The organism is Puerhibacterium sp. TATVAM-FAB25, from assembly GCF_046535855.1.
Classification (GTDB): Bacteria; Actinomycetota; Actinomycetes; order Actinomycetales; family Cellulomonadaceae; genus Puerhibacterium; species Puerhibacterium variabilis_A.
Genome location: NZ_JAXUAK010000001.1, coordinates 225,632 through 452,772, shown reverse-complemented (window position 1 = coordinate 452,772; position 227,141 = coordinate 225,632). Strand labels below are relative to the sequence as shown.

The following is a 227,141-nucleotide window of genomic DNA, read 5'->3' as shown; positions in this document are numbered from 1 at the left end:
AGCCGGTTCGGCTGGACCAGCGTGTTCGCCGACGAGATCGTCGCGATCGGCCGCCGCCGGCCTGACGTCGTGGCGGTCACCGCCGCGATGCTGCACCCCGTGGGGCTCGCGCCGTTCGCCGCGGAGTTCCCGGAGCGCACCTTCGACGTCGGCATCGCCGAGCAGCACGCCGCGACGTCCGCCGCCGGCATGGCGTTCGCCGGCCTGCACCCCGTCGTCGCCGTGTACGCCACGTTCCTCAACCGCGCCTTCGACCAGGTGCTCATGGACGTGGCGCTGCACAAGGCCGGCGTGACGTTCGTGCTCGACCGCGCCGGAATCACCGGCGACGACGGCGCGAGCCACAACGGCATGTGGGACATGGCGATGCTGCGCATCGTGCCCGGGCTGCGGCTCGCGGCCCCGCGCGACGAGGCGACGCTGCGCGGCGCGCTGCGCCAGGCCGTGGACGTCGACGACGCGCCCACCGTGGTGCGCTACCCGAAGGGCGCGCTGGTCGACCCGATCCCCGCGGTCGAGGAGCTGGACGGCGTCGACGTCGTCGCGCGGCACGCCGCCGCCGGCGACGTGGCCGCAGGGGCCGGGCGCCGCGTGCTCGTCGTCGGCGTCGGCTCGCTGGCCGGCACGGCCCTGACCACGGGCGAGGCGCTCGCGGCCCACGGCCTCGAGGTGACCGTGGCCTCGCCCACCTGGGTGCTGCCCGTGCCGGAGGCGCTCGTGAAGCTCGCCGGCGAGCACGACCTGGTGGTCACGCTCGAGGACGGCGTGGTCGACGGCGGCGTGGGCGCGATGCTCGCGCAGCGGGCGGGCGAGCAGGGGATCGTCACGCCGTACGTCCACGTTGGCCTGCCCGTGGGCTTCCTCGACCACGCCAGCCGCGACCAGGTGGTGGCCGCGCAGCGGATGACCGCCGCCGACGCGACCCGGGACGCGCTCACGGCGCTCGCGCTGCTCTGACGTCGGCGTCGCTGGCGGCGCGGGGCGTCAGGCGAGGAAGGCGTCCGCGGCGCGGAGCGCGACCGCCCCGAGCTCGCCCCCGGCCTCGACGGCCCAGGCCCGCTGCCGGGCCGCGCCGGAGCCCGTGGACCACAGCCGCCCCAGCATCTCCGTCACCGCGTCGAGGTCGCCGGCGTCCACCAGCGCGTCGCGCACGTGGTCGACCAGCACGCCGACGACGTCGTGCGCCCCGACCGGCCGGCCGCTGCGCGGGTCCAGCAGGTCGCCGTCGAGGCCCGAGCGGCCAGCCCGCCAGTGCGCGGTGCGCAGGATCTCCGGCGGGGTGTCCGGCAGCGGCGCGCCGGCGTCGGCCTCGCGGGCGGCCGTCTCCACGAGCCCGCGGGCGAGCGCGGCCAGGAGCGCGGCGGTCGAGGAGTCGAGGCACACGTCCCCGACGCGGATCTCGACGGTCGGGTACTTGGACGACAGGCGGGCGTCGAAGTAGACCATGTTCTCGTCGAGGATCGTGCCGGTGGCCACGAGCGCCTTGACGGCGGCGTGGTACGCGTCCGGGGTGCGGAACGCCCGGGTGGGCCCGGCGGTGGGCCAGCGCGCCCACACCTGCGAGCGGAAGCTGTGGTACCCGGAGTCCTGGCCCTGCCAGAAGGGCGAGTTCACGGAGATCGCGAGCAACGGGGCGAGCCACGGGCCGATGCGGTCGAGCACCTCGACGCCCTCGGCGTCGTCCGTCACCGAGACGTGCACGTGGCAGCCGCTGGTGAGCTGCTCGCGCGCGGTGAGGCCGAACTGCTCGCGGGCGCGCAGGTAGCGCAGCTTGCCCACGGTGGTGCCGGTGAAGGGGACGGGGGAGGTGGCCAGGGCCGCGACGCGCGCGCCCTGCCGCTCGGCGGCGTCCTGGGCGCCGCGGCGCCCGGCGTGCAGGGCCTCGGCGAGCTCGGTGAGGGAGAACGACGGCGGCGTGGCCGTCTCGATCTGCTCCTCCATGAACTCGTTCTCGAGCGGGCCGTCACCCGCCTCGGCGGTCTCCAGCACGTCCTGGGCCTTGGCGAACGGCGACCCGTCCTCCGTCACCAGGAGCAGCTCTTCCTCGACCCCGAACGAGCGCAGCGTTGTCACGTCGGGAAGCATGGCAGAGGCCGTCGGACGCCGCGCGGCCGACGACGGACGTCACACCTCGCCGTCAGCCGGCCGCTCCGGGTGCGGCGGGTCGTCCGGGTCGGCAGGGCCGTCGGGGCCGTCGGGGTCGTCCGGGGCGGCCGAGACGCTGCCGTACGCCTCGGCGATCGCCGCCCAGCGCCCGAGGCCCGCCTCGACGCGGTCGCGGGCCGGCGAGGGCGGGCGCGCGACGAGCTCGGCCGCCAGCTCCGTCGCCAGCAGCTCCAGCTCCGCGCGCGACAGGTGCGCCAGCCACGGCAGCCTCGCCGACATGGCACGAGTGTGCCCGCCCGGGCGTCCTGGGCACCAGCGCCCCGGGCGTGCGCCACGGGTGACGTTCCCGGACGGCACGACGGCGGCCGGCCCCGTGGGGACCGGCCGCCGTCGGGCCGAGGCCATGCGGTCGCGCGGTCGCGCGGTTGTGCGGTTGCGCGGTTGTGCGACCGCGCGGCGCGTCAGCCGCGCGGCACGTTCGCCACGCCGTCGGGCAGCAGCCGCCGCCCGAGCACCCGCTCGCTGTACCCGGTGCGGTCGAGGTACGGCGTGATGCCGCCGGTGTGGAAGCCCCACCCGGCGCCGAGGATCATGCACAGGTCGATCTGCTGCGGCGTGGCCACGACGCCCTCCTCGAGCATGCGGCCGACCTCCGCAGCCAGCCCGGTCAGCACGGCGTCCAGCACGCCCGGCCCGTCGAGCACGCCCGGCTCGCCCGGGCGGGCGGGGCCGAACACCTCCTGCACGGCCGGATCGACCGGCTTGGGCAGCCCGGGCGCCGGCGGGTCGAGGACCACCCGAACGCCGTCGGCGACGATCTTCTCCAGCCCTGGCGAGGCGGGGAACCGCTCGGGCCCGAGGTCCTCGCGCAGCGAGGTGAGCACGTGGAGCCCGACGGCGGGCCCCACGAGGTCGAGCAGCTCGAAGGTCGGCATGGGGAAGCCGAGCGGGGCGAGCGCCGCGTCGGCGACCTCGACCGGCGTGCCGTCCTCGATCGCGCCGATCACCTGGCCCATGACCAGCAGCAGGAGCCGGTTGACGACGAATCCGGGGCGGTCGGCGACCAGCACCGCCGTCTTGCGCAGCTTCTTGGTCACGGCGAACGCCGTGGCGAGAGCCTCGTCGCCGGTCCGCTCGGCCCGCACCACCTCCACCAGCGGCATCTGCGCCACCGGGTTGAAGAAGTGGATGCCCACCACGCGCTCGGGGTGGCGCAGGTCCGCGGCCATCTCCGTCACCGACAGGGCCGAGGTGTTGGTGGCCAGCACCGTCTCGGGGCCCACCACCTGCTCGAGCTCGGCGAACACCTTCTGCTTGAGCGACAGGATCTCGGTGACCGCCTCGACCACGACGTCGCAGCCGGCGAGGTCGTGCAGGTCGGTGGTGCCGTGGACGGAGGCGACGACGCGGGCCGCGGCGTCGGGCGACATGCGGCCGCGGGCGACGAGCTTGTCGACCGTGGCCCGCACGAAGCCCAGGCCCTTCTCGACGCGCTCGGTGTCGAGGTCGCGCATGACCACCGGCACCTGCAGCCGCTGGGCGACCAGCAGGGCGATCTGCGCCGCCATGAGCCCGGCACCGACGATGCCGACGCGCGCGACGGGCCGGGCCAGGGCCGGGTCGGGCGCGCCCTGGGGCTTCTTGCCGCCCGAGACGAGCTGGAAGGCGTAGACGCCGGCGCGCATCTCGTCGGTCATGAGCAGGTCGGCCAGGGCCTCGTCCTCGGCGGCGAACGCCGCGGCGCGGTCGTAGCCGGGCGCGGGCGCCGCGGCGGCGGCCAGCAGGTCCAGCGCCCGGTAGGGCGCCGGGCGCGACCCCGCGACGACGGCGTCGAGGTAGCGGCGGGTGCCGGCGACGACCGCCTCGACCACGGGCGCGGGGTCGGGCTCCCGGCGCGGCACGGTGACCTCGCCGCGGACCACGCGGGCGGCCCAGGTGATCGACTGCTCGAGGAAGTCGGCGGCGTCGAACAGCGCGTCGACCAGGCCGAGCTCCAGCGCCTCGGCGGGCTTGTACGGCTTGTTGGCGGCCGGGCGGCGCAGCACGACGTCGACGGCCTTCTCGATGCCGACCAGCCGCGGCACCAGGTACGCCCCGCCCCACCCGGGCACCAGGCCGAGGCCGGTCTCCGGCAGGCCGAGCCCGCCGGCGTCCGCGGCGACGGTGCGGTAGTCGCAGTTGAGGGCCGCCTCGAAGCCGCCCCCGAGGGCGAGCCCGTTGACGAACGCGAACGTCGGCACGCCCGCCTCGTGCAGCAGCTCGTAGGCGCGGTGGCCCCGGCGGCCGAGCTCGAGCGCCTCCTCGCGGGTGGTGACGGCGCCCACGCCGAGCAGGTCGGCGCCCGCGGCCAGGACGTACGGCTTGCCGGTGATGCCGACGGCGGCGATCTCGCCGCGGGCGGCGCGCCCGCGCAGCTCGGTGAGGCGCTCGGCGAGCTCGGCCATGCCCTGCGGGCCGAGGGTGTTCGGCTTGGTGTGGTCGAGGCCGTTGTCGAGGGTGACGAGGGCCATCGTCCCGGCGCCGCCGGGCATCCGGACGTCGCGCACCAGCGCGTGGGTGACGCGCTCCGCGCGGGCCGTGGTGGGGGAGTCGGTCATCGCGTCAGTCCTCCTGCTCGGCGGTGTGCTCGGCGGTGTGCTCGCTGGTGTGGCCCGAGTAGTCGGGGTGGTGCGGGTTCTCCCAGATCACGCTGCCGCCCTGGCCGAGGCCGACGCACAGCGTGGTGAGGCCGTAGCGCACCTCCGGGTGCTGCGCGAGCTGCCGGGCCAGCTGCGTCATGAGCCGCACGCCGGAGCCGGCCAGCGGGTGGCCCATCGCGATGGCGCCGCCGTACGGGTTGACCCGCGGGTCGTCGTCGGCGATCCCGAAGTGGTCGAGGAACGCCAGGACCTGGACGGCGAACGCCTCGTTGATCTCGATCAGGCCGATGTCGTCGATGGTCAGGCCGGCCTGCGCGAGCGCCTTCTCGGTGGCGGGCACCGGGCCCAGGCCCATCACGGCGGGGTCGACGCCGGCGTAGGCGGAGGCGACCAGCCGCATGCCCACGGGCAGGCCGAGCTCGCCCGCCACGTCGCCCGCCGCCAGCAGCGCCGCCGTGGCGCCGTCGGTGAGCGGCGAGCTGGTGGCGGCCGTGACCCGGCCGCCGGGGCGGAACGGCGTCCGCAGGTCGCGGATGCCCTCGAGCGTGGTGCCGGGGCGCGGCAGCTCGTCCTCGGTGGCCAGGCCCCAGCCGCGCTCCGCCGAGCGGACGGCGACCGGCACGAGCTCCGGGCCCACGTCGCCGTTCGCGAGGGCCTTGGCGTACTTGGCCTGGCTCGCGACGGCGTAGGCGTCCGCGCGCTCCTTGGTCAGGTGCGGCAGGCGATCGTGCAGGTTCTCCGCGGTGACGCCCATGTTGAGCGCCTCGGCGTCGACCAGCCGCTCGGCGACGAACCGCGGGTTGGGGTCGGCGTCGAAGCCCATGGGGTGGCGGCCCATGTGCTCCACGCCGCCGGCCACGACGACGTCCTGGGCCCCGACGGCGATGCCGTTGGCCGTGGTCGTCACCGCGGTCATGGCGCCGGCGCACATCCGGTCGATCGCGTAGCCCGGCACGGTGCGTGGCAGGCCCGCGAGCACCGCGACCGTGCGGCCGAGCGTCAGGCCCTGGTCGCCCTGCTGCGTCGTGGCGGCGATCGCCACCTCGTCGACGCGCTCGGGCGGCAGCTCGGGGTGGCGGCGCAGCAGCTCGCGCACGGCCTTGACGATGAGGTCGTCGGCGCGCGTCTCGGCGTACAGCCCGTCGGGCCGCGCCTTGCCGAAGGGGGTGCGCACGCCCTCGACGAAGACGACGTCGCGCAGGCGGCGCTCGCGCGCGACGCCGGGGCGGGCGGTCCGCGGGGCCTCAGTGGCTGCGGTCATGGCAGCTCCATCCGTGGGTCGGGACGACGGCGTCCGGGCAGAGCGACGCCGCTCGGCGAGCCTGTCCGACGCACGTCGTGGGCCAGGCCACAGCAGTGCACGCTACCGCGAGTACCGGGAAATGCCCAGCGCCGGATGAGACCGCGTCTCAGGCGGTGCGCCCCCGCGTCGCGCGGCCGGCCGGGCGGCTCACGCCGCGGCGTCGAACGCGGCGGCGAGCCGTCCCGCGAGGAGCTCGACCTGCCACGGGCGGGCGCCCCGGCCGCGCAGGAACTCGCCGACCGCCTCGGTCGTCACCGGCTCCGGCGGCGCCCAGCACACCCGGCGCAGCGCGTCCGGCTGCAGCAGGTTCTCGACCGGCACGGCGAGCTCCTCCGACAGCGCGGCGACGATCTCGCGCGCGGCGGTCAGGCGCCTCGCCGCGACCGGGTCGCGGTCGGCCCAGGCGCGGGGCTGCGGCGGCCCGTCGGTGCGCGGCCCGCGCAACGACGGCAGGCGGTCGGCCGGCAGCGCCAGCGCCTCGTCGACCGCCCGCTGCCAGACCGCCGCGCGCCGCCGGGTCGCCTTGCCGGCGAACTCGGGCAGCGCCACGAGCTGGCCGACGTTCCGGGGCATGGCGGCGGCCGCGGCGACGATCGCGCGGTCGGGCAGCACGCGGCCGGGCGCGACGTCGCGGGCGCGCGCGGAGGTGTCCCGGGCGTGCCAGAGCGAGCGCACGACCGCGAGCTGGCGGCGGTCGCGCAGCCCGTGGGTGCCCGACGTGCGGCGCCACGGCTCGGGCCGGGGCGCCGGCGGCTCGGCGGTGCGCACGGCCTCGAACTCCTGCGCTGCCCACTCGGCCTTGCCGGCCTCCTCGAGCCGGGCCCCGAGCCGCTCGCGCAGCTCGACCAGCACCTCGACGTCGAGCGCGGCGTAGCGCAGCCAGTCGACCGGCAGCGGGCGGGTCGACCAGTCCACCGCGGAGTGCTCCTTGGCCAGGCCCAGCCCCAGCACCTCCGCGACCACGGCGGCCAGGCCCACACGCTCCATCCCCAGCAGGCGGGCGGCGAGCTCGGTGTCGAAGACGCGCGCCGGGCGCAGGCCGTGCTCCGCGAGGCCGGGCAGGTCCTGCGAGGCCGCGTGCAGCACCCACTCGGCGTCGCCGACGGCCGCGCCGAGCGCCGACAGGTCGGGCAGGGCGACCGGGTCGACCAGCGCCGTGCCGGCGCCCGCGCGGCGCAGCTGGACCAGGTAGGTGCGCTGCCCGTACCGGTAGCCCGACGCCCGCTCGGCGTCCGCGGCGACGGGGCCGGTGCCCGCGGCGAACGCCTCGACCACGCGGCGCAGGCCCGCCTCGGTGGCGACGACCTCGCCCACGCCGTCCGCCGGCTCGGTCAGCGGCACGACCGCTGCCGCGGTCTCCGGGGGAAGGGCGGCGCTCATGCGGCGGCCGCCACGGGCCGGCACGCGGGAGAGGACTGCGGTGCGATCACGGTCCTACGGTATGCCGCCGCGAGGCCAGGGCCGTGACGCCCTCGGGCAGCGGCGGCAGGCCGCCCGCCGTGGTCATGAGGTCGGCCCAGAGCGCGAGGTGCTCGCCGAGGGCGGTGTCGGCGGGCGTCCACGACGCGCGGATCTCGAGGTCGACCGCGTCCGGCGTGCCGTCCAGCGCCCCGAAGCTGCTCGACAGCACGCGGGTCACCGTGCCGCCCACCGCGCGCACGTCGACCTCCGCCGCCGCGAGGGCCTCGGTGACCCACGTCCAGGCGACCTCCGCGAGCATCGGGTCGGCCGCCATCTCCGGCTCGAGGGTGGCGCGCACGAGCGTCACGACGCGGAAGTCGCCCTGCCAGGTGTCCTGCCCGGCGGGGTCGTGCAGGACGACGAACCGGCCGGTGGCGACCTCGTCCCCGCCGGCGAACACCTCGCCCTCGAGGGCCGCCGTCCACGGCGCGACGCGGGTGGGGCCGGGCACCTCGACGAGGTGCACCTCGGGCCTCAGCCGCGGGTGGCGCAGCGAGGCCAGCGCGGCGGCGAACCGGGAGGGGACGTCCCTCGGGGCGGAGCTCACGGTGCCACGCTAGGGCCTGGGCGCACCGCCGTGCCGCAGGCGCGGCCGGGCCGCGTGGCCCGCGACCGGATCGTCCCGGTTCGCCGGGCTCGGTCCGCGCCGTCCCCTAGGCTGGTGCGGGTGCCCCGACCGGTGCGCGGACGGCGGGTGCGGCCCGACGAGCAACGGGGGACGATCGCCTCGCGATCGAGACCGAACGAAGGAGCAGGCACGATGAGCGACACGACCACGGGCGCCCCGCAGGCGCAGATCGGCGTCACGGGGCTCGCGGTCATGGGCCGCAACCTGGCCCGCAACCTCGCGCGGCACGGGTACGCCGTGGCGCTGCACAACCGCTCGTACTCCCGCACGGAGTCCCTGGTGGCCGAGCACGGCGACGAGGGCACGTTCGTGCCGTCGGAGTCGATGGCGGACTTCGTGGCCTCGCTCGAGCGGCCGCGCAAGGTGATCGTCATGGTCAAGGCGGGCGGCCCGACCGACGCGGTGATCGACGAGCTGGTGCCGCTGCTGGAGGAGGGCGACATCGTCATCGACGCCGGCAACGCCCACTTCCCCGACACGATCCGGCGCGAGGCGGCGCTGCGCGAGCGCGGGCTGCACTTCGTCGGCACCGGCGTCTCCGGCGGCGAGGAGGGCGCGCTGAACGGCCCCTCGATCATGCCGGGCGGCACCCGCGAGGCCTACGCCTCGCTCGGCCCGATCCTCGAGGACATCTCGGCCGAGGTCGAGGGCGTCCCGTGCTGCACCTACGTCGGCCCCGACGGCGCCGGCCACTTCGTCAAGATGGTGCACAACGGCATCGAGTACGCCGACATGCAGCTCATCGCCGAGGCCTACGACCTGCTGCGCCAGGGCCTGGGCGCCTCGGCCAAGGAGATCGGCGAGGTCTTCGCGCGCTGGAACACCGGCGACCTCGAGTCGTTCCTCATCGAGATCACGGCCGAGGTGCTCGGCCACACCGACGCGCGCACCGGCGCGGCGTTCGTCGACGTCGTGCTCGACCAGGCCGAGCAGAAGGGCACCGGCCGCTGGACGGTGCAGAACGGCCTCGACCTGGGCGTGCCGATCACCGGCATCGCCGAGGCCACGTTCGCCCGCTCGCTGTCGGGCTTGGTGCCGCAGCGCGAGGCCGCGCGCGCCGCCCTGCCCGCCGAGGCCCGGCCCTGGCAGGTCGAGGACCGCGACGCGTTCGTCGAGGACGTGCGCAAGGCGCTGTACGCCTCGAAGGTCGTGGCCTACTCCCAGGGCTTCGACCAGATCGCCGCCGCCTCGGCGGAGAACGGCTGGGACATCGACCGCGGCGCCATGGCCCGCATCTGGCGCGGCGGCTGCATCATCCGCGCCCGGTTCCTCGACCGCATCACCGAGGCCTACGAGCGCGACCCGAACCTGCCGCTGCTGCTGGCCGACCCGTACTTCACCAGCGCCGTGAGCGAGGGCGTGGCCGCCTGGCGCCGCGTCGTGGCCCAGGCCGCGCTGCACGGCGTGCCCACCCCGGCGTTCAGCTCGTCGCTGGCCTACTACGACGGCGTGCGCGCCGAGCGGCTGCCGGCCGCGCTCGTGCAGGCCCAGCGCGACTTCTTCGGCGCGCACACCTACAAGCGCGTCGACGCCGAGGGCACCTTCCACACCGAGTGGTCCGGCGACCGCACCGAGAGCGAGGCATGAGACACCCCGTGAGCACCACCCCGACCGACCCCGCCGTGCGGCCCGTCATCGTCGGCTCCGACATCGGCGTGTACGGGCTCGCCCGGGCCTTCCACGAGCGCTACGGCGTGCGCACCACCGTGGTGGCGTTCGCGGAGCCGGGCCCGATCGCCGGGTCGCGCATCATCGACCTGCGGCTGTGCGGCTCGGCGGACGAGGAGATCGTCGCGGCGCTGCTGCAGCTGGCCGCCGAGCGCACCGGCCCCGAGCGGCTCGTGCTGCTGACCAACATGGACTGGGTGGTGCGCATCCTCGCCCACCACCGGGAGGTGCTGGAGGCGGCCGGCTACGTCGTGCCGTTCGCCGACGCGGCGCTGATCGACCGCATCTCCGACAAGGCCGAGTTCCTCGCGGCCTGCACCGAGATCGGCGTGCCCACGCCGGCCACGGTGGTGCAGGACTTCGCGGCCGCCCAGGAGCCGGGCTGGCAGCCCGAGCCGGTGCCGTTCACCTTCCCGGTGATCGCCAAGGCCGCCTCCAGCGCCGACTACCACGCCGTGCGCTTCGCCGGGAAGAAGAAGATCTACGAGATCGCCTCGCAGGCCGAGCTCGACGGGCTGTACGCCAGCCTGCGCGAGGCCGGCTACCGCGGGCGCTTCCTGGTCCAGGACATGGTGCCGGGCGACGACACCCAGATGCGCTCGGTGACCACGTACACCGACACCTCGGGCCGCGTGACGCTCGTGGCCTCGGCCCGCGTGCTGCTCGAGGAGCGCACGCCGGCGGCGCGGGGCAACCCCTCGGCGATGATCGTCGAGCCGGTGCCCGAGCTGCTCGAGGCGGCCCGCCGCCTGCACGAGCACACCGGGTGGCGCGGCTTCGCCAACTTCGACGTCAAGCTCGACCCGCGCGACGGCGTCTACCGGTTCCTCGAGCAGAACCCGCGCATCGGCCGGAACAACTACTACGTCACCGCCGGCGGCGTGAACGTCGCCGAGGTGCTCGTGGACGACGTCGTGCGCGGCGTGCGCCGCGAGCCGGCCGTCGCCGACCGCGAGGTGCTCTACGCCGTCGTGCCGCACGACCTGCTGCGCCGCTACGTGCTCGACCCCGCGCTGCGGGCCCGCGTCGTCGGGCTGATGCGGGCGCGCACGGTGGTGCACCCGCTGCGCTACAAGGCGGACCGGACGCTCAAGCGCGCCGTCTACGTGCTCACCGCGCTGACCAACCACCGGCGCAAGTACCGCACCTTCTACCCGCCGGCCGAGCTGCGACGCAACCACGAGGCGGCCCGCGCCGCGGCCGTGAGGGAGGCCCTGTGAGCGCCCGGTCCGCCGCCGTGGCGGGCGCCCGGCGCCTGCAGCCCGTCGTCCTGGGCGGCGACATCGGCGCGTACAGCCTCGCCCGGGCGTTCCACGAGGCGTACGGCGTGCGCCCCGTGGTCGTCTCGAGCGTGTCGACCGGGCTGGTGCGCCACTCGCGGATCCTCCAGCACGTGGCCGAGCCGCGGATCGACGACGCCGACGCCCTCGTGGCGCGGCTGCGCGCGATCGCCGACGCCCACGCCGACGCCGACCTGGTCGCCGTCGGCTCGGCCGACTGGCTGGTGCGCGCGCTGGTGGAGAACCGCGACCGCCTCGAGGACCGGTACACGATCCCGTACGTGCGCGAGGACCTCCTGCTGCGGCTGACGGACAAGGAGGAGTTCGGCCGCCTGTGCGCCGAGCTCGGCATCGCGCACCCCACCACGGTGGTGCACGACGTCGCCGGTGGCGGCGAGCCGGACACCAGCGGGCTGACGTTCCCGGTGATCGCCAAGGCGGCCAGCACCGCGGCGTACCACGACGTCGAGTTCCCCGGGAAGAAGAAGGTCTTCACCGTGGGCTCGCGCCCGGAGCTGCTCGAGCTGCTGGGGCGGGTGCGCGACGCCGGCTACACCGGGTCGTTCGTGATCCAGGACTTCGTCCCGGGCGACGACTCCGGGATGCGGATCCTCACCTGCTACAGCGACGCCCAGGGCAAGGTGCGGTTCGCCTCGTTCGGCCACGTGCTGCTCGAGGAGCACGCGCCGGGCGCGCTCGGCAACCCCGCCGGCATCATCACCGGCGTCCAGCACGAGGTCGTCGAGCAGGCGCGCCGCCTGCTGGAGCACGTCGGCTGGACGGGGTTCGCCAACTTCGACCTCAAGTACGACCCGCGCGACGGGCGCTACGTGTTCTTCGAGCTCAACCCGCGCCTGGGCCGCTCGAACTTCTACATCACCGGCGCCGGGGCCAACCCGGTGACGTTCTACGTCCACGAGCACCTGCGCGGCCTCGACCCCGAGCCGCGCGCCGTGCTGGGCGCCGACGTGCCGCTGACCGCCGACGGCGAGCTGGCGGCGGAGCACCTGTACACGGTGCTGCCGGGGCCGCTGCTGCTGCGCTACGTGCTCGACCGCGGCCTGCGCGCCCGCACGCGGCGGCTGCTGCTGCGTCGTCGTGCGTCGAACCCGCTGTGGTACCGCCACGAGCGGGACCCGCGGCGCGTGGCGTACCTGCTGGTGGCGCAGCTCAACCACTACCGCAAGTACGCCCGGCACTACCCGGTCTCCGCGGCGCGCGCCCTGGCCTGGACGGGCCGCTGATGACGACGCCGGACGCGCCGGCGGGCGAGCACCTGCCCGTCGGCGTCATCGGCGGCGTGGGCCCGCTGGCCACCGCCTACTTCCTGCAGCGGGTGGTCCAGCGCACGCGCGCGGAGCGCGACCAGGACCACGTCGACATGGTGGTGCTCAACCACGCGACGATCCCGGACCGGACGGCGTTCGTGCTGGGCCGGTCCGCCGAGGACCCCGGGCCCGTGCTGGCGCGCGACGCCCGGCGCCTCGAGGCGTTCGGCGTGAGCTTCCTGGTGATGCCGTGCAACACCGCGCACTACTTCACCCAGCAGGTCCTCGACGCGGTGAGCACGCCGTTCCTGTCGATCATCGACGTCACGGTGGCCGCCGCGCGCGAGCGGGTGCCGGGCCTGGCGCGCGTGGGCCTGCTGGCCACGGCCGGCACCGTCGCCTCGCGCGTGTACGACGACGCCTTCGCCGCGCACGGCGTGGAGGTGCTCACGCCGAGCGCGGCGGACCAGGACGTGGTCAACGCCGTCATCTACGACCAGGTCAAGGCCGGCCGCCCGGCCGACCCCGACGCGCTGCGCGCCGTCGCGGGCCGGCTCGCCGAGCGCGGCGCGTCGGTGGTGGTGCTGGGCTGCACCGAGCTGTCGGTCGCGGCGGTGGACCACGGCCTGCTCGACGAGCCGCCGTTCCTCGACTCCATGGACGAGCTCGTCAGGGCGACGGTCGTCGCCGCCGGGCACGAGGTGCGCTGAGGCTCAGCCCAGCTCGCTCGTGCCCAGGTACAGGTGCAGCACCGGCACATGCAGCTCCTCGCGGGCGCGCGACGCCCAGTCGGAGTGGAACGTGTCCTCCACGGCGTGCGGGTAGGTGACGACGACGGCCTCCCGCACTCCGGCCGGCCCCTGGGCGGCCACCGCGCCCGGACCGGCGGCCTCGCCGCCCAGCCGCTCGACCTCGGCTCGCAGGGCGGGCAGCGGGTCGTCGCCGGTGACGAACCCGTCGACCTCGACGCCGGCGGCGCGCAGCGCCTTGACCGAGCCCTCCAGCCGGTCGACGGCGGTGGCGGTGGCCTGCCGCACGTCGGGCTCCTTGCCGCGCAGCTCGTCCCACGCCTGGCGCAGCTCGCCCATGCCGAGGTGGTCGATGATCGACGTGACGACGTTCCGCTCCGTGTCGGCCGGCACGAGCACGCGGTAGGCGACCGGGTCCTCGGCGTGCAGCCGGGTGATGTGCTCGACGTCGGCGGAGGTCAGGGTGTCCTCGGTGAGCACGAGGACCACGGGCAGGTTCGACATGCGTCCAACCTAGCCAGCGCGCCCGTCCGCCGCCGTCCGGGCGTGGCCCGGGGCGGCGTGACGGGCGGTCCACGGGGGAGGCGGTCAGCCGGCGCCCCGCTCCACGACCCAGCGGGCCAGCAGGGTGCCGGCCGCCCGGTCGGCGAGCAGGTGGCCGAGCCGCGCCCGCGGGCCCGGCGCCGGGCCGGGGCCGGCGACGATGCGGCCGGCGCCCGGTCCCTCGAACCGCCCCGTGGTGGTCAGGCACACCTCGTCGACGAGGCCGGCGGCGAGCAGCGAGGCCAGCAGGCCCGGCCCGCCCTCGGTGAGCACGCGGGTCAGCCCGCGCGCGGCGAGCGCGGCGAGCGCGGCCGCCAGGTCGACCTCGCCCGCGTCGGCGCCCGGCGCCACCACCACCCGGTCGGCCGGCAGGGCGGCACGCGCCGCCGCGGCACCCGCCTCGCCGGTGACCACCAGCGGCGGCCGGTCGACGTCGGCGAGCGCGGGCGGCACCGCGCCCGTGCGCGAGACGAGGGCCAGCTCGAGGGGGGCGGGGGCGTCGGCCGCGGTGCGCGGCGCGAGGTGCGCGAGCCCGGCGGGCCGCTCCAGCGGCGTGTACCCCTCGGCCCGGGCGGTGCCGGCGCCGACCACGACGACGTCGGCCAGGGCGCGCAGCACGCGGAAGACGCGGAAGTCCGCGGGGTCGTTGATGGTGCCGGAGCGGTGGTCGGCGCCCCAGGCCGCGCCGTCGACGGACGCGACCATGTTGGCGCGCACCAGCCCCTCCGGGTGGGCGTACAGCGCGGCGAGGTCCTCCTCCCGCGCGGCGAGCGGCACCGGGCGCGGCGCGGGCAGGAGGAGGTCGAGGCCGGGCAGCGCGTCCGGGCGGGGCTCGTCCTGCGGTGCGGGCTGGGTCGTCGAGCGGGTTGTCGGCCGGGATGCCGGCTGCGGTGCCGGCCGGGGTGCGGGCTGCGGCGCGGGAGCGGTCATGGCGCCACCCTGGCACGGCGCCGCGCGCCGTGCCCGCACGCCGCGTCCGGGTGCGGGCGACGTCCTGCGGGAGTGGGGCGGTGCCCGCGAGCGTAGGGTGGTGCCCCGTGACGAGCGCGACCACCCGCAGCACCACCGCACCGTCGTCCCTGACGTCGGTGCGCCCCGCCGTCTCGCCGCAGCGCCTGCTGGACGACCTCGTGCCGCCGCGCCACTTCGCGCAGGCGCGCTTCGCGACGTACCGCGCCGACCCGGAGTACCCCAGCCAGGCCGCGACGCTCGCGCGCCTGGAGGAGGTCGCCCGGGAGGTCGCCGCGCCGGCGCCGGCCGGGCTCAAGGGTTTGTTCGCCCGCCGGCGGCCCGCGCCGCCCGCGGTCTACATGGACGGCGGGTTCGGCGTCGGCAAGACGCACCTGCTGACCTCGCTCGTGCACGCCGTCGGCACCGACGTCGCCGCGTACGGCACGTTCGTGGAGTACACCAACCTGGTCGGCGCGCTCGGCTTCCTGCCCACCGTCGAGGCGCTCGCCACGAAGAAGCTGGTGTGCATCGACGAGTTCGAGCTCGACGACGCCGGCGACACCACGCTGATGTCCCGGCTGCTGCGCGAGCTGACGGACCGCGGCGTGGCGCTCGCGGCCACGTCGAACACGCTGCCGGGGGCGCTGGGGGAGGGCCGGTTCGCCGCGGACGACTTCCTGCGCGAGATCCAGGCGCTCGCCGAGCGGTTCGAGGTGCTGCGCGTCGACGGCGAGGACTACCGGCACCGCTCGGTGGTCACGGCCTCCGAGCCGCTGCCCGCCGCTACCGTCGAGAGCGTCACCGCGGCGCGGGCGGACGCGACGCTCGACGACTTCGACGCCCTGCTCGAGCACCTGGCCACCGTGCACCCCAGCCGCTACGGCGCGCTGCTCGACGGCGTCGGCCTGGTGGGCCTCACCGGCGTGCACCCCGTCACGCGCCAGGAGGTGGCGCTGCGGCTCGTCGTGCTGGTGGACCGGCTCTACGACCGCGACGTGCCGGTGCTGCTCGCCGGCGCGGGCGAGGCGGGGCTGTTCACCGAGGAGATGCTCGGCGGCGGCTACCGCAAGAAGTACTTCCGGGCCCTGTCCCGGCTCGGCGCGCTCGCCGAGGAGGGCCGCACGCTGGCGGGCGGCACGCCGGCCGGCTGACCGGCGCCCGGCCCGCCGGCGCCCGGGGTCACGTCGCGGCGAGGCGGCGGAGCTCCGCCTCCACGTCGAAGGTCGCCGCCGGCCACCCCAGGTCGAACGAGCGCAGCGCGTCGAGCAGCAGCTCGCCGACGGCCAGCCGCGTGAACCACTTGCGGTCGGCCGGGACGACGTACCACGGGGCCACGTCGGTCGACGTGCGCTCGAGCATCTCCTGGTATGCCTCGAGGTACTCCGGCAGGAGCTTGCGCGTGTCGATGTCCGCCGGGTCGTACTTCCAGTGCTTGTCGGGCCGCTCCAGCCGCTGCGCCAGGCGCGACCGCTGCTCGTCGGACGACACGAACAGCGCGCACTTGACGATCCTGGTGCCGGTGGCGGCCACCTCGGCCTCGAAGGCGTTGATCTCGTCGTAGTGGGCGCGCCACGTGCTCTCGGGCTCGAGGCCGGTGACCCGCACGACGAGCACCTGCTCGTAGTGGGAGCGGTCGAACACCCCGATGTAGCCGGGGCGCGGCAGCGCGCCTCGCACGCGCCACAGGTAGCCGTGCGCGGCCTCCTCGGGCGTCGGCCGGCCGAACGACCGGTGCATCACGCCCTGCGGGTCCACGAGCCCGACGACGTGGCGGACCACGCCGCCCTTGCCCGCGGTGTCGAGGCCCTGCAGGACGAGAAGCACGCTGCGGCTCCCGCCGGTGCGGCCCTCGGCGAAGAGGCGCTCCTGGAGGTCGGCGAGCTCGACGGCCTGGCCCGCGGACGCCTCCTCGGCCTCGTCGCGCCCGCCGTCCCAGCCGGGCGTGGCCGCGCAGTCGAGGGACCGGACGTCGATCCCGGGCCGCCAGCGCAGCGCCTCGCCGGCCGGGCGGTCCCACTCCCGCGCGATCCGCCCGAGCCGGTCCCGGGCGTCCGTGGCCTCGTCGCGCCTGCTGTGCCTGCCGCTCATGGCTCGGGACCCTAGCCAGTCGCAGCGGGACGCGCGCGGGCACGGCTCAGGCGGGCAGGGCGGCTCACGCGGCGGCGCGCAGGACCGCGGCGCAGCGCCCGGGCAGGGTGAGGACGCCGTCCTCCAGCCGTGTCGCGGGCGACCACGCGGCCGCCAGCCGCCACGCCGCCGGGGCGTCGGCGAGCACGGTGCGCAGCGGCACCGCGGCGGACGGCTCGCGCGTCGCCAGGACGAGGGCGGCGTCGCCGCGGCGGACGACGAGCGCGGTGCCGTGCACCCGGACGTCGACGGGCAGCGCCATCTGCGCGGCGATCCCGGGGCGCAGCGCCAGGAGCGTGGCGCACCAGGCGACGAGCCCGGGCGCCCCGGCGTCGCGGACGGGCAGGTGGTCGCCGTCGAGCACCAGCGGGGTCCCGGCCAGGACGGCGAAGGCGAGCAGGCTGGCGCGCTCGTCCTCGTCGTCGGCCACCGCGGGCGCCGTGGCGGGCCACGGCACCGCCCGTGCCGCGCCCGGCAGCCGCGTGAGGTCCCCGACGACGAGGGACGCCGCGCGGGGCGTGGCGGGGAAGGCGCGCCGCGCGGCGCGGTCGCCGACCAGGGGCAGCCGCGTCAGCGGCGTGACGGTGCGCGCCAGCAGGCGCAGGTCGCCGGCGTCGACGGGCGCTCCCGCGCGGCCGGCGGCCAGCGCCCGGGCCACCGCGGAGGTCAGCCGGTCGCTGCGGCCCGGGCCGTCGACCATCAGCACGAGCCGGCGGCCGAGCTCGACGGAGGCGGCGGCCACCCGCTCGGCGAGCTCGGAGAGGAACGGCGGGCCTCCGCCGTCGGTGAGCGCCTCCACGTCGAGCACGAGGCCGTCGACGTGGAACGCGGCGAACCAGCGCACCGCGTCGGCGAGCAGGAGCTCACGAGGGCCGCGGCTGCCCGTGCCGGCCAGGTTGATCCGCGCGGGCGGTCCCGCGGGCCCCGCGCTGCCGGTGGTGCCGCCGGCCGCGTACGGCCCGAAGCGCTCCAGGCCGAGCGCCGGCTGCACGGCCCAGCGGTGCGGCAGCCCCAGCACGACGGCGAGGCCGGCGGCGTGGGCGGCGTCGACGAACCGCTGCAGCGCCCGGGGCCCGCCGTAGGGCTCGTGCACGGCGCCCAGGCGCACGCCGGCGGCCGGCCCGGCGGCCGGGTCGTGCGCCGCGAGGGGGGCGAGCTCGACGCCCTGGACGCCGGTCGCGGCGACGGCGGGCAGGTGCGCCGCGGCGGCGTCGAGCGTGCCGGCGGGCGTGAACGTCGGCACGTCGACGTGCAGCAGCACGCCGGACTCGAGCGGCGGCGGCTCCCAGCCGGCGTCGGACCAGGCGAACGCCGGGTCGAGCACGCGCGACGGTCCCAGCACGCCGTGCGGCTGCCACGCGCCCGCCGGGTCGGCCAGCACGGGGCCGCCGTCCACGGAGAAGCCGTAGTCGGTGCCGGGCGCGAGCTCGTCGTCGGCGCCCCACCAGCCGGGGCGGTGCGCGCCGAGCAGCCGCATCGGGCGGCGCTCGGCCGCGCCGCCCGGGCCCAGGACGACGACGTCGACGGTGGCGGCGTGCGGGGCCCAGACGCTCGGGCGCCGGCCCGGCTCCCGGGCGAGGCCCGGGGCCGAGGCCGTCGAGCCCGACGTCACAGCACGTGGGACGCGGTGTCGGCGTCGGGGTCGTGGTCGAGCGACGGCCGGGTCAGCACGACGACCGACCGCGACCGGACCGTGAGCGTCTCCCCGGCGGCGTGCTCCGTGCCCGGCTCCGTCGAGCTGTCCGTGTCCAGCACCGTGGTCCAGGTGGCGCCGTAGCGGCCCGACGGCAGCGTGAAGTCGAGCTCCTCGGAGTGGGCGTTGAACAGCAGCAGGAAGGAGTCGTCGACGATCGGCTCGCCGCGCCGGTCCTGCTCGGAGATCGCGTCGCCGTTGAGGAAGACCATCAGCGAGCGGGCGTACGTGTTCTCCCAGTCCTGACCGTCCATGGTGGCGCCGGTCATGTCCAGCCAGCCGATCTCCGGCAGCTCGCCGTCGCCGTCGGCCGCGGGCGAGGTGTGCCCGCCGACGAAGCCGCGCCGGTGCAGCACCGGGTGGTCGAGGCGCAGCCGCACCAGACGCTGGGTGAAGCGGAGCAGCTCGGCCTCGTCGGGCTCCAGCTCCCAGTCCACCCAGGTGGTCTCGTTGTCCTGGCAGTAGCCGTTGTTGTTGCCGCCCTGCGTGCGCCCGAGCTCGTCGCCGTGGGCGATCATCGGCACGCCCTGGCTCAGCAGCAGCGTGGTCAGGAAGTTGCGCCGCTGGCGCCGGCGCAGCTCGAGCACCTCGGGGTCGTCCGTGGGGCCCTCGGCGCCGCAGTTCCAGGACCGGTTGAAGCTCTCGCCGTCGTTGTTGTCCTCGCCGTTGTCCTCGTTGTGCTTCTCGTTGAAGGACACGAGGTCGTCGAGCGTGAAGCCGTCGTGCGCCGTGACGAAGTTGATCGACGCGATGGGCTTGCGGCCGGAGTGCTCGTACAGGTCGCTGGACCCGGTCAGCCTCGAGGCGAGCTCGGGCAGCGTGGCCGGCTCGCCGCGCCAGAAGTCGCGCACCGCGTCGCGGTAGCGGCCGTTCCACTCCGTCCACAGCGGCGGGAACCCGCCGACCTGGTAGCCGCCGTCGCCGACGTCCCACGGCTCGGCGATCAGCTTGACCTGGGAGATCACCGGGTCCTGGTGGACGATGTCGAAGAAGGCGCTGAGGCGGTCGACCTCGTGGAACTGCCGGGCGAGCGTGGCGGCGAGGTCGAACCGGAACCCGTCGACGTGCATCTCCTCGACCCAGTACCGCAGCGAGTCCATGATGAGCTGCAGCACGGCGGGGGAGCGCATGAGCAGGGAGTTGCCCGTGCCGGTCGTGTCGAAGTAGTGCGCCTCGTCGCCGTCGACGAGCCGGTAGTACGCGGCGTTGTCGATGCCCCGGAAGGACAGCGTGGGGCCGAGGTGGTTGCCCTCGGCGGTGTGGTTGTAGACGACGTCGAGGATGACCTCGATGCCGGCCTCGTGCAGCGCCTTGACCATCGCCTTGAACTCCAGCACCTGCTCGCCGCGCGTGCCGGCGCTCGCGTAGGCGTTGTGCGGCGCGAAGAACCCGATGGTGTTGTAGCCCCAGTAGTTCGCGAGGCCGCGGTCCTGCAGCACGGGGTCCTGGACGAACTGGTGGACCGGCATCAGCTCGACGGCCGTCACGCCCAGCTCCACGAGGTGGTCGACCATCGCCGGGTGACCCATGCCGGCGTAGGTGCCGCGCAGGTCCTCCGGGATGTCCGGGTGGAGCATGGTCATGCCCTTGACGTGGGCCTCGTACAGCACGGTGTCGTGGTAGTCGATCTGCGGCGGGCGGTCGTGGCCCCAGTCGAAGAACGGGTTGACGACGACGGACGTCATCGTGTGCCCGGCGGAGTCCCCGGCGAGCGGCTCGGAGCCCGTGACCGCGGCCTCCTGGTCGTCGAAGGGGTAGGAGAACAGCGACTGGTCGCCGTCGATCTGCCCGTCGATCGCCTTGGCGTAGGGGTCGAGCAGCAGCTTGGACGGGTCGCAGCGGTGGCCGGACGCCGGGTCGTAGGGCCCGTGCACGCGGTAGCCGTACCGCGTGCCCGGGACGATGCCGGGCAGGTAGACGTGCCACACGAACGCGTCGACCTCGCGCACGTCGTAGCGCTGCTCGTTGCCGTCGTCGTCGAGGATGCACAGCTCCACCCGCTCGGCGGCGGAGGAGTAGAGCGCGAAGTTGGTGCCGGTGCCGTCGAAGGTGGCGCCGAGAGGGTAGGAGCGGCCGGGCCAGGTCTGCTGCATGCGCCGAATCATCACACCGCCCGCCGCTCTTGGCGCGTCGTGCGGGCGCTCCGGCGACCCGCCCGCGGGGCGTCGCGGCACGAGGCGAACGAATAGTGTGCCAAGCGCGACGGGCGAGCGGGCCCCGCCCGGCGGAAGATGGCGCCATGAGCAAGGAGAGCACCACCCAGGCCGAGCCCAACGCCGGTGGCACCGACGGCACCGGCGCCGACACCGCCGGCACGGACACCACGGGGACGGGCGAGGCGCGCTACCGCGCCCGGCACCTGCTGGACGAGTCGCTCGCGTCGAGCGCGCGCGTCGCGCCCCCGCAGTACCGGCCCTCGCCCGACGCCGACCCCCGGTCCGGGGGAGACGCGACCCGGGCGCCCAGGTCGCTCACGGACGCCGAGCGCGACTGGACGGACCTCGACTCGAGCGGCGTGGCCTGGGACGACCCCGAGGAGCTGTGACGGCCCGCGTCAGCGCGGGCGCCGGTCGGTCCCGACGGGGATGAGGCGCGGCATCCCGGCGGGCGCGACCTCGCTGATGGCGAGGTAGCGCGCCTCCGCCCGGTGCAGGCGGATGTGCTCGTCGAGCGACCAGTCGGGGCCGTTGGTCAGCACCATGCCGCAGGAGCAGTCGATCTCGACGACGCCGGCCGCCCCGCGGCGCACCTGGCCGACGGTGACGTGGGCGGCGCGAGCGTTGGCCTTCGCGCGGTGCATGCTCGCGCTGACGGCGGTTTCTGCGAGATCCACGCCGCGAGCCTAACGGCCTCCGGCGCGGCCTCAGTGCGTGTGGGCGATGCCCAGCTCGTGCAGCCGCTCGTGCTCCTCGCGCGCGGCCATGCGCGCGGCGATGCGCTCCTGCACCTCGGCGCGGCGCAGCGGAGGCACGGTCTGCGGCGGGCGGCGGCGGGCCGGCAGCTCGTCCAGCAGGCGCGTGACGATGGCCGCGATCTGCTCGGTGGCCTGGTCGCACGGCTCGCGGACGGCCTCGGCGGCCGAGCGCTGCACCCCCGTCACCTTGCGGACGAACTGCTCCGCCGCGGCGCGGATCTCCTCGTCGGTCGCGGGCGGCTCGAGCCCGCGCAGGGTGGTGATGTTCCGGCACATGCCTCGACGCTACGTGCCGGCCCGGGCACGCGAAAGGCCCCGGACCTGGTGGTCCGGGGCCTGGCGATGATGCTGGTGGGCGATACTGGGATCGAACCAGTGACCTCTTCCGTGTCAGGGAAGCGCGCTACCGCTGCGCCAATCGCCCGGGGCCCTGCCCTGCGGGGCTGGCCCCCGGGCGGTTCCGGAGCGGATGACGGGACTCGAACCCGCGACCCTCACCTTGGCAAGGTGATGCTCTACCAACTGAGCCACATCCGCGCGGCCGGGTCCTCGGGATCTCTCCCGCGCTCCCGGCGCCTGGTGAACATTACTGGACCCGCGGCCCGGAGGTCCAATCCGGACGGCTGTGACCTGCGCCGCCGCGCGGCGTCGGGGACGGGGCGGGTGGCCCCTGTCGGGCGGCCGCGCCGCGGCGGACAATGGATGACGTCTTCGTCCGACGAGGAAGGAGCCACCCATGTCGACGCAGACGAGCGGGGGAGACGCCGTCCCCCGAGAGGCCGCCCTCCGGTCCGTGGAGGACCAGTTCGCCGCCTTGAACGCGCACGACGCGCCACGCTTCGCCGCCTTCTTCAGCGAGGACGCGGTCCTCGTCGACCCGTCCTACCCCGAGCCGCTGCGCGGCCGCACCGCGATCGAGGAGGACATGACGAGCTTCTTCGGGACTTTCCCAGACCTGCGCATGGAGGTGACGAGCACCGTCGTGAGCGGCAGGACCGTCGCCGTGGAGGCCGTGGGCACCGGCACGAACACCGGGCCGCTCGTCCTGCCCGCCGGCGAGATCGCGCCGACGGGCCGCAGCGTCCGGTTCGCCTTCGCCGTGTTCGACACCCTCGACGACCGCGGGCTGATCGCCGAGGAGCGGCGCTACTACGACGCCATGAGCATGATGACGCAGCTGGGGGTGGGGCCGCAGTGAGCGCCCTGGCCGCGGCGTCGGGCCGACGGCGAGCGGGCACGACGAAGGCCCCGGACCGTCGGTCCGGGGCCTTCGTCGTGCGGGTGGGCGATACTGGGATCGAACCAGTGACCTCTTCCGTGTCAGGGAAGCGCGCTACCGCTGCGCCAATCGCCCGCGCCTGGCACGAGCCAGGCTGAGAGGTGGGTACGGGATTCGAACCCGTGTATACGGCTTTGCAGGCCGCTGCCTCGCCTCTCGGCCAACCCACCAGCGAGACGTTCTCTCCCTCCGCTCCGCGTGCGGTGCTGCACCGAGGGAGACGATCAGAGAGTGGGCCTCCGAGCGGATGACGGGACTCGAACCCGCGACCCTCACCTTGGCAAGGTGATGCTCTACCAACTGAGCCACATCCGCGCGGCCGGTGACTCGGGGCGCTGCCCCGCGCTCCGGCGCGTCCCAAACACTAGCCGTCCGGGGCCCGCGGCGTCCAATCGCCCCTGCTCGCGGCGGCGATCCGGGACGTCGCCGGGCCCGCCCGCGCCCCGGGCGGCCCGCTAGCGTGCGGCCGTGACCGCCGACCTGCCCCGACCCGCCGGCGCCCCGGCATGGGCCAGGTTCGCCGGCCGCCTCGCCACCGGCGTCGTCGAGTGCGTCGACGTGCTGCGCGAGCCGGAGCGGCTGCGCTCCGGGCTGTGGTTCGTCGTCGTCGACTTCGAGGCCGGCCGGGGTGGCCGGGCGCGCGCGTGGCGGTTCGCCGACGTGCGGCCCGACGACGGCGGCGGCGTCCCGGACGGCGTCGCCGGGCCGGGCGCGGCGTGGCGCGGCCCGGCGCCGTCGGCCTGGCGCAGCTCGATGGGCCGCGACGCCTACACCGCGGCCGTCGAGCGCGTGCGGGCGCACGTGCGCGAGGGTGACGTCTACCAGGTGAACGTGTGCCGGGTCCTGGCCGCGCCGCTGCCGGCGTCCGCCGGTGGCGCGGAGCCGTCGGCCGCGGCGCTCGCCGCGCGGCTCGCGGCCGGCAACCCCGCGCCGCACGCCGCCGCGGTGCACGTGCCCGCGGGCGTGCCCGGCGTCGACCCCGTGTGGGTGGTGAGCGCCTCGCCCGAGCTGTACCTCGCGCTCGAGCCGGGCCGCGAGGGCCCGGTGCTGCGCTCGGGGCCGATCAAGGGCACCGCCCGCACGCCCGCCGGGCTGACGGCCAAGGACCGTGCCGAGAACGTCATGATCACCGACCTGGTCCGCAACGACCTGCAGCGCGTGTGCCGGCCGGGCACCGTCGCCGTGAGCGACCTGCTCGCCGTCGAGCCGCACCCCGGGCTGGTGCACCTGGTCTCCCGGGTGCGGGGCGTGCTGGCCGACGACGTCGCCCCGGCCCCGGACCTGTGGGCCCGGCTGCTCGCCGGCACGTTCCCGCCCGGGTCGGTGTCGGGCGCGCCGAAGGCGGCGGCGCTGCGCATCATCGGCGAGCTCGAGCCCACGGCGCGCGGGCCGTACTGCGGGGCGGTCGGCTGGGTCGACGGCGACGCGGGCCGCGCCGAGCTGGCGGTCGCCATCCGCACCTTCTGGTGGGACGACGGCGTGCTGCGGTTCGGCACCGGGGCCGGCATCACCTGGGGCTCGGACGCGGCCGCGGAGTGGCGCGAGACCGAGCTCAAGGCCGAGCGCCTGGTCGGGCTCGCGAGCGCGGACGGCGGCGACGGCCGGGGGCGATGAGAACCGCGCGCCGGCGTCGTCGGCCCGGCATGGGCATCGTCACGTGCGACATCTCCGTCACCCTGGACGGCCTGTCCGCCACCGCGGACCAGTCGCTCGAGCGGCCCTTCGGGGCGCTCGACGACACCATCCTGCACGGGTGGTACTTCGACCATCCCGACGACCACCCCGAGTTCGGCGGCGGGCTCGCGGCCGGCGCGTTCGTCATGGGCCGCAACATGTTCGGGCCCGGCCGCGGCCCGTGGGACCTCGGCTGGACGGGCTGGTGGGGGCCCGAGCCGCCGTTCCGGGCGCCGGTGTTCGTGCTGACCCACCACCCCCGCGAGCCGGCGGAGATGGCCGGCGGCACCACCTTCCACTTCGTCACCGAGGGCCCCGAGGCGGCGCTGCGGCGGGCGCGCGAGACGGCGGGGGAGCGGGACGTCGCCGTCTCGGGCGGGGCCACCACGATCAACCAGTACCTCGCCGCGGGGGCCGTCGACGAGCTGCGGCTGCACGTGGTGCCGTACGTCGCCGACGCTCCCGGCGTGCGGCTGTTCGACGGCGTCGGGCCGGGCGCGTGGACCGCCGTCTCGGGCCGCTGGACGCCGGAGGTGTCGCACCTGGTGTACCGCCGGTGAGACCTCCGGCACACTGGCCCCCATGAGCGCAACGGTGATCTGGGTGGCCGGCGAGTTCGTCGGCGAGGGCGAGCGCGCGCTGAGCGCGGTGGACCACGGCATCACCGTGGGCGACGGCGCCTTCGAGACGTGCACGGTGGTCGACGGGCAGGTGTTCGCCCTCACCCGGCACCTGCGCCGGCTCGAGCGGTCCGTCACCGGGCTGGGGCTCGACGCCCCTGACGAGCAGCAGGTGCGCGACGGCGTGTCCGCCGTCGTCGACCGGCTCGGCCGGGTCGACGGGCGCCTGCGGATCACGGTGACCGCCGGGCCGGGCCCGCTCGGCTCGGGCCGCGCGCCCGCCGCGCAGACCGTGGTCGTCGCCGCGGCCCAGAGCGCCATGGCGCCCGAGGGGCGCGCCGTCCGCTCGCCGTGGACCCGCAACGAGCGGTCGGCCATCGCCGGGCTCAAGACGACGTCGTACGCCGAGAACGTCGTGGCGCTCGCGGACGCCGTCGCCAAGGGCGGCGACGAGGCGCTGTTCGCCAACACGCTCGGAGACCTGTGCGAGGGCACCGGGACCAACGTCTTCGTCGAGCGCGACGGCGAGCTGGTGACGCCGACGCTCGCCTCGGGCTGCCTGGCCGGCATCACGCGCGCGCTGCTGCTGGAGTGGGGCACCGAGGCCGGGCTGCCGGTCCGCGAGGCGAAGGAGGGCGAGCTGCCCTTCGCCGTGCTGGACGACGTGACGGCCGGGCGGGCGCAGCTGGTGCTCACCAGCTCGGGCCGCAACGTGCAGCCGGTCACGTGGCTCGACGGCGTCGACGTGGCGGTGGGAGAGGTCTCGCGCGCGGCGCGTGAGCTGTTCGACCGCCTGCACCGCGAGCGCCTGGACCCCTGATTCCCGCGGATCTGCGCGGATCGGCGCGGGCCATGGCCCTGACCTGGGGCGGCGTCGGCGGCGGCGCCGGCCACGGCTCGGGCCGGCGCCGAGGAGCCGGTTTGAGTTCGCGTCCGATCTGTGGCTAATATCGTCCACGCACTCGGGCGATTGGCGCAGTGGTAGCGCGCTTCGTTCACACCGAAGAGGTCACTGGTTCGAACCCAGTATCGCCCACCTTCCCGAGAAGGCCCCTGACCAGCGTTTACGCAGGTCAGGGGCCTTTCTGTTTGTCCATGCCGATGGACAGAAGGGGCTAGACATGGCCCCTGTGGGTCTTCCTCAGACCCGCCGGAGACCCACCGGTCGGTGCCGGACGCACACCTGACCACCGGGGAGGTACCAGCACGATGGCTGGATCGAGGCGCGGATTCGGCCAGACCGAACGCCGCAAGAACAGCAAGACGGGCAAGACCTCGGGCTGGCGAGCCCGGTACGAGGGGCCCGACGGGTTCCGATACTCCTTCACCTTCACCACGAAGGCGGACGCCGAGGCATTCCTGCGCGGCGAGGAGGCCTTGATCGCGCGAGGCGCCTGGGTGCCGGTGAAGGCGCGCATGACCGCCGTGTCCGTCGGTGAGCGATGCGCGCAACTGCTCCGACGGCGCCGGGGACTTCTTCAGATCGGACTGTGTCTCGCTGGCGCTTCAAGACCGGGTGCGCCAGACGCCAGGACTCTTCCAAGCTGGCTGCGGTCGGACACGCCGAGCTTGTGGCCGGCGCGGTAGAGGTGGCCCTCGACCGTCCGCACGGACACCGTCAGGCGGGTCGCGATGGCGCGGTTGGAGAGTCCGTGCGCGGCGAGTGTGGCGATCTCCCGTTCCCGGGCGGTGAGGGGGAGCGGCCGTGCCGCGGCGGCGAGGGCGGGGGTGTGTGCACCGGAACGCTGCGCCAGCCGCCGGGCCTCGGCGGCGGCGGTCAGGGCGGCTCCTGGGCGTCCGGCCCTGCGGTGCAGGGTAGCGGCCTGGGCGGCGGCATCCCCGGCGGCAATGAGGTCGCCGAGGCGCGCCCATGCGCCGCTTGCTGCGAGGAGTCCGTCGGCGTCACGTTCCTCGAGCGCGCGGGCGTGGGTGAGCGCGCACTCGGCTCGGCGGCTGGAGGCTGCGAGCTCCGCGAGCCGTGCCGGCGCCTGCGGCGCGGGGGCGAGCTGGACCCAGGTCTGCCATGCGAGCACCTCGTAGGCCGGCGACTGCTGCCGGCGAGCCAGGTGCGCGGTGGCGGCTGCGAGCCGCGCGCCCTCGGTGGGGGCGCCGTCCGCGGCGGCACCCCAGGCGCGGGCGAGCAGGTCGTCGGGGGCGTAGAGCTGGTAGGCCGGATGCTGGTCTGCGGTGAGGCCGTCGAGCAGGGGACGGGCCTCCTGCGCGCGACCGGAGAGCGACAGGGCCGTGGCCAGCAGTGTCCGGGCGCGGTAGCGGAACTCGTGGCCGGTAGGCGCCAGGCCCGCCCAGGCCTCGCGCAGCTGCTCGAGCGCCTCCCGGACGTGACCACGGGCGAGCGCGGCGTGCCCGGCGAGGACCTGTCCCATCAGGCGCGCGGGGCCCGGTAGGTCGGCCGAGGCGACCTGCATGTGCCGGGCGACCTCGTCGGCGGCGCCGAGGTCTCCGGCCAGGCGGTGACCGAGGATCTGGAAGTCCGCCAGCCCGAAGCCGGGGATGGCGGTCGGCACGTGGTCGGAGGTGAGCCCGCCGAGCGCCGCCGCACCTGCGAGCAGGTCGGCGCGGCCGGTCACGGCGGCCGCCCCCGAGACGGCCGAGGCGGCGAGCAGCCGTGACAGCTCGTCGGGATGGTCCGCGTCGAGCAGCGTCGAGGCCTGGTCCAGCACTTCGCGGACGTCGTCCAGCCCGACGGACAAGGCGGCGGACATGGCCGCGGCGTGGACCGGCGCCCCGCCGGCATGGTGTGCGGCGGCAAGGGCCGCGCGCGCGTCGCCCGGCCGGGCCAGCGTGAAGAACAGGTTGCCGGCGCGATAGAGGTGCGCCATCGACCGGGTCGCGGGATCGGGCGCGCCGTCGGCGAGCACACGGAGGATCGCCTCTGCCTCCTCGCCCCTGCTGAGCCATGACAGCGCTGAGGCCTGGAGGAGCAGCGCCGCCCGGTCGCCGGTCGTGGCGGCGGCTCGCGCCAGCCGCTCGGCGAGGGGCAGGTCGTGGAGCCGGAGCGCGGCCTCGGCGGCACGGAGGAAGAGCGGTGGGTCAGGGTCGAGGTCCGAATCGAGCACGAGCACCGCTCGGGGGATCAGGTCGGCGGGCTCGACGAGCGTTACGGCGACCTGGCCGCGGAGACGTCGCGCCCGCAGCCTGCCCATGACGGCTCGGCGGACCTCCCCGTACAGGGGATGCGCCAGACGCAGGACGAGCGTTCCGCGCACCGCATCGGCACGGATCAGGCCGCGCGACTCGGCGCCCTCCACCGCATCCGCGGCCGTCAGGCGGGTGAGCGCGGGCGCCGCGACGGGCTCGGCGAGGGCGAGGATGTCAACGACGTCGCGTACGGCGAGCGGCAGCGCTCCGATCTGGTGCTCGAGGAGCGCGGCGAGGCCAGCAGAGATCGTCGGTTGGTCGGTCCAGCGCCAGATCCCCGCGGAGGGGGCGAGCCGGCCCGCGTCGAGCTCGCCCGCGACGAGGTGGCGCAGGTACAGGGGACTGCCCTCGGTCAGCGCCCACAGCCGACGCGCGGACACGGATTCCACGGGCCCACCGAGGACGCGCGCGAGCAGCGTCGTGGTGGCGCCCAGGTCGAGCGGCCCGAGGTCCATCCGGGGTAGGTGGTCGTCCTTCCACAGCGCCGTCACGGGGTCGGGCGCCGGTTCGCCGGTGCGGACGGTGGCGATCACGGGGGCGAGCCGCTGGACGACGACGCGGTGGACGACAATGGCGGAGAGCTCGTCGAGAAGATGGGCGTCGTCGACGACGAGCACAACCGGCCCCGGCTCGACGAGACGCTGGATCGTGTCGGCCACGGCGTGCGCCGGTCCCTGAGGCTCGACGGAGACGCGCTCGGTCACGACCCCGGCGAAGGCCCCCAGCGGGTATTGACGAGCCGCCGTGCTTCCGTGCGCCCAGATCACCCGCCTTTGCCGGGCGGGGCCGCGCGTGAGGGCCTCACGGACCAGGCGGGTCTTGCCCACCCCGGGCGGGCCCGCCACGTGCACTCCTGCCGCACCGGGCCGGAGGGCCACCGCGATCGTCTGCAGCTCGTCGTCGCGCCCGGTGAGCGACCACGGCCGCTCCATGACAGCAGCCTAGGTAGGCCGGCGCCAGGAGACGAGTAGTGCGCTACTCGCAACCGTGCGGCACAAGCAGGCGAGCGTGGGCCCATGACTACTCGATCAGTCCTCATCACCGGCGCAAGCCGCGGTATCGGCCGCGCCACCGCAATGCGCCTGGCCCGCTCGGGCTGGACCGTCTACGGCGGCGTCCGCTCCGACGTCGCCGCCAAGGAGCTCACGACGGAGTCCGACCAGATCGTGCCCGTGGAACTCGATGTCACCGTCCCCGAGCACGTGGCCGCGCTCGACGACGTCCTGCCCGACCACCTCGACGGCCTCGTCAACAACACCGGGATCGCGGTGGCAGGCCCCGTCGAGACGCTGTCCCGGGCGGACGTGCACCACCAGTTCGACGTCAACCTCGCCGGTCCCCTCGAGGTCACCCGCGCGGTGCTGCCGCGGCTGCGCCGGGCGCGCGGCCGGATCGTGTTCATCTCCTCGATCAACGGGCGTGTGTCCTTCCCATTCACTGGGATGTACAACGCGTCCAAGTACGCCGTCGAGGCCATCGCCGACTGCCTGCGGGTGGAGCTGCGGCCCTTCGGCGTATCGGTCGCGCTCGTCGAGCCCGGCGTCATCGACACCGAGCCATGGCACCGGATGGACGCGCTGATCGACGACCTCGAGGCCGCGCTCGCCCCTGAGATGCGTGCGCTCTACACCAACCACTTCACCGGCGAGCGGCTCTTGGTCTCGAAGATCCGCAAGGGCGCGTTGCCGGCCGACCGGGCGGCGCAAGCGGTCGAGCGGGCGCTCGGTCGCCGTCGGCCGCGCCCGCGCGCGATGGTGGGGCGCGACGCCCGAATCATCCTCGGCATGAAAACCCTGTTGCCCGCTAGGCGACTGGACAACGTCTGGGCCCGAGGCCTTGACCTGCCGAGCGCAACATCGTGGGCATGACTGGTTGCAAGCCGGTGACCGGACAGATGCACTGATCCGGTGGGACGGCGGCGCGCTCCTACTAAGCTCCGTTGGCGCCTGAGGAGCCGCCCCCATCGTCATCTTGGTGCAATCACGAACGGCGTCAGCACGCGGCCAGTGTGCCCTCAGCCGGCTTTGAGACCGGACGATTCACGTGCTCACCCAGCGATTGACGAGGTCCACGACCGTTGCCTGGCGTGCCTGGACGTCGGCGACGTCATGGAAGGTGACGACCGCACGATCGGGGCCGCGCCACTCCAGCAGGCCCGTGGTGTCCTCGAACCGGAACTCCGCGCTGTCGTCCCGGGTCTTGGCGCCGCGGTGCAGGATGAGTTGGAAGAGATCGCCCGGCTGTAGCCGGAAGGTGGCGCGGTCAACGCCGCCGTAGCAGAAGCTCGGGGCATTCCACTTCACCTGCTCGGTGATCTGGTCGTTGGACGCCAGGATCGCGGAACGCAGCTGCTCGACCCCCGCCTTGAGCGGGTGCTGCAGCTGAGACATGAAGGCGTCGACAGTCCCCGAACTTCGTGCCATCGGGCGGCCTCTCTGGTCGCTGTGGTTCCTGGTCTCCCCCCACCGTAAGGGGGCGGGCCGGTGAGACGTACGCGCTGCACGTGCGAGGCCTACGGCTCCGTCGAGTAGGCCACGCGTCGACGTCCGCGTCGACGACCTCGGCTTCCGCCCACCACAGAAGTGACTCCACGTCGATCGCCGATGGGATGCAGCCTGCCATCCCGGTCCGTGGTGAGCGCTGATTGCGAGGTACGCGCGCAGCCGGGACCACCGAACGGCTTCGCCGTCTCCTGGACTCGTAGCCCACCTCAGGCCCTGGCTCTGGAGCTCGGGGCGTAGGCGCAGCGCACTGAGTTCGGCGTTGCTGGTTCAATCAGCGACGCGAGCAATATTGTGCCAAGCGCAGAACAGCCCCCACGAGGCGGCCGGCCGGTGGAAGTGCTCCAGCGGCCGTCGGGTCGACCGTCAGGCGGCAGGCGGTGTCCCGAAGCCGGTGCTGGAGGGCCGAGCGTCTCGCTGCAGCGCCTCGATGCGCTGGGTCAGGTCATCGAAGGCGTCGCGAGCCGCAACACCCCCGCGATCTCTCGCACGACGCGCACGTCCTGCGGCCGGTGCACCCGGTAGCCGTTGCGAGACCGTGCCGGCGCAACGGCCCGAGCGACTCGTAGTAGCGCACGGCCTTGGCGCTCACGCCCGCCCCACGCGGATCCGAGTAGTGCGGTCATCGCGTTGTCGTCGGTCGCCTGCGCCCATGTCGCCGCATCGGTCCTGATGACCCACCACGGCCCCACCGCCCTCCACGGGAGGCGTCAGGCTTCCGCCGAGGCGGGGTGGTAGCAGCCCGTGCCGCCTAGACCTCGAGCGAGTCGGCCCGCTCCCGTGTTCGACTCGCCAGGTTGCCCATCGTTGCCTACATGTTGGTCAAGCTCCGCCCGCATCTCAGGCAGCTCTGGCGCTCGACGCCTCGCGGTGGCGCGGACGCTTCGCGCCTCAGCTCGGCGCGAGCGGAGGAGGGGGATCTGCGGGTGGCACCGAGGCGGAGGGCTGCGGGTGTCGGAGCCCGGTGATGCGGCGGATGCGCATCCGGTCGGGCAGGCCACGCAGGACACGCGCGCCTGTAGGTTCGCTCGACAGGGACCCTGGTTCGGCCAGCTGGTAGGCACTCTCCGATGCGAGGATCTCGCCAGCGCCCGCCAGCCCGGCGATCCGAGCAGCTGCATGGACCGCCTGGCCGGCGATCCCGGACCCGAGGACGGTGACCTCTCCCGCATGGATGCCCTGACGCACGGCCACGCCTGCCGCCAAGGCGTCGTCGCGGATGTCGATCGCGCACCGCAGCGCGCTGCTCGCCAGGCGGAATGTGGCCAGGAACCCGTCGCCCGCGGTGTCGATCTCCGTGCCCTCGTACCGCTGGAGGGCCTCGCGCACGGACCGCCGGTGCTCTCCGAGGTACTCGCGCCAGGCGGTGTCTCCCATCCGAGCCATGGTCTGGGTGGATCCGACGAGGTCGGTCACCAGCAGCGCGACCATGTGCCGGTCGCGGGACGCGCTCAGGCGGGTGCCGGCGATGAAGTCCTCGACCTCGTCGAGAAAGGCACCGCCCGAAACGAGGTTGTCGTTGTAGCGGTCCGTGAGCTCGATCAGCCGAGCGTGCGGCAGCTGTTCGCACAGCGACCGGGCGGCCTGCAGGTCCGCGAAGAAGGTGTCGCCGGTGTGCACGACCAGCACTGGGGCGTGGACCTCTGGCAGATATGGGCGGACGTCGATGCTGAGCCAGTAGTCCAGCCACCGAGCGACGGTGGTCGGCGTGCCGCTCATCCGCTCCAGGCGCTGCCACGCTGCGACCGTCGCGGGGTCGCGGGCTCGCGCGTCGCTGGCGAGGGTCATCGACACACCCGAGCCCCATTTCTCGCGGAGGCCGCCTCGCAGCGCCTCGGCGACCTCGAGCGAGATGCTCCCGGACTGACCTGGGACGAAGGTCGGGGCGGTGGCGAAGGCGACCACGGCGTGGACCCGCTCGGGGTGGCGGGCGGCAGCGACGAGGCAGGCGGAGGCGCCCTCGAGCATGCCGAAGAGCACCGCCGTGTCGACGGCCACCGCGTCCATGATCCGCAAGATGTCGTCGGCCGCCTGCTCGACGGTCACCGTCTCGGTGACGCGGTCGGACAGTCCCACACCGCGTTTGTCGAACAGCACCACGCGGCCGAACCGGCTCAGCTGCTCGACGAACCGTGCGAGCTGCGGCACGTCCCACATACCCTCGGCATGGGTAGGCCCTCCGGCCGCCAGGACGATGGCGCGCTCGCCCGCGCCCACCACCTGGTAGGCGAGGTACACCCCCTCGACGTCGGTGAACTGTGTCTCTGGGCGCATGTCGCTACCTCGTGGGTCGGGGCGCTACCGGACGGGTGCGTTGGCAGACGGTGCCTCCGTTCCCGGCACGGCGGAGGTCGCGAGGCGATAGAGGCGCCAGGTGCCCGGCAATCCCTTGAGGGTGTGCTCGCCGGCTGTGTCCACTGCGATGTCGGTTCCGGCCGTGAGGGCCCTGACGGCTTCGGTGAGCAGGACCTCCGAGGGGCCGGCCGAGGCCGCCACCCGGGCGGCGATGTGCACCGCGATGCCGACGACCCCGGGCCCATGGACGCTCACCTCGCCCGTGTGGACGCCGGCGCGTACCTCGAGCCCCAGACGCACCGCGTCGCTCACCACGTCGGCCGCGCAACGTAACGCTGCCGACGGCAGGGGGAAGGAGCTCAAGAAGCCGTCGCCTGCGGTGTCGATCTCATGTCCGTCATGGCGCGCCAGGGCGCGCCTGACCGAGGCGCGGTGGGCGTCGAGCAGGTGCTTCCAGTTACGGTCACCGGAGCGAGCGAGCATCGCCGTCGAACCCACCAGGTCGGTGACCAGCAACGTCGCGACCGCACGCTGGGCGTCGCCGGCGGCTCGCGTCCCGGTGAGGAACTCGGCGATCTCGGCGAACATCTCATCGAACGGAGTGAACGTCGCGCGCGGCAGGCGCCCGGACACCTCGCGGTACGTCGCGTTCGGCAGCTGCGCGGCCAGCCAGCGCACGCCCTCACCGCTCACGAGCGGATTGTGGGCGTCGTGCAGCACCAGCACGGGGGCACGCACAGACGGCAGGTAGGGGCGGATGTCGATGGGCAGCTCGGCCGAGAACAGGTGTGCGGCGGCGCTCGGGTTGGCGGCCATGGATCCGGCCCGCACGACCCAGTCGAGCAGGCGCGGGTTCGCGGCCACCTCCGGCCCGAGCACACGGCCGACGATCTCGCGGCCACCGTCCGGCGCATCGGTGACGCCGAGCAGCTGCTGGGCCCAGTTCGCCTCCTTTCCCCAGGGCTGCTCGATATCAGGAGCAGCGCAGGCCAGCACCTCGCCCGCGATCACGGCGCGGGTCCGGTCCGGGAACCGTGCCGCGGTGACCAGGCTCGTGGCGCCGGCGTCCATGACTCCGAGCAGCACCGCCGTCATGCTGTGCGCCGCGTCCATCACAGCGATGACATCGTCCGAGCGCTGTTCCGCCGACACGTCGTGCAGGCCGCGGTCGGACAGACCGGTGCCGCGCTTGTCGAAGACGATCAGCCGGCCTAGGCGTGTGAGCGACTCGGTGAAGTCGACGAGCTCCGGAAGTTCCCACAGCGCGTCGAGATGGGAGACGTACGGGGCGCAGAAGATGATGTCGCGCTCCCCGTCTCCCAGGACCTTGTACGCGAGCTCCGCGCCGCCGCGGGCGCGGGCGTAGTGGGTCCGCGGAATCATCCCCGCTCCCTTTCGTCGAGCCGCCGGCCCTCCGCGGCTCGAATGCTGCAACGGTCATGGCTTTGCTTGTCGGTACAGAGTTGGCCAGCGCCTTCAGCTGGACTGGAGGTGCCCGCGCAGCAGCCGACACGTCAGTCCTGCGTCACCTCTTCTCGTCGATGCCCCGCGACGAGCAGCTCGGCCTCGTCGCGCGGCAGGGTGTCGCCGGCCACGAGCGCGACCGTGACGTCGGTGACGGCTCGGACGGTCGCGGTGCGAGCACCTTCGAGCAGCGCGCGCTCGCCCAGCACGGCGCCTGGCCCGAGCTCGACCAGCTTGGTCCCGTCACGGGTGACTTCGACGATCCCGTCGAGGAGCAACGCGACCTGCGTCGCCTCGTCGCCCTGGTGGAACAGAGCCGTACCCGCGGGCAGCCGCTGGACGTCTCGGTCCGCGGCCATGATGACCACGGACAGCCGCCGTTCCAAGGCTGTCTCGACCGGGGTCGTCAGGGCCTCGTCGTCCACGCCGCGCCACGGGTTGTCGGCGGGGTCGTCGTGCATCCACCCGTGAGAGTCGGTGAGCGCGACCTTCTCGATGAGAGTTCCGTCATCGTCGTAGACCCAGTGCCTCGGGAACCGGCTGGCGCCGGTGACGCGGTGTCGCACGGACCCGTCTGCGTGAAAGGCCAGCTCGAGGGTCGTCCACACCAACGGCGTGGCGAGGTGCAGCCTGCCGTGGGCAACGCGGAGACCCGGGAGCAGGGCCCGTCCGCCGGTGGTCTGACGCACGAGTGCGGTGGCTCCGTCGTCGCTCACCTTCCTGGTCACCACGTCCGGCATGCGCAGGGACGGGTAGCGGATGGCACCGCCGAGGAACTTCGTCAGCCCGCACACGCCGCCGCTGCCGGGGGCCAGGTGCACATCGACGATGCGCCCACCGTCCAGCTCGGCCACGGCGCGCAGATGGTTCAAGAACCGGAAGGCCGACTTGTTCTTGAGCGCCTGGACGTCGTCCAGCCGATCCGGTGGGGGCTCGTCGTAGCTCAGCAGGCCGGCGTCGAACGCGAGACGCGGGATGCCCTGGACGAGCTCCGACGGGATCCACGACAGCGACGTGACTGACGACTGTGCCCTCATGGCAGGCTCCTCATGCCGCACGGAGGCCGCGGGACGCACCCCTCCACCTCCATGAGAGCGCGCAACGTCGGGCCGCCTCACCACCACACTGACTCTGAGGAGCCGCCGCGCGCAAGACCCGCTGCCCAGCGTGGACGTGCCTTCAGTGCCGCCAACGGCATGCGCCGAGCGCTCGTCGCCTGGCTGACGCATCGCGGCTGACGACGACAACGAAGATCCTGGCTACGTGTCGCGGGAGGGCGAGACGTTCGACGTCGTGGTCAAGCTGCCCGGAGCGTGTGCGGTTCCTGTAGTCGGCGCGGCATGCGACGTATCAATGGCTGACCCTCACCCGGACTTCGCTGCTGATCCAGAGGTGACGCGCGAAATGACCTGGGAACTCGATGACATCCCGACCCTGACCTCCGAGTCGGAGGTAACCGATGAGTGTGTCGGTGGCGGCGAAGCGCGGAGCACCTGGAACGTCTGCCTGCGGTGGGATGACAATCCAGAGATCGCCCCGATCCCCAGCTCGCTGTCCGTGGCGTCTGAGCGGAACACCACGTACGACGAGGGCGTTGATCGCGAAGCATCGTTCGAGACCGAAGGCGAGCCCCAGCGGAATCAGTGGTGTCCGGTCCACCGACCAGGCGGCCCTTTCGAGTGTGCGGGAGCGGCGCGATCTGCGGAGCGCAGCGGCCTTCAAGATGCTGAATCCAAGCCACCGTCGAGCCACCCGAACGGAGCCTGCTCGGAGGCACTCCTACCAGTGCCTTGCGAAGTCGCTTGTCGTGAGGGTTGCGCGGGTGGCCCAGAACGGAGATCCGCTCAGAGACGGGCTCTGATCGATGCCGCATAGGCGCGCCGACCGTCCGGCGCCAGCATCCCGACCGCATCGTCCAGCTCGGCGCGCGTCGCTGGGTCGGCGCCCGACCGCGACACGGTGATCGCGGCGGCGAGCGCGCATCGGTGGAGCAGTGGCCTCAGGCGGGCCTCGGTGAGCGAGGCCAGTGTGGTCCGCGCCTCGAGGCCATGTGCACCTTCGTCGAGGAGCCCGTCGAGGAGCGCGCCCATGAAGGTGTCCCCGGCCCCGACGGTGTCGACCACGTCGACCCCGACCGGGTCGACCGCGACGTCGACGTCGCGGGTGACGGCGACGGCGCCTGCCGCTCCCCGTGTCACGACGACGAGCGCCGGTCCTGAGGCCAGCCAGCGTCGCGCCACGGTCTCGACGTCCTCGCCCGGGTGGAGCCAGGCGATGTCCTCGTCGCTGGCCTTGACGACGTCCGCACGTTCGATGAGGGAGAGGGCCCGCCGCTTCGTCGCTCCAGGGTCGTCGACGAGGCTGGGACGGATGTTGGGGTCGTAGCTGACGAGTGCTCGGTCGCGGTGTCGGTCCACGAGGTGGGAGACGACGGTGGCGCCCGGCTCGAGGACCGCGGCGATCGAGCCGACGTGTAGCGCGTCGGCCACGCCGACGACCGCATCGTCGAGCTGCCACTGGATCGAGAACTCATAGCTGGCAGCACCGTCGGCGTCGAGGCGGGCGGTCGCGGTCGACGTGCGCGTGGCGGGGCGTCCCTGCAGCGTGACCCCGGAGGCCTCGAGCCACGCACGCACCGCGCGACCTCGCGCGTCGTCGCCCACGGAGGTCAGCAGTCGCGGGCGATGCCCGAGCCGGCCGAGCGTCAGCGCGACGTTCGCCGGGCTGCCGCCCGGGTTCTCGTCGATCGAGCCGTCGGCGCGGTGCACGACGTCGACGAGCGCCTCGCCGACCACGAGCACCTCCGGCTGCTCTGGAGCGTCCAGGGAGCGGGGGCTGGCCATGTGTCTTCCTCGAGTGGTGTGTTGGAGCGTGGATGGCGGATCGGTCACGGCGGTCCAGCCACCGGCCCGGCTCAGATGGGAGCAGCATCCGCGGCGGGGCTGGTCGTCTCCACCCCGCCGCGGATGCACGAGCTAGATCCGGTTGCCGAACTCGCGGAAGGTGACACCCCTGAAGTCCGCAGGTCCGCCGTCGGTGTAGAACGAGATGCCCGTGTCACCCTCGGCGAAGTGCACCTGCTGCGACAGGACGGTGTGCCCGGCGTTGACGAACACCTCGACGCTCTGCGTGTCGACGAAGATGCGCAGGTGCACCGAACGTGCGCCCGCGTCGATCGGTGCCGCCGCACGGGTGTACGGCACGAGCGAGAAGCCGCTGAGGTCGGAGGGAGCGCGGTCGACGTAGAGCTCGGCGCCGTACTTGCCGATGTTGGTGTGCCGGGCGCCGTCCGCCGAACGACCGACGGACACCCCGACGTTCGTCGCGGCATCCCACGAGATGTCGAGCTCGAGCTCATAGGCTCGCCCGCTCCACGGCAGCACGACGCTGCCGTCGACCGTCCGGTCGGGGATCGTCGTGGTGGCCGTGGCGTAGTGCGACAGCGCACCGACGGGGCTGCTCAAGAGGCTGTATCAGCCGCCCGGCTGGCGTTCGAGGCGCAGCTCGCGCGTGATCGAGCTCTGTCCGTTGTAGCCATCGGTCGCGTCGGTGGGAACGTCGCGGGCGGCGTACTTCCAGTTGTTCATCCACGCGACCGCATAGCGACGCGTGTCGGGGGCCTCGGCCTTCGGCCACGTGACGGCGGCGTACCAGTCCCAGCCCCAGTCGAGCCACTGAGGGTCGAGGTCGTCGGCGATGAACTGCTCGCCGTCCCAGCGTCCCGTCCAGTACGCGTAGGTCATGGGCAACCCGATGCCGTAGGCGTCCATGCTGGCGCCCAGCACCCAGTGGCGTGTTCCGTCGTCGGCGGTCATCTCGAACAGGTCGGGGCACTCGATCCCGCCGAGCGCGTGGTTCGGGTAGTCGAAGTTGCGCCGTAGCTGCCAGTCGCGCAGGTTCGGCGAGGTGTAGAAGGCGGCGTACCGCGCCCGGCCGATCACACAGACCCACTCGTTGCGGGCCGCGTCCCAGTGGATCTTGGGGTCGCGGAACCACTCCGCGTTCTCGATCTCGGCCGGTGTCGTGGCCGTGCGGCCGTCGGTGTTGAGGATCACAGGGTCGGGGAGCGCGGTGAAGGTGAAACCGCCGTCGGTGGACCAGTAGAGGTACTGCTCCTGGTACTTGCGGATCCCGTCGGTCGGTTGGGTCGCGAGTGCGACGACGGCGCCGGTCCCGAAACCGGCGGTGTCGGCGGTGTCGACCACCGCGGATCCCGACCAGACGGGGAAGTTCGGTTGTAACGGCAGTGCCGTGCCGTGATGCGTGAAGCTCACGGCATCGGTCGTGGTCGCGTGGTCCCAGCCGCCGGGGCCGTTGTTCTGGCTGGAGTGCAGGTAGTACAGCTGGTAGGCGCCGTCGGCGTAGACCGGCCGCTGCGGGTCGCACAGCCAGCCCGACGGCGGGGTCATGTGGTAGACCGCCCGCAGCGAGCCCTGGGCCCGCGCGGCAACCGGCATGGCGTCGGTCATGAGTAGTGCGAGGGTGCCTGCTCCTGCGCCTTGCAGGACGCTGCGGCGCGAGATGTGACGCGTCATGGTCGTTCCTCCAACTGGTCCGGGGCGCGTCGGTGCGCCCGGCAGGGGTTGATCGGCAGTCGTGGTGGGTGCGACGGATCACGCCGGTGCGCCGACGCCGGCGACCGCTTGGTGTGCCGGCTGCGGGACGTCGACGGCAGTGAGGGTGATCGACCCGCGGCACTCAGCGGCGAGCGAGGCGGTGACGGGGCCGGGGCCGAGGACCACGAGGTTCGACACGGTGGCCTCACCGGCGTTGACGAAGACTTCGAGCAGCGGTCCGTCCAGGCTCAGCAGCAGGCGAACCGGACCGCTTCCAGGAAGCGCGACGGTGCTGGCCGACGGGAAGTCAGGATGCACGGCTTCCGCGTCGGGCCCGCCACGGGTGACACGTAGGACGTTGGATGAGGGCTCGTGCTCAAGGGTGACGAGCGCCTCCGCGCTGCCGCGCAGCTGCAGCCGAACGGTGCCGACGGCCGCGGGGTCCCACCGCAGCTCGACGAGCGAGTGCCCGCTCAACGGGAAGCGGAACGGCTGCACGGCGCCGGGCACGCTGGCCGGCGTCGCTCGCGCAAGGGCGTCGCGGGCGAAGGCCGGTGGCTCCTGCACGAGGCGTGGCACGCCGCCGATCGTGCGAAGCGAGAGCCGCCGCGGAAGCGACATCGCCCCGCGCCATGGCGATGAGGGGACCGCGTCGGCGTAGCGCCAGTTGCTCATCCAGGCGAGCATGAGCGCCTCGGCGTCCGGTGCGCTGTCGAAGGTGACGCCCGCGTAGCAGTCCCGACCGTGGTCGAGCCGGGTCAGCTCGGGTGCGTCGGCGCTGAAGGTGGCCCCGTCGAAGTGCCCGACCACATAGCTCATCGCAGAGCCCTGCGGATCGGGGTCTTCGCCGACGGGGTTCGTGCTGAGCAGCAGCACCCACCGGCGCCTTTCCGGGTCACCGTCGAGGGTCAGCGGGACGAGGTCGGGGCACTCCCAGACCACGTCCTCGGGCCCGAGCGGACCGAAGGTGCTCAGGAACTTCCAGGTACGCAGGTCGTCCGACGAGTAGAACAGCACCTGCCGGTCGTCGGCCTCGACCGCGAGCAGGATCCAGCAGGAGCGGTCCTCGCGGTCGACGAAGCGGATCACCTTGGGGTCACGGAACGCGCTCGTCCCGCGGTCGAGCACCGGATTGTCCGGGTCGAGCTGCCAGGTGAAGCCGCCGTCGCGGCTCGTCGCCCGGGACTGCGCCTGGTGCCCGTCCGCGTAGGCGCTCGTGAAGTACGCAGTCAGCGGCTCGTCGCTGTCGGGCGGTGGCGCGACGACGGAGCCCGAGAAGATCTGCTCGCCGGGGCGGTGCGGCAGCGCCACCGGGTGTTCCGTCCAGTGCTGCAGGTCGGTGCTGGTCGCGTGGCCCCAGCTCATGTTGCCCCAGTCGGGGCCCTCGGGGTTGTGCTGGAAGTACATGTGCCACAGCCCGCGGTGGTAGACCAGTCCGTTGGGGTCGTTGATCCAGTTGCGCTGGGCTGTGAAGTGGAATGCCGGTCGCGGCATGGGGGCGTCCGTGGTGTGCACGTCTGCTTCCTCAGACCGACAGCCGCTGGACGGGCGGGCAGGCGACGCGCTGCGGGCGCGTGTCGGGGGGTGCCTCGAGACCGAGGAGGATTCGCACGCCGGCTGCGCCCAGCTCGTAGTGAGGGAGCGCCACGGTGGACAGCGGCGGGCGCAGGTGCGCGGCGATCACGTCCTGGTTGTCGAACCCCATGACGGCGACGTCGTCGGGGATGCGCAGCCCCTGCTCACGCAGCCCGTCGTAGAGGCCCATCGCCACACGGTCGTTGTGGCAGAACACGGCCGTCGCGCCCGACCCGATGATGCTGGGGGCGGTGGTGTACCCGCCTTCCTGCTCCGGTGCCGCAGGGAACACCAGCGACTCGTCGAACGCGACGCCCGCCGCCTCGAGCGCGGCGCGGTACCCGGCGAGTCGCCCGCTCTGTGCCGGCGACGGCGTCGTCGTGTTGATGAACGCGATCCGCCGATGCCCGGCGGCGAGGAGCTCCTCGGTCGCCGTGCGTCCGCCCTGCTCCTCGTCGGGCACGACCGCGGGCAGTCCGCTGCCGTCGGCGAAGCAGTCGACGAGCACCGTGTCGGTCTGGTGCAGCGCCTCGGGCACGACGATCTCACGGTGGTACCACGTCGAGTAGAGGATGCCGTGCACCTGGTGCTCGAGCATCATGGCGATGGCGTCGTTCTCCGCCGCGGCGTTGCCGTCGGTGTTGGCGACCAGCAGCACGTACCCGTGCTTCCACGCCTCGTCCTGTGCACCGTGGATGATCTGACCGGCGAAGGGGGTCGTGGCGATGGCGTCGGCCACGAGGCCGATGAAGCGCGAGGACCCCTGCGAGAGGGTCTTGGCGAGCGCGTTGGGCCGGTAGCCGAGCTCGGCGACCGCCTCCTGCACCCGGCGCCTGGCGTCGTCGCCGATGCGGGCACCTGGCTTGTCGTTCACGACGTGCGACACCGTCGCCACCGACACCCCGGCGGCCTTGGCGACATCACGCATCGTGACCGTCGCGCCGTGCTTGCTGTGCTCTGCGGCGCTCATCCCTTGGTCGCTCCGCTCTCGAGTCCGTAGATCATCGCCTTGTTCAGCACGAGGAACACCAGCAGCAGCGGGGTCACCGTGACGCAGACGGCCGCGAACGTCGCCGTCCAGTCGGTGTTGCCCATCGCGCCGATGTAGTTCTGCAGGCCCAGCGGGATCGTCTTGAGACCGTCGGACAGCACGAAGGTGTTCGCGAAGATGAAGTCGTTCCAGATGAAGATGCTGTTGACGAGCACGACCGTGATGATCGTGTTCGCGGACAACGGGAACGTGATCCCGGCGAAGATCCGGTACGGGCCCGCGCCGTCGAGCGAGGCCGCCTCGTACATCTCCCGCGGGATGTACTCGTAGAACGACGAGAACAGGTAGACCGCCATCGGCAGCGAGAACGCGGCCAGGGGGATGATGATCGACAGGTGCGTGTCGAGGAGTCCGACTCGCGAGTAGTCGATGAACAGCGGCACCAGGGCGATCTGCACGGGAACGATGATCCCGAGCAGGAACAGTGCGCGCACCGCCCCGCTGAAGCGGAAGCCGAGCACCTGCAGCGCGTAGGCGGCCATCATGCCCGCCGCGACGATGAGCGCGCTCGCCCCCAGCGTCACGACGAGGCTGTTGAGGATGTTGAGCCCGAGGTTGCCGGTGGCGAACGCCCGCGCGTAGTTGTCGAGCGTGTACTCGGTCGGCAGGGCGAACGGGTTGCCGCCGGCGAAGTCCGTGGCCGTGCGGAAGCTGGTCAGGAAGAGCCACAGCAGGGGGTAGACCTGCACGACGACGATGAGCAGGATCGTGGCGGTCAGCAGCGTGCGGTGCGCCCGAAGCCTCGGCGCACGCCTGCGGGCACGGTGGGGGGCCGGTGCCGCGGGCTGAGCACGTCTGCTGGGCGCGGAGAGGACTGGGGTGGTCACGAGTCGTCCCTTCGACGAAGCAGCAGGAAGATCAGGCCGACGGCGATGAGGCACTCGATGACGATGAAGACGGAGATGGCGCTGGCGTAGCCGTAGTCGGCGTGCACGAACGCCGTCTTGTACATGTAGGTCGTCAGCAGCTCTGAGGACTGGCCGGGGCCGCCGTTGGTGAGCAGGTAGGGGATGTCGAACCCGCGCAGGGCGAAGGTCGTCGCCATGACCGTGGTCGTGATCCAGACCGGTCGGATGTAGGGGAACCGGATCCGCCAGAAGACCTGCCACCACGAGGCGCCGTCCAGACGCGCGGCCTCCTCGAGCTCGCGAGGCACGGCGATGAGCGCGGCGTAGACGATCAGCATGTACAGCCCGGTGAACCGCCAGCCCTCGGGGATCGACACCGCGGCCAGCACCGTCTGGACGTTCGAGAGCCAGGCCGTCTGCGCCTCCTCCAGCCCGGCCCAGGCCAGGAGCTGGTTGAGCAGGCCGACGGGCTCCAGCGAGTAGACCCGCTGGAAAAGGAAGGCGATCGCGACGGTCGAGATGACCGCCGGCAGCAGGTAGAGCGTCTTGACGAGCTCGCGAGCCTCGGGCAGTGCGGTGAGCAGGCTGGCGACGACGAGGGCTCCGCCGAGCTGCAGCACGAGGCAGATCACCAGGTACCCGAGCGCGTTGCGGAAGGCGGTCCAGAAGACGTCGTCGCGCGTGAGCATCTTGACGTAGTTGTCCACGCCGACGAACGTCATGTCGGTGATGCCGTCCCAGCTGAACAGGCTGAGGAACAGCGACTGCACGATCGGCAGCAGCACCGCGACTCCGTACAGCAGGAGCGGCGGGACCAGGAACACCGCGACCGCGAGCGGCGATCGACGCGGCAGCATCGACGTCGGCAGCGGCTTGCGGGGCCGGGGCGGGCGCGATCGCGCCACGCCCACCCCGGCCTGTGCGAGCTCAGCCATCGCTGTTCTCCGCGAGGGTGGCGTCCATGGTCGTGATGAACTCGTCCGGCGTGATGTCGCCCTGGACCAGGAGCGTCAGCTCCTGCTGCAGGCGCGTGTTCGTCGCCGGGTCGAGCTGCGTGTCCCAAGGCATCGCGATCGCCGTGCCCACCTCGTCGGCCTGGGCGACGGCGCGGGAGTAGAGCTCGGTCGCGTCGGCCGGGATCGCGGTCTCGGCGGTCGTGGTCGGCGACAGCGCGCCGGTCGCGGCGTAGACCTCCGGGTACCGCTCGAGCGCGAAGGCGAGGAAGTCGCGCACGAGCGGGTCGTACGTCTTCGCGTTGACGGCCATGCCGATGCCGGACGGCGTGACGTACTCGTTGTCCGCCGTGACCGCACCCTCGGTGGTCGGGAGGGTGAAGTAGTCGATCTTGTCGCGTACGGCCGGGTCGAGCGACTCCGTGGCGAGGTTGCTCAGCTCCCAGGTGCCGATGTTGTAGACGGCCGCCTTGCCGGAGGTGAACAGTGCCTGCGCGTCCGCGTAGCCCGTCGAGGAGAAGCCCTCCTGGAAGCAGCCGGCCTGGCCGAGGTCGTACAGCCACTCGGCCGCCGCGCGGCCGGCGGGGTCGGCGAACGACGCGTCGCCGTTCTTCAGGTCCCGGACGTAGTCCGGGCCGGCCATGCGGAACGGGTAGTACGCCATGTATCGCTCCAGGGGCCACTGGTCCTGGCCGTCGAGAGCGATCGGCGTGATCCCCGCGGCGCGGAGGCCCTCGCACATCCGCGGGAAGTCGTCGAGGGTTGCCGGGACCTCGACCCCGGCCTGCTCGAGCAGCTCGGAGTTGTACCAGAAGAACTCCAGCTGGAACTCGAACGGCACCATGTAGAGCGATCCGTCGTCGAAGCGCTGGTAGGCGAGCGCGGCGTCACGGTAGTCGTCGGCCAGGCCCAGGTCGTCGAGCAGTGCGTCGACGTCGACCATGCGTCCTTGCTGCGCCAGCTTCTGTGCGAACGGGGTCGCGTCGGTGTCGAACAGCTCCGGCAGCTTGTTGGCCGCCGCGAGCGTCTCGTACTTCTGCACGTACGAGGGGCGGTCGGGGGTGGTGATGAGGTTGAGCGCGAAGCCCGGGTGCTCCTCGGCGTACTCCTGGGCGATCTGCTGCATCGCCGTGATCACGCCGCCGTCCGCCGGGCGCGAGAGCAGCCAGGAGATCTCCCGGGCGACGACCTCGCCGTCGGGGTCGACATCGGTCGGGTCAGCTGCGCCGGCGCCGCCCGCGCAGCTCGAGAGGGCGAGCGCGGCGGTCGTGACTGCAGCGAGGAGCGCACCTTTGCGCGTGGTGGAAGGCATCGTCGATCTCCATTGATTGGTCGGATGTGAGCGGTCGAGATCTGTGGAGCGGGCTACGTCGTCGCTGCGGCGAGAACGTCGTCCGTCACGAGGGCAGAGCTGGCATACGAGTCGGTACGCGTGAAGACGGTGAGCTCCTCGACGGTGACGGTGCCTTCGCCGACGAACGCGCCGATGCGGCCGCTGGGACGGTCGTAGAGCCGCGTGCTCAGCACGGTGGAGTTGTCCACGGAGGCCACGCAGATGTCGCCGTCGACGATGACCTCGAGCTCGTGGATGCCCGGCTGCAGCGTGCAGGGCCGCTCGAGCTCGACGACGAAGGGCACGTCGCCGGAGATCTGCCACTGCTCGGCACCCGTCGCCCGGCGCGGCCACCGGTCGAACACCAGTCGCCCGCGCTTCGGCTCGAGACGCAGCACGTAGGCCTCGTCTCCGTCGGCGCTCGCGCGCAGCAGCACGCCGCACTCGCCGGTGCCCTCCGTGACGTCGAACCGGGCGACCATCCGGAACGCGCCAGGGGCCTCCGCGGGTGCGACCGTGCACGTGTAGCCGTCCGGGGCGCGAAGGACCGTGCCGGGGGCGACCCCGTCAACCGGCTCGGCGAAGGCCTGGCGCAGCTCCTCGGTGGGATGGAACGCCAAGGTGCCGTCGTGTCGCTGCTCGGCCTCGAGCACCGACATGGTGCCCGCCCACTCCCATGCGCCATCGTCGCGGGCGCCTTCGCGAGACGCGATCCAGCCGAAGAAGAACCGGCGACCATCGCGCGCTGCCGACTTGGCGGCGTAGTACGCGCGCCCGTCCAGCGTGTCGTGCTCAGGTGCGATCCACGGACCCTCGAGGCTGCGTGCCATCCGGTAGCGCGTGGTGAAGGCGTCGCTGAACTCGGAGTAGACCAGGTACCACCACTCGCCCCACTGGAACACCTCCGGGCACTCGTGCGCGATGTACCGCCGCGGGTCCCAGAACGACGGCGCCGGCTGCCAGCTCGCGAGGTCGCGCGAGGTGCACTGCGCGATCACGCCGCGCCGCCGCGCGGGACCGTGCGCGTGCCGGGCGGTGATGAGCATGCGCCACACCTGCGAGTCCTCGTCCCAGAAGACGAAGGGGTCGCGCCAGTCCCCGGTCTCATAGCCCGGGCTTGCTCCGAACGTGTCGTCAGGGTGGCGCTGCCAGGACCGCATGCCGTCGGAGCTCGAGGCGTGCATCACCACCTGCAGCGGCCGCCCGTCCTCCCCGCAGACGTCCGGGTTCTGACCGGTGTAGAAGGCGTGGTGGATGCCTTCGCCGTCGAGCACGATGCTCCCGGTGTAGACGTTGAAGTCCGCCGCCGCGGGGCCACCCGACGCCAGTGCCGATCCGGTCTCGTGGAAGTCGACCAGGTTGTCGGTGATGACCCGGTGCCACGGCATGCCGTCCCTCGGCGTTCGGCGGGACTCGTACAGGTAGAAGAGGTGGAAGGCACCGCCCTCCTGCCAGGGGATGACGTCCCCGACCCAAGCGCCGCTCGGCTGGTAGAACCCACGCTGGTTCATGAGCACCCATCGTTGTGGTTAATCGGTTGAGCAGCACCGTAGTGAGACCCCGGGTCGGTGGTCAAGCGGTTAAGCAGGTCCGTTTCCGATGCGGTCCAGGAGGAAGGGCTACCCGTTGCTCGGCTCACAGGGCGCACCGGCCCACGCCGCCCGCTCACGACGTCGGTCGCGAGGCCGGCCAGTCGGAGCGTCCGGATTCCCCTTGCCGCATCGGTCGGACCGGGCACAATGACGGTATGGCAGCAGTCGCGCAGCGCACGACGACGCCGGACCGTCCCGGCGCCGTCGACCTGCGTGCGCGCTGACCAGCGCACCACTTGACCAGAAGGCCCCGGGAGAACCCGGGGCCTTCGTCGTTCCTGGACGGCCGGGGCACCGAGCGCTCCCGCCGATCGTGAAGGAGCGTCCCATGTCCCACCAGCCCGCCGCGCGGCCTCAGTCCCATGTCTCCCTGCCGGCCGACGACCATCGCCGCCTCGGCCGTGAGCTCGACCTGTTCGCGTCTGACCCGCTCCTACCGGCGGGCATGCCCATCCTGCTGCCTCGCGGCGCCGTGGTCCGCGGAGAGCTGGAGCGGTACATCGTCGACGCCGAACGGGCCGCGGGGTACCAGCACGTGTACTCCCCGCCGCTGGGCCGCCGCCAGATGTACGAGATTTCCGGCCACTGGGACCACTACGCCGACGCGATGTTCCCACCGATCGACGACGGGGCCGGCCAGATCGTCCTGCGTCCCATGAACTGCCCTCACCACATCGTCGCCTTCCGCTCCCGGCCGCGGTCCTGGCGGCAGATGCCGGTGCGGATCGCCGAGCTGGGAGCGATGTTCCGCAACGAGCCGTCCGGGTCGTTGTCCGGCCTGTCCCGCGTGCGGGCGATGGTCCTCAACGACGCCCATCACTTCGCCGACCCTCGGTCCTCGGCCGACGAGGTGGCCCTGGTGTTGTCGATGATCGAGGACGCCTACCGCGTGCTGGGCCTGTCCGGGCACCACTACCGGCTGTCCCTGCGCGGCGAGGGGTCGAAGTTCCTCGCCGACGACGCGTTGTGGGAGCGGTCGGAGGCCGCGCTGGCCGGCGCGCTGGACGACCTCGGCGTTCCCTATGACCGCGCCCACGGGGAGGCGGCGTTCTACGGTCCGAAGATCGACGTGCAGGTGCCCGGGCGCGGCGGGCGGGAGGAGTCGTTCTCCTCCGTCCAGCTCGACTTCCACCTGCCATCCCGCTACGGGCTGTCGTACGCCGGGCCGGACGGTCCGCGCCGGCCGGTCATGCTGCACCGGTCGGTACTCTCGAGCATGGAGCGATGCCTGTCGTTCCTCCTCGAGCAGCACGCCGGCAACCTGCCGCTGTGGCTCGCACCGGTGCAGCTCGTCGTGATGCCGGTCGACCCCGCCTCCGGCGACCAGGCGCGGGCCGCCGCGGAGGTCGCCCAGGCGGCACGGGCCGCCGGCCTGCGCGTCGATCTCGACGACGCACGCGAGCCTCTCGGCGTCCGAGTCAGCCGGGCCCGCCGGGCGCGCGCGCCGTACCGGGTCGTCGTGGGCGAGCGGGAGGCCGCGGCCGGCCACGTGGCCGTCAACGTGCGCGACGGTCGCCGCCTCGACCCGATGCCTGCCCAGGAGCTCCTCGTGGCCGCCGCACGCCTGTCCGCCGCCCGCTCCCTCAGCCTCTGGCCCTGACCGGCAGCCGGCCGCAGTCGGAGACGCCGGCGACCGTCGGCAGCCAGCAGCCCTGCAACATCGGTGCGTAGCCGAGTGGATGCTCGCGCGCCCAGTGCCCGACGGTTGCCCCCGCTGCACGGTTCAGTCCACTGGTCTCGCCGCAGCCCCCACGGCGCTGGAGGCACGAGCGTCGCTGCAGCGCGGCAAGCTCGAACGACAAGTGCCGCTGGCGTGAGGCCGTGGAAGGGGTCTGTGAGCCGTGGCACCGACCGATGGAGGCCCCGGTCGTGACGACGATCCGCAATTTGGCGGCGCGAGATCGGGTCGGAGGGGCGCCACGCTGACGACCGCGCACGAAGAGCCGCAACGAATCGAGGCGGCCGGCATCTTGTCGACGTCGCGGACGGTGTCGGGCAGCTCCGTATGGGTCGAGCCTCGTTGCGGACCAACTCCTACGTCGTTCGGTCCTAGCACGGCTGGGCGCCCGTCGACACGGCGGTATCCGGGCAGGAGCCGATCGGCCGTGCGACTGCTGCCGAGCTCACGGGAGCCAAGGCCCGACGCCTTCCGCCCGGCGTGTCGAGCGTCAGCTCGAGGACGTCTGGGCACGAGCGCCTCTGGACGGTGCATGCGCTCGAGACTGAGGGCGGTCCGTCAGCCGTGACAGGGGCGTCGTCGGCGACGATGCTTGGGCGATGACTCGCAGGACTCTGGCGCTCGTCGGCGTGCTGGTCGTCGCCGCGTCGTCGACGGCGTCGGCGTGTGCGCCGACGCAGGCCGTCGCATGCGCCGGCTGGGTCGATCTCGAGACGCCGGCCGACGCCGCGGCGGATGCTGATGCTGTCGTGATCGGGACGATCACCGGGCAAGGCGACGACGTGACGGTCATGGGCGGTGACGCTCACACGTGGACGGTCGAGGTGGCTGCCTGGGTCGGCGGTCACGGCGACTCGCCGATCGTCGTGAGCCCGATGCCCGATCACTGTGCCGGCGAGGACCCTCCATATCCGGGCGGTGACCCGCTCCGACCGTTCGCCGACGACGGGACGCCGGTGATGCTCTTCCTGCGCGAAGGCGATGCCTACGACCTCGGGGCGACTGCATACACGACGCTCACGCCGTACCAGGGCGTGATTCCGGCGCCTGCCGACGGCCGCATTCCTGCGGAGTGGTGACGCTCCGGCGCGAGGTATGAAGGATCTCGACCTAGTCGCCGGCACGTGAGCGCCGCTGTTCCTCCGGATGGATCGGTCAGGGTCGTCAGTTGATGATCTTGCCGCGCTCATGGGACAGCAGCGCCGCCAGGCGCGTGCGCCAGGCGACCAGCGCCTCGGCGCTCAGCCGCGGCCAGTCGGGGACCTCGCGGACGACCCGGAGCGGCTCGCTGCTGCGGTACGACCGGGTGGGGTTGCCGGGAAACTTCTTGTCGGTGACGTTGGGGTCGTTCTCGAACGGCCCTGTCGGCTCGACCTCGTAGACCCGGGGCGGGGCGTCGCCTGCCGCCAGCTCGGCTGCGAGGCCGGCGCCGTCGACGAGGGCGGTGAAGTACACGTGGTTCATGGTGATCTCGGGTCGGTAGTTCGACCGAAAGCCAGCGGTCAGCAGGTCACCCGCCCGAAGATCCGCTCTGGTGCCGTGGAAGAAGGGCCCATCGTCCAACGCCTGGCTCACGGGCTCAGGTTAGGCCTGTGGTCACCGCCGGCTACAGGTGCCCGCTCGGGCGCTCGGGCGACCGACCGTCACCGGCTGGACGTAGCGGCTCGCGAGCGTCCGAGCGCCAGCACAGGGAGGAGGGCGAGGGCGAGGGCGGCGCCGGCCAGGGCGAGGCCCTGGTATGTGGCGGCGGACATGACCATGCCGGAGAGTCCGCCGCCGCCAGCGGCGGCGAGCGCGATCGAGACGTCGACGCTCCCTTGTACCTGGGCGCGCGTGTCGGGGGTGGTGGCGTCGACGATCATCGCGGTCCCGGCGATGATGCCGAAGTTCCAGCCGAGGCCCAGGAGCGCGAGCGCGATCAGCGACGCAGCGACGGAGCTGCCCAGGGTGGCCGCGGCGACACCGGCGAGCAGCAGCGCGGCGCCGGAGGCGACAGCCATGGGCCTGCGGCCGATCCGGTCGACGAGGGCGCCGGTCAGGAGCGAGGGGAGGTACATCGCGGCGATGTGCACGCCGATGACCATCCCCACCGCCCCGAGCCCGTGGTGATGCATCCGCATGTGCACCGGGGTCATCGTCATGATCGCGGTCATGATGATCTGGGCGACCACCATCACGGTCGCCCCGAGCAGGACGCCTCGAGGGAACCGGCGAGGCCGGGCGTCCGCCGACGCCGCGGCCGGGCCGGCCTCGTCGCGCAGGCGCTCGGCCAGCAGGAGCGGGTCCGGGCGCAGCAGGAGGGTCAGCGTCAGGCCGGCGGCCAGGTAGGCGGCCGCGGCGAGGATGAAGGGGCCGGCCAGCGCGGGCACGCCCCAGCTCTCGGCGATCTCGCCCATGGGCGTGACCAGGTTCGGCCCGACGACGGCACCGAGGGTGGTGGAGACCATCGCGACGCTGGCCGCGGTGGCGCGCCGGTTCGGCAGCGCCAGGTCGGTCCCGGCGTAACGCGCTTGGAGGTTGGTCGCGGTTCCGGCGCCGTAGACGAACAGCGCGCAGAACAGCAGCACGGGCGAGTCGTGGCGAGCGGCGAGCACGACGCCGACGGCGCCGATGCCGCCCGCGGCGAACCCGCCGCCGAGCCCGGGTCGTCGCCCGTGCCGCTGGCTGACCCGCCCGACGAGGAAGGCCGTGAGGGCCGACCCGAGCGTCAGGACCGCGGCAGGCAGCCCGGCGAGGGCGTCGCTGCCGAGCATCTGCCGGGCCAGCAGCGCCCCGACCGTCACGCCGGCGGCGAGGCCAGCGCCGCCCAGCACCTGCGTGGCGACGACCGCGAGCATCGTGCGCCGCTGCACCGACGCCCGCAGTCGTTCGCGAGCCTCGGCGTCCGCCGGGATGGGATCGTGCAGCGCGGTCATGCTTGCCTCTCGTCTCGTCGCTCCGGTCGGCCGGAGGCGCAGGGCAAGCGTGGTGTCATAGGTCAGTGCCGTTCAACCATGACAACATGATCGGCGTCCGCCTGGCCGAGGATCTCGTGAACCTCCAGGCCACCGGGCCGTGGGAGGCGGGAGCCGTGACCGAGGCGCTGCGGCGCACGCCGATCAGGTTCGACCGGCTCGACGACGCGACGCTGGGCGACCTGCACGCCTGGGCCCGGCGCCTGCGCGGCGTGTTCGCCGCGGACGACGTCGAGCAGCGCGCGCAGCGCATCAACGCGCTGCTGGCCCACGGCGTGCAGCTCGTGCAGCTGGCCACGCACGACGGGCTGCCGCCACACCTGCACTTCGCCGGCCAGGAGTCCAGCCTGGTCCAGCGGGTCAGAGCGATGACCGCCGGCGGGATCGCCATCTTCGCGGTCGAGGCCGAGGCGGGGCGCATGGGCGTCTGCGCGCGCCCAGGCTGCCTGCGCGTCTTCGCCGACACGAGCAAGAACGGCCGCCGCGCGTACTGCTCGGCCACCTGCGGCAACAGCCACGCCGTGCAGCGCTACCGCGAGAGGCAGGCGTACCGCGCAAGCAGGAGCGCGCCCCACTCCTGAGGCGCCCGTCGTCGCGGCGAGCGCGATCGCTGCGGTGACCGCGCGAGCCATGCGTGGTCAGCAGCTGACTCGGCACAGCGCAGCGGCCACGACGTTGCGGGTTCATGACCAGTGCCGGTGTGACCGGATGAATTGGTCGGGCAGTGTTCGACGAGGCGATCGACGGCCTGTACGCGTCGACGTTCCGGCTATACCGTCGCGCCGGGGGATCTGGCTGGCGACGTTGGAGGCGAGCGTGGACCTCAAGAGCACTCGGCAAGAACCCATCGGTGATGGTTTGCAGGGCAGTCGACACCAGAGCCAGTGCTCCGGTCCCTCGTTGCACTACCGATGGGACTACGACGCTGAGCCGAGCAGAGCTCTCGGCAGCGCCGACAGCGGACAGCGTGGGCACGCAGCTCGTCGTGACGAGCAAGCCCAGCCACGTGAGCTCATGGGCTGGGTTGCGGTCGCGGCAGCGGCAGCTCTGGGAGCGTGGGCTGCGCTGCTGCGCCACGCGCAGCAGCCCCCGATCTGGTTCTGATGATTCGCTTCGCCGCATCGGTCGCTACAACCCTCCACAGCCCCGCTGTCCTTCGCGCGGCGGTGATGGTGCAGGACGACGAGGTGAGGGTCGCTAGTCGCAAGCCAGCGCTCCGTACAGGTCTTGAGGGAGACGACCAGGGCTTTCTGCGCACTAGACGCATGTGGTGAGCCAGGGGCCTGCGGAGGGTCCGTGATCCCTCTGACCAACGTTTGCCATAGCCTGTGTCGATGGACGCCACTCGCAGACCGCCGGGGCTGGTCGATGTCGCGGCGAAGGCGGGTGTCAGCCTCTCGACGGTTTCCCGCGTGCTGACGGGGCGCACGCCGGTGAGCGAGAAGCTGCGGACGAAGGTGCAGGCGGCGGTCGACGAGCTCGGATATCGCCCCAACGCCGCTGCGCAGACCTTGGTGAGCGGGAAGCGCTCGACGATCGCGGTGCTCGCACGCAACACGGCGCGCTTCGGTTACGCGGCGACTCTCCAGGGCGTCGAAGAGGCGGCACGTGCCGCCGGCTACGTCGTGATGATCGCCGTGATCGAGTCCGGCGACCGAGATGACGTGGCGCGCGCGGTCGACATGACGCTCTCGCAGGCGCTGGCCGGAGCGATCGTCATCGAGTTCGACTCGGTCGGCGTCGCGACGCTCGAGGCGCTCCCCGACGTCGTGCCCGTCGTGGCGGCCGCCGGTGCTCGGCGCAGGGCGGGCGCGCGGCCGCACGCGTTCTTGGACGACGAGGCCGGAGGACGAGCGGCCACCGAGTACTTGTTGGGCCTCGGCCACCGGACCGTCCACCACATCGCGATCCCTGCAACCCGCCGGCGCAGCGGCCGTGAGTGGGGTTGGCGCACCGCGCTGGAAGCCGCCGGGGCTCCCGTGCCCGACGTCGTGCATGCCGACTACTCGCCGACGTCGGGGTACGACGCGGCGCTACGGCTCGTCGACGATCCGAGCGTGACCGCGATCCTGTGCGGTAACGACGAGCTGGCGATCGGTGCGGCGCGGGCGCTCTCCGAGCGGGGGCGCAAGATCCCCGAAGAGGTCAGTGTCGTCGGGTTCGACGATCAGCCGTTCGCACAGATGTGGGTGCCCGCGCTCACCACCGTGGCGCAGGACTTCACCGACCTCGGGCGCCGCACCTTCGGCCTCCTGGAGGAATGGATCCGTACGGGCCGCCGCCCGGCCGACTCGGCCGTGCAGCCGGCGCTCGTCATCCGGGAGAGCACCGCTCCGACCGCCTGAGTCCCGCCGGCCGCATGACGTCGCGGCACGCACGTGATGGCAGTTTGGCCCATGTTCTGACCAACGTTTGCAGAAATCGGGCTTGAGGCTGTACGTTCTGACCAACGTTTGCAGCATCGACGCTGCACGGCTCCCGAAGGGCAATGACGCTTGAGCACTCCTGCACTGCGCGACCGCGCCGAACCGCATCACGAGACCGCCTGGCCCAAGGTCGTCCGGCTCGCGGCCTCCGGTGTCGCGCTGATCCTCGCGATCCCGCGTGACTCTCTGCCCCACGTCGTCCACTGGGGTGCCGACCCGGGCCCGTTGTCGGAGCCCGAGCTTGCAGCCGTCGAGTCCTCCGCCGTCCCGCCGCGGGCCACCAACGGCGTGGACGCTCCGGTCCAGGTTTCCGTCCTGCCGGAGGGGCGCACGGGCTGGACGGGGACTCCCGGGCTGTCCGGGCACCGCTCCGGGACCGGGTGGTCGCCGTGGTTCCGGCCGCAGCGGGTCGACGTCGAGCCGGCCGACGGGGGAGGCGGCCGCGTCGATGTCGTCGCCACGGACGCCGAGGCGGAGCTCGAGGTCGCGCTGCGGATCGAGATGCTCGCCGAAGGAGTGGTCCGCATGCGGGCGCGCGTGACCAACACGGGCAGCGGGGCCTACGCGGTGGAGGCCCTCAACCTGGCGCTGCCCGTCCCGACCCGAGCGGACGAGCTGTGGGACTTTGCCGGTCGCTGGGCGAAGGAGAAGGTCGTCCAGCGCCGTCCGTTCACCGTCGGCTCGCACGTGCGGGAAGGGCGCCACGGACGCACGGGGGCCGACGCCGCGACGCTGCTGATCGCCGGGACGCCGAACCTAGGGTTCGCCGGCGGCGAGGCGTGGGGGCTGCACGTCGCGTTCAGCGGGAACCACCGGGCGATCGGCGAGCGAGCCTTCTCCGGCGAGCGCCTGCTGCTCGGCGGTGAGCTTCTCCTGCCGGGCGAGGTCGAGCTGGGCGCGGGGGAGTCCTACGAGACGCCCCAGCTCTTCGCCGTCTACGGCGCGGGCCTGGACGATGTCGCGTCGCGGCTGCACAAGCACCTGCGCGCTCGCCCGCACCACCCCCGCAGCCCGCGCCCCGTGGTGATGAACGTGTGGGAGGCGGTCTACTTCGATCACGACATCGAGCGGCTGCGCGAGCTGGCCGAGCTCGCGGCCGACGTCGGCGTCGAGCGGTTCGTCCTGGACGACGGGTGGTTCAGCAGCCGCCGCGACGACACCTCGGGCCTGGGGGACTGGGTCCTCGCGGAGGACGCGTGGGGGGGCGGCCGATTCCGCGCCCTCGTCGATGCGGTCAAGCGGCGAGGCATGCAGTTCGGGCTGTGGTTCGAGCCCGAGATGGTCAACCTCGACTCGGAGCTCGCACGGGCGCACCCCGAGTGGATCCTGCAGGTCCCCGGGCGGTTGCCGGTCGAGTTCCGCCACCAGCAGGTGCTCGACCTCACCCACCCGGGGGCGTTCGCGCACGTGCGCGACCAGGTCGTGGCGCTGGTGCGGGAGCACGGCGTCGACTACATCAAGTGGGACCACAACCGCGATCTCATCGATGCCGGGTCCACCCGCACGGGCCGCGCAGGGGTGCACGGCCAGACCCTGGCGACCTACCGGCTGCTCGACGAGATCCGGTCATTGGCGCCCGGGCTGGAGATCGAGTCCTGCTCGTCCGGTGGTGCACGCATCGACCTGGAAATCATCGAGCACACCGACCGCGTGTGGGCGTCGGACTGCATCGACGCGCGCGAGCGCCAGCAGATCCAGCGATGGACCGCGCAGCTGCTGCCGCCGGAGCTGGTGGGCAGCCATGTCGGTGCCGACCGCGCCCACACCACCGCGCGCCGGCTCGACCTCGGCTTCCGGGCGGCAACGGCGCTGTTCGGTCACTTCGGCGTCGAGTGGGACCTGAGCGAGGCGACCGCCGCGGAGCGGGCCGAGATCGCGGCCTGGATCAGCTTCTACAAGCAGGTGCGGACGCTCATCCACACCGGCACCGTCGTCCGCCGTGATGCCGAACAGGGTGATCTGTGGGTGCACGGCGCCGTCTCGCCCGACCAGCTCGAGGCGCTGTTCGCCGTGACGCTGCGCGAGCGCCACATCACCTGGCCGGCCGGGCGCGTACCGATCCCCGGCCTCCGACGCGACCTGACCTATCGCGTCAGCGCGACGGGCCCCGGCTCGGACGCGCCCTACGACGAACGCGTCCACCCGGCGTGGTGGGTGGAGGGGATCGAGCTCAGCGGCGGCGTCCTGTCCGACGTGGGCGTCCATGTGCCCGCCCTCGACCCTGACCACTCGACCCTGCTGCACGTGGAGGCGGTGCACCGATGACCTCGACGACCGTTGGCGCGCGCCTGGCGGCGCCGCGCAAGGCCGGCAAGCACAGGAGCGACCTGCGGGTCGCGCTGGTCTTCATCGCCCCGGCGGCGATCGGGTTCCTCGCCTTCTATCTCGTGCCGGCCCTGCGAGGCATCTGGTTCAGCTTCACGGACCAGAACCTCGTGGGCTCGGGCGAGTTCATCGGGACGGCCAACTATCGGGACATGTTCGGCGACCCGCTGTTCTGGAACTCCCTGCGGGTGACGCTGTGGTACGTCGTCATCAACATCGGCGTGCAGACGGTCCTCGCGCTCGGCATCGCGGTCCTCATGCACCGGCTGACCCGTTCGGCGCTCGTCCGGGGGATCATCCTGCTGCCGTACCTCGTGGCGAACGTCGTCGTCGCCCTCGTGTGGTTCTGGATGATGGACTACTCCACCGGCTTCATCAACGTCGTCCTCGACTGGCTCGGCGGAGACCGCGTCGCGTTCTTCGGCGACGAGACCCTCGCGATCCCGACGATCGCCCTGATCAACGTGTGGCGCTACGTGGGGTACACGGCGCTGCTGATCTTCGCGGGCCTGCAGACCATCCCGGCCCAGCTCTACGAGGCCGGCGCGCTGGACGGCGCCTCCGAGCCGCGGATGTTCTGGTCGATCACGATGCCGCTGCTGCGGCCCGTGCTGGCCCTCGTGCTGGTGATCACGGTCGTCGGATCGTTCCAGATCTTCGACACCGTGGCGGTCACCACCGAGGGCGGTCCGATCAACTCCACCCGGGTCATCTACTACTACATCTACCAGCAGGCGTTCGAACGGTTCGACCTCGGCTACGCCTCCGCGATGTCCGTCTTCCTGCTGGTCGCGCTCGCCGTCGTCGCGTACCTCCAGCTGAGGATCATGCGCTCCAACCAGTCGGACCTGGCCTAGGGAACCACGATGACCACGATCGTCACCTCACGCACCGACGACCTCACCGACCAGGGTGCGAGCGGATACGGGAGGCGCTCCAGGCCTCGCAAGCGCGTCCGTTGGGAACGTGCACTGGCGTGGGCCGCCCTCGGCGCCCTGCTGGTGGTCACCCTGTTCCCGTTCTACTGGATGCTGCGCACCGCGCTGTCGAGCAACACCGCGCTGTACACCGCCCCGGGAAGCCTCCTGCCCGTCGACTTCAGCTGGGGCGCCTTCGAGCGGGTGCTCGGGACCGCGACGCCCGAGGAAGCAGCTGCCGAGGGCGGAACCACCGGATCGATCGACTTCTGGCTGTACCTGCGCAACTCCGTGATCGTCGCGACCGCGACCACCGTCGGTCAGGTCTTCTTCTCCTCCATGGCGGCCTATGCCTTCGCCCGGCTGCGCTGGCCAGGCCGCGACGCGGTGTTCTTCCTGTTCCTCACGGCTCTGATGATCCCGCCGATCTTCGTCCAGCTCCCGAACTTCATCCTCGTGCGAGACCTCGGCCTGCTGAACACGCTGACCGGCATCGTCCTCCCGTTCTTCTTCATGACGCCGTTCGCCGTCTTCTTCATGCGCCAGTTCTTCCTGGGGATCAGCCGTGAGGTGGAGGAGTCGGCGCGGATCGACGGCGCAGGACATCTGCGGATCTTCTTCCGGATCATCCTGCCGATGTCCAGCACGCCGGTGTTCACCCTCGGGCTGCTGACCTACGTCACCGCCTGGGGGGAGTACTTCTGGCCCCTGCTGGTGGGACGTGCCGACTCCTCGCGCGTCCTGACCGTGGCGCTCGGGATCTTCCGGTCGCAGACCCCGCAGACCGGGCCCGACTGGGCGGGGCTGATGGCGGGCACGCTGATCGCGGCCCTGCCGGTCTTCGTCCTGTTCCTCGTCTTCGGACGCAAGCTCATCGACAACCTGGGCTACTCGGGCATCAAGTAGCCGACCCCCGATCCAGCGGGCGTCGCCGACGCCGGCTCACAGACAGAGAGGTCTGCCATGAACAACCTGCCCCTCCGGCGTCGCACCGGCGCGCTCGCCGCCGCAGCAGCGATCCTCCCGCTCGCCCTGGCGGGCTGCGGCGCGCCGTCCGGCGACGAGGGCGGCGACGCCGCGGCCGGCGGCTCGATCACCTACTGGCTGTGGGACACCAACCAGCAACCCGCCTACCAGCAGTGCGCCACCGACTTCGAGGACAAGACCGGCATCGAGGTGAAGATCGAGCAGTACGGCTGGGCCGACTACTGGCAGGGCCTCACCACCGGTTTCGCCTCGAGCACCGCACCGGACGTCTTCGCCGACCACCTGTCCTACTTCCCGCAGTTCGCCTCCCAGGGTCAGCTGCTGGACCTCAGCGACCGCATCGAGGAGGACGGCCTCGACCTGTCGATCTACCAGGACGGCCTGGCTGACCTGTGGGTCGGGCAGGACGGCGCCCGGTACGGGCTGCCGAAGGACTTCGACACCGTCGGGCTGTTCTACAACGACCAGGCCGTCGCCGACGCCGGGTACACGGCCGAGCAGATCGGCTCGCTCGAGTGGAACCCCACCGACGGCGGCACGTTCGAGGACTTCGTCGCGGCGCTCACCGTCGACGAGAACGGCGTCCGCGGCAACGAGCCGGGCTTCGACAAGACCAAGGTCGCCACCTACGGCCTCGCCCTGAGCGGCAACGGCCTGAACGCCTCGGGTCAGCAGACGTGGGCGCCCTACGCACTGAGCAACGACTGGTACTTCGGCGACACCACGCCGTGGACGACGCAGTGGAACTTCGACGACCCCAGGCTCGTCGAGACCCTGACCTGGTACAAGCACCTGATCGACGAGGGCTACATGCCGTCGGTCGACATCGCGCTCAGCGAGCAGGACCCGCTCAACGGCTACCTCGCGGGCCGCTACGCGTCCGTGACCGACGGCAGCTGGATGAACAGCTCGTACCTCGGCCAGGACGACGTGCCGACGAAGGTGGCGCCCACCCCGGTCGGCCCGGCCGGTGAGCGGGCGAGCCTCTTCAACGGCCTCTCCGACGGCATCTGGACCGGCACCAAGAACCCCGACGCGGCCTGGGAGTGGGTCAAGTACATGGCCTCCACGGACTGCCAGGACGTGATCGCCGAGTCCGCGGTCGTCTTCCCGGCGATCAAGACCTCTACCGAGAAGGCGGAGCAAGCCTTCGCGGACAAGGGCTGGGACGTCTCCGGCTTCACCGTCCAGGTGACCGACGGCACGACCGCCCTGCTGCCGATCGCCGACCACTGGTCGGAGGTCAACGACACCGTCACCGCCGCTCTCGAGGCCTTCCTGAAGGGCACCGCGGACGCCGAGTCCCTCACCCAGGCCGACAAGACCGTCGACGCGCTCTTCGAGTGACCCGGTGGGGCGGGGCCTCCGATCGGCCGCCCGCCCCACCGGCATCCGCCGACAGGCGCGACGGTCGTGGGCGAGCCACGCCGACGGCACAGCACGAGTTTCCACACCAATCAGAAGGAGCAACGATGGTCCCCCTGATCTCCCTCCACCGCAGAACGGTCGGTCGCGGCGTCGCGCTGGCCAGCTGCGTGGCCCTCGGCGGCAGCCTGCTCGTTGCCGCCTCCCCGCCCTCCGCGTTCGGCGCCGGCGCCGCGGAGCAGCTGGTGGTCGACTTCTCCACGTCCACCGGCGCCGTCCACGGCGGTGCGACCGGAGTCCTCTACGGGCTCTCGGACGACGAGGTGCCGACGACAGCCGTGGTCGCCGGGGCGGCACCCAGGACGGTGACGCAGATGCCGGAGGGCGGCCTGCAGCACCCCAACGGTGGGGCGCTCAGCGTGTCGGACACCTTCTTCGCCTCGGGTGGCCAGGACATCTACATCAACATCCAGGACTACTACCCCAAGTGGGGGTACGCGAACGCCGAGGACCCGGCAAACACCTACCCCGGGCAGGCGGACTTCCTCGCCAAGGTCCGCACCGTCGTGGAGCGTGTCGCCCGCGAGGCCGACCCCGACGAGCTCGATCGCTACGTCTTCACGCCGTTCAACGAACCGGACTGGATCTGGTACGGCAACTGGGGCGCCCAGCGCGAGCGGTTCTTCGCCGACTGGGAGGCCGCCTACCACCTGATCCACGAGATCATCCCCGAGGCGCGCATCGCCGGTCTCGGTGAGGCCAACTACAACCGCCAGCGCCTCACCGACTTCATGACGTGGGCCGCCGAGCGAGACGTCCTGCCCGACATCATGACCTGGCACGAGCTGGACAAGCAGGATCTCGCCGCGTTCTCCGGCAACCTCGCGCACTTCCGGGCGCTGGAGAAGTCGCTCGGGCTGCCGGAGATGCCCGTCAACGTCACGGAGTACTCGCCCTGGCGCAGCGACACCGGCGTGCCGGGCCGGATGATCCGCTGGATCTCCCTGTTCGAGACCCACAAGGTCGACGCCGAGATGGCGTACTGGACCGCGGCCGGCAACCTCAGCGACCACACCTCGCGCACCCAGGGCGGCAACGGCGCCTGGTGGCTGCTCAAGTGGTACGGCGACCTGACCGGGGAGACGGTCGAGGCGACGCCGCCGCGGCCCGAGACGCCGGACACCCTGCAGGCCCTCGCTGCCCTCGACGAGCGGGTCCGCAAGGGCACGGTCCTGCTCGGCGGCACCGACCACCCCGTCACCGTGGACGTCGAGGGCCTGGCGCCCTCGGTGTTCGGCAAGGAGGTCGACGTCCGGCTGGAGCGCACCCGCTTCACCGGCCAGGAGGGCCTGGGTGGCCTGCCGCAGACCATCTCGGCCGAGCGTGTCCGGGTGAGCGCTGGAGGAACGCTCGAGATCGACGTCCCGGCGGGCACGGAGATGGACGCCTATCGGGTCACGATCACGCCGTCGGCGAGCGGTCCGGCGCCGACCGCCGACGCCGCCTGGTCGCAGACGACCGAGGCGGAGGCGATGCGACTGGCCGGCGGCGCGCGGGCGGCCACGCAGTCGGGCACGTACGCCACCTCGGGCGGCCAGGACGTCCGAGGGCTCACGACGCCGGCGGGACGGCTGTCGTGGGACGTGGGCGTGCCGGCGGCCGGCACGTACCGGCTCGACGTGCTCTACGGCACGGGGGCCAACGTGCCCGGCCAGGCGCGCAGCCGCACGTCGGGTCGTCACGCGCTCTACGTGGGGGACCGGCTCGACCAGGTGGTCCAGTACTCCTCCACCCTCGGCGACACCTACAAGGGTCGCGCCAGCGTGCTCGTCGAGCTTCCGGCGGGCACGTCGACGCTGTCCCTGCGCACCAGCGCGGACGGCGGCGCCACGGCGCTGCCGGGCAGCAACGTCGCGATCGACGTCGTCGACCTCGTCGCCGTCGACGGGCCGGAGACCTCGGCGTACCCGGCGTCCGCGGCAAGGACGACCGGCCAGGTCAAGGTGCTGCCGTCCGACGGCGGACGGCTCCACCTCTCGCCGGGTGCGCGCGCCGAGTTCTTCGTCGTCGCCGAGGAGGACGGCTACTACGAGCTGCAGGTCGACACCGGCTCCGCCGGGGGCGGTGGCGCCTACGGTCTCGCGGTGGACGAGCGCCCGATCGAGGGGGCGACCAGCCGGCCCGGGCGCGAAGGGCGCACCACCGCGACGGTCCACCTGGGTCGCGGCATACACCAGGTGCACGTCACGGCGCAGGGTCGCCTCGGCATCGACGGCCTGCGACTCGTGCGGGACGTGGCTTCCGACGTCCACGCGACCACGGTGCAGGCCGAGGACTCGTCGGTGCAGCGGAGCTCGGGCGCGACGGTCGAGACGCCGCCCACGGCCGCTGGCTCCAACGTGCAGGGACAGTACGTCGGCTGGCTCACCGCCGGCCGCACGATCACGGTCCCGCGTCCGGAAGGCACTAGGCCCGGCGCCTACGACATCGGCGTGACGTACGCCAACGCCGACAAGTTCACGGGCCACCCGTACAACGCGGACATCATCTCCCGCACGGCGGAGATCCGTGAGGAGGGTGCAGAGGCCGCCAGCACCGTCGCGTACCAGCACACCTACAGCGACTACAACTTCTGGACGCGGACGACGCCGCTGACGCTGACCACGCAGGACGGCGACATCGTCATCGGCAACCCCGACGGGGACGCGCCGAACATCGATGCCGTGACGATCGCGCCGTTCGTCATCGACGTCAGCAACGAAGGACGCTGACGCCAGAGGTCACGCGTCCGCCTCGCGGGACCGTCCCGGCCCCGCGAGGCGGACGCCTTCGTGCGTCTGAAGTTCGCCTCCAGACACGCTCGAGCCCGCCTCCTGGACCTGCCGTGAACGAAGTGATCAGCCGGTCAGAGGTATTCAGGCCTTCGGTGCAGGCCCTATCGCCCACCGAGCCGAAGGCCTTCGCACCTGCCGTCGCAGGTCCCGGGCTCGTTGCCTGGGCGGTCGTCTCGACCGCGGCGGCCGCCTGTCGTCCCGCACCGGGCGGGCTTACGTTGGAGCGAGGCGCCGGCGAGGGGGTGCGGTTCCCGCCCGGCGGCCCGCCCGCCCGGGGCTGACCCGCGAGGACGCAGAGGAGCGATCATGCCGGCTTTCGTGTACGTGCTGCCTGTCCTGCCCGGCAAGGAGGACGACGACCGGAAGACCCTGGAGGCGCTGACCGGCCCCCGGCGGGACGAGTACGAGGCCGCGCTTCGGGACGCCGGGGTGACCCGGCACGTGGTCTGGCACCAGCTGGGGCCCGAGGGCACGATGGCGGTGGTCTGCATGGAGGCCGACGAGGAGGCGGCCGTCGTCCGGTTCGGGGCCTCCGAGGCGCCGTTCAACACCTGGTTCCGCGAGGCCATGAAGGACGTCCAAGGCGTCGACATCGGCCAGGGTGCGCCGTCCGGGGACAAGGTGCTCGACGTCGAGGTCTGACGGTCCCCGGACCGGCCTGCGGGCCCTGTCGCTCGCGGCGCCGGTGTGCCATGGTCGTGTCAGCGCGAAGAGTGCTCGAGCTCCTCAGCGCTGCCGGTGAACGCACGGTCCTCGGTCCGGGAGGCGGCCCCCATGATGCTGGTGGTCGGAGCGAGCGGGAACCTCGGACGGGAGACCGTCAGGCTGGCGCTCGCCGGTGGCCACGCGGTCCGGGCGGCCGCTCGCCGACCGGACGCCCTGGCGCACCTGCGCGCCCACGGTGTGGACGTCGTCCAGATGGACCTGACCGACCCGCGATCGATCGCGCGCGCGTGCCAGGGGGTGGAGGCCGTCGTGGCGGCGGCGCACTCGCTCCTGGGCTCCGGAGCCAACCGCTCGCCCCGGGTGGACGGTGACGGCAACCGCATGCTGACCGACGCGGCCCGCGAGGCCGGCGTGCAGCACATGGTCTTCCTGTCCACGGTGGGCGCCTCGCCCACGGCGGACGTCGAGTTCCTGCGCACCAAGCATGCCGCTGAGGAGCACGTCCGGGCGAGCGGGATGCGGTACACCATCCTGCGGCCGACGGCCTTCATGGAGGCGCACGCCCGGCAGTACATCGGCACCCCGTTGCTCACCAGGGGCAGGGTCACCATCCCGGGATCGGGGCGCAGCCCCATCAATCTCATCGCCGCCGCCGACGCCGCCCGGTACGTGCTGATCGGCCTGACCGACCCCCGTGCCCGGGACCGGGTGCTGGAGATCGGCGGCTGGGACAACGTCACCAAGGACGAGATCGCCCGCACCTACGCCCGGAAGGCCGGCATCTCGCCCAGGGTCCGGCACCTGCCTCGAGGTCTCCTGCGCGCGGGCAGCGTCGCTCTCGGACCGGTCAAGCCCGAGGTCGCCGACGCCCTGCGCCTGCTGCTCTGGGTGGACGGCTCGGACCAGACGCTGGACCCCACAGCCCTCCAGCACGAGTTCCCCTTCGACATGGTCCGCCTGGAGGGCTTCGTGCAGCGCGACGTCGAGGCGTTCAGGGAGCGGATGCCCGCCTGAGCCAGGATCGCCCTGCGCGAGCGGACCGGGACGCCGTCACACCGCGCGCGGCGGGCCGTCGGCGCTCTGCTCGCGGCGCTCGTCGACGCGACCGCGCTGGTAGTCCTCCGCGGGCTCGCCCGGCGCACGCTCCGCGGGCTCGCCCGGCGCACGCTCCGCGTGCCGGGGCGCGGGTCGGCGGTCGTCGGCCCCCGGTGCGTCGGCGGCGGCCGACGTCCCTGACCGGTGGCGGCCGGAGTCGCCCATGAGCTCACCGTCGGCCATGCCGTGCTCGTGCAGCCGGGCGCGCTGCTCGCGCACCTCCGCCTCGGCGCGCTCGCGCTCCGCCTCGGCCGCGGCGAGCCTGGCCCTCTGCTCGGCCTCCGCGGCACTCTTCCGGTGCGCCTCCGCCTGCGCCCGGTTCTCGCCGACCACCTGCTCGCGGCGCTGCTCGAGCTCGCGCTCGCGAGCCCTCGCCTGGGCGCGTCGGCGCGCCCGGGGCAGGACGAGCACCAGCAGCGCCAGCAGGACCAGCGCCACCACCACGATCACGACGATCATCCACGTGTCCATCGCGCAACCTTCCTCGAGACGTGGCGTCATTCGACCGCGTGCGGGAGCCGCTCGCCATCGTGCGGCGGTCGGCGCGGCCCGTGGAGGTGCACCAGCGACATCGCTGGCGACCACGGTGCCCGGGCCCAGCGGGCACGCCACCGTCGTGGCTGCGCCACGGCTGGCGTGGCCCCGAGGCCGTACGGAGGATCACAGCATGACCAGCTCCGGCGGGTCCTTGCGTGGCGTGGGCGCGCTGGTGACGGGAGCCACCAGCGGGCTCGGCCGTGCGGTGGCGATCCGCCTGGCGCAGGCCGGCGCCGACGTGGGCCTGCTGGGACGCGGCGAGCACGACCTGGGCCGTGCCGCCGCCCAGGTCGAGAGCCATGGCGTGCGCGCCGTGCCGCTGCGGGTCGACCTCGCCGACACGGAACGCCTCGACGAGGTCGTGCAGGTGGTCGCCACCGAGCTGGGCGGCCTGGGGATCCTCGTCAACGCCGCGGCCACCGATGCGCCGGGCTCCGCCGAGGAGCTGTCCGTGCAGGACTGGCAGCGGGTCGTCGCGGTGAACCTCACCGCGCCCTTCGTGCTGGCGAGGTCCGCCATGCCGCACATGCGCCGGGGCGGCGGCGGGCTCGTCGTCAACGTCTCCTCGGTCGCCGGCCGCAGGGGATGGGCCGGCGCCTCGGCCTACTGCGCGACAAAGTTTGCGCTGACGGGGCTGACGCAGTCGCTGGCCGCGGAGGGGCGTGCCGACGGCATCAGGGTGTGCGTCGTGTACCCGGGAGCGATGGCGACGAGCTGGGGCGCGTTCGATCCGGCGCAGCGCACGGCGCCGGAGCGTCCGGCGCACGAGCGCCAGTCGCTGGACCCGGACGTCGTCGCCGACCTGATCGCGTGGATGGCTGCCTCACCGGGCGAGCCCGTGCTGAACGAGGTCACGGTCACACCGCTCCTCGAGGGCGGGTGGCCCTGAGGTCGTCGACGCCCGACGGCCTCAGGGCTCGCCGGCCGCGCCCACGCTCACGGCGCCGGCGCCGGACCTTGCCGGTGCGCTGCCGCTTCCCGCGACCGCCGCACGAACTCCGCCTGGTCGATCGCCCCGCGGGCGCGGTCGGTCAGGTTCTCGACGTCCTCCCGGCTGGGCACCCAGCCGTCGTGCCACATCGAGGCGAGCGACTGCGCGACCGCGTACCGCTGGTGCACGTCCAGCCGGTCGAACAGCTCCGGCCACCGCTCCTCGACATCGAACCGTTCTCCGGCCACCTCGAGCTCCCCCTGGCGCGGCAGGGAGGCGGTCGGACGACCGCACAGCCTCACCGCCTCGTTCTCCCCCTCGGGGCCCGGCCCCCTGGCTCGGGCACCCGTCTACGGCATCCGACCCTACGTGGGTCGTTGTCCTTTCAACAGAGTTTTTCGTGCGTACGAAGGGAGGGCGGACGGGGCGTGGTCAGGCGAACGCCTGCAGCGCCCTCCGGACGGCGTCCGCGACGTCCTCGGGGGAGCGCGGTGGCGCGGTGGCTCCGGTCACCTCGGAGAACAGCACGCCGTCGACGAAGGCGAGCAGGTCGCGGGCGCGAGCAGCGGCCGCAGCGGGTGCGGACGTGGCGGCGAACCGCTCGGCGACCAGGCCTTCCAGCCGCGACGTGCCGGCCGACAGCGCTCGTCGCAGCTCGGGTCGCCGCACGGCCTCCAGCGAGAGCTCGTAGCGGGCGAGCGTCCGGTCCCGCCCCTCGCCCACGAGCGCGCCCTGGACCAGAGCGGTCAGCGCGGCGGCCGGGTCGCCGTCCTCGAGGGCGGCCACGTCGGCGGCGTCGAGCTGCGCCAGGCGCTCGACGGCCGCGGTCAGCAGCGCGGCGCGGGACGGCAGGTAGTAGGACGTCGAGCCGGCCGGGAGCCCCGCGGCGGTGTCGATGGCGCGGTGGGTGAGCCCGCGGCTGCCCTCCCTTGCCAGCGTCCTGATGACGGTGTCCGCGATCAGCGCTCGGCGATCCTCTCGTGGCATCGTGCCCCCTTGCCATCGGCCTCTACGGCTGTAGAGTAGCAGTCTCTACACCTGTAGAGAGAGGAGGCCCCGGTGCCGCTCGGGTACGTCCTTGTCGCGGTGTGCGTCACCGCGGCGCTCGTGGCTCCGCGTCGGCCGCGCGGCGTGGGGAGCGCGGCGTTCTTCCTCGGCGTGGTCGTCAGCGAGCTGCCGCAGCTCGCGTTCCTCTATCTCGTCGGCACCACCGCGCTCGCGCTGGTGGAGGGCGACCTCCGTACCGTTCCCGGCCTCGTGGGCGTCGGCGTCGCCTGCCTCTCCACGGTCGCGCTCGGTGAGGTCGCGCGCCGAGGGCTGCACGCCAGGGACGCCGTCCGGGAGGCGCTGCGACGAGCGCGCGTCCCGGTCTCGCCCGCCAGCTTCCGCAGCCGCTGGCGGGGCCTCGTCGCACCGTTGCCGATCCGGCCGCGGTCGGTGCGACGCGTCCGCGACCTCGCCTACGGTCCCCACCGGAGGCAACGTCTCGACGTCTACCGGCGCGACGACGTCGTGGCCGCGCCGGTGCTCGTCTACCTGCACGGCGGCGGCTACGTGTCCGGCGGGAAGCACCGAGAGGGGCGTGCCCTCCTTCACCGGCTCGCCGCGCGCGGATGGGTGTGCATCAGCGCGGGCTACCGGCTCCGCCCCGACGCGGACTTCGTCGACCATCTCCACGACGCCACGAACGTGCTGGCATGGGCCGGACGGCACGCGCACGAGCACGGAGGCGACGCGCGGACCCTCGCCATGGCCGGGAGCTCCGCCGGCGCGCACCTCACCGCGCTGTGCGCACTGGACCCGGAGACCGGACGGAGGCTCGGCGCGGCGGTGTGCCTGTACGGGTACTTCGGCCGCTACTACGGGCGCCCGCCCGACGAGCGGCCGGTCTCCACGCCGCTCGGCCTCGACGCCACGAGTGCTCCGCCCGTCTTCGTCGCCCACGGCGACAGGGACACGTACGCGCCCGTCGAAGGCGCCCGCGCGTTCGTCCGGCACCTGCGCGAGGGGTCCTCCTCGCCGGTCGTCTACGCGGAGCTGCCGGGCGGACAGCACGCGTTCGACCTGTTCGCGTCCTGGCGCGGCGCCGCCGTCGTGGACGGCGTCGAACGGTTCCTCACCCACGTGACGTCGCCGGAGGCAGCGTCGTGCGCATCGTGATCTCAGGCGCCGGCGTCGCCGGCCTCGCCCTGGCCGCTCTGCTCGACCGGCAGGGGCACGACGTGCTCGTCGTCGAGCAGAGCACCGGCTCGGCCGGCCGCGGGTACGGGCTGGCGCTGTGGCCGCACGGCTCCCGGGTGCTCCATGCCGTCGGCGCCCACGACGGGCTCGTCGCGCGGAGCGCGGAGATGACGCGGTACACGGCTCTCGGCGCGCACGGGGACGTCCTGATGTCGTCGCCGCTCCCGCACGAGGTGCGCGAGCGCGGGCATCTCGGGGTCCTCGCCCGCGGCGACCTGCTCGCCCTCCTGGAGGGCGCGGCCGCGGGCTGCGCCGTCCGCCACGGGACGACGATCGCGTCCGTGCACCAGGACCAGGACGGGGTGACGGTCCGGCTCGACGACGGCAGCACGCAGCACGCAGCACGCCGACGTCCTCGTCGGCGCCGACGGGATCGGCTCGCCGACACGGCGGCGCCTTCCCGGGCGGTCACGTCGGACCGACACCGGGTGGTCATGTCTCGTGTGGTGGGCCGACGCCGCCCTCGCTCGGCCCGGCGACGTCGTCGAGCGCTGGGGCGCCGGCAGCTTCGTAGGCACCTACCCGTGCCGCGACCGGCTCTGCGTCATCGTCGGCGCCCCGGCCAGGCGCGTCCAGGGCATCGGCCGCAGCGCCGCGGCCGTGGAGATCGTGGGGGAGCACGGCCTCACCGATCCTCGGTGGACGGAGGAGCTGCACGAGGCGCCGGCGCTGTGGCGCATGTCCGACGTCCGCGCGGCACGGTGGACCCACGGTCGGACGGCGCTCGTCGGCGATGCCGCCGCGGCCTTCCTGCCCACCGCCGGGATCGGCGCCTCCATGGCACTGGAGTCGGCAGCCGCGCTCGCGGACGAGCTGTCGCGGTCCGACGCCGCCTCCGCCCCGCACGCGCTCGCCCTCTACGAGCGACGGCGCCGGCACCGGACGGAGCGCGCACAGAAGCTGTCACGCCGCCTGGCGCGGCTCACGTTCGTCGAGTCGCGTCCGGGCGCCGCCGTCCGCGACGCGCTCACCCGGCTCACCAGCATCGACACGCTCACCGGGCCGCTGCTGCGGGACCTGGCGCGGCCCGTCTAGGGACCAGGGCGGCGCGATCCGGTCGACCTGGCTCGCAGCCTCGCGAGCCAGGTCGGGTCAGCCCTCGCCGCTCGGGCCGGTGCCGGTGCTGACGCTCGTGGCGCTGCCGCTGCCGGTGTCCGCGCCGTTGGCGTTGCCGTTGCTGCCGCTCGCGCCGTTGCCGTCGCCCGCGGCGTTGCCCGCGCCGTTGCCGGTGCTGCCCTTGTCGCTGTCGGCGTCGCCGTTGCCGTCGTTCGCGTTGCCGCTGTCGCCTGGCGAGCCGTCGGCACCGGTCTGGCCCGCGCTCTTGTCGGGCCTCTTCTCGTCAGGCTTCTTCTCGTCGGGCTTCTTCTCGTCAGACCTCTCGTCAGACTTCTCGTCGGACTTCTTCTCGTCGCGATCCTTCTCGGCGAGAGTCTCGTCCTGCTCCGCGTCCTTCTCGGGCTCGGCGCCACCGGTGCTCGCACCGGTGGGCTGGTCGGCGACCGGCGCGTCACCGGTCCCCGCGTCGCTCACGGGCGCGTCCGCGCGCTCCGACGAGGACTCCGACGTCAGCGCGACCTCGGCGTTGTCCGGGGCCGGCGCGGGCTCCTGAGACGGCGCGTCGTCCGCCGGCAGCTCCGCCACCGGCTGCTGCGTCGCCGTCTCCGGCGGCGACCCCGCGTCGGCCCCCAGCGGAGAGGCGAGCGCCACGGCCGCGACGGCCGCGGCGACTGCTGCCGGCGCGCCGAGCGCCAGCCACCGCCGAGGGACGCGGCGCCCCGTGCCGCCCGCGAGGGCGGGCGCCGGCGACGGGCGGACGGCCGGCTCGTGCGTCCGGCCGAACGGCACGGGCAGCTCCGCCGTCGGCGGGTCGAACACCGCGCCGGAGGCGACCGAGGCCGGCGCGATGGTCCCCGCGGACAGCTGCACCGCCACCTCGGCGGCGCTCGGCCGCGCCCCCGGGTCGATGGCGGTCATGCGTCCGAGCAGCTCCCGCCACGCCGCCGGCAGCTCGTCCGGGATGCGCGGCGGCTGGTGCAGGCGCGCGAGCGCCGACTCCAGCGCGGTCCCCGGGTACACGCGCTCGCCGGTGGACGCCTCCAGCAGCAGCAGGCCGAGCGAGTAGACGTCGGTGGCCGGGGTGACGGGCTGGCCGGTGACCTGCTCGGGCGCGAGGTAGGCGGCGGTACCGATCATCTGGTTGGTCCCGGTGTGCCGGGCGTTGTCGCCGAGCAGGCGGACGATCCCGAAGTCGGTGAGCTTCACGGACCGCTCGCAGTCGAGCAGGACGTTCGCCGGCTTGACGTCGCGGTGGACGACGCCCTGGGCGTGGACGTAGGCCAGGGCCTCGGCGAGCCGGGTGCCGATCGACTGCAGCTCGGCCGGCTCGAGCCCGCCGTCGGCGAGCACCTGGGCCAGCGTCGGGCCGTCCACGAGCTCCATCACCAGGAACGGCTGGTCGACCGACATGGGCGCGGTGTCCGGGCCTGCGTCGTCGGCCCGCAGGCCGATGCCGGCGTCGAGCACGGTGACCAGGCCGGGATGGGACAGCCGCGCCAGCGTGCGCGCCTCGATGACGAAGCGCGCCCGGTCCGACTCGTCGTCGGTCGTCTCGCGCAGCACCTTCACGGCGACCTGCCGACCCAGGACGTGGTCGACCCCCCGGTACACGTCGGCCATCCCGCCCTGGCCGAGGCGGGCACCGAGCTCGTACCGGCCGGCGAGCACCGTGGGCGCGCCAGGTCCGTGCGGAGGAGGGATCGTCACGCTGGAGAGGCTATGTGCGGACCGCGCTCGCCGCCCGTCGACCCGGTTCGCGCACCGGTGACCTCGGAGCGCGCGTGGTGCGTGCTAGCCTCCGGCACGTAGCACGGGAGTCCGGTGAGCCGGGCTGAGAGGGAGTACTCGAACTCCGACCGTTGAACCTGATCTGGGTCATGCCAGCGCAGGGAGCGATCTCAGGAAGCAGGGCATGGTGCCCTCCGTCCTCCCGTGCCTGATCTGCACAGGAGGCAGCTGTGACCAGCACAGGCACGACCAGCACAGGCACGACGGAAGCACCCGCGACGCCGGCGACCGACCTGACCGGCGACCCGATCCGCTTCGGCGTCGGCGCGCGCGTCACGGTCGCCGTGATGAGCGACCGGTACGCCGAGATCATCCTCGGGGCGCTCGAGCAGGCGGACGCCACGGGCCTGACCCTCCAGACGGGCGACGTGAGCACCTGGGCGGGTGGCTCAGAGGCCGACCTGCTGACGTGGCTCACCGACCTGGCCGAGGCCGTGGCAGTCTCGGGCGAGCACGCGTCGATCACCGTGCACCTGTCGCGGGGGTGCCCCGGCGAGGTGGTCTGCGACCTGCCCGGCGGGGCCGGGCCGCGCCCCGTCGAGGCGCCCGCGGGCCGGCAGGTCGGCCGCCGCGCCGCCGCGGAGTGGGCGCTGTACCCGCTGGCCGACGACGTGCGCGCCGGCGTGGAGCCCGACCACATGCGCGACATCTACGCCGCGATCGCCACCGCCCGGGCGAACGGCACCTTCCGCGCGTCGGAGCACTTCGTCACCCGGCTCGAGGGCGACCTGGGCACGATCCTGGCGACGGTCGTGGCCGGGTGGACCGGCGTGGGCCGCACGGTCCAGCACGTCACCAGCCACCTGACCCTCTCGGTCAACAGCCCGAGCCACCGCGATGTCGCGGCCTGAGGCGGCGCGGTGCGCGCCGCGTCTCGAGCTCAAGGACATCGTGCTCATGGTGATGCTCGGTGTCGTCTTCGGGTTCCTCTACTGGGCGCTGGTCCAGGCGTGGAACGGCCTGGCGGTGCTCATGGGCCCGGCCGGCGACCTCGCCCAGCACGTGCTGCTGGGCGGGTGGCTGCTCGTGGCGCCGATCGCGGTGGCGGTCGTGCGCCGCCCGTTCGTGGGCGTCATCGCCGAGGTGATCGCCTCGGTGGTGGAGGTCGTGTTCCTCGGCTCGCCCGTGGGGCCGCTGCTCCTGGTGGCGGCCGCGATCCAGGGCGTCGGCAGCGAGCTGCCCTTCGCGGCCGGGCGCTACCGCCGGTTCGGCTGGGCCCGGTACGCGTTCTCCGGGCTCCTCGGCGCGGGCCTCGTCTTCGTCTTCTCGGCGTTCCGGTTCGACTGGTGGGGGCAGGACATCCTGCTGCTGCGGCTGGGGCTCCAGCTCACCTCGGGCGTCGTGCTGGGCGGCCTCCTCGCCAAGGTGCTCGTCGACGCCCTGGTCCGGACCGGGGCGGTGGACGGCTTCGCGATCGTGCGCGAGACCGCCGTCGCCGCCGTCCCGGTGCGCCGTGAGCGCTGACCGCCCGGGGCCGCCGGTGGCGCCCGTGCTCGAGACCCGCGGGCTCGAGGCGGTCTTCGCCACCGGCGACGGCGTGGGACCCGTGGACCTGCGCGTCCGGCCGGGGGAGCAGGTGCTGCTGCTCGGGCCGTCGGGATCGGGCAAGAGCACCCTGCTGCGGTGCCTGCACGGCGCCGTGCCGCACGCGGTCCCGGCCACGACCCGGGGGTCCGCCGTCGTGGCCGGGCGCGACGTGCACCGGTCCACGGTGGCGGGCCTGGCCGACGTCGTCGGCGTGGTCGCGCAGGACCCCGAGACCGGCGTGTGCCTGCCCGACGTCGCCGACGAGGTGGCGTTCCCCCTGGAGAACCTGGCCGCCGACCCCGCGACGATCGGTCCCGCGGTCGACGACGCGCTCGCCGCGGCCGGCGCCGGCCACCTGCGGGGCCGCCGCACCGACGCCCTGTCGGGCGGCGAGCTGCAGCGCGTGGCCCTGGCCGCCGCGACGGTCACGCGCCCGGCGCTCCTGCTCCTGGACGAGCCCACCGCGATGCTCGACGCCGGCGGCGTCCGGGCGGTGCGCGAGGCGGTGGGCCGGGTGACCGCGACCGGCACGACGGCGTGCGTGCTGGTCGAGCACCGGCTCGACGAGTACGCCGGGGACGACGGCACCGCGGGGCTGCCCGGGCGCTGGGTGGCGCTCGACCGCAACGGCCGGGTGCTCCACGACGGCCCCGCGCGGGAGGTCCTGGAGCGCGCGGGCGCGCGGCTGCTTGCCGAGGGGTGCTGGCTGCCGGCGGACGCCGAGCTGCGCGTGGTGCTCGGCCACGGCGACCTCGCCTCCCCGGCGGTGCGCGCGGGCCTGCGGGCCCTGGCCGCGCTCGCGGGCGACCCGCCGTCGCCGGCCGGGGCGAGGCCCGCGGGGGGCCTGCCCGGCGCCCCGGTGCTGCGCGCCCGTGGGCTCGCGGTCGCGCCGCTCGGCGCGCCGCGACCCACCCGCCGCCGGACGGTCGTACCGGTGCTGCAGGACGTCCACCTCGACCTGCGAGCGGGAGAGGTGGTCGCGGTCGTCGGCGCCAACGGCGGCGGCAAGTCCAGCCTGCTCGCCTGCCTCGCCGGCGTGCAGGCGCCGCTGCGCGGCGCCGTCGACGGCCCGCGCCCGGGCCTCGTGCTGCAGAACCCGGAGCACCAGCTCAGCCGTGCCACGGTGCGCGACGAGCTCGCCGCCGGGCTGCCGCCGGGGGAGGAGACCGCGCGCCGCGTCGACGCGGTGCTGCACCGGTTCGGCCTGGCCCACCACGCCGACCACAACCCGTTCCGCCTCTCGGGCGGCCAGAAGCGCCGGCTGAGCCTGGCCGCCGTGCTCGTGCACGACCGGCCCTTCCTCCTGGCCGACGAGCCGACCTTCGGCCTCGACCGGCACGGCACGCTCGCCGCCGCTCGCGCGCTGACCGCGGCGGCCGCCGAGGGCCGCGGCGTGCTGTTCACCAGCCACGACCTGCGGACGGTCGCCACCTGCGCCGACCGCGTGCTGGTCGTGGCCGCGGGCACCGTCCTGGCGGACGTGGGCCCCCTCGCGCTGGTCCGCGACGAGCGGCTGCTCGCCGCGGCGCGGCTGCGCCCGCCCGCGCTGCTGCGGCGCCTGGCCGCCGAGGTGGCCGACGACGGCGAGCTGCGCGCCGTCCTGCGCGGGCTCGACGCCGCGGTGGAGCGCGTCGGCGACGGGGCGGTGGTGCCGGCATGAGCCCGCTCGGGCGCAGCAACCCCACCGTCAAGGTGGTCCTGCTCCTCGTCGTGTCCCTGTCCACCCTGTTCCTGCTGGACGTGGGCGTGCTCCTGACCCTCTACCTGCTCGGCGTCGTCGTCGCGCTGACTGCCGCCCGGGTGGGCGTGCGGGCGCTCGCGGTGGCCCAGGTGCCGTTCGCGCTCTTCGGCGTCGGCCTGGTCCTCGTGAACGCCCTGACCCGGCCCGGCGACCCGTGGGTGGAGGGCGCGGCCGTGCGGGTGACGCACGAGGGCCTCGTCGTCGGCGTCGCGCTCGCCCTGCGCGGCATGGTGATCGGGGTGCTCACCGTGGCGTTCCTCGCCACGACGCCGCCGCGCGACCTGATGGTCAGCCTCGCCGAGCACGCGCGGCTGTCCCCGCGGTACGCGTACGCGCTCCTGGCCGGCCACCGCATGCTCGAGGCCATGCCGCGGCGGTGGGCGACCGTCCGCGCGGCCCAGGCGGTCCGGGCGCCGCTGGGCCGAGACGGACGGCCTCGGCTCGGCGTGCGCGACTTCGGCCGGGCGACGTTCACGCTGCTCGTCGGCTCGGTGCGCGCGTCGGAGCGGATCGCGCTCGCGATGGAGTCGCGGGGCCTGGCCGCCGGGCCTCGCACCGTGTGGCGGCCGGTCCCGCTGGGCGCGCGCGACGCCGTCGTGGCCCTGGTGGTGCTGGGGACGCTCGCCGCCGTGGTCGCGGTCGGCGCCGTCGTGTGACCGGCCGCGGGCGGCCTGGGCTGCGGCGGCGGGGCGCCGGCGACGGTCAGTCGTCCTCCCGTGCACCCTCCTCGGGCAGGGCCTCCTCCGGCTCCATGGTGTTCGGCTCGTCGCTCATGGTCGCGCCGATGCCCTCGTCCGAGAGGTCGGACGACCCCTGCTGGTCGCGCTCGTCGCCCTCGGGGGAGCGGTCGTCGCTCTCGCTCATCGCAGCCTCCTCGTGCTCGCGGTCCAGCCAGCGTCGGACCTGCCCCCGCGGCCTGCAACCCGCGGCGCCGGGGGCACCCGGTGCCGAGGCGTGCGCGGGCCGCCACGGACGTATCGTCGACCTGAGGGCGCCCGAGGACCAGCGCAGCAGCACGGAGGCCGACGATGACGACAGCACTGCTCGCGCCGACGACGGAGGGCTCGCCGCTTGCCTCGGCCCTGCGGTCCCTGGTCCGGAACGCGGTCGACTACTCGGCGGCACGCGCCTCCCGCGCGCTCGAGCACCTCACCGACCGGCTCGAGGGCGCTGTGGGCGGCGTCGTCGAGAAGGTCGAGGACAAGGCCGAGGACGTCGTGGAGGACGTCGTCGAGAAGGTCGAGGACAAGGCCGAGGACGTCGTGGAGGACGTCGTCGACAAGGTCGAGGACAAGGTCGAGGACAAGGTCGAGGACGTCGCCGAGGACCACGGCGTCGTCACGGGTGCCGTGGTCGGCGGCGCCGGCGCGGCGCTGCAGCAGAAGAACCCCGTGTGGGGCGCGCTCAAGGGGGCGTGGTCGGGCACGGGGACTGGCACCAAGGTCGCGATCGTCGCCGCGCTCGTGGTCGCGCTGCTGCTCAGTCCCGTGCTGCTCGTGCTGCTGCTCGTGGCGCTGCTGGTGGCCCTGGTCGTCCTGGCCGTCCGGCGCGCCGGCGGCTGAGGATGCCGCGTGCGGCGTCTCACGGCAGCCGGTCGCCCTTCCAGGGATAGGACGGCTGCGCGCCCAGCCACGTCACCGACGCGGCTGCCGCACGGGTCGCGTGCTGCGCGGCCTGCCGCACCGTGTCGCCGGCGGCGAGCCGGGTCGCGAGGGCGCCCACGAACGCGTCGCCGGCGCCGGTCGTGTCCCGAGGCTCCACCGCGAGGGCGGGCAGGGACCAGGGCCCGCCCCGGTCGCGGCCGAGCACGCCCGCCGCGCCGAGCGTGACGACAACGGACGGCACGCCCAGGGCGGCGAGCTCCTCAGCGGCCTGCTGGCTGTCCGCGACGGGCCGCCCGAGCAGCGTCGCCGCCTCGTGCTCGTTGACCACGAGGGGGTCGGCGAGGGCGAGGACCTCCCGGGGCAGCGGGGTCGCCGGCGCGACGTTGAGCACGACGCGCACCCCGCGGCGGTGAGCGGTCTCGGCGGCCCGGACGACCGACGCGACGGGGATCTCGGCCTGGAGGACGCACACCCGGGCTCGCGCGAGGAGCGGTGCGGCGGCGTCGACCACAGCCGGCGTGACGGCGCCGTTGGCGCCGGGCACGACGACGATGGCGTTCTCCCCGTCGTCGGCGACGGTGACGATCGCCAGGCCGGTGGCGGTGCCGGCGGTGCGTACGTGCGCGAGGTCGACGCCGGCCTCGCGCAGACCGGACAGCGCGACGTCCGCGTACGCGTCGGTGCCCACGGCGCCGACCATGGCGACTCCCGCCCCGAGACGGGCCGCGGCGACCGCCTGGTTGGCGCCCTTGCCTCCGGGCATGGTTGTCGAGCCACGGCCGAGGACCGTCTCGCCCGGTGCGGGGTGGCGGCCAACCTGGACCACCAGGTCCACGTTGATCGACCCGACGACGACGACGTCGTGCCTCACGGCGTCCTCCTTCGACACGGGCCGGCCCGCACGGCGAACGGAAGGCGATGCTCCCTGCCGTGAAGGTACGTCATCCGTCGCCGGGGTGGGGTCACCGGACGTCGTCGACCGCCTCCGCCTCGCGCGCGATCGCCCGGTCGAGCTGTGCCTCCGTCGGGGCGTGCCCCGGCGTCGCCAGGTCGAACGGGTTGGGGATGGAGTCGAGCAGCAGGCGCGTGTAGTCGTGCTCCGGCCGGCGCACGACCCGGCCGGTGGCGTCGTCCTCGACGATCTCGCCGCGTCGCATGACCATCGTGTCGTCCGCCAGCAGCCGGGCGCTCAGCAGGTCGTGCGTGATGTAGAGCATCGCCACGTCCCGCTCGCGGACCATCGTCGCGAGCAGCTCGAGGATCTCGGCGCGGATCGACACGTCGAGCATCGAGATCGGCTCGTCGGCGATCAGGACCTTGGGCTCGGGGGCCATCGCGCGGGCGATGACCACGCGCTGCCGCTGCCCGCCGGAGAGCTGGTGGGGCAGCTTGTCGACGTAGGCCTCGCCGGGGTACAGCCCGACGGACTCGAGCAGCTCGACGGCCCGGGCGCGGGCCGCGTGCCCCTGGAGCCCGAGGTGGTTGCGCAGCGGCCGCGAGAGGGCGTAGCCGACGGTCTTGGTGGGGTTCAGGGCCGAGAACGGGTCCTGGAACACCATCTGCACGTCGGCGTGGTGCCGCGCGAGCGCCGCCCCCCGCAGCGCCGTGGCGTCCTCGCCGCCCACGGTGACCGTGCCCGCGGACGCCCGTTCGGTGCCGGTGAGGATCTTGGCGATCGTCGACTTCCCGGAGCCGGACTGCCCGACGAGCGCGCGCACGCGGCCCGGCCACAGCGTGAAGGAGACGTCCTTGACCGCGTGGACGGGCACCTTCCGCCAGCCCTCGCGCCGGTGGTAGGTCTTGTGCAGGTGCTCGACGACGACGAGCGGCTCGGCGGCGGTGCCGGCGGTCGCCGCCCGGACGTCGGACCACGCGGGCACCTCGGTGTACCGGGTCTCGACGGCCCGGCCGCGGGCGATCCCGCCCGGCCCCTCCCCGAAGAGGTGGCAGCGCACCATGCCCGCGGCGGCGAGGCCGTCGGGCCCGGCAGGCGCACCGTCCGTGGCGTCCGGGCCGAGGGTGACGACCGGGGGCGCCGTCGTGCGGCACACGTCCATCGCGGCCGGGCAGCGCGGAGCGAACGGGCAGCCCCGCGGAGGCAACGTCAGCGACGGCGGGCGTCCGGGGATGTAGGCCACCGAGACGGTCTCGGCGCGCGGGTCGTCGAACGACCCGAGCAGCCCGCGGGTGTACGGGTGCAGCGGGTCGGTGGCGATCTCCGCGGCGGTGCGCGTCTCCACGAGCTCCCCGGCGTACATCACCAGCACGCGGTCGGAGATCTCCAGCACGGTCCCGAGGTCGTGGCTGATGAACAGCACGGAGAAGCCGAGCTCGGCCTGCATGGACCGCAGCTCGTTGACGATCTGGCGCTGGACGACGACGTCGAGCCCCGTGGTCGGCTCGTCGAGGATGACCAGGCGTGGGCGCAGCACGAGGGCGAGGGCGAGCACGACGCGCTGCCGCATGCCGCCGGACAGCTCGTGCGGGTACGCCCGCATCACCCGCGCGGGGTCCAGGTCCACCGACGCGAGGACCTCCGCGATCCGTTGCTGCCGCGGCCCGTCGGCGGCGTCGTCCCAGCCGTGCGCGGCCATGACGTCCTCGAACTGCGCGGCGACGCGCATGACCGGGTTGAGCGCGTTCATCGACGACTGGAAGACGGTGGCGATCTCCCGCCAGCGGAGCCGGTCGATCTCCCGCTCGGGCAGCTGCCACAGGTCGCGTCCGTCGTAGAGCACCTGCCCGCCGGCGTGGTACGCGGGCTTGTCCAGCAGGTGCAGCATGGCGTTGCCGAGCGTGGACTTGCCGCACCCGGACTCGCCCAGGAGGCCCACGAACTCGCCGGGCGCGATGTCGAACGAGACACCGCGGACGGCGTGGGTCTCCGGCAGGTCCCGGGAGCGGTAGTCCACGCGCAGGTCGCGGACCTGGACGAGGGGGCGCTCGCGGGCGTCGTCGGTCGCGTCCGCACCGGCTGCGGTGCGGGTCGTGGGGCGGCTGCCGACGGTGGTCATCAGGACTCCCTCAGGTGCGGGTTGCTCAGCGCGTCGACGCCGAAGTTGATGAAGGTCAGGGCCGTGATCAGGCCGGACAGGAGCAGGCCCGGGACGATCAGCCGGAGGTAGCCGCCGGAGAGCAGCGCACCGTCGCTGCTGGCCATGTTGAGCATCTTTCCCCAGGAGACCGAGTCGAGGTTGCCGATGCCGAGGAAGCTCAGGCCCGCCTCGGCGGCGACGGCCCCGCCCACGGCGCCGATGAACCCGAAGACGATCAGCGACGTCATGTTCGGGGCGATCTCGCGGAAGACGATCCGCATCGTGCGGTCCCCGGCGAGGCGCGCGGCCTCGATGTACTCGCGGTTGCGCAGGGTGATGATCTGCGCCCGCTTGAGCCGGGCGGCCCCGGCCCAGCCCGTGACGGCGATGACGACGATCACCATGAGCGAGCCGCCGTTGCCGTAGGAGGTGAGCGTCATCATCAGCGGGAGCGCGGGGATGACGAGGGCGAGGTTCGTCAGGAACATCAGCACCTCGTCGGTGAGTCCGCCGAGGTACCCGGCGGTCATCCCCACGAGCAGGGCGATGGCGGTCGCCGCCAGCCCGGCGAGGAGGCCGATCGTCAGCGAGGTGCGCGCACCCCAGACCGCCTGGCTGAAGACGTCCTCGCCCTGGCCGGTCGTGCCGAACCAGTGCGCCGACGAGGCGGGCAGACCGTGGTCGAAGCCGGTGTACCGGGGGTCGTACGGGGCGATCAAGGGGGCCAGCGCGGCGACGGCGACGAAGAAGGCGAGCAGGACGATCCCGAAGCGGGCCTTCTTGTTGCGCCACAGGATGGTCCACCACTGGGGGGCGCGGCCGCGGGGCCGCGCCCGCACGTCGTCGGCGGTGGGGTCCGGCGTCAGCGTGGGGGCGCTCATCACGCCGCCTCCTTTCGACGGGCGCGCGGATCGAGGATGCCGTAGAGCATGTCCGCGACGAGGTTCGCCACGAGCACACCGGTGGCGATGAACAGGAAGATGGTCTGGGACAGGGCGTAGTCGTGGTTCCCCACGGCGTCGAAGAGCAGCCGGCCCATCCCGGGGTACTGGAAGATCTGCTCGACCAGGACCGTGCCGCCCATGAGGGCGCCGAGCGCCATCGCCAGCCCGGTGATGTTCGGCAGGATCGCCACGCGGGCGCCGTAGTGCAGCGCGAGCACCCGGTTGCTGAGCCCCTTCGCCCGCCCGAACCGTGCGTAGTCCTCGCCGAGCGACTGCACCATGTTGTTGCGCATGCCCAGCATCCAGCCGATCGGCCCGGTGACCATGATCGCCAGGGCGGGCAGGACGAAGTAGTAGGCGGCGTCGGCCAGGAACTCCGGGGTCAGGGCCGGCTCGACGAACCCGGAGTAGCCGCCCGTGGCGGGGAACCACCCCAGCGTGTACGCCAGCACCCAGATGATCAGCAGGGCGACCCAGAAGAAGGGCAGGGTGCCCAGGAAGCTGGCGCCGACGGTCATGACCGAGTCGAAGGTGGACCCGCGCCGCCACGCGACCCAGGTGCCGAGCAGGGTCCCGATGACGAACGACAGCACGAGGGTGACCCCGACCAGGACGACCGTCCACCACAGCGCCTCGCCGATCATGTGGCTGACGGTGTACGGGAAGTAGCTCATCGAGACGCCGAAGTCGCCGTGCAGGGTGTTCACCAGGTACGCGCGGTACTGCTCCCACAGCGACGTGTCGGGGGCCCCGATCATCGCGCGGATCGCGTCGATCTGCGCCTGGCTGACCTGCTCGCCCTGTCCGGCGATCTTCTGCGCCATGATCGCCGCCGGGTCGCCGCCCGAGATGCGCGGGATGAAGAAGTTCAGGGTGACCGCGCCCCAGAGCGTGAGCAGGAAGAATCCGATCCTGCGGACGAAGTACATCGGGTGCTCCTCTCCGGCGGGGCCACGCCGACGTCGGTGTCGGCGGCCCGCGCCTGGGGGTGCGCCCCGCCGGCGCGCGTCGAGCGTGCCGGCGGGGCGCACCGGGGTCACTGGCCGTCGGCGGGGGTGAGCCGCTTGAAGATGATCGTGTTGTCCGACGCCGCGGCGTACGGGTCGTCCTCGGTCGGCCAGCCCTCGGCCCGCGAGGTGTTGTACTCGAACCAGCGCGCCCCGTACCAGATGGGGATGAACGGGACCTTCTCGATCATCGCGTTCGACAGCTCCGCGACGACGGGCTTCTGGTCCTCCTCGGTGGCGGCGGACCGCAGCTGCTCGAGCAGCGCGTCCACCTCGGGGTCCGCGAACCGCGACTCGTTGGTGGTCGCGTCCTGTCCGACCGGGGCGGTGTTCGCCGAGTTCAGCGGCTCGTCGAAGTTCTGGAACATCGAGCAGGTGCCGCCGCGCACGCCGAAGGTCAGGTCGTAGTTGCCCTGGCGGCGCTCGACCTCGAGGGTCTCGTACTGCGGCGTGTTGACGGTGACGTCGATGCCGAGGTCCTCGAGGTCGCCCTCGACCTCGCCGGCGGCGCGCGTCCAGTCGTCCCAGCCCTGCGGCGTGATGAGCTCGAACGCCATGGGCTGGCCGTCCTTGCCCAGGCGCCGTCCCTCGGCGTCGGTCTCGTAGCCGGCCTCGGTGAGCATCGCGTCGGCCCGCTCGAGGTCGTACTCGATGACGCCCTTGTTCTCGATGGACGGGTCCAGCCATTCCTCCATGCCGGGCACCACGAGCGAGGTCTGCGACGCGACGGTGGTGTAGCCCTCGCCCGCCTGCTTGACCAGCGTCTCCTTGTCGATGCCGTGCATGATCGCCGCGCGGAAGGCGACGTCGTCGAACGGCGGCTTGGCGTTGTTCATGTAGAGCGAGATCGGCGAGCCGGGGGCGAACCAGTAGCCGTGGTGCTCCGGGTCGGCCGCCACGAACGTGTCCTCGATGTCGGGGACGTACATGTACTGGGCGTCGTACATGCCCTTGGACAGGTTGAGCTGGTTGATCTGCGGCTCGCCGTCCTTGATGAAGCGGACCTCGGCCACCTTGACCGCGTCGGCGTCCCAGTAGTCGGGGTTCTTCTCCACGGTCAGGCGCTGGGGCGTGAAGGACTTGACCGTGAACATGCCGGTGCCCACCGCCTCCTCGGCCGTGTAGGTGACCGGGTCGTCGACCTCGGACCACACGTGCTCGGGCACGATGAAGGTGCCCAGGATCTTCGCGGTGTCGTACGACGTCGGGGCGTCGAACTTCAGCACGACCTCCGTGTCGCTCGTCGCCTCGGCGGAGACCAGGTGCGCCGCCAGCCCGGTGAGGTCCAGCGCCGGGTTGTCCTTGATGACGTTGAACGTGTAGGCGACGTCCGCCGCGGTGAAGGGCTCGCCGTCGTTCCAGGTGACGCCCTCGCGGGTGGTGAGGTGCATCTCCGAGGTGGTCACCCACTCGTACGCGGTGGCGAGCTGGGGCGTCTCCGAGCAGTCGTAGCCGTTGACCGTCATGAGCGTGTCGTAGATCGCCCACATCGGGCCGAGGCGGTTGGCGGAGAACGGGTTGTAGTTGACCTGGGGGCTGGAGCCGCCGCCGAAGTCGCCCAGCTGGACGTACGGGATCATCCCGTCGGCCGCCTGGGTGCCGGCGTCGTCGCGGGCACCGGGCGTGCACCCGCCCAGGGCGAGCCCGGCGATCGTCGCGCAGCCCACCGCGAGCGGCAGGGCGCGCCTGGTTCGTGCGTTCATTCTCGTCTCCTTTGTCGGTGAACGCGGTGTGCCGGCTGCCGCCGTGGGTGCGGCGGCCCGGCGTCGGGGGCTAGGGAACCACCTGCTCCGGCTCCTGCGGGTGCGGGCAGCCGCACGACTCGCGGAGCACGACGTGCGTCGGCAGGGTCCAGACGTCCGCGGGCAGCGGGTCGCGGCCGACCGCGGACATCGCCAGCTCGGCGGCCTTGACGCCGAGCTCGAAGACCGGCTGGTGGACGGTGGTGAGGGTGGGGGACACGTTGGCTGCCAGCGCGTGGTCGTCGAAGCCGACGACCACGACGTCGTCGGGGATCCGGTACCCGAGCCCGGGGAGCGTGGCGAGCATGCCGATCGCGATCTCGTCGTTGGCGCACACCAGGGCGCGCGGCATCCGACCCGCGGCGTGCAGACGGCGCGCCGCCATCGCGCCGAACACCGTCTCCAGCCCCACCTGCACCGGCGCTCCGCGCTCCGACAGGCCCGCCGCCGCGAGGGCGTCGAGGAAGCCGGTGTACCGGGCCACCGTGTCCGGCGAGCCGGGGTCGTGGCCGACGAAGAGCAGGTCGCGCAGCCCGTGCTGCCGCACCAGGTGGTCCACGAGGGCGCGCACGGCGGCGGTGCCGTCCGTGCGGACGGTCGGCAGGCCGTCGGGGGCGCCGGCGACGACGACGACGGGCATCCGCCCGGCGAGCTCGGCGAGCACGGCGTCGCCCAGCGTCCCGCCGACCACCACGAGGGCGTCGGTGCGCGCGGCCAGCTGCCGGACCGCCTTGGGGGAGTCGGCCCGCAGGTGGGTGCCCAGCACCAGCACGGCGCTGCCCACGCGCAGGGTGACGGACTCGGCCCCGGACATGAGCTCGGCGAAGTAGGGGCCCGACAGGCCCGGGAGGACCAGGCCGAGCGCGTCGAAACGCTGGAAGGCCAGGGCGCGGCCCAGCGCCGACGGGCTGTAGCCGAGCTCGGTGATGCTGGCCAGCACGCGGTCGCGCGTGCTCGCCGCCACCTTCGGGTCGTCCTTCGTGACGCGGGAGACCGTCGCCACGGACACCCCGGCGTGCCGGGCGATGTCGCGCACGGTGGGCTTCTTCATCCCCGCGCTCCTCCTCGTCGAGTCCGGTCGGTCCCGGTGCCCTGCTGGCCGGATCGCGGCCACGGGCTTGTTGGTACCGGTTACATAGCGTACGTTCGCACAATGTAACCGGTAACACAACACCGGTCGACCGCAGGACCCTCCACGGTGAGCGCGCAAGGACGCCGCCCGTGAGGCACGCCAGGAGCGCCCGGCCGGGCGCCGCGACAAAGGAGTTGGCCTTGGCACCGCAGCAGCTGTCCGCGCCGTCGTTGCGCGACGACCTCGTCGTCTCCGGGGAGATCCACTACTGGCGGCTGGAGCCGCACGAGTGGGCCGACCGGCTGGACCAGGCCGTGGCCACGGGCGTCACGGCCATCGCCACCTACGTGCCGTGGCTGGTGCACGAGCTGCCCGACGGAGGCTTCGACTTCGGCGAGCGCCACCCGCACCTGGACCTGGAGCGCTACCTCGGGATGTGCGCCGAGCGCGGCCTGGCGGTCGTGGCGCGGCCGGGCCCGTTCGTGATGGCCGAGCTGAAGAACGAGGGCCTCGGGTACTCCGTGCTGCGTGCCCACCCGGAGATCCGCTGCCCCGGCTGGGACGGCGTGCGCAAGCCGGAGACCATGATCGACTACCTGCACCCCGCCTACCTCGCGGCGGCCCGACGCTGGTACGAGGCGGTGGTGCCGCTGCTCGCCAAGCACCTGGCCGCTCGCGGCGGCCCGGTCGTGGGCGTCCAGCTCGACAACGAGATCGGGATGCTGCCGTGGGTGACCAACAGCCCCGACCTGTCGGACGCGACGGTCACCGACCTCGTCGGCCGCCTCGTCGAGGCCGAGGGCGCCGCCGTCGTGCAGGCCCGGTACGCGGTCGGCGGCTCGTCCTTCGACGTCGCCGCGCCCGAGACCTGGGCGCCCGCGCTGCGCTCGCCGAACGAGGAGCAGGTCCTGGCGCTGCACCGCGACCTGGGCCGGTACACGCGCGGCCGGTACGCCCGCTACGCCCGGACCCTGGCCGGGTGGGCGCGCGAGCTCGGTGTCGACGAGCGCACCCCGCTGCTGGTCAACGTGCACGGCTGCTGGGGCGGGCGCGCGACGATGTTCCCCCTCGGCATCTCCCAGCTGTCCAGGACCTGGTCCGCCGAGGGCGCCGGGACCGACGTCATCCCCGGCTCCGACCTCTACATCGGCGACCTCACGCTGGACAAGCTGCCCGGCTTCTGGGTCTCGAACGCCTTCCTGGCCGCGACGTGCGCCCCGGGCCAGCCGTACGGCTCCCTCGAGTTCGAGGTCGGCTCCGGCGACTACGGCGAGGCGCTCGACATCTCCTCCGGTCCGGAGGCGGGGGCGCTCAAGCTCCAGGTCGCCCTGGCCCAGGGCAGCACCGTCGTGAACTACTACATGCTCGCCGGCGGCCGGAACCCGATGCTCTTCGAGCCCGTGGGGGACGGCAACGACCGGGTCGCGTTCACCGGCGAGCGTCACGGCTTCGCCGCACCGATCGACCCCGAGGGCCGCCTCGCCCCGTGGTTCGCCGGCACCGCCCGGGCGACCCGTGCGGTGCGCGACCAGGCCGCGCTCCTGCGGGCCGCGCGCCCCGAGACCCCGCCCGTGGCGCTGGGCTTCGTCCCGGACCACTACATGACCGAGTACCGCTACCCCGGCTCGGCGCGCGAGGCCGCGTTCGTGGCCGAGCTGGAACGGTTCCGCGGGTCCGGGCCTCGGGAGATCATGACCCGCGCCCTGGTCACCGGCGGCTACGCGCCGGACGCGGTCGACCTGGCCGACCCCGGCGCCCTCGCGCGGTTCGGCACCGGGCGGGTGCTGGCGCTGGCTCCCACGCCCTACCTGGACGGCGACCTGCAGGAGCGGCTGGTGGAGTGGGTCCGTTCCGGCGGACGGCTGCTGCTCAGCGGCCCCCTGCCGCAGCACGACCTGCTCGGCAGGCCGGCGACGGCGCTCGTCGACGCGCTGGGGCTCGAGGTGGGCGTGCGGGACGAGTCCGGGCTGCACGCGATGACCTACGCCGCGACGCCCGGGCGCACACCTTTCGTGGCGCCCGCGCGCGTGGGCTCCTCGCCGGCCTGGGACGGCGCCGAGGTGGCGGTCGGGTTCGCCCAGCCGCTCGTGCCCCCGACCGGCGGGACGGTCCTGGCCCGGCTGGCCCGCTCGGGCGAGCCGTGCGTCGTCGAGGTGGGGCTGGGCAGCGGCACCGTGGTCGCGGCGGCGGCGGACCTGCCGTGCCTGCCGCAGGTCTGGGACGCGCTCCTCGGCCGGCTGGGGGCCGCGCCGGCCGTGGCGGTGTCGTCGGACGCGCGCGGCCTGGTGGTCGTGCCGTGCGCCGCGCCCGACGGCACCCAGGTGGTGCACGTCGTCAACGTCGCGCCGTGGCAGGCGCAGGCCGAGCTCGAGCGGGACGGCCGGCCGCTGCTGCCGGCCCCGCTCGCGCTGCCTGGCCGGACCGGGGCGTGGCTGGTGCGCAGGCCGGGGGAGCGGTACGCGGAGGTCGCGTTCCTCGGAGGCGAGCGGTGACGGCCCGCACGGCCCCGGCGGGCGACCTCGCGGCCCGCCTGGGGAGCACCGTGCTGTACCAGGTCTACCCGCAGAGCTTCGCCGACGCCGACGGCGACGGCATCGGTGACCTGGACGGCATCCGCCAGCGGCTCGACTACCTCGCGTGGCTCGGTGTCGACGCGGTGTGGCTGTCGCCCTGCTTCGTGTCGCCCTTCCAGGACGCCGGGTACGACGTGGCCGACTACCTGACCGTGGCACCGCGGTACGGGACGAACGCCGACCTGGCCGCGCTGTGCGCCGAGGCCGCCGGCCGCGGGATCGCGGTGCTGCTGGACCTCGTCGCCGGTCACACCTCCGACCAGCACCCGTGGTTCGCGGCGGCGAGCGACCCCGGCGCGCCGCCCGCGGTGCGCGACCGGTACGTCTGGGCCGACGTGCCGCAGGCCGGCTGGCAGCCGGTCGGCGGCACCGGGACGGAGCCGACCGCGCGGTGGTACCTGCCCAACTTCTTCCCGTGCCAGCCGGCGCTGAACTTCGGCTACGCCCGGCCCCGCCCCGACGAGCCGTGGCGCCAGCCGGTGGACGCGCCCGGTCCGGCGGCCAACCGCGCGGCCCTGCGCGAGATCATGGCGCACTGGTTCGACCTCGGGGTCTCCGGCTTCCGCGTCGACATGGCCGCCTCCCTCGTCAAGGACGACCCCGGGCTCGTGGAGACCGGGCGGCTGTGGCGCGGCGTGCGCGAGTGGGTCGACACCACGTATCCCGGCCGGGTCCTCATCGCCGAGTGGGGCGACCCGCGCGTGTCGGTGCCCTCGGGGTTCCACGCCGACTTCCTGCTCCAGTTCGGCGGCCCCGACGACGGTCTCCCGCTGCGCTCGCTGTGGAACAACGGCGCCGGCACCGTCAACGACGTCTGGGGAGAGCTCGCCTGCTGGGCCGACGCGGAGGGGCGCGGGGACGCCACCGCGTTCGTCGAGGCGTGGACCGCCGCCGCCGCGGCGATCGCCGCGGCCGATCCTGGCGGCAGGTACGCCCGCAGCGGCGTCGTCGGGCTGCCGACGTCGAACCACGACTTCACCCGCCTGGTCGCCGGGCCGCGGGACGCCGTCCAGGCACGGGCGGCGATGACGCTGGTGCTGACCTGGCCGGCGATGCCGAGCATCTACTACGGTGACGAGATCGGGATGCGCTACCTGCCGGACGCGCCGACGACGGAGGGCTCGCGGCTGAGCCCCACGTACGAACGGGCGGGATGCCGCACGCCGATGCAGTGGGGGACCCCCGGCAGCGTGCCGGGCCCCGGCGAGCCGAAGCAGTCGCGGTACCTGCCCGCCGACCCCGCCCCGGACGCCCCGACCGTCGCCGGCGCCCTGGCCGACCCCGGGTCGCTGCTGCACCTCGTCCGCGACCTCGTCGCGCTGCGGCACTCCGACCCGCGGCTGGACGCGGGGTCACCGCTGCGGGTGCTCGCCGCGGGCTACCCGATGGCCTACACCCGTGGCGACGACGGCTCGCTGCTGGTGGTGCTCAACCCCGGGCGCACGCCGGTGAGCCTGCGGCTGCCCGGCGACCCGACCGGCCGCACGCCCGGCGCCGTCCTGCTCGGCGGCGGCGTCCGCCTGGCGGGCGACGTCGTGCACCTCGACGGGTTCGCCCACGCGGTCGTCGACCTCGCGCCCACCCGTTCCTGACCGCACGTCCAGACGCCCCGACCTCACTCCGGAGGACCTCCCATGACCAGCACGAGCACCACCCCGACCACCCCCGCGCCCGACGGCTTCCTGTGGGGGGCGGCCACCGCCGCCCACCAGGTCGAGGGCAACAACGTCAACTCCAGCCACTGGGTCGACGAGCACTCCCCGGGCACGCACGTCGCCGAACCCTCTGGCGACGCGTGCGACTCCTACCATCGCTACCCGGAGGACATCGCGCTGCTCGCGGGCGCGGGCCTGGGCGCCTACCGCTTCTCCCTGGAGTGGGCGCGGATCGAGCCCGAGCGGGACACGGTGTCCGCCGCCCAGCTCGCGCACTACCGCCGCATGATCGACACCTGCCGCCGGCACGGGGTCGAGCCGGTGGTGACGCTCCACCACTTCACCTTCCCGCGCTGGTTCGGGCGCAGCGGCGGCTGGTACGCGCCCGACGCCGTCGACCGGTTCCGCCGGTTCGCCGAGACCGCCTCGACCATCCTCGACGACGTGACCTGGGTGGTGACGATCAACGAGCCGAACATGATGGTCAACCAGAGCGAGGCGCGGATCGACACCGAGAACGGGGTGAACTTCCCCGGGCCGTCCCCGCACGTCGCCCGCGTCATCGCCCAGGCCCATCACGCCGCGATGGAGGTGCTCGGCCGGCGCGGGCACGTCCAGGCCGGGTGGACCGTGGCGAACCAGGTCTTCCAGGCCGTCCCGGGCTGGGAGCAGCAGCGGGACGAGTGGCAGTACTGGCGCGAGGACTACTTCCTGGAGCAGGCTCGCGACGACGACTTCGTCGGCGTGCAGTCCTACCTGCGCACGATCATCGGCCCGACCGACGACGAGCTCGGCTACGGGCCCCAGCCGTGGCCCGAGGGCACGGAGCGGACGCTCACCGGGTGGGAGTACTACCCGCAGGCTCTCGGCCACGCGCTGCGGCACACCCGCGAGGTGACCGGCGGCGTCCCGATGCTCGTCACCGAGAACGGCATGGCCACCCGCGACGACTCCCGGCGCATCGACTACACCACGGGGGCGCTGCAGGCGATGGCGGCGGCGATGGCCGACGGCTGCGACGTGCGCGGGTACCTGCACTGGTCGTTGCTGGACAACTACGAGTGGGGCTCGTTCGACCCGACCTTCGGGCTGATCGCGGTGGACCGCACGACGTTCGCGCGCACCCCGAAGCCGAGCCTCGCGTGGCTGGGCGGCCTGGCGAAGAGCAACCTGCTCCCGCTCGCGGGCTGAGGCTGCTGTCGGGCCGGGCGGGGACCGCCCCGCCCGGCCCGGTGGCCCGCGGCTCGCCGGCGGCGCACGCCGGCCGCACAATCGGCCCCGGAGGTGGTGCGGCCGTGCGCGTCGTCATCGACACCGACCCGGGCACCGGGGTCGCGGGCGCCGACGTCGACGACGGGCTCGCGATCGGGCTCGCCCTCCGGTCGCCCGAGCTCGAGGTCGAGGCGGTCACGGTCGTCGCCGGCAACGTGCCGGTCGAGCGGGGCGTGGCCGGCACGCTCGAGATCCTCGACGCGGCGGGTCGGAGCGACGTCCCCGTGCACCGCGGGGCGGGCCGGCCGCTGGTGCAGGACCCGGCCGCGTGGCGGGCGCACCTGGACGGGCGCCGCGACGACGACGCCGTCCGCCGGCTGTGGCACGGCATCGGACCCGTCGGGTCGGCGCTGCGCGCCCGGCCGACGACGGCGGCCCGCGCGCTGGTCGAGCTCGTGGACGCCGCCCCCGGTGAGCTCACCGTCGTCGCGCTCGGGCCGCTGACCAACCTGGCGCAGGCGATGCTGCTCGACCCGGCCTGGGCCGAGAAGGTCGCGGGCCTGGTCGTCATGGGCGGGGCCTTCGACGTCCCCGGCGTGCTGCGGGAGCAGAACGCGGCGTACGACCCGGAGGCCACGCACGTCGTGCTGAGCAGCGCCGCGCCGCTGCGCATCGTCCCGCTGGACGTCACGCTGCGGACCCTGATGACGCCGGCCGACGTCGACCGGCTCGACCGCGCGGCCGACGACCTGGCCCGGTACCTCGCCCGCACGGTGCGGCCCTGGGTCGCCTGGTCCGCCGAGCGGTCCGGCCGCGGCGGCTGCCCGCTGCACGACCCGCTCACGGTCGCGACCCTGCTCGACCCCGGCCTCGTCACCACCCGCACCGCGGCCGTCGGCATCGAGCTGCGCGGCTCGCTGACCCGGGGCCGCACCGTCGCGTGGGACCCCAGCGACGACGTGCCGCGCGCGGACCTCGCGCTGCCCGAGGTGCACCCGGCGACCGTCGCGACCGGCGTGGACGGCGACCGCCTCGTCGCGCTCCTGCTCGACCGGCTGTGCGGGTGACGCCCGGCGGCCTCAGTCGCTGCCTGCGCCGCGGTCGGGCGCGGCCATGTCCCCGGTCGCGGGCGTGCCCTCGGCGAGCCCGTAGCGCAGGTACACCGTGCCCTTCTTCCCGGCGACCGGCGGCTCGAGGAGCGTGAGGTTCGTGGGCACCGCCCCGCCGTCGAACACCTTCTTGCCCTCGCCGAGCACGATGGGGTGCACCCACAGGTCGAGGCGGTCGAAGAGCTTCTCGCGCAGCAGGGTCTGCACCAGGTTCAGGCTGCCGACCACCTTGACGTGCTCGTGCCGGTCGCGGACCTCGCGCACCGCCGCGGGCAGGTCGGGCCCGAGCTGCGTGGACCCGGCCCAGTCGAGCCGGGGCGTGCCGCGGGAGGCCACGTACTTCGGCACGCGGTTGAAGAGGGCGGCGATGTCGCCGTCCTCGCCGCCCTCCTGGTGCGGCCAGTAGGCGGCGAAGATGTCGTAGGTGCGCCGCCCGAGCAGCAGGGCGTCGGTGTCCTCGTACGCGGCGGCGGCCTGCGCCCCCGAGACCTCGTCGATCAGCGGCGCCTGCCAGCCGCCGAAGCCGAACCCCAGCGGGTCCTCCTCGGGGCCGCCGGGCGCCTGGCCGACCAGGTCGAGGGTGGCGAACAGCTCGATCTCGATGAGTCCCACGGTGCGCTCCCGATGACGTGACGTCGGTGTCGAGGGGTAGACGCCGGGGCGCCGCCGGTCTCATCGGACGGTCGCGGGCCGCCACGGGCGCGTCCGTGGCACCATCCGGTCATGCCGGTGCCGATGACGCTCGCGCAGGCCGCGGGCCTGCGGGCCGCGCCGGGCACCGTCGTGCGGGTCTCCCTGGGGCTGGGCCCGGTGCGGCTGCAGGCCCCGTGCCGGGTCGTCGACGTGGTCGACGAGGCCGCCCGAGCCGGGTCCGCCTACGGGACGCTGCCCGGGCACCCCGGGTCGGGCGAGCAGCGGTTCCTGCTGGAGCAGGCGGACGACGGCGTCCTGACGTCCAGCGTCACGGCGTCCTCCCGGCCTGCGAGCGGGCTGGCCCGCGCCGGCGGTCCGGTGACCCGACGTCTGCAGGACGCCATCGCCTCCCGCTACCTCGCAGCGCTCGCCCGACCCCGCGTCACCCGGCTCGGGTGAGTCTCCGTCCCGGACGTCGTGCCGAGCGTGGACGGAGCTTGGCGGTCCGCCGTGCAGCCGCGGTCCGCGCGACCGAGACCGACGGAAGGAGAAGCCCATGAGCACCCTGCCCGGCGACCCCGACGCCGTGCTGTTCGGCAACCGCTTCGCCACCGAGGAGGTGCCGACCAAGGAGTTCCCGGCGAACGGCATGACCGCCGTGGACGCGATGCGGCTCGTCGCGGAGGACCTCGCGCTGGAGGGCGACCCCGCGCGCAACCTCGCCACGTTCGTGACGACGTGGATGGAGCCCGAGGCGCAGAGGATCATCGCCGAGAACCTGCACCGCAACTTCATCGACCACGCCGAGTACCCGCGGACAGCCGAGATCGAGCAGCGGTGCATCCGCATGCTCGCCGACCTGTTCCACGCCCCGGGAGAGACGACCGGAGCCCGGACCCAGGGGTCCTCCGAGGCGATCATGCTCGGCGCGCTGTCCCTCAAGTGGCGCTGGCGTGCGCGGCGCGAGGCGGCGGGAGCGCCGGCGGACCGGCCGAACCTGGTCTTCGGGGGAGACGTCCACGTGGTGTGGGAGAAGTTCTGCCGGTACTTCGACGTCGAGCCCCGGATCGTGCCCCTGACGCCGGGCAGGTACACGATCGGCCCGGACGACGTCGCTCCCCACGTCGACGAGAACACGATCGGCGTCGCCGCCGTCCTGGGCACGACGTTCACCGGCCACAAGGACGACGTCGTCGGCATCAACGACCTGCTGGTGCAGCTGAAGCAGGACCGGGGGATCGACGTGCCTCTGCACGTCGACGCCGCCAGCGGTGGCTTCGTCTGGCCCTTCCTCTACCCGGACTCCCCGTGGGACTTTCGCCTCGAGCAGGTGCGCTCCATCAACGTCTCCGGCCACAAGTTCGGGCTGGTGTACCCGGGCATCGGCTGGCTGGTGTTCCGCGAGCGGGCCGACCTCGCGCCGGAGCTGGTGTTCGAGGAGAACTACCTCGGCAGGGCCGACCTCACGTTCACGCTGAACTTCTCCACCGGGTCGGCGATGGTGCTGGCGCAGTACTACAACCTCGTGCGCTACGGCCGGTCGGGCTACACGTACATCATGCGGAACATGCAGTACAACGCCCAGATCCTGGCGGAGAAGCTGCAGGCCGTGGGCCGCTTCGAGCTGATCGGCCCCTACGAGGAACAGCTGCCGCTCGTCGCCTTCCGCCTCGCGGAGCCGCACGGCTACGACGAGTTCGACATCGCCTGGCAGCTCTCCGCCGAGCGGGGCTGGATGGTGCCCGCCTACACCCTCCCGCCGGACGCGCAGGACGTGACGATCATGCGTGCGCTGGTCAAGCAGACGCTCAGCCGCGAGCACGTCGACACGCTCGCGCGGGACATCGAGGAGGCCTGCCGGACGCTGGAGAAGAAGGGCGGCGTCCACGAGACGGAGCGGCGCCGGGTCGTCACGGGCAGCGGCCACTGAGCCGCGCGGCGGCCGACGAGAGCGTGTCGGGACCGCGAGCCATACTGGCTCCATGTCGGTCGTGGCCAACCCGGTCGAGCGCCTGCGCACGCAGGTGGGCGACATGCTGTTCGCGAAGGTCGCCGGCCCGGACGGCGTGCAGGCGCGCGCCCGGATCCACCTGACGCCCGGGCCGCGCTGGTTCGGTCCGGTCAGCGCGATCCGCCGGGTCCACGCGGACTCCGCGATGTTCGTCGGCGGGCTGCGGGCGCTGCTGCTGCAGTCGCTGCACCCGCTGGCGATGGCGGGCGTCGCCGGGCACTCGGGCTACCGCAGCGACCCGTGGGGGCGCCTCGCCCGGACCTCGACCTTCCTGGCGACCACGACGTTCGCGACCGCCGACGACGCCCAGGAGATGATCGAGCGGGTGCGGGCCGTGCACGAGCGGGTGCGCGGCAGGACGGCCGACGGCCGCCCGTACCGGGCGAGCGACCCGCACCTGCTGACGTGGGTGCACGTCGCGGAGGCCGACTCGTTCCTCGCCGCGCACCAGCGCTACGGCGAGCGGCCGCTGTCGCCGGCCGAGGCGGACGAGTACGTCGCCCAGTCCGCACGCGTCGCGCGGGCCCTGGGCGCCCGGGTCGTCCCGGAGACCGTCGCCGAGCTGACCGCGTGCCTCGAGGGGTACCGGCCGGAGCTCGAGGCCACGCCCGCGGCGCTGGAAGCGGCGAGCTTCCTGCTGCGCGAGCCGCCGCTGCCGGGACCCGCGCGGGCGCCCTACGGCCTGCTCGCCGCCGGCGCCGTGGCGCTGCTGCCGCCGTGGGCGCGTGAGGCGCTGGCCGTCGAGACGCCGCTGAGCCGCAGGTTCGGCGGCCCGGCCGGTGCGCTCGCGGTCCGCGCGGTGCGCTGGGGGATGGGCACGGCGGAGTCTCGCAGCACGACCGCCGGCGAGGCGGCCTGAGGCGGGCTCGTCCCCGGCCGGTCGGCCGGGGCCTCAGCGGCCGCTGCGCAGCCGGCGCAGGGTCCGCGCCCGCGGACAGCAGGACGCCGCCGAGGGCAAGCTGCCCGAGCGCGCGCGGCGCCCGGCCCGTCGTCCCTGCGGTGCCCGTCGTCCCTGCCACGCCGGTCCTCCTCGGTCGGCCGGTCACGAGCCGGTCCACCGCCGGACGCGGGGCAAGAGTGCCCCCCGGGCCACGAGCACGCCCGCGACCACGGCACCCACCGTCCCGGCGGTGAGGTCGCTGACCGTGTCGGTGTAGCCCACCTGGATGCGGTCGTCGAGCACGGTGTTGCCGAACCACTCGCCGAGCTCCCACAGCGTCGCGAGCGCGACGCCGACGGCGCTCGTGACGACGCCGGCACCCAGCCGCGGCCGGTGCCTCCGGGTCGGGTCGGCGACGGCGGCGTCCGGCGGTGGCGCGACGCCCAGGCGGACGAGCGTGAGGTGCGCCAGGGCGGCGATCAGCCCGGTGGCGACGAGGTGGACGGCGAGGTCCAGCCAGCCCAGGGCGCGGTACCAGTCGAGCGCGGCGGCCCAGGCGGCGACGAGCGTGGTCGTCCCGAGGGCGAGGTCGAGCGTCCGTGGCGCCCCGAGCGCGCGGGCCAGCATGGTGCCGCCGAGGACGAGGAAGAGCACCGCGCCGACCACGGCACCGAACCCGGCCAGCCCGACCACGACGCTCGCCAGGGCGGCGACGCGAACCGCGTCCCCGGGCACCAGGACCGCGCGGCGCCGGGCGCGACGCGCGCGCAGCCGCCGCGCCGCCGGCGCGAGGGGGTAGGGCACCCGGAAAGTCTGCCGGAGGCGGCCGCCGCTCGCCCCGGGGAGCGCCGCGGCTGCGTCTCCGCAGGCGAGAGCGCGGCGGGTCTGCCAAGGTGGCAGGAGATCCATCAGCATCGAACTGGGAGGAAAGCAGTGATCGGGTTCATCGTCGCCGGCCTCGTCATCGGGGCCCTGGCACGCCTCATCAAGCCGGGCAAGCAGAACCTCGGGATCATCGCGACCCTGCTCCTGGGCCTCGTGGGCTCGGTCATCGGCGGGCTCGTCGCGAACCTGCTGGGCACCGGAGACATCTTCGAGCTCAACGTGGTCGGGTTCATCGTGGCCGTCATCGCCGCCGTGCTCCTGATCGGGGTGGCCGAGGGGCTCGCCGGCCGCCGGAAGGTCACGCACTGACGGCACCGACCGCGCTCACCGTGCCGCGGCGCCGCTGCGGCACCTGCGCACCGAAGGCCCTGACCGCGTCCGCGGTCAGGGCCTTCGTCGTCCACGCTGCCTGTCGCCCTCCCGCCCGGCGGCGCGTGAGGAGCCGGGAGCGGATCTAGGGCGTGCGGCCCGCGGCGGCGCGCAGCCCGTCCAGGGCGATGGTGACGGCGTCGTCGGGACCGTCGCGCAGGGCGGTCTCCAGGCGCCGCGCCGCGTCGCTGAGGTCGTGCTCGCCGAAGGTCCCCGCCGAGCCCGCCACGGCGTGGCACAGCTGCATCGCCTCGTCGCGCGCCGCGGGGTCGAGGAGGTGGCCGACGGCCGGGGCTCCCGCGGCCAGCAGCGCCAGCACCCGGTCGGTACGGTCGAGGTTGCGCCGGCGCGCCCGCGCGGCGAGCACGGCGAAGGCGTCGTCGAAGTGCGCGGCGTCGGCGTGCGCCGGGCCGCTCACGCGTCCCACCCGAGGACGTCGGCGAGCTGCTGCGGGAGCATGAGCGGGTCGAACGGCTTGGTGAAGACGGCGACCGCCCCCAGCCCGTCCAGCCGGGAGATGTCCTGCGCGCCCACCTTGGCGGTGAGGAAGACGACGGGCACGTCGCGCAGCGCCTCGACGGCACGCATGCGGCCGAGCACCGTCGGCCCGTCGAGCACCGGCATCATCACGTCGAGCAGGATCGCGTCCGGCTGGACGCGCCGTGCGAGCTCCATGCCCTCGGCACCGTCGCCCGCCGTGCTGACCTGGTGCCCCCCGACGGCCGAGAGCGCCAGCGCCGCGACCTCACGGATGGACGGGTCGTCGTCGATGACCACCACGTGCCGGCCCCCTGCACCCACGCGCACCCCCTGATCAGCCGCTCAGAACCCTCGAACGGTATCCCGGCGGCACCGACATCGCCGCCTCGCCGTGCCCGGACCACGCCGTGGCGGCGAGGTAACCGGCGCTCGGGGCCACCGTCTCCTACGCTCAGGCCCATGGGGGGAGCCGGACGCGCCGCTTCGCGCGCAGGAGGCAGCTTCGTGCGCTGGTGCTGGGTGGCCGGCGTCGCGCTCGTCCTGCTCGTCGCCGTGCTGGCCAGCCCGCTCGACGCCGCGACGCGGGCGGACGTCTCCCGGGCGGCGATCGCGGCCGCGGCCCTCGTCGGCACGGTGAGCTGCACGGTCGGCGCCCTCCGCTCGACGGGCCGACGGCGGCGGGCCTGGGGGACGCTCGCCCTGGCGGGGCTCGTGGGCCTGCTCGGCAACCTCTACGCCGGCCTGGTCGGCGACCCCTACACGGGTGACGCGGCGTACATCGCCGCCCTGACGCTCGCCGTGGTCGCCTTCGCCTTCTTCCCCACCGTGCGCCCGCGCGGCCCGGAGCTCGTCCGCATGCTGCTGGACAGCGTCGTCGTCGGCGGCTCCGTGCTGTACATCGCGATCTCGGGCGTGATCCCGCGCGCGGACCTGACCCAGGCGCTGCCGGACGTCGGTGCCTACGCCCTGCCGGTGGTCGACGCCCTGCTGGCGACGTTCGCCGTCCTCGTGATGACGCGCTCGAGCGAGGCGGAGCGGGTGCCGCTGGCGATCGTCGGCAGCGGGTTCCTGCTGTACGCCGTGGCCGACGTCGCGTTCGCGCTGCTGTCGGCGGGCGGCGGGTTCACGTTCGGCAGCCCCGTCGACGTCGGGTGGGTCGGCGGGTACGTCGCCGGGGCCCTCGCGGCCCAGCACCCCGCGGCGTTCGGCTATCACGTCGAGGGTCGACGCAGCGTCGGGTCCCCGGTGCTCGGCACGGTCGTGACCTTCTGCCTCTTCCTCGCCGCCGCGCTCGTGCGCGTCGGCGAGGGGTACCGGAGCGGCGTGCCGTGGGCGGCCAACGCCCTGTGGATCGTGGTGCTCGTCGCGGTCGTCCTGCGCCAGATCCTCGTGGTCGTGGACAACGAGTCGCTGCGCCAGAGCCTGGAGCGGCGCGTGGAGGAGCGCACCGCGCAGCTGCGCTCGCTCGCCAGCGAGCGCGAGCACACGCTGGAGTCCGTCGCGGACGGGATCTACGGCGTCGACGCCGCGGGCCGGGTCACCTTCGTCAACGCCGCCGGCGCGCGGCTCCTGGGCGCGCTGGCCGTCGACCTCGTGGGGCGCGACGCGCACGACACGTTCCACGCGCCGACCGAGGACGGCACCCCGTACCCGGTGGAGCACTGCTACATCACCGAGGCGGTGCGGGACGGGGTCACGGCCGCCGCGGAGCTGGACGTCTACCGGCGGCTCGACGGCCGCGAGGTGCCGGTCGAGGTCACGGCCAGCCCCCTGCGCGACGGCGACGTCGTCCGCGGCGCGGTCGTGGCCTTCCGCGACGTCACCGAGCGGCGCGCGGTGGAGCGCATGAAGGACGAGTTCGTCTCCGTGGTGAGCCACGAGCTGCGCACCCCGCTCACGTCGATCCGCGGAGCCCTCGGGCTCCTCGACAGCGGCGTGCTCGACGCCTCGCCCGAGCAGGCGGCGCGCATGGTGCACGTGGCGCTCACCAGCAGCGAGCGGCTCAGCCGGCTGGTCGACGACATCCTGGACATCGAGCGCATGGACGCGGGCAACTCGCGCCTGGAGCTGGGTGAGCACCGTGTCGAGGCGCTCGTCGCGGCGGCCGTCGAGCAGGTGTCGGTCCTCGCGGACGAGGCCGGGGTGACCATCCGACCCGCCGCCTCGGCGGAGGTCGTGCGCGCGGACGGCGAGCGCATCGTGCAGGCGCTGACCAACCTGCTGAGCAACGCCGTGAAGTTCTCCCCGCCCGGCGGCACCGTCCGTGTGGTGGCGGTGCCGGCCGGCGACCTCGTGGAGCTGCGCGTCGACGACGACGGACGCGGCATCCCGGTGGACAAGCTGGAGGCGGTGTTCCAGCGGTTCGAGCAGGTGGACGCCTCCGACGCGCGCGAGCGCGGCGGCACGGGGCTCGGGCTCGCCATCGCCCGGAGCATCGTGGAGCAGCACGGCGGCCGGATCTGGGCGGTCAGCGACGGCGAGGGCGCGGGATCGAGCTTCCGCCTCACCCTGCGCCGCGTGGCCCAGCACACCGTCCGCACCGTGCCGGCGGCGCCGTCGGACGGCGGTGCCGCGCCGACGCGGGTGGTGGTCGTCCACGACGACGCCGCCGTCGTCGCGGCGCTGCGCCCGGTGCTGCGGGAGCGGGGGTACGAGGCCATCGCCGCGACGGACGGTCCCGCGGCGCTCGCGACCCTGGAGCGGGAGCCCACCGCGGTGGTGGTGCTCGACCTCGCGACGCCGGACGCCGCCGCGCCGGCCCTCAGCCGGGTGCGGTACGCCGCCGTGGCCGCCCCGGTGCCGACGCTGATCGTGCCCGTGGGCCCCGCGGCCCTCGCCGGGACGGTCCGGGACGTCGTCCGGCTGCGGCCGCACCACCGCCGGGTGCTGCTCGCGGAGGACGACGACGCCGGCCGTCGCGCGCTGGCGGCGGACCTCGTCCGTGGCGGGCTGGTCGTCACGCAGGTGTCCTCGGTCGCCGAGGCCCGCGACGCGCTCGCCGGCGGCCTCGAGCCGGACCTCGTGGTCCTCGGCCACGCGTGCGACGACCCGGGCGGGCCCGCCCTCGTGGCGGACCTGCGAACCGACGGCCGCCTGCTGCAGGTGCCGCTGGTCGTCCACCTCGGCGCGGACGCCGCGCCGGCCAGCGCACCGGCCAGCGCACCGGCCAGCGCACCGGCCAGCGCACTGACCAGCACGGACGCTTCGGGTTTCGTGCCCGGACCCGGCGTGTGGCACCCGGGCGACGCGCCCGCAGGCCGTACTGTCTCCCTGGCTACGGGGCGTGGACCGCTGGATGCCGTCCTGCCCCGTGTGCTCGACCTCCTGGATGCCGCCGCCGGCCGTGCCGGTGACGGCGACGCCCTGCCCGACGACTCACTCCCGAGGACCTGATGACCGAGCCCTTGACCATCCGCGTGAGCACCGGCGTCGGCACCGGTCGGACGACGCTCTCCGCGTTCGACGCCGCCCTCGCCGCCGCCGGCGTGAACGACTACAACCTCATCCGCCTCAGCTCCGTCGTCCCGGCGGGCAGCCGGATCCTCGAGGTGGACGGCTCGGAGCAGCTGAAGGGGGAGCACGGCGACGCCCTCTACTGCGTCTACGCCGAGGCGCACGCCTCCCTGCCGGGCCACGAGGCCTGGGCCGGCGTCGCCTGGTCGCGCCGGATCGACGGCAGCGGCGCGGGCCTCTTCGTCGAGCACGAGGGGCCGTCCCACGAGCAGGTGGCCACCGACCTCACGCACAGCCTCGAGGACCTGTCGCTCACCCGCGGCGGGCTCTACGAGCCGGAGGGCCGGCGGATCACGGGGATCACGTGCGAGACGCTGCCCGTCTGCGCGCTCGTCGTCGCGACCTACCGTCGCGCGGGCTGGGAGGAGGCCGGCGATGGCCGCTGAGGTCACGTTCGAGACCGCGGTGTCGGGCGACGTCGCCGAGGGCTTCTGGAAGCTCTACCTCGAGGCGTTCGAGCCGCTGCGCACCCGCGCGGCGGCCCGGCACGTGCTGCACCGCGACGAGTTCGACGCGGAGATGGCCGACCCGCGCGTGCTCAAGCTCCTCGCCCGCGACGAGCACGGCGAGCCGGTCGGCCTCACGACCCTCGCCACGGACCTCGACGCGGTGCCCTGGGTCAGCCCCGAGTTCTTCGCGGCGCGCTACCCCGAGCACGCGGCGCGCAAGGCGATCTGGTACGTCGGGTTCACGCTCGCGCACCCGGGCCGGCGCGCCACGCGCACGTTCATGGACATGCTCGACGTCCTCATCGCCTACCTCGGCGAGCACCAGGTCGTGTGCGCCTACGACGTCTCCCGGTTCAACGACGACTCGCTGCGGTTCGCCGACAACCTGCGGCGCCGTGCCGAGATCACCCAGAACATCACCGCCGAGACGGTGGACCAGCAGACGTACTACGCCACCACGTTCCGCTGATCTCTCGGAGACGTCGCGGGCACAGGGCGCCGGGGCGGTCGCTCAAGAAGCCCAAGGCTTTTCTTGAGCATCCGGTGGTGACATTGGGGCGCGCCTTGAGCCGGCCGCAGCAGGATGGTTGACGACTCGCCGCACGGAAAGCAGACGTCATGACCACCTGGAACCGGGCACGGGTGTGCGCCGCCGAGGTCTCGCGATGACCGGCGCGGTCGACCCCGACGCGCTCTGTCGCCTCGCCGACGACGTCGGGCCGCAGGGCGCGCAGCAGTTCGCCGAGCGCTACCTGCGGGTGCTGGGCGAGCGGCTCGAGCGCCTGCGCCAGGCCGCGGCCGACGGCGACCGCCCCGGCGTCCGGGACGCTGCCCTGTCCCTGGCCAGCTCGAGCACGATGGTCGGCGCCGTGCCCCTGGCCGAGGAGGCGTACGCGGTGGTGCGCCGGCTGGCCGCCGACCCCTTCCAGCCGTTCGGCGCGCACGGCATCGTGCCGCTGGAGCGCCTGGCGCGGGAGACCGCTGCCGTCCTGGCCCAGATCCTGCACTGAGGACCCGGCGCCGTCGGCCCGCGGCCGTGCGCGGGCCGCGTCCCACGACGGCGCCCGGCCGGACGACGGTGCCTAACTCAGCTGGAAGCGGTAGCCGAGCCCGCGGACCGTGTGGATGAAGCGCGGGGCGCTGGGGCTGTCGCCGAGCTTGCGCCGGAGGTTGGCGAGGTGCACCTCGACGGTGCGCCGGTCGGCCTCGCTGACGACCGCGCCGTGGTTGTCGCCGTCGGGCCAGAGCACGGCCGCGAGGTCGCCCTTCGCCACGGCTCGGCCGCGGGCCGCGTACAGCCGGGCCAGGAGGTCGAACTCCGTGCGGGTGAGGTAGACGAGCTCGCCGTCGACCTGCACGGTGCGCCGGGCGGCGTCCAGCTCGATGCCACGGGCCGGTTCGGGCTCCGGCTCGGGCTCCAGGGGCGGCGCCGGCTGCGGGGTGCCGGCGGAGGACACGCGCCGCAGCAGGGCGTCGACGCGGGCGCGCAGCTCGCGCGGGCGGAACGGCTTGGTGACGTACTCGTCGGCGCCGGACTCCAGACCCATGAGCGTGTCCGGCTCGTCGCCGCGGGCGGTGACCATGATGACGAGGGTGTCGGAGAAGGTGCGCAGCCGCCGGACGACCTCGAACCCGTCGATGTCCGGCAGGGAGACGTCCACCGTCGTCACGACGGGGGAGACGGTCTTGGCCAGCGCCACGCCCTGGACCCCCGTGGCCGCCGTGTGGACGGTGAAGCCGGCCTGCTGCAGGGTCAGCTCGAGCAGCCCACGGACCTCCTCGTCGTCCTCGACGACAACGGCGGCCCCCCTGGCCCACGGCTCGTTCACGCCCCAGAACCTAGCAGCCGCTCACGACACGGCACGGCTGGTGTCCGGGAAGCGCCCTCCGGCGTGGCGGCCCGTCAGCGGGCGCCGGCCGGGACGAGGGCGCGGTGCACCCGCCGGGCGGTCCGCGCCGGACGACGCCGCGTGCCGCCCGGCGTCGTGGCAGCCGGACCGGGCGTCGCGCTGGGCGTCGCGGCGGTCGTCGGCGCGGGTGTCGCGGCGGCGACCGTCGCGGCGCTCCCCGCCGCGGCGAACGCGGGGAGGGGCCCGGCGGTCTCGTGCATCTCACGCACCACCGACGAGCAGGAGTCGCAGGACTCGAGGTGGTCGGCGACCTTGGCGGACTCACGCCGGCCGAGCGTCTGCCGCTCGTACGCCGCGAGGCGCTCCATGGCGGTGCGGCAGCCCTCGTCGGCGCCGTCGTGGTTCACGTGCGCCTGCAGCCAGGCGGTCCGCAGCCCCTCGCGCGCCCGGTAGGCCAGGGCGGCGGCCGCGTTGGCGCTGATGCCGAGGCGCGCCGCCAGCTCGCGCGCGGGCAGGCCTTCGACCTCGGTGTACCAGAGGGTCTGCTGCCACTCGGGGCGCAGGCTGCGGAACGCCGTCTGGACGATGGTCTGCTCGAGCATGGCGTCCTCGCGGGGGGTGCGCGCGTCCGCCTGCTCGGGCACCTCGTCGACGCTGTGCTGGGCGGGCTGCGCCTGGCCCCAGTCGGAGGCGACCCGGCGGATCACCGCGTACAGGTACGGGCGGAACTCGCCGACGGGCCCGTTCCCGCGGCGCACGGCCGCGAGGATCCGGGCGAACGCCTCCTGCACCACGTCCTCGGGGTTCAGCGTCTGCGAGATGCGGCGGGCCGCGCCCCGGCCCGCGGGGTGGTGACGGCGCCACAGCTCGGCGTACGCGCCGTCGTCGCCCGCCCGCAGGCGCGCCACCAGCTCGAGCTCGTCGTCGGCGTCCGGCCGCGGGACCGCCGGGGCGGGCACGCGCGGCGGGACGACGGGGGAGGAGGTCAGCAGCGAAGCCATGAGCAGCCTCTCGGTCGGTCCGTGGGTGGCTGCGACAAGACTTCGGTGCCGCCCTCAAGCCCTGGCCCAATCTGGGCGGCGGACCCTCAAGATGCGGCTTTGCACTCTTGAGACACCGCTGAGGCGCCGCCGGGACACCGTGGCCGCCGCCGGCCGAGCCGAGGGGCGGTCGCGGCGCGGGCGCGGTCCGACCCGCCTCCGCGTTGCGGCTCTGGGGGCACCGGGCTACGACGGCCCCATGGGATCCGGAGCCCTCGCCGGCCTGGCCGTCGCCGCCGCTGTGGCCGGGCCACCGCGACGCGGTGGCGACGCCGGCGTTCGTCGCCGGGCTCACCGGGGCGGTGGCGATGGTGGTGCTCGCGCGCCCGGGCGTGGCGTCGGCGCGCGCCGCGGCGTGAGCTCGGTCCTCGATCGCCGGCCGCCGGCGGTGTCGAGAACCCGCCGGCGGCTCCGTCCCCGGGTTGAGCGCGGCCCCGATGGGCCGTACCGCACCGAGGAGGACGCGATGACCAAGTACCTGCTGCTCAAGCACTACCGCGGCGCACCGGCACCGGTCAACGACGTGCCGATGGACCGGTGGACGCCCGAGGAGGTCGACGCGCACCTGCAGTACATGCGCGACTTCGCCGCCCGTCTGGAGGCCACCGGCGAGTATGTCGACGAGGGTGCCCTCTCACCCGAGGGCACCTTCGTCCGCTACGACGGCGAGGGCAGGCCGCCGGTCACGGACGGTCCCTTCGCCGAGACCAAGGACCTCATCGCCGGCTGGATGGTGATCGACGTCGACGGCTACGACCGCGCCCTGGAGCTGGCCGCCGAGCTGTCCGCGGCCCCGGGCGCCGGCGGGAAGCCGATCCACGAGTGGCTCGAGCTGCGACCGTTGCTCACCGTGCCCACCACCGTCACCGAGTGAGGCGGCGGTGGACGAGGTCCGGCTGCGGGCGGTCGTCCCCGCCGTGGTCGGCGTCCTCGTCCGCCGCGGCGCACCGTTCGCGGCGGCCGAGGACGCCGTCCAGGACGCCCTGGTCGAGGCGCTGCGGGCGTGGTCCCGCGAGGAGCCTCGCGACCCGCAGGCGTGGCTGGTGACGGTGGCGTGGCGCCGGTTCCTCGACGCCGTGCGCGCCGAGGACTCCCGACGCCGGCGCGAGGAGCTCGTCGACGCCGAGCCCCCGCCGGTCCCGGCCGGCTCGCACGACGACACGCTGCAGCTGTACTTCCTGTGCGCCCACCCGTCGCTCAGCACGACGTCGGCGGTCGCGCTGACCCTGCGCGCGGTCGGCGGCCTCACCACGCGCCAGATCGCGCAGGCGTACCTGGTGCCGGAGGCAACCATGGCGCAGCGCATCAGCCGCGCCAAGCGCACCGTCGCCGGCGTGCGGCTCGACCGGCCGGGCGACGTCGGCACGGTGCTGCGCGTGCTGTACCTCGTCTTCAACGAGGGCTACGGCGGCGACGTGGACCTCACCGCCGAGGCGATCCGACTGACGCGCCGGCTCGCGGCCCAGGTGGACGAGCCGGAGGTGGGCGGGCTCCTGGCGCTGATGCTGCTGCACCACGCCCGGTGCCCGGCGCGCACCCGTCCCGACGGCGGCCTGGTGCCGCTGGCGGAGCAGGACCGCCGGACGTGGGACACCGGGCTGATCAGCGAGGGCGTCGCCGTCCTGCAGGCCGCCCTCGCCCGCGACCGGCTGGGGGAGTTCCAGGCCCAGGCGGCGATCGCGGCGCTGCACGCCGACGCGCGGAGTGCCGAGGAGACCGACTGGGTGCAGATCGTCGAGTGGTACGACGAGCTGGTGCGGCTCACCGACAGCCCGGTGGCCCGCCTCAACCGCGCCGTGGCGGTGGGGGAGGCGGACGGCCCGCGGGCGGGGCTCGCGGCCCTGGCAGCGCTCGACCCGGCGCTGCCCCGCTACGCCGCGGTCGCCGCCCACCTGCACGAGCGCGACGGCGACCGCGCGGGCGCGGCACGGCTCTACGCCGCGGCGGCGCGGGCTGCCGCCAGCCTGCCCGAGCGCGAGCACCTGACGCGGCAGGCCGCCCGGCTCCGTGCGGAGCCGGCCGGCTGAACCTGCCGGGCGGCGTCGCCGCCCCGGTGCGTCGTCGGCCCGCGAGAGCGTCAGCCCCCGAGCCGCACCGGGCCGGCGTCGATCCGCGTGCGTCGTGCACCACGGTCTCCAACGCCCCGCCGGGCAGCCGGCGCAGCACCGCGTCCTGCTCGTAGGCGGTGAGGTAGAGCCGCCCGGCGTCGTCGGTCTCCAGACCGTCCGAAGCGGTGCCCTTGTCGCCCTCGTCGACGACGGTCGCCGCCACGGCGTCGTCGTCGAGGTCGCGGTCCACGAGGGCGTCCACGGACACGCTCCACAGCCGCCGGGAGGCGAGCGGGCAGTAGTACAGGCGGGCACCGTCGGCGGAGATCGCGATGCCGTCTGCGCCCATCGCCACCGGCTGCGCGTCGCCGTCGGGCTCCGGGGCCTGCGCGAACGGGCGGCCCGCCACCGCGGGCCGGAGCTCGTCCCAGCCCAGCGCCTTGGTCGAGGGGTGGTCGTGCAGCCGCCGCCACGCCTCCCCGGTGGCCAGGTCGACCACGATCAGCCCGTTGGGCCCGGAGTCGGAGGAGTCGGTGATGAACGCCGTCCCCGCCTCGCCGCGGCGCAGGTCGAACCGGACGTCGTTGAGGTAGGTGCTGGGCAGTGCGACGTCGGGGTCGAAGGTGATCACCTGGACCACCTCGTCGCGGAACAGGTCCACGCACACGAGCTTGGGCCCGCCCGGCTGCGTGGGCCGGAACGTCGGGCTGCCCGTGTCCAGCACCCAGAGCCGGTCCGCCGGGTCGACGACGACGCTCTGCACCGACACGAACGCGGTGCGGTCGTCGTCCCCGGCCGGGGCGTTCCACTCCTCGCTCGGGTACGGCACGGCCTGCCCGTCGCGCAGCTCGGTGACCGTGGCGGGCACCTCGTCGCCCCACAGGGGTTAGTTGACGAAGACGCGGCCGGACCGCGAGGCGGTCACGCCGCCCCCAGCTCGGCGGGCCGCAGCAGCACCTTGGTCCAGCCGTCCTCGCGCGCGTCGAACCGCTGGTAGCCGTCGGCGGCATCGTCCAGCGGCAGCTCGTGCGACACGATGAACGACGGCCGGGCGCGCCCGGCGATGATCAGGTCGCGCAGCTGGCGGTTGTAGCGCATCACCGGGGCCTGCCCCGTGCCGAGGTGCTGGCCCTTGGAGAACAGGGTGCCGAACTGGAAGGGGATCCGGCCCTGCTGCGCCTGCTCGGTCACCGCGCCCGGGTCCTGCGGCATGTACACGCCGACGACGCCGATGCCGCCGGTGCTGCGGACGGTCTCCACCAGGTTGTCGAGCACGAGCTCGGGGTGCTCCTCGCCGGAGGGGTCGTGGGCCTGGTAGCCGACGGCCTCGACGCCGCAGTCGGTGCCGCGCCCCTGCGTGTGCTCCATGATCTGCTCGACCGCGCTGCCCGCCGAGACGTCGATGCCGGTGGCGCCGATCGACTCCGCCAGCCGCAGCCGGTCGGGCTCCTTGTCCGCCACGAACACCCGCGCGGCGCCCATGATCAGAGCGCTGTGCGCGGCCATGAGGCCGACGGGTCCCGCGCCGAAGACGGCGACGTCGTCGCCGGGGGAGACGCCGGCCATCGCTGCGCCGTGCCAGCCGGTGGGGAAGATGTCGCTGAGCATCGTGAAGTCGTTCTCGTGCTCGGTGCCCTCCGGCAGCTCGAGCAGGTTGACGTCGGCGAAGGGCACCCGCAGGTACTCCGCCTGGCCGCCGTCGTACGGGCCCATGCTGGCGTAGCCGTACGCGGCGCCGTCCATGCCCTCGGTGGGGTTGGTGCGCGTGCAGTACGACGTCCAGCCGTGCAGGCAGTTGCGGCAGGTCCCGCAGGCGATGTTGAACGGGACGCTGACCCGGTCGCCGACCTTGACGCGGCTGACGGCCGGGCCGACCTCCTCGACGACGCCCATGTTCTCGTGACCGAGGACCTTGCCCTCCTCGACGTTCGTGCGCCCCTCGTACATGTGCAGGTCGGAGCCGCAGATGTTCGTGGTGGTGATGCGGACGATCGCGTCGGTCGGCTCCTGGACCCCGGGGTCCGGGACCTCGGTGACCTCGACCTGGTTGGGCCCGCGGTAGACGACGGCACGCATGCGCCTGCTCCCTCGATCGGTTCCTGGGTTCCCGATCGAGCATCGGTGGGCCGGCAGCGGCCCGCACCTGGGCCGGGCGCCGGGTGCCGGAGCGGTGCGCGGCCGTGCGACGGCCCGTCCCTGGGCCGACCATGGTCGAGGCGCGCCGACCCGGCGGGCACGGCGCGGACGCCGATCACCTGGCAGGCGGAGGGACCCCATGACTCCCGAGAACCTGGGTTCCGCGGACGCGGATCCCGAGGACCTGGGCCGCGAGGACCACGACCGCGGGGACCTGGACGGCTGGGTGGAGCACGTCGCCGTGCGGCTCGGGGTGCCGCGCGACGTCATCGACGCCGAGGCGCTGGCGGACCTCGCCGACGACGTCGCCGGACGGGTCGGCGGACCGGCCGGGCCGCTGACCACGTTCCTGCTCGGGTACGCCCTCGCGGTCGGGGACGGCGACGCCACCCGGCTGCGGACCGTCGCTCAGGACCTGTCCGGTCTCGCGGCGTCCTGGGCCGAGCGAGGAGCGCCCTGACGGCCACCCCCGCCCGCGCGGACGACGGCACCCCGCCGCCCGGTGCGGGCGGCGGGGTGCCGTCGTCGTGACGCCCGAGGCGACGTCCTGCCGGTCAGGCGCGGGTCGGCTCCGCTGCCTCGGCGGACCTGCCGGTCTCGTGGTGCGGGTGGCGACGCTCGAGCGAGGCGCCCTCGACGTCGACGTCCGGCAGGAGCCTGTCGAGCCACCGCGGCAGCCACCACGCCTTGTCGCCGGCCAGGTGCATGAGGGCCGGGACGATGAGCATCCGCACTCCGAAGGCGTCGACGAGCACGCCGAAGGCCAGCGCGAAGCCGATGGGCCGGATCATCGCCGAGTGGGAGAACATGAACCCGCCGAACACGGAGATCATGATCAGCGCCGCGGCGACGACCACCGCCCGGCCGGCCCGGACGCCCTGGACGACCGCGAGGCGGGCCGGCGCGCCGTGGGCGTAGGCCTCCCGCATCCCGGAGGTCAGGAACAGCATGTAGTCCATCGCCAGGCCGAACAGGATGCCCACCAGGATCGTGGGCAGGAAGTTGAGGATCGGCCCGGGCGTCTCGACGCCGAACAGGCCGGCGAGGTTGCCCCACTGGTAGATCCACACCGTGCCGCCGAGCGTGGCGAAGTAGCTCAGCACGAACCCGAGCGTGGCGATCACCGGCACGTACAGCGACCGGAACACCACGACCAGGATGAGCAGCGACAGCCCGACGACGACCGCGAGGTAGGTGGGCAGGGCGTCGGCGAGCTTGTCGGAGATGTCGACGTTGCCGCTGGCCGACCCGGCGACGCCGAGGGCGGTGACGCCGTCGAGGTCGAGCCCGCGCAGCGTGTGCACGAGCTGCTCGGTGGACTCGCTGGTCGGCCCCTCGGCGGGCACCACCTGGAAGGCCAGCAGGCTGTTGTCCTCGGCCGCGCCGATCGGCGCCACGGCGGCGACGTCGTCCTGGTCGTGCAGCGACTGCGCGATCTCGAGCCGGCGCTCGGCCACCGCGGCGTCGTCGAGGCCTGCGGGCAGGTCCGCCACCACCAGCAGGGTGCCGTTCTGCCCCTCGCCGAACTTCTCCGCGACCGTGGCGTACGCCTGGTACTGGGTGGAGTCGTGCGTCTCCGAGGAGCCGTCCGGGAGGTTGAGGCGCAGGTCCAGGGCGGGCAGGGCGACGACGGCGAGCGCGCCGACGCCGACGAGCACGCGCAGCACGGCGCGGCCCGTGCGCATCGGCGCGAGCGCGGGCCGCGCCGTCGGCGACGCGGCGGCTCCGGCGAGCGCGGCGGCGCCGTCGCGGGCGGCGAGGGCGGCCCGCTCCTTGCGGGACAGCACGCGCAGGCCGACCAGGTGCAGCACGGCGGGGGTGAACGTCACGGCGACGAGCACGGCCACCGCGATGCACAGGGCGCCCGCGGAGCCCATGAGGCCGAGGAAGGGGATGCCGGTCACGTTGAGCGCGAGCAGGGCGATCAGCACGGTCGCGCCGGCGAAGACGACGGCGTTGCCGGAGGTGCCGTTGGCCAGCGCGACGGACTCGGCGACGTCGTAGCCGTCCTTGAGCTGGCGGCGGTGCCGGTTGACGATGAACAGCGTGTAGTCGATGCCCACGGCCAGGCCGAGCATCAGACCCAGGATCGGCGTCACCGAGGCCATCTGGACCACGCCGGACAGGGACATGGTGGCCAGCGCGCCCACGCCCACGCCGACGAGGGCGTTGAGGATCGGCAGCCCGGCGGCCACCAGCGTGCCGAGCATGGCCACGAGCACGATCGCGGCGACCACCAGGCCGACGGCCTCGCCCGGGCCGAACACGCTCGGCACCGACTCCAGCAGCTCGGAGGAGGCGTCGACCTGGACGCCGTCGATCGGCGCGGCCCCGAAGGCGTCGAGCACGCCCCGCTTGGCCTCGCTCGGCACGTCGAGCTGGGGCGCGGTGAAGGCCACGGTCACGATCGCGGCCGAGCCGTCCTCGGCGACCATGCGGATCCCGTCGGCCAGCTCGAGGAGCGTCGCCCCCTGCTCCAGGGTGGCGGCCTGCTCCTCGAGCTGCGCCGACCGGGCCTCCAGCTCCTCGCGGCCGGCGTCGAGCTGGGCCTGCTGGGCGTCGAGCTGCGCGGCGGCCGCGGCGGCCTGGCCGGCGGCCTCCGCCTGCCCGCGGGCGGCGTCGAGCTGCGCCTGCCCGGCGTCGAGCTGCTCGCGGCCCGCGGCGAGCTGCTCGCGTCCGGCCTCGACCTGCGCGCGGCCGTCGGCGACCTGCCGCGTCTGCTCGGCGAGCTCGGCCTCGGTGGCGAACGGGTCGACGACCTGCGCGACCCCGTCGACGGCGGCGGCCCGGGTGACGCGGTCGGAGATCTCGGCCCGCTGCTCCTCGGTGAGCTCCCCGCCGTCCGTGGTGCGCACGACGACGCGGCCGGTGCCGCCGGACGCGTCCGGCAGCGCGTCCTGCAGCTTCTGGGTCACCTGGGCGGTGGGGGTGCCGGGGATGTCGAAGCTCGAGGCGAGCGTGCCGCCGAACAGGGCGAACGCCCCGCCGGCGAGCACGAGCACCGCGACCCACGCGGCGATGACGGCCCGGGCGTGGCGCGCGCAGGCGCGTCCCACCCGGTAGAGGAGCTCAGCCATGGTGACCTTTCGGGTCGGGACAGGGGCGGAAGATCGGCAGGAGGCGGGCCCGGGACCGGTCCGGGCCTCAGGTGGTGCTCACGGGACGGCGTGCGCCGCGCGCTGGCCGTCCCGCAGCAGGGCGACCAGGTGGCCGAGCAGCTCGTCCCACAGCCGGCGCGAGCGCTCGTCGTCCACCGCACCGGTGGCGGCGTACCAGCGGCGGAAGAGCAGGAGCGCGCCCGCCATGAAGGCCACGACCAGCAGCTCGACGGCGAGGTCGTCCAGCCCGGTGTGGCGGCGGACCATGGTGGCCGTGAGCCGCTCGTCGAGCAGGGCGAACGTGCGCTGGACGAGCGCGGCCTCGCGGGCCGGCAGCTCGGTGCCCTCGGCGCCGAGCATGCGCACGAGCCGGGACATCAGGGGCACCAGGTGGGTGGCGCGCGTCGCGGCCGCCAGCTGGTCCAGCAGGTCGGCGTCCGGGCCGGCCGCGCCGGCACGGACGCCGAGCTCGTCGACGACGTCGCTGAGGATCTCGGACGCCGCGGCGATGACCACGTCGTCGAGCGAGGCGAAGTGGTTGAAGACCGTGCGCCGGGAGACGCCGGCCCGTGCGGCGAGCTCGTCGACGGAGAAGCGGGAGCTGGCCCGCTCGTCCATCAGCGCGACCGCGGCGGCGACGATCGCCTGGCGGTGGCGCGCCTTGAGCGCGGCCCGGCGGTCGGGGACGTCCGGCGTCGAGGGCACGCCACGAGCCTAGGTTTCAGGGTGCACTCAGTGCAAGAACTAGGAACCGTGACGGTGCTCTCGCCGCGACGTACGCTCGACGGCGAGGGGGAGCGCTCCGTCCCGACCTCGCCCCGCGCCGCCGGCCCGAAGCCCGGTCGACGAGCGCCGCGGGCCGCGGCCGGATCCCGTGCGACGACGCACCGGCACCCGAGCAGCAGCACCGAGAAGTGCCACCGCCTGCCGAAGGAGCACCGCCATGAGCAGCACGCCCGACACCGTGGTCCTCGTCCACGGCCTGTGGATGACACCCCGCAGCTGGGAGCACTGGGTCCCGTACTACGAGGCCAAGGGCCTGACCGTCCTGACCCCCGGGTACCCCGGGTTCGAGGTCGAGGTGGAGGCGCTGCGGAAGAACCCGGAGGTCATCGCCCGGCTGACCGTCCCGGAGGTCGTCGACCACCTGGCCCGGGTGGTGGAGTCCGTCGCGGTGCCGCCGATCATCGTCGGCCACTCCTTCGGCGGCACGCTGACCCAGCTGCTGCTCGCCCGCGGGCTGGGCTCCGTCGGCGTGGCCATCGACTCGGCGCCCACCGAGGGGGTGCGGGTCACCCCGTGGTCGCAGACGCGGTCCCTGCTGCCGGCGCTGCGCCGGCCGAGCAACCGCAACGCCGCCGTGGGCTTCACGCCGGAGGAGTTCCACTATGCCTTCACCAACACCTCCGACGACCGCGAGTCGCGGCAGGTGTGGGAGCGCTACGCCATCCCCGCCCCGGGGCGCTGGATCTTCGACTACGGCCTCGTCGCGAACTTCAGGCCGGGCCCGCAGGAGACCTGGGTCGACTACACAGCGGACCGCGCGCCGCTGCTGTTCGTCGCCGGGGAGCGGGACCACATCATGCCGCCGTCGGTGAACCGCGCCAACGCCCGCCGCTACCGGCGCTCGCCGGCGGTGACCGAGTACCGGGAGCTGGCCGGGCGGGACCACTGGACGTGCGGCTCCTACGGGTGGGAGCGGGTCGCCGACCTGGCGCTCGACTGGGCGCTGGAGCACGCCCGCACCGACCGGCCCTGGGTCGCGGCCTGAGCGCCGGGCGGCACTCGCGCCCGGCACCGTGCGCACCGAGCGGGTCGGCGCCGAGCGTCCTATCCTCGACCGTGTGCTGCTGCGGGGGCGGCACAGGTGAGCTCGGGTAGCGAGGTGAGACCGACGTCGACGTCGTGGTGGGTCCCGGAGGACTTCGTCGTCCGCGCGGCAGCGGTCCTGCGCGCCGTCCTGGACGCGACCGTCACGGTGCGCCAGGACGGCGTCAGCGTCCCGGCGGTGAGCAGCACGCCGGCCGCGGCCCGCTGCGACCGCGCCGCGGTGCGATCGCGGTCCGCACCCTGGGCCGACGCGATGGAGCACCACCGCGTGCAGCTCGTGGCCCAGGTGGGGCAGGAGTCCCGGTGGCCCGAGTGGTCCGGGCAGACGGCGCAGGAGGGCTTCGCCTCGGCGGTTGCGGTCCCGGCGTCGGTCGCGCCCGGCGTCGACCTCGCGCTCACCCTCTACTCGCGGTCGGCCGACCCCTGGGACGCAGGCCTGCTCGTCGCGGCCGACGGCTACGCCCAGCTGCTGGCCTCGTCCGCACGCGGCCGCCTGACCGCCGCCGGGCCCGCCCCGGCGCCCCGGCGCGACGAGCTGGCCGACGCCGTGACGATCGAGCGGGCGGTCGGGGCGATCATGCACACCAACGGGTGCTCCGCCGACGAGGCTCACCACATCCTCGCCTCGGCGTCGTCCAACAGGAACGTCCCGCGGCGCGAGGTCGCCCGGCAGGTGCTGCAGGCGCTCCTCGAGGCGGAGGCCCACCAGGCGCGCACGCGCTGACGTACGGTGGAGGCCTGAGGCCACCACCAGGCGCCTCCCCGCGGCCTGGCGCGGCGCACGGACGTGGTCGACTCCACCAGGCGGACGGGTCCGCCGGACGGGACGCAGGCACATGGCGGTCGACACCTACCTCCAGGAGTACGCGGCGCGCGCGGCGAGCGCCCTCGGGCCGGGCCTCGAGGTCTCCATCACCGTGCGCGAGCACGGCATCACGCTGGTGGCCGCGAGCAGCGCTCCCGCCGCCGCCCGGTGCGACCAGGCGGAGGTCCGGTCCGACGAGGGCCCGTGCATCGACGCCGCGACCCAGGGCGTGCTCCACGTCGTGCAGTCCGTGGCCGACGACCACCGGTGGGAGGCCTGGCGCAAGCAGTCGGCGCAGGAGGGCTTCACGAGGTCGCTCGCCGTGCCGGCCCCGGTCGGCCCGGCGGTGATGACCACCCTCAACGTGTACACCCGGGCTCCCGAGGAGTGGACGGCGTCCGAGATCGGGACGGCGCAGGCGTGCGCCGGGCTGGTGGCCTCGGCCGTGCGGCTGCACCTGCAGTTCGCCGAGCTCGAGGACGCGGCCGCCGGGCTGTACCGCAGCATGTCGGACGCCGCGGCGGTCGAGCGGGCTGTCGGCGCGCTCATGGCGAACAACGACTGGTCCCGGGACGAGGCGCACCGGGTGCTACGCTCGGCGTCCCGGCGCCAGGCGGTCAGCGAGCGGGACGTCGCCGAGTCGTTCCTGCGGGCCCTCGCGCTGGGCGCACGGGGAGACATCACCGACGAGCGCGAGCCGTGATCGCGCCCTGCCCCACCGCGTGCGCATGAGGCGGCCGTACGGCACCGACCTCGTCCCGAGGGCACGCCCACGGGCGGGGAGGCCGTGGGCACGGACAGGACGGAGGACGCGGTGAGCGCGCCGGAGCTGATGGGCCTGCTCGCGCGGGCCCTCGCGCACACCGACGCGGGCATGCCCATGCCGTCGCGGCTGTGCCGCGCCTGCGTCGAGGTCCTCGGCGCGCAGAGCGGGACGCTCACCCTGTCGGCGACGCCGGAGGCGCGCCTGACCGTGAGCACGTCCGACGGCGTGTCGACCCAGATCGACGACCTCGAGGAGACGCTGGGGGAGGGCCCGGGGCGCGTGGCGCTCACGGAGGACCGCATCGTCGTCACCACGATCGACCAGGACGGGCCGGTCGACGTGGCGTTCCCCCTCTTCTCGCACATGGTCCGCGCCGTCGGTGCGCCCGGGACCGCCTACGCCGTGCCCATGCGCGTCGCCGGTCGCGTGGTCGGGGTGCTCAGCCTCTACGCCGTCGCCGACCTCGGCCGCGGGCTGAAGGACGCGCAGTTCCTCGCCGACGCCCTCGGGCTCGCGCTGCTCGGTGAGCTGGACTCCCTCGACTGGTCGACGAGGGCCCAGATCCACCAGGCGACCGGCATGGTCACCGCGCAGCTGCGGATCACGCCCAGCGACGCGCTCGCCGTCCTGCGCGGCCACGCCTTCGCCAGCACCACCACGCTCGAGACCGTCGCTCACGACGTCCTCGCCCGTCGGCTCGTCTTCAGGTACGACGAGGCGCACGCGGTCGAGGCGAAGAGAACCGAGGAGCCATGACTCCGCGTACCCCCGCCGACTCCTTCGCCGACGCGGCCAAGGCACTCCTGCAGGAGCACGACCTCACGGACCTGCTCCTGCGGCTGACGCGCGACGCCACCCGCTTCGCCGGGGGCGACGCCGCCGGCCTGCTCGTCCGCGCGGGCGCCGGCCTCGAGGTGCTCAGCTCGACGTCCCACGCGGCGACGCAGCTGGAGCTCTTCCAGGCCATGAGCACGGAAGGGCCGTGCGTGGACGTGCTCGAGGCCGGCGCGCCCGTCGTGGTGGCCGGGCGTCGCGAGATCGTCGACCGCTGGCCCACCGTGGGCCGCGCGATCGTCGACGCGGGCTTCAACGGCGTGCACGCCTCGCCCGTGGCCTGGCAGGGCGGCACGATCGGCGGGCTCAACCTGTTCCGCCGCGCGGAGCAGCCGCCGGACGCCGAGCAGCGGCGCACGGCCCAGGCCTTCGCCGACATGCTCGCCCTGGCGATGGTCCAGCCCGACCGCCCCGCCGAGCAGGACGTCGACCGCCGCCTCGCCCGCGCCCTCGGCGGCCGGGTCACGGTCGAGCAGGCCAAGGGTGTGCTCGCCCAGCAGCACGGCCTCGACATGGCCGCCGCGTACGAGGAGCTGGTCGACCGCTCCACCCGGGAGGGCCGGACGCTGACGGACACCGCCCGCGAGGTCATCGGGCGGGCGCAGCAGCGGCCCTGAGCGTCCTGTCGGCCCCGTCCTCTCCCCGGAGCGCGAACCTCCCGGAGCAACGGGACGGACGTCCCTGGTGCCCGGGACACCTCCCGGCCGACCGTCTTCCTGTCATCACCACCCAGCGGTCGCGGCACCCGCGGCGACCGGACAGGAAGGACCGCCAGTGGACCACAGCTCGCTCACCCCGCCCGCCACCACCCCGGCCGGCACCCCGGCCGGCACCCCGGCCGGCACCACCGCCGCCGCGCCGGGCACCGCCCGGCGTGCCCGGCCCGCCACCGCCCGCGGCTGGGCGTGGACCGGTGCCCTCGCCGGCGGGCTCGGCGTCGTCGGCATCCAGGCCTCGATGGCGCTCAGCTCGAACTGGCAGCAGGTGGCCGGCGATCCCGACGCGATGGTCGCCGACCTCGGCACCAAGACCAGCACCCTGCTGGTCATGCACACCGCCGCGCTGGCCAGCGCGCTGCTCGTGCTCGTCTTCGCCGCCGGCCTCAAGCGCCGCCTCGACGTCCAGGCGCCCGCCGGCTCGCTGCTGCCCACCGTCGCGTCCTGGGGGCTGGTGCTGGTCGCCGTCGCCGGGCTGCTCGGCACCGGGCTGGACACCCAGTTCATGTTCGCCGTCGCCGAGCCGAGCATGCTGGTGGCCTCCTCCGGTGCCTTCTACACCGACTGGGTCGCCACCATCCCGTGGCTGTGGGTCGGGGCCGGCGTCGCCGGCGTCGCCCTCGGCGTCGCGGCGCTGCGCCACGGCGCCGCCCCGCGCTGGATCGGCGTCGTCGGGCTCGTCCTCGGCGGGCTCACCCTGCTCACCGGCGTCTCGCCCTTCCAGTACCTGGCCGGCTTCGTCGGCCCGATCTGGCTGCTCGTCACCGCCCTCGGGTTCGCGCTCGGCGACCGCCGCTGAGCGTGCGGACGGTCCCGCCGGCGCTCGCGCCGGGTGAGATCCCCGCCGCGTCCTGGCCCGGGCCTCGGCCACGCCCCTACCGTGGGGGCGTGGCCGAGCCCGGGCCCGGCCGCGCCGGGATGCCCCGCACCGCCTGGACGGTCGCCGTCCTGGCGGGCTCGCTCGGGCTGTCCGCCGTCGCCCTGCAGGTCGCCTCGGGGATCACCGTGCTCCTGGGCGACCTGCTCTTCGTGCTCGTGGACGCCACCGTGGCACTCGTGTACGGCGCCGTCGCCGCCGTCGTGCTCGCCCGGCGCCCGCACGTGGTCGGCTGGCTGACGGCGCTCGCGGCCGTCGGCGGCGGCGTGTCCGCGCTCGGGGGGGCCTGGCGCAGCTACGTCTCGACGCACCCGGGGCTGCCCCCGCTCGACGGGCTGACCGCGGCGTACGGGTGGGCCTGGGTGCCCGGCACGCTCGCGCTGTTCGTGCTCGTTCCGTGGCTGGTCCGCTCGGGCCGGCTCGGGCCGGTCGCCTGGTGCGGCGTCGCGGGCGGGGCCGCGGTGATCGCCGCGTTCCTGCTCGCCCCGCCGTACGCGCCGCAGGCAGCCATCGGCGGCGCCGTCGTCATGGGGCTGCTCACCGCCGCCGCGACGGCCTGGCGGTGGCGCCGCGGGCCGGTGGCCGACCGCCGCGGGCTCGGGCTGCTCGCCCTCGGCACCGCCCTCATGGCGCTGTCCTTCGTGCCGCTGCTGGCCACGTGGGCGTCGCCCGACGTCGCCTACGCCGTGCCGCTGACCCACCTGGCCTGCCAGGCGCTGTTCCCGGCGGCGATCCTCGTGTGCGTGCTGCGCAACCGGCTGTGGGGGCTGGACCTCGTGCTGTCGCGGGCCACCGTCGCCGCCATGCTGGCCCTCGGGCTCGCGCTGGTGTACGCCGTCGTCGTGGTGGTCGCCGCCGCCGTGGTCCACGGCGCGGCCGCCCAGGTCGTGGCCGCGGTCGGCGTCGCGCTCGCCGTGCAGCCGCTGCACGCCTGGCTGCGCCGGCGCGTGCACGTCCTCGTCTACGGCGACGGCGGCGACCCCGGCCGGGCCGCGCTCAGCGTCGGCCGCCGCCTGGCCTCGGCGGCCGACGCCGAGGGGCTGGTCGCCGCGCTCGGCGACGGCGTGCGCGAGGCGCTGCGGCTGGAGCGCGCGACGATCGAGTGGCCGGCGCCGCCCGACGCCGCGCTCGGCGGCGCCGCGCCCGCGCGTCCGGACGGCGGACCGGCTGGCGGCGAGGCCGTGCGGGACGTCGTGCACGGCGGGCGCGTGCTCGGCCGGCTGCACGTCACCGCGCGGGCGGGGGAGCGGCTCGACCGCCGCACCGGCGAGGCGCTGGACCAGATCCTGCCCGTGCTCGGCGCGGGCCTCGCGCTGGCCCAGGCGGCCGGCGAGCTCGAGGCCGCGCGCGAGGCCACGACGGCCGCCCGCCTGGCCGAGCGGCGCGTCATCCGCCGCGAGCTGCACGACGGCATCGGCCCGTGGCTCAGCGGGCTGCGGCTCGGGCTGCAGGGCGCCCGCAACGCGCTCGCCACCGACCCGGCGGCCGCCGCCGCGGTGCTCGACGCGCTCGGCGACGAGGTGCGCCAGCGCGTCGAGGACGTGCGGGCCCTCTCGCGCAGCCTGCTGCCGCCGTCGCTCGACGACCTCGGGCTCGAGGCCGCGCTCTCGGAGCTGGCCGGACGGCAGGCGGTCGCCGGTTTCGTCGTCGACCTGCGGTGCGACCCGTGCGCGGGCCTCGACCCGAACGTCGCCGCGGCGGCCTACGCCATCGCCAGCGAGTCGGTGGTGAACGCCGCCCGGTACTCCGGCGCCGCCGAGTGCCGGCTGACGGTCGCGGTCGGCGCCGAGACGCTCACCGTGGTCTGCGAGGACGCCGGGCGCGGCATCGCCGCCGGCACGCCGGCCGGCGTCGGCACCCGCTCGATGCGCGAGCGCGCCGAGGAGCTCGGCGGCAGCCTCGTCGTCGCGGCGGCCCGCCCCGGCGCCGCCGCCCCGGGCACCCGCGTGCGCGCCGAGCTGCCGCTGCTGCCGGGCCGCGCCCGCCCCGCGCTGCCGACGGAGCTCCCCGCCGCGCCCGCCGGGGTCGCGCCGTGAGCGGCACCCTGGCCGAGGGCGGGGGCACCGTCGGCGGCGCGGGCCCGGCGGTGCGGGTCGCCGTCGTCGACGACCACCCGGTGTTCCGGCTCGGCATGGTGGCGCTGCTGGGCTCGCTGGCCGGGATCGAGGTGGCCGGGCAGGCCGCCTCCGCCGCCGAGGCGCGCACGCTGCTCGGTCTCGACGGCGGGCGGCCCGACGGCGAGGGGCCCGACGGCGGGCGGCCCGGCACCGGCGAGCCGGACGTCGTCCTCATGGACCTGGACCTCGGCGACGGCTCCGGCGTCGACGTCACCCGCGACCTGGTGCGCGCCCGGCCGGACGCCCGGGTGCTCGTGGTGACGATGCACGAGTCCGACGACGCGGTCGTGGCCGCCGTGCGCGCCGGGGCGCGCGGCTACCTGGTGAAGTCCGCCGGGCCTGCCGAGGTGGAGCGGGCCGTGCACGCCGTGGCCGCCGGCGCGATGATCCTGGCGCCCTCGGTGGCCGAGCGGGCGATGGCCTACGTGGTCGGCGGCAGGGCGGCGGCCCGGGTCCCGTTCCCGCAGCTGTCCGACCGGGAGCGGGAGGTGCTCGACCTCATCGCGCGCGGCCTGGACAACACCGCGATCTCCCGCCGCCTGGTGCTCAGCCCCAAGACCGTGCGCAACCACGTGAGCAACGTGCTGAGCAAGCTCGCGGTGCCGGACCGGTCCGCGGCGATCGTCCGCGCCCGCGAGGAGGGGCTCGGGCAGGGCTGAGCCGGGCTGGGGCCGGCCGCTACGCCGCGCCGCTCCAGCCGCGCACCCGGTGCACGCGCGCCGTCTTGGGGTAGTCGCCGGCCGGCCCGCGCGGACCGGTCTCGAACAGGTCGACCATGAGGAGGAGCGGGTACGCCGGCGCCTGCGCCAGCCGCCGGACCACCACGCCGTCGTGGCCGATCACCGTGCCGCCCGCGCCCCACACCGCGGTCCAGGTGTGCGGCCGGGTCGCGTCGCCGGCGACCGTGACCTCCGCCATGTCGGTGACCAGGCCGGGGTCGCCGTGCGCCTTGAGGCCGGAGCGCGCGCGGGCCCCGTCCGGGCCGACCGCCTCGGCGTCGACCTCGCACAGGCAGATCTCGCCGCGGTGTCCGGGGGACAGGTGCTCCGTGCCGACCAGCCAGACGGCGAGCATGCAGCCGGGGTCGCGCGTGGCGCTGACGGTCACCTCGACGCGGCCCGCCGACGGCGCCCACAGCAGCCGCAGCGGCGTCGCGGTGCGCACCCGCAGGCCGGGACGGTGCCGGTGCGTGCCGCGCGGCGAGCCCACGGGGCCGGAGAAGGTGCCCGTCTGCAGGTTCGACACCCGCAGCGGCGCGTCCTCCGGCCGCCAGTCGGGCTGGTCGTGGTCGATCCGCAGCCGCAGGCCCGCGCCGTCGAGCGCGAGCCGCGCCCGCGACCGGTCGGGCGTGGTCCAGTGCGGCAGGTAGTGGTCGACCCACCGCCGCGGGTCCAGCCGTCCGCCGGCGAACTCGTCGTCGAGGTCGGGGGCGCGGGCGGGCGCCGGCGGGAGCGGGACGGCGTCGGCGGTCATGGCGGCATCCTGCGCCGTCATCCCGTCACGTGGAAGCCCGCCTCGTGCTGCAGAGCGACATCGCGGAGCTCCACGCCGGTCACGCGCGCGGCGCGCGGGCCCTCCCGCAGGAACGCCAGCATCGCCTCGACCGCGCCGCCGTCGCCCTCGACCTCCACCTCGACCGTGCCCTCGACCGTGTTGCGCACCCAGCCCGAGACGCCCAGGCCGTCGGCGGCGTCCTCCACCGCGGCGCGGAACCCCACGCCCTGGACGATGCCGCGCACCACGGCCCGCACCCGCCGTCTGGCCATGCGTCCACGCTAGGGGCCACGTCGCGCGGTCGCCGCCGCGAGCGCCGCGGCGCGCCGGCGTCCCCGTCGACGTCCCGTCGATGGCAGGGCCCTCCCTCGGGCGGGCGGGCCCGGCGCCTCGTACGGTGACGGGCATGACGCCCGCAGCCCGCGCCGCCGACGCCCTCGTCCGTGCCTACCAGCGGCACCTCTCGCCGCGGAAGGGATGGCGCTGCGCGTACGGCGTCGCCCACGGGGACACCACCTGCTCCGCCGCGGCGCGCCGGATCGTCGCCCAGCGCGGGGTGGTCCGCGGCGTGGTGCCCGTGGCCGCGCAGCTGCTGGCCTGCTACCACGCGGCCCGGCTGCTGACGAACGCCGAGGTGCGCGGGGTGTGCTGCTGCGGGCCGATACCGATCCCCTTCGGCTTCGGCCGCTCGCGAGGGCTCTGAGCCGGCGGCGCCGAGCGCGGGTCAGCCGGCGGCGGCCCCGCCGCTCGACTCCCGCACCACGAGCTCGGGCTGGAAGACGACGCTCTCCGCCGCGCCGCCGCGCACGAGGAGGTCCGCGGCGGTCCATCCGAGGTCGTGCGTGGGCTGGCGCACCGACGTGAGCGGGACGGTCAGCTCGGCGGCGTAGCTGACGTCGTCGTAGCCGACGACGGCGACCTCGCCGGGCACGTCGACGCCCTCGCGCCGCAGCGTGCGCAGCACGCCGAGCGCGACGAGGTCGTTGACGCAGAAGACCGCCACGGGGCCCCGGCCGGTGCGGCGGGCCAGCAGCTCGCGGGCGCCGTGCTCGCCGCCGGCGGCGTTGAGCGTCACGGTGACCTCCTCGAGCGCCTCGGCCGGGTCGAGCCCCGCCTCGGTGAGCGCGGCGACGACGCCGGCGTACCGGTCGGCGCACTGCAGGATCGTGCGCGGCCCGTTGAGGAGGACGAGCCGCCGGTGACCCTGCGCGAGCAGGTGGCGCGCGGCCATCGCGGCGCCCGCGACGTCGTCGACCGCCACGGAGGCGAGCTGCGGCACCGGCGACGGTCGGTCGAGCAGGACGACCCGCACACCGCGCTCGTGCAGCGCCAGCAGCGGCTCGACGTCCTCGGACGACGGCACGAGCGCCACGCCCTGCACGCCGTGCTGCTCGAACAGGCGCAGGAATCGCGCCTCACGCTCGGGCGCCTCCTCCGAGCTGGCCACCATGAGCGTCCAGTCGTCCTGCGCCAGGCGGTCCTCCATGCCCCGCGCGACGTCGGTGAAGAAGGGGTTGGTCAGGTCCAGCACGATCGCCCCGGCCGTGGTCACCGAGCCGACCCGCAGCTGGCGCGCCGAGCCGTTGGGCACGAACCGCAGCTCGGCGATCGCCGCCTGGACCCGCTCGCGGGTGGCGGCGGAGACCCGCTGCGGCCGGTTGAGGACGTTCGAGACGGTGCCGACGGACACGCCGGCCAGGCGGGCGACGTCGGAGATCGAGGAACGGCGTCGGCGGGGCGGCTGAAGCACGGATCCTCCGGGGGTGGCGGGACCGGACCAGTATCCGCCCCGGCGCCGTGACCTCGGCGCGTCGCGGGCGCGCCCCTTGTCGCCGAGGCCGGGGCCCGTGTAACGTGGTCCGTGGTTGAAACGATTCATGGTCGAGTCGGTCGGCACGACGTCGAGGACGACGGAGGGACGGGCGCAGTGCGCACAGGAGCGAGGAGCACCACCGGACGGACGGCCACGCCGGCCGGCCGCGCACGGGAGACCGCACGATGAGCCGCACGATGTTCACCTTCCGGGTGCGCCCGGAGGTGCTCGCCGAGTACGCCGAGGCCCACGCGACGGTGTGGCCGGAGATGCTCCGGGCGCTGCACGAGACCGGCTGGCGCAACTACTCGATCTTCACCGCCCCCGACGGCACGGTGGTCGGCTACGTCGAGAGCGACGACATCGACGCCGCGCGCGCCGGCATGGCGCAGCGGGACGTCAACGCCCGCTGGCAGGCGGCCATGTCGCGGTTCTTCGACGGCGCGGGACCGGACGAGCAGCTGACCACGCTCACCGAGGTGTTCCACCTCGAGACCCAGCTCGCGGCCACCGCCCCGCCGGACGGGAGCCCGGACGAGCGCGCCGACGAGGCGACCCCGACGCAGGGCGCCGACGGCGCCGTGGACCCCCAGCAAGGAGCATTCTGATGACCTTCGACGACATCGTCCCGGTGCTCGACCGCCTCGCCATCGAGGTGCCCTCCTGGGCGTACGGCAACTCCGGCACCCGCTTCAAGGTGTTCTCCACCGCCGGCACGCCGCGCACGCCGCAGGAGAAGATCGCCGACGCCGCCCAGGTCCACGCGCTCACCGGCCTGGCGCCCACCGTCGCCCTGCACATCCCGTGGGACAAGGTCGACGACTATGCCGCCCTCGGGGCGTTCGCCCGGGACCACGGCGTGGGCCTCGGCACCATCAACTCCAACACGTTCCAGGACGACGCCTACAAGCTCGGCTCGCTCACGCACACCGACGCCGCCGTGCGGCGCAAGGCGATCGACCACCACCTCGAGTGCATCGAGATCATGGGCCAGACCGGCTCGCGCGACCTGAAGATCTGGCTCGCCGACGGGTCCAACTACCCGGGTCAGGCGGACATCCGCACGCGCCAGGACCTGCTGCACGAGTCGCTGGCCGAGATCTACGCCCAGCTGGCCGACGACCAGCGCCTGGTGCTCGAGTACAAGTTCTTCGAGCCGGCGTTCTACCACACCGACGTGCCGGACTGGGGCACCAGCTACGCCCAGGTCGTCCAGCTCGGCGAGCGCGCCGTCGTGTGCCTCGACACCGGCCACCACGCGCCCGGCACGAACATCGAGTTCATCGTCGCCCAGCTGCTCCGGCTGGGCCGGCTCGGGTCCTTCGACTTCAACTCCCGCTTCTACGCCGACGACGACCTCATCGTCGGCGCGGCCGACCCGTTCCAGCTCTTCCGGATCATCGTCGAGGTGGTCCGCGGCGGCGGCCTGGAGCCGGGCAGCGACGTGCAGCTCATGCTCGACCAGTGCCACAACGTCGAGGACAAGATCCCCGGCCAGATCCGCTCGGTGCTCAACGTCCAGGAGGCGGTGGCCAAGGCCCTGCTGCTCGACCGCGAGGCGCTGACGAAGGCGCAAGAGGCCGGCGACGTGCTCGGCGCGAACACGGTCTTCATGGACGCGTTCTGGACCGACGTGCGCGCCGACCTGGCCGCCTACCGGGCCGCCCGCGGCCTGCCCGAGGACCCGATGCGGGCGTACGCCGAGTCCGGCTACCAGCAGCGCATCGCCGCCGAGCGCGTCGGCGGCACCCAGGCGTCCTGGGGCGCCTGACCGCCCCGCCCCGAGCCCCGACCCCGTGCCGACCGACCCCGTGCCGACCCCGCACCGAACCACGGAGTGACCCCATGACCCACCCGGCCGTCCCTCGAGCCGTCGAGGACCTCATCGCCCGCTCCAACCGCCTGGGCGCCGACCCGCGCAACACCAACTACGCCGGGGGCAACACCTCGGCCAAGGCCGCCGTGCCCGACCCGGTGACGGGCGAGCCCGTCGAGCTGCTGTGGGTCAAGGGCTCCGGCGGTGACCTCGGCACCCTCACCGAGCAGGGGCTCGCGGTGCTGCGCCTCGACCGCCTGCGCGCGCTCGTCGACGTCTACCCCGGCGTCGAGCGCGAGGACGAGATGGTCGCCGCCTTCGACTACTGCCTGCACGGCAAGGGCGGCGCCGCGCCGAGCATCGACACCGCGATGCACGGCCTCGTCGACGCGCCGCACGTCGACCACCTGCACCCCGACGCCGGCATCGCGATCGCCACCGCCGCCGACGGCGAGGACCTCACCGCCAAGGTCTTCGGCGGCAAGGTCGTGTGGGTGCCGTGGCGGCGCCCCGGCTTCCAGCTGGGCCTGGACATCGCCGGCATCAAGGCCGCCCACCCCGAGGCGGTCGGCACCGTGCTCGGCGGGCACGGCATCACGGCCTGGGGCGAGACGTCCGAGGAGGCCGAGCGCAACAGCCGGTGGATCATCGAGACCGCCGCGGCCTACATCGAGGCCAACGGCCGGCCCGAGCCGTTCGGCGCCGCCCTGGCCGGCTACGAGCCGCTGCCCGAGGCCGAGCGACGCGCCAAGGCCGCGGCGCTCGCCCCGCACGTGCGCGCGATCGCCTCGCACGACGCGCCGCAGGTCGGCCACTTCACCGACACCGACGTGGTCCTCGACTTCCTCGCCCACGACCGGCACCCGGCGCTCGCGGCCCTGGGCACCAGCTGCCCCGACCACTTCCTGCGCACCAAGGTCAAGCCGCTGGTGGTCGACCTGCCGGCCACGGCGAGCGTCGAGGAGATCGTCGACCGCCTGCCCGCGCTGCACGAGGCCTACCGCGCCGACTACAGCGCCTACTACGAGCGCGGCGCCCAGGCCGCCCGGGCCCGCGGGGAGGAGCCGCCGGCCATGCGCGGCGCCGACCCGGCGATCGTGCTGGTGCCGGGCGTCGGCATGTTCTCCTACGGCGCGGACAAGCAGACGGCGCGGGTGGCGGGGGAGTTCTACGTCAACGCGATCAACGTGATGCGCGGCGCCGAGGCGCTGTCGACCTACGCGCCCATCGACGAGGCGGAGAAGTTCCGCATCGAGTACTGGGCGCTGGAGGAGGCCAAGCTGCGGCGCCGGCCGAAGCCCCGGCCGCTGGCCACCCGCATCGCGTTCGTCACGGGCGCCGTCTCGGGCATCGGCCGGGCGATCGCCGCGCGCCTGGCGGCCGAGGGCGCGTGCGTCGTCGTGGCCGACCTCGACGCGGCCAAGGCCCAGGCGGTCGCGGCGGAGCTCGGCTCCACCGACGTCGCCGTCGGCGTGGCGGCGGACGTGGCCGACGAGGCGGCCGTGCAGGCCGCCCTGGCCGAGACCGTGCTGGCCTTCGGCGGCGTCGACATCGTGGTGAACAACGCCGGCCTGTCGCTGTCGAAGTCGCTGTTCGAGACCACCGAGGCCGACTGGGACCTGCAGCACGACGTCATGGCCAAGGGCTCGTTCCTGGTCGCCAAGAACGCCGCGCGCATCCTCGTCGACCAGGGGCTCGGCGGCGACATCATCTACATCTCCTCGAAGAACTCGGTGTTCGCCGGGCCCAACAACGTCGCCTACTCGGCCACCAAGGCCGACCAGGCGCACCAGGTGCGGCTGCTGGCCGCGGAGCTCGGCGAGCACGGCATCAAGGTCAACGGCATCAACCCCGACGGCGTGGTGCGCGGCTCCGGCATCTTCGCCTCCGGCTGGGGCGCCAACCGGGCCAAGACCTACGGCATCCCCGAGGAGGACCTGGGCAAGTTCTACGCCCAGCGCACGCTGCTCAAGCGCGAGGTGCTGCCCGAGCACGTCGCAAACGCCGTCTTCGCGCTGTGCACGCCCGACTTCTCGCACACCACGGGGCTGCACGTGCCGGTCGACGCCGGCGTCGCCGCCGCGTTCCTGCGATGACCGCGGGCACGACGGCGCCGAGGTCGCGGCGGGCGGGCACGCTCGCCGCCGTCGACCTCGGCGCCACCAGCGGCCGGGTGATCCTCGGCCGGGTCGGCGACGGAGAGCTGCAGCTGCGGCACGTCGCCCGGTTCCCCAACGACCCGGTGCGCACCCGTGACGGCCTGCACTGGAACCTGCTCGAGCTGTACCGGCAGGTGCTCGACGGTCTGGCGGCCGCAGAGCGCGAGGCGCCGGGGCAGGTCGCCGGCGTCGGCATCGACTCGTGGGCCGTCGACTACGGGCTGCTGCGCGACGGCCGCCTGCTCGGGATGCCCTACCACTACCGCGACGGGCGCACCGCGGCGGGCGTCGAGGCCGTGCACGCCCGCGTCGACGCCGCGGCGCTGTACCGGCGCAACGGGCTGCAGCACCTGCCGTTCAACACCGTGTTCCAGCTCGCCACCGAGGGCCCCGTGCTCCACGTGGCCGACCGGATGCTGCTCGTGCCCGACCTGCTGGCGCACTGGCTGACCGGCGCGGAGGTGGCCGAGCGCACGAACGCCTCGACCACCGGCCTGCTCGACCCGCGCACGGGGGAGTGGGACACCGGCCTGGCCGAGCTTATCGGGATCCCGGCGGGAATCCTGCCGCCGCTCGTGGACCCCGGGACGTCGCTCGGCGCGCTCGCGCCCGAGGTCGCCGCGCTCGTGGGCCGTCCGCTCGCGGTCACCGCCGTCGGGTCGCACGACACGGCCTCGGCCGTCGTCGCCGTGCCGGCCACCGACCGCGACGTCGCGTACGTCTCCTGCGGCACCTGGGGCCTGGTCGGGCTGGAGCTCGACGCGCCGGTGCTGTCCGACGAGGCGCGGCAGGCCGGCTTCACCAACGAGGGCGGCGTCGACGGTCGCACCCGGTTCCTGCACAACGTCATGGGCCTGTGGCTGCTGTCAGAGTCGATCCGCACCTGGGAGCGCGGCTCGACCGCCGCCCAGCGCTCGGCCACGCTGCAGGGGCTGCTCGCCGAGGCGGCGCACGTCACCGCCCCCGTCGCCGTGTTCGACGTCGACGACCCCCGGTTCCTGCCGCCCGGCGACATCCCCGCGCGCATCGCCGACTGGTGCCGCGAGCACGACCAGCCCGTCCCGGCCGGCCCGGCCGAGGTCGTGCGCAGCATCGTCGAGAGCCTCGCGCAGGCCTTCGCCGACGCCGTGCACACCGCCGCCAAGCTGGCCGGCCGCACCGTCGCGGCGATCCACGTCGTCGGCGGCGGCGCGCAGAACGCGCTGCTGTGCCAGGCGACGGCCGACCGCGCCGGCCTGCCGGTCGTGGCCGGCCCGGTCGAGGCCACCGCGATCGGCAACATCCTGGTCCAGGCGCGCGCCCGCGGCCTGGTCCGCGGTGACCTCGAGGACCTCCGCGCCCTGGTCGCCGCCTCGTTCACCCCCGTCCGCCACGAACCCCGGTAGGTCTCCCCATGGTGCAACGTCAGGTCCCCAAGCCCGCCGAGGTGTTCGAGCTGATGCGGTTCCGCAGGCCGCAGCTCGACCTGCGCAAGCGGCGCCTCGAGGCAGCCCTCACCATCGAGGACCTGCGGGCCATCGCCAAGCGCCGCACGCCCCGGGCGGCGTTCGAGTACACCGAGGGCGCGGCCGAGGCGGAGATCTCGCTCGCCCGCGCCCGCCAGGCGTTCCGCGACGTGGAGTTCCACCCGTCGATCCTGCGGGACGTCTCGACCGTCGACACCGGCACCACGGTCTTCGGCGGCCCGTCGGCCCTGCCGTTCGGCATCGCGCCGACCGGGTTCACCCGGCTGATGCAGACCGAGGGCGAGATCGCCGGCGCGGGGGCGGCGGGCGCCGCGGGCATCCCGTTCACGCTCTCGACGCTCGGGACCACCTCGATCGAGGACGTGCAGGCGGCCAACCCGCACGGGCGCAACTGGTTCCAGCTGTACGTGATGAAGAAGCGCGAGATCTCCTACGCGCTGACCGAGCGGGCCGCCAAGGCCGGGTTCGACACCCTGTTCTTCACCGTCGACACCCCCGTGGCCGGGGCCCGGCTGCGCGACCGGCGCAACGGGTTCTCCATCCCGCCGCAGCTGACCCTGGGTACGGTGCTCGACGCGATCCCGCGCCCGTGGTGGTGGTACGACTTCCTCACCACGCCGAAGCTGGAGTTCGCCTCGCTGTCCTCGACCGGCGGCACCGTGGGCGACCTGCTCGACTCCGCGATGGACCCCTCGATCAGCTTCGCCGACCTCGACGTGATCCGGGAGCTGTGGCCCGGCAAGCTCGTGGTCAAGGGGGTGCAGACGGTCGCGGACGCCAAGAAGCTGGCCGACCTCGGGGTCGACGGGATCGTGCTGTCCAACCACGGCGGCCGCCAGCTCGACCGGGCCCCGGTGCCGTTCCACCTGCTGCCCGAGGTGGTGCGCGAGGTCGGCTCCGACCTCGAGGTGGCCGTCGACACCGGCATCATGAACGGCGCCGACATCGTGGCGTCCGTCGCGCTGGGCGCCCGGTTCACGCTCGTGGGCCGCGCCTACCTCTACGGCCTCATGGCCGGCGGGCGCGAGGGTGTCGACCGGATGATCCAGATCCTCACCGAGCAGGTCGTGCGCACCATGAAGCTGCTCGAGGTCGCCTCGCTCGCCGAGCTCACCCCCGCGCACGTCACCCCGCTGCGTCGGCTGGTGCCGCTGCGTGGCTGAGCCCCGGCCGCGCGCCCTCACAGCCCGGCGAGCTCCTTCGCCCGTGCCAGGACTGCGTCGATCATCGCCGGCGTGAGCCTGCCGGTGAAGGTGTTCTGCTGCGAGACGTGGAAGCAGCCGAGCAGCGTGAGCGCCGGCGGCGCGGCGGCGTCGCCGCCCGCCGCCGGCCGCAGCACCACCTCGGCGCCGTGCGCGAACCGCGGCCGCGGGCGCGGCACGGCCCAGCCCTGCTCGGCGAGGGTGTCCAGCGTGGCACCCCAGCCGATCGCGCCCAGGGCGAGCACCACGCGCACGGTCGGTGCCATCAGCTCGAGCTCGCGCGCCAGGTAGGGGCCGCAGCGGCGGCGCTCGTCCGGCGTCGGCTTGTTCGCCGGCGGCGCGCAGCGCACCGGCGCCACGAGCCGCACCCCGCGCAGCGCGAGGCCGTCGTCGGCGTGCAGCGCCACGGGCTGGTTGGCGAGCCCGGCGCGGTGCAGCGCCGCGAACAGGAAGTCGCCGCTGCGGTCGCCGGTGAACATGCGGCCGGTGCGGTTCGCCCCGTGGGCGGCGGGGGCGAGGCCGACGACGGCGACCCGCGCCCGCGCGTCGCCGAAGCCCGGCACGGGGCGCGCCCAGTACTCCTCGTCGCGGAACGCTGCACGCTTCGTGGCGGCGACCTCCTCGCGCCACGCCACGAGGCGCGGGCAGGCGCGGCACCCCACGAGGTGCGCGTCCAGCGCGGCGAGGTCGACGGCGTCGCGCGCCGCGACGGGGTAGCCGGGGTCGTCGGGGAGCGGCGGGGTGGGCGGGAGCACGTCGCCATCGTGCAGCGGCCCCGGGGACGACGGCGACCGGGGGGCGCGACGAGGGCACGCCGGGCACCGCCGGCCGCGCAGCGGCACGCGGCGCACCCGGGAGCGGTACCCGGCCGCCGCGCGCAGGTCGGTACGATCGAGGGGCGCTGCCCGCCGGGCGGCGCCCCTCGACGCGTCCCCGCAGGTCTGCGGGGCCGCGACCCAGAGCCGGGCGGCCTTCGTCCGCCCGCCCGGACCGACCTGAAGGAGCAGCACGTGCCCGACGTCGCCCCGTCGATCCCATCAGCCCCCAGCGAGCCCCAGGGCGCGGTGACGGTGACGACCCCGACGACGGGAGCGGAGCTGTTCGCCGACCGCAAGGACGTCGTCGTCGTCCGCGTCGACGGCGTGCTCACCGACCTCGACCAGCCGCTGGCCGAGGGCGCCGTCGTCGAGCCGGTCGCGATCACCGAGCCCGACGGCCTGGCCGTGCTGCGCCACAGCGCCGCGCACGTGCTCGCCCAGGCGGTGCAGCAGGTGAACCCGGACGCCAGGCTCGGCATCGGCCCGCCCGTCACCGACGGCTTCTACTACGACTTCGACGTCGCCACGCCCTTCACCCCCGAGGACCTCAAGGCCCTCGACAAGGCCATGGCGCGGATCATCAAGGAGGGGCAGACCTTCCGCCGCCGCGTCGTGACCGAGGAGGAGGCGCGCGCCGAGCTCGCCGACGAGCCCTACAAGCTCGAGCTCATCGGCCTCAAGGGCTCCGCGGGAGACGCCGCCGAGGGTGCCGACGTCGAGGTGGGTGGCGGCGTGCTGACCATCTACGACAACGTCCGCGGCGCAGGCCGCGAGAGCGAGACCGTCGTCTGGAAGGACCTGTGCCGCGGGCCGCACCTGCCGAGCGCCCGGCTCATCGGCAACGGCGTGCAGCTCATGCGCAGCGCGGCGGCCTACTGGCGCGGCAGCGAGAAGAACCCGCAGCTGCAGCGCATCTACGGCACCGCCTGGCCGAGCAAGGACGACCTCAAGGCGTACCTCGAGCGGCTCGCCGAGGCCGAGCGCCGCGACCACCGCCGCCTCGGCGCCGAGATGGACCTGTTCTCGTTCTCCGACGAGGTCGGGTCCGGGCTGCCGCTGTTCCACCCCAAGGGCGGCGTGGTCAAGCGCGTCATGGAGGACTACGTCCGCCAGCGGCACATCGAGGAGGGCTTCTCCTACGTCGGCACGCCGCACGTCACCAAGGACGGGCTGTTCCACACCTCGGGCCACCTGCCGTACTACGCGGACACGATGTTCCCGGAGATGGACCTCGAGGGGTCGAAGTACCGCCTCAAGGCCATGAACTGCCCCATGCACAACCTGATCTTCGCCTCGCGCGGGCGCTCCTACCGCGAGCTGCCGCTGCGCCTGTTCGAGTTCGGGTCGGTGTACCGGTACGAGAAGTCCGGCGTGGTGCAGGGCCTGACCCGCGTGCGCGGCCTGACCCAGGACGACTCGCACTCGTACGTCACCCCGGAGCAGGCGCCGGCGGAGGTCCGCCACCTGCTGGAGTTCATGCTCAGCGTGCTCAAGGACTTCGGCCTGACCGACTTCTACCTCGAGCTGTCCACGCGCGACGACTCGAAGCCCGACAAGTTCGTCGGCTCCGACGAGGACTGGGCCTCCGCGACCGCCGTGCTGGAGCAGGTGGCCCGCGAGACCGGCCTCGACCTGGTCCCGGACCCGGGCGGCGCCGCGTTCTACGGCCCCAAGATCTCCGTCCAGGCCAAGGACGCCATCGGCCGCACCTGGCAGATGGGCACCGTCCAGTACGACTTCAACCAGCCGGCGCGGTTCGGCCTGGAGTACACGGCGCCCGACGGCACCAAGCAGCAGCCGGTGATGATCCACTCGGCCAAGTTCGGCTCCATCGAGCGGTTCATGGGCGTGCTCATCGAGCACTACGCCGGCGCGTTCCCCGCCTGGCTCGCGCCGGTGCAGGTGCTCGCGGTGCCGGTGGCCGAGGCCTTCGACGACTACCTCAAGGACGTCGTGGCCCGGCTCAAGGCCGAGGGCGTCCGCGCCGAGATCGACCTGTCCGACGACCGGTTCGGCAAGAAGATCCGCAACGCGGCCAAGGAGAAGGTGCCGTTCGTGCTCATCGCGGGCGGCGAGGACGCCGAGGCGGGTGCGGTGTCGTTCCGCTACCGGGACGGCCGGCAGGAGAACGGCGTGCCGGTCGCCGAGGCGGTCGAGCGCATCGTCGCCGCGGTCCGCGACCGGGTGCAGGTGTGATGGACCCGTCGGTCGAGCCCTCGGTCGAGGACGCGTCGGGCTTCGCCCCCCGGGAGGACGACCTGCAGCGGCTGTGGACGCCGCACCGCATGGTCTACATCGGCGGCCAGGACAAGCCCGCCGACGCCACGGCGTCGCAGTGCCCGTTCTGCCGGGTCGCGGCGGGCGACGACGAGCAGGGGCTCGTCGTCGCCCGCGGGGCGACGACCTACGCCCTGCTCAACCTGTACCCGTACAACGGCGGGCACCTCATGGTGCTGCCGTACCGGCACGTGTCGGACTACGTCGACCTCACGCCGGACGAGACGGTGGAGCTCGCCCGCATGACGCAGACGGCGATCCGGGTCCTCACCGCCGTCTACGCCCCCGCCGGCTTCAACCTGGGCATGAACCAGGGCGAGGTCGCCGGTGCCGGCATCGCGGCGCACCTGCACCAGCACGTGGTGCCGCGGTGGCAGGGCGACGCGAACTTCCTGCCGATCGTCGGGCGCACGAAGGCGCTGCCCGAGCTGCTCGCGGACACTCGGACGCGGCTCGCCGCCGCGTGGCCGGCCGACGGGACGGCCGAGGACCCGGAGGAGACCGCCTGATGTTCTCCGGTCTGCGCGCGACGATGCAGCGCGTCTTCCGGCCGCTGGCGGCCGCCCTGATGCGGCGCGGCGTCTCGCCCGACGCCGTGACGATCGCGGGCACCGTCGTGGTGACGGCGCTCGCCCTGGGGCTGCTGCCCACCGGCCACCTGTTCCTGGGCGCCCTGCTCATCGGCGTGTTCGCGCTGTTCGACTCCCTGGACGGCGTGCTGGCCCGGATGACGGGGCGGTCGGGGCCGTGGGGCGCGTTCCTCGACTCCACGCTCGACCGCGTCTCGGACGGCGCGGTGTTCGCGGGGATCACGCTGTACTTCGTGCTGCGCCCGGACGAGCCGTACGCCGCCTGGGGCGCCGGTGCGGCCCTGGCCTGCCTCGTGCTCGGCGGCGTGGTGCCCTACGCCCGCGCCCGGGCCGAGAGCGTCGGCGCGGACGCCCACGTCGGCATCGCCGAGCGCACGGACCGGCTGGTCGTCGCCCTCGTGCCGACCGGCTTCGTGCAGCTCGGCCTGCCGGTCGTGGTGCTCGTGGCGGTGCTGGGGCTGCTCGCCCTGGCGAGCCTGGTGACCGTCGTCCAGCGCGTCGGCACGGTGCACCGCCAGCTGCGCGGCCGCGAGACGGGCCTGCGCGGCGCGGGCGGCGTCGCGGGCGGGGAGGCGTGATGGGCCTGCGCGTCGACGTCGCGAAGGCGTACACGTTCGCGTGGCGCCACGCCCCCCGCGTCCCCGAGCCGGTGCTGCGGGCGGCGTTCACCGCCGTCGCCGACCTCACCTGGCTCCGCCGCACCGAGGGCGTGCGCCGCCTGGAGGCCAACTACGCGCGCGTGCGCCCGGACCTCGACGCGGCGGCCGTGCGCCGGCTCGGCCGCGCCGGCATGCGGTCGTACATGCGCTACTTCCGCGAGGCGTTCACCCTCCAGGGCGCCACGCCCGAGCAGATCAGCGCCCGGGTGCGGCTCGACGACGGCCAGCACGTGGTCGACCACGTCGCCGCGGGCAGGTCGCTGTCCCTGGCCCTGGGCCACCTGGGCAACTGGGACCTCGCCGGCGCGTGGGCCACGCCGAACCTCGCCCCCGTGCTCACCGTGGCCGAGAGGCTGCAGCCCGAGGCGCTCTACCAGGAGTTCGTCGGCTTCCGGCGGTCCATCGGCATCGACGTGCTCGGCCTCGGCGACCCCGACGTCTTCCGCCGGCTCGTGCGCGGCGCGCGGGAAGGCCACCGCGTCGTGCCGCTGCTGGCCGACCGCGACCTCGCCGCCTCCGGCGTCGAGGTCGACCTGGCCGGGCACCGGGCCCGCGTCGCGGCCGGCCCCGCCGCGCTCGCCCTGGCGGCCGGCGTGCCGCTGGTCACCGCCGCCGTCACCTACGAGCGCCTCACCGGTGCCCGCCGCCGCGCGGCCGGCACCCCGTGGGGCGTCGTCGTGCGGTTCTCCCCGTTCGTCGAGGTGCCGGAGCCCGAGCCGGGGCTGTCCGCCCCCGAGCGCCGGCGGCGCCAGGTGGCGGTCATGACGCAGGGCTGGGTGGACCACCTCGCCCGGACGCTGCGCGAGCACACCGAGGACTGGCACATGCTGCAGCGGGTCTTCGTCGAGGACCTCGACCCGGAGCGCTACGCCAAGACGCGGGCGGAGGCGGGCGAGCTGTGACGACCTCGCGCCCCCTGCGGGTGGGCATCGTCTGCCCCTACAGCTTCGACGCCCCCGGCGGGGTCCAGTTCCACGTGCGCGACCTCGCCCAGGCCCTCCAGGCCCGCGGGCACGAGGTGTCGGTGCTCGCGCCCGCCGACGACGACACGCCCGTGCCCGACGTCGTCGTGCCCGCCGGCAAGGCGGTCGCGGTGCGGTACAACGGGTCCGTCGCGCGGCTGACCTTCGGCCCGCGCGCCGCGGCCCGGGTCCGCCGCTGGATCGAGAGCGGCGCGTTCGACGTGCTGCACCTGCACGAGCCGATGACCCCCAGCCTGTCCATGCTCGCCCTGTGGATCGCCGAGGGCCCGGTCGTGGCCACGTTCCACAGCGCGCAGGTGCGCTCGCGCGCCCTGCAGGTGGCGTTCCCGCTGCTGCGCCAGAGCCTGGAGAAGATCGCCGCACGGGTCGCCGTCTCGGAGGACTCGCGCCGCACGCTGGTCGACCACCTCGGCGGCGACGCCGTCGTCATCCCCAACGGCGTCTACGTGGACACCTTCGCCGCGGCGCGCCCCGCCCCGGCGTGGCAGGGCACCCCCGAGGCGCCCACCGTCGCGTTCCTCGGGCGGCTCGACGAGCCCCGCAAGGGGCTGCAGGTGCTCGCCGCCGCGATCCCCGCGGTCCTCGCGGCGCACCCCGGCGCGCGGTTCCTCGTCGCCGGCCGGGGCGACGCCGGGCGCGACGAGGCGGTCGAGGCGCTCGGCCCGCTCGCCGGCAGCGTGGAGTTCCTCGGCGGGATCAGCGACGCGGAGAAGGCCGCGCTGCTGTCCTCCGCCGACCTGTACGTCGCGCCGCAGACCGGCGGGGAGAGCTTCGGCATCGTGCTGGTCGAGGCGATGAGCGCCGGCGCCGGCGTGGTGGCGAGCGACCTGGGGGCGTTCCGCCGCGTGCTCGACGACGGGGCGGCGGGCGCGCTGTTCCGCACCGGCGACGCCGACGACCTCGCGCGCGCCGTCCTGGAGTCGCTCGCCGACCGCGCGGCGACCCGCGCCCGGCGGGAGCACGCCGCGGCGTGGGTGCGCCGCTACGACTGGTCGGCCGTCACCGACCAGGTGCTCGCGGTGTACGAGATGGCGGTCGCCGCGGGCGAGGCCATGCCGGTGCACCAGGCGGCCGGCCGCCGCGGGCCGTGGCGCCTGCTCGGCGGCGACGTGGCCGAGGCCGGGGGGAACGGGCGATGACCTGGTCGGAGATCGCGCTGCTCGCCCTGGCCGTCGTCGCGGTCGGCGTCTGGCTGGCGTGGGTGTCGGCGTCGCGGCTGGACCGGCTGCACCGCAAGGTGGCCGCCTCGCGCATCGCCCTGGACGCCCAGCTCGTGCGGCGCGCGAGCGCCGCCGTCGACCTGGCGAGCTCCGGCCTGCTCGACCCCGCCTCGAGCGTGCTCGTGGCGGACGCCGCCTACGGCGTCGTGGACGACGCCGGGCCGGTCGCCTCGCCCGAGCAGGCCCTGGCCATGGACGGGTTCGGCGCGGCCCGCGAGCGGGCCGAGAGCGCGCTGAGCGCCACGCTGCGCTCCGCCCTGGGGGACGCCGAGGTGCTCGCCGAGCTGCGCTCCGGCGCGCCCGGCGAGCAGCTGCTGGCCACCCTCGTGGCCACGTGGTACCGCGCGCAGCTCGCCCGGCGCTTCCACAACGAGGCCGTGGCGCAGGCCCAGCGCGTGCGCCGGCACTGGTGGGTGCGCGCCCTGCACCTGGCCGGGCACGCGCCGTCGCCGCGCACGGTGGAGCTCGACGACCAGATGCCGGAGGCGATGGCCGGCTCCGGCCCCGCCGTGCGCGCTTAGGATCGTCACGCCGGCCGCACGAGCCGACGGCACCACAGCGAGAGAAGGTCCCAGAAGTGAGCGAGAGCTACACCCGGCCCGGCGAGGGCGTCGGCGGCACCGGCGTCGGCGAGGTCGGCACGGCGCGCGTCAAGCGCGGCATGGCGGAGATGCTCAAGGGCGGCGTCATCATGGACGTCGTCACCCCGGAGCAGGCGCGGATCGCCGAGGACGCCGGCGCGGTCGCCGTCATGGCGCTCGAGCGGGTGCCGGCGGACATCCGCGCCCAGGGCGGCGTGGCCCGCATGAGCGACCCCGACATGATCGACGGCATCATCGAGGCCGTCTCGATCCCCGTGATGGCCAAGGCGCGCATCGGCCACTTCGTCGAGGCGCAGGTCCTGCAGTCGCTCGGCGTCGACTACGTCGACGAGTCCGAGGTGCTCACGCCGGCCGACTACGCCAACCACATCGACAAGTGGGCGTTCACCGTCCCGTTCGTGTGCGGCGCCACCAACCTCGGCGAGGCCCTGCGCCGCATCACCGAGGGCGCGGCGATGATCCGCTCCAAGGGCGAGGCCGGCACGGGCGACGTGTCCAACGCGACCACGCACATGCGCCAGATCCGCCAGCAGATCCGCCGCCTCGCCTCGCTGCCCGAGGACGAGCTCTTCGTCGCCGCCAAGGAGCTGCAGGCGCCGTACGAGCTGGTCGCCGAGGTGGCCCGCACCGGCAGGCTCCCCGTGGTGCTGTTCACCGCGGGCGGCATCGCCACCCCGGCCGACGCCGCGATGATGATGCAGCTCGGCGCCGAGGGCGTGTTCGTCGGCTCCGGCATCTTCAAGTCCGGCGACCCGGCCGCCCGCGCCAGGGCGATCGTCCAGGCCACCACGTTCCACGACGACCCGGACGTCGTCGCCAAGGTCTCCCGCGGCCTCGGCGAGGCGATGGTGGGCATCAACGTCGAGGCGGAGCCCGCTCCCGTGCGCCTCGCGGAGCGCGGCTGGTGACACCCGAGGAGGGGCTCACCTCCACGACCTCCCTGGGGTCCGACTGGGTCCTCGGGGAGGACGGCCTGCGCCACCGCCGCGCGGCCCGCGTCATCGTGCTCGACGACGCGGGCCGCGCGCTCCTGGTGCGCGGGCACGACGCCGACCAGCCCGACCGCTCCTGGTGGTTCACCGTGGGCGGCGGCATCGACGCCGGCGAGACCGAGGTCGAGGCCGCGCTGCGCGAGCTGCGCGAGGAGGCCGGCCTGGCGCTCGGGCCCGCGGACCTCCAGGGCCCGGTGATGACCCGCGCCGGGATCTTCCACTTCTTCGCCGAGACGTGCCGCCAGGACGAGGTCTTCTTCCTGGCCCGCGTCGACGCGGGGCACGTGCCGGTCGCCGACGGGTGGACCGACGTCGAGCGCGAGGTGCTCGACGAGCTGGCCTGGCTCACCGCCGACGAGCTGCGCGCGCAGCCGTACGAGGTGTTCCCCACCGCGCTGCCGGACGTCATCGACGCCCTGGCCGGCGGGTGGGACGGCACCGTGCGGCACCTCGGCACGGAGAACGACGACGAGGCGGTCCCGGGCGCCTGAGGCCCCGCCCCGCGCCCGCCCGGGCCCCGCGGCGCGTCCCGCCGTGCTCCTCGGCGTGCTCCTCGCCGTGCGTCCCGGCGCGGGGGCAATAGCCTGGGACCCGAGCGACGCCGGGACGAGCGCGCCCCGCGGGGCGGTGCGTCCCGGGACGGGGGCGTCGCGGACCTGTACCGGTGGCACCGCCGCCAGCAGCTGGAAGGCCGCGCGATGGGGATCCGACCACCCCGGCGAACCGCCCACGTCCCGGCGCGCGCGGCGCCCGGCCGCACCCCGCCCCGGGAGCCGCTCCCACGGCGGCCCCGGTGGCCCTGGCGGGCCGCCGCGGGGATCGTCGCGGGGATCGTCGCGGGGATCGTCGCGGCGGCGGGGCTGGCCGCGTGCACGGGCGGCGGCGAGCCGGCGCCGTCGGGGACGCCGGAGCCGTCGCCGCTCGAGCGCAACGCGCCGGACCGCGCCGAGTACTTCCTCGACGCCGAGGACCAGTACTTCCGGAACCTGACGACCGCCCTCGGCGACGCCCCCGACGCCGAGGCCGCGCAGCGGATCGAGACGCTGCTGGCGACGCCCGTCGCGCAGTGGCTCACGGGGCCGCCGACGGACACGCCGCGCGCGGTCGCCGAGAACCTGCGTCGCGCCGAGGCGCAGGGCGCGGTGCCGGTATTCGTCGTCTACAACATCACCGACCGCGACCTCGGCGGCGAGGCGAGCGGCGGCAGCGACGACCCCGGCGCCTACCGAGCGTGGGTGCAGGAGGTCAGCGACGCCGTCGGGGACGCCCCCGCCGTCCTGGTGGTGGAGCCCGACGCGCTGCCGGGCGTCCCGCAGATGGACGAGGCCCAGCAGGCCGAGCGCGTCGAGCTGCTGCGCGAAGCGCTGAGGGTCTTCCAGGAGGGCAACCCCGCCGCCGCCGTGTACCTCGACGTCGGCCACTCGCGGTGGCTCGACCCGGCGCGGGCCGCCGAGCTCCTCGAGCGGGTCGACGCGGACGGCACGCTCGTGACCGGCGTCGCGCTCAACGTCTCCAACCAGCGTCCCGAGGCCGAGCTGCGCCGGTACGCCGAGGAGCTGTGGGACGCGCTCGGGCGCCGCGTGCACGTGATCCTGGACAGCTCGATGAACGGGGCGTCGCGGACCGGCGAGCTGCTCGAGTGGTGCAACCCGGAGGGGGAGCGGGTCGGGAGGCTGCCCGACACCGTGTTCGACCCCGACGCGTGGTTCGAGCACGTCTACGTCAAGGCGCCGGGCGAGTCCGACGGCCGGTGCGGCACGAGCGCCGAGCCCGCCGGCGTCTTCGACGCCGGGCTCCTGCTGGAGCAGGTGGCCGACGACCCGGCGTGAGCGGCGTCCGGCCCGAGGACGGGCCGGACGCCGGGTCACACCGTCTCGGCCAGCTGCAGGGGTGCCGGCGTGGCCACCGTGCCTGTGCGCTCGGGGCGGTACCAGCCGACGATCTTGCCCCGCACGATCCGCACCAGCGACCCGTACAGGACGTACGCCCGCAGCGGCTCGTAGATGAGGCGGTAGACCGGGACGACGAGCAGGTGCCAGGGGCGCTCGTGCACGAGCCCGACAGCCACCGCCGAGATGACGAGGTGGATGAGCGCCACCGCCGCGGCGAACAGGGCCACGCTCTCCCAGTTGCCCCCGATGATGCTGGTGACCGCCACCACGACGACGAACGGCATGAACACCAGCGGTACCAGGACCGACATCAGGGCGTACGGCAGCGTGACCATCCCGAGCGCCCCGTAGCGCGGCCGGAACAGCATGTCCCGGTGCTTGTACAGGGCCTGGATGTTGCCGTAGGTCCAGCGCAGCCGCTGCTTGGCCAGGGCGTGCAGCCGCGTGGGCGCCTCGGTCCACGCCACCGCGTCGTTGTCCTGCACCACGGCGTACCCCAGGGCCTGGACCGACAGGGTCAGGTCGGCGTCCTCCGCCTGCGTGTCGTGGGAGTAGCCGCCGATGCGCAGCAGCAGGTCGCGCCGCCAGGCGGCGCAGGCCCCGGGCGCGATCGCGATCGCGCCGACGAACCCCTCGGCCATCCGGGTGACGCAGATCCCGGAGATGTACTCCAGGCTCTGCCAGGCGGTCAGCAGGTTGCACCGGTTGCCGACCTTCACCAGGCCGGCGACGGCGCCCACCGGCTTGCCACGCCCGGTGTCGACGAAGTGGCGCGCGAGCATCCGGATCGTGTGGGGCTCGAAGAGGGTGTCGCCGTCGAGGGTGACCACCACCTCGCCGCGGGCATGGGCGATGCCGTTGTTGCTGGCCCGCGACTTGCCCCCGTTCTCCTGGGTCAGCACCCGCAGGCTGGGCCAGCTCCGGGCGTACTCGCGCATCAGCGCCAGCGTGCCGTCGGTGGACCCGTCGTCGACCGCGATGACCTCGAGCCCGGGGTAGTCGCTGGCCCGCAGGGCGTCCAGCGTCCTGGTGATCACCCGTTCCTCGTTGAAGACGGGCAGCACCACGCTGACGGTCGGCAGGTCGCGCACCGGGGGCATCGTGGCCCACGTCCGGCGCTGCCGGGAGCGTTCCATAAGGGCCAGCACGACGTACAGGAGCGACATCGCCGTGAGCGAGATGATCCCCGTCCAGAACAGCCACGTGCCGACGTTCTTGGGGACGACCAGGACGCTCGAGGCCGCGACGAGGGTGGCGTAGTCCGCGGTGTCCGGCGGGATCTTCTTCTTCGGCATGCTGTCGGCGTCGAGCAGCGGGGCGAGGGTCGTGAACTCGTACCCCTGGGCCTTCGCGTCGCGGATCAGCCGCTCGAGCATGGCCACGGTCTGCGCCCGGTCGCCGCCGCCGTCGTGCAGCAGCACGACGTGCCCCTCGCCGTCGAGCTCCGGGGTCGGGATCTCCTCGCCCGGCGCGTAGCTCCAGTCCAGCGTGTCGAGGTCGTAGTCGACGTGCAGGTAGCCGAGCTGCTGGGCCTGGAGCACCGCGCGCGGGTTGTTGTACGGGTCGCCCTCGGGGATGCGGAAGAGCCGCGTCTGGTACCCCGCGACCGCCCGGACGAGGCGGTCGGTGCCGATCAGCTCGAAGCGGTTGCGGCCCGCGTCGTTGGCGTAGAAGTCGATGTGGGTCATGGTGTGGTTGCCCACCATGTGCCCCTCGCGGACCTCCCGGTCCACCAGCTGCGGGTACTGGTCGATGTTCGACCCGATCGGGAAGAAGGTGGCCGGCACGCCCTCGCGGGACAGCAGGTCGAGGATGGCGGGCGTCGACTGCGGGTCCGGGCCGTCGTCGAAGGTGAGCACGAGCTGCCGGGGCCCGGGCTTGCCGTAGGACTCGAGCACGTACGGGCTGTCCCCGATCAGCTCGACCTCCTCGGGGGTGGCCTCGCGGAAGACCTCGGTGCTGAAGGGGTCCTTGAGGAGCACCCCGGAGCCCGTGCGCTCGACGAGCGCCATCCGCTGGAAGACGTAGCCGCCGTCCTTGCTCAGGAGCGGGATGTCGCGCTCGTCGCCGGTCGCGAGGAGCCGTTCCGGGTAGGACGGCGAGGCGTTCTCGGAGGCTGGCCAGATCGGCGCCATCACGCGCGGCGTGATGACGAGCGCGAGGAGCCCGGCGGCCAGGACGGCCAGGACGATGCTGGCGACGACCCACCGCTCGCGCCTGCCGCGCGGGTCGTAGAACACGGGGACGGACGGGGACGGGGGTCGCTGTGAGTCTTTGACCACGGTGCGGCTCGCCTTCGGTACAGCTCGTGGGACGCAGGCTGGCGCTCGCGGAGGGGCGAGGGGGCCGCGCCGGGAGCCGCGACGGCGGCGTCGGCGCAGGCGGCAGCCCTGGCGGACGTGCGGGGGAGCAGCGGCAGCCGCTGCGGCTGCGGTCGCCGGCGTCACGGGACGCCCGACGACCTTCGCGGGGTGGGGGCGGTCGGCGGCCGAGGGCCGGGACGCGGACGGGTCGAGGACCCGGCTACGCGACCGTCCTCGGTCCGGGGGTCGTCGACGGAGCGTCGTCCATGGCGCTCCTCCTTCCTCCGCGGAGGCGGCAGGCGAGGCACGGGCCCGCGAGCGGAGCCCGAAGAGCACAGGAGCGGGGGTCGCGGGGCGCGGGCGGTGGCGACGCGGACGTGCGCGCCGTCACCACGGCCACGTCCGCTCACCCTCGCCTTGGGAGGCCCACGGCGCCGGGTGAGCCCCCGGACACGGCCCGTCGGGGACGGGCCGCAGACGGGTGGTGGCGCCCCCCTGGATCGCCGAGTCTTGCGACCCAGGAATCGTGACACGCGCTCGCCGCGGTGACCACGCCCTTGTCCGTCCGTCTCACGCGATCACCCGAATTTCACCCGCTGCCCCGCCGGGGCGCCTAGACTCCTGGGCCGTGACCGTCCCCGTGACCCCCGCCGCGAGCCCGCCCGCGGCCCTCGGCGCGACCGCGCGCGCCACCACCGGCCCGACGATCGGCGTCCTGGCGCTGCAGGGCGACGTCCGCGAGCACGCGGCGGCGCTCGCGGCGGTCGGCGCGCGCGCCGTGGCCGTGCGACGCCGCAGCGAGCTGGAGGCCGTCGACGGCGTCGTCGTGCCCGGCGGGGAGTCCACGACGATCGACAAGCTGCTGCGGCTGTTCGAGCTCGACGCGCCCCTGCGCGCCGCGATCGCGCAGGGCATGCCCGTGTACGGCTCGTGCGCCGGGATGATCCTGCTCGCCGACCGCATCGAGGGCGGCATCGCGGGGCAGCGCACGCTCGGCGGGATGGACGTGCTCGTGCGCCGCAACGCCTTCGGCCGCCAGGTGGACTCGTTCGAGGCCGACCTCGACGTCGCGGGCGTGCCGGGCGGGCCGGTGCGGACGGCGTTCATCCGCGCGCCGTGGGTCGAGGAGGCCGGCCCGGGCGTCGAGGTGCTGGCCCGGATCCCGGCCACGACGGCGGACGGCAGGGGGGCGGGGGCCGCCGCCGGTAAGATCGTGGCAGCACGTCAAGGGAGGCTGCTGGCGACCGCGTTCCACCCCGAGATCACGGGTGACGTCCGCGTGCACGCGCTGTTCGCCGGCCTCGTCGAAGATTCGCGAAGGAGTTAGGTAGCGCATGTCAGGTCACTCCAAGTGGGCCACGACCAAGCACAAGAAGGCGGCGATCGACGCCAAGCGTGGCAAGCTCTTCGCGAAGCTGATCAAGAACATCGAGGTCGCGGCGCGCACGGGCGGCGGCGACCCGGCGGGCAACCCCACGCTCTTCGACGCCATCCAGAAGGCGAAGAAGTCGTCGGTGCCGAACGACAACATCGACCGCGCGGTCAAGCGCGGCTCCGGCGCGGAGGCCGGCGGCGCCGACTACCAGACGATCATGTACGAGGGCTACGGCACCAACGGCATCGCCGTGCTGGTCGAGTGCCTCACCGACAACAAGAACCGCGCCGCCTCCGAGGTGCGCCTGGCGTTCTCGCGCAACGGCGGCACCCTGGCCGACCCGGGCTCGGTGTCCTACCTCTTCTCCCGCAAGGGCCTGGTCGTGGTCCCCAAGGGCGAGGGCGTGACCGAGGACGACGTCATGCTGGCGGCGCTCGACGCCGGGGCCGAGGAGGTCACGGACTCCGGCGACACCGTCGAGGTGCTGTGCGAGGCGACCGACCTCGTGCAGGTGCGCACCGCCCTGCAGGACGCCGGCATCGAGTACGACTCGGCCGACGCGATCTTCCACCCCTCCATGCAGGTCGAGGTCGACGTCGAGGGCGCCCGCAAGATCCTGCGCCTCATCGACGCGCTCGAGGACAGCGACGACGTGCAGAACGTCTACGCCAACTTCGACGCCTCCGACGAGGTCATGGCGGCGCTCGACGAGGAGTGACGCGCGCCGCGCGCCGGCCCCGCCGCACCCTCGCCCTCGTGAGAGGGTGAGGGTGTGCGCGTTCTGGGGGTCGATCCGGGCCTGACCCGCTGCGGTGTCGGGGTCATCGACTCGCTGTCCGGGCGGCGCGCGCGGCTCGTGGCGGTGGGCGTGATCCGGTCCGAGCCCGAGACGAGCCCCGACCTGCGCCTGCTGCACGTCGCCGAGCGGCTGGACGCCTGGTTCGACGAGCACGTCCCCGACGTCGTCGCCGTCGAGCGCGTCTTCGCCCAGCACAACGTCGGCACGGTGATGGGCACCGCCCAGGTCGCCGGCCTCGCCATGGTGGCCGCCGCCCGGCGCGGGGTGCCCGTGGCGCTGCACACGCCGAGCGAGGTCAAGGCCGCCGTGACCGGCTCCGGGCGCGCGGGCAAGGAGCAGGTGCAGCGGATGGTCCAGCAGATCCTGGGCCTGTCCGAGCCGCCGCGGCCGGCCGACGCCGCCGACGCCCTCGCCCTCGCCGTCACCCACCTGTGGCGGCCCGCCGGGGCGCTGCAGGGCGGCGACCGGCACGAGCTGACGCCGGCGCAGCGCGCCTGGGCCGCCGCGGAGCACGCCGCCCGCGGCCGGGCCCGCCGCGTCGCGCGCTGAGGCGTCGGCGGCGCTTGTTACAGTGACGCCCGTCGTACGGGTGTTCGACGGAAGGAACCCAGTGATCGCCTCCCTGACCGGCGTGGTCTCGCACGTGACGCTCGACCGGGCGGTGCTCGACGTCGGAGGCGTGGGCTACCTCGTGCTCGCCACGCCCGCCACGCTCGCCGGCCTGCGGGTCGGCCAGGAGGCGCACCTGGCCACCACCCTCGTGGTGCGCGAGGACTCCATGACGCTCTACGGGTTCGCCGACGCGGCCGAGCGGGAGATCTTCGAGACCGCGCAGTCGGTCTCCGGCGTCGGCCCGCGGATCGCGCTCGCCATGCTCGCCGTGCACACCCCGGACGCCCTGCGCCGCGCCGTGGCCACCGAGGACGTCAAGGCGCTCACCCGGGTGCCCGGCATCGGCGCCAAGGGGGCGCAGCGCATCGTGCTCGAGCTGAGCGGGAAGCTCGGCGCGCCCGGGTCCGAGGCGCCCACCGGCGCGGCGCCCGCGGCGGCCGCGCCGGGCGACCGCCGCGACCAGGTCGTCGAGGCGCTCGTCGGCCTCGGCTGGACGGCCAAGGTCGCCGAGGACGCCGTCGCGACGGTGCTCGCCGACGCGGGCGCCGAGGCGGTGGCCGAAACCGAGGTCGCCTCGACCCTGCGCGCGGCCCTGCGCTCGCTGGGCGGCCGCCGTGGCTGAGGGCCGCTACGAGGAGCCGGAGTTCACCAGCGAGCGGCTGGTGACGGCGTCGGCCGACGACGTCGAGCGCGCCGCCGAGGCCGCGCTGCGGCCCAAGCGGCTCGAGGAGTTCGTCGGCCAGCCGACGGTGCGCGACCAGCTGTCGCTGGTGCTCGAGGCGGCGATCGCCCGCGGCGCGCCGCCCGACCACGTGCTGCTGTCCGGCCCGCCCGGGCTCGGCAAGACGACCCTGGCGATGATCATCGCCTCCGAGCTGGGCACCTCCCTGCGCGTGACCAGCGGCCCCGCCATCCAGCACGCCGGCGACCTGGCGGCCGTGCTGTCCTCCCTCGAGGAGGGCGAGGTGCTGTTCATCGACGAGATCCACCGCCTCGCCCGCCCGGCGGAGGAGCTGCTCTACGTGGCGATGGAGGACTTCCGCGTCGACGTCGTCGTGGGCAAGGGCGCCGGCGCCAGCGCCATCCCGCTCGCGCTGCCGCCGTTCACCGTCGTCGGCGCCACGACACGGGCGGGCCTGCTGCCCGCGCCGCTGCGCGACCGCTTCGGCTTCACGGGCCACCTCGACTTCTACGACGCGCACGACCTCGAGCGCGTGATCGTGCGGTCCGCCGGTCTGCTCGGCGTGGACGTCAAGCACGCCGCGGCGCACGAGATCGCCCGGCGCTCGCGCGGCACGCCCCGCATCGCCAACCGGCTGCTGCGCCGCGTGCGCGACTGGGCGCAGGTGCGCGGTGACGGGGTCATGGACCTGCACGCCGCGCAGGCCGCGCTGCAGGTCTACGAGGTCGACCCGCTCGGCCTGGACCGGCTGGACCGCTCGGTGCTCGACGCGCTGTGCCGCCGCTTCGGGGGCGGCCCGGTCGGGCTGTCCACGCTGGCGATGACCGTGGGGGAGGAGGCCGACACCGTCGAGACCGTGGCCGAGCCGTATCTCGTGCGCGAGGGCTTCGTCGCCCGGACGCCGCGGGGCCGCGTCGCCACCCCTGCCGCGTGGGCCCACCTGGGCCTGACGCCGCCCGCGGGGACGCCCGCCGCGGCGGCCGGCACCCTGTTCGAGGACCTCGGGAGCGGGAACCCGCCGGCGGCCGGGGACGTTGGATGAGGGTCGGCGCCTAGACTTGACGAGTCGCCCAGCCGTACGCCGGGCCCGGGCCGACGCACACACGACCGCACCAGACCAAGGACTCTCCGTGGACTTCTCCTTCCTCATCCTCATCGTCGTGCTGCTCGGCCTGATGTTCTTCATGACGTCGCGGCAGCGCAAGCAGCAGCGGGAGGCGCAGGCGTTCCGCACCGAGCTCGCGCCCGGCCAGGAGGTCATGACGGGCTCCGGCATGTTCGGCACCATCGTCGAGGTCGACGAGGCGAACGACATCATCACGATCGAGTCCACCCCCGGCGCGCGCACGCGCTGGCTGCGCGCCGCGATCGCCAAGCGCGTGGACGCGCCGGCGGAGACCGCCGTCGAGACCGAGACCGCGACCGAGACCGCGACCGGCACCCCGGCCGCGGCGGGTACCATCGCGCCCGCAGGGTCCACCTCTGCCGACGTCATCGACGTGCCCGACGACCTCTCTGGCCTCGACACCGCCCAGCGCGAGTACCGCGACCAGCAGCGCAAGGCCGACGGCGACGCCGAGGGCAAGTGACCCACCCGTGACGCAGTGCCGGCCGGGCGCACCCGGCCGGCACGATCCCGCGCCGACCACACCGGCGGCGCGCACCAGAGAGAAGACTGACGTTGGCCAACTCCAGCACGCGGCGATCGCGGCCGGTACGCACGCTCGTGATCTTCATGGTCCTGACCGTCCTGCTGCCGATCGCCGGCCTCGTCGTCGGCGCGCAGCTCGACGGACGGACCACCGAGAACCCTGACGGCGCGAGCCTGACGCCGGGCCTCGCCCTCGACCTCGAGGGCGGCACCCAGATCATCCTGACGCCGACCACCACCGACGGGTCGCAGGTCACCGACGAGACGGTGAACGAGGCGATCAACGTGATCCGCCAGCGCATCGACTCCTCGGGCGTCACCGAGGCCGAGATCACCAGCCAGGGCGGGGCCAACATCGTCGTCGGGATCCCGGGCCGGCCCTCCCAGGAGACCGTGGACCTGGTGAGCCAGGCCGCGCAGATGCGCTTCCGCCCCGTGCTGACGTACGGCCTCGGCACGCCGGCGCCCGCGCCGTCCGCCTCCGGCGACGCCGCCGCGAGCCCCGCGCCGTCGGCCTCCGCCGAGGCCGGCACCGCCGCCAGCCCCGCGCCGTCCGCCTCGCAGAGCGCCGGCACCAGCCCCGCGGGCAAGAGCGCCGCCGGGCCCGTGCCCGCCCCGGCGCCGGCCGCCGCCGACCCGTCCGCCTCGCCGTCCCCGTCCCCGTCGGGCGACGCCGGCACCGCCGCCGCGGACCCGAGCGACCTGGCCCAGATCACCCCGGAGATCCAGGAGCAGTTCCAGAACCTCGACTGCACCGACCCGGAGAACCTCAAGGGCGGCGGCGGGGACGACCCCGACGCCGTGCTGGTGACCTGCTCCACCGACGGCTCCACCAAGTGGATCCTGGGCCCGGTGGAGCTCGAGGGCACCCACATCACCAACGCGACCTCCGGCCTCGTCGCCGGCCCGAACGGCGTCACCACCAACGAGTGGGGCGTCATGCTGGACTTCGACTCCACGGGTTCGCGCCAGTTCGCGGACACCACCACGCGCCTGAACTCGCTGGAGTCGCCGCGCAACCAGTTCGCGATCGTGCTCGACGGCCTCGTCGTCTCGGCGCCGTCGATCACCAACGGCCCGATCACCAACGGCGAGGCGCAGATCACCGGCACCTTCAACCGGGACACCGCCGGCACGCTCGCCAACCAGCTGAGCTTCGGCGCGCTGCCCATCACCTTCGAGGTGCAGAGCCAGCAGGAGGTCTCCGCGACGCTCGGCTCGGAGCAGCTGCGCAACGGCCTGATCGCCGGGCTCATCGGCCTGCTGCTCGTGGTGGTGTACTCGCTGTTCCAGTACCGCACGCTCGGCCTGCTCACCGTGGCGTCCCTGGTCGTCGCGGGCCTGATCACGTACGCGACCATCGCGCTGCTGAGCTGGGGGATGGGCTACCGCCTGTCGCTCGCGGGCGTCGCCGGCCTCATCGTGGCCATCGGCTTCACCGCCGACTCGTTCATCGTGTACTTCGAGCGCATCCGCGACGAGCTGCGCAACGGCCGCTCCCTGCAGTACGCGGTCGACCGTGGCTGGCGGCGCGCCCGCCGCACGATCTACGCGGCCAAGGCGGTCAACCTCATCTCCGCGGTCGTCCTGTACTACCTCGCCGTCGGCGGGGTCCAGGGCTTCGCGTTCACCCTCGGCCTCACCACGGTGATCGACGTGGCCGTGGTCGTGTGGTTCACGCACCCGATGATGGAGCTCCTCGCCAGGATGCGGTTCTTCCGCGACGGCCACCCGCTGTCCGGCCTGTCGCGCGAGCGCCTCATGATCTCGGCCGCCAAGCCGCGGTACGTCGGCGCCGGGCGCGTCGCGATGCCGGAGGCGGTGGCGCAGGACGTCGCGGCGGAGGTCGACCCCGACGCGGCCGCCGAGGACGAGCCCGCGCTCGTCGGCGCCGGCAGCCGCGCCGGCCGTCGCGGAGCCGCGCAGGAGACGCCGGCCCCCCGGCCGTCGGCCCCTGCACCGCGCACGGCGCCCGCGCCGGTGACGGACGAGTCGGGACGCCGGCTGACGATCGCCGAGCGGCGTGCCGCGCAGCGCCGGGCGAACGCCGGCTCTGACGCCGGCTCAGACGCCGGCTCAGACGCCGGCCGGGACGCCGGCTCAGACGCCGGCCGGGACGAGGACGCGCCGGCCGCCGGCGGCCAGGACGAGGAGAACCGCTGATGGCCGGGCTGAACTTCGCCGCATGGGGCAACGACCTCTACACCGGTCGCCGGTCCTACCCGATCGTCCAGCGCCGCAAGCGCTGGTTCGCCGTGATCGCCGCCCTGTCGATCGCCTCGATCCTGGTGCTGGCCGTCAAGGGCCTGGAGCTGGGCATCGACTTCCGCGGCGGCACCGAGGTCCACGTGACCAACGTGCAGACCACGGACCAGGAGCCCGCCGTCGAGGCCGTGCAGGCGGTCGTCCCCGGCGAGGAGCCGCGGGTGGCGACCGTGGGCAGCAACGCGCTGCGCATCCAGACCGTGCAGCTGACCGAGGAGCAGACCGCCGAGCTCGCCCAGCAGCTCGCCGACGCCTACGGCGTCGACGCGGCCGAGGACGTCTCCGACTCGTTCGTCGGGCCGACGTGGGGCTCGGGGGTGTCGCTGCGCGCCCTGTGGGGCGTGGTGGTCTTCGTGCTCGCCGCCGCGGCGTTCATGGCGGTCTACTTCCGCGCCTGGCGCATGTCCGTCGCCGCGATCGTGGCCATGCTGGCCGACCTGCTCATCTCCGCGGGCGCGTACGCGCTCGTCGGCTGGGAGGTCACGCCCTCGACCATCATCGGCTTCCTGACCATCCTGGGCTTCTCGCTCTACGACAAGATGGTCGTGTTCGACAAGGTGCGCGAGAACACCGACGGCGTGCTCGACCAGACGCGCAACACGTACTCCGAGCGGGCGAACCTCGCCGTCAACCAGACGCTCGTGCGGTCGATCAACACCTCGGTCGTGGCGCTGCTGCCGGTGGCGGGCATCCTGTTCGTCGGTGCGCTCGTGCTCGGCGCGGGCACGCTGCGGGACATCTCCCTGTCCCTGTTCGTCGGCATCGCCGTCGGTGCCGCGTCGTCGATCTTCCTGGCGACGCCGCTCGACGTCGCCCTGCGCGAGCGGGAGCCGAGGATCGCCGCGCACACCGCCAAGGTGCTCGAGGCGCGCGCGGGGACGGTGTCCGGCACCGAGGCGGCCCAGCTCACCGCCGCGGGCGCCGGCTCGGTCCAGCTCACCCCCGGCCAGCACCTGGGCCACGCGGCGCAGCCGCGGCGCAAGCGCTCGCACTGACCCGCGCGTGCCGGCGCGCCCGCGCCGGCACGTCCGCACCGCGCCGCCCGGCGCGCCGAGAGACCTGAGAGACAGCACCACCGCATGACCGACGACATCGCCCTCGTCTCCCTGTCCGGCCTCGGGGCCGCGCGGGCGGCCGAGATCCGGGCCCTCATCCGCGACGTGCCGGGCTACCCGCACGAGCCCGTCGTGTTCCGCGACATCACCCCGATGCTGGCCGACGGGCCGGCGCTGGCCGACGTGATCGAGGCGTTCGCGCGGCTCGTGGAGGCCGACGGCGGCGTGGACGTCGTGGCCGGCATGGAGGCCCGCGGGTTCCTGCTCGGGGCCCCGCTGGCCCTGCGCCTGGGGGTGGGGTTCCTGCCCCTGCGCAAGGCCGGCAAGCTGCCGCCGCCGGTCGAGCGCGCCGACTACGAGCTGGAGTACGGCACCGCCGCGATCGAGCTGCGCAGCGGCACGCTGCGCCCCGGCGCGCGGGTGCTCGTGCTCGACGACGTGCTCGCCACGGGCGGCACGGCCGCCGCGGCGGCCGAGCTCGTCGAGCGGTGCGGCGGCGAGGTCGTGGCCCTGGCGTTCCTCCTCGAGCTGGGCGGCCTCGGGGGCCGCGACCGGCTCGCCGGCCGGAAGGTCGAGACGCTCCTGCGCGTCGGCGGGGACAGCGAGTCGTAGACTTGCCACCCACCACCCGTCAACCGGCCGGCCGCTGGTGAAGGAGGCGCGCATGAGCGAGGACGCGAAGGTCCAGCGTGCCCCGGGCGTGCTCGGCTCGCAGCCGGCGTCCGGGACGGGAGTGCGCGTGCGCAACCGGCTGGTGCGGCTCGGCGTGCGCGGGTCGAGCGTCAGCCCGGCGCTGGAGCCCCTGCTGCAGGCGGTGCGCGCGGCGCACCCCAAGTCGGACCTGTCGGTCATCGAGCGCGCGTACGCCACGGCGGAGCGCGCGCACCGGGGCCAGCAGCGCAAGTCGGGCGACCCGTACATCACCCACCCGGTGGCGGTGGCGACGATCCTCGCCGAGCTCGGCTTCGAGGGCGCCACCCTCGCCGCGGCGCTGCTGCACGACACGGTCGAGGACACCGAGTACGCGCTCGAGCAGCTGCGCGCCGAGTACGGCGACGAGATCGCGATGCTGGTCGACGGCGTCACCAAGCTCGACAAGGTGAAGTACGGCGACGCGGCCCAGGCCGAGACCGTGCGCAAGATGGTCGTGGCGATGGCCAAGGACATCCGCGTGCTGGTCATCAAGCTGGCCGACCGGCTGCACAACGCACGCACCTGGAAGTACGTGCCGAGCTCCTCGGCCGGGCGCAAGGCCCGCGAGACCCTCGAGATCTACGCCCCGCTGGCCCACCGGCTGGGCATGAACACGATCAAGTGGGAGCTCGAGGACCTGTCCTTCCAGGCCCTGTACCCCAAGGTGTACGACGAGATCGTGCACCTGGTGGCCGAGCGCGCCCCCGCGCGCGAGGAGTACCTGTCGGTGGTGCGCGAGCAGATCACCGCCGACCTGCGCAGCTCGAAGATCCGCGCGACGGTCACGGGCCGGCCCAAGCACTACTACTCGATCTACCAGAAGATGATCGTCCGCGGGCACGACTTCGCGGAGATCTACGACCTGGTGGGCACGCGCGTCCTCGTGGACACCGTGCGCGACTGCTACGCGGCGCTCGGCGCCCTGCACGCGCGGTGGAACCCGGTCCCGGGCCGGTTCAAGGACTACATCGCGATGCCGAAGTTCAACATGTACCAGTCGCTGCACACGACGGTCGTGGGGCCCGGCGGCAAGCCCGTCGAGATCCAGATCCGCACGCACGACATGCACCGGCGCGCGGAGTACGGCGTGGCTGCGCACTGGAAGTACAAGGAGTCCGCGCGCTCCGGCCGCCCGGGCGAGGACCCGCGCGCCACCGACATGGCGTGGCTGCGCCAGCTCGTCGACTGGCAGCGCGAGACGGCCGACCCCACCGAGTTCCTCGACTCGCTGCGCTACGAGATCGGCGGGGCGGAGGTCTACGTCTTCACGCCCAAGGGCGAGGTCATCGCCCTGCCCGCCGGCGCGACGCCGGTGGACTTCGCCTACTCCGTGCACACCGAGGTGGGCCACCGCACGATGGGCGCGCGGGTCAACGGCCGGCTCGTGCCGCTGGACTCGACCCTGCAGAACGGCGACGTGGTCGACATCCTCACGTCGAAGGCCGAGAGCGCGGGCCCCAGCCACGACTGGCTGGCGTTCGTGAAGTCGGCGCGCGCCCGCAACAAGATCCGCCAGTGGTTCACCAAGGAGCGGCGCGAGGAGGCGATCGAGCAGGGCAAGGACGCCATCACCAAGGCGATGCGCAAGCAGAACCTGCCGATCCAGCGCCTCCTGTCGCACGAGGCCCTGGTGGGGCTGGCCACGGAGCTGCGCTACGCGGACGTCTCCGCGCTGTACGCGGCGGTCGGCGAGGGGCACGTCTCGGCCCCGCACGTCGTCGACCTGCTGGTGAAGTCGCTCGGCGGCGCCGAGGGCACGGCCGAGGACACCGCCGAGGTGGCCGTGCCGGGCGCGCCCGCCACGGTGCGCCGGCACCGTACGGGCGACCCGGGCGTGGTGGTCAAGGGCGTCGAGGACGTGTGGGTCAAGCTCGCCAAGTGCTGCACCCCGGTGCCGGGCGACGAGATCATCGGGTTCGTCACCCGCGGCGCCGGCGTCAGCGTGCACCGCGCCGACTGCGCCAACGTCGAGGGCCTGCGCGCCCAGCCCGAGCGCATCGTCGAGGTCGCGTGGAGCAGCGGGGCCAACGCCACGTTCCTCGTGCAGATCCAGGTCGAGGCGCTCGACCGCTCCCGCCTGCTGTCCGACATCACCCGCGTGCTGTCCGACAACCACGTCAACATCCTCTCGGCCAGCGTCTCGACGACGTCCGACCGGATCGCGATGTCCCGCTACGTGTTCGAGATGGCCGAGCCGGCGCACCTGCAGCAGGTGCTCAGCGCGGTGCGCAAGGTCGACGGCGTGTTCGACGTCTACCGGATCACCGGGGCCAAGGCGGCCGAGGCGCCGCACCTGCCGACCGCCTGAGCCCGCGCGCCGACGGGCCGGGGCCCGGGCCAGGTGGCAGCATCGGCTCCGTGACGCTGCCGATCAGCCCACCGATCCTGCCGATGCTGGCCAAGTCCGTGCCCGCGGTGCCCGACCAGCCCGACGGCGAGGCCGCCTGGGTGTACGAGCCGAAGTGGGACGGCTTCCGCGCGATCGTCTACCGCGACGGCGACGACGTGCGCATCGACTCGCGCAACGCCCGGCCGATGCAGCGCTACTTCCCCGACGTCGTCGAGGCGGTCCTGGCGCAGCTGCCGCCACGGTGCGTCGTCGACGGCGAGATCGTGGTGGCGCGGCCCGGCCCCGACGGCGCGGCGGCCCGGCTCGACTTCGACGCCCTGTCGCAGCGCATCCACCCGGCGGCGTCGCGCGTGCGGATGCTCGCGCAGACCACCACGGCGAGCCTCGTCGTCTTCGACGTCCTGGCCGTGGGCGACGACGACCTCACCGGCCGCCCGCTGCGCGAGCGCCTGGCGGCCCTGGACGAGCTGGGCCTCGACGGGCCGGGGATCTTCGCGACGCCGCGCTCCGCCGACGCGGCGGTGGCCCGCGAGTGGTTCGACGCGTTCGAGGGCGCCGGGCTCGACGGCGTCGTGGCCAAGCCGCTCGACGCGCCGTACCAGCCGGACAAGCGCGCGATGGTCAAGGTCAAGCACGCCCGCACGGCCGACGTCGTGCTGGCGGGCTTCCGCCTGCACAAGACCTCGACCGACGCCGAGCCGCGCATCGGCTCGCTGCTGCTCGGCATCCACGACGACGACGGGCAGCTGCAGTTCGTCGGGGTGGCGGCGTCGTTCCCCACGGCCCGCCGCGCCGCGCTGCACGCCGAGCTGCAGCCGCTGGTCGTCGAGCCCGGGACGCCCGCGGCGGCCGACCACCCCTGGTCGGACTGGCAGGACCCGGCGGTGGCCGAGGGCGCGGCGGGGGAGCGCCGCCCCGGAGCGCAGTCGCGCTGGAGCGCCGGCAAGGACCTGTCGTTCACCATGCTGCGGCCCGAGCGGGTGCTGGAGGTCGGCTACGACCACATGGAGGGCACCCGCTTCCGGCACACCGCGCAGTTCAAGCGGTGGCGCCCGGACCGCGAGCCGGCGTCGTGCACCTACGCCCAGCTCGAGGAGCCGGTCGGCTACGACCTCGCCACGCTGCTGCCCGGGGCGCCCGGCACCGCCTGAGCACCCGACCGGGCGCCCGCGCCGATGAGTTGCCCGGCACGGCGTCGTCGCTGAGGCATGGGGACCCTCAGGTACGGCATGAGCTGCTCGGTGGACGGCTACGTCACGGACCCCGGCGGCGGGATCGGGTGGACGGCGCCCAGCGAGGACGCGCACGCGTTCGTCAACGCCCTGACGCGGGACGTGCGGGTCTTCGTGATGGGGCGGCGGATGTTCGAGACCATGCGGGTGTGGGACACCTGGCCCGCGGGCTCGAGCGCCGTCGAGGACGAGTTCGCCGGCATCTGGCGACAGGCGGACAAGATCGTGTGCTCGGACTCGCTGAGCACGCTCGACGCGCCCCGCACCACGCTCGAGCCGCGGCTCACGACCGCGCGGCTGGCCCAGGTCGTCGCGGCGGCCGACGGCGTCGTCGAGGTCTCCGGCCCGACGACGGCGGCCGAGGCGCTGCGCGCGGGCATGGTCGACGACCTGCGCCTCTTCGTGGTGCCGCGGCTGGTCGGCGGCGGCGTGCGCGCGCTGCCCGAGGGGGCGAGCACCGCGCTGCGGCTGACGGACCAGCGGGTCTTCTCCGACGGGGCCGTGTACCTGCGCTACGCGCGCTCCTGAGCGCCGTCCGCCGCATCTTTCGGCCGGTCCCGGTCGCGGCTGGGCTGCACCCGCTTGGGCTCGCCCGGCATCTTGGGGTACTCCGGCGGGTACGGCAGGTCCCCGAGGCCGTGCTCCTCCTCGTCGCGGCGCGCGAGCGCCAGCGCCGGCTCCAGGTCGCAGTCGAGCGCGGGGTCGCGGTCGGCGCGCAGCGGGGCGAACAGGTCGCCGCGCTCGGCGAGCCGCGCGGGCACGCTGAGCACGTCGAAGTCGTCCGGGTGCACGGCGGCGACCTCGTCCCACTCGAGCGGGGTGGAGACGGTGGCGCGCGGGTTGGCGCGCACGGAGTACGCCGAGGCGATGGTGCGGTCGCGGGCCATCTGGTTGTAGTCGACGAAGATCTTGGCGCCGCGCTCCTCCTTCCACCAGCGCGTGGTGACCTGGTCGGGCAGCCGGCGCTCCAGCTCCCGCCCGATCGCGATGGTGGCGCGGCGCGCCTGCTGGAACGACCAGCGCGGCGCCAGCGGCACGAAGACGTGCACGCCGCGGCCGCCGGACGTCTTGGGATAGCCGGTCAGGCCCAGCTCGCCGAGGAGCTCGCGCAGGTGCGGCGCCACCGCCGCGGCGTCGGCGTAGGCGGTGCCCGGCTGCGGGTCGAGGTCGATCCGCAGCTGGTCCACCTTCTCCGTGCTGTCCGGCTCCGGGCCGCGGCGCACGGGCCACGGGTGGAACGTCAGCGTGCCGAGGTTCGCCGCCCACGCGACCACGGCCGGCTCGGTGGGGCAGACCTCGTCGGCGGTGCGCCCGCTGGGGAACGCGATGGTGGCCGTCTCGACGTAGTCGGGGGCGCCCTGGGGCACGCGCTTCTGGTAGAACGCGTCGCCGCGGCTGTCGGCGCGCGTGGCCATCACGGCGCCCTCGAAGACGCCCTTGGGCCAGCGCTCCAGCGTGGTGGGGCGCTCCAGCAGCGCGCCGAGGATCCCCTCGCCCACGGCGACGAAGTACTCGACGACCTGCAGCTTGGTGATGCCGCGGGCGGGGAACACGACGCGGTCCGGGCTCGTGACGCGGACGGTGCGTCCGGCGACGTCCAGCTCGACGGCGGGGGCGGCGGTGCGTGCCATGGGTCACACGGTACGGCGCGGACCGTCCCGGCGCCCCGCGACACGGTCGGGACCGGTGGGCGTCGCCGCCGGTCAGTGCGCTGCCGGTCGGTGCGCTGCCGGTGGGTGCGCTGCCGGTGGGTGCGCTGCCGGTGGGTGCGCCGCCGGCGGGTGCGCCGCCGGCGGCCCCGGGGCGGTGAGCGCGCGGTGCGCGGCGGCCAGCGTGGTGCGGGCGCGGGGGCGGCCCACGGCGCGCAGCCGCAGCTCGAGCGCCCGCGCGGCGGCCGTGAGGTCGACGCCGGCGTGGGCGAGCGCCACGAGCACGGGGACGGCGTCGTCGGGCGGCAGGTGCAGCGCGACGTCGACGGCGGTGCGGACCGGGGTGGCGACGCGCACGCCGGCGACCGGGCGGCAGTCGCCCACGATGCCGGGCGCCGACCACACCCGGGCGCCCGACCACGCCGGCGGCCGGTGCGTGCCGGGCACGTACGCCAGGTGCAGCGCCTCGCCGTCCGCGGCGCCGCAGTGCACCCACGCCGCCGTCACCCCGGTCACCACCGCCCGGGCGGGCACCGCGGGCGCGAGCGCGAGGGCGCGCACCTCGGGGGTCAGGGGCAGCCACGACGGCGCCGCGACGTCGTGGCGGACCCGGACCAGGACGCCGTCGCGCACGAGCGCCTGCCAGGCGGCCGGGCCCCCCACGTCCGCGGGCCGCACCAGGGTGCGGCGCGCGGCCGCCGGGCGCAGCAGCGCCGACAACGGATGCGGCCCGGACGGCCGGGACGGCTCGGGCGGCCGCTGCCGCCGAGGCGGCTGCGAAGGGCGGACGACGACGGCGGGTCCCATGCTCTCGGACGCTAGCCGCGTCCGGGGGCGTGGGACCCGCCGTCGTGGGTGCCTGTGGACGACGCGCCGACGGCGCCGCCGGGGGGCGGCGTCAGCCGCGCGACTCCTCGGCGGCCCGGACCACCTGCTCCAGCCACGCGCGGCGCGCGGCCAGCGCCGTCTCGAGCTCCTCGACCTTGCGCGGGTCGCCCTTCTGGCGGGCCGCGTCGAGGTCCGCCTCGAGGCCGGCGATCGCCTGCTCGAGCTGCGCGGCCGCGCCCTCGGCGCGGGCGCGCGTCTCGGGGTTGGTGCGCTGCCACTTGGCCTGGTCGGCGTCGCGGACCGCGGCCTCGACCGCCCGCAGGCGGGCCTCGACGCGCTGGACGTCGGCGCGCGGCACCTTGCCGGCCTGCTCCCAGCGGTCCTGGATGTCGCGCAGGCGGCGCTTGGCGTCGTCGAGGTCGCGCACGGGGACGAGCGCCTCGGCCTCGGCGAGGAGCGCCTCCTTGACCTCGAGGTTGGTGCGGAACTCGGCGTCCAGCGCCGCGTTCTCCGCGTCGCGCGCGGCGAAGAACGTGTCCTGCGCCGCCCGGAAGCGGGCCCACAGCGCGTCGTCGTCCTTGCGCGCCGCGCGGCCGGCGGCCTTCCAGCGCGACATGAGGTCGCGGTACGCGGCGGAGGTGGCGCCCCAGTCCGTGCTGCTCGACAGCGCCTCGGCCTCGGCGACCAGCTGCTCCTTGGCGGCCTTGGCGGCGCTGTTGCGCTGCTCGAGGTCGGCGAAGTAGTGGCGCCGCTCGCGGTCGAACGCGGTGCGGGCGTGGCTGAAGCGCTTCCAGAGCGACTCCTCCGTGGGCCGGTCGATGCGCGGGCCGGAACGCTGCGCCTCCTTCCAGCGCTCGAGGAGGTTGCGCAGCTCCTCGCCGGCCGGACGCCACTGCATGCGCTGCGGGTCCGTCGCGGCGATCTTCTCCGCGGCCTCCACGATCTGCGTGCGCGCGGCCACGGCCTCCGCCTTGGCGGCGGCGCGGGCCTGCTCCAGCGAGGCGCGGCGCTCGGCGGCGCGCGAGGCGAGCGACTCGACACGGGCGCGCAGCGAGTCGAGGTCGCCGACCGCCGCCGGCTCGGCCGTCTCCTCGCGCAGCTTCGCGAGGGTCGAGTCGATCTCCTTGACAGACAGGTCGGCGCTGTCGAGGCGGGTCTCGAACAGCGCGACCTTGGCCACCAGGTCCAGGTAGCGGCGCACGTACAGGCTCATCGCCTCGGAGGCGGAGACGCCCGGGAACTGGCCGACGGAGCGCTCCCCGGCCGCATCGCGCACGTACACCGTGCCCTCGTCGTCGACCCGGCCGAACTGCTCGGCGGCCGCCACGGCGGCGGCGTCCAGCACCGGGGGCACCGGCGCCGCGGGCGTGGCGGCCGCGGCGGGGGCGGCCGGGGCGTCCGGCGTCGCGGGCCGACGCAGCGCGGAGGGCTTGGGCAGGGCCGACGGCTTCGGCGCCGACGGCCGGGGCGCCGTCCTCGGCGTCGGGCGCTCGGCCGGCGCGGCAGGCGCCTCGGCGGCGGCCTCGGTCGACTCCGCGGGCGCCTCGGCGGGCTCGTCGGCGGCGGCCTCGGGCGCCGCGGACGCGTCCGCGGCGGCCTGCGCCTCGCCGGGCGTCGCCTCGGGCTCGTCGGCCGTGGCGTCCGCCGCAGCGGCCGGCTGCTCGGCGGCCGGCTGCTCAGCGGGGGCGGCCTCGGGGGTGGTCTCGGGGGCAGGAGTCTCGGCCGTCTGCGGCTCGGTGGCCTCGACGTCCCGGGGGACGTTCGAGCCTGCGGTGCTCTCGCTCACTGGGTCTCAACTCCTTCGATGGTGACGGGGGCGGCGGGCGGTCCGTCGGACAGCCCTCCGGCCGCGCCCGCGTCAGCGACTGCCTGGACGACGTCCAGGCCGGACGTGATGCGTCCGAACACGGTGTACCCGCCCGCGGCATCGGACGGGATGGTGGAATCCTGGTACACCAGGAAGAACTGCGAGCCCATCGAGGACCCGTCGCCGCCCACCCGCGCCATGGCGAGGGTCCCCGCCGGGTAGACGTCGTCGGCGGGAGCGTTCTCGATCGGGCCGAACGAGTAGCCGGGCCCACCGGTCCCGGTCCCCGTCGGGTCGCCGCACTGCAGCACGTAGATGCCGCTGGTGGTGAGGCGGTGGCACGAGGTGCCGTCGAAGTACCCCTGCCGGGCCAGGGCGACGAAGCTGGCGACGGCCTGCGGCGCCCTCGCGCCGTCGAGCTCCAGGGTCATCCGGGTCTGCTCGTCGCCGGCGCACAGGTCCACGGTGGCGGTCCAGGTGCGGCCCTCCGCCGTGGCGGCGTCCGGCAGCGAGAGGCCCCCGCGCGCCCCGGCCGGGCCGGTGGCGCAGGCCCCGGCCACGGTCGCGGTCGCGGCCGGCGCGGTCGCGGCGCCGTCCGCCGTCGCGCTGCCGCCGCCGGCGAGCCCGACGACGAGCAGCGTGCCGACGAGCGCGAGGACGGCCACGGCCGCGACGAGGCCCGCGGCACGCCGGCGGCGGGCCCGGGCCCGCGCCCGGCGCTCCTCCTGCTGCCGGCGCGCGTGCGCGCGGTCGCGCTTGGTGGCCGCCACGTCGCTCCTCCCCGAGCCTCTCGTCCGAAGTGCGCACGCCCGGTGCGCACGCCGCTTGCGCACGCGCGCGAACGCGTGCGGTGGACAGTCTAGGCACCAGGGTCTGCGGAGTCCCTGCCCGTCCCACGGCTCACCCGCGGCTCACCCCCGGCTCACCCGCTGGCCGGTCCGCGCCCGGACGCCGTCCGGGGCCGCAGTAGCGTGCTCGCCATGGAGATCCACGTCGTCGTCGCGCCCGTCTTCGCCACCAACTGCAGCGTGGTGGTCGCCGGCGGCGACTGCGTCGTCGTCGACGCCGGTGCGGGCGTCGCGGCGCCGGTGGCCCTGCTGGTCGAGGACTACGGCTGGACCCCGCGCGCCGTGCTCGCCACCCACGGCCACGTGGACCACACGTGGGACGCCGCCGCGCTGTGCGACCGGTACGGCGTGCCCCTGCGCATCCACGAGGCCGACGCCTACCGCCTCGCCGACCCCTTCGGCACCCTGGGCCTCGGCACCGGCGGGGTGAGCGGCGCGCTGCGCCAGGCCGTCGCGGCACTGGGCTTCGCGCCCGAGGACTACCGCGCGCCCGCCGACGTCGTGCCGTTCGGCGCCGCCGGCGACGACGGCGCCGGGACCCTCGAGGCCGGCGCCGTGCGGCTGCGGGTGCAGCACGCGCCCGGGCACACCGAGGGCGCCACCCTCTACCTCACCGACGACGCCGTCCTCGCGGGCGACGTGCTGTTCGCCGGCTCGGTCGGCCGCACCGACCTGCCGGGCGGCGACCCGGCGACGATGCGCGCCACCCTGCGCGACGTGGTCGCCCGGCTCGACCCCGGCCTCGCCGTCGTGCCCGGGCACGGGCCGACGACGACGGTGGGCCAGGAGCTGGCCACCAACCCGTTCCTCGGCTGACGGCCGGGCCCGACGAGCCCGTCCGGCGCTCGCGGTCTGGGAAGATGGGGGCATGGCTCGCATCGCCCCGCTCTCCGGCTTCCCCGAATGGCTCCCCGACGGTCGCGTCGTGGAGCAGCACGTCCTCGACACGCTGCGCCGCACGTTCGAGCTGCACGGGTTCGCCGGGATCGAGACGCGCGCGGTCGAGCCGCTCGAGCAGCTGCTGCGCAAGGGCGAGACCTCCAAGGAGGTCTACGTGCTGCGCCGCCTGCAGGCGGACCCGGAGGCCGACGAGGGCGGCGACAAGCAGCTCGGCCTGCACTTCGACCTGACCGTCCCGTTCGCCCGCTACGTGCTGGAGAACGCCGGGAAGCTCGCGTTCCCGTTCAAGCGCTACCAGGTCCAGAAGGTCTGGCGCGGCGAGCGGCCCCAGGACGGCCGGTTCCGCGAGTTCGTGCAGGCGGACATCGACGTCGTCGGTGCCGGCGAGCTGCCCTACCACTTCGAGGTCGAGCTGCCGCTGGTGATGGCCGAGGCGCTCGGCGCGCTGCGCGAGATCGGCCTGCCGCCGGTGCGCGTCCTGGTCAACAACCGCAAGGTCGCCGAGGGCTTCTACCGCGGCGTCGGCCTCGAGGACGTCGAGGGCGTGCTGCGCCAGGTCGACAAGCTCGACAAGATCGGTCCCGACGCCGTCGCCGAGCTGCTCCGGGCCGAGCAGGGCGCCACCCCCGAGCAGGCCAAGGCCTGCCTCGAGCTCGCCGCCATCGCCGGCGAGGACGTCTCCGTGGTCGACCGCGTGCGCGAGCTCGCCACGGCGCACGGCGCCGTCACCGAGCTGCTCGAGACCGGCCTCGCCGAGCTGCGCGCGCTGGTGGCGGCGGCCGCCGAGCGGGCGCCGGGCGTCGTGGTCGCCGACCTCAAGATCGCCCGCGGTCTCGACTACTACACCGGCTCGGTCTACGAGACGGTGCTGGTCGGCCATGAGCAGCTCGGCTCGATCTGCTCCGGCGGCCGGTACGACACCCTCGCCTCCGACGGCAAGAACACCTACCCGGGCGTGGGCCTGTCGATCGGCGTCTCGCGCGTCGTCTCGCGCCTGCTGTCGGCCGAGCTGGTGCAGGCCACGCGCGGCGTGCCCAGCGCCGTGGTCGTGGCCGTCGTCGACGAGGAGCAGCGCGCGGCGTCCGACGCCGTCGCCGCGGCGCTGCGCGGCCGCGGCATCCCCGTCGAGGTGGCGCCGAGCGCCGCGAAGTTCGGCAAGCAGATCAGGTACGCCGACCGCCGCGGCATCCCGTTCGTGTGGTTCCCCGGCACGGTGGGCGAGGACGGCGTGCGCGGGCCCGACCAGGTCAAGGACATCCGCTCCGGCGAGCAGACGCCTGCTGACGCGGCGACCTGGGAGCCGCCGGCCGAGGACCGCTGGCCCCGGGTGGTCCCCGCCGACGCCTGACCCTCGTTGTGGGTACACAACACGCCGTGCGATCGCGATACCGCACGGCGTGTTCTGTACCCACAACGGCGTGGGGCCTGCCGATGCGTTGACCCGGGCGTCGAACGCGTGTTCGAATGGCGGCATGCGGTGGGACGGTCAGGCGATCACGGCCGACGACGGCGCGCTGCCGGGGCTGGAGCGCCCCGCGCTGTCGCGCATCGGCCTCATGCGCACCGTGCGCACGCCGGAGTTCGCGGGCATCACCTTCCACGAGGTGGCGGCCAAGAGCGCGCTGTCGCAGGTGCCGGCGGCGTCCCGCATGCCCTTCCGCTGGACGGTCAACCCGTACCGCGGCTGCAGCCATGCCTGTGCCTACTGCTTCGCCCGGCCCACCCACCAGTACCTCGACCTCGACGCGGGCAGGGACTTCGACAGCCAGGTGGTCGTGAAGGTCAACGTCGCCGAGGTGCTGCGCGCGGAGCTCGCCAAGAAGTCGTGGCGGCGCGAGCCCGTGGCGCTGGGCACCAACACCGACCCCTACCAGCGGGCCGAGGGCCGCTACCGGCTCATGCCGGGCATCATCGGGGCGCTCGCGGACTCCGGCACGCCGTTCTCCATCCTCACCAAGGGCACGCTGATGCGCCGTGACCTGCCGCTCATCGCGCAGGCGGCCGAGACGGTGAAGGTGGGGCTCGGCGTCTCCCTGGCCTTCGCCGACGAGGAGCTGCAGCAGCAGGTCGAGCCCGGCACGCCGACGCCGCGCGCCCGCCTGGACCTGATCCGCGCGGTGCGCGCGGCGGGGCTGCCGTGCGGCGTCATGGTCGCCCCGGTGCTGCCGTGGCTCACGGACTCGCGCGACCACCTGCGCCGGCTGCTGGACGCCATCGCCGACGCCGGGGCCACCGGCGTCACGGTGATCCCGCTGCACCTCAAGCCCGGCACGCGCGAGTGGTACCTGCAGTGGCTCGAGCGCGACCACCCGCACCTGGTGGCCGGGTACGGCCGGGTCTTCGGCCGCGGCACGTACTCGATCAAGGCCTACCAGGAGTGGCTGTGGGAGCGCGTGCGGCCGTTGCTCGACGAGCGCGGGTTCGGCTCGTCCGGGCACCGCAGCGGCTCAGGGGCCACCGGCCGTCCGCACGACGACGGCGACTACCCGGCGGGGTCGATCGTGGAGCCGGCCGACGAGCCGGCCGCCGGGACGCGCTCCTGGCCGGCCGGCGCGCTGGCCGGGATGCCGGTCGACGGCGCCGGCCTGACGGTAGCCGGCGCCGGCCCCGACCAGACGCTGTTCTGAGCCCCCGGTTGCGGTCCCGGCTCCCGTCCCGGCTCGGTCCCGTGCTGGGGGCGCCTCAGCCGTCGGCGAGCCGGGCGGGGAACCCGCCCGTGGCGACCGGCCCCCAGCGCTCGATCGTGATCCGCACGATCGACTTGCCCTGCGTGACCATCGCGGCGCGGTACTCGTCCCAGTCGGGGTGCTCGCCGGCGGCGGCGCGGTAGTAGTCCACCAGCGGCTCGACGGACGCGGGGGAGTCAATCACCTCGGCCGCGCCGTCCACCTGCACCCACGCGTCGTCGAAGTCGTCACCGAGCGCCATCAGGGACGCCTCGGGCCGCCGGCGCAGGTTCACCACCTTCGCGCGCTCGGGGTAGGTGGAGATCACCACGCGCCCCTCGCCGTCGACGGCGAACGTCACGGGGCTCAGCTGCGGGCGCCCGTCGGCGCGGGTCGTGGCCAGCACGCCCTTGCGGCGCTCGCGGAGCACGGCGAGCAGCCCCTCACGGTCGACCTTCGTGTTCGTGGCGATCCTGCGGGCCATGGGAAACCCTTCGTCGGGGACGGCGGTGCGACGGATAGACTCGCACAGGCGCACGGGTCCCGTGCCGCCCCCCACGTCATCCTGAATCCCTAGGAAGGACCTCTCCGTGCTGCGCACCCACACGGCCGGCTCGCTGCGGGCCGAGCACATCGGTCAGACCGTCACCCTCACGGGCTGGGTCGACCGCCGTCGCGATCACGGGGGAGTGGCCTTCATCGACCTGCGCGACGCCTCGGGCATCGCCCAGGTCGTCATCCGCGACGAGTCGGTGGCGCACCCGCTGCGCGCCGAGTTCGTCCTGCAGGTCACCGGCGAGGTCGCCCGCCGCCCGGAGGGCAACGCGAACCCGAACCTCGCCACCGGCGAGATCGAGATCATCGCCAAGGGCGTCGTGGTGCTCAACGAGTCCGCGCCGCTGCCGTTCCAGGTCTCCACCGCGCTCGCGGACACCGAGACCATCGGCGAGGAGGCGCGCCTCAAGCACCGCTACCTCGACATGCGCCGCCCGCAGCAGGCCCACGCGCTGCGCCTGCGCGCCAAGGCCAACCAGGCGGCCCGGCGCGTGCTGGACGAGCACGAGTTCGTCGAGATCGAGACGCCCACGCTGACCCGCTCGACGCCCGAGGGCGCCCGCGACTTCCTGGTGCCGGCCCGCCTGTCGCCGGGCTCCTGGTACGCCCTGCCGCAGTCGCCGCAGCTGTTCAAGCAGCTGCTCATGGTCGGCGGCATGGAGCGCTACTACCAGATCGCCCGCTGCTACCGCGACGAGGACTTCCGCGCCGACCGCCAGCCGGAGTTCACCCAGCTCGACGTCGAGATGAGCTTCGTGGACCAGGACGACGTCATCGCCCTGGCCGAGAAGGTCCTCACGGCGCTGTGGGACCTCATCGGCCACCAGATCACCACGCCGATCCCGCGCATGACCTACGCCGAGGCGATGCGCCTGTACGGCACGGACAAGCCGGACCTGCGCTTCGGCAACCCGCTGGTCGAGCTCACCGAGTACTTCGCCGAGACGCCGTTCCGCGTGTTCCAGGCGGAGTACGTCGGCGCCGTGGTCATGACCGGCGGCGCCGACCAGCCGCGCCGCCAGTTCGACGCCTGGCAGGAGTGGGCCAAGCAGCGCGGCGCCAAGGGCCTGGCGTACGTGACGTTCGCCGAGGACGGCACGCTCGGCGGCCCGGTCGCCAAGAACCTCTCGGACGCCGAGCGCGAGGGCCTGGCCGCCACCACCGGCGCGCAGCCCGGCGACGCGGTGTTCTTCGCCGCCGGCCGCACGAGCGAGGCGCGCGCCCTGCTCGGCGCCGCCCGCCTGGAGATCGCCCGGCGCACCGGCCAGATCGACGAGGACGCCTGGGCGTTCGTGTGGGTCGTGGACGCGCCGCTGTTCAAGCCGGCGGGCGAGGACGACGACGTCGACCTCGGCCACTCCGCCTGGACGGCCGTGCACCACGCGTTCACCTCGCCCACGCCCGAGTGGGTCGAGAAGTTCGAGCAGGACCCGGCGAGCGCCCTGGCCTACGCCTACGACATCGTGTGCAACGGCAACGAGATCGGCGGCGGCTCCATCCGTATCCACCGCCGCGACGTGCAGGAGCGCGTGTTCGACGTCATGGGCATCGGGCACGAGGAGGCGCAGGAGAAGTTCGGCTTCCTGCTCGACGCCTTCCAGTTCGGCGCCCCGCCGCACGGCGGCATCGCGTTCGGCTGGGACCGCATCGTCGCGCTGCTGACCAGGTCGCCGTCCATCCGCGACGTCATCGCCTTCCCGAAGTCCGGCGGCGGGTTCGACCCGCTCACGGAGGCGCCCGCCCCGATCACCCCGGAGCAGCGCAAGGAGGCCGGCGTCGACGCGGTGCCCGGCGAGTGAGCCTCGACGCCGCTCTGCTCGAGCGGGTGGCCCTGCCCGGCGTCGCGCTGCCGGCGCGCTGGGCGGGGCACCCCGTCGTCGTGGCGGAGAACGCCCGGCACGGCTGGGACGTCACGCACGCCTGGTCCGACGACGACGCGCTGCTCGTGCGGCTGCGCTGGCGCGAGCGGGCCGACGGGGACCGGCCGTTCGCCGTCGAGGTCGCCGACGACGCGGAGTCCGCGAGCCTGCTGTCGGTCGGGACGCCCGGCGGCGCCGCGCGGCTCCTGCTGCGCGCCGCCGCGGACCTCGCGGCGGAGGGGACGAGCCTGGCCTCGGCCACGCGCTCGTCGGTGCCGCGCGGCACCCGCGCCACCCTCGCCGCGATGGCGGTGGCCGACCCGGGCCTCGTCGTGCCGCCCCCGTTCGACGCGCCTACCGACGGCGCGTGGGACTGGATGGGCACCACCTCCCACCCGCCGGCGCAGCCCGGCGAGGAGCGCGTCGAGGAGCTGGTCGGCGACGCCGGCCGCGCCGAGGCGCAGGCCGCGCGCGAGCGCGGCAACCCGCACGGCGAGCTGCCCGTCGACGAGCCGCGCTCGCGCTGGTGGGGCTGGCGGGACGACGAGGGCGTGGTGCGCGGCGTGGTCGGCGCGAGCCGGCGCGTGCCGGGCAAGCCGTGGGTGCTCGGCTCCGTCGGCACGGACCCGGGGTGGCGCGGGCGCGGCATCGCCGCGGCGACCGCCGCCGTGGCGACCCGCGCCGGGCTCGCCGAGGTCCCGATGGTCACCCTCGGGCTGTACGCGGTGAACCATACGGCCCGGCGCCTGTACGCGCGCCTGGGGTACGAGCTGACGCAGGAGTTCGAGAGCCACCGCTGAGCGCGGTGCGTGCCGACCGCCGCCGCGCCGCGGCGGTCGGTACGCTCCCGGGATGGCCACCGTGATCCCCTTCGACGGGCACACGCCCGACATCCACCCCACCGCCTGGGTCGCCCCGACGGCGACGGTCGTGGGCCGGGTGCGGATCGGCGCGCGCGCGAGCGTCTTCTACGGCGCGGTGCTGCGCGGCGACATGGACGAGATCGTGCTCGGCGAGGGCAGCAACCTGCAGGACAACTGCGTGGTGCACACCGACACCGGCGTGCCGACGCACATCGGCGCCGGGGTGGGCGTCGGGCACGGGGCGATCGTGCACGGCGCCACGGTCGAGGACGGCTGCCTCATCGGCATGGGCGCCACCCTGCTCAACGGCTCGGTGGTGCGCACGGGCGCCTTCGTGGCGGCCGGCGCGCTGGTGCGCGAGGGTCAGGAGGTCCCGGCGCACCACCTCGCCGTCGGCGTGCCGGCGAAGGTCCGCGGCGAGCTCGACGAAGCCGGCCGCGAGCGGGTGCGGCGCAACGCGCTGCAGTACCGGGAGCTGGCCGACCGGCACCGCAAGGCGGTCGGCTGAGCGTCCCGCCGGCCGGTCAGCGCGCCACGGCGACGTCGCCGACCGAGAACCCCAGGAGCGCCACGCACAGCACGGCCACGGCCATGCTCAGCGCGAACGGTGCGCGGCTGCGCGGCCGGGCCACGGCGAGCACCCCGGCGGCCACGGCCAGCGCCGCCGCCAGGCAGCCGGCCACCCAGGCGACGGTGCTCGGCGGGCCGGCCGGCCCGGCCACGACGACGACGGTCGCCGCCACGAGCAGGGTCGGGGCGAGCACGCCGGACGCGCGCCGCCCGAGCCGGTGCGGCAGGCCCCGCACGCCCGTGGCGGCGTCGTCGTCGAGATCGGGCATGGTGTTGGCGACGTGGGCGCCGACGGCGAGCAGCGCGACGGCGAGCAGCGCCCAGCGCGCGGGGACACGGTCGCCCGGCGCGGCGAGCACCACGAAGGCGGTCATGAGGCCGAACGAGACGGCGTACGGCACCCACGACCACGCGGTGGCCTTGAGCCCGGCGTTGTAGGCCCAGGCGCCGACGACCGCGGCGACGTGCACCAGCCCCGGGACGAGCCCGGTGGCGAGGGACAGCACCGCGCACGCCGCGAGCGCGACCAGGGCGCAGGTGCGCAGCAGGTGGGCCGTCACGAGCCCGGCCACCACCGGCTTGTCGGTGCGCCCGACGGCCGTGTCGCGCCCGGCGTCGATCCAGTCGTTCGACCACCCGATCGACAGCTGCCCCGTGCCGACGGCCGCGGTGACCAGCGCCGTCGTGGCCGGGCCGGACCCGAGAGAGGCGGCGAGCAGCGCAGCCATCCCCGTCACCACGGCCGCCGGGGCGGCGTGCGTCGCGCGCACCAGCCCCAGCAGCAGGCGCCCCGCACCGGTCAGGCTGGTCATGCGGTGCACCGTAGCCCGCCGAGGCGGCGATCGCCCTGCCGCGCGGATCTCGCCGCTCTGGGTGACGATTCACCCATGTCGCGCATCGTGGCCGTCGAGCCCGTCCTCCCGGAGCACCAGTACGCCCAGGAGGAGATCACCGCCGTCGTCGGGCCGCTCGTCGCGCCCGACCCGGCCCGCGCCCCGCTGCTGCGACGCCTGCACGCGAACGCCGGCGTCGAGCGCCGCCACCTCGCCCTGCCGCTGGAGCGCTACGCCGACGTGCACTCCATGGGCGCCTCCAACGCCGTGTTCCTCACCGAGGGGGTCGACCTCGCGGAGCAGGCGGCCCGCCGGGCGCTGGCCAGCGCCGGCATCGCGCCGCACGAGGTCGACCACGTGTTCACGACATCGGTGACCGGGGTGGCGGCACCGTCGCTCGACGTGCTGCTGGCCGACCGGCTCGGCCTGCGCAGCGACGTGCGGCGCACGCCGTCGTTCGGGCTCGGCTGCGCCGGCGGCGCCGCCGGGCTGGCCCGCGTGCACGACCACCTGCTGGGCCGGCCGCGCGACGTGTCGCTCCTCGTCTCGGTGGAGCTGTGCTCGCTGACGCTGCAGCACGGTGACGACTCCACGGCCAACCTGGTGGCGTCGGGGCTGTTCGGCGACGGCGCGGCGGCGGTCGTCGTCGTGGGCGGCGAGCACCCGCTCGCGCGCCCCGTCCACCGCGGCGACGCCGGTACCGCCCCCGTGGCGCGCACCGCCACCGTGCTCGACACCCGCTCGCGGCTCTACCCGGGCACCGTCGACGCGCTGGGCTGGGACGTGCGCGACAGCGGGTTCGGCATCGTGCTGTCGTCCGAGCTGCCGGAGCTGCTGCGCGCGCACCTGCTCGCGGACGTCAAGGGGCTGCTGGCCGACCACGGCCTGTCGCCGGCGGAGGTGCCCACCTGGGTGGTGCACGCCGGCGGGCCGCGGGTCATCGACGCCGTGCGCGACGCCCTCTCCCTCGCCGAGGACGACCTGTGGGCCAGCCGCGCCAGCCTCACGGAGGTGGGCAACCTCTCCTCGGCCTCGGTGCTCGACGTGCTGGCCCGCACGCTGCGCGAGGGCGGCGCGCCGGCCGGGACGCCCGCCGTGCTCATGGCCTTCGGCCCGGGGGTGGCCACCGAGATGGTGCTGCTGCGGCTCGAGGGCCGTGCCTGCTGCGACGCGTCGTCGTCGGCTGCGTCGGCGTCGTCGGCGGACTCGCCCGCGGAGGGGCGCTGACGTGCTCGGGCTGTACGTGGCGCTGGTCGGCGCGACGGCGCTGGAGCGCCTCGCGGAGCTGGTGGTCTCCGCGCGCAACGCCCGCTGGTCGTTCGCGCGCGGCGGGGTCGAGTCGGGCCGCGGGCACTTCCCGGCGATGGTCGCCCTGCACACCGGCCTGCTCGTCGCCTGCGTGGCCGAGGCCGTGCTCGCCGACCGGCCGTTCCTGCCCTGGCTCGGCTGGCCCATGCTGGTGCTGGTGCTGGCGAGCCAGGGCCTGCGCTGGTGGTGCATCGCGGCGCTGGGGCCGCGGTGGAACACGCGCGTCATCGTGGTGCCGGACCTGCCGCTCGTCACGCGCGGCCCCTACCGGTGGCTGCGCCACCCCAACTACGTGGCGGTGGTCGTCGAGGGCTTCGCGCTGCCGCTCGTGCACACCTGCTGGGTGACCGCCGTGGCCTTCACCGTGCTCAACGCCGTGCTGCTGCTGCGCTTCCGGATCCCGGCCGAGGAGCGGGCGCTCACCCTCGCCACCGGCGGCGCGGCGAGCGGCGCCCGGTGAGCAGGGCCCGGTGGCCGGGGCCGGTGGCCGGGGCCGGAGCCCGGGCGTGAGCGGGGCAGCGGCCACCGACGTCGACGTGCTGGTGGTCGGCGCCGGCCCGGTCGGCCTCGCGGCCGCGGTGCGCGCCCGCGAGGCCGGGCTCGACGTGCTCGTCGTGGACCGGCGCGGCGGGACGCTCGACAAGGCCTGCGGCGAGGGGCTGCTGCCGGGAGCGCTCGCGGCCGTGCACCGGCTCGGCGTGGACCCGCCCGGGCACCCGCTGGCCGGGATCAGCTACCGGACCGCGGGGCGGCACGCCGACCACCGGTTCGCCGCCGGGCCGGGACGCGGGGTGCGGCGCACCGTGCTGCACGCGGCGCTGCGCGAGCGCGCGGCCGACGCCGGTGCCGGGCTGCGGCAGGCGAGCGTGCAGGCGCTGCGGCAGGACGACGGACGCGTCGAGGTGGACGTGGCGCCCGCGGGCGGCGGGCCGGCCACCCTGCGCGCGCGGTGGCTGCTGGGCTGCGACGGGCTGCACTCGACCGTGCGCCGGCTCGCCGGGCTCGACGCCGGCGGGGCCGGCGGCGCCGCGGCCGGGGCGCGCTACGGCCTGCGCCAGCACTTCCGCGTCGCACCGTGGACCGACCTGGTCGAGGTGCACTGGGCGCCGCACGCCGAGGCGTACGTGACGCCGGTGGCGCCCGACGTCGTCGGCGTGGCCCTGCTGGGCCCGCGGGCCGCCACGCCGGGCGCCGGCGGCGCGGACGGCTTCCGGGCGCTGCTGCGCGCCGACTTCCCCGAGCTCGCGGCGCGCCTCGGGGACGCGCCCGCGGCCGGGCCGGTGCGCGGCGCCGGGCCGCTGCGCCAGCGCTCGCGGGCCCGCGCGGCCGGCCGCGTGCGGCTCGTCGGCGACGCCTCCGGCTACGTCGACGCGCTGACCGGCGAGGGGGTGCGCGTCGGGCTCGCGCAGGCCGACGCCGTCGTGCGCCACCTCGCAGACCCGGCGGCCTACGAGCGGGCGTGGCGCGCCGCCACGCGCGACTACCGCCGGCTGACCGGCGGGCTGCTGGCCTGGGCGGGCAGCCCCGCCCGGGGCGCGATCGTGCCCGCGGCCGGGGCGGCCCCGTGGCTCTTCGGCGCCGTCGTGGAGCGGCTGGCGCGCTGAGCCCGCGCCACCGCCGGGACCGGTCTGGACCGTCAGCCCGCGGCGTCCGCCCACTCCAGCACCAGGTCGGCGTCCCCGCGGGTGGCGGCGATGAGCTCGGCGTTGACCTGGTCGGTCCCCAGCGCCCAGGCCCGCGCCTCCTGGGGCGTCTTGCCGAAGGCGGCGTGCCGGGCCACCAGGCGGTCCAGGCGCAGCTCCTCCGGCGGCTGGAGGTACCAGACCTCGCGCATCCGCGCACGGGCCCGGGGCCAGGCGCCCGAGCGCGCCAGCAGGTAGTTGCCCTCCGTGACGACGAGCGGGACGTCGGCGGGCACCGCCACGCCGGCGGCCACGGGCTCCTCGATCTCCCGGCGGAACACGGGCGCGTAGACCGGCCCGTCGCCGGGCCGCTGGGCGGCCAGCCGCTCGAGCAGGGCGGCGTACCCGGCGTCGTCGAACGTGTCGATCGCGCCCTTGCGGCCGCGCCGGCCCAGGTCCTCGAGGACCGCGTTGGACAGGTGGAAGCCGTCCATGCCGACGACGACGGCGCGCTGCGGCCCGAGCGCGTCGGCCAGCGCGTGCGCGAGCGTCGACTTGCCGGCGCCGGGCGCGCCGACCAGGCCGAGCACGGTGCGCCCGCCGGCGGCGAGCGCCGCGGCGCGCTCGACGAGCCGGTCGGTCGTCAGGCGCGTCACGGCGGGGGGCTGCGTCGCGGGCGGCTGGTGCGCCGGAGGCTGCGTCGCGGGCGGTGTCGTCACGGGGGAGATCGTCGCAGGTCGGGCCGGCCGGGGGTCAGGCGACGCCACGCCGCTCCTCCTCGGTGGGCTCGAGAGCGCCGGTCATGAGCGCGACGACCTCGGCCATGGTGCGCTGGGAGGGCCGCACCACGGCGGCGCGCCGACCGGTGCGGTGGACGTGGATGCGGTCGGCGACCTCGAACACGTGCGGCATGTCGTGGCTGATGAGCACGACGGGGATGCCGCGCGAGCGGATCTCCTTGATGAGCTCGATGACGGTGCCGGACTCGCGCACGCCGAGGGCGGCGGTGGGCTCGTCCATGATGATCACCTTCTTGCCGAACGCGGCGGCCCGGGCCACGGCCACGCCCTGGCGCTGGCCACCCGAGAGGTTCTCGACCGGCTGGGTCACCGACTTGATCCGGATGCTCATGGAGTCGAACAGCTCCTCGGCGCGCCGGCGCATGGCCCGCTTGTCGGTCATCCGCAGCACCGACCCGAGCGGGCCGGGGCGGCGCAGCTCGCGGCCCATGAACAGGTTCGCGGCGATGTCGAGGGCGGGCGCCAGGGCGAGGTCCTGGAACACGGTCTCGATGCCGTGGGCCTGCGCGTCGCGGGCGGTGTGGAACGTCACCGGGCGACCCTCCACGCGGATCGTCCCGGCGTCGGGCACCACCACCCCGGACAGGGCCTTGATGAGCGTGGACTTGCCGGCGCCGTTGTCGCCGATCACCGCGAGCACCTCGCCGGGCAGCAGCTCGAAGTCCGCGCCGTCCATCGCCGTGACCGAGCCGTAGCGCTTGACGAGGCCGGTCGCGGCGAGCACGGGGGCGCGCCCCTCGCTGCCGGCGCTGCCGGCGGCCTCGGTGCCGGGACCGGTGCCGGGGCTGGTGCCGGGATCGGTGCCGGGGCCGGAGGCGGGGGTCGTGGCGGTCATGTCTGGGCCCTCCGTCGCGAGACCTGGTCGAGGGCGACGGCGGCGATGACCAGCGCGCCGGTCGCGATGTTCTGGTACAGGTTGTCGACCCCGGCCTGCGTCAGGCCGTTGCGCAGCACGGCCACGATGAGCGTGCCGACGAGGGTGCCCATCACCGAGCCGCGCCCGCCGAAGAGGCTGGTGCCGCCGATGACGACGGCCGTGATCGTCTCGAGGTTGGCGTTCTGGTAGGCGTTCGGGTCGGCGTTGGGGATGCGCCCCAGGGCCGCCCACGCCGCCAGCGCGGCGATGAGGCCGGCGGTGAGGTACACGAGCACCAGCACCCGGCCCGAGCGGATGCCCGTCAGCCGGGCGGCCTCCGGCGCGCCGCCCACCGCGTACAGGTGGCGCCCGGCCGCGGTCTGGGTCAGCACGAACCAGGCGACGAGGTACAGGACCAGCATCGCGAGCACCCCGGTGGAGATCACCAGCCCGCCGAGCTGCACCTTCGTGCCGAACCAGGTGAGCAGGCCGGGGTCCACCGGGTAGGTCGCCGAGCCCGCGTAGAGCTGGGTGGCGGCGAACACGGCGGTGAACATGCCCAGCGTGACGATGAAGGGTGGCAGGTGCAGCCCGGCGACCAGCACCCCGTTGAGCAGCCCGATCAGCGCCAGCACCACCACGGTCACCAGGAGCCCGACCGCGGCCCCCTCCGTGCCGCCCACCTTGGCCAGGACGATGGTGCCGAGCACCGCCACGGCGCCGATGGACAGGTCGATCCCGGCGGTGAGGATGACGAGCGTCTGCGCCACGGCCAGGATCCCGATGACGGCGGACTGCTGCAGCACCAGGGCGAGGTTGCCCGGCCGCAGGAACGTGTCGGTGACGAGGCTGAAGACGACGACCGCCACCGCGAGCGCGACGAGCGGGCCCACCAGCGGGTTGCGCAGCAGGTGGTCCCAGCTCGTCGCGCCCGGGGTGCGGGCACGGATGGTGGCCGACTCCACGTCAGCCCCAGCAGTTCTCGAGGCCCCAGGCGGTGTCCTGCGACTCCAGGCCCTCGACCGGCTGGTCCGTGATGAGCTGGGACCCGGTGTCCGTGAACCCGCTGGGCTTGGTGCCGTCCTGGGCGTACTGCACGACCGCGGCGACGCCGTCGGCGGCCATCTTGTCGGGGAACTGCATGACCGTGGCGCCGATCTCGCCGTCCTTGACGGCCTGGACCCCGTCGCACGAGCCGTCGATCGACCCGATGACCACCTTGTCGGCGGCACCGGCGTCCGACAGCGCCTGGTAGGCGCCGCGGGCGGCGGGCTCGTTGATCGTGTAGACCGAGTTGATCTCCGCGTTGCGGCTGTACAGGTTCTCCATGGCCGTCTGGGCCTTGGTCTGGTCGCCGTTGGTGTTCTCCATGCCGGCGATCTCGGGGGAGTCCTCGGTCAGGCCCATGCCCTCGAGGAAGCCCTCGTGCCGGAAGGTGTCCACGGTGCCGCCCGGCGTGCCGTCGAGCATGGCCAGCACCGGGGCGGTGTCGCCGAGGGCCGCCTTGACCCAGGCGCCCTGCAGCCGGCCCGCCTCCCGGTTGTCGGTGGCGAACGTCGCGTCGACGGCGTCCTCCGGGTCGGTGGCCGTGTCGAGCGCGATGACCAGCACGCCCTGGGCCCGGGCGTCGGCGATGGCCTGCAGGATGCCGGTCGAGGAGTTCGGCGTGATGAGGATGCCGTCGACCCCCTGCGCCACGAGGTTCTCGATGGCCGCGACCTGACCCTCGTTGTCGCCGTCGAACTCGCCGGCCAGGGCGACGAGCTGGGCGCCGTTCTCGTCGGCCGCCTCCTGCGCGGCCTCGCGCATCCGGACGAAGAACGGGTTGGAGTCGGTCTTGGTGACCAGCCCGACGGTGACGTCCGACGAGCCGCCGGTGGCGTCCCCGCCGGTCTCGCCGCCGCCCCCGGCGTCCCCGCCGCCGCAGGCGGCGAGGGTGGCGGCGGTGCCGAGCGCGGCGAGCCCGGCGACGGCGGCGCGGACGGTACGGCGCCGGTGCCCGCGGGCCGACCCCGGGCCCGCTGCGGCGGTGGTGAGCGACGAGAGCATGGCGAACTCCTTCGTCCGGGTGGTCGCGCGTCGTTGCGTGACCTCGATCACAGTAGGATCGCCGCAAGCGCTTGCGCAAGCGCTTGCGCGCGACGGGGCACGCGATGCGCAGAGGCGCACGGGGCCGCGCGGGCGGCGGAGACGGAGGCGTGCGATGGCGACGATGGGCGACGTGGCCCGCGCGGCGGGCGTGTCCGTGTCGACCGTGTCCCACGTCCTCAACGGCACCCGGGTGGTGGCCCCGGACACCCGCGCCCGGGTGGAGGCGGCCGTCGCGGGGCTGGCCTACCGGCGCAACGGGCTGGCACGCTCGCTGGCCCGGCGTGAGACCCGCACCGTCGGCGTCGCCGTGTCGGCGCTGACCAACCCCTACTTCGGCCCGCTGGTGTCCGCGCTCAACGGCGAGCTGGAGCGGCGCGGCTACACCGTCCTCGTGGGGGACACGGGCGACGAGCCCGCGCACGAGGCGGCCGTGGTCGAGCGGATGCTCGACCAGCGCGTCGCCGGCCTGCTGCTGGCACCGACCGCCGCGGCCGGCGGCGGCGTCGTGCCGCAGGTGCAGGCCCAGGGGGTCCCGGTGGTCCTCGTCGACCGGCACACCGACGCCGCCTGCGACCAGGTGGTCCCGCTCAACCGGGAGCCGGTGGAGCACCTCGTCGACCACCTGGCGGACCTCGGCCACACCCGCGTTGCGGCCGTCGCGGGCCTGCCCGGCCTCGACACCACGGCCGAGCGCCTCGACGGCTACCGCGCGGTGGTGGCCCGCCGCGGCCTCGACGACGACCCCGCCCTGGTGCTGCCGGGGCGCTCGCGGGCCGACGACGCCCAGCGTGCGGTCGGCGCCGCGTTCGCCGGCCCCGGCCGGCCGACCGCCGTCGTGGTCCTCAACAACGCCATGACGATCGGCACGCTGCGCGCCCTGCGCGACCTGGGCCTGGCCGTGCCGGACGACGTCGCGCTGGTCTGCTACGACGACTTCGAGTGGGCCGACCTGTTCCGCCCGCGCCTGACGGCGGTGCGCCAGGACCTCGACGGCATGGCGCGGCGCGCCGTCGAGCTGCTGCTCGGGCGCCTGGCGGGGGACGGCCACGCCCCGGTGCTCGAGCGCGTGACGGCGTCGCTGCGGCACCGCGAGTCGTGCGGGTGCGGCCCGCAGGCGCCCGCCCTGGGCTGGCCCGAGGCGGTGCAGGCGGCGGACGGGGGTGTCCCCGCCGCTCCGTAGGCTGGGGCCATGGACCTGTTCGACGCCGTCACCACCGGGCAGCACGGCACGCCGGTGGTGGAGCGGGCGGGGTCCGGCGCGCCGCTGGCCGTGCGCATGCGCCCGGCGTCGCTGGACGAGGTGTCCGGGCAGGAGCACCTGCTGCAGCCCGGCTCGCCGCTGCGCCGCCTCGTGGAGCCCGCCGACGAGGCCGCGCGCCGGGCGGCGCCCGGCTCGGTGATCCTGTGGGGCCCGCCCGGCACCGGCAAGACGACGCTCGCCTACCTCGTCGCCACCGTCTCGGGCCGGCGGTTCGTCGAGCTGTCCGCGGTGACGGCGGGCGTCAAGGACGTGCGCCAGGTGGTCGACGACGCCCGCCGCCGGCTGGCCACGAGCGGCGAGGAGACGGTGCTCTTCATCGACGAGGTGCACCGGTTCTCCAAGTCGCAGCAGGACGCGCTGCTGCCGAGCGTCGAGAACCGCTGGGTCACCCTCGTCGCGGCCACCACGGAGAACCCGTCGTTCTCGGTCAACTCCCCGCTGCTGTCCCGCTCGCTGCTGCTCACCCTGCGCCCGCTGACCGGCGAGCACGTGCGCGACCTGGTGCGTCGGGCCGTCGGCGACGAGCGCGGCCTCGGCGGCGCGGTCGAGCTCGCGCCGGACGCCGAGGACCAGCTGGTGCGCATGGCCGGGGGCGACGCGCGCAAGGCGCTCACCGTGCTGGAGGCCGCGGCGGGCACGGCGCTGTCCGAGGCGCAGGCGGAGGCCCGGGTCGGGGGCGAGGCCGGGACCGGGACGCCCGAGGGGCCGGTCGTCGTCGGGCTGGAGACGGTCGAGCGCGCCGTCGACGTCGCCGCGGTGCGCTACGACCGCGACGGCGACCAGCACTACGACGTCGTCAGCGCGTTCATCAAGTCCATCCGCGGCTCCGACGTCGACGCGGCCCTGCACTACCTGGCCCGCATGGTCGCCGCGGGGGAGGACCCGCGGTTCATCGCCCGCCGGATCGTCATCTCGGCGGCGGAGGACGTCGGCATGGCCGACCCGTCCGCCCTGCAGACCGCGGTCGCCGCGGCGCAGGCGGTGCAGCTCATCGGGATGCCCGAGGGGCGCATCGTGCTGGCCGAGGCGGTCGTCCACCTCGCCACCGCGCCCAAGTCGAACGCCGCGTACGCCGGCATCGGCGCGGCCCTGGACGACGTGCGCGCCGGGCGCATCGGTGTCGTGCCGCCGCACCTGCGCGACGCCCACTACTCGGGCGCCGAACGCCTGGGGCACGGCAAGGGCTACCAGTACGCGCACGACGCCCCGCACGCGATCGCCCCGCAGCAGTACCTGCCCGACGAGCTCGTGGGGCGCCGGTACTACACGCCGAGCGACCGTGGGTACGAGCGGCAGGTGGCGGAGCGGCTCGAGCGGGTCCGGGAGATCCTCGGGCGGGCGCGGCCGTCGCAGAGGTAGGCCGCGCGCGCAGGTCGGCGCCGCCGCCGGCGCACCGGGGGCGCACCGGGGGCGCCCGCCGGTGGGGTAGCATGGTCCGGTTGCCGTTCGCGGCGACTCCCTGGGACCTCGGCCCCGCGGGCCTGCTCCGGACCGGAGCGGCGCCCCCACGGCTGGTCCCGCACCCGACGAGACCTCTCGCCTCGGGTGTGACCTCATCCATCCGACAGGACAGGAAGCACAGTGACCTCTGTGACCCGTTCGCGCCGCCAGGTCCGCCTGAGCCGCGCCCTGGGCCTCGCGCTCACGCCGAAGGCCGTCAAGCACTTCGAGAAGCGCCCCTACCCGCCCGGCGAGCACGGCCGCGCCCGCCGCCGCACCGAGTCCGACTACGCGGTGCGTCTGCGCGAGAAGCAGCGTCTGCGCGCCCAGTACGCGCTGCGCGAGAAGCAGCTCGTCAAGGTCTACGAGACCGCCCGCAAGCACCCGGGCCTGACCGGTGAGGTCATGGTCGAGGACCTCGAGACCCGTCTCGACGCCCTCGTGCTGCGCGCCGGCTTCGGCCGCACGATCCTGCAGGCCCGCCAGGCCGTGACCCACCGTCACATCCTGGTCGACGGCAAGATCGTGGACCGCCCGTCGTTCCGCGTGAAGCCGGGCCAGACCATCCAGGTCAAGCCGAAGTCGCAGGCCACGACGCCGTTCCAGGTCGCCGCCGCCGGCGCCCACCGCGACGTCCTGCCGGCCGTCCCGGGCTACCTGGAGGTGCAGCTCGAGAAGCTGCAGGCCACGCTGACCCGCAAGCCGAAGCGCGCCGAGGTCCCCGTGACCTGCGACGTCCAGCTGGTCGTCGAGTTCTACGCCCGCTGACGCGGCTCGCGCGGCACCCCCGCGCACCACACCGACGGACGCCCCGTCGCCCTGCCTCCGGCAGCGTGCGGCGGGGCGTCCGCGCACGTCCGGGGCGTGCGCCGCGCGCCGGACCGCGGGCCCGCGTCCGATAGGGTGACCTGCGCACGCCGCGGGGTGTGCGCACCGCGGGGTCGGCGGCCGGTGGCCGGGACCCGGCGTGCCCGTGCGAGGAAAGGGACCGGAATGACCGTGGGAGACGTGGCCGGGCTGATCGCCGCCATCGCCTTCGTGCTGCTGGTCGGCGTGCTGGCCGTGCCGCTGGTCAAGCTGGGCCGGGTCCTCGACGAGGCGACCCGCTCCATCCGCGAGGTCACCGAGCACTCCGTGCCGATCCTCGACGAGGCGGCCACCACCGTCGCGGGCGCCAACACCCAGCTCGGCAAGGTGGACACGATCACGACGTCCGCCGCCCAGGTGAGCGAGAACGTCTCCGCGCTGTCCGGCCTGTACGCCGCGACGCTGGGCCGCCCGCTGGTCAAGGTGGCGGCCTTCTCCTACGGCGTGCGCCAGGCCTTCGCCGGCGCGGCCCGCAAGGCGTCGGGCGAGCGGGGCGGCCGCTGATGCGCCGTGTGTTCTGGATGGGCGTCGGCGTGGCCGTGACCGTCGTGGTCTACCGCCGCGGCCGCCGCCTGGTGCGCCAGTACGTGCCGGCGACGCTCGCGCAGCGCGCCGAGCACGCCGCCACCGAGGCCGGCCGCCGCGCCGGCGACGTCGCGCAGGAGTTCCGCGCGCGCTTCGCGGAGGCGCGCGCCGCGCGCGAGGCCGAGCTGCTGGAGGCCCTGCTGGCCGAGGGGCAGGCCGACCCCGCCGAGACCCGCGCGCGCCGAGCTACCGGCGCCCGCGGCGCCACGGCCGCGGGCGGTCCGGCTACCGACGACGACGAGGACGCGCTCGGCTACTCGTTCTGAGCCGACGCGGCACCCCGCCGCGGCGGCGCGCCGCCGCCGTCCGGACCCACGGACCCCTCGCCTCGCGGGAGGCACACCGCGAGCACCCCCGTTCGGAGCAGCGCGCCGTGCGCGCGAGAATGGCTCTGGCACCACCCCTCACCCGTGAAGGACACCATGCGCACCGCCGACATCCGCCAGCGATGGCTCGACTACTTCGGCTCCAAGGACCACCACCTGGCCCCCAGCGTGCCGCTGGTCTCGCCCGACCCCTCGATCCTGTTCACCATCGCGGGCATGGTGCCGTTCATCCCCTACATCCTCGGCACCGAGCAGGCGCCGTGGCCGCGCGTCGCCAGCGTGCAGAAGTGCATCCGCACCAACGACATCGAGAACGTCGGGCGCACCACCCGCCACGGCACGTTCTTCCAGATGAACGGCAACTTCTCGTTCGGCGACTACTTCAAGCGCGAGGCCATCGACTTCGCCTGGGAGCTGCTGACCACCGAGCAGTCGAAGGGCGGCTACGGCTTCGACGGCGACCGCATGTGGGTCACCGTCTGGGAGCAGGACGCCGAGGCGTACGACGCGCTGACCAAGGGCGTCGGCATCGACCCCAAGCACATCGTGCGCCTGCCGCGCGAGGAGAACTTCTGGGACACCGGCCAGCCCGGCCCGGCCGGCCCGTGCGCCGAGTGGCACTACGACCGCGGCCCCGCGTACGGCCCCGAGGCCGTCGGCGGCAACGTCGACCCGGGCGGCGACCGCTACCTCGAGGTCTGGAACCTCGTGTTCGACCAGTACGTGCGCGGCGAGGGCCAGGGCAAGGACTACCCGCTGCTGGGCGAGCTCGAGCACAAGAGCATCGACACCGGTGCCGGCCTGGAGCGCATCGCGTACCTGCTCCAGGGCAAGGAGAACCTGTACGAGATCGACGAGGTCTTCCCCGTCATCTCGGCCGTCGAGGAGCTCACCGGCCGCCGCTACGGGGCCGACCCGGAGGACGACGTGCGCATGCGCGTCGTCGCCGACCACGTGCGCTCGTCGCTGATGGTCATCGGCGACGGCGTCCGCCCGTCGAACGAGGGCCGCGGCTACGTGCTGCGCCGCCTGCTGCGCCGCGCGGTGCGCGCCGTGCGCCTGCTCGGGTACGACGCCGAGGCACTGCCGGTGCTGCTGCCCGTGTCGAAGGACGCGATGAAGGCCTCCTACCCGGAGCTGGAGGCCGAGTTCGGCCGCATCTCCGACGTCGCCTACGGCGAGGAGGACGCGTTCCGCCGCACCCTCGCGCAGGGCACCACGATCCTCGACACCGCCGTGTCCAAGGCGAAGCAGGCCGCCGGGACCGCCGCGCCGGTGCTCTCGGGCTCCGAGGCCTTCCAGCTGCACGACACCTACGGCTTCCCGATCGACCTCACCCTCGAGATGGCGGCCGAGCAGGGCGTCCAGGTGGACGAGAAGGCGTTCCGCGACCTCATGGCCGAGCAGCGCCAGCGCGCCCGCGCCGACGCGCTCGCCAAGAAGACCGGCCACGCCGACCTGCGCGCCTACGAGACGATCGCCGGCGAGCTGTCCGCGCCGGTGGAGTTCCTCGGCTACCGCCAGCAGGAGGCCGCGGTGACCGTGGCCGGCCTGCTCGTCGACGGCGTGCCCGCGCCAGCGGCGACCGCCCCGGCCGACGTCGAGGTCGTCCTGGACCGCACCCCGTTCTACGCCGAGTCCGGCGGCCAGCTCGCCGACCAGGGCACGATCGTGCTCGACGGCGGCGCGACCATCGAGGTCGACGACGTGCAGCGGCCGATCAAGGGCCTCAACGTCCACCGCGGCCGCCTCGTGGAGGGCACGGTCGCGCTGGGCGACCCCGGCACCGCCACGATCGACGTGGAGCGCCGCGTGGCGATCAGCCGCGCGCACTCGGCGACCCACATGATCCACAAGGCGTTGCACGAGCTCGTCGGCCCGGACCGCACGCAGGCCGGCTCGGAGAACGCGCCCAGCCGCGTGCGCTTCGACTTCCGCTCGCCGCAGGCGGTGCCCGCCTCGGCGCTGCAGGAGATCGAGGAGCGCGTCAACGTCCGCCTCGCGGAGAACCTCGAGGTCACCGACCAGCTCATGCCCCTGGACGAGGCCCGCGAGCTCGGCGCCATGGCGCTGTTCGGCGAGAAGTACGGCGACATCGTGCGCGTCGTCTCCATCGGCGGCGACTGGTCGCGCGAGCTGTGCGGCGGCACGCACGTCAAGGCGTCCGGCGAGATCGGCCGCGTCGCGCTGCTGGGCGAGTCGTCCATCGGCTCGGGCGTGCGCCGCGTCGACGCCCTGGTCGGCGACGGCGCCTACGGGTTCCAGGCCAAGGAGCACGCGCTCGTCGGCCAGCTGACCGGCATGCTCGGCGCGCGGCCCGAGGAGCTGGGGGACCGGGTGGGCGCGCTGCTGGCGCGGCTGAAGGAGACGGAGAAGGAGCTCGCGGCGCTGCGCCAGGGCAAGCTCCTGGCCGCGGCCGGCACGCTCGCCGCCGAGGCGCCGCGCGTCGGCGCCGTCCGCGTCGTCACGCACGACGCCGGCGACGTGGCCTCGGCCGACGACCTGCGCGCGCTCGCGCTCGACGTGCGCGGCCGCCTCGGCGACGCGGACCCCGCGCTGGTCGCCATCGGCGGCGTGGCCGGCGGCCGCCCGCTGGTCGTGGTCGCGACGAACGCCCCGGCGCGCGACGCCGGCCTGCGCGCGGGCGACTTCGTCAAGGCGGCGGCCGGCGTGCTCGGCGGCGGGGGCGGCGGCAAGCCGGACCTCGCCCAGGGCGGCGGCTCCGACGCGACCGCGCTGCCCGCGGCGCTCTCGGGCGTCGTCGACGGCGTCCGCGACGGGATCGTCGGCTGACCGCCGTGACCGAGCCGTTCGAGGCCGAGGCGGGCTCCGCGGGCGTCGCCCGCGGCGCCCGCCTCGGCGTGGACGTCGGCAAGGCCCGCATCGGCCTGGCCGCCTCGGACCCCGACGGCCTCGTCGCCACGCCGGTTCAGACGGTGCCGCGGGTGCTGCCTGGCGAGGGCACGACGGCGGACGTGGCGCGCATCGCCGCGGAGGTCGACGAGCGGGCCGCCCGCGTGGTCTACGTCGGGCTGCCGCGGCACCTGTCGGGGGCGGAGGGGGCCGCCACGCAGGACGCCCGCGGGTTCGCCGCCCGGCTCGCCGCGGCCGTCGCGCCCGTGCCGGTGCGCGTCGTCGACGAGCGGATGAGCACCGTGACGGCGCACGCGCAGCTGCGCGCCGCCGGGAAGAAGACCAGGAGCCACCGCCCTGTGATCGACCAGGCGGCGGCCGTTATCATCTTGCAATCTGCACTCGACGTGGAGCGGGCAGCGGGGACACGCGCCGGCGAGCTCGTCGAGGCCCCCACCCCCTGACGCAGGACCGACGAACAGGACCTCCCGCGTGACCGACCTCTTCGAGCCCCCCGCCCTCCAGCAGCCCGTGCCGAGCAGGCGCTCTGCCGCGCGGCAGCGGGCCGCGGCGAAGCGCCGGCGGCGCCGTCGCCGCCGCACGACGCTCGTCGTCCTGGCGTGCCTCGTCGTGGTCGCCGGCGTCGGCTACCTCACCTGGGGCAACGTCTCGGGGCTGCTGAGCAGCCCGTTCGAGCGGGAGGCGGAGGACTACGCCGGGCCGGGGAACCAGGCGGTCGAGGTGGAGATCCCGGCGGGCGCCACCGGCACCGAGATGGGGCAGGTCCTGCACGACGCCGGCGTCGTCGCCTCGGTCGAGGCGTTCCGGCAGGCGTTCAGCGAGAACCCGCAGGCCAGCGGCATCCAGCCGGGCGTGTACCAGCTGCTGACCGAGATGAGGGCCTCGGACGCCGTCGCCGCGCTGGCCAAGAACGAGAAGCTCGAGACCAGGGTGACCATCCCCGAGGGCTTCACCGCGGAGCAGGTGCTCGAGCGCATCGCGTCGGTGACGACGATCTCGCGCGCGGACCTCGACGCCGCCGTGGGCGACCCCGCCTCGATCGGCCTGCCGGCCGAGGCCGACGGCACGGTGGAGGGCTGGCTGTCCCCGGCCACCTACACGGTGCAGCCGGGCGACACGGCGCAGACCCTGCTCGGCCAGATGGTCGAGCGCACCGTCGCGGAGCTCGACGAGCTCGGCGTCGCGCCGGAGGACCGCCACGACGTCCTCACCGAGGCCTCGATCGTCGAGCGCGAGGCGCCGGACGACTACCGCGGCGAGGTGGCGCGCGTGATCCAGAACCGCCTGGACCGCGGCGAGCCGCTGGGCATGGACGCCATCGACGCCTACGGCCTCGGCAAGCCGGCGAGCGAGATCACCCGCTCCGAGTTCAACGACGAGAACCTGCCGTACGCGTCCCGGGTCCACCAGGGGCTGCCGCCGACCCCGATCGGCAACCCGGGCCGCCCGTCGGTGGAGGCGGTCGTGAACCCGCCGGAGGGCGACTGGCTCTGGTACGTGACCGTCAACCTGGACACGGGCGAGACGAAGTTCACCGACAGCTACGACGAGTTCCAGCGGTTCAAGCAGGAGTACCAGGCCTGGGAGGCGAGCCAGGGGTGAGCGAGCCCGCCACCGCGGCCGGGACCGTCCCCGGCCGCCGCGCGGCCGTGCTCGGGCACCCGATCGCGCACTCCCTGTCGCCGGTGCTGCACACGGCCGCCTACGCCGCGCTCGGCCTCGACGGCTGGCGGTACACGGCGATCGACACGACCGCCGAGGACCTGCCCGCGGTGCTGCGCGAGCTCGACCTCGGCTGGTCGGGCCTCAGCCTGACGATGCCGCTCAAGCAGGCGGTGATCCCGCTGCTCGACGAGGTCGACGACGTCGCCCGGGCCACCGGCGCGGTCAACACCGTCACCGTGCGCCCGGCGGCGTGCGGCGTCGTGCTGGCCGGCACGAACACGGACGTGCACGGGCTCGTCGCGGCGCTGGCCGAGGGGGTGGGCGCGGGGCTGGGCGCGGGGCGGGGTGCGGGCCTCGGCGCACGCCCCGTGCGCGAGGCCGTCGTCGTCGGCGCCGGCGCCACCGCGGCGTCCACGCTCGCCGCGCTGCGCGACCTGGGGTGCCGCACCCCGCACGTGCTGGTCCGCTCGCTGGGCCGGACGGCGGGGCTGCAGGAGGCCGCCGAGCGCCTCGGCGTCGAGCCGCGGTTCGCGCTGCTCGACCCGGAAGGCTCGCACGAGGTGCTGCGGGCGGCCGACGTGGTCGTCTCGACAGCCCCCGCGCACGCCGCCGACGAGCTCGCGGGCGCGCTGGGGCGCACCGGGCAGCGGGTGGACGGCGTCCTGCTCGACGTCGTCTACGACCCGCGCCCCACGGCCCTGTCGCAGGCGTGGGCGCGGGCCGGCGGCGTCGTCGTCGGCGGGGAGCGGATGCTGCTGCACCAGGCCGCCGAGCAGGTGCGGCTGATGACCGGGCGGCGGGCGCCCCTGGCGGCGATGGACGCCGCGCTGCAGGGCGAGCTCGCCCCGGCCGTCTGACCGGCTGAGACGGTCGTCCGGGCGCCGGCGCGCCCGTGGGAGAATCGGCGCATGCTGCGCTGGTTGACATCGGGGGAGTCGCACGGTCCGTCGCTCGTGGGGGTGCTGGAGGGGCTGCCGGCCGGCGTGGAGCTGGTCACCGCCGACATCCAGGCGGCGCTGGCGCGCCGCCGGCTCGGGTACGGCCGCGGCGCGCGCCAGAAGTTCGAGCAGGACGAGGTCCGTGTGCTCGCCGGGCTGCGCCACGGCGTCAGCCAGGGCGGCCCGCTGGCCATCGAGATCGGCAACTCCGAGTGGCCCAAGTGGGTCGACGTCATGGCGCCCGACCCGGTGCCCGCGGAGGCGCTGCTCGTCGACGCCGGGACGGGCGACGCGCGCGAGGTGGCCCGCAACCGGCCCCTGACCCGCCCGCGCCCCGGCCACGCCGACCTCGTCGGCATGCGCAAGTACGGCTTCGAGGACGCCCGGCCGGTCCTCGAGCGCGCCAGCGCCCGCGAGACGGCGACCCGCGTCGCGCTCGGCACCGCCGCCGCGCGCTTCCTCGAGCAGGCCCTGGGCGTGCGGCTCGTCTCCCACGTGGTCGCGATCGGCCCGGTGGACGTGCCGGACGGCGCCCCGCTGCCGACGCCGGACGACGTGGCCCGCCTCGACGCGGACCCGGTGCGCTGCTTCGACGCCGCGACGTCGGCCGCGATGGTGGCCGAGATCGACGAGTGCCACAAGGACGGTGACACCCTCGGCGGCGTCGTCGAGGTGCTCGCCTACGGCGTGCCCTCCGGCTTGGGCACGTACGCGCACGGCGACCGCCGCCTCGACGCGCGGCTGGCCGCCGCGCTGATGGGCGTCCAGGCGATCAAGGGCGTCGAGGTCGGGGACGGCTTCCGCACCGCGCGGCGCCGCGGCTCCGAGGCGCACGACGAGATCGTGCGCGGCGACGACGGGCGCCTGCACCGGCTGTCGAACCGTGCGGGCGGCGTCGAGGGCGGGATGAGCAACGGCGAGGTGCTGCGCGTGCGCGCCGCCATGAAGCCGATCTCCACCGTCCCGCGCGCCCTGCGCACGGTCGACGTCGCCACGGGCGAGCCCGTCACCGCGCACCACCAGCGCTCCGACGTGTGCGCGGTGCCGCCGGCCGCCGTCGTGGCCGAGGCGATGGTCGCGCTCGTGCTGGCCGACGCCGCCGTGGAGAAGTTCGGCGGCGACTCGGTGGCCGAGGTGCGCCGCAACGCCCGGGCGTACCTCGACGCGATGCCGGAGCTGCTGCGGTGACCCAGCCCGTGCTCGTGCTGGTCGGCCCGCCCGGCAGCGGCAAGTCGACGGTGGGCGAGGCGCTCGCCGCGCGCCGCGGCGTCGCGTTCCGCGACACCGACCACGACGTCGAGGCCACCGCGGGCAAGCCGATCTCCGACATCTTCGTCGACGACGGCGAGCCGGCGTTCCGGGCGCTGGAGCGTGACGCCGTCGCCGCCGCGCTCGGCGCCCACGACGGCGTGCTGTCGCTGGGCGGCGGCGCCGTCCTCGACCCCGCGACCCAGGAGCGGCTGGCCGCCTACGCCGCCGCGGGCGGCACCGTCGTCTTCCTCGACGTCTCGCTCGCCCACGCCGGGCCGCGGGTGGGCCTCAACCGGTCGCGCCCGCTGCTGCTCGGCAACCCGCGGGCGCAGTGGCAGGCCCTCATGGAGGCCCGCCGGCCCGTCTACGAGCGCGTCGCGACCGTCCGGGTGCTCACCGACGGGCTCACGCCCGAGCAGGTGGCCGACCGGGTCGAGCAGGCCGGCGCGCCCGACACCTCCCGTCCGTCGTCCGTCCCCGAGGAGCCCTCCGCATGACGTCCCCCGCCCGCGTCACCGTCCACGGCGACAAGCCCTACGACGTCGTCATCGGCCGGCACCTGCTGGGCGAGCTGCCCGGCATGCTCGGGCGCGACGTGCGCCGCGTGCTGGTGATGCACCCGGCGTCGCTGGAGGCCACCGGCGAGGCGGTGCGCGCCGACCTGGCCGCCCAGGGCTACGAGGCGTTCGCCGTCGAGCTGCCCGACGCCGAGGAGCAGAAGACCGCGCAGGTGGCGGCGTTCTGCTGGCAGGTGCTGGGCCAGGCGGACTTCACGCGCTCGGACGCCATCGTGTCCGTGGGCGGCGGCGCCACCACCGACCTGGCCGGGTTCGTGGCCGCCACGTGGCTGCGCGGCATCCGCGTGGTGCACGTGCCGACCACGCTGCTGGCCATGGTCGACGCCGCCGTGGGCGGCAAGACCGGCATCAACACCGCCGAGGGCAAGAACCTCGTCGGGGCGTTCCACCCGCCGGCCGGCGTGCTGTGCGACCTGGCCGCGCTCGAGTCGCTGGACCGGTGGGACCTCGTCGCGGGCCTGGCCGAGGTGGTCAAGACCGGCTTCATCGCCGACCCGCGCATCCTCGAGCTGGTCGAGGAGCACGCGGACGCGCTGCGCGAGTGGGGCACCCGCGAGACCGCCGACGCCACGTGGGACGTGCTCGCGGAGCTCGTGGAGCGGTCCGTGGCCGTCAAGGCGCGCGTGGTGGGGGAGGACCTCACCGAGCAGGGGCTGCGGGAGATCCTCAACTACGGCCACACCCTCGGGCACGCCGTCGAGCTCGCCGAGCGCTACCAGTGGCGCCACGGCGCGGCGGTGGCCGTCGGCATGGTGTTCGCCGCCGAGCTCGCCCGGCTCGGTGGGCGCCTGCCGGACGAGGTCGTGGACCGCCACCGGGCGATCCTGTCGTCGCTCGGGCTGCCGACCACCTACCGCGGTGACCGCTGGGAGCAGCTGCTCGGGGCGATGCGCCGGGACAAGAAGACCCGCGGCGACCTGCTGCGGTTCGTGGTGCTCGAGGACGTGGCCAAGCCGACCCGCCTCGAGGGGCCCGACCCGGCGCTGCTGGCCGCGGCCTACGCCGAGATCTCCAAGGAGCCGCCGACCGGGCGGCCGGGCGTGTCGGTGCAGCTCGGCGTCTGACGCCCGCTCAGGCCCACAGCCCGCGGGCCGACAGCACGTCGCGCAGCAGGTCGGCGCGGTCGGTGACGATCCCGTCGACGCCGAGGTCGAGCAGCCGGTGCATGGCCGCGGCGTCGTTGATCGTCCACACGTGCAGCTGGCGGCCGGCGGCGTGCGCCGCGGCCACGGTGCGGGCGTCCACGACCGTCAGCCCCTGCTGACGGACCGGGACCTGCAGGGCGTCGACCTGGCGCAGGGCGAGGCGGGTCAGCGCCGGCACGTGCAGGCGCGCGCCGGCCAGGAAGCCGGCCACCTCGCTCGTGCCTGCGCTGGTGGCGACCGGGCGGGACAGCCGGGCGAGCGTGGCGCGGCGCCGCGTCGCGGAGAAGCTGGTGACGCAGACCCGGTCGTGGGCGGCCGTGCGCTCGATGGCCTCGGCGGTCGGCGCGATCCCGGAGGCCGCCTTCACGTCGATGTTGACCCGCAGCCCCGGCCACGAGCCGAGCAGGTCGTCGAGCCGCGGCACCGGCTCGGAGCCGCCGATGCGCGCGCGGCGCACCACGTCCCACGGCAGCTCGGCCACGCGGCCGCGAGCGTCGGTGGTGCGGTCGAGCGAGGCGTCGTGCAGGGCGACGGCCACGCCGTCGGCGGTGCCGTGCGCGTCGGTCTCGACGTACCGGAAACCGAGGTCGACGGCGGCCTGGAACGCCGCCAGGGAGTTCTCGAGGCCCGAGTCGACGCCGCGCGGGCGCGCGAACCCGCGGTGGGCCAGCGCCGCGACGCCGGGCCGCCCGTCCGGCAGGCGGGTGTCGAAGTACGGGTGCGTCACGCGGCAGCCTCGCCGTCGCCCTCGCCGTCGTCCTCGCCGTCGTCCTCGCCGTCGGCCGCAGGGCAGGGGAGACGGGCGTCGAGCCACTGCAGCATCCCGGCGAGGTACGCCGCGCGCGGGGCGTCGTCGGACAGGCTGAGGTCGTGGACGCCGTCACGCACCCGCAGCAGCGTCACGTCGCCGCCGAGGCGCGGCGCGGCTGCGGCGATCCGCTCGACGTCGAGCACGGTGTCCTGGGCGTCGAGCCGCGGGTTGTCCGCCGCGTCGGGCCCGGAGCTGGCCGCGACGGCGACGAGCACCGGGCAGGAGATCGCCAGTCCCTGGGCGACGCGGGCCTGGGCCCGCCGCACGGCGCGCATCCAGCCCACGCGCACGGGCAGGCCCTCGGGCCGCTTGAGCCGCGTGTCGAAGGCCCAGCGGCCGCCGTTGTCGGCCAGCAGGTGGGTGGAGTACCAGGACGGCTCGCGCCTCACCGGCGAGAGCGGGCTCAGCGGCGCGAGCGTGTCGAGCACCCTCGTGCCCACGCCGCGGGTCAGCGCCGACCCGGGGATGTCGAGGAACGGGGCGTCGAGGACGAGCGCGTCCGGGCCCGCCGCCTCGCCGACCGCGTGCCGGTGCGCGTGCGCCCAGAGGCTCGCGGTGAGGCCGCCGGTGGAGTGGGCGTGCACCACCAGCGGCAGGTCGGGGTGCTCGGCGCGGACCGCGCGGGCGGCCTGGGCGACGTCGGTCGCCTGCTCCTGGAGGTCGGCGACGTAGTGCGGCACCTGGTCGGGGCGCCAGGACCGGCCGGCGCCGCGCAGGTCGACGGCGTAGAAGGTGTAGCCGGCGTCGGCGAAGGCCCGCGCCAGGTGGTCCTGGAAGAAGTAGTCGTTGTACCCGTGGACGTGCAGGACTGCTGCACGGGATCCGTTCACGTCCGTCCTAGTCCCTGTCTGTGCAGGTCAGCCCTGCAAGCGGCGGAGCTCGCGCTCCGTGGGTACGTCTGCGCCCCGACCATATCCGAGGGGCTCGTCGGTGTCATCGCGCATCACCCTGCGCATCACCGGTGTCGTCGTCGGGATCGTGCTGGCAGCCGTCGAGCGGGACGGGAAGGCGGCTGCGGGGAAGGCTGAGCACCGGAAGGAGCGTGCACTAGCGGCGCCTCACGGCGTCGTCGATCGCGGGCCCGAGCTCCGGCCAGGTGAACTCGAACCCTGCGGCCTGGAGCCGCTGCGGAAGGACCCAGCGGCTCTTGAGGACCAGCTCGGACTCGTTGCGGAGCGCCCACAGCGCGGGCTCGAGGAGCCAGCGTGGGGCGGGGATGCCGATCGGCATGCCGACGGCGCGGTGCAGCTCGGACATGAGGGTGCGGTTGTCGCTCGGGTTCGGCGAGGACAGGTTGACCGGCCCGTCGAGCCTCTCGTCGGTCTCGATGAACCGGATCGCCGCGAGCACGTCGTCGATGTGGATCCAGGAGAACTTCTGCCTCCCGCCCGAGTGGTGGATCGGCACAGGGCCGCCCGTCGGGTCCTCGCCGATCCCGCGGTAGCGGCGGTGCTGGAACCACCAGCCGTCGTGCTGCGGCCCGCCCACCCCGAGGCGCGCGACACGGGCCAGCAGGTCGGACGCCGGCCCGCCGAGCACGATCGCCATGCGCAGCGCGGCCCGGCGCGTGCCGGGCAGGGCACCGGTGAAGAGCTCCCGCTCCCACGACCGCGCGACGTCCACCGAGAAGCCGGTGCCGAGCTCACCGTCGGACTCGGTCTGCGGCTGGTCCACGGCGTAGCGGTAGATGGTGGCGGTGCTCGCGTTGAGCCACAGCCGCGGTGGGTGTGCCGCGGCGGTGATCGCGTCGCGCAGCTGACGGGTCGTGTCGAGGCGTGAACGCAGGATCTCGTTCCGGTTCCCCTCGGTGTACCGGCGGCCGACGCTCTTGCCGGCCAGGTTGACCACGAGCGCTGCACCGTCGACGGCTGCTGCCAGGGCGGCGAGGTCACCCCAGCGCGCGTCGGGGCCGCTGCGGCCCACGCGCACGACGTCGTACCCGCGCGCGCTCAGGTCTGACACGAGGCGGTGCCCGATGAATCCGTTCCAGCCCGCGACCACCGCGCGTCCGCCCACAGTCATGCCCCCGCATCTGCTCGAGCAGCGGCCTGGTAGGTGTCAGCCAGGGCCCGCTCGATGATGCCATGGTGGTCGACGGCGGCTCGGCAGGGCGACGCGCGTGGCCGGACGCGTGACGATGCCCTGTCACCGCGCGGCGTGGTCCTGTCCCAGGTAGTCGCGGAGGATGCGGACCCAGGCGTCGAAGGCGTCGAGGTGGGCGTCGTGGCTCCCCCGAGGGATGTCGGTGCGCCGCGTTCCGGGCCGACGTCGGATCAGGTCGTCCTTCTGCTCCGTGGTGAACATGCCGTGCTCGGCGAAGACGGCCAGGGTGGGGACCGTGAGCGACTCCCACTCGGTCCAGCGGGGTTCGTGGACCGCGGCGATGGTTCGTTCCATGACGTCGGGGTCGAACCTGGGTCGCAGGCCGCTGTGGGTGCACTCGAGGCCGTCGATCCACGCCTGCGCCAGCGGGGACGCGCCGAGGAACGCCCGGGCGCTCTCGACGTCGGCGAACGGCGTCGGCCAGGAGGCGAACCAGGCGCCGAGCTCGCGCGCGCCCTCGGCCCGGTCGTTGCCGGCGACGTGGCCTTCGAGCATCACCAGCCGGTCGACGAGATCGGGTCGCGCCGATGCGGTCAGGAAGGCGGTGTGGGCGCCCATGGACTGGCCGACGAGCGCCACCTTCTGCCCGAGCAGGAGGTGCTCGATGACCGTGACCACGTCGTCGACGAACGCTCGCCGGGACAGGTCAGCGGGGCGGCGGGTGCTGTCACCGTGGCCACGCTGATCGACGAGCAGCACACGGAACGAGCCGGTGAGCGCGTCCGCAGTCGGCAGCAGCTCGCGCGAGCTGCCGGCCAGACCGTGCAGCAGGACGACGGCGGGCCCGTCACCGCCGCGGTCGGTGACCGCGATGCTCACGTCCTCGTTCTGGATCACGGTGCGTGTCGTCACGCGGCAATCATCCCTGCGACGACCGGGAGCATGCCGGACCGGTCCCCGGGCGCAGTGCCGACGGCTGTCCCGCCTCGCCGGTTCCGACACCGGCGGGGACGTGGTGACGGCGGCCGCGAGGTCCGCTGCGGCGCCTGCATGATTGACGGGTGAGCCTGGGAATGGACTACGTGACACGGGTGGACGAGCGCAGCATCGACCTGCGTGGCGCCGCCGCCCAGCCCCACCCCGTCGACATGGTCGGCGGCCTGGTCGCCGGCCTGGCCGGCGGGCAGCTGCGGATCGTCACGGGCATCGCCATGGGGCTGGTGACGATCGCCGTCGGGCAGCGCGGCGCGCCTCCCGCCGCCGTCGCCGGCGGCTGGGAGGACGTCGTGGAGGTCAGCTGCCGGGCGGTCGAGGACGTCGTCGTGGCCGCGGGCCCGTACGCCGACGCGCCGGACCTCCGGTGCGCGGTCAACCCGCCGGGCGCCGGCTGGTTCCGGGTCCGGGTGCACGCCCGCGGCCGCGACCTCGGGTACGACCTGGTGGCCACCGAGCCGCGCGAGGAGTACCTCCTGGTCACCTGGCCGGCCCAGCCCGAGCCGCCGGCTGTCCTCAGCGCCGCGTCCGGCGTCGCCCAGCAGCTCGAGGCGTCGCAGGCGCGGCGACGCCCTGTGGCCGCCGGGGAGCCGGCGGCCGCCCGCGAAGGTCACCTGCGCGAGTCCACGGTCGACGCTCAGCGGCGGGCCGAGGCGGTCGCGAACCTGCTGCGCGTGGACCGGCAGCAGCGTGACTGACCTCGGGCGGCAGCCCGCACGTGCCGCCCGGCACCGGCCGGCCGTCGCTCTCCCGCCTGCCCGCGCGAGTCGCGCCGGACCCGCCGTAGCCTCGATCGTCAGGGTCGCGACGGAAAGAAGGTCCCGTGAGCGCGCCGCAGGTTCTCCTCGGTGGCCGCTACCGCCTCGACAGGGTGATCGCCAGCGGCGGCATGGGCGTGGTCTGGGAGGCCTGGGACGAGCGACTCGGCCGGCCGGTCGCGATCAAGCAGCTGCGTCCCGTGGCCGGCGTCCCGGCCGAGGAGGCGGAGCTCGCCAAGCAGCGGGCCATGCGCGAGGCGCGCATCACCGCGCGGCTGCACCACCCCCACGCCGTCCCTGCCTTCGACGCCGTCGAGCACGAGGGGCAGCCCTGCCTCGTCATGCCGTACCTGCCGTCGACCCCGCTGTCGGCCATCCTCGAGGAGCGCGGGACGCTGCCGCGGGGGCAGTCGGCACGCATCGGCGCCGAGGTCGCCTCGGCCCTGGCCGCCGCCCACGCGCTCGGGATCGTCCACCGTGACGTCAAGCCCGGCAACGTCCTGATCACTCCCGACGGCGGCGCCCACATCAGCGACTTCGGCATCTCCCACGCGATGGGTGACCCCACCCTCACCGGTTCGCAGACCTTCCACGGGACGCCGGCCTACCTCGCGCCCGAGGTGGCCCTGGGGCGGGATGCGACGTTCGCCTCCGACGTCTTCTCCCTCGGCGCGACCCTCTACGCGATGCTCGAGGGAGAGCCACCCTTCGGCACCGAGCCGAACCCGCTCGCCCTGCTGCACAAGGCCGCCGCGGGGCAGGTGCGAGCCCCGAGCCAGGCCGGAGCGCTCACGCCGTTCCTGCGCGCGATGCTGTCGAGGGAGCCCGCCGCCCGGCCGGCCATGGCGGAGGTGGCCACGTTCCTGGCCGGGGTGGAGCCCGAGGCCCCGCGGGCCGAGCGGCCGCAGCCGGTCCCGGTGGTGGTCACGCCCGACCCCGTCCCTGGCCCGGGCGTCGTGCACGTGACCCGTGCTGCGCCGGTCGCCGACCCGGCATCGGCGGCACCGCCCACGATCACGCCGGCCGGGCACGGGTCCGGCCCCGGCGGTCCGCCGGCGCGCCGTCGCGCGCGCGTGCCGGTGCTGGTCGGCGGGGTGCTGGTCGTGGCCGCCCTGCTCCTGGCCACGGGCCAGCTGACCGGGTGGTTCGGGGCAGAGCCGCGCGAGCCGCTGGTTGCCGGCCAGGCGACGTCGGCGTCCCCGGAGACGTCCCCGGAGACGTCCCCGGAGGCAAGCCCGGAGAGCACCCCGGAAGACGCCGGCTCGCCCGCCGCGACCCCGGAGGCCGTCGACCCGCCGGCGGAGGCCGCGACCGAGCCGCCGGCCACGCAGGGACCCGAGCCAGAGGGCGAGGAGCAGGGCTCGGAGGCGGACCAGCAGGGACAGGACGACGGCCAGCAGGAAGACGAGCAGGGGCAGGGCGGCGGGGAGCCGGACGCCGCGGCTCCGGACCGTGCGAGCCAGCTGGCCGCGGCCGTCACCAGCTACTACGCGCTGATGCCCGGGGGCACGGACGACGCCTGGGCGCGGATGACGGGCGACTACCGGCAGAACCACGCGGGAGGCCGCGACGCCTACGAGGCGTTCTGGAGCCGCGTCGCCGAGGTCGGCGTCAGCGACGTCCAGGCCGCGCCGCCCGACCGCGCCGAGGCCACGCTCACCTACGTGTTCCACGACGGCAGCGTCGTCGTCGAACGCACCGCCTACCGGTTCGCCGACGAGGGCGGAGAGCTCAGGATCGCCGCGACCGAGGTGCTCAGCAGCACGGGAGCCTGACCGGTCGCCGCGCCGGCGGGAGGCGCGGACCGCCGACGTCGCGCGCCGGCCCGCCGGGACCGGCGCCACGTCCGGCGTGGCCGTCCCGACCGACCTACCGTCGGAACGGGCCGCCGACCGGACGGTCCAGCGAGGAGACGACCATGAGCGAGCGCACACCGGACGAGAGCGCCTCCGAGCAGGAGCCGTCGAGCGACGTGGACGTCGTCGGCCAGAGCGCCGCCTCGGGTGGTGCGGCGCCCGGCCACGCCCCGGCGTCGCCGGGGTCGGGGCACGAGGGCGGCGACGACCGCTCGCCCGCCGACGCCGACGCCGACCCGGACGAAGCCCGCGAGAAGGTACGGGAGCTCGTCAAGGACACCCGGATCGCGATGCTCACCACGGTGGACGCGAGCGGCCGGCTCGTGAGCCGTCCGATGGGCGTGCAGGACGTCGAGTTCGACGGCGACCTCTGGTTCTTCGCCGACGAGTCCTCAGCGAAGGTCGGCGAGATCGCCCACGACGCCCAGGTCAACGTGTCCTTCTCGTCCGGCAGCTCGTGGCTGTCCGTCAGCGGGACGGCGTCGTTGGTGCGCGACCGCGAGCGGATCCACGAGCTGTGGAACCCGGTCGCCGGTGCGTGGTTCCCGGAGGGCCCCGACACCCCGAGCGTCGTGCTCGTGCGGGTCGAGGCCGACAGCGCCGAGTACTGGGACTCGCCCGGCGGGCGGCTGGCGACGGCGATCAGCCTGGTCAAGGCGAAGCTCACCGGCCGCCGCTACGACGGCGGGGAGAACGCCACCGTCGAGCTGTGACGGAGGGTGGGCGACGCGGACGGCGTGCCAGGCGGCCGCGCCCGGCCGGCGACGTGCCGAGCCGCGACGGGCGCCGGAGGCGGCGTCAGTCGGCCACGGTGATGCCCTGTTCGGCAGCGAGGGCGGCGGCGAGCTGCTGGAGCTGCACCGTGGAGATCGTCGCGCCCGCCAGGGAGCCGAGGCCCACGAGGTCCTCGAGGTCGGCCCTCCGCAGGTCGGCGTGCCTGAGGGTGGCGGCCTGGAGGTCGAGTCGCCCGATCCGGGTGCCGTCCAGCGCCATCCGGGTGACCGTGGCCTGGCCCAGGTCGAGCTCGTCGATCGTGCAGTCGGTGAAGGCGACGTCCTGCAGGGCCGAACCGCGCAGGTTCACGAAGCTGAGCCGGCATCCGACGAAGTGGACGCCGGTCCACGTGGACTCGTAGAGCTCGGCCGACCCGAGGCGGGAGCCGCGGATCTCGACGTCGCGCCAGCGGCCCCGCACGCCGCGGAACACCGGGACGTCCAGTCGCTCGACGGCGACCTCGGCGAGGGTCGCGTAGCGGGCGTTGGCCTCGGGGGCGCGCACCCCCTCCAGGCGCGACCCGACGACGGTGGCGGACTCGAGGTCGAGGTCGTCGAGCGTCAGGTCGGTGAAGCTGAACCCTTCCAGGTCCGCCTGCGGCGTCAGGTCGTCGGCGTCGCCGGCGGTCAGGTCGCTCAGCCGGACGGTGTCGAAGGTCGGAGCGATGGTCGTGGGCCTCTTGGGCACGGGAAGCACCTCTAGGCGTGCAGGGAGGGGAACGAGGGTGAAGCGCCTGGACTCATGCCTGCAGCAGCGCGCGGCCGTGCACCGCGACCCTGCCGGCGCACGGCAGCCGCGGGGTCCGCCGGCAGCCGGGCGCGTGCGCGCTGACCATGACCGCAGCCTATGCGGTGCCGCGCAGCGCCAGGACGGCGCCGCCAGCCTTCGGCGCGGAGACGAGGGCGACTCCGGGAAGGACGTGCCATGGGCGATCTCGTCCTTCCCTGCGGCAGCCATGGTCTCGCCGGCCTCACTGACCGACGCGCTCCGTGCTCGTCGTCGGGTGGCGGCCTACGCTGGGACGGAGCAGCCGGCGCCTACCTCGCGGAGGCCCCTCATGCCTGGCACCAGGCTCACCGCGTGCCCGCTCCGCGGCCAGGTCGATCCGCGCCTGCTGCGGTTCAGCGCCGGGGCGACCGCCGGCGTCCTCGCCGTCGCCCTGCTGATCGTCGACGTCGCCCGGCCACTGAGCCTCGGCCTGCTCGCCTCCCAGGTCGCGGTGTTCGCGTTCACCGCGTTCGTCAGCTTCCAGTGGTCGTTGTGGGCGCAGGTCTACGCCCGCGTCGTCTGGCCGCGGATCGCAGCACCGACCAGGTTGGAAGACGCTCGTCCGCCGCGGCTCGCCCAGCTCTTCGGCTTCGTGCTCACCGCCCTGGCGCTGGTCCTCTTCGCGGCTGGTGTCGACGTCGCCGGCTACAGCCTGACGGCGCTCGCGCTCGGGATGACGGCCCTCGACGCCTCCACCGGGTGGTGCCTGGGTTGCAAGGCCTACCCGCTGGTCCGCCGGCTGCGATCGGCCTGACCCCGGCCGAGCCGTCCCCGCCGAGCGGTCGTCGTGGCAGGCGGGGGGAGCGCCACCCTGGACTGCGGTCGACGACGCGGCGGTTGCAGCGGGCTACTGTGAGGCCGTGATCCTACGAGAGCGCCACAACGTCAGGCTGTCCGGTGCTCCGGACGGCACGCCCATGGTGTTCGCGCACGGGTTCGGCTGTGACCAGTCGATGTGGCGTCTCGTCGCGCCGCGGTTCGAGGCCGACCACCGGGTGGTCCTGTTCGACCATGCCGGCGCGGGCGGCGCCGACCCCGCGGCCTACGACCCCGACCGGCACGCCGCTCTCGACGGCTACGCGAGCGACGTCGTCGACCTGCTCGACGAGCTCGCGCTCGGGCCCGTCGTGTTCGTCGGTCACTCCGTCAGCGCGACCATCGGCATCCTCGCCGCCGCCCGACGCCCCGACCTGTTCGCGCGCCTCGTGCTGGTCGGCCCCAGCCCGCGGTACATCGACGACGACGGCTACCGCGGGGGCTTCTCGGCCCAGGAGATCGAGGAGCTGTTGGCCACGATGGGCACCAACTACCTCGGCTGGTCGTCCGTGATGGCCCCGGTGATCATGGGGAACCCCGACCGGCCCGAGCTCGGCGAGGAGCTGACCGAGCTGTTCTGCCGCACCGACCCGAACGTCGCAGAGCGGTTCGCCCGTGCCACCTTCCTGTCCGACAACCGCGCCGACCTGGCTCGCGTGCGCACGCCCAGCCTCGTGGTGCAGTGCCGCGAGGACGTCATCGCGCCGGTGGAGGTGGGCCGGTACGTGCACGAGCACCTGCCGGTCTCGCGCTTCGCGCTCATCGACGCCGTCGGGCACTGCCCGAACCTCAGCGCGCCCGACGCCCTGACCGCCGCGATGCGCGACTTCCTCGGCGAGCCCGTGCGCGAGCCCGTGGTCGCGTGACGCCGGCAGGCAGGGCACGCTCCTGGGCGAACAGCCCGGTGGCGCTGCTGCGCCTCGACGCGGACGGCTGCATCCTCGAGGCCAACGACACCTTCCTCGCGTGGGTCGCGGCGGACGCCGCAGATCCCTCGCCGGCACGGCTCGACGTTCGCGGCCGGCGGCTGAGCGACCTGCTGACCGTGGGCGGGCGCATCTACTGGGAGACCCACATGGCGCCGATCCTGGCCCTGCAGGGGCGGGTGGACGAGGTCGCCGTCGAGCTGCGCTCGGCGGGGGATCCGCTGCCGGTGCTGCTGTCGGCGGTGGCGCGCACCGGGGCGCCCGAGCCGGTGGTCGACGTCGCCCTCTTCGCCGCCCGGGAGCGCGCCCGGTTCGAGCGCGACCTCGTCGCCGCCCGCGAGGCGGCGGAGAGCGCCGCCGCCCGGCTGCGCTGGGTGCACGAGGCGACGGCGGAGCTGTCCGGCGCGGCGGGCGTGCAGGAGGTGACCGACGCGCTGGTGCGCGCCGTCGAGCGGCACACCGCGGTCGCCTCGGCCGAGCTGGTCGCCGGGGACGACGCCGCGGAGGGCGACGCGCCGTACGTGGTCGTGCCCGTGGCGGGCAGCCGACAGTCTTACGGCGCGCTCGTCGTCACACCGCACGGGCGCCCCGGCGACCCGCCGGTCGACCCGGACGCCCTGGCCACCATCGCCCGGCAGGGCGGGGTGGCCCTGGACCGCGCCCGGCTGCACGAGCAGTCCGTGTCCGTGGCCCAGGAGCTGCAGCACGCCATGCTCACACCGACACTGCCGCGGCGCGCCGACCTGGAGGTGCAGGCCGAGTACCGGCCCGCCGTCAGCGGCCTCGAGGTGGGCGGTGACTGGTACGACGCCTTCGCGCTCGACGGCACCACCGTCGCCGTCGCGGTCGGCGACGTCGTCGGGCACGGGCTGCGTGCCGCCACCGAGATGGGCCAGCTGCGTACCGCCACCCAGGCGCTCGCGGCCCCCGGGCTCGGCCCGGGCGCCACGCTGGGGCTCGTCGACCAGTTCGTGCGGCGCCGCGGCGTCGGCCTCGCCGCCACGCTCGTGTACGCCGAGCTGGACACCACCACCGGGGTGCTGACGTACGCCTGCGCCGGGCACCTGCCGCCCCTGCTCGTGCGGCACGACGGGCACGTCTCCTACCTGTGGGAGGGGCGGTCGGCGCCGCTGGGCGTGCCGGCCCTGCGCGGCCCGCGCCCCGAGGGCGTCGCGCAGCTGGCGCCCGGCGACGTGGTGCTGCTCTACACCGACGGGGTGGTGGAGCGCCGCGACCGGCCGCTGCGCGCGGGCTTGGACCAGCTCGCCCGCGTGGCCGCCCGACGGGAGACCGTCGACGAGGGCGAGCTGCTGGCGCACTTCTTCGACGCGCAGGCCAACCAGCGCGACGACGCGTGCCTGCTGCACGTCACGTGGCACGGGTCGCCGTCGGCGGCTGCGTCGGCGTCGCCGGGCGCGGCGACGGTGGCCGGGGCGACGGTGGCCGGGGCGACGGTGGCCGGGGCTCCGCAGCTCAGTCGGACGGACGTCTGACCGCCGACGGCGAGGTGGCCGACGTCGTCCGCCCTGACGGCGGGCCGAAAGAGTGTGCCAAGCGCCGCCAGTCGGCGGGGTCCGCCTCGACCGGCGGCCCCGCGCGGGCCCCTCAGCACGGTGGGGCACGCGCCGATGGTAGAAGCATGGAGAGGCAGGCCCCGGGCGGGGGTGAGCTGGAGACGTCGGCCGTCACGACGCGCCTGATCGTGCACCACGTGCGCGAGCGGGGCGGCGAGGCGGCGGTGGCCGAGCTGCTGCGCCGGGCGGACGTGCCCTACACGCTCGAGCAGCTGCAGGACGAGTCGCGGTGGATCAGCTACGCGGCTCGCGTCCGGCTGTTCGAGGCGGCGGTCGACGTGCTCGGCGACCCGGACTGCCCGTTCGCGATGGGCGCCACGGCGCTGCGCTCGGGGCTGGGCCACTCCATCATCCTCGTGCTGCGGGCGCTGGGCTCCCCGGCGCAGGTCTACCGGCAGCTGCCCCGGGCGGTGCCGAAGTTCTCGACGACCTCGACGATGCGGGTGCTCGACCTCGGGCGCACGCACGCGACCCTGAGCTATCGGCTGCACGAGGGCTACGCCCCCTCGCCTCTCAACTGTCGCTACGCGCAGGGCCTCATCCGGACGGTGCCGGAGATCTTCGGGCTGCCGCCGGCCACGCTGACGCACGAGCAGTGCGAGTCCGACGGCGCGGAGGCGTGCATCTACCACGTGCGCTGGGCGGCCCGGGCACGGGCGCCGTGGCGCCGCTCCCGACGGTCGGACGTCCTGGAGCTCGAGGCGCTGCGCGGCCAGCTCGAGGCGCTGCAGTCCGCGGCCGCTGATCTCGTGGAGAGCGAGGACCTGCGGGTCACCCTGCGCAACATCGTCCGCCGTGCCGCGTCAGCCGTGCTCGCCCCGCGGTACCTGCTCGCCGTCGACGACCCGTGGGGCGGGGACCCCCTGGTGGAGAGCGACGGGCTCACGCCTGACGAGACCGCCGACCTCGCGGGCCGGCTGCTGGCCGGCGAACCGCTGGGCGACGAGGCGGTGGTCGTCGACGTGGCCTCGAGCCGGCGACGGCACGGCCGCCTCGCCGCCGTCTACCCGCCCGGCCAGCGCGGCCTCGCGACCGAGGACGCCCTGCTCGGCGCGTACGCCCGGCACGCCGCCGCCGCGTTGGACCTGCTCATGGCCCTGGAGGACAGCCGGCGCGGGGAGGCCCGCTCGGCCGACCTGCTCCGGCTCGCCCACCGCCTGCGCGCGGCGACCGACGAGGACACGATCGCCGAGGTCGTCGCCGCGGCCCTGCCGGACATCGTCGGCAGCGACAGCGCTGCGGTGCTGCGGTGGGACCCGACCGGCGGCACGCTGACCGCGGCCGCGGCCGCGTCCGCCGGGCTGCCGGCGCCCGCGCGCGCCGCCCTGCACGCCGCGCGGCTGCGGTGGGACGACACCCCCGAGCTCGTCGAGATGCTCACGCGCCGGCGACCGCGAGTGCACACCGTCGCCGGGGCCAGCCCCGTCCTGAGGACGCTGCTGACGCAGCTCGGGCTCGACGAGGTGATCGTGGTGCCGCTCCTGGCCGGTCGGGAGCTGCTGGGCGTGGCGACCGCCAGCTGGAGCTCGGACCGGGCGCCGCGCGACTCGCACGAGGCCGTCGAGCGGCTGTACGGCGTGGGGGAGTACGCCGCGACCGCGCTGCAGAACGCGCGGCTCCTGGCCACGGTGCGCCACCAGGCCCTGCACGACGCCCTGACGGGGCTGCCGAACCGCGTCCTGTTCACCCGGACGCTGGAGCAGACGCTGCTGGACCTCGCCGACGGTGAGGGTGCTGCCGTCCTGTTCTGCGACCTGGACAGGTTCAAGCGCGTCAACGACACGCTGGGCCACCCCGCCGGCGACGAGCTGCTGCGCCAGGTCGCAGCGCGGCTCTCCGGGGTGCTTCGGGCCGGCGACACGGCCGGCCGGCTCAGCGGCGACGAGTTCGCCGTGCTGCTGCGCGGCGCCCGCGACCCGGACGCCGCCGAGGCGCTGGCCCGCCGCGTCGTCGCGTGCCTCCAGGAGCCGTTCCGCGTGGCAGGCCGGGAGCTGCGGGTGACGATGAGCGTGGGCGTCGCGCTGCACACCGGCGTCGGCGGCCGGGCCGACGACCTGCTGCGAGAGGCCGACGACGCGATGTACGCGGCCAAGGCGCAGGGCCGCAACCAGGTCGCGGTCGGGACCTCGTCCGGCGCGCCCGGAGGGCCCGGAGGGCCCGCGTCGCTGGAGAACGAGCTGCGCCACGCCCTCACGGCGGAGCAGCTGCACCTCGACTTCCAGCCCGTCTGGGCCGTCCAGCCGGCCGGCGAGGGCGCGGTCCCCTCGAGCTCCGAGCCGGTCCGGACGCACGTGGTCGGGGCGGAGGCGCTGGTCCGGTGGCGCCACCCCCGGCTCGGCCCGCTGTCGCCGGCCGCGTTCCTGCCCATGGCCGAGGAGACCGGTCTCGTGGTGGAGCTCGACCTGTGGGCGGTGCGCGCCGCGTGCGCCGCCCTGGCCCGGTCCGCCGGCGAGTCGCCGGCCACGCTGCACGTCGCGGTGAACGTCTCCAGCAGCACGCTGCTGGACGCGCGGCTGCACGAGACCGTGCGGTCCGCGCTCGCCACCCACGCCCTGCGCCCGGAGCAGGTGTACCTCGAGGTGGTGGAGAGCCGCGCGCTGCTCGACGTGCCCGCCGTCGCCGACCGGCTCACCGCGCTGCGGCGCCTCGGCGTGCGGATCGCCCTGGACGACTTCGGCACCGGCTACTCCACCCTCTCCTGGCTGCAGCGGCTCCCGGTCGACCAGGTCAAGATCGACCAGTCGTTCATCGCCGGGCTGCCGGACGACGCCGCCGCGAACGCCGTGGTGCGCGGCGTGCTGGCGCTGGCGCGCGAGCTCGACGTCGAGGTGGTGGCCGAGGGCGTCGAGACGCCCACGCAGCTCGCCGCGCTGGCCGCGGCGGGGTGCCCGCTCGTGCAGGGCTACCTGCTGGGCCGGCCGGCGCCGTGCCTGCCCGTGGTGCCCGACGGCGGCCGGCACGGGGAGCCGGTGACCTCCCGGCCGGCCTGAACCGGCGATCGCTGGCGGCCGTCGAGCTCCGACGGGCGGTAGCGGGCGCCGGGGTCCCAGCGGCGGGCGGGCGGCGGGGGCGGCTTGACGCCGCTGGGGACGCGCACCGGCGCACCCGGGCGCGGGAGCCGGGCGAGCTCCGACGGGCGGTAGCGGGCGCCGGGGTCCCAGCGGCGGGCGGGCGGCGGGGGCGGCTTGACGCCGCTGGGGACGCGCACCGTGGCGCGCGGACCGTCGTCGGGCACCGTCGACCCTCCTCCCTGCCGATGCACCGGCCGCGACGTGCGGCTGCTCCGGTGCGGCCGCTGGCGTCATGCTGCCCCCCGCCGGTGCGCTGCGGCAACCGGCGGCCGCTGCGTCTCCGAGCGGCTCAGGACCGTGCCCGCCCTGCGGCGTCGCGCACCGCGTACACGGCGGCCACGATGCCGGCGGCCCATGCCGCGAGCACCACGACCTCGACCCCGTCGAGACCCATCATCGGCCCGGCACCGTCCGCCCCGTGGAGATGTGCAACGCCCCCACCCTTGCGGCAGCGGTGCCGGCTCCACCCCGGAGGGGCGGGCACCGTGCCCCTCGGGCACCCTGGGACGGTAGCGACGCCGGTCGCGGGGAGCGGAGGGCGACGTGGGCGAGCCGGACGACGTGCGACGCAGTCCCCACCAGAGCGAGGACGAGCCGGGCACCACCGAGGAGAAGGACGAGGCGCTCGACCGGATCGTCCTGGAGGGCCGGCCCCGGCTCCACCGCAGCACGCCGGACCTGCTCGCCACCGGCACGGTCGCGGGCATCGAGGTCGGCGTCGGCGTGCTGGCCCTGCTCGTCGTCGTGCACGAGACCGGCAGCACGCTGCTGGGCGCGCTCGCCTTCTCCATCGGGCTCATCGCGCTGCGCCTGGGCCACAGCGAGCTGTTCACCGAGGGCTTCCACGTGCCCGTCATGGTGGTGGTGGCGGGCGAGGCGCGGTGGACGCACCTGCTGCGGCTGTGGGGCGGGACCCTGCTCGGCAACCTCCTCGGCGGCTGGGTGTTCGCCTGGCTGGTCGCCGTGGCGCTGCCCGACCTGCACGCCACGGCGGGCGAGCTGAGCCGCGGGTTCCTCGACCGCCCGCTGGACCTGCGCACGTTCGTCCTCGCGGTGCTCGCCGGGGCGGCGATCACCCTGCTGACCCGCATGCAGAACGGCACCGACGACGACGTCGCCAAGATCGTCGCGGCGGTGGCCGTCGCGTTCGTCATCGTGGGCTCCGAGCTGCTGCACTCGGTCCTGGACACCCTGATCGTGTTCGTCGCGGTCCACGCCGGGGAGCCCGGCGCATCCCTGGCGGTGTGGCTGCCGTGGTTCGGGTGGGTGCTGCTCGGCAACCTCCTGGGCGGGCTGGTGCTCACCACGCTGCTGCGGGTCGTGCGCAGCCGCGAGCGCCTGCTGCAGTGGCGCCGGGCGGGCGGCTGACCGGGACGCGGCCGACGGCCGCGTCCCGGCCCGGCTCAGGCCAGGTCCGCCTTGCGCAGCAGGCCGTGCACGCCGACCGTGCGGTCGACGACCTGCGAGACGACGAAGTCGGCCGCCGCCGACAGGTAGGCGTACGCGATCGCCCGGTCGATCCCGTGGTCGTGCTCGAGGAAGTCGAGCGCGTTGACGACCGCACGCCGCATGGCGACGTCCAGGTCGCTGGACTGGCCGTCGACCGACCCGTCGGGGTCCGACAGCCCGATGGGGATCCACGCCTCGTCGGTCTCGGCGAACGGGTAGGAGTAGGCGACCGACGGCGCGTCGCCCGAGCCGGGCTTGCACACCGTGAGCCGGAAGGTGCCGCGCAGCGACCCCTCCATCGCCGTGAGGGCCACCTCGCCGTCGCCCATCGCCATGTGCGGGTCGCCCACGTAGAACAGCGCGCCGTCGGCGGCGACCGGCAGGTAGAACGCCGAGCCGGGGCCGAGCTGGGAGATGTCGATGTTGCCGCCGCCGAGGGTGGGCGGGATCGAGTTCGCCTCCGGGGCCGTCAGGCCGGTGTTCTCCGCCCGCGCGACGCCCATCGTGCCGAAGAACGTGCGAAGCGGGAACCGCAGCCGCGACCGCCCGGCGCCGATGACCGCGTGGTCGCCCTGGATCCGGGCGAGCACCGACACGTTGCCGTAGTCCGTCGGGATGCCCGTCGCGCGCCCGTCGGTGGCCACGGGCGGCATCACCTCGGCCAGCCCGATGCCGGCCGGCGCGCCGCCGCCGGCCGCGCGCGCCAGGGCGCCCTTGCCGTGCCGGGAGGAGATGACGCCGTACGGCACGCGCGGCGTCGTCTCGAGCGTCTCGATCTTCAGCACGTCGCCGGGCTCGGCGCCCTCGACGAGCACCGGCCCGGTGATGACGTGCGGGCCGTCGACGTCGAAGCTGCGCTCGTGGCGGGAGTAGCCCGCCGCGATCGCGGCGGCGTCGTCGAGCACCTCGCGGCGCGCGACGCCCCGCTCGCCGAACCACGCGACCGGGTCGCGGCCCTGGTCCTCGAGGATGCCCTCGTGGGAGACGGCGTCGATGGTGATCGTGCCGCCCGAGCGCACGCGTGCCACCGGCGTCGCGTGCACCGAGGGCACGTAGCCCCACAGCACCTCGTCGGCCTCGGAGCCGAGGTAGACGTCGCCGGCGACGCGGCCCCTGCCAGGCTGCAGGACCCCCGCGTACCGGCCCGGGGCGCCCTTGCCCGCGGTGGCGGTGGGCGTGGCGGAGGTGGGCGTGGCGGAGGTGGGCGTGGCGGCGGCGCTCGCGGCGGTGCCGGTGGCGAGCGCCGCGCCGGCGCCGGCGCCGAGGGCGGCGCGCAGGAAGGTGCGGCGGCCGAGCCCTTCGACGAGGGTCCGGGCGATCTGCTGCTGCGGGGAGGTGATCATGGTGCTCCTTTGCCGTGCGGGTGCCGCGACGGTAGGGAGCCGGTGTTTCGTCCCGGTGCAGATGAGATGTCCGGTATGTAAGGCGCGCGTCCCGGCCGGCCGGCCGGGACGCGTCGGTAACGTGTCAGTAGCGGATCGCGTCGATGACCTTGACCCGGACGGCGTAGACGGCCGGGACCAGGCCGGCCAGGGCGCCGACGGCCACGGCGCAGGCCATGCCCGTCAGGGCGGCGCTGAGCGGGAACCCGGGCTTGTCCTGCAGGACGGTGCCGAAGACGGCCTCCACGGGGATGTTCTTGACGATCGCGACGGCGGCGACCACGCCGACCAGGCCGGCCACCGTCGTGGCGACGACCGACTCCATGAGCACGCCGAAGAACACGCGCCCGCCGGTGGCGCCGAACGACCGGCGGATGCCGATCTCCCGGATGCGGTAGCGGACCGTCACCAGCGAGATGTTGAGCAGCCCGAGCCCGCCGAGCAGGAGGGCGAAGCCCCCGACGCCGAGCACCACCCACCGTAGCGCCTGGTCCAGCATCAGCTGCTGGTCGTACGGCGCCTCCACCTGCATGGGCGCGCCCGCCGCGGACAGGTCGCGGCTGAGCACGGCGGCGAGCTCGTCCGCCGTCTCCGGCGGCACCCAGAAGCGGTAGCTGTCGGCCCGGGCCTGCTCCGGCGCCCAGCGCACCAGGTGGTCGAACAGCATCAGCGCACGCGGCCCCTCGCCGGACCAGCGCGGCCGCAGCTCGCCGACCACCGTCGCCGTCACGGGCGTCTCCGCGAGCAGGCGCACCTGCGGGTGCTCGGTCACCGCCGCCCCGCCGGCGTACTCCTCGAGGAACACACGGTTGACCACGAGGACCGGCCCGAGCTGCTCGGCGTCGCGCTCGGTGAACCAGCGGCCGGCCACGACGTCGGTGCGCATGATGGTGCCGTAGGCCGGGTCGACCGCCATCGTCTCGGGCATGACGCCGGTCGCGCTGCCCTGCACCCCGAGCTGCACCCACGACTCCACGGAGTGGTAGGAGATGTCGTACCGCGCGGCGACGGCGTCCACGGTGGCGTCGAGCGCGGCCGTGTCCTGCACCCCCTCGGGCGCGGACGACCACCCGGTGAGCGTGGCGTCGCGACCCATGTCCCGCTCGGTCTGCTCCTGCATCGCCTGGCCGAGCATGGTGACGGCCGCGGTGACCCCGGTGATCGCGGTGACCGCCACGGCGACGCCCACCAGGGCGAGCAGCACGCGCACACGGTGGACGCGCAGCTCGTCCCACGCCTCGAGGACCGCCCCGACGAGACCGGTCACAGCGCACCCACCTCGACCACGGCGGCGGGCACCGCGAGGTCGATCGGCTCGAGGACGCCCCCGGCGAGCCGGAACTGCCGGTCGGCCCGGGCCGCGATCGCCAGGTCGTGGGTGATGGTCACCAGCGCGGCGCCGGTGCGCCGCGCCGCGTCGTCGAGCAGGTCCATGACGGCGCGGCCGGTCTCGACGTCGAGGGCGCCGGTCGGCTCGTCGGCGAGGATGACGCGCGGCCCGCGCACCAGGGCCCGGGCGATGGCGACGCGCTGCTGCTCACCGCCGGAGAGCTTCTCGGGCATGGTGTCCAGCCGCTCGCCGAGCCCGACGCGCTCGAGCATCTGCGCGGCCAGCCGCCGCCGGGACCAGAACTGCCGGCCGCGGGCGTACAGCAGCGGCGCGGCGACGTTCTCCAGCGCGGTGCGGCCCGCCAGCAGGTTGAACTGCTGGAAGACGAAGCCGAAGTCGTCGCCCCGGCGCCGGGCCCGCGCGCGGGCGCCGAGCCGCTCGACGGGCACGCCCTCGAGCAGGTACTCGCCGGAGGTGGGGGAGTCCAGCAGGCCGAGGATGTTGAGCAGCGTGGACTTGCCCGTGCCGGAGCGGCCGACGACGGCGACGTGCTCGCCCGCGTCCACGCTCAGCGTCACACCGCGCAGGATGCGCAGCTCGCCGCCGTCGGGCAGCGGCACGTGCCGCGCCACCTCCCGCAGGTCGACCAGGGGGCCGGCGCTCATCCGAAGCACGCCTGCTCGTAGGCCTGCATCGCGGCGACGTCCCCGGCGGCCGCGGCGGCGTCGTAGGCGGCGGTGTCGCCGCAGTCCGGGCCGGCCTCGGTGCCGTCGTCCAGCGGGGTGAACTCCAGGACGCGGTCGCCGGCCGCCAGCCCTTCGGTGACCTGGACCTGCGTGCCGTCGGTGAGCCCGAGGGCCACCTCCCGCTCCTGAGGCTCGGCGCCCTCGGCGGGCACCACCCAGACCCTGCCGGACTGCGCGGACCCGAGCACGGCGCTGATCGGCACCACCACCACGTCCGCCGCGTCGCCGTTGGTGATCGCGATCTCGGCGCCGAGGCCGGCGAACGCGGTGACGTCGCCCGGGACGGCGCAGCTCACGGTGCCGGTCGACGTCGCGGCGGGGTCGCCCTCGTCCGGTGCCTCGGCGCCCGCCGGCGGGCCGCCGATCGTCAGGCCGGTGCACGTGAACGGGGCCGGCCCGCCCTTGAGGGTCACCTGCGCCTCGCCGGCCGCGCCGACGAGGCGGTACTGCTGGTCGGCGCTCAGCGTGCCCTGCACCGACAGGGTGCCGGGGGAGACGGTGCCGATCACGTCGCCCACCGCGACCTCCTGGTCCTCCAGGACCGTGACGTCGAGCGTGCCGGCCACGGGGGCGGTCACCGTGGTCACCGTGGCCCGCGGGCTGCGCTCGGTGACCGTCTCGACGCCTGTCTCCGGGTCCACGCTGACCTGAGGGTCGCGGGGCTCCTCGAGGCGGACGCGCAGCACGTCGGCGCCGGCCGCGACCGCGCCGTCGTCGGCCAGGACGCGCGAGACCGTGCCCCGGGCGGTCGCCCGGACCTCGACGGGGGCGTCGGCGACGACGGACGCGGGGACGGTCACCGTGTTGGTCACGGTGCCGGTGCCCACCTCGATGACCGACTCGGTCACCTGCCCGGTGGGCTGCAGCGCGTCCGGCGCGTCGAGCTCGGCGCCGGTGAACGCGATCTTCACCAGCGCGGCGGCGATCACCGCCCAGATGACGATGCGCAGGATCGGGAAGACGTACTGCCTGGTGACACCCACCGTCGGGCTCCTCGCGTCGGCTGACGTGCAGCCCGCCGGCCGTGCTCGGGCGCCGCTCGGACCCTAGCGGAAGCCCGCGCGGCGTCGGCCGAGGTCGGCGGGTGAAGCCGCGCGACGGGGCGCGAGGATCCGAGCAGGTCAGCGCGTCGCGCCGCCTCCGGGTCCGCCTCCCGCACCGGCCCCGGCGCCGCCTCCCGCGGCACCGGGGCGCGGTGCGGCCCACGTGGCCGGCACGTCGGCGCCGCCTTCCTCGGTGACCCGCCTGCCCATCTGGACGTAGGCCGGCTGCGGCATGATCCGCCCGGCGGCCAGCGCCTGGCCCATCCGGAACGACGTCGCCCCGGCGAGCAGGCCCGGGGGGACGAACGAGAACGCCCGGGCGAGGTCGGCGACGTCCGCCGCCGAGCTCATGCGCATCAGCAGCAGGTTGTCGCACTGGGTCACGACGTTCTCGTCGACCTTGTGGGGGCGCTGGGTCGAGGTCAGCAGGTAGAGGCCGAACTTGCGCCCCTCCGCGGCGATCTGGACGGCCCGGTCCGCGGCGACGCGCGTCAGCTCGTCCGGCGGCTCGCCGGGGCAGATGTTGTGGGCCTCGTCGAGCACGAGCAGCACGGGCCGGCGGCGGGACCGCTCCGCCCAGAGCGTGCTGAGGGTCGCCGCGGCGACGAGCCGCTGCTCCTGGGCGGTGCCGAGGGAGCCCAGGTCGACGACGCAGCACCGGGCCGTGGGGTGGCGCAGCTCGTCCACCAGCGAGGCGCCCCCGCGGCTCCAGACCTCCCAGTCGAGGACGCCCAGGTTCTTGGCCCGCTGCCCCAGCCGGCGGGCCGCCGGGTCGTCGTGCTCGAGGAGGTCCGCCGCCCCGCTCAGCAGCGGCTGGTGGGGGACCTCGTGGCGGAGCAGGTCGACCAGCGCGGCGTACTCGTCGCGGTCGCGCACGGGCTCCAGGCCGAGCACCGCCGCCCGGAGCGCCGCGTCCAGGTCGGTGAAGCGCAGCCGCAGCGGGTGGTCGGCCGACGCCGGGTCGCCCCACACCCGCACGGCGTCCGCCGGGTGGGCGGCCGCGCGGCCCGGGTCGGCGTCGGGGCGCACGGAGCCGAGCCTGACGTAGTCGGAGTTCGGGTCCAGGACGACGACGGGCAGGTCGGTCGCCGCCAGCACGCTCTCGAGCACCAGGCCCAGGGAGTACGTCTTGCCCGACCCCGACTGCCCGCACATGAAGGTGTGCCGGCCCAGGCCGCCGCTGTCGAGGACGGCCGGGACGCCGGGCGCGTGCACGAGCTCGCCCACCTCGAGCCCGGCACGGCGCGGCCGGGTGCGGGTCAGCCACGCGCCGACCTCCTCGGCGCTCGCGGCGCAGACCCGGGCGTCGTGGAAGGGGTGCCCGGGCCCGTCCAGGACCACGCCGGCGCCCTGCGCGAGGCGGACCTCGACGTCGGGCCCGCCGGCACCGCCGTCCGAGGCCCGCGCCGAGACGGCGACCAGGTCGGTGACCTGGCCCAGCAGCCGCTGGTCGTCGCCCTCGAGCACGACGTAGCCGCCGCGGCGCAGCCCCAGGCCGTGGAGCGACGCCTGCACGGTGAACGCGACGCCGTCCACCGACGTCGCGCGCGGCAGGATGCTGCGCTCGACCTGCTCCCGCGTGCGGCGGTAGCGCTCCAGGCGGTCGGTGACCTCGTCCGGGCCCCGCTGCTCGGTCATCCGATCCCCTCCGCTCCTGCGGTCCCGGTGCCGGCGCGGCGGGCTCAGTCGCGCCGTGCGGCGCGCCGCGCGACCCGTCGACGGTGCCGGCGCAGCACGCCCAGCCCCAGCCACACCAGGGCGCCCAGCACGGCCACGAGCACGGTGAACAGCCACAGCGGCCAGGTGAAGCTCCAGAAGAGGAACGTCAGCGTGACGTCCTCGGTGTTCTGCGCGACGAACACGGCCAGCAGCCCGGCGCCGGACAGCGTGGCGACGAGCCCTCCGCTGAGACCGGCGCCGGACGACGCGCCCGCGCCGCCGCCCGCGGCGTCCGAACGGTGGGGTTGCTGCTGGGCCATGGCCGCCTCCGACGTCGTCACCGCACCGTACGGGCGGCGGGCGCCCGCCGGCATCACCCCGTGCGGGGGAGGCCGGCCGGCAGGGGGCGGACCGGGCCGCCCGCGCGCGGGACTAGGCCGGGGCGGCGACGATCACCACGTTGTCGACGTAGTGGCCCGCGGCGCGGTCGAACGCGCCGCCGCAGGTGATCAGCACGAGCCGCGGCGGGCCGTCCGCGGCGAACAGGTCGCGCGGCAGGCCGTCGGTCTTGGGGTACGTCCGACGCTCGACGACGCGGTAGGCGACCGACGTGCCGTCGGTGGTCGTGACGTCGACGCCGGTGCCCAGCGGGGCGTCGACCAGGCGCAGCATCGGCCCCGTCCCCGCCTCGGCGGCGTCGATGTGGGCGGCGACCACGGTGGAACCCTCGGCCGACCCGGGCACGGCGCCGCTGGACCACCAGCCGAGCACGTGCGGGTCGTCGGGGATCTCGAGCGAGCCGTCCGGGGCGAGGCCGACGGGCACCACGTCGGCGCGGACGTCGGCCGCGGGCACGCTCAGCAGCGCGGGCCCGGCGACCGGCGGCGCCGGCTGCCGGACCGGCGGTGCGGCGTCGCGGGGCAGGGCCGGCGCGTCCGGGGCGTCGTGCGGGGCCGGGGAAGGTGGGGCCGGGGAAGGTGGGGCCGAGACCGGCGGGACCGGCCGCGGCGGCGAGGCCGTCGCGGCGGCCGGGGGCGCAGGGCCCCCGGCCTCCGTGACGGACAGCGTCGGCGCCCTCGTGAGCAGCGCGGCCCCCGCCGTGATGCACACCGCACCCACCACGGCGAGGAACAGCGCCGCCGTCGTGCGACGGGGGCGCCGGCGCTGCGGGGCTCCCGGGCTCACGCGCGACGCCGCACCAGCACGGCGCCCGCGAGCACGACCGCGAGCACGCCGGCGCCCACGAGCGTGACGGCGAGCGCCGGGGACGAGGACGCCGCCTGCCCGCCCGTGCCGGCCGGCACGCCGGTGGGCAGGCCGAGGTCCTGCGCCGTGGCGAGCAGCGCGTCGAGGTGCATCTGCACGACGGGCGCCGAAGCGCTCGCGAGGTCCTTCGCGGCCTGCTCGCTGCCCTCGGCCAGCTCCCGCTCGCCCGCCGCGAGCGTCTGGCGGTGCGAGGTGATCTGGGCCTCGACCCACGCCCTGTCGAACGCCTCGCCGGACTGCGCCGTCACGGAGGCGAGGATCTGCTGCTGCTCCTCGGTCGGCTCGGAGGGCAGCTCGACGCCGAGCTCCTCCGCGGCGGCGGTCAGGTCGGCGTCGAGCTTGGTGTGGTCGTCGATCAGCATCTGGCCGTGCTCGCGCACGGCGTCGGTCGTGGCCTGCTCGAGCGCCGCCTGGCCCGCGGCGATCTCGGCGAGGTTGCTCTGGTGGGCGAAGACCATCCAGTCCTGGTCCTGCTGGGAGGGCTGGGCTGCGGCCGGTCCGGCGGCGAGCAGCAGCGCACCGGCGGTTGCGGTGAGGACGGCTGTCAGGACGGCGAGCGTGCGACGGAGGACGGACATGGGGGCTCCTCGGTGGAGGCGGACGAACCCGTGGCGACGGGCCCGTCCTGCCATCGTCAGAAGCGATCACCCCGTACGCACGCCCCGCCTGGGACGGCCCGTGAGCGCCCGTCCTCACGCGGGCGGCGCCACCGGGGCCGCGGGCGACGCGCCGCGGGCCACCTGGAGCACCCGCGTGCGCGCGTGGGCTGCGGGGTCGTCGGTGATCACGACCCCGTCCAGCCAGCAGCGCACCGCGTGGGACAGCTCCACCGGGTGGCTGAAGTTCATGGCGTGCGCCGCGCCGAGCACGACGACCAGCGTCATGTGCCCCGGCCCGAGCGACGCGAGCTCGCGGACGCGGTACGGCGGCGGCATCAGCGGGTCGCGGGACCCGATGACGCCGAGCGTCGGCACCGGCGAGCGCAGGAGGCGCTCGAGCGACGGGAACCGCACCATCTGGCGGAACGCCGCGAGCGTCGCGGCGGGCCCGTAGTGCAGGTAGTCCGGCACCTGGTACCGCGCGATCCGCGGGTCCTCGCGCGCGGCGTCGCGGGCGAGCTGGACGAGGGCCCGCGCGAGGGGCTGGTTGTGCGCGCCGCCGGCGGGCGAGGCCAGCACGACCCCGGCGACCCGCTCGGGCGCCTGGTGCGCGGCCTCCAGGCACACGGAGCCGCCCAACGAGTTGCCCACCAGCACCGCGCGGTGCAGCCCCAGCGCGTCGAGCGTGCCGAGCAGGGCCTCGGCGAGGTGGGGGACGGACAGCGGCGGCCGCGGCCCCGGGCTCGCCCCGTGCCCGGGCAGGTCCGGGACGTACGCGGTGGCCCGGTCGGCGAGCGCCGCGGCGGTCGGCAGCAGGTAGCGGCCCGACACGGCGAACCCGTGCACGTGCACCAGCGGCGTCGAGCCCGGCACGGACGGGCCGACCCGCACGGTCACCGGGCTGCCGCCCACGTCCACCGTGCGCACCGCCCAGTCCACGGCCGTCATGGTGCCGATGGTCGCAGCGGGCGGGCAGGGGCGCTCCACCCGGCACGGGTGAGCCGTCGGGCGCTCAGCGGTCGTGGCCGTCCGTGGGGGCGGCGAGCGCCAGCGCGGCCAGGACGGCGTTCGCCCGGTCGCGCATCGCCTCGGCCAGGGCGTCGTAGGGCTCGGGGTCCTCACCGGCCGCGACGGCGTCGGCGCGCAGCTCGGCCAGCGCCTGCCGCAGCACGACCGTGTCGTGGTGGGTGCCGAGCGCATCCTGCACGGTCTCGTGGCGCCGGGCGGCGTCGGCGGCGGCGCTCGCGGGCTCGCCGACGCCCCGGGCGGCGACCTCGGCGACGTACCGGGCCCGCCGGGCCGCCTTGCGGACGCCGTGCAGCGCCTCGTCCAGCGCGGTCCCGTCGGCCGAGGCGGCGCGCCGCGCCCGGCGGGCGACCCGCACCCCGGCCTTGGCCACGCGGCGCGGCAGCTCCTTCTCCCACGCGCGGTCGGCCCGGGAGGTCAGCGGCGGCTCGGCGGCGACGCGGTCGAGGTCGGCCCGCAGCGCCAGGTGCTCGGGCGCCGCGAGGTGCTCGACGACGGCGTCGCGCGCCGCCGCCAGGCGCGGGCCCAGCGTGTCGCGGGCGCGGGCCCGGGCGGTCTCGGAGCCGACCTCCTCCAGCGACGCGAGCTGCACCTCGAGGTCGCGCGCCTCGCCCAGCCGGCGCGTCCACGCGCGCAGCCGCTCGGGCAGGTCCGCGGTCGCGTCGTCGTCCAGCACGCGGGGGAGGTCCCGGAGCACGGTGCGCAGCCGCCGGGCCGCGACCCGGGCGTCGTGGACGCCGTCCGTACCGCCGGCGGCGACGTCCGTCTCGGCGTCGGCGAGGGCGGTCACCTGCTCGCGCAGGTAGGCCGCGAGCAGGGTGCCGGCCGTCGTCACCATGCCGTCGTCGTACCACGCCGCGGCGCCGCGCGCCCCACCGGGCCGCGAGCGCGCGGCCTTCCTGGACGGGCGCGGGCTCAGTCCGCGGGGCCGAGCTCCTGGAAGACCGTCAGCTGCAGCCCGGCCGGCCCCTCGAGCCGGGCGTTGAGGGAGCGCCACGGCGTCTCCGTGGGCGGCGCGACGAGCTCGGCCCCGCCCTCGTCGACCAGCCGCGCCGTCGTCGACCGCGTGTCCTCGACCTCGAACGCGACCCGCACGTGCCGCGCCACCTGCCGCCCGACCTCGACGTCGTCGATCAGGCGCTTCTGGGCGGGGTTGGCGATCTCCAGCGTGGCGCGCCCGGCGTCGAGGATCGCCACGTGGGCGCCGTGGCCGCCCTCGTACGCCTCGAGCTGCGGCAGGCCCAGCACGTCGCGGTAGAAGGCCAGGGCGGTCTCGTAGTCCTCGGCCTCGACGACGAGGCGGAGCTGGCGGACGGGCGGGGCGGCGTCGCTCATGCCGCGAGTGTGGCACGGGGGCGTGCCCGGCCGGTCGGCCACAGCCGTGGCGGGCGCCGGGCCGCGACGTCCTCCACCCACCCGACCGCGATGATCACCCCCGCGAGCAGCACCCACACGAGGACCAGCTGCAGCCATGCGCTGTCCAGCAGCCACGGGACCGACCGCTCGAGCGCCGGGACTCCCCACAGGAGGTCGGTCAGGGGCACCGTGAGCGCCGCCAGGACGTTGTGCCAGAGGTAGATGGTGACCGCCCGGTTGTTGATCAGCGTGACGGCGGGGTCGAGGTACCGCAGCGGCCGGGGCAGCACGGCCCAGGACGGTGAGACGCGCAGCAGCAGCACGCACGCGCCGAGCGACCACAGCGCCTGCGCCAGGGGCGTGAGGTAGAGGTCCCAGCCGTTCTCCGCGACGTGGAGCCACGCCCACGCCAGGCCCGCCGCCATGAGCGCGCCCCCGCCGAGCAGCACGCGGCGCAGGGGGATCCGCGCGAGGAGCCCGTCATGGTGGGCGAACCCGAGCAGCCAGCACGCGGCGAAGGTGACGAGGTCCGTCACCGGGCTGTCGAAGGGTGCGGGGAGCGTGACCACCCCGACGCCCAGGAGGACGGCGGGCACCAGCGGTGCGAGCAGCGTGGGCCAGGGCCACCGCCGGAAGGCCCGCAGCAGCAACGGGGACAGCAGCATGAGCCAGAAGTACGTGCGGATGTACCACAGCAGGTCGGCCGACTGCAGCGCCCAGGCCGGGTCCATCGGCCCCGGCCCCCCGGCGCTCGCGGGCGCCGGCGCGTCGCCGACCGGCACGAACCACAGCAGCAGGCTCCACCAGCCGCCGGCCGTCGCGGGGCGCCAGCCCTGCCACAGCACCACCCCCAGGACGACCGCGGCGAAGACCCACAGCGGCAGGAGCAGCCTCCGCGCGCGGCTGCGCAGGACCGGCCCCGCCGGCCGCGCGAGCGAACGGGCCATGAGCGACCCGGCGAGCGCGAACATGACGCCCATGGCCGGGAAGGCGATGCTCAGCCAGCCGACGCCCGTGAAGGTGTGGTACGCCACGACCCGGAACAACGCGGCGGCACGGAGCAGGTCCAGGTACCTGTCACGCCCCGGCACGTGCGCCGGCGGTGGGCCGGCGACCGTCCGCTGGAGCGTCGGCCGGTGCTCGCCGGTCATCGGTGGATCGACCCTGCCATCGGCGGACCTCCTCGTTCCGGCCGCGGTGAGACGTCCCCCTGTGCCTCCGAGGGTAGGCCCGGAGCGCGGACCGGACGGGGCCGGGCCGGGTGAAGAATGCCGCAGGACGGAGCGTGGCCGGCGGGTGACGCGCCGCGGCCGCGCACGCGGTCGGAAGACCTCGTGCGTGGCCGCGGTGGTGGTGGGGCTCAGTGCCTCAGGGGCGGGACCGGCGTCACGGCGTGACGCCGCGGCCCGTGTCGTCGCCCTCGACCTCGATCTGCTCCTTGCGCACGTCGCCGGTCACCGTCTGCTGCTCGGTGACCGTCTCGGTGTCGAGGCGGACCCGCTCGACCGGGCGCGCCTCGGTGGTCACGACGGGGACCTCCTCGTGGAGGACCACCTCGTGCTCCTCCTCCGAGATCGTGGGCCCGTCCAGCGCCGCGTCCACGTTGCCCTCGGTGATGGGCTCGCGCTCGACGCGGACCTCCTCGCGCGAGACCGGCACCGTGGTGGTCTGCTGCTCGGTCACGACGTACTTGCGCAGCCGGGCGCGCCCGGCCTCCTGGGTCCGCGTGCCCGCCTGGAGCTCCTCCTCCGACCGGGTCATCGCGCTGTCCGTGGTCGGGCCGGAGGTGTCGCGTCCGACGGTCGCGTCGCCGGTGAGCCCGTGGCCCGTCGTCGTGCCGCCGGTGACGTAGCCTCCGCCGGTCGTGTCGGCGGCCGTGCCGGTGGGCACGTCCTCCCCGGCGTAGCCGCCGGCGACGTCGCCCGTGCCGGTGCCGGTGCCGGCCCCGAGGCCGCCGGCCTCCGTCGCCGCCTCCGGCGAGGTGCCGGCGACACCCGCGCTGGCGCCCGTCAGCCCGTAGTAGTCGTAGAGCCGGGCCTCCTCGGACTCCTCGAGGTGGCCGTCCGGCTCGACCCGCGGCGCGTCCTTGACGAAGTCCTTGCTGTACGGCACCCGCAGGTCGTCCCCCTCGAGCGTCGCCGCCTCCAGCGGGACGAAGGACTCGGAGGTGCCGAACAGGCCCGTGCTGACCGTGACCCACTGCGGCGCGCCGCTCTGGTCGTCCAGGTAGACCTGCCCGACCTTGCCGATCTTGGTCCCGTCCTCGCCGATGACGGTGGAACCGGCCAGGGCGTCGATCTGCTGCGTGGTGATCATGGCATCTCCCGTGGTTGCGGTACTGCTGGGGGTGAGGCGTACCGAGATGGGACGGCAGGGGGCGTCGACCGCCCGGCCGGACGCGCTGCTGCGTCTCCCGGGGCCGTCTCCACCGTGACCCCGGGGGCGGCGGCACGCATCCCGCGCGAGCGGGCGGACGCGAGGTACCCGCCGTGGCGGGCGCGGTCGGCGCCGCGCTGCGATAGTGCGCGCATGGCGTCGATCATGCTGACGGCGATGCCGTTCGCCGGGCACGTCCGCCCGGTCCGCGCAGTCGCGGCCGAGCTCGTGCGCCGCGGGCACGACGTGCGCGTGTACACCGGCCGCCCGTACGCGGGCCAGGTCGAGGCGGCGGGCGCCCGGGCCGTGCCGTGGCAGCGGGCGCCGGACCTCGACGAGCGCGACCTGGCCGCGACGTTCCCCCGCATGCGCGAGCGCAAGGGCTTCCGCCAGGTGCTCGTCAACCTGCAGGACCTGTTCCTCGGCACCGCACCGGCCCAGGCGGCCGACCTGCAGGCCGCGTACGAGGCCGAGCCGTGGGACCTGCTCGCCGGGGACCCGATGGCGCTCGGCACCCGGTTCGCGGCCGAGCGGCTCGGCTGCCGCTGGGTGACGGTGTCACCCGTCGCCGTGTGGCCGCCGGGCAGGGGCATCCCGCCCACCGGCCTGGGCCTCACGCCCGCCCGCGGCGCGGCGGGCCGGGCCCGCGACGCCGTCCTGGGCGCCGTGTCCGGCGTCGGCACACGCCTGCTCACGCGGGAGTACCAGCGCACCCGCCGCGCCGTCGGCCTCGCACCCGACGGCGAGACCTTCGCGAGCATGTGGTTCTCGCCCCGGCTCGTCGTGGCCGCCGGCTCGCCCGCCCTCGACTACCCGCGCGACGACCTGCCCCCGCACATCCGCTTCGTCGGCGACCTCACCGACGACGGCGAGCCCGCCGCGGCCGCGGCGCTCCCGGCGTGGTGGGACGACGTCCTGCGCGCCCAGGTGCCCGTGGTGCACGTGACGCAGGGGACGGCGAACGTGGACCCGCGGGACCTGATCCTCCCGGCCCTCGCGGCGCTCGCGGACGAGGACGTGCTCGTCGTCGTCGGCACGGGCCACCGCACGGCCCCGCTGCCGGGACCGCTGCCTCCGAACGCGCGGGTGGCGTCGATGGTGCCGTACCCCGCGCTGCTGCCCCGCACCGCGGTGATGATCACCAACGGCGGCTACGGGGGAGTGCTCCAGGCGCTGCGGCACGACGTCCCGCTGGTGGTGGCCGGCGGGGACCTCGACAAGCCCGAGATCGCGGCACGCGTCGGCTGGCACGGGGCCGGGGTCGACCTGCGCACCGGCACGCCGCGGCCGGCGGCGGTCGCGGCGGCCTACCGCCGCGTCGCCGGCGACCCCGCGTACCGCGCGGCGGCGGCCCGGCTGGGTGCCGACCTGCGCGCCCGCGGCGGGGCGCGGACGGCGGCGGACCTGCTGGAGGCCCACCTGTCGTGAGCCGGGCGCGCTCGCGCCGTGCCGGTGTCGCAGTAATAGTGTGCCAAGCGCCATCACCGCACCGGCGCGGGCTCGCGAGACGGGAGGCGGGAGGGCAGGGGCCGGGAGGGCAGGGGCCGGCTCAGCCGGCCGTCACCACGAGCCCGTCGGGGCGCACCTCGAGCGCCACGCGGGACAGGTCGGCGACGGTCGCGTCGGCGTCCGCGAGCTCGGCGGGGTCGTGCGAGGTGGCCACCGCGAGGGTCCGGGCCCCGGCGGCCCGGCCCGCGGCGAGGCCGGCGGGCGCGTCCTCGACGACGAGGCACCGCCCGACGTCGACGCCGAGCGCGGCCGCCGCCTTGAGGTAGCCGTCCGGGGCGGGCTTGCCCGCGGTGACGTCCCCGGCCGCGACGAGCACCTCGGGCACCGGGAGCCCGGCCGCGACGAGCCGGGCGCGCATGATCCGCCGCGAGCCGGAGGTGACGGCCGCCCACCGCCGGGCGGGCAGGCGGGGGAGCAGCTCCCGCGTGGCCGGCAGGGCCTCCACGGCGTCCAGGTCCTCGAGCTCCAGCTGCTCGAGCTCGGCCACCGCGGCGGCTCGCTCGTCGGCGGGGAGGAACAGCGCGACGGTGTCCTCGGAGCGGCGGCCGTGGCACACGCGCAGGATCGCGTCGAGGTCGAGCCCGTGGCGGTCGGCCCAGGTCTCCCAGATGCGCTCGACGGCGGGCGTCGAGTCCACGAGCGTGCCGTCGATGTCGAACAGGACGGCCTCGACCTCGAACCTCATGCGAGCCAGGCTAGCGAGGCCCTTGGCGGTCACGCCTGCGCGGCTCCGGCGGCCTCGGCTGCCTTCGCCCAGTTCGTCATGCCGTACCAGTCGACGACGACGACGGTCTCGTCGCCGACGACCCACGCGTCGTGGCCCTGGGGCAGGCTCGTGATGTCGCCGGGGCCCGCCTCGAGCTCCCTGCCGTCGTCCATCCGGATCCGCAGGCGGCCCTGGACGTGGTACTGGAAGTGCGGGGCGAGGCAGGACTCGGTCCCCGCGATCGGCCTGACGTCGTTCGACCAGCGCCAACCCGGTTCCAGGACGAGCCGGCCGATGGTGCTGTCACCGACCTGCAGGATCTCCGCCTTCCCGTGCGGGAACGTGCGCACCTCCGTCGGCTCGGCGAAGGTCTCGTGCTCCACCGTCTGCATCGCCGTCCTCCTTCACGGCTCGCGGCCCACGCCCCGGTGCGTGGGCGGTATGTCCATCATCCACCGGGCGAGGCGTACGGGACAGGCCCGGTGGCACACCGCCGCGACCCGCCACCGCGACCCGCCGTCACGGCGCCAGGGCGTCGCTCCCCGGCCTGGCGCCGGCACGGGCGGCGACCTCGTCGAGGAGGGCGGCGATCGGCGGCGGCTCGACGGGCGTCGCGGCGGCGAGCGCGCGCCCGTAGTGCTCCTTGCGGCCCGCCGTCGTGCCCCAGAACCGGTGGAGCCGGTCGACGGCGGGCCGCCCGCGCCACTCCGGCTGGCCGCTGAACGTGCGGAACCGGTGCAGGTGGCCCTCCTGCGCGACGACGGCGAGCGTGGCGTCGACCCCCAGGGCGCGGACCAGCTCGTCCTCGAGGTCGCGCACGCAGGCGTGGAAGCCGAGGGCCGCGAGCTCGGCGCGGTCGCCTGTCGCGGCGAGACCCTGTCGCCGGAGAGCGCGGGCGACGAAGCCCTGCTCGGCCGCGTCGTACAGCCCGCACACGCCGCTGCCCGCCGCGAGGGCGGCGTCGACGGCGCGGGACGCGCCACCCGCGCCGCCCATGGGCACGACGACGGCGCCGGCCGCGGGCAGGTCGAGGCCGCGGCGCGCCGCGAGCGTCTCCACCGCGGCGCGGTCGCTCGCGCCCTCGACGAGCACCACCGTGCGGAGCGTCATGCGGCCCAGCGTCCCGCCCGTCGTGCCGCCGGGCAACGGCACGGCGGCATCCCGCATGCCGTGGGGGATAAAAGTGTGCCAAGCGCCCACACACGTCCGCCGCGCCCGGGGCGGTGGAGCCGGGACGAGCCGGGACGGACCGGGACGCACCGAGCCCGCCGCTCGGGGTGCTCAGGCCGGGCGGTCCCCCGGGTGCGCGTCCGCGCGCGGGTCGGGTGGGCCGGCCGGCGGCCCGGGCGGGAGCGGTGGCGACACGGTGGCGGACAGCAGGCGGACGGCCGTGCCGAGGTAGATGAGGTTGAACAGCATGTGCACCGTGACCGCCAGCCGTGCCCCGGTGCCGGCGGCGTGGACGTCGCCGAACCCGACGGTGCTCACCACGGTGACGGCGAAGTAGAGCGCGTCGGTGCGCGTGCGCAGGCCGACGAACTCGGCCGGCCACAGGGTCGCGACGGCGTAGTAGACCAGCGCCGCGGTGAGCACCAGCACGTACAGCGCGATCAGCAGCCGCTCGATGCGCCGGTAGGCGACGGGCAGCCGGCGCGTGCGGCGCCGGATGCGGGTCAGCAGCACCCCGAAGCCGGCGAGCGCTCCGACCGCGCCGGCCAGCCGCAGCCACGGGCGGGGCGCCGCCTCGAACCGCAGCGGCAGCAGGTAGTAGGCGGCCGTCAGCAGCGCCAGGACCACCGTCGTGGTGATCAGCAAGCGGGTGACGTCACGGCCAGGGCCTGCCGGCGGCATGTGCCGAGTGTGGCACGCGCCGGGCGCGCCCGGCTCAGGCGCGGGGGGTGGTTCGCGGGGTGGTCCGCCGTGCGGTTCCCGGCGGCGTCAGCGGCACGAGCACGGCCCCGTGCCGCTCCAGCGCGGCGTCCTGGGCCGCCGCGTCGGCGCCGGGCGGCAGCTCGGGGACGCGGCCGCGAGACCGGCGCGGGCCGGCGTCGTCGCCGATGGGGGTGGGGCCGCGCACCAGCGTGGCCGGTCCCAGCGGCGCCTGCACGTAGGGCGCGCCGAGCAGCGGGTCCGGCGCCCAGCGCAGCGCGGGCGCGCCCGCGCCGTCGCGGTCGACGGCGGAGGTGGCGACGGGCCCGGTCTCGGCGCGGTCCGGTCCGGCGGCGGGGGAGGCGGTCACGCCGCGATCGTAGACGCGCCGCGGCGCCCGGCCCGGGGAACCCCGGACCGGGCGCCGCGCGCGGCGGGCCCGCCCGCCGCCCCGGTCACCCGCGACAATCATCTGCGCCGGTCATCTGCGCCGGTCGCCTGAGCCGGTCATCTGCGCCGGTCACCTGAGCCGGTCACCTGAGCCGGTCACCCGGCGTCGAACCGGTCCTCCTGCAGGTCCGGGTCGTCCGCACGGACCACGTGCGGGGCGTGCCCGTGGGCCTGGCCGGTGTCGTAGCTCTCGCGCTCACCGGTGTCCGCCGACTCGATCACCTCCGCCTGGCCCGAGTCGAAGCTCTCGCGCTCACCCGTGTCCGCGGAGTCGAGGACCCCGGGCTCGCCGGCGTCGTAGCTCTCCCGCGTCTCGGGGTGGGCGGAGTCGGAGACCGTCGCCTGGCCGGTGTCGAAGCTGTCGTCCGGGACGAACCCCTCGTCCCGGGCGACGCTCCCGGTCCCCTCCACGCGACCCTGCGAGACCGCGGTCGCCCCCGTCGGCTGCGGCAGGTCGGCCTCCGGGCCCCGGTCGGCGAGCTCGGGCTCCTCCTCGAGGAACGGGTCCTCCTCCGGGGTGTCGGGCGTCGGCACGCGCTCGTCGTCCGTGGCGCCCGGCATCTGCGACTGGTCGCTGCTCATCGTTGACCTCCTCGGCGTTCGCCGTCTGACGGCCCTTCGGGTGGGTGCGTCACGGTAGGCACGCCACCGGGATGCTCGCAGTGCGGCGCCCGACGACGCCCGACGCGCCCGCGCGCCGCCACCCGGCGTTCACCTCGCTCCGGCAGACTCGCCGCCATGAGCGACGTCACGCCCACCGCTCCCGGCCCCGCGGGGTCGCCGGTGGCCGAACCGACCACCCCGCCGGCCACCGGCCTGGAGCTGCGCACCGCAACCGTGCCCCGGCGGCAGGTCGTGTCGTGGGCGCTGTGGGACTGGGCGACCCAGCCGTTCAACTCCGTGATCATCACCTTCGTCTTCACCGCGCTGTACCTCACCGGCGACGCGTTCCTGCCGGCCGACGTCGCCGCCCTCGACGGCGGCGACCCGCGTCGCGAGCAGGCGCTGGCGGGCCTCACGAGCGGACTGGGCGCCTGGATCACCGTCGCCGGGATCCTCGTCGCGCTCCTGGCGCCGGTGCTCGGGCAGCGCGCGGACGTGGCCGGGCGGCGCAAGGCGTGGCTCGGCGGGAGCACGGCCGCGCTGGTGGTGTGCATGCTCGCGCTGTTCCTCGTGCGCGCGGACCCGGCGTACTTCGTGCTCGGCGCGGTGCTCATCGCTCTCGGCAGCGTGGCCAGCGAGATCGCCGGCGTGAACTACAACGCGATGCTCGTGCAGGTGGCCACGCCGGCCACCGTCGGGCGCGTGTCCGGCCTGGGGTGGGGCCTGGGGTACGTGGGCGGCATCGTCGCGCTCGTCCTGGTGGTCGTGGCGGACTCCGCCGGGTGGTGGGGGATGCCCACCGAGGACGGGCTGCCGTACCGGGTGATCGCCGTCGGCTGCGCGGCGTGGGCCCTGCTGTTCGCCTGGCCGCTGTTCCGCTGGGTGCCCGAGGCGCCGCCGGCCGCGGACCGGCCGCGCGTCGGGCTGCTGCGCGGCTACGTCCGGCTGTGGCGCGACGTCGTCGAGCTGTTCCGCACCTCCCGGCCCACGTTCTGGTTCCTGCTCGCCAGCGCGGTGTTCCGCGACGGGCTGGCGGGCGTGTTCACCTTCGGCGCGGTCATCGCCTCGGTGTCGTTCGGGTTCGGCTCCACCGAGGTGATCGTCTTCGGCATCGCCGCGAACCTCGTGGCCGGCGTCTCGACGATCGCCGTGGGGCGGCTCGACGACCGGCTCGGGCCGCGCACGGTCATCCTCGCCTCGCTCGCCGGCCTCGTGGTCGCCGGCCTGGCCGTCGTGGGGCTGCACGACCTGGGCAAGGGCGTGTTCTGGGCCGGCGGGCTGCTGCTGTGCTGCTTCGTCGGCCCGGCGCAGGCGGCGTCCCGCTCCTTCCTGGCGCGCGTCACCCCGGCCGGGCGGGAGTCGGAGATCTTCGGCCTCTACGCCACCACCGGCCGCGCGGCGTCGTTCCTGGCGCCCGCGCTCTGGACGCTGCTCATCGCCGTCACGGGGGCGACCATCTGGGGCACGCTCGGCATCATCGTGGTGATCCTCGCCGGCCTGCTGCTCATGCTCGCGGTGAAGGACCCGCGCGCGGCCGGCGCGGCGCGGGGCTGACCCCGCGCCGCGGCCCGGTGCCGGGCGTCGTCGGCGGCGTCAGGGCGCCGGCGGCACGTTGAGGTTGGCGCGGAACAGGTTGTGCGGGTCGTAGCGCCGCTTCACGGCGGCCAGCCGCTCGCCCGTCGCGCCGGGGTAGGCCGCGGCGAGCGTCGCCGGGTCGCCGTCGACGACGAAGGCGGAGTAGAGGGCGTCGTCGCCCGCGCGCAGGACGTCGGCGAGCGCCGCGGCCCACGGCCGCTGCTCCTCGGCCAGCGGCGCGGTCGGGGCCATCGCCATGACGACGCCCAGCACCGGCTGGCGGCGGTGGGCGAAGGCCGTGGCGTCCGGCGGGACGTCGGCCACCGCGCCGCCGAGCACGCGCACCTGCACCGCCCGCATCAGGGCGCCGGGGAGCTGCACCTGCTCCACGACGTGCTCGGCCGTGGCGACGTCGACGCCCGGGGCGAAGAAGGGGCGCGTCACCACCGCGGCGCCCGCGGGCGGGGCGGGCTCGAGCAGGTCGCAGTACCGGGCGGTGCGCACCGAGTCGGCCAGCACGCCGCCGGCCCGGGCCGCGACGTCCCGCACGCCGGCCAGGCCGCGGTCGGCCTCCGCGACCGGGCCCGACCAGCACACGGCGGCCATGACGACGGGCGTGCCGTGGTGCTCGGCCGGCACCTCGGGCAGCGGGGGGCACGGGCACACCGTGAGGATCGTCGACAGCTCGCGCGGCGCGGCGTGCGCCAGCGCCACGAGCTCCGCGAGGGACTCCGCCGTCGCGCGCAGCACGACGGTGCCGCCGACCACCTCCGGCAGGTCGTGCAGCGCGAACCGGAACCGCGTGACGACGCCGAGGTTGCCCCCGCCGCCGCGCAGCCCCCAGAACAGGTCGGGGTGGTGCTCGGCGTCGGCGGTCACCACCTCGCCGGCCGCGGTGACGACCTCGGCCGCGACCAGGCTGTCGAGGGTCAGGCCGTGGCTGCGGGACAGCAGGCCGACGCCGCCCCCGAGCGTGATGCCGCCGACGCCGACCGTGCGCGCGTCGCCGAACGGGGTCACCAGCCCGTGGGCGCCCACCGCGTCGGCGTAGACGCCGGCGGTCACGCCGCCGCCGGCCCACGCCGTGCGCGAGGCGGGGTCGACGACGACGCCGTCCAGGCCGCGCAGGTCGAGGGTCAGCGCGCCGTCCGCGCGGCCCAGGCCCATGGTGGAGTGCCCGCCGGCCCGCACGGACAGCTCCGCGCCGGTGTCGGCGGCGAACCGCACGGTGCGGGCCACGCCCGCCGCGTCCGTGGGCCGGACCAGCGCTGACGGGCGCCGGTCGACCACGGAGGCGATCTGGCGCGCCTCGTCGTAGCCCGGCTCGCCGGGGACGATGACGGTGCTGCCGTCGACGTCCAGGGCGTCGCGGACGGCGGCGGGGGAGAACGTGGGTGTCGTCATGGGGGTGCCCTCTCCGGTGGGTTCGGCGGTCCTCGGGGTGGACGCCGCACGGCCGCCGGACTCATCGGGTGATCTCCCGCCGGCGCAGGGCCGGTCGCAGGGCCGGTCGCAGGGCCGGTCGCAGGCGCCGGTCGCAGGGCCGTGACGGCTAGGCTCCGGCCCATGACGCACGTCCTCGTCCTCAACGGTCCCAACCTCGGCCGGCTCGGCGTCCGCGAGCCCGAGATCTACGGCGCCGCCTCGTTCGCCGACCTCGTCGCCGCCGCGGAGCGGTGGGGCCGCGAGCTGGGGCTCGAGGCCGAGGTGCGCCAGACCGACGACGAGTCCGAGATCGTGGGCTGGCTGCACGAGGCCGTCGACGCCCGGGCGCACGTGGTGCTCAACCCGGCCGCGTTCACGCACTACAGCTACGCCCTGCGGGACGCGGCGGCGCAGGTGACCACCTCGGGCCTGCTGCTGGTCGAGGTGCACCTGTCCAACCCCGCGGCGCGCGAGTCGTTCCGCCACCACTCGGTGGTCTCCGGGGTCGCGACCGGCACGGTGGCCGGCTTCGGCTTCGACTCCTACCGGCTCGCGCTCTCGGCGGTGGCCGCAAGGCTGCAGGCCTGATGAGCGCCGATCAAGTCGTGAGGCTTGTTGCGGAGCGGTCAAGGTTCTAGGCTTGACACGTGATCGTCCTCACCGCTGACCAGCGCGGCAGCACGCGCCACGGCGACCGCGTGCCCGAGGTGCTCGACCTCCTGCACGCGCGCACCGCCGGGCGCGCCGGGCTCGTCCTGCCCTTCGACCGCACCGTGGGTGACGAGGTGCAGGGCCTGCTCGACGGCTCCCCCGACGGCGCGACGCTCGCCCTCGACACGGCCCTCGCGCTGCTGCGCGACGGCCGCTGGACGGTGGGGCTCGGCGTCGGCGCCGTCGACGAGCCGCTGCCCGCGGCGAGCCGTGCGGCGTCCGGGCCGGCGTTCGTGCACGCCCGCCACGCCGTCGAGCGCGCCAAGGGCCGGGGGAGCGCGGCGCCCGTCGCGGTGGAGGCGGACGACGCCGCCGCGGCCGCGGAGGTCGAGGCGCTGCTGCGGCTCCTCGGGGCGGTGGCGGCGCGCCGCACCCCGGCGGGGTGGGAGGCGATCGATACGCTCACCGCCGCGGGCACCGACGGGTCCGTGAAGGCCGTGTCACAGAAGGACACGCAGAAGGACACGCAGAAGGACACGTCGCAGAAGGACGTGGCGCGCGCGCTCGGGGTCACCGAGCAGGCCGTGAGCCAGCGGCTGCGCGCCGCGCTGTGGGCCGAGGAGGCCGCGGTCCGGCCGGTGGTCGCGCGGCTGCTGACCGCGCTCGCCGGCGCGGGGCGCGCGGGACGACCGGCGGGGGGAGCGGGAGCATGAGCACGACCGAGTACCTCGTCGGCGCGGCGGTCTGGGCCGTCGCGCTGGCGCTCAGCGTGGGCCTCGGCGCCCTCGTGGTGCCCTGGGTGCTGCGGCGCACCGGGCCGAGCGCCCGCGCGCAGGCCGCCGCGGACGTGCTGCGCGGCGGCACCTGGATCGGCCTGCTCGAGCGGGCCGGCGTGACGCTCAGCCTCCTGGCCGGCTACCCCGAGGGCGTCGCGATCGTGGTGGCGGTCAAGGGCCTCGGCCGGTTCAACGAGCTCAAGGAGCACCCGGTCGCGAGCGAGCGGTTCGTCGTCGGCACGCTGGCGTCGCTCATCTGGGCCGCCGCCGTGGGCCTCGCCGGGCGCGGCGCGGCGCACCTGCTCGTCGGGGGGTGACCGTCGGGCGGTGGACCCGGCGTACCGCTAGAATCGTCCGGGCCCTCGTCCGCGGGCCACCGCCCCCGCCACCTGACCGTGACCGGGGCGTGCCCGAAGCTCCGACATCGCCGAACAGGGAAAGAACGTGGCTACCTCCAACGACATCAAGAACGGCACCGTGCTCCGCATCGACGGTCAGCTCTGGACGATCATCGAGTTCCAGCACGTCAAGCCGGGCAAGGGTGGCGCGTTCGTCCGCACCAAGATGAAGAACGTGCTGTCGGGCAAGGTCGTCGACAAGACCTTCAACGCTGGCATCAAGGTCGAGACGGCCAACGTGGACCGCCGCGACTTCCAGTACCTGTACATGGACGGCGAGGACTTCGTCTTCATGGACAACGACACCTACGACCAGATCACGGTCCCGGCCGCCACCGTCGGCGACGCCAAGGACTTCATGCTCGAGGGCATGAGCGTGATGGTCGCCTCCAACGAGGGCACCCCGCTGTACGTCGAGCTCCCGGCCTCCGTGGTCCTGGAGATCACCTACACCGAGCCGGGCCTGCAGGGCGACCGCTCCACCGGCGGCACCAAGCCCGCCACCCTCGAGACCGGCCGCGAGATCCAGGTCCCGCTGTTCCTCGAGCAGGGCACCAAGGTCAAGGTCGACACCCGCGACGGGTCGTACCTGGGCCGCGTGAACGACTGACGTGGCTGCCCGCACCAAGGCCCGCAAGCGCGCGGTCGACATCCTCTTCGAGTCCGAGCAGCGCGGCCTCGAGCCGCTCGTGCTGCTGCGCGACCGGGTGGCCCAGCCCCGCACGGAGGCGGCGGTGCCGCAGTACACGGTGGACCTCGTCGAGGGCGTGACCGGGCACCGCGAACGCATCGACGAGCTGCTGGAGACGTACTCCCACGGCTGGACGCTGGAGCGCATGCCCGCCGTGGACCGCGCCCTGCTGCGCATCGGCACCTGGGAGATCCTCTTCAACGACGAGGTGCCCGACGCCGTGGCGGTCGACGAGGCCGTGGACCTGGCCGCCAGCCTCTCGACCGACGACTCGCCGTCGTTCGTCAACGGCCTGCTCGGCCGCATCGTCGACGTCAAGCCGACGCTGCTGGCCTGACGGCCCCGCGGACGGCCCCGGGGACGCCTTCGCGACCCGCACCACCGACCCGGCCCCGCCGGCGGCACCCGCCGCCGACGGGGCCGTCGCCGTCCTGCCGGCGGCCGGGGCCGGTCCGCGTGACGTGCGCCACGTCACGCGTCCGGAGGCTGGACGACGGCCCGCGCGTCCCGTACCGGGCGCTACGCTGAGGCCCGATCGACACCCCTTTAACCCCGTCCCGTGAGGCGGAGAAGGAGGTCCCGTGAGCCCCGGCATGCCCGAGCACACCACCGGCCGCACCACCGTCCTGGGATCCCAGGAGATCCAGCGGGCCCTGACCCGCATCGCCCACGAGGTCGTCGAGCGCTCCAAGGGCGTCGACGACGTCGTCCTGCTCGGGATCCCCACCCGCGGCGTGACGCTCGCCCGCCGGCTGGCCGAGCGGCTGGCCGCCATCGAGCCGGCCTTCGACCCCGAGCAGAGCCTCGGCGAGCTCGACGTCACGATGTACCGCGACGACCTGCAGCGGCACCCCACGCGCGCCGTCGGGGTCACCACGCTGCCCACCGCGGGCATCGACGACAAGATCGTCGTGCTGGTCGACGACGTCCTGTACTCCGGGCGCACCATCCGCGCCGCGCTCGACGCGCTGAGCGACCTCGGCCGCCCCCGCGCCGTCCGGCTCGCCTGCCTGGTCGACCGCGGCCACCGCGAGCTGCCGATCCGCCCCGACTTCGTCGGCAAGAACCTGCCCACCGCCACGTCCGAGCGTGTCGGCGTGCGGCTGCAGGAGGTCGACGGCGGCGAGGACGCCGTGGTGATCAGCGGGCGCGGGCCCGCCGACCCGCTCGAGACGGGGGCGGCGCGATGAGGCACCTGCTGTCCACCCGGGACCTGTCCAAGGACGACGCGATCCTGCTGCTCGACACCGCGGCGCAGATGGCCGCCACCCAGTCGCGCGAGATCAAGAAGCTGCCCACGCTGCGCGGGCGCACCGTCGTCAACCTGTTCTTCGAGGACTCCACGCGCACCCGCATCTCGTTCGAGACCGCGGCCAAGCGCCTGTCCGCCGACGTCATCAACTTCTCCGCCAAGGGCTCGAGCGTCTCCAAGGGCGAGTCGCTCAAGGACACCGCGCTCACCCTGCACGCGATGGGGGCGGACGCCGTCGTCGTGCGGCACTGGGCCTCCGGCGCCCCGCACCAGCTCGCCCACGCCGGCTGGCTCGACGCCGCGGTGCTCAACGCCGGCGACGGCACGCACCAGCACCCGACCCAGGCGCTGCTCGACGCGTTCACGATCCGCCGCCACCTGGTGGGGCTGCGCGGCGGCGCGGGCGACGGCCACCAGGACGGCACCGGTGCGGACCTCGCCGGGCTGCGGGTCGCGATCGTCGGCGACGTCCTGCACTCGCGCGTGGCCCGCTCCAACGTGCACCTGCTGCACACCCTCGGCGCCGAGGTCACGCTCGTGTCGCCGCCGACGCTCCTGCCGGTGGGCGTGGAGACCTGGCCGTGCCGCACGTCGTACGACCTCGACGCGACGCTGGCCGGCTGGCAGCCCGACGCCGTGATGATGCTGCGCGTGCAGCGCGAGCGGATGTCCGGCGGGGCGGGGGCGTTCTTCCCCAGCCCGCTGGAGTACACCCGCCGCTACGGGCTCGACGGGCGCCGGCTGGCGCTGCTGCCCGGGCACGCGATCGTCATGCACCCCGGGCCGATGAACCGCGGCCTGGAGATCTCCGCCGAGGCCGCCGACTCCGCGCGCTCGGTGATCGTCGAGCAGGTCGCCAACGGCGTCGCCGTGCGGATGGCCGCCCTCTACCTGCTGCTCGCGGGGGAGCGTGACGCCGCCGGCGCCGCCCCGTCCGCCCCCGCCCACCCCGAAGGGACCGCCCTGTGACGACCCCCGCCACCACCTCCTACGTCCTGCGCGGCGCGCGCCCGCTCGGGGGCGAGCCGGTCGACGTGGTGCTCGCCGACGGGGTCGTCGCCGCGCTGGGCACCGACGTCGCGGCGCCCGCGGGCGCCGTCGAGGTCGACGCCGCCGGCCACGTGCTCCTGCCGGGCCTGGTCGACCTGCACACGCACCTGCGCGAGCCGGGCCGCGAGGACGCCGAGACCGTCGCCTCCGGCACCCGCGCCGCCGCGGCCGGCGGCTTCACGGCCGTGCACGCCATGGCCAACACCTCGCCCGTGGCGGACACCGCCGGCGTCGTCGAGCAGGTCTGGAACCTCGGCCGGCAGGCCGGCTGGGTCGACGTGCACCCCGTCGGCGCGGTCACCGTGGGCCTGGCCGGCGAGCGCCTCGCCGAGCTCGGCGCGATGGCCGACTCCGCCGCCCGCGTGCGGGTCTTCAGCGACGACGGCAGGTGCGTCCACGACCCGGTGCTGATGCGCCGCGCCCTGGAGTACGTCAAGGCGTTCGACGGCGTCGTCGCCCAGCACGCGCAGGAGCCCCGCCTCACCGAGGGTGCCCAGATGAACGAGGGCGTCGTCTCGGCGGAGATCGGCCTGACCGGCTGGCCCGCGGTCGCCGAGGAGGCGATCATCGCCCGCGACGTGCTGCTGGCCGAGCACGTCGGCTCGCGCCTGCACGTGTGCCACGTGTCCACCGCCGGGTCCGTCGAGATCGTCCGGTGGGCCAAGGCCCGCGGCATCGCCGTCACCGCCGAGGTCACCCCGCACCACCTCGTGCTCACCGACGAGCTGGCGCGCGGCTACGACCCGGTGTTCAAGGTCAACCCGCCGCTGCGCACCGCCGCGGACGTCGAGGCCGTCCGCGCCGGGCTGGCCGACGGCACCATCGACATCGTCGCCACCGACCACGCCCCGCACACCCGCGAGGACAAGGACTGCGAGTGGGGGGCCGCCGCGATGGGCATGACCGGGCTGGAGACCGCCCTGTCCGTGGTGCAGCACGCGATGGTCGAGACCGGCCTCATGGGCTGGGCGGACGTCGCGCGGGTGATGTC

The 227,141-nt window shown here is 74.9% G+C and carries 206 protein-coding genes, 6 tRNA genes, 3 pseudogenes and 1 riboswitch (2 of these 216 running past the window's edge); of the genes and pseudogenes, 121 read left to right on the top strand and 94 right to left on the bottom strand.

The window, feature by feature from the left end; genetic code table 11:
• Positions 1–957, top strand: partial view of a 1-deoxy-D-xylulose-5-phosphate synthase gene (dxs, locus tag U5M74_RS02120; RefSeq protein ID WP_410905681.1) — the 3' portion only. Its footprint begins 936 nt before the window's first position; only the last 957 of its 1,893 coding nucleotides appear in the window; the start codon falls outside the window, past its left edge; the stop codon is at positions 955–957.
• Positions 958–984: 27 nt separating this feature from the next.
• Here the strand turns inward: dxs and U5M74_RS02115 are convergent, their stop codons facing one another.
• The 6 genes from U5M74_RS02115 to U5M74_RS02090 form a co-directional block, all read right to left on the bottom strand.
• Positions 985–2,085, bottom strand: coding sequence for a glutamate--cysteine ligase (locus U5M74_RS02115; protein ID WP_410905679.1), 1,101 nt, complete (start codon positions 2,083–2,085; stop codon positions 985–987).
• A 39-nt stretch (positions 2,086–2,124) separates the two neighbouring features.
• Positions 2,125–2,385, bottom strand: a complete 261-nt coding sequence (locus U5M74_RS02110; protein WP_410905677.1) for a hypothetical protein — start codon at positions 2,383–2,385, stop codon at positions 2,125–2,127.
• Positions 2,386–2,567: 182 nt separating this feature from the next.
• Positions 2,568–4,703, bottom strand: coding sequence for a 3-hydroxyacyl-CoA dehydrogenase NAD-binding domain-containing protein (locus U5M74_RS02105; protein ID WP_410905676.1), 2,136 nt, complete (start codon positions 4,701–4,703; stop codon positions 2,568–2,570).
• Positions 4,704–4,707: 4 nt separating this feature from the next.
• Positions 4,708–6,006: a thiolase family protein gene (locus tag U5M74_RS02100; RefSeq protein ID WP_410905674.1), complete on the bottom strand. Its 1,299-nt coding sequence runs from the start codon at positions 6,004–6,006 to the stop codon at positions 4,708–4,710.
• 189 nt (positions 6,007–6,195) lie between these two features.
• Entirely contained in the window at positions 6,196–7,428 is a 1,233-nt protein-coding gene (locus U5M74_RS02095; RefSeq protein ID WP_410905672.1) for an HRDC domain-containing protein, read from the bottom strand.
• Between the two features lie 46 nt (positions 7,429–7,474).
• Positions 7,475–8,056 carry a DUF3000 domain-containing protein gene (locus U5M74_RS02090; protein ID WP_410905670.1) on the bottom strand — a complete coding sequence of 194 codons (582 nt, stop codon included), beginning with the start codon at positions 8,054–8,056 and terminating at the stop codon, positions 7,475–7,477.
• Positions 8,057–8,269: 213 nt separating this feature from the next.
• On the opposite strand from U5M74_RS02090, the gene gndA reads away from it, so the two are divergent.
• The 4 genes from gndA to U5M74_RS02070 are packed head-to-tail and all read left to right on the top strand — an operon-like array spanning position 8,270 to position 13,063.
• Positions 8,270–9,724: an NADP-dependent phosphogluconate dehydrogenase gene (gndA, locus tag U5M74_RS02085; RefSeq protein ID WP_410905668.1), complete on the top strand. Its 1,455-nt coding sequence runs from the start codon at positions 8,270–8,272 to the stop codon at positions 9,722–9,724.
• 8 nt (positions 9,725–9,732) lie between these two features.
• Entirely contained in the window at positions 9,733–11,025 is a 1,293-nt protein-coding gene (locus tag U5M74_RS02080; protein WP_410905666.1) for a hypothetical protein, read from the top strand.
• A complete protein-coding gene (locus U5M74_RS02075) occupies positions 11,022–12,329 on the top strand; it encodes a carboxylate--amine ligase (protein WP_410905664.1) in 1,308 nt (435 codons plus the stop codon). The genes U5M74_RS02080 and U5M74_RS02075 overlap by 4 nt, the downstream gene beginning before the upstream one ends.
• Positions 12,329–13,063 (top strand): aspartate/glutamate racemase family protein, encoded by a 735-nt coding sequence (locus tag U5M74_RS02070; protein ID WP_410905662.1) that lies wholly within the window; start codon positions 12,329–12,331, stop codon positions 13,061–13,063. The genes U5M74_RS02075 and U5M74_RS02070 overlap by 1 nt, the downstream gene beginning before the upstream one ends.
• 3 nt (positions 13,064–13,066) lie before the next feature.
• Here U5M74_RS02070 and U5M74_RS02065 read toward each other — a convergent pair whose 3' ends face one another.
• Complete coding sequence (locus tag U5M74_RS02065; RefSeq protein WP_410905660.1) at positions 13,067–13,606, bottom strand: hypothetical protein; 540 nt, start codon at positions 13,604–13,606, stop codon at positions 13,067–13,069.
• Positions 13,607–13,690: 84 nt separating this feature from the next.
• A complete protein-coding gene (locus U5M74_RS02060) occupies positions 13,691–14,575 on the bottom strand; it encodes a dihydrofolate reductase family protein (protein WP_410905658.1) in 885 nt (294 codons plus the stop codon).
• A gap of 107 nt (positions 14,576–14,682) precedes the next feature.
• Here U5M74_RS02060 and zapE point away from each other — a divergent pair, with 107 nt between their 5' ends.
• Complete coding sequence (gene zapE, locus U5M74_RS02055; protein WP_410905656.1) at positions 14,683–15,747, top strand: cell division protein ZapE; 1,065 nt, start codon at positions 14,683–14,685, stop codon at positions 15,745–15,747.
• A gap of 28 nt (positions 15,748–15,775) precedes the next feature.
• On the opposite strand, the gene U5M74_RS02050 is transcribed toward zapE, so the two are convergent.
• The 3 genes from U5M74_RS02050 to glgX all read right to left on the bottom strand — a co-directional run bounded on the left by U5M74_RS02050 (position 15,776) and on the right by glgX (position 20,509).
• Positions 15,776–16,684, bottom strand: coding sequence for a PPK2 family polyphosphate kinase (locus tag U5M74_RS02050; RefSeq protein ID WP_410905654.1), 909 nt, complete (start codon positions 16,682–16,684; stop codon positions 15,776–15,778).
• A gap of 64 nt (positions 16,685–16,748) precedes the next feature.
• Entirely contained in the window at positions 16,749–18,335 is a 1,587-nt protein-coding gene (locus U5M74_RS02045; protein ID WP_410905652.1) for a hypothetical protein, read from the bottom strand.
• The gene (gene glgX / locus U5M74_RS02040; protein ID WP_410905650.1) at positions 18,332–20,509 is read right to left on the bottom strand and encodes a glycogen debranching protein GlgX; all 2,178 of its coding nucleotides are present in this window, start codon (positions 20,507–20,509) and stop codon (positions 18,332–18,334) included. The genes U5M74_RS02045 and glgX overlap by 4 nt, the downstream gene beginning before the upstream one ends.
• A 146-nt stretch (positions 20,510–20,655) precedes the next feature.
• Between glgX and U5M74_RS02035 the strand changes: the two genes are divergently transcribed.
• Positions 20,656–20,961 carry a hypothetical protein gene (locus U5M74_RS02035; RefSeq protein ID WP_410905648.1) on the top strand — a complete coding sequence of 102 codons (306 nt, stop codon included), beginning with the start codon at positions 20,656–20,658 and terminating at the stop codon, positions 20,959–20,961.
• A gap of 9 nt (positions 20,962–20,970) precedes the next feature.
• Here U5M74_RS02035 and U5M74_RS02030 read toward each other — a convergent pair whose 3' ends face one another.
• From U5M74_RS02030 to U5M74_RS02015, 4 genes are all read right to left on the bottom strand, one after another.
• Positions 20,971–21,249 (bottom strand): hypothetical protein, encoded by a 279-nt coding sequence (locus tag U5M74_RS02030; RefSeq protein WP_253181425.1) that lies wholly within the window; start codon positions 21,247–21,249, stop codon positions 20,971–20,973.
• A 30-nt stretch (positions 21,250–21,279) separates the two neighbouring features.
• Positions 21,280–21,606 carry a DUF2277 domain-containing protein gene (locus tag U5M74_RS02025; RefSeq protein ID WP_410905646.1) on the bottom strand — a complete coding sequence of 109 codons (327 nt, stop codon included), beginning with the start codon at positions 21,604–21,606 and terminating at the stop codon, positions 21,280–21,282.
• Between the two features lie 73 nt (positions 21,607–21,679).
• Positions 21,680–21,754: transfer RNA gene (locus U5M74_RS02020), tRNA-Val, on the bottom strand.
• A 40-nt stretch (positions 21,755–21,794) separates the two neighbouring features.
• A tRNA-Gly gene (locus tag U5M74_RS02015) sits at positions 21,795–21,867 on the bottom strand.
• A gap of 199 nt (positions 21,868–22,066) precedes the next feature.
• On the opposite strand from U5M74_RS02015, the gene U5M74_RS02010 reads away from it, so the two are divergent.
• Positions 22,067–22,528, top strand: a complete 462-nt coding sequence (locus tag U5M74_RS02010; RefSeq protein ID WP_410905644.1) for an ester cyclase — start codon at positions 22,067–22,069, stop codon at positions 22,526–22,528.
• 84 nt (positions 22,529–22,612) lie between these two features.
• Here U5M74_RS02010 and U5M74_RS02005 read toward each other — a convergent pair.
• The 3 genes from U5M74_RS02005 to U5M74_RS01995 form a co-directional block, all read right to left on the bottom strand.
• A tRNA-Val gene (locus tag U5M74_RS02005) sits at positions 22,613–22,684 on the bottom strand.
• Positions 22,685–22,708: 24 nt separating this feature from the next.
• Positions 22,709–22,779, bottom strand: a tRNA-Cys gene (locus U5M74_RS02000).
• Between the two features lie 72 nt (positions 22,780–22,851).
• A tRNA-Gly gene (locus tag U5M74_RS01995) sits at positions 22,852–22,924 on the bottom strand.
• A 153-nt stretch (positions 22,925–23,077) separates the two neighbouring features.
• Between U5M74_RS01995 and U5M74_RS01990 the strand changes: the two genes are divergently transcribed.
• The 4 genes from U5M74_RS01990 (at position 23,078) to U5M74_RS01975 (ending at position 25,939) form a co-directional block, all read left to right on the top strand.
• Positions 23,078–24,223 (top strand): chorismate-binding protein, encoded by a 1,146-nt coding sequence (locus U5M74_RS01990; protein WP_410905642.1) that lies wholly within the window; start codon positions 23,078–23,080, stop codon positions 24,221–24,223.
• Between the two features lie 29 nt (positions 24,224–24,252).
• The gene (locus U5M74_RS01985; protein WP_410905640.1) at positions 24,253–24,843 is read left to right on the top strand and encodes a dihydrofolate reductase family protein; all 591 of its coding nucleotides are present in this window, start codon (positions 24,253–24,255) and stop codon (positions 24,841–24,843) included.
• Positions 24,844–24,865: 22 nt separating this feature from the next.
• Positions 24,866–25,723, top strand: coding sequence for an aminotransferase class IV (locus U5M74_RS01980; protein ID WP_410905638.1), 858 nt, complete (start codon positions 24,866–24,868; stop codon positions 25,721–25,723).
• Between the two features lie 144 nt (positions 25,724–25,867).
• Positions 25,868–25,939, top strand: a tRNA-Val gene (locus U5M74_RS01975).
• A 442-nt stretch (positions 25,940–26,381) separates the two neighbouring features.
• Here the strand turns inward: U5M74_RS01975 and U5M74_RS01970 are convergent.
• Complete coding sequence (locus tag U5M74_RS01970; RefSeq protein WP_410905636.1) at positions 26,382–28,994, bottom strand: LuxR C-terminal-related transcriptional regulator; 2,613 nt, start codon at positions 28,992–28,994, stop codon at positions 26,382–26,384.
• Between the two features lie 84 nt (positions 28,995–29,078).
• Here U5M74_RS01970 and U5M74_RS01965 point away from each other — a divergent pair, with 84 nt between their 5' ends.
• Positions 29,079–29,930 (top strand): SDR family oxidoreductase, encoded by an 852-nt coding sequence (locus U5M74_RS01965; RefSeq protein WP_410905634.1) that lies wholly within the window; start codon positions 29,079–29,081, stop codon positions 29,928–29,930.
• A gap of 171 nt (positions 29,931–30,101) precedes the next feature.
• Here the strand turns inward: U5M74_RS01965 and U5M74_RS01960 are convergent, their stop codons facing one another.
• From U5M74_RS01960 to U5M74_RS01905, 12 genes and pseudogenes are all read right to left on the bottom strand, one after another.
• On the bottom strand, positions 30,102–30,452 hold the full coding sequence (locus U5M74_RS01960) for a DUF1801 domain-containing protein (protein WP_410905632.1): 351 nt from the start codon (positions 30,450–30,452) through the stop codon (positions 30,102–30,104).
• Between the two features lie 1,002 nt (positions 30,453–31,454).
• The gene (locus U5M74_RS01955; RefSeq protein ID WP_410905630.1) at positions 31,455–32,801 is read right to left on the bottom strand and encodes an alpha/beta fold hydrolase; all 1,347 of its coding nucleotides are present in this window, start codon (positions 32,799–32,801) and stop codon (positions 31,455–31,457) included.
• Between the two features lie 60 nt (positions 32,802–32,861).
• Complete coding sequence (locus tag U5M74_RS01950) at positions 32,862–34,241, bottom strand: adenylate/guanylate cyclase domain-containing protein (RefSeq protein ID WP_410905628.1); 1,380 nt, start codon at positions 34,239–34,241, stop codon at positions 32,862–32,864.
• 131 nt (positions 34,242–34,372) lie between these two features.
• A complete protein-coding gene (locus U5M74_RS01945) occupies positions 34,373–35,398 on the bottom strand; it encodes a cyclic nucleotide-binding domain-containing protein (protein ID WP_410905626.1) in 1,026 nt (341 codons plus the stop codon).
• A gap of 768 nt (positions 35,399–36,166) precedes the next feature.
• A complete protein-coding gene (locus U5M74_RS01940; RefSeq protein ID WP_410905624.1) occupies positions 36,167–37,165 on the bottom strand; it encodes a carbohydrate kinase family protein in 999 nt (332 codons plus the stop codon).
• Between the two features lie 132 nt (positions 37,166–37,297).
• Positions 37,298–38,857, bottom strand: a pseudogene (locus U5M74_RS01935) (glycoside hydrolase family 32 protein).
• 78 nt (positions 38,858–38,935) lie between these two features.
• Positions 38,936–40,393, bottom strand: coding sequence for a glycoside hydrolase family 32 protein (locus U5M74_RS01930; RefSeq protein ID WP_410905622.1), 1,458 nt, complete (start codon positions 40,391–40,393; stop codon positions 38,936–38,938).
• A 10-nt stretch (positions 40,394–40,403) separates the two neighbouring features.
• Positions 40,404–41,423, bottom strand: a complete 1,020-nt coding sequence (locus U5M74_RS01925; RefSeq protein WP_410905620.1) for a LacI family DNA-binding transcriptional regulator — start codon at positions 41,421–41,423, stop codon at positions 40,404–40,406.
• A complete protein-coding gene (locus U5M74_RS01920) occupies positions 41,420–42,331 on the bottom strand; it encodes a carbohydrate ABC transporter permease (protein ID WP_410905618.1) in 912 nt (303 codons plus the stop codon). Before U5M74_RS01920 ends, U5M74_RS01925 begins: the two co-directional genes overlap by 4 nt.
• Positions 42,328–43,209 carry a carbohydrate ABC transporter permease gene (locus tag U5M74_RS01915; protein WP_410905782.1) on the bottom strand — a complete coding sequence of 294 codons (882 nt, stop codon included), beginning with the start codon at positions 43,207–43,209 and terminating at the stop codon, positions 42,328–42,330. The genes U5M74_RS01920 and U5M74_RS01915 overlap by 4 nt, the downstream gene beginning before the upstream one ends.
• A 70-nt stretch (positions 43,210–43,279) precedes the next feature.
• Positions 43,280–44,617 carry an ABC transporter substrate-binding protein gene (locus U5M74_RS01910; RefSeq protein ID WP_410905616.1) on the bottom strand — a complete coding sequence of 446 codons (1,338 nt, stop codon included), beginning with the start codon at positions 44,615–44,617 and terminating at the stop codon, positions 43,280–43,282.
• Positions 44,618–44,670: 53 nt separating this feature from the next.
• Entirely contained in the window at positions 44,671–46,149 is a 1,479-nt protein-coding gene (locus U5M74_RS01905; RefSeq protein ID WP_410905614.1) for a GH32 C-terminal domain-containing protein, read from the bottom strand.
• A 409-nt stretch (positions 46,150–46,558) separates the two neighbouring features.
• Between U5M74_RS01905 and thrS (U5M74_RS01900) the strand changes: the two genes are divergently transcribed.
• Positions 46,559–47,830, top strand: coding sequence for a threonine--tRNA ligase (thrS, locus tag U5M74_RS01900; RefSeq protein ID WP_410905612.1), 1,272 nt, complete (start codon positions 46,559–46,561; stop codon positions 47,828–47,830).
• 677 nt (positions 47,831–48,507) lie between these two features.
• Positions 48,508–48,987 (top strand): hypothetical protein, encoded by a 480-nt coding sequence (locus U5M74_RS01895; protein ID WP_410905610.1) that lies wholly within the window; start codon positions 48,508–48,510, stop codon positions 48,985–48,987.
• Between the two features lie 85 nt (positions 48,988–49,072).
• Here the strand turns inward: U5M74_RS01895 and arr are convergent, their stop codons facing one another.
• Both arr and U5M74_RS01885 read right to left on the bottom strand, forming a co-directional pair.
• Positions 49,073–49,483 carry an NAD(+)--rifampin ADP-ribosyltransferase gene (gene arr, locus U5M74_RS01890; RefSeq protein ID WP_410905608.1) on the bottom strand — a complete coding sequence of 137 codons (411 nt, stop codon included), beginning with the start codon at positions 49,481–49,483 and terminating at the stop codon, positions 49,073–49,075.
• A 68-nt stretch (positions 49,484–49,551) separates the two neighbouring features.
• Entirely contained in the window at positions 49,552–50,823 is a 1,272-nt protein-coding gene (locus U5M74_RS01885) for an MFS transporter (RefSeq protein ID WP_410905606.1), read from the bottom strand.
• Positions 50,824–50,909: 86 nt separating this feature from the next.
• Here U5M74_RS01885 and U5M74_RS01880 point away from each other — a divergent pair, with 86 nt between their 5' ends.
• From U5M74_RS01880 to U5M74_RS01840, 9 genes are all read left to right on the top strand, one after another.
• Positions 50,910–51,443, top strand: a complete 534-nt coding sequence (locus tag U5M74_RS01880; protein WP_410905604.1) for a CGNR zinc finger domain-containing protein — start codon at positions 50,910–50,912, stop codon at positions 51,441–51,443.
• A 753-nt stretch (positions 51,444–52,196) separates the two neighbouring features.
• Positions 52,197–53,207, top strand: coding sequence for a LacI family DNA-binding transcriptional regulator (locus tag U5M74_RS01875; RefSeq protein WP_410905602.1), 1,011 nt, complete (start codon positions 52,197–52,199; stop codon positions 53,205–53,207).
• Between the two features lie 150 nt (positions 53,208–53,357).
• The gene (locus tag U5M74_RS01870) at positions 53,358–55,553 is read left to right on the top strand and encodes an alpha-galactosidase (RefSeq protein WP_410905600.1); all 2,196 of its coding nucleotides are present in this window, start codon (positions 53,358–53,360) and stop codon (positions 55,551–55,553) included.
• Positions 55,550–56,470 carry a carbohydrate ABC transporter permease gene (locus tag U5M74_RS01865; RefSeq protein WP_410905598.1) on the top strand — a complete coding sequence of 307 codons (921 nt, stop codon included), beginning with the start codon at positions 55,550–55,552 and terminating at the stop codon, positions 56,468–56,470. Before U5M74_RS01870 ends, U5M74_RS01865 begins: the two co-directional genes overlap by 4 nt.
• Before the next feature lie 9 nt (positions 56,471–56,479).
• Positions 56,480–57,436: a carbohydrate ABC transporter permease gene (locus U5M74_RS01860; protein WP_410905596.1), complete on the top strand. Its 957-nt coding sequence runs from the start codon at positions 56,480–56,482 to the stop codon at positions 57,434–57,436.
• 57 nt (positions 57,437–57,493) lie between these two features.
• A complete protein-coding gene (locus tag U5M74_RS01855; protein WP_410905594.1) occupies positions 57,494–58,864 on the top strand; it encodes an ABC transporter substrate-binding protein in 1,371 nt (456 codons plus the stop codon).
• Between the two features lie 125 nt (positions 58,865–58,989).
• Positions 58,990–61,653, top strand: a complete 2,664-nt coding sequence (locus tag U5M74_RS01850) for a hypothetical protein (protein WP_410905592.1) — start codon at positions 58,990–58,992, stop codon at positions 61,651–61,653.
• 369 nt (positions 61,654–62,022) lie between these two features.
• The gene (locus U5M74_RS01845) at positions 62,023–62,358 is read left to right on the top strand and encodes a hypothetical protein (RefSeq protein WP_410905590.1); all 336 of its coding nucleotides are present in this window, start codon (positions 62,023–62,025) and stop codon (positions 62,356–62,358) included.
• Between the two features lie 132 nt (positions 62,359–62,490).
• The gene (locus U5M74_RS01840; RefSeq protein WP_410905588.1) at positions 62,491–63,396 is read left to right on the top strand and encodes an SDR family oxidoreductase; all 906 of its coding nucleotides are present in this window, start codon (positions 62,491–62,493) and stop codon (positions 63,394–63,396) included.
• Positions 63,397–63,432: 36 nt separating this feature from the next.
• Here U5M74_RS01840 and U5M74_RS01835 read toward each other — a convergent pair whose 3' ends face one another.
• Positions 63,433–63,948, bottom strand: a complete 516-nt coding sequence (locus tag U5M74_RS01835) for a hypothetical protein (protein ID WP_410905586.1) — start codon at positions 63,946–63,948, stop codon at positions 63,433–63,435.
• A gap of 196 nt (positions 63,949–64,144) precedes the next feature.
• Between U5M74_RS01835 and U5M74_RS01830 the strand changes: the two genes are divergently transcribed.
• A complete protein-coding gene (locus tag U5M74_RS01830) occupies positions 64,145–64,903 on the top strand; it encodes an SDR family oxidoreductase (protein WP_410905584.1) in 759 nt (252 codons plus the stop codon).
• 47 nt (positions 64,904–64,950) lie between these two features.
• Here the strand turns inward: U5M74_RS01830 and U5M74_RS01825 are convergent, their stop codons facing one another.
• Both U5M74_RS01825 and U5M74_RS01820 read right to left on the bottom strand, forming a co-directional pair.
• Complete coding sequence (locus U5M74_RS01825) at positions 64,951–65,247, bottom strand: hypothetical protein (protein WP_410905582.1); 297 nt, start codon at positions 65,245–65,247, stop codon at positions 64,951–64,953.
• A gap of 130 nt (positions 65,248–65,377) precedes the next feature.
• Positions 65,378–65,932 carry a TetR/AcrR family transcriptional regulator gene (locus U5M74_RS01820; protein ID WP_410905580.1) on the bottom strand — a complete coding sequence of 185 codons (555 nt, stop codon included), beginning with the start codon at positions 65,930–65,932 and terminating at the stop codon, positions 65,378–65,380.
• 72 nt (positions 65,933–66,004) lie between these two features.
• On the opposite strand from U5M74_RS01820, the gene U5M74_RS01815 reads away from it, so the two are divergent.
• Both U5M74_RS01815 and U5M74_RS01810 read left to right on the top strand, forming a co-directional pair.
• Positions 66,005–67,105 carry an alpha/beta hydrolase gene (locus U5M74_RS01815; protein WP_410905578.1) on the top strand — a complete coding sequence of 367 codons (1,101 nt, stop codon included), beginning with the start codon at positions 66,005–66,007 and terminating at the stop codon, positions 67,103–67,105.
• Positions 67,093–68,221: pseudogene (locus U5M74_RS01810) on the top strand (FAD-dependent oxidoreductase). Before U5M74_RS01815 ends, U5M74_RS01810 begins: the two are co-directional and overlap by 13 nt.
• 57 nt (positions 68,222–68,278) lie before the next feature.
• Here U5M74_RS01810 and U5M74_RS01805 read toward each other — a convergent pair.
• Complete coding sequence (locus tag U5M74_RS01805; RefSeq protein ID WP_410905576.1) at positions 68,279–69,949, bottom strand: protein kinase domain-containing protein; 1,671 nt, start codon at positions 69,947–69,949, stop codon at positions 68,279–68,281.
• 93 nt (positions 69,950–70,042) lie between these two features.
• A riboswitch (TPP riboswitch) is annotated at positions 70,043–70,151 on the top strand.
• A gap of 49 nt (positions 70,152–70,200) precedes the next feature.
• On the opposite strand from U5M74_RS01805, the gene U5M74_RS01800 reads away from it, so the two are divergent.
• From U5M74_RS01800 to U5M74_RS01785, 4 genes are read left to right on the top strand one after another with little or no spacing between them, the layout of a single operon-like run.
• The gene (locus tag U5M74_RS01800; RefSeq protein ID WP_410905574.1) at positions 70,201–70,881 is read left to right on the top strand and encodes a YkoF family thiamine/hydroxymethylpyrimidine-binding protein; all 681 of its coding nucleotides are present in this window, start codon (positions 70,201–70,203) and stop codon (positions 70,879–70,881) included.
• Positions 70,868–71,494: an ECF transporter S component gene (locus tag U5M74_RS01795; protein ID WP_410905572.1), complete on the top strand. Its 627-nt coding sequence runs from the start codon at positions 70,868–70,870 to the stop codon at positions 71,492–71,494. The genes U5M74_RS01800 and U5M74_RS01795 overlap by 14 nt, the downstream gene beginning before the upstream one ends.
• Positions 71,484–73,217 carry an ABC transporter ATP-binding protein gene (locus U5M74_RS01790; RefSeq protein ID WP_410905570.1) on the top strand — a complete coding sequence of 578 codons (1,734 nt, stop codon included), beginning with the start codon at positions 71,484–71,486 and terminating at the stop codon, positions 73,215–73,217. Before U5M74_RS01795 ends, U5M74_RS01790 begins: the two co-directional genes overlap by 11 nt.
• Entirely contained in the window at positions 73,214–73,954 is a 741-nt protein-coding gene (locus tag U5M74_RS01785; RefSeq protein ID WP_410905568.1) for an energy-coupling factor transporter transmembrane component T family protein, read from the top strand. The genes U5M74_RS01790 and U5M74_RS01785 overlap by 4 nt, the downstream gene beginning before the upstream one ends.
• A gap of 46 nt (positions 73,955–74,000) precedes the next feature.
• Here the strand turns inward: U5M74_RS01785 and U5M74_RS01780 are convergent, their stop codons facing one another.
• Positions 74,001–74,162 carry a hypothetical protein gene (locus tag U5M74_RS01780; RefSeq protein WP_410905566.1) on the bottom strand — a complete coding sequence of 54 codons (162 nt, stop codon included), beginning with the start codon at positions 74,160–74,162 and terminating at the stop codon, positions 74,001–74,003.
• Positions 74,163–74,326: 164 nt separating this feature from the next.
• Here U5M74_RS01780 and U5M74_RS01775 point away from each other — a divergent pair, with 164 nt between their 5' ends.
• Positions 74,327–74,860: a hypothetical protein gene (locus tag U5M74_RS01775; protein ID WP_410905564.1), complete on the top strand. Its 534-nt coding sequence runs from the start codon at positions 74,327–74,329 to the stop codon at positions 74,858–74,860.
• A gap of 19 nt (positions 74,861–74,879) precedes the next feature.
• On the opposite strand, the gene rbsK is transcribed toward U5M74_RS01775, so the two are convergent.
• The 6 genes from rbsK to U5M74_RS01745 all read right to left on the bottom strand — a co-directional run bounded on the left by rbsK (position 74,880) and on the right by U5M74_RS01745 (position 82,681).
• Entirely contained in the window at positions 74,880–75,773 is an 894-nt protein-coding gene (gene rbsK / locus U5M74_RS01770) for a ribokinase (protein ID WP_410905562.1), read from the bottom strand.
• Positions 75,774–75,864: 91 nt separating this feature from the next.
• Complete coding sequence (locus U5M74_RS01765) at positions 75,865–77,916, bottom strand: ABC transporter ATP-binding protein (RefSeq protein ID WP_410905560.1); 2,052 nt, start codon at positions 77,914–77,916, stop codon at positions 75,865–75,867.
• Complete coding sequence (locus tag U5M74_RS01760) at positions 77,916–78,818, bottom strand: ABC transporter permease (RefSeq protein ID WP_410905558.1); 903 nt, start codon at positions 78,816–78,818, stop codon at positions 77,916–77,918. The genes U5M74_RS01765 and U5M74_RS01760 overlap by 1 nt, the downstream gene beginning before the upstream one ends.
• Entirely contained in the window at positions 78,818–79,810 is a 993-nt protein-coding gene (locus tag U5M74_RS01755) for an ABC transporter permease (RefSeq protein WP_410905557.1), read from the bottom strand. The genes U5M74_RS01760 and U5M74_RS01755 overlap by 1 nt, the downstream gene beginning before the upstream one ends.
• A 107-nt stretch (positions 79,811–79,917) precedes the next feature.
• The gene (locus U5M74_RS01750; RefSeq protein ID WP_410905555.1) at positions 79,918–81,591 is read right to left on the bottom strand and encodes an ABC transporter substrate-binding protein; all 1,674 of its coding nucleotides are present in this window, start codon (positions 81,589–81,591) and stop codon (positions 79,918–79,920) included.
• A 70-nt stretch (positions 81,592–81,661) separates the two neighbouring features.
• Positions 81,662–82,681, bottom strand: coding sequence for a LacI family DNA-binding transcriptional regulator (locus U5M74_RS01745; protein ID WP_410905554.1), 1,020 nt, complete (start codon positions 82,679–82,681; stop codon positions 81,662–81,664).
• Between the two features lie 221 nt (positions 82,682–82,902).
• Between U5M74_RS01745 and U5M74_RS01740 the strand changes: the two genes are divergently transcribed.
• The 4 genes from U5M74_RS01740 (at position 82,903) to U5M74_RS01725 (ending at position 89,209) form a co-directional block, all read left to right on the top strand.
• Positions 82,903–85,194, top strand: coding sequence for a beta-galactosidase (locus U5M74_RS01740; RefSeq protein ID WP_410905552.1), 2,292 nt, complete (start codon positions 82,903–82,905; stop codon positions 85,192–85,194).
• Positions 85,191–86,867 carry an alpha-amylase family glycosyl hydrolase gene (locus tag U5M74_RS01735; protein ID WP_410905550.1) on the top strand — a complete coding sequence of 559 codons (1,677 nt, stop codon included), beginning with the start codon at positions 85,191–85,193 and terminating at the stop codon, positions 86,865–86,867. The genes U5M74_RS01740 and U5M74_RS01735 overlap by 4 nt, the downstream gene beginning before the upstream one ends.
• Before the next feature lie 42 nt (positions 86,868–86,909).
• Positions 86,910–88,121: a glycoside hydrolase family 1 protein gene (locus U5M74_RS01730; RefSeq protein WP_410905548.1), complete on the top strand. Its 1,212-nt coding sequence runs from the start codon at positions 86,910–86,912 to the stop codon at positions 88,119–88,121.
• Positions 88,122–88,225: 104 nt separating this feature from the next.
• Complete coding sequence (locus U5M74_RS01725) at positions 88,226–89,209, top strand: nucleoside hydrolase (protein WP_410905546.1); 984 nt, start codon at positions 88,226–88,228, stop codon at positions 89,207–89,209.
• A gap of 12 nt (positions 89,210–89,221) precedes the next feature.
• Here the strand turns inward: U5M74_RS01725 and U5M74_RS01720 are convergent, their stop codons facing one another.
• Complete coding sequence (locus U5M74_RS01720) at positions 89,222–89,863, bottom strand: dihydrofolate reductase family protein (RefSeq protein WP_410905544.1); 642 nt, start codon at positions 89,861–89,863, stop codon at positions 89,222–89,224.
• A gap of 111 nt (positions 89,864–89,974) precedes the next feature.
• Between U5M74_RS01720 and U5M74_RS01715 the strand changes: the two genes are divergently transcribed.
• The 3 genes from U5M74_RS01715 to U5M74_RS01705 all read left to right on the top strand — a co-directional run bounded on the left by U5M74_RS01715 (position 89,975) and on the right by U5M74_RS01705 (position 92,754).
• Complete coding sequence (locus tag U5M74_RS01715; protein WP_410905542.1) at positions 89,975–90,343, top strand: DUF1990 family protein; 369 nt, start codon at positions 89,975–89,977, stop codon at positions 90,341–90,343.
• 97 nt (positions 90,344–90,440) lie between these two features.
• Positions 90,441–91,814: a glutamate decarboxylase gene (locus U5M74_RS01710; RefSeq protein ID WP_410905540.1), complete on the top strand. Its 1,374-nt coding sequence runs from the start codon at positions 90,441–90,443 to the stop codon at positions 91,812–91,814.
• 52 nt (positions 91,815–91,866) lie between these two features.
• Positions 91,867–92,754 carry an oxygenase MpaB family protein gene (locus U5M74_RS01705; RefSeq protein WP_410905538.1) on the top strand — a complete coding sequence of 296 codons (888 nt, stop codon included), beginning with the start codon at positions 91,867–91,869 and terminating at the stop codon, positions 92,752–92,754.
• A 183-nt stretch (positions 92,755–92,937) separates the two neighbouring features.
• Here the strand turns inward: U5M74_RS01705 and U5M74_RS01700 are convergent, their stop codons facing one another.
• A complete protein-coding gene (locus U5M74_RS01700) occupies positions 92,938–93,579 on the bottom strand; it encodes a hypothetical protein (RefSeq protein ID WP_410905536.1) in 642 nt (213 codons plus the stop codon).
• 129 nt (positions 93,580–93,708) lie between these two features.
• Between U5M74_RS01700 and U5M74_RS01695 the strand changes: the two genes are divergently transcribed.
• Entirely contained in the window at positions 93,709–93,969 is a 261-nt protein-coding gene (locus tag U5M74_RS01695; RefSeq protein WP_069982576.1) for a GlsB/YeaQ/YmgE family stress response membrane protein, read from the top strand.
• Between the two features lie 145 nt (positions 93,970–94,114).
• Here U5M74_RS01695 and U5M74_RS01690 read toward each other — a convergent pair whose 3' ends face one another.
• Both U5M74_RS01690 and U5M74_RS01685 read right to left on the bottom strand, forming a co-directional pair.
• Entirely contained in the window at positions 94,115–94,447 is a 333-nt protein-coding gene (locus tag U5M74_RS01690) for an Hpt domain-containing protein (protein WP_410905534.1), read from the bottom strand.
• Complete coding sequence (locus U5M74_RS01685) at positions 94,444–94,830, bottom strand: response regulator (RefSeq protein ID WP_410905533.1); 387 nt, start codon at positions 94,828–94,830, stop codon at positions 94,444–94,446. Before U5M74_RS01685 ends, U5M74_RS01690 begins: the two co-directional genes overlap by 4 nt.
• 138 nt (positions 94,831–94,968) lie before the next feature.
• Here U5M74_RS01685 and U5M74_RS01680 point away from each other — a divergent pair, with 138 nt between their 5' ends.
• The 4 genes from U5M74_RS01680 (at position 94,969) to U5M74_RS01665 (ending at position 99,481) form a co-directional block, all read left to right on the top strand.
• Positions 94,969–97,902: an ATP-binding protein gene (locus U5M74_RS01680; protein ID WP_410905531.1), complete on the top strand. Its 2,934-nt coding sequence runs from the start codon at positions 94,969–94,971 to the stop codon at positions 97,900–97,902.
• Positions 97,902–98,408, top strand: a complete 507-nt coding sequence (locus U5M74_RS01675) for a pyruvoyl-dependent arginine decarboxylase (RefSeq protein WP_410905530.1) — start codon at positions 97,902–97,904, stop codon at positions 98,406–98,408. The genes U5M74_RS01680 and U5M74_RS01675 overlap by 1 nt, the downstream gene beginning before the upstream one ends.
• Complete coding sequence (locus tag U5M74_RS01670; RefSeq protein WP_410905528.1) at positions 98,398–98,940, top strand: hypothetical protein; 543 nt, start codon at positions 98,398–98,400, stop codon at positions 98,938–98,940. Before U5M74_RS01675 ends, U5M74_RS01670 begins: the two co-directional genes overlap by 11 nt.
• A gap of 196 nt (positions 98,941–99,136) precedes the next feature.
• A complete protein-coding gene (locus U5M74_RS01665) occupies positions 99,137–99,481 on the top strand; it encodes an Hpt domain-containing protein (RefSeq protein WP_410905526.1) in 345 nt (114 codons plus the stop codon).
• Between the two features lie 72 nt (positions 99,482–99,553).
• Here U5M74_RS01665 and U5M74_RS01660 read toward each other — a convergent pair whose 3' ends face one another.
• Together U5M74_RS01660 and U5M74_RS01655 are read right to left on the bottom strand one after the other, a co-directional pair.
• Positions 99,554–100,300, bottom strand: coding sequence for a response regulator transcription factor (locus tag U5M74_RS01660; protein WP_410905524.1), 747 nt, complete (start codon positions 100,298–100,300; stop codon positions 99,554–99,556).
• A gap of 74 nt (positions 100,301–100,374) precedes the next feature.
• On the bottom strand, positions 100,375–101,322 hold the full coding sequence (locus U5M74_RS01655) for a sigma-70 family RNA polymerase sigma factor (RefSeq protein ID WP_410905522.1): 948 nt from the start codon (positions 101,320–101,322) through the stop codon (positions 100,375–100,377).
• A gap of 505 nt (positions 101,323–101,827) precedes the next feature.
• On the opposite strand from U5M74_RS01655, the gene U5M74_RS01650 reads away from it, so the two are divergent.
• Positions 101,828–102,235, top strand: coding sequence for a YciI family protein (locus U5M74_RS01650; protein ID WP_410905521.1), 408 nt, complete (start codon positions 101,828–101,830; stop codon positions 102,233–102,235).
• A gap of 7 nt (positions 102,236–102,242) precedes the next feature.
• Entirely contained in the window at positions 102,243–103,388 is a 1,146-nt protein-coding gene (locus U5M74_RS01645) for an RNA polymerase sigma factor (RefSeq protein WP_410905519.1), read from the top strand.
• A 136-nt stretch (positions 103,389–103,524) separates the two neighbouring features.
• Here the strand turns inward: U5M74_RS01645 and U5M74_RS01640 are convergent.
• Together U5M74_RS01640 and U5M74_RS01635 are read right to left on the bottom strand one after the other, a co-directional pair.
• A pseudogene (locus U5M74_RS01640) lies at positions 103,525–104,172 on the bottom strand (L-dopachrome tautomerase-related protein); the annotation flags it as partial.
• Between the two features lie 158 nt (positions 104,173–104,330).
• A complete protein-coding gene (locus U5M74_RS01635) occupies positions 104,331–105,485 on the bottom strand; it encodes a glutathione-independent formaldehyde dehydrogenase (RefSeq protein WP_410905517.1) in 1,155 nt (384 codons plus the stop codon).
• A 199-nt stretch (positions 105,486–105,684) separates the two neighbouring features.
• Between U5M74_RS01635 and U5M74_RS01630 the strand changes: the two genes are divergently transcribed.
• On the top strand, positions 105,685–106,005 hold the full coding sequence (locus U5M74_RS01630; protein WP_410905515.1) for a DUF6457 domain-containing protein: 321 nt from the start codon (positions 105,685–105,687) through the stop codon (positions 106,003–106,005).
• A gap of 94 nt (positions 106,006–106,099) precedes the next feature.
• Here the strand turns inward: U5M74_RS01630 and U5M74_RS01625 are convergent, their stop codons facing one another.
• Positions 106,100–108,622, bottom strand: a complete 2,523-nt coding sequence (locus U5M74_RS01625) for an MMPL family transporter (RefSeq protein WP_410905513.1) — start codon at positions 108,620–108,622, stop codon at positions 106,100–106,102.
• Between the two features lie 78 nt (positions 108,623–108,700).
• Complete coding sequence (locus U5M74_RS01620) at positions 108,701–109,348, bottom strand: TetR/AcrR family transcriptional regulator (RefSeq protein ID WP_410905511.1); 648 nt, start codon at positions 109,346–109,348, stop codon at positions 108,701–108,703.
• 238 nt (positions 109,349–109,586) lie between these two features.
• On the opposite strand from U5M74_RS01620, the gene U5M74_RS01615 reads away from it, so the two are divergent.
• From U5M74_RS01615 to U5M74_RS01580, 8 genes are all read left to right on the top strand, one after another.
• Entirely contained in the window at positions 109,587–110,414 is an 828-nt protein-coding gene (locus U5M74_RS01615; protein ID WP_410905509.1) for an alpha/beta hydrolase, read from the top strand.
• Positions 110,415–110,528: 114 nt separating this feature from the next.
• Positions 110,529–111,197 carry an ANTAR domain-containing protein gene (locus U5M74_RS01610; RefSeq protein WP_410905507.1) on the top strand — a complete coding sequence of 223 codons (669 nt, stop codon included), beginning with the start codon at positions 110,529–110,531 and terminating at the stop codon, positions 111,195–111,197.
• Positions 111,198–111,309: 112 nt separating this feature from the next.
• On the top strand, positions 111,310–111,981 hold the full coding sequence (locus tag U5M74_RS01605) for an ANTAR domain-containing protein (RefSeq protein ID WP_410905505.1): 672 nt from the start codon (positions 111,310–111,312) through the stop codon (positions 111,979–111,981).
• A gap of 111 nt (positions 111,982–112,092) precedes the next feature.
• Positions 112,093–112,800, top strand: a complete 708-nt coding sequence (locus U5M74_RS01600) for a GAF and ANTAR domain-containing protein (protein ID WP_410905503.1) — start codon at positions 112,093–112,095, stop codon at positions 112,798–112,800.
• Positions 112,797–113,495: a GAF and ANTAR domain-containing protein gene (locus tag U5M74_RS01595; protein WP_410905501.1), complete on the top strand. Its 699-nt coding sequence runs from the start codon at positions 112,797–112,799 to the stop codon at positions 113,493–113,495. The genes U5M74_RS01600 and U5M74_RS01595 overlap by 4 nt, the downstream gene beginning before the upstream one ends.
• Before the next feature lie 157 nt (positions 113,496–113,652).
• A complete protein-coding gene (locus U5M74_RS01590; protein WP_410905499.1) occupies positions 113,653–114,393 on the top strand; it encodes a hypothetical protein in 741 nt (246 codons plus the stop codon).
• A gap of 89 nt (positions 114,394–114,482) precedes the next feature.
• Positions 114,483–116,507, top strand: coding sequence for a sensor histidine kinase (locus U5M74_RS01585; RefSeq protein ID WP_410905497.1), 2,025 nt, complete (start codon positions 114,483–114,485; stop codon positions 116,505–116,507).
• Positions 116,504–117,247: a response regulator gene (locus tag U5M74_RS01580; protein ID WP_410905495.1), complete on the top strand. Its 744-nt coding sequence runs from the start codon at positions 116,504–116,506 to the stop codon at positions 117,245–117,247. Before U5M74_RS01585 ends, U5M74_RS01580 begins: the two co-directional genes overlap by 4 nt.
• A 19-nt stretch (positions 117,248–117,266) precedes the next feature.
• On the opposite strand, the gene U5M74_RS01575 is transcribed toward U5M74_RS01580, so the two are convergent.
• Together U5M74_RS01575 and U5M74_RS01570 are read right to left on the bottom strand one after the other, a co-directional pair.
• Entirely contained in the window at positions 117,267–118,061 is a 795-nt protein-coding gene (locus U5M74_RS01575) for a glycoside hydrolase family 16 protein (protein WP_410905493.1), read from the bottom strand.
• Positions 118,062–118,078: 17 nt separating this feature from the next.
• A complete protein-coding gene (locus tag U5M74_RS01570) occupies positions 118,079–118,354 on the bottom strand; it encodes an acylphosphatase (RefSeq protein ID WP_410905491.1) in 276 nt (91 codons plus the stop codon).
• Positions 118,355–118,488: 134 nt separating this feature from the next.
• Between U5M74_RS01570 and yidD the strand changes: the two genes are divergently transcribed.
• Positions 118,489–118,785 carry a membrane protein insertion efficiency factor YidD gene (gene yidD / locus U5M74_RS01565; protein ID WP_410905489.1) on the top strand — a complete coding sequence of 99 codons (297 nt, stop codon included), beginning with the start codon at positions 118,489–118,491 and terminating at the stop codon, positions 118,783–118,785.
• A gap of 21 nt (positions 118,786–118,806) precedes the next feature.
• Here yidD and U5M74_RS01560 read toward each other — a convergent pair whose 3' ends face one another.
• Positions 118,807–119,832, bottom strand: a complete 1,026-nt coding sequence (locus U5M74_RS01560; protein WP_410905487.1) for a LacI family DNA-binding transcriptional regulator — start codon at positions 119,830–119,832, stop codon at positions 118,807–118,809.
• Positions 119,833–120,080: 248 nt separating this feature from the next.
• Here U5M74_RS01560 and U5M74_RS01555 point away from each other — a divergent pair, with 248 nt between their 5' ends.
• The 5 genes from U5M74_RS01555 to U5M74_RS01535 all read left to right on the top strand — a co-directional run bounded on the left by U5M74_RS01555 (position 120,081) and on the right by U5M74_RS01535 (position 126,499).
• Entirely contained in the window at positions 120,081–120,503 is a 423-nt protein-coding gene (locus tag U5M74_RS01555) for an L-rhamnose mutarotase (RefSeq protein ID WP_410905485.1), read from the top strand.
• Entirely contained in the window at positions 120,503–121,666 is a 1,164-nt protein-coding gene (gene rhaI / locus U5M74_RS01550) for an L-rhamnose isomerase (protein WP_410905482.1), read from the top strand. The genes U5M74_RS01555 and rhaI overlap by 1 nt, the downstream gene beginning before the upstream one ends.
• 74 nt (positions 121,667–121,740) lie before the next feature.
• Positions 121,741–123,807 (top strand): bifunctional aldolase/short-chain dehydrogenase, encoded by a 2,067-nt coding sequence (locus U5M74_RS01545; RefSeq protein WP_410905481.1) that lies wholly within the window; start codon positions 121,741–121,743, stop codon positions 123,805–123,807.
• Positions 123,804–125,255 (top strand): rhamnulokinase, encoded by a 1,452-nt coding sequence (locus U5M74_RS01540; RefSeq protein ID WP_410905480.1) that lies wholly within the window; start codon positions 123,804–123,806, stop codon positions 125,253–125,255. The genes U5M74_RS01545 and U5M74_RS01540 overlap by 4 nt, the downstream gene beginning before the upstream one ends.
• Before the next feature lie 8 nt (positions 125,256–125,263).
• Complete coding sequence (locus U5M74_RS01535; protein ID WP_410905479.1) at positions 125,264–126,499, top strand: alpha-hydroxy-acid oxidizing protein; 1,236 nt, start codon at positions 125,264–125,266, stop codon at positions 126,497–126,499.
• A 17-nt stretch (positions 126,500–126,516) separates the two neighbouring features.
• Here the strand turns inward: U5M74_RS01535 and U5M74_RS01530 are convergent, their stop codons facing one another.
• Positions 126,517–127,293, bottom strand: a complete 777-nt coding sequence (locus tag U5M74_RS01530) for a uracil-DNA glycosylase (protein ID WP_410905477.1) — start codon at positions 127,291–127,293, stop codon at positions 126,517–126,519.
• A gap of 255 nt (positions 127,294–127,548) precedes the next feature.
• On the opposite strand from U5M74_RS01530, the gene thrS (U5M74_RS01525) reads away from it, so the two are divergent.
• The 9 genes from thrS (U5M74_RS01525) (at position 127,549) to U5M74_RS01485 (ending at position 136,508) form a co-directional block, all read left to right on the top strand.
• A complete protein-coding gene (gene thrS, locus U5M74_RS01525; RefSeq protein ID WP_410905475.1) occupies positions 127,549–129,552 on the top strand; it encodes a threonine--tRNA ligase in 2,004 nt (667 codons plus the stop codon).
• On the top strand, positions 129,552–130,142 hold the full coding sequence (locus U5M74_RS01520) for an HIT family protein (RefSeq protein ID WP_410905474.1): 591 nt from the start codon (positions 129,552–129,554) through the stop codon (positions 130,140–130,142). Before thrS (U5M74_RS01525) ends, U5M74_RS01520 begins: the two co-directional genes overlap by 1 nt.
• The gene (pgsA, locus tag U5M74_RS01515) at positions 130,142–130,801 is read left to right on the top strand and encodes a phosphatidylinositol phosphate synthase (protein WP_410905473.1); all 660 of its coding nucleotides are present in this window, start codon (positions 130,142–130,144) and stop codon (positions 130,799–130,801) included. The genes U5M74_RS01520 and pgsA overlap by 1 nt, the downstream gene beginning before the upstream one ends.
• Before the next feature lie 5 nt (positions 130,802–130,806).
• Positions 130,807–131,784, top strand: coding sequence for a phosphatidylinositol mannoside acyltransferase (locus U5M74_RS01510; RefSeq protein ID WP_410905780.1), 978 nt, complete (start codon positions 130,807–130,809; stop codon positions 131,782–131,784).
• 14 nt (positions 131,785–131,798) lie between these two features.
• Positions 131,799–133,004 carry a glycosyltransferase family 4 protein gene (locus tag U5M74_RS01505; protein WP_410905778.1) on the top strand — a complete coding sequence of 402 codons (1,206 nt, stop codon included), beginning with the start codon at positions 131,799–131,801 and terminating at the stop codon, positions 133,002–133,004.
• Positions 133,001–133,606 carry a hypothetical protein gene (locus U5M74_RS01500; protein ID WP_410905472.1) on the top strand — a complete coding sequence of 202 codons (606 nt, stop codon included), beginning with the start codon at positions 133,001–133,003 and terminating at the stop codon, positions 133,604–133,606. The genes U5M74_RS01505 and U5M74_RS01500 overlap by 4 nt, the downstream gene beginning before the upstream one ends.
• Positions 133,607–133,662: 56 nt before the next feature.
• Entirely contained in the window at positions 133,663–134,595 is a 933-nt protein-coding gene (gene pdxS, locus U5M74_RS01495) for a pyridoxal 5'-phosphate synthase lyase subunit PdxS (RefSeq protein WP_410905470.1), read from the top strand.
• The gene (locus U5M74_RS01490; RefSeq protein WP_410905468.1) at positions 134,592–135,170 is read left to right on the top strand and encodes an NUDIX hydrolase; all 579 of its coding nucleotides are present in this window, start codon (positions 134,592–134,594) and stop codon (positions 135,168–135,170) included. The genes pdxS and U5M74_RS01490 overlap by 4 nt, the downstream gene beginning before the upstream one ends.
• A 207-nt stretch (positions 135,171–135,377) precedes the next feature.
• Positions 135,378–136,508, top strand: a complete 1,131-nt coding sequence (locus U5M74_RS01485; RefSeq protein ID WP_410905467.1) for a glycoside hydrolase family 6 protein — start codon at positions 135,378–135,380, stop codon at positions 136,506–136,508.
• Positions 136,509–136,543: 35 nt separating this feature from the next.
• Here U5M74_RS01485 and U5M74_RS01480 read toward each other — a convergent pair whose 3' ends face one another.
• Entirely contained in the window at positions 136,544–138,811 is a 2,268-nt protein-coding gene (locus U5M74_RS01480) for a bifunctional polysaccharide deacetylase/glycosyltransferase family 2 protein (protein ID WP_410905466.1), read from the bottom strand.
• 769 nt (positions 138,812–139,580) lie between these two features.
• On the opposite strand from U5M74_RS01480, the gene pdxT reads away from it, so the two are divergent.
• The 12 genes from pdxT (at position 139,581) to U5M74_RS01420 (ending at position 152,116) form a co-directional block, all read left to right on the top strand.
• Positions 139,581–140,201 carry a pyridoxal 5'-phosphate synthase glutaminase subunit PdxT gene (gene pdxT / locus U5M74_RS01475; RefSeq protein WP_410905776.1) on the top strand — a complete coding sequence of 207 codons (621 nt, stop codon included), beginning with the start codon at positions 139,581–139,583 and terminating at the stop codon, positions 140,199–140,201.
• Positions 140,202–140,208: 7 nt separating this feature from the next.
• Complete coding sequence (locus U5M74_RS01470) at positions 140,209–140,967, top strand: YebC/PmpR family DNA-binding transcriptional regulator (RefSeq protein ID WP_069984812.1); 759 nt, start codon at positions 140,209–140,211, stop codon at positions 140,965–140,967.
• Positions 140,968–141,021: 54 nt separating this feature from the next.
• Positions 141,022–141,597 carry a crossover junction endodeoxyribonuclease RuvC gene (ruvC, locus tag U5M74_RS01465; protein WP_410905465.1) on the top strand — a complete coding sequence of 192 codons (576 nt, stop codon included), beginning with the start codon at positions 141,022–141,024 and terminating at the stop codon, positions 141,595–141,597.
• 61 nt (positions 141,598–141,658) lie between these two features.
• Positions 141,659–142,282 (top strand): Holliday junction branch migration protein RuvA, encoded by a 624-nt coding sequence (gene ruvA, locus U5M74_RS01460; protein WP_410905463.1) that lies wholly within the window; start codon positions 141,659–141,661, stop codon positions 142,280–142,282.
• Entirely contained in the window at positions 142,275–143,384 is a 1,110-nt protein-coding gene (gene ruvB / locus U5M74_RS01455) for a Holliday junction branch migration DNA helicase RuvB (RefSeq protein WP_410905462.1), read from the top strand. The genes ruvA and ruvB overlap by 8 nt, the downstream gene beginning before the upstream one ends.
• A gap of 88 nt (positions 143,385–143,472) precedes the next feature.
• Positions 143,473–143,931 (top strand): preprotein translocase subunit YajC, encoded by a 459-nt coding sequence (gene yajC, locus U5M74_RS01450; protein WP_410905460.1) that lies wholly within the window; start codon positions 143,473–143,475, stop codon positions 143,929–143,931.
• Between the two features lie 146 nt (positions 143,932–144,077).
• A complete protein-coding gene (gene secD / locus U5M74_RS01445; RefSeq protein ID WP_410905458.1) occupies positions 144,078–146,156 on the top strand; it encodes a protein translocase subunit SecD in 2,079 nt (692 codons plus the stop codon).
• Positions 146,156–147,253 carry a protein translocase subunit SecF gene (gene secF, locus U5M74_RS01440; RefSeq protein ID WP_410905457.1) on the top strand — a complete coding sequence of 366 codons (1,098 nt, stop codon included), beginning with the start codon at positions 146,156–146,158 and terminating at the stop codon, positions 147,251–147,253. Before secD ends, secF begins: the two co-directional genes overlap by 1 nt.
• A gap of 84 nt (positions 147,254–147,337) precedes the next feature.
• Positions 147,338–147,925, top strand: a complete 588-nt coding sequence (locus tag U5M74_RS01435; RefSeq protein WP_410905455.1) for an adenine phosphoribosyltransferase — start codon at positions 147,338–147,340, stop codon at positions 147,923–147,925.
• A 52-nt stretch (positions 147,926–147,977) separates the two neighbouring features.
• Positions 147,978–150,314: a RelA/SpoT family protein gene (locus U5M74_RS01430; RefSeq protein ID WP_410905453.1), complete on the top strand. Its 2,337-nt coding sequence runs from the start codon at positions 147,978–147,980 to the stop codon at positions 150,312–150,314.
• 50 nt (positions 150,315–150,364) lie between these two features.
• A complete protein-coding gene (locus tag U5M74_RS01425; protein WP_410905452.1) occupies positions 150,365–151,507 on the top strand; it encodes an ATP-dependent DNA ligase in 1,143 nt (380 codons plus the stop codon).
• Between the two features lie 57 nt (positions 151,508–151,564).
• Entirely contained in the window at positions 151,565–152,116 is a 552-nt protein-coding gene (locus U5M74_RS01420; RefSeq protein WP_410905450.1) for a dihydrofolate reductase family protein, read from the top strand.
• Here the strand turns inward: U5M74_RS01420 and ligD are convergent.
• From ligD to U5M74_RS01400, 4 genes are all read right to left on the bottom strand, one after another.
• Positions 152,101–153,219 carry a non-homologous end-joining DNA ligase gene (gene ligD / locus U5M74_RS01415; RefSeq protein WP_410905448.1) on the bottom strand — a complete coding sequence of 373 codons (1,119 nt, stop codon included), beginning with the start codon at positions 153,217–153,219 and terminating at the stop codon, positions 152,101–152,103. The genes U5M74_RS01420 and ligD overlap by 16 nt on opposite strands.
• Positions 153,220–153,291: 72 nt before the next feature.
• A complete protein-coding gene (locus U5M74_RS01410; protein ID WP_410905446.1) occupies positions 153,292–154,044 on the bottom strand; it encodes a hypothetical protein in 753 nt (250 codons plus the stop codon).
• A 91-nt stretch (positions 154,045–154,135) separates the two neighbouring features.
• On the bottom strand, positions 154,136–155,851 hold the full coding sequence (locus U5M74_RS01405) for a DUF349 domain-containing protein (RefSeq protein WP_410905444.1): 1,716 nt from the start codon (positions 155,849–155,851) through the stop codon (positions 154,136–154,138).
• The gene (locus U5M74_RS01400; protein ID WP_410905442.1) at positions 155,848–156,642 is read right to left on the bottom strand and encodes a peptidylprolyl isomerase; all 795 of its coding nucleotides are present in this window, start codon (positions 156,640–156,642) and stop codon (positions 155,848–155,850) included. The genes U5M74_RS01405 and U5M74_RS01400 overlap by 4 nt, the downstream gene beginning before the upstream one ends.
• 210 nt (positions 156,643–156,852) lie before the next feature.
• Here U5M74_RS01400 and U5M74_RS01395 point away from each other — a divergent pair, with 210 nt between their 5' ends.
• The 3 genes from U5M74_RS01395 (at position 156,853) to U5M74_RS01385 (ending at position 160,247) form a co-directional block, all read left to right on the top strand.
• Positions 156,853–157,536: an MBL fold metallo-hydrolase gene (locus U5M74_RS01395; protein WP_410905440.1), complete on the top strand. Its 684-nt coding sequence runs from the start codon at positions 156,853–156,855 to the stop codon at positions 157,534–157,536.
• A 52-nt stretch (positions 157,537–157,588) separates the two neighbouring features.
• Positions 157,589–158,968, top strand: coding sequence for a histidine--tRNA ligase (gene hisS, locus U5M74_RS01390; protein ID WP_410905439.1), 1,380 nt, complete (start codon positions 157,589–157,591; stop codon positions 158,966–158,968).
• 124 nt (positions 158,969–159,092) lie between these two features.
• Positions 159,093–160,247, top strand: a complete 1,155-nt coding sequence (locus U5M74_RS01385; RefSeq protein WP_410905437.1) for an Rv2578c family radical SAM protein — start codon at positions 159,093–159,095, stop codon at positions 160,245–160,247.
• A gap of 55 nt (positions 160,248–160,302) precedes the next feature.
• Here U5M74_RS01385 and U5M74_RS01380 read toward each other — a convergent pair whose 3' ends face one another.
• The gene (locus tag U5M74_RS01380) at positions 160,303–160,770 is read right to left on the bottom strand and encodes a PPOX class F420-dependent oxidoreductase (RefSeq protein ID WP_410905436.1); all 468 of its coding nucleotides are present in this window, start codon (positions 160,768–160,770) and stop codon (positions 160,303–160,305) included.
• Positions 160,771–160,876: 106 nt separating this feature from the next.
• On the opposite strand from U5M74_RS01380, the gene aspS reads away from it, so the two are divergent.
• From aspS to U5M74_RS01365, 3 genes are read left to right on the top strand one after another with little or no spacing between them, the layout of a single operon-like run.
• Positions 160,877–162,640 (top strand): aspartate--tRNA ligase, encoded by a 1,764-nt coding sequence (gene aspS / locus U5M74_RS01375; RefSeq protein WP_410905434.1) that lies wholly within the window; start codon positions 160,877–160,879, stop codon positions 162,638–162,640.
• Positions 162,637–163,500 carry a GNAT family N-acetyltransferase gene (locus U5M74_RS01370; RefSeq protein WP_410905432.1) on the top strand — a complete coding sequence of 288 codons (864 nt, stop codon included), beginning with the start codon at positions 162,637–162,639 and terminating at the stop codon, positions 163,498–163,500. Before aspS ends, U5M74_RS01370 begins: the two co-directional genes overlap by 4 nt.
• Positions 163,501–163,552: 52 nt before the next feature.
• Positions 163,553–164,071 carry a gamma carbonic anhydrase family protein gene (locus U5M74_RS01365; protein WP_410905430.1) on the top strand — a complete coding sequence of 173 codons (519 nt, stop codon included), beginning with the start codon at positions 163,553–163,555 and terminating at the stop codon, positions 164,069–164,071.
• Between the two features lie 16 nt (positions 164,072–164,087).
• On the opposite strand, the gene U5M74_RS01360 is transcribed toward U5M74_RS01365, so the two are convergent.
• Positions 164,088–164,945, bottom strand: a complete 858-nt coding sequence (locus U5M74_RS01360) for a UbiA family prenyltransferase (RefSeq protein WP_410905428.1) — start codon at positions 164,943–164,945, stop codon at positions 164,088–164,090.
• Positions 164,946–165,020: 75 nt separating this feature from the next.
• Here U5M74_RS01360 and U5M74_RS01355 point away from each other — a divergent pair, with 75 nt between their 5' ends.
• Genes U5M74_RS01355 through U5M74_RS01345 form a run of 3 tightly spaced genes read left to right on the top strand, consistent with a single transcriptional unit; the run spans position 165,021 to position 167,878 of the window.
• Positions 165,021–166,193, top strand: a complete 1,173-nt coding sequence (locus U5M74_RS01355; protein WP_410905426.1) for a type III polyketide synthase — start codon at positions 165,021–165,023, stop codon at positions 166,191–166,193.
• A gap of 1 nt (position 166,194) precedes the next feature.
• Positions 166,195–166,734 (top strand): isoprenylcysteine carboxyl methyltransferase family protein, encoded by a 540-nt coding sequence (locus U5M74_RS01350; protein WP_410905425.1) that lies wholly within the window; start codon positions 166,195–166,197, stop codon positions 166,732–166,734.
• Between the two features lie 46 nt (positions 166,735–166,780).
• On the top strand, positions 166,781–167,878 hold the full coding sequence (locus tag U5M74_RS01345) for an NAD(P)/FAD-dependent oxidoreductase (protein ID WP_410905423.1): 1,098 nt from the start codon (positions 166,781–166,783) through the stop codon (positions 167,876–167,878).
• 32 nt (positions 167,879–167,910) lie between these two features.
• Here the strand turns inward: U5M74_RS01345 and U5M74_RS01340 are convergent, their stop codons facing one another.
• The 4 genes from U5M74_RS01340 to U5M74_RS01325 form a co-directional block, all read right to left on the bottom strand.
• Entirely contained in the window at positions 167,911–168,552 is a 642-nt protein-coding gene (locus U5M74_RS01340) for a nucleoside/nucleotide kinase family protein (protein ID WP_410905421.1), read from the bottom strand.
• Between the two features lie 97 nt (positions 168,553–168,649).
• Positions 168,650–169,531, bottom strand: a complete 882-nt coding sequence (locus U5M74_RS01335) for an ATP-binding cassette domain-containing protein (protein ID WP_410905420.1) — start codon at positions 169,529–169,531, stop codon at positions 168,650–168,652.
• Positions 169,528–170,517, bottom strand: a complete 990-nt coding sequence (locus U5M74_RS01330) for an ABC transporter permease (protein ID WP_410905418.1) — start codon at positions 170,515–170,517, stop codon at positions 169,528–169,530. The genes U5M74_RS01335 and U5M74_RS01330 overlap by 4 nt, the downstream gene beginning before the upstream one ends.
• Position 170,518: 1 nt before the next feature.
• Positions 170,519–171,601 carry a substrate-binding domain-containing protein gene (locus tag U5M74_RS01325; RefSeq protein ID WP_410905416.1) on the bottom strand — a complete coding sequence of 361 codons (1,083 nt, stop codon included), beginning with the start codon at positions 171,599–171,601 and terminating at the stop codon, positions 170,519–170,521.
• A 154-nt stretch (positions 171,602–171,755) separates the two neighbouring features.
• Here U5M74_RS01325 and U5M74_RS01320 point away from each other — a divergent pair, with 154 nt between their 5' ends.
• From U5M74_RS01320 to aroB, 12 genes are all read left to right on the top strand, one after another.
• A complete protein-coding gene (locus U5M74_RS01320) occupies positions 171,756–172,823 on the top strand; it encodes a LacI family DNA-binding transcriptional regulator (protein WP_410905414.1) in 1,068 nt (355 codons plus the stop codon).
• A 9-nt stretch (positions 172,824–172,832) separates the two neighbouring features.
• Positions 172,833–174,263 (top strand): replication-associated recombination protein A, encoded by a 1,431-nt coding sequence (locus tag U5M74_RS01315; RefSeq protein WP_410905412.1) that lies wholly within the window; start codon positions 172,833–172,835, stop codon positions 174,261–174,263.
• A gap of 222 nt (positions 174,264–174,485) precedes the next feature.
• Positions 174,486–175,112 (top strand): 30S ribosomal protein S4, encoded by a 627-nt coding sequence (rpsD, locus tag U5M74_RS01310; RefSeq protein WP_410905410.1) that lies wholly within the window; start codon positions 174,486–174,488, stop codon positions 175,110–175,112.
• A gap of 225 nt (positions 175,113–175,337) precedes the next feature.
• The gene (locus U5M74_RS01305) at positions 175,338–175,715 is read left to right on the top strand and encodes a DUF948 domain-containing protein (protein ID WP_410905408.1); all 378 of its coding nucleotides are present in this window, start codon (positions 175,338–175,340) and stop codon (positions 175,713–175,715) included.
• A complete protein-coding gene (locus U5M74_RS01300) occupies positions 175,715–176,062 on the top strand; it encodes a hypothetical protein (RefSeq protein WP_410905406.1) in 348 nt (115 codons plus the stop codon). Before U5M74_RS01305 ends, U5M74_RS01300 begins: the two co-directional genes overlap by 1 nt.
• A 156-nt stretch (positions 176,063–176,218) precedes the next feature.
• Positions 176,219–178,915: an alanine--tRNA ligase gene (alaS, locus tag U5M74_RS01295; RefSeq protein WP_410905774.1), complete on the top strand. Its 2,697-nt coding sequence runs from the start codon at positions 176,219–176,221 to the stop codon at positions 178,913–178,915.
• Between the two features lie 5 nt (positions 178,916–178,920).
• The gene (ruvX, locus tag U5M74_RS01290) at positions 178,921–179,439 is read left to right on the top strand and encodes a Holliday junction resolvase RuvX (protein ID WP_410905404.1); all 519 of its coding nucleotides are present in this window, start codon (positions 178,921–178,923) and stop codon (positions 179,437–179,439) included.
• A 28-nt stretch (positions 179,440–179,467) separates the two neighbouring features.
• Positions 179,468–180,598 (top strand): endolytic transglycosylase MltG, encoded by a 1,131-nt coding sequence (mltG, locus tag U5M74_RS01285; protein ID WP_410905402.1) that lies wholly within the window; start codon positions 179,468–179,470, stop codon positions 180,596–180,598.
• Entirely contained in the window at positions 180,595–181,518 is a 924-nt protein-coding gene (locus U5M74_RS01280) for a shikimate dehydrogenase (RefSeq protein WP_410905400.1), read from the top strand. Before mltG ends, U5M74_RS01280 begins: the two co-directional genes overlap by 4 nt.
• A gap of 51 nt (positions 181,519–181,569) precedes the next feature.
• On the top strand, positions 181,570–182,787 hold the full coding sequence (gene aroC / locus U5M74_RS01275; RefSeq protein WP_410905398.1) for a chorismate synthase: 1,218 nt from the start codon (positions 181,570–181,572) through the stop codon (positions 182,785–182,787).
• Positions 182,784–183,347 carry a shikimate kinase gene (locus tag U5M74_RS01270; RefSeq protein WP_410905396.1) on the top strand — a complete coding sequence of 188 codons (564 nt, stop codon included), beginning with the start codon at positions 182,784–182,786 and terminating at the stop codon, positions 183,345–183,347. The genes aroC and U5M74_RS01270 overlap by 4 nt, the downstream gene beginning before the upstream one ends.
• Positions 183,344–184,492, top strand: coding sequence for a 3-dehydroquinate synthase (aroB, locus tag U5M74_RS01265; protein WP_410905394.1), 1,149 nt, complete (start codon positions 183,344–183,346; stop codon positions 184,490–184,492). Before U5M74_RS01270 ends, aroB begins: the two co-directional genes overlap by 4 nt.
• Positions 184,493–184,499: 7 nt before the next feature.
• Here aroB and U5M74_RS01260 read toward each other — a convergent pair whose 3' ends face one another.
• The 4 genes from U5M74_RS01260 to U5M74_RS01245 all read right to left on the bottom strand — a co-directional run bounded on the left by U5M74_RS01260 (position 184,500) and on the right by U5M74_RS01245 (position 188,339).
• Complete coding sequence (locus U5M74_RS01260) at positions 184,500–185,300, bottom strand: glycerophosphodiester phosphodiesterase family protein (RefSeq protein ID WP_410905392.1); 801 nt, start codon at positions 185,298–185,300, stop codon at positions 184,500–184,502.
• Positions 185,297–186,214, bottom strand: a complete 918-nt coding sequence (locus U5M74_RS01255) for an alpha/beta hydrolase (RefSeq protein WP_410905391.1) — start codon at positions 186,212–186,214, stop codon at positions 185,297–185,299. The genes U5M74_RS01260 and U5M74_RS01255 overlap by 4 nt, the downstream gene beginning before the upstream one ends.
• Before the next feature lie 217 nt (positions 186,215–186,431).
• A complete protein-coding gene (locus U5M74_RS01250; RefSeq protein WP_410905389.1) occupies positions 186,432–187,406 on the bottom strand; it encodes an epimerase in 975 nt (324 codons plus the stop codon).
• Positions 187,407–187,529: 123 nt separating this feature from the next.
• On the bottom strand, positions 187,530–188,339 hold the full coding sequence (locus U5M74_RS01245) for an alpha/beta fold hydrolase (protein ID WP_410905387.1): 810 nt from the start codon (positions 188,337–188,339) through the stop codon (positions 187,530–187,532).
• Positions 188,340–188,488: 149 nt separating this feature from the next.
• Here U5M74_RS01245 and U5M74_RS01240 point away from each other — a divergent pair, with 149 nt between their 5' ends.
• From U5M74_RS01240 to U5M74_RS01230, 3 genes are all read left to right on the top strand, one after another.
• Positions 188,489–189,118, top strand: a complete 630-nt coding sequence (locus U5M74_RS01240) for a hypothetical protein (protein ID WP_410905385.1) — start codon at positions 188,489–188,491, stop codon at positions 189,116–189,118.
• 125 nt (positions 189,119–189,243) lie between these two features.
• Positions 189,244–190,953 (top strand): protein kinase domain-containing protein, encoded by a 1,710-nt coding sequence (locus tag U5M74_RS01235; RefSeq protein ID WP_410905383.1) that lies wholly within the window; start codon positions 189,244–189,246, stop codon positions 190,951–190,953.
• Positions 190,954–191,096: 143 nt separating this feature from the next.
• A complete protein-coding gene (locus U5M74_RS01230; RefSeq protein ID WP_410905381.1) occupies positions 191,097–191,747 on the top strand; it encodes a pyridoxamine 5'-phosphate oxidase family protein in 651 nt (216 codons plus the stop codon).
• 85 nt (positions 191,748–191,832) lie between these two features.
• Here U5M74_RS01230 and U5M74_RS01225 read toward each other — a convergent pair whose 3' ends face one another.
• Positions 191,833–192,495, bottom strand: a complete 663-nt coding sequence (locus U5M74_RS01225; protein ID WP_410905379.1) for a pentapeptide repeat-containing protein — start codon at positions 192,493–192,495, stop codon at positions 191,833–191,835.
• Between the two features lie 370 nt (positions 192,496–192,865).
• On the opposite strand from U5M74_RS01225, the gene U5M74_RS01220 reads away from it, so the two are divergent.
• The 5 genes from U5M74_RS01220 (at position 192,866) to U5M74_RS01200 (ending at position 200,331) form a co-directional block, all read left to right on the top strand.
• Positions 192,866–193,330, top strand: a complete 465-nt coding sequence (locus U5M74_RS01220) for a DUF4395 domain-containing protein (RefSeq protein ID WP_410905377.1) — start codon at positions 192,866–192,868, stop codon at positions 193,328–193,330.
• 163 nt (positions 193,331–193,493) lie between these two features.
• On the top strand, positions 193,494–194,258 hold the full coding sequence (locus U5M74_RS01215) for an alpha/beta fold hydrolase (protein WP_410905772.1): 765 nt from the start codon (positions 193,494–193,496) through the stop codon (positions 194,256–194,258).
• Positions 194,255–195,811: a PP2C family protein-serine/threonine phosphatase gene (locus U5M74_RS01210; protein WP_410905375.1), complete on the top strand. Its 1,557-nt coding sequence runs from the start codon at positions 194,255–194,257 to the stop codon at positions 195,809–195,811. Before U5M74_RS01215 ends, U5M74_RS01210 begins: the two co-directional genes overlap by 4 nt.
• 146 nt (positions 195,812–195,957) lie before the next feature.
• A complete protein-coding gene (locus U5M74_RS01205) occupies positions 195,958–198,882 on the top strand; it encodes a putative bifunctional diguanylate cyclase/phosphodiesterase (RefSeq protein WP_410905373.1) in 2,925 nt (974 codons plus the stop codon).
• A 642-nt stretch (positions 198,883–199,524) separates the two neighbouring features.
• Positions 199,525–200,331, top strand: a complete 807-nt coding sequence (locus U5M74_RS01200; protein ID WP_410905371.1) for a formate/nitrite transporter family protein — start codon at positions 199,525–199,527, stop codon at positions 200,329–200,331.
• Positions 200,332–200,366: 35 nt separating this feature from the next.
• Here the strand turns inward: U5M74_RS01200 and U5M74_RS01195 are convergent, their stop codons facing one another.
• The 13 genes from U5M74_RS01195 to U5M74_RS01135 all read right to left on the bottom strand — a co-directional run bounded on the left by U5M74_RS01195 (position 200,367) and on the right by U5M74_RS01135 (position 213,135).
• Complete coding sequence (locus U5M74_RS01195) at positions 200,367–201,755, bottom strand: acetamidase/formamidase family protein (protein ID WP_410905369.1); 1,389 nt, start codon at positions 201,753–201,755, stop codon at positions 200,367–200,369.
• A 124-nt stretch (positions 201,756–201,879) separates the two neighbouring features.
• Positions 201,880–203,061 carry an ABC transporter permease gene (locus U5M74_RS01190; protein ID WP_410905367.1) on the bottom strand — a complete coding sequence of 394 codons (1,182 nt, stop codon included), beginning with the start codon at positions 203,059–203,061 and terminating at the stop codon, positions 201,880–201,882.
• Positions 203,058–203,789 carry an ABC transporter ATP-binding protein gene (locus U5M74_RS01185; protein ID WP_410905365.1) on the bottom strand — a complete coding sequence of 244 codons (732 nt, stop codon included), beginning with the start codon at positions 203,787–203,789 and terminating at the stop codon, positions 203,058–203,060. The genes U5M74_RS01190 and U5M74_RS01185 overlap by 4 nt, the downstream gene beginning before the upstream one ends.
• Positions 203,786–204,853, bottom strand: a complete 1,068-nt coding sequence (locus U5M74_RS01180; protein WP_410905363.1) for a secretion protein HlyD — start codon at positions 204,851–204,853, stop codon at positions 203,786–203,788. Before U5M74_RS01180 ends, U5M74_RS01185 begins: the two co-directional genes overlap by 4 nt.
• 138 nt (positions 204,854–204,991) lie before the next feature.
• Complete coding sequence (locus U5M74_RS01175) at positions 204,992–206,551, bottom strand: helicase HerA domain-containing protein (RefSeq protein WP_410905361.1); 1,560 nt, start codon at positions 206,549–206,551, stop codon at positions 204,992–204,994.
• 44 nt (positions 206,552–206,595) lie between these two features.
• On the bottom strand, positions 206,596–206,913 hold the full coding sequence (locus U5M74_RS01170) for a lipopolysaccharide assembly protein LapA domain-containing protein (protein WP_410905359.1): 318 nt from the start codon (positions 206,911–206,913) through the stop codon (positions 206,596–206,598).
• Positions 206,914–207,004: 91 nt separating this feature from the next.
• Positions 207,005–207,427 carry a class F sortase gene (locus tag U5M74_RS01165; RefSeq protein WP_410905357.1) on the bottom strand — a complete coding sequence of 141 codons (423 nt, stop codon included), beginning with the start codon at positions 207,425–207,427 and terminating at the stop codon, positions 207,005–207,007.
• A 326-nt stretch (positions 207,428–207,753) separates the two neighbouring features.
• The gene (locus tag U5M74_RS01160) at positions 207,754–208,416 is read right to left on the bottom strand and encodes a DUF4142 domain-containing protein (RefSeq protein ID WP_410905355.1); all 663 of its coding nucleotides are present in this window, start codon (positions 208,414–208,416) and stop codon (positions 207,754–207,756) included.
• Positions 208,417–208,530: 114 nt separating this feature from the next.
• Positions 208,531–209,385, bottom strand: coding sequence for an alpha/beta fold hydrolase (locus U5M74_RS01155; protein ID WP_410905354.1), 855 nt, complete (start codon positions 209,383–209,385; stop codon positions 208,531–208,533).
• Between the two features lie 64 nt (positions 209,386–209,449).
• Positions 209,450–210,301, bottom strand: coding sequence for a CHAD domain-containing protein (locus U5M74_RS01150; protein WP_410905352.1), 852 nt, complete (start codon positions 210,299–210,301; stop codon positions 209,450–209,452).
• Positions 210,302–210,378: 77 nt separating this feature from the next.
• Complete coding sequence (locus U5M74_RS01145; RefSeq protein ID WP_410905350.1) at positions 210,379–210,798, bottom strand: VOC family protein; 420 nt, start codon at positions 210,796–210,798, stop codon at positions 210,379–210,381.
• On the bottom strand, positions 210,795–211,970 hold the full coding sequence (locus U5M74_RS01140) for an acyltransferase family protein (protein WP_410905348.1): 1,176 nt from the start codon (positions 211,968–211,970) through the stop codon (positions 210,795–210,797). The genes U5M74_RS01145 and U5M74_RS01140 overlap by 4 nt, the downstream gene beginning before the upstream one ends.
• 235 nt (positions 211,971–212,205) lie before the next feature.
• Positions 212,206–213,135, bottom strand: coding sequence for a PRC and DUF2382 domain-containing protein (locus U5M74_RS01135; protein WP_410905346.1), 930 nt, complete (start codon positions 213,133–213,135; stop codon positions 212,206–212,208).
• 213 nt (positions 213,136–213,348) lie between these two features.
• On the opposite strand from U5M74_RS01135, the gene U5M74_RS01130 reads away from it, so the two are divergent.
• Entirely contained in the window at positions 213,349–214,623 is a 1,275-nt protein-coding gene (locus tag U5M74_RS01130) for a glycosyltransferase (RefSeq protein WP_410905344.1), read from the top strand.
• A 121-nt stretch (positions 214,624–214,744) separates the two neighbouring features.
• Here U5M74_RS01130 and U5M74_RS01125 read toward each other — a convergent pair whose 3' ends face one another.
• The 6 genes from U5M74_RS01125 to U5M74_RS01100 all read right to left on the bottom strand — a co-directional run bounded on the left by U5M74_RS01125 (position 214,745) and on the right by U5M74_RS01100 (position 218,311).
• Positions 214,745–215,389, bottom strand: a complete 645-nt coding sequence (locus U5M74_RS01125) for an HAD-IA family hydrolase (RefSeq protein WP_410905342.1) — start codon at positions 215,387–215,389, stop codon at positions 214,745–214,747.
• Between the two features lie 29 nt (positions 215,390–215,418).
• Positions 215,419–215,802: a cupin domain-containing protein gene (locus U5M74_RS01120; protein ID WP_410905340.1), complete on the bottom strand. Its 384-nt coding sequence runs from the start codon at positions 215,800–215,802 to the stop codon at positions 215,419–215,421.
• 127 nt (positions 215,803–215,929) lie between these two features.
• Positions 215,930–216,520: a TOPRIM nucleotidyl transferase/hydrolase domain-containing protein gene (locus U5M74_RS01115; protein ID WP_410905338.1), complete on the bottom strand. Its 591-nt coding sequence runs from the start codon at positions 216,518–216,520 to the stop codon at positions 215,930–215,932.
• A 171-nt stretch (positions 216,521–216,691) separates the two neighbouring features.
• On the bottom strand, positions 216,692–217,261 hold the full coding sequence (locus U5M74_RS01110) for a potassium channel family protein (RefSeq protein ID WP_410905336.1): 570 nt from the start codon (positions 217,259–217,261) through the stop codon (positions 216,692–216,694).
• Between the two features lie 34 nt (positions 217,262–217,295).
• Positions 217,296–217,649 carry a hypothetical protein gene (locus tag U5M74_RS01105; RefSeq protein ID WP_410905334.1) on the bottom strand — a complete coding sequence of 118 codons (354 nt, stop codon included), beginning with the start codon at positions 217,647–217,649 and terminating at the stop codon, positions 217,296–217,298.
• A gap of 176 nt (positions 217,650–217,825) precedes the next feature.
• Complete coding sequence (locus U5M74_RS01100; RefSeq protein WP_410905332.1) at positions 217,826–218,311, bottom strand: hypothetical protein; 486 nt, start codon at positions 218,309–218,311, stop codon at positions 217,826–217,828.
• 156 nt (positions 218,312–218,467) lie between these two features.
• Here U5M74_RS01100 and U5M74_RS01095 point away from each other — a divergent pair, with 156 nt between their 5' ends.
• Positions 218,468–219,886, top strand: a complete 1,419-nt coding sequence (locus U5M74_RS01095; protein ID WP_410905330.1) for an MFS transporter — start codon at positions 218,468–218,470, stop codon at positions 219,884–219,886.
• Between the two features lie 39 nt (positions 219,887–219,925).
• On the opposite strand, the gene U5M74_RS01090 is transcribed toward U5M74_RS01095, so the two are convergent.
• Positions 219,926–221,311, bottom strand: coding sequence for an FAD-binding oxidoreductase (locus U5M74_RS01090; protein WP_410905328.1), 1,386 nt, complete (start codon positions 221,309–221,311; stop codon positions 219,926–219,928).
• A 162-nt stretch (positions 221,312–221,473) separates the two neighbouring features.
• Between U5M74_RS01090 and U5M74_RS01085 the strand changes: the two genes are divergently transcribed.
• The 8 genes from U5M74_RS01085 to U5M74_RS01050 all read left to right on the top strand — a co-directional run.
• Complete coding sequence (locus U5M74_RS01085) at positions 221,474–221,920, top strand: type II 3-dehydroquinate dehydratase (RefSeq protein WP_410905326.1); 447 nt, start codon at positions 221,474–221,476, stop codon at positions 221,918–221,920.
• Between the two features lie 59 nt (positions 221,921–221,979).
• Entirely contained in the window at positions 221,980–222,696 is a 717-nt protein-coding gene (locus U5M74_RS01080; protein WP_410905324.1) for a SatD family protein, read from the top strand.
• Positions 222,693–223,076 (top strand): hypothetical protein, encoded by a 384-nt coding sequence (locus U5M74_RS01075; protein ID WP_410905322.1) that lies wholly within the window; start codon positions 222,693–222,695, stop codon positions 223,074–223,076. The genes U5M74_RS01080 and U5M74_RS01075 overlap by 4 nt, the downstream gene beginning before the upstream one ends.
• 127 nt (positions 223,077–223,203) lie before the next feature.
• Positions 223,204–223,767: an elongation factor P gene (gene efp / locus U5M74_RS01070; RefSeq protein WP_069983863.1), complete on the top strand. Its 564-nt coding sequence runs from the start codon at positions 223,204–223,206 to the stop codon at positions 223,765–223,767.
• Between the two features lies 1 nt (position 223,768).
• Positions 223,769–224,185: a transcription antitermination factor NusB gene (gene nusB, locus U5M74_RS01065; RefSeq protein WP_410905320.1), complete on the top strand. Its 417-nt coding sequence runs from the start codon at positions 223,769–223,771 to the stop codon at positions 224,183–224,185.
• Positions 224,186–224,441: 256 nt separating this feature from the next.
• Complete coding sequence (pyrR, locus tag U5M74_RS01060) at positions 224,442–225,038, top strand: bifunctional pyr operon transcriptional regulator/uracil phosphoribosyltransferase PyrR (protein ID WP_410905770.1); 597 nt, start codon at positions 224,442–224,444, stop codon at positions 225,036–225,038.
• Positions 225,035–226,069 (top strand): aspartate carbamoyltransferase catalytic subunit, encoded by a 1,035-nt coding sequence (locus U5M74_RS01055; protein WP_410905318.1) that lies wholly within the window; start codon positions 225,035–225,037, stop codon positions 226,067–226,069. Before pyrR ends, U5M74_RS01055 begins: the two co-directional genes overlap by 4 nt.
• Positions 226,066–227,141, top strand: the 5' portion of a protein-coding gene (locus U5M74_RS01050) for a dihydroorotase (protein WP_410905316.1). 265 nt of this gene lie beyond the right edge of the window; the window shows 1,076 of its 1,341 coding nt (coding positions 1–1,076); its start codon is at positions 226,066–226,068; its stop codon lies beyond the right edge, outside the window. The genes U5M74_RS01055 and U5M74_RS01050 overlap by 4 nt, the downstream gene beginning before the upstream one ends.

What these genes read in the sequence shown, in the direction of transcription:
- U5M74_RS01850 (WP_410905592.1), top strand. Translation starts at nt 58,990, where the DNA reads ATGGTCCCCCTGATCTCCCTCCACCGCAGAACGGTCGGTCGCGGCGTC.
- U5M74_RS01100 (WP_410905332.1), bottom strand. Translation starts at nt 218,311, where the DNA reads ATGAGCAGCGACCAGTCGCAGATGCCGGGCGCCACGGACGACGAGCGC.
- U5M74_RS02110 (WP_410905677.1), bottom strand. Translation starts at nt 2,385, where the DNA reads ATGTCGGCGAGGCTGCCGTGGCTGGCGCACCTGTCGCGCGCGGAGCTG.
- U5M74_RS01545 (WP_410905481.1), top strand. Translation starts at nt 121,741, where the DNA reads ATGACCCACCCGGCCGTCCCTCGAGCCGTCGAGGACCTCATCGCCCGC.
- U5M74_RS01570 (WP_410905491.1), bottom strand. Translation starts at nt 118,354, where the DNA reads ATGGCCAGACGGCGGGTGCGGGCCGTGGTGCGCGGCATCGTCCAGGGC.
- U5M74_RS02010 (WP_410905644.1), top strand. Translation starts at nt 22,067, where the DNA reads ATGTCGACGCAGACGAGCGGGGGAGACGCCGTCCCCCGAGAGGCCGCC.
- U5M74_RS01925 (WP_410905620.1), bottom strand. Translation starts at nt 41,423, where the DNA reads ATGAGCGCCGCAGAGCACAGCAAGCACGGCGCGACGGTCACGATGCGT.
- U5M74_RS01555 (WP_410905485.1), top strand. Translation starts at nt 120,081, where the DNA reads ATGAGCCGCACGATGTTCACCTTCCGGGTGCGCCCGGAGGTGCTCGCC.
- U5M74_RS01135 (WP_410905346.1), bottom strand. Translation starts at nt 213,135, where the DNA reads ATGATCACCACGCAGCAGATCGACGCCCTGGCCGGTTCCACCGTCATC.
- U5M74_RS01775 (WP_410905564.1), top strand. Translation starts at nt 74,327, where the DNA reads ATGACGACAGCACTGCTCGCGCCGACGACGGAGGGCTCGCCGCTTGCC.
- U5M74_RS01220 (WP_410905377.1), top strand. Translation starts at nt 192,866, where the DNA reads ATGCCTGGCACCAGGCTCACCGCGTGCCCGCTCCGCGGCCAGGTCGAT.
- U5M74_RS01840 (WP_410905588.1), top strand. Translation starts at nt 62,491, where the DNA reads ATGATGCTGGTGGTCGGAGCGAGCGGGAACCTCGGACGGGAGACCGTC.
- U5M74_RS02050 (WP_410905654.1), bottom strand. Translation starts at nt 16,684, where the DNA reads ATGAGCGGCAGGCACAGCAGGCGCGACGAGGCCACGGACGCCCGGGAC.
- U5M74_RS02095 (WP_410905672.1), bottom strand. Translation starts at nt 7,428, where the DNA reads ATGAGCGCCGCCCTTCCCCCGGAGACCGCGGCAGCGGTCGTGCCGCTG.
- U5M74_RS01865 (WP_410905598.1), top strand. Translation starts at nt 55,550, where the DNA reads ATGACCTCGACGACCGTTGGCGCGCGCCTGGCGGCGCCGCGCAAGGCC.
- U5M74_RS01950 (WP_410905628.1), bottom strand. Translation starts at nt 34,241, where the DNA reads ATGATTCCGCGGACCCACTACGCCCGCGCCCGCGGCGGCGCGGAGCTC.
- pyrR (WP_410905770.1), top strand. Translation starts at nt 224,442, where the DNA reads ATGCCCGAGCACACCACCGGCCGCACCACCGTCCTGGGATCCCAGGAG.
- U5M74_RS01915 (WP_410905782.1), bottom strand. Translation starts at nt 43,209, where the DNA reads ATGCTGCCGCGTCGATCGCCGCTCGCGGTCGCGGTGTTCCTGGTCCCG.
- U5M74_RS01325 (WP_410905416.1), bottom strand. Translation starts at nt 171,601, where the DNA reads ATGCTCTCGTCGCTCACCACCGCCGCAGCGGGCCCGGGGTCGGCCCGC.
- U5M74_RS01360 (WP_410905428.1), bottom strand. Translation starts at nt 164,945, where the DNA reads ATGACCAGCCTGACCGGTGCGGGGCGCCTGCTGCTGGGGCTGGTGCGC.
- U5M74_RS01470 (WP_069984812.1), top strand. Translation starts at nt 140,209, where the DNA reads ATGTCAGGTCACTCCAAGTGGGCCACGACCAAGCACAAGAAGGCGGCG.
- U5M74_RS01575 (WP_410905493.1), bottom strand. Translation starts at nt 118,061, where the DNA reads ATGACCGCCGACGCCGTCCCGCTCCCGCCGGCGCCCGCCCGCGCCCCC.
- U5M74_RS01090 (WP_410905328.1), bottom strand. Translation starts at nt 221,311, where the DNA reads ATGACGACACCCACGTTCTCCCCCGCCGCCGTCCGCGACGCCCTGGAC.
- U5M74_RS01855 (WP_410905594.1), top strand. Translation starts at nt 57,494, where the DNA reads ATGAACAACCTGCCCCTCCGGCGTCGCACCGGCGCGCTCGCCGCCGCA.
- aroB (WP_410905394.1), top strand. Translation starts at nt 183,344, where the DNA reads ATGACGTCCCCCGCCCGCGTCACCGTCCACGGCGACAAGCCCTACGAC.
- U5M74_RS01795 (WP_410905572.1), top strand. Translation starts at nt 70,868, where the DNA reads ATGTCGCGGCCTGAGGCGGCGCGGTGCGCGCCGCGTCTCGAGCTCAAG.
- U5M74_RS01665 (WP_410905526.1), top strand. Translation starts at nt 99,137, where the DNA reads ATGACCGGCGCGGTCGACCCCGACGCGCTCTGTCGCCTCGCCGACGAC.
- U5M74_RS02035 (WP_410905648.1), top strand. Translation starts at nt 20,656, where the DNA reads ATGAGCAAGGAGAGCACCACCCAGGCCGAGCCCAACGCCGGTGGCACC.
- U5M74_RS01155 (WP_410905354.1), bottom strand. Translation starts at nt 209,385, where the DNA reads ATGACGGCCGTGGACTGGGCGGTGCGCACGGTGGACGTGGGCGGCAGC.
- thrS (WP_410905612.1), top strand. Translation starts at nt 46,559, where the DNA reads ATGTCCCACCAGCCCGCCGCGCGGCCTCAGTCCCATGTCTCCCTGCCG.
- U5M74_RS02065 (WP_410905660.1), bottom strand. Translation starts at nt 13,606, where the DNA reads ATGTCGAACCTGCCCGTGGTCCTCGTGCTCACCGAGGACACCCTGACC.
- U5M74_RS01845 (WP_410905590.1), top strand. Translation starts at nt 62,023, where the DNA reads ATGCCGGCTTTCGTGTACGTGCTGCCTGTCCTGCCCGGCAAGGAGGAC.
- U5M74_RS02060 (WP_410905658.1), bottom strand. Translation starts at nt 14,575, where the DNA reads ATGACCGCTCCCGCGCCGCAGCCCGCACCCCGGCCGGCACCGCAGCCG.
- U5M74_RS01110 (WP_410905336.1), bottom strand. Translation starts at nt 217,261, where the DNA reads ATGCCGCCGGCAGGCCCTGGCCGTGACGTCACCCGCTTGCTGATCACC.
- U5M74_RS01895 (WP_410905610.1), top strand. Translation starts at nt 48,508, where the DNA reads ATGACTCGCAGGACTCTGGCGCTCGTCGGCGTGCTGGTCGTCGCCGCG.
- U5M74_RS01910 (WP_410905616.1), bottom strand. Translation starts at nt 44,617, where the DNA reads ATGCCTTCCACCACGCGCAAAGGTGCGCTCCTCGCTGCAGTCACGACC.
- U5M74_RS01745 (WP_410905554.1), bottom strand. Translation starts at nt 82,681, where the DNA reads ATGAAGAAGCCCACCGTGCGCGACATCGCCCGGCACGCCGGGGTGTCC.
- U5M74_RS01355 (WP_410905426.1), top strand. Translation starts at nt 165,021, where the DNA reads ATGTCGCGCATCGTGGCCGTCGAGCCCGTCCTCCCGGAGCACCAGTAC.
- U5M74_RS01635 (WP_410905517.1), bottom strand. Translation starts at nt 105,485, where the DNA reads ATGCGTGCCGTCGTCTACCGCGGGCCCAACCAGGTCGAGGTCACCGAG.
- U5M74_RS01820 (WP_410905580.1), bottom strand. Translation starts at nt 65,932, where the DNA reads ATGCCACGAGAGGATCGCCGAGCGCTGATCGCGGACACCGTCATCAGG.
- U5M74_RS01985 (WP_410905640.1), top strand. Translation starts at nt 24,253, where the DNA reads ATGGGCATCGTCACGTGCGACATCTCCGTCACCCTGGACGGCCTGTCC.
- U5M74_RS01365 (WP_410905430.1), top strand. Translation starts at nt 163,553, where the DNA reads ATGGCCACCGTGATCCCCTTCGACGGGCACACGCCCGACATCCACCCC.
- U5M74_RS01145 (WP_410905350.1), bottom strand. Translation starts at nt 210,798, where the DNA reads ATGAGCGACGCCGCCCCGCCCGTCCGCCAGCTCCGCCTCGTCGTCGAG.
- U5M74_RS01420 (WP_410905450.1), top strand. Translation starts at nt 151,565, where the DNA reads ATGGGGACCCTCAGGTACGGCATGAGCTGCTCGGTGGACGGCTACGTC.
- U5M74_RS01860 (WP_410905596.1), top strand. Translation starts at nt 56,480, where the DNA reads ATGACCACGATCGTCACCTCACGCACCGACGACCTCACCGACCAGGGT.
- pgsA (WP_410905473.1), top strand. Translation starts at nt 130,142, where the DNA reads ATGTTCTCCGGTCTGCGCGCGACGATGCAGCGCGTCTTCCGGCCGCTG.
- U5M74_RS01485 (WP_410905467.1), top strand. Translation starts at nt 135,378, where the DNA reads ATGGGGATCCGACCACCCCGGCGAACCGCCCACGTCCCGGCGCGCGCG.
- U5M74_RS01595 (WP_410905501.1), top strand. Translation starts at nt 112,797, where the DNA reads ATGACTCCGCGTACCCCCGCCGACTCCTTCGCCGACGCGGCCAAGGCA.
- U5M74_RS01230 (WP_410905381.1), top strand. Translation starts at nt 191,097, where the DNA reads ATGAGCGAGCGCACACCGGACGAGAGCGCCTCCGAGCAGGAGCCGTCG.
- U5M74_RS01750 (WP_410905555.1), bottom strand. Translation starts at nt 81,591, where the DNA reads ATGAACGCACGAACCAGGCGCGCCCTGCCGCTCGCGGTGGGCTGCGCG.
- U5M74_RS01305 (WP_410905408.1), top strand. Translation starts at nt 175,338, where the DNA reads ATGACCGTGGGAGACGTGGCCGGGCTGATCGCCGCCATCGCCTTCGTG.
- U5M74_RS01970 (WP_410905636.1), bottom strand. Translation starts at nt 28,994, where the DNA reads ATGGAGCGGCCGTGGTCGCTCACCGGGCGCGACGACGAGCTGCAGACG.
- rhaI (WP_410905482.1), top strand. Translation starts at nt 120,503, where the DNA reads ATGACCTTCGACGACATCGTCCCGGTGCTCGACCGCCTCGCCATCGAG.
- ligD (WP_410905448.1), bottom strand. Translation starts at nt 153,219, where the DNA reads ATGGCACGCACCGCCGCCCCCGCCGTCGAGCTGGACGTCGCCGGACGC.
- U5M74_RS01315 (WP_410905412.1), top strand. Translation starts at nt 172,833, where the DNA reads ATGGACCTGTTCGACGCCGTCACCACCGGGCAGCACGGCACGCCGGTG.
- U5M74_RS02025 (WP_410905646.1), bottom strand. Translation starts at nt 21,606, where the DNA reads ATGTGCCGGAACATCACCACCCTGCGCGGGCTCGAGCCGCCCGCGACC.
- U5M74_RS01335 (WP_410905420.1), bottom strand. Translation starts at nt 169,531, where the DNA reads ATGACCGCCACGACCCCCGCCTCCGGCCCCGGCACCGATCCCGGCACC.
- U5M74_RS01540 (WP_410905480.1), top strand. Translation starts at nt 123,804, where the DNA reads ATGACCGCGGGCACGACGGCGCCGAGGTCGCGGCGGGCGGGCACGCTC.
- U5M74_RS01710 (WP_410905540.1), top strand. Translation starts at nt 90,441, where the DNA reads ATGAGCACCCTGCCCGGCGACCCCGACGCCGTGCTGTTCGGCAACCGC.
- U5M74_RS01075 (WP_410905322.1), top strand. Translation starts at nt 222,693, where the DNA reads ATGAGCACGACCGAGTACCTCGTCGGCGCGGCGGTCTGGGCCGTCGCG.
- U5M74_RS01500 (WP_410905472.1), top strand. Translation starts at nt 133,001, where the DNA reads ATGACCTGGTCGGAGATCGCGCTGCTCGCCCTGGCCGTCGTCGCGGTC.
- U5M74_RS01205 (WP_410905373.1), top strand. Translation starts at nt 195,958, where the DNA reads ATGGAGAGGCAGGCCCCGGGCGGGGGTGAGCTGGAGACGTCGGCCGTC.
- aroC (WP_410905398.1), top strand. Translation starts at nt 181,570, where the DNA reads ATGCTGCGCTGGTTGACATCGGGGGAGTCGCACGGTCCGTCGCTCGTG.
- U5M74_RS01085 (WP_410905326.1), top strand. Translation starts at nt 221,474, where the DNA reads ATGACGCACGTCCTCGTCCTCAACGGTCCCAACCTCGGCCGGCTCGGC.
- U5M74_RS01435 (WP_410905455.1), top strand. Translation starts at nt 147,338, where the DNA reads ATGACCGACGACATCGCCCTCGTCTCCCTGTCCGGCCTCGGGGCCGCG.
- U5M74_RS01150 (WP_410905352.1), bottom strand. Translation starts at nt 210,301, where the DNA reads ATGGTGACGACGGCCGGCACCCTGCTCGCGGCCTACCTGCGCGAGCAG.
- gndA (WP_410905668.1), top strand. Translation starts at nt 8,270, where the DNA reads ATGAGCGACACGACCACGGGCGCCCCGCAGGCGCAGATCGGCGTCACG.
- secF (WP_410905457.1), top strand. Translation starts at nt 146,156, where the DNA reads ATGGCCGGGCTGAACTTCGCCGCATGGGGCAACGACCTCTACACCGGT.
- U5M74_RS01605 (WP_410905505.1), top strand. Translation starts at nt 111,310, where the DNA reads ATGGCGGTCGACACCTACCTCCAGGAGTACGCGGCGCGCGCGGCGAGC.
- U5M74_RS01320 (WP_410905414.1), top strand. Translation starts at nt 171,756, where the DNA reads ATGGCGACGATGGGCGACGTGGCCCGCGCGGCGGGCGTGTCCGTGTCG.
- U5M74_RS01880 (WP_410905604.1), top strand. Translation starts at nt 50,910, where the DNA reads ATGATCGGCGTCCGCCTGGCCGAGGATCTCGTGAACCTCCAGGCCACC.
- U5M74_RS01215 (WP_410905772.1), top strand. Translation starts at nt 193,494, where the DNA reads ATGGTGTTCGCGCACGGGTTCGGCTGTGACCAGTCGATGTGGCGTCTC.
- U5M74_RS01765 (WP_410905560.1), bottom strand. Translation starts at nt 77,916, where the DNA reads ATGACCACCGTCGGCAGCCGCCCCACGACCCGCACCGCAGCCGGTGCG.
- U5M74_RS02105 (WP_410905676.1), bottom strand. Translation starts at nt 4,703, where the DNA reads ATGACCGACTCCCCCACCACGGCCCGCGCGGAGCGCGTCACCCACGCG.
- U5M74_RS01095 (WP_410905330.1), top strand. Translation starts at nt 218,468, where the DNA reads ATGAGCGACGTCACGCCCACCGCTCCCGGCCCCGCGGGGTCGCCGGTG.
- U5M74_RS01715 (WP_410905542.1), top strand. Translation starts at nt 89,975, where the DNA reads ATGCCGGTGCCGATGACGCTCGCGCAGGCCGCGGGCCTGCGGGCCGCG.
- hisS (WP_410905439.1), top strand. Translation starts at nt 157,589, where the DNA reads ATGGCTCGCATCGCCCCGCTCTCCGGCTTCCCCGAATGGCTCCCCGAC.
- U5M74_RS02070 (WP_410905662.1), top strand. Translation starts at nt 12,329, where the DNA reads ATGACGACGCCGGACGCGCCGGCGGGCGAGCACCTGCCCGTCGGCGTC.
- U5M74_RS01630 (WP_410905515.1), top strand. Translation starts at nt 105,685, where the DNA reads ATGACTCCCGAGAACCTGGGTTCCGCGGACGCGGATCCCGAGGACCTG.
- U5M74_RS01115 (WP_410905338.1), bottom strand. Translation starts at nt 216,520, where the DNA reads ATGACGCTCCGCACGGTGGTGCTCGTCGAGGGCGCGAGCGACCGCGCC.
- U5M74_RS01160 (WP_410905355.1), bottom strand. Translation starts at nt 208,416, where the DNA reads ATGTCCGTCCTCCGTCGCACGCTCGCCGTCCTGACAGCCGTCCTCACC.
- U5M74_RS01055 (WP_410905318.1), top strand. Translation starts at nt 225,035, where the DNA reads ATGAGGCACCTGCTGTCCACCCGGGACCTGTCCAAGGACGACGCGATC.
- U5M74_RS01675 (WP_410905530.1), top strand. Translation starts at nt 97,902, where the DNA reads ATGACCGAGCCCTTGACCATCCGCGTGAGCACCGGCGTCGGCACCGGT.
- U5M74_RS01830 (WP_410905584.1), top strand. Translation starts at nt 64,145, where the DNA reads ATGACCAGCTCCGGCGGGTCCTTGCGTGGCGTGGGCGCGCTGGTGACG.
- alaS (WP_410905774.1), top strand. Translation starts at nt 176,219, where the DNA reads ATGCGCACCGCCGACATCCGCCAGCGATGGCTCGACTACTTCGGCTCC.
- U5M74_RS01250 (WP_410905389.1), bottom strand. Translation starts at nt 187,406, where the DNA reads ATGACTGTGGGCGGACGCGCGGTGGTCGCGGGCTGGAACGGATTCATC.
- U5M74_RS01385 (WP_410905437.1), top strand. Translation starts at nt 159,093, where the DNA reads ATGCGGTGGGACGGTCAGGCGATCACGGCCGACGACGGCGCGCTGCCG.
- U5M74_RS01905 (WP_410905614.1), bottom strand. Translation starts at nt 46,149, where the DNA reads ATGAACCAGCGTGGGTTCTACCAGCCGAGCGGCGCTTGGGTCGGGGAC.
- U5M74_RS01780 (WP_410905566.1), bottom strand. Translation starts at nt 74,162, where the DNA reads ATGAGCGAGAGCGACGACCGCTCCCCCGAGGGCGACGAGCGCGACCAG.
- U5M74_RS01980 (WP_410905638.1), top strand. Translation starts at nt 24,866, where the DNA reads ATGAGCGCAACGGTGATCTGGGTGGCCGGCGAGTTCGTCGGCGAGGGC.
- U5M74_RS01380 (WP_410905436.1), bottom strand. Translation starts at nt 160,770, where the DNA reads ATGGCCCGCAGGATCGCCACGAACACGAAGGTCGACCGTGAGGGGCTG.
- secD (WP_410905458.1), top strand. Translation starts at nt 144,078, where the DNA reads ATGGTCCTGACCGTCCTGCTGCCGATCGCCGGCCTCGTCGTCGGCGCG.
- yidD (WP_410905489.1), top strand. Translation starts at nt 118,489, where the DNA reads ATGACGCCCGCAGCCCGCGCCGCCGACGCCCTCGTCCGTGCCTACCAG.
- U5M74_RS01125 (WP_410905342.1), bottom strand. Translation starts at nt 215,389, where the DNA reads ATGAGGTTCGAGGTCGAGGCCGTCCTGTTCGACATCGACGGCACGCTC.
- U5M74_RS01535 (WP_410905479.1), top strand. Translation starts at nt 125,264, where the DNA reads ATGGTGCAACGTCAGGTCCCCAAGCCCGCCGAGGTGTTCGAGCTGATG.
- U5M74_RS01195 (WP_410905369.1), bottom strand. Translation starts at nt 201,755, where the DNA reads ATGATCACCTCCCCGCAGCAGCAGATCGCCCGGACCCTCGTCGAAGGG.
- U5M74_RS01410 (WP_410905446.1), bottom strand. Translation starts at nt 154,044, where the DNA reads ATGGGACCCGCCGTCGTCGTCCGCCCTTCGCAGCCGCCTCGGCGGCAG.
- U5M74_RS01625 (WP_410905513.1), bottom strand. Translation starts at nt 108,622, where the DNA reads ATGGCTGAGCTCCTCTACCGGGTGGGACGCGCCTGCGCGCGCCACGCC.
- glgX (WP_410905650.1), bottom strand. Translation starts at nt 20,509, where the DNA reads ATGCAGCAGACCTGGCCCGGCCGCTCCTACCCTCTCGGCGCCACCTTC.
- U5M74_RS01615 (WP_410905509.1), top strand. Translation starts at nt 109,587, where the DNA reads ATGAGCAGCACGCCCGACACCGTGGTCCTCGTCCACGGCCTGTGGATG.
- U5M74_RS01655 (WP_410905522.1), bottom strand. Translation starts at nt 101,322, where the DNA reads ATGGCTTCGCTGCTGACCTCCTCCCCCGTCGTCCCGCCGCGCGTGCCC.
- U5M74_RS01940 (WP_410905624.1), bottom strand. Translation starts at nt 37,165, where the DNA reads ATGGCCAGCCCCCGCTCCCTGGACGCTCCAGAGCAGCCGGAGGTGCTC.
- U5M74_RS02100 (WP_410905674.1), bottom strand. Translation starts at nt 6,006, where the DNA reads ATGACCGCAGCCACTGAGGCCCCGCGGACCGCCCGCCCCGGCGTCGCG.
- U5M74_RS01395 (WP_410905440.1), top strand. Translation starts at nt 156,853, where the DNA reads ATGGAGATCCACGTCGTCGTCGCGCCCGTCTTCGCCACCAACTGCAGC.
- U5M74_RS01755 (WP_410905557.1), bottom strand. Translation starts at nt 79,810, where the DNA reads ATGTACTTCGTCCGCAGGATCGGATTCTTCCTGCTCACGCTCTGGGGC.
- U5M74_RS01140 (WP_410905348.1), bottom strand. Translation starts at nt 211,970, where the DNA reads ATGACCGGCGAGCACCGGCCGACGCTCCAGCGGACGGTCGCCGGCCCA.
- U5M74_RS01120 (WP_410905340.1), bottom strand. Translation starts at nt 215,802, where the DNA reads ATGCAGACGGTGGAGCACGAGACCTTCGCCGAGCCGACGGAGGTGCGC.
- U5M74_RS02115 (WP_410905679.1), bottom strand. Translation starts at nt 2,085, where the DNA reads ATGCTTCCCGACGTGACAACGCTGCGCTCGTTCGGGGTCGAGGAAGAG.
- U5M74_RS01875 (WP_410905602.1), top strand. Translation starts at nt 52,197, where the DNA reads ATGGACGCCACTCGCAGACCGCCGGGGCTGGTCGATGTCGCGGCGAAG.
- U5M74_RS01885 (WP_410905606.1), bottom strand. Translation starts at nt 50,823, where the DNA reads ATGACCGCGCTGCACGATCCCATCCCGGCGGACGCCGAGGCTCGCGAA.
- U5M74_RS01960 (WP_410905632.1), bottom strand. Translation starts at nt 30,452, where the DNA reads ATGTCTCAGCTGCAGCACCCGCTCAAGGCGGGGGTCGAGCAGCTGCGT.
- U5M74_RS01705 (WP_410905538.1), top strand. Translation starts at nt 91,867, where the DNA reads ATGTCGGTCGTGGCCAACCCGGTCGAGCGCCTGCGCACGCAGGTGGGC.
- U5M74_RS01430 (WP_410905453.1), top strand. Translation starts at nt 147,978, where the DNA reads ATGAGCGAGGACGCGAAGGTCCAGCGTGCCCCGGGCGTGCTCGGCTCG.
- U5M74_RS01760 (WP_410905558.1), bottom strand. Translation starts at nt 78,818, where the DNA reads ATGAGCGCCCCCACGCTGACGCCGGACCCCACCGCCGACGACGTGCGG.
- U5M74_RS01670 (WP_410905528.1), top strand. Translation starts at nt 98,398, where the DNA reads ATGGCCGCTGAGGTCACGTTCGAGACCGCGGTGTCGGGCGACGTCGCC.
- U5M74_RS01300 (WP_410905406.1), top strand. Translation starts at nt 175,715, where the DNA reads ATGCGCCGTGTGTTCTGGATGGGCGTCGGCGTGGCCGTGACCGTCGTG.
- U5M74_RS01650 (WP_410905521.1), top strand. Translation starts at nt 101,828, where the DNA reads ATGACCAAGTACCTGCTGCTCAAGCACTACCGCGGCGCACCGGCACCG.
- U5M74_RS01680 (WP_410905531.1), top strand. Translation starts at nt 94,969, where the DNA reads ATGGGGGGAGCCGGACGCGCCGCTTCGCGCGCAGGAGGCAGCTTCGTG.
- U5M74_RS01835 (WP_410905586.1), bottom strand. Translation starts at nt 63,948, where the DNA reads ATGGACACGTGGATGATCGTCGTGATCGTGGTGGTGGCGCTGGTCCTG.
- U5M74_RS01965 (WP_410905634.1), top strand. Translation starts at nt 29,079, where the DNA reads ATGACTACTCGATCAGTCCTCATCACCGGCGCAAGCCGCGGTATCGGC.
- U5M74_RS01520 (WP_410905474.1), top strand. Translation starts at nt 129,552, where the DNA reads ATGGACCCGTCGGTCGAGCCCTCGGTCGAGGACGCGTCGGGCTTCGCC.
- U5M74_RS01785 (WP_410905568.1), top strand. Translation starts at nt 73,214, where the DNA reads ATGAGCCCGCTCGGGCGCAGCAACCCCACCGTCAAGGTGGTCCTGCTC.
- U5M74_RS01185 (WP_410905365.1), bottom strand. Translation starts at nt 203,789, where the DNA reads ATGAGCGCCGGCCCCCTGGTCGACCTGCGGGAGGTGGCGCGGCACGTG.
- U5M74_RS01175 (WP_410905361.1), bottom strand. Translation starts at nt 206,551, where the DNA reads ATGACCGAGCAGCGGGGCCCGGACGAGGTCACCGACCGCCTGGAGCGC.
- U5M74_RS01730 (WP_410905548.1), top strand. Translation starts at nt 86,910, where the DNA reads ATGACCAGCACGAGCACCACCCCGACCACCCCCGCGCCCGACGGCTTC.
- U5M74_RS01130 (WP_410905344.1), top strand. Translation starts at nt 213,349, where the DNA reads ATGGCGTCGATCATGCTGACGGCGATGCCGTTCGCCGGGCACGTCCGC.